Source organism: Parabacteroides sp. D25, from assembly GCF_000307475.1.
GTDB classification, from domain to species: domain Bacteria; phylum Bacteroidota; class Bacteroidia; order Bacteroidales; family Tannerellaceae; genus Parabacteroides; species Parabacteroides distasonis.
This window is the reverse complement of record NZ_JH976501.1, coordinates 483,666-714,351: the sequence shown is the minus strand read 5'-3', so window position 1 is coordinate 714,351 and position 230,686 is coordinate 483,666. Positions and strand designations below refer to the sequence as shown.

At 43.4% G+C, this 230,686-nt stretch carries 164 protein-coding genes, 2 pseudogenes and 1 riboswitch (1 of these 167 running past the window's edge); of the genes and pseudogenes, 114 read left to right on the top strand and 52 right to left on the bottom strand.

Annotated features, from left to right (window positions below; translation table 11 throughout):
* The 7 genes from fsa to HMPREF0999_RS06265 form a co-directional block, all read right to left on the bottom strand.
* On the bottom strand, window positions 1–413 hold the 5' portion of the coding sequence (gene fsa / locus HMPREF0999_RS06295; protein ID WP_005860406.1) for a fructose-6-phosphate aldolase. 244 nt of this gene lie to the left of the window's left edge; the window shows 413 of its 657 coding nt (coding positions 1–413); its start codon is at window positions 411–413; its stop codon lies beyond the left edge, outside the window.
* 203 nt (window positions 414–616) lie between these two features.
* Entirely contained in the window at window positions 617–1,768 is a 1,152-nt protein-coding gene (locus HMPREF0999_RS06290) for a hypothetical protein (RefSeq protein ID WP_009016532.1), read from the bottom strand.
* A gap of 1 nt (window position 1,769) precedes the next feature.
* A complete protein-coding gene (locus tag HMPREF0999_RS06285; protein WP_009275478.1) occupies window positions 1,770–3,041 on the bottom strand; it encodes a DNA cytosine methyltransferase in 1,272 nt (423 codons plus the stop codon).
* Between the two features lie 336 nt (window positions 3,042–3,377).
* The gene (locus HMPREF0999_RS06280; protein WP_005860400.1) at window positions 3,378–4,004 is read right to left on the bottom strand and encodes a hypothetical protein; all 627 of its coding nucleotides are present in this window, start codon (window positions 4,002–4,004) and stop codon (window positions 3,378–3,380) included.
* A gap of 6 nt (window positions 4,005–4,010) precedes the next feature.
* Window positions 4,011–5,084 (bottom strand): DUF4848 domain-containing protein, encoded by a 1,074-nt coding sequence (locus HMPREF0999_RS06275; protein ID WP_005863763.1) that lies wholly within the window; start codon window positions 5,082–5,084, stop codon window positions 4,011–4,013.
* Between the two features lie 20 nt (window positions 5,085–5,104).
* Window positions 5,105–5,467, bottom strand: a complete 363-nt coding sequence (locus tag HMPREF0999_RS06270) for a DUF3244 domain-containing protein (protein WP_005860396.1) — start codon at window positions 5,465–5,467, stop codon at window positions 5,105–5,107.
* A 182-nt stretch (window positions 5,468–5,649) separates the two neighbouring features.
* Complete coding sequence (locus HMPREF0999_RS06265; protein WP_005860394.1) at window positions 5,650–7,359, bottom strand: tetratricopeptide repeat protein; 1,710 nt, start codon at window positions 7,357–7,359, stop codon at window positions 5,650–5,652.
* 406 nt (window positions 7,360–7,765) lie between these two features.
* Between HMPREF0999_RS06265 and HMPREF0999_RS06260 the strand changes: the two genes are divergently transcribed.
* From HMPREF0999_RS06260 to HMPREF0999_RS06230, 7 genes are all read left to right on the top strand, one after another.
* The gene (locus tag HMPREF0999_RS06260; protein ID WP_009275477.1) at window positions 7,766–8,329 is read left to right on the top strand and encodes an ORF6N domain-containing protein; all 564 of its coding nucleotides are present in this window, start codon (window positions 7,766–7,768) and stop codon (window positions 8,327–8,329) included.
* A gap of 24 nt (window positions 8,330–8,353) precedes the next feature.
* On the top strand, window positions 8,354–8,911 hold the full coding sequence (locus HMPREF0999_RS06255; RefSeq protein ID WP_009275476.1) for an ORF6N domain-containing protein: 558 nt from the start codon (window positions 8,354–8,356) through the stop codon (window positions 8,909–8,911).
* An 89-nt stretch (window positions 8,912–9,000) separates the two neighbouring features.
* Window positions 9,001–11,841, top strand: a complete 2,841-nt coding sequence (gene leuS / locus HMPREF0999_RS06250) for a leucine--tRNA ligase (protein ID WP_009275475.1) — start codon at window positions 9,001–9,003, stop codon at window positions 11,839–11,841.
* Window positions 11,838–12,716, top strand: coding sequence for a YitT family protein (locus HMPREF0999_RS06245; protein ID WP_005860386.1), 879 nt, complete (start codon window positions 11,838–11,840; stop codon window positions 12,714–12,716). Before leuS ends, HMPREF0999_RS06245 begins: the two co-directional genes overlap by 4 nt.
* A gap of 87 nt (window positions 12,717–12,803) precedes the next feature.
* Window positions 12,804–13,385: a non-canonical purine NTP diphosphatase gene (locus HMPREF0999_RS06240; RefSeq protein WP_009016536.1), complete on the top strand. Its 582-nt coding sequence runs from the start codon at window positions 12,804–12,806 to the stop codon at window positions 13,383–13,385.
* A 1-nt stretch (window position 13,386) separates the two neighbouring features.
* Entirely contained in the window at window positions 13,387–15,717 is a 2,331-nt protein-coding gene (locus HMPREF0999_RS06235; RefSeq protein ID WP_009275474.1) for a T9SS type A sorting domain-containing protein, read from the top strand.
* Between the two features lie 4 nt (window positions 15,718–15,721).
* Window positions 15,722–16,774 (top strand): acyltransferase family protein, encoded by a 1,053-nt coding sequence (locus HMPREF0999_RS06230; protein WP_008773196.1) that lies wholly within the window; start codon window positions 15,722–15,724, stop codon window positions 16,772–16,774.
* 174 nt (window positions 16,775–16,948) lie between these two features.
* Here HMPREF0999_RS06230 and HMPREF0999_RS06225 read toward each other — a convergent pair whose 3' ends face one another.
* Together HMPREF0999_RS06225 and nadA are read right to left on the bottom strand one after the other, a co-directional pair.
* Window positions 16,949–19,369: a TonB-dependent receptor gene (locus tag HMPREF0999_RS06225; RefSeq protein ID WP_009275473.1), complete on the bottom strand. Its 2,421-nt coding sequence runs from the start codon at window positions 19,367–19,369 to the stop codon at window positions 16,949–16,951.
* Between the two features lie 581 nt (window positions 19,370–19,950).
* Complete coding sequence (gene nadA, locus HMPREF0999_RS06220) at window positions 19,951–20,937, bottom strand: quinolinate synthase NadA (protein ID WP_005863738.1); 987 nt, start codon at window positions 20,935–20,937, stop codon at window positions 19,951–19,953.
* A gap of 696 nt (window positions 20,938–21,633) precedes the next feature.
* On the opposite strand from nadA, the gene HMPREF0999_RS06215 reads away from it, so the two are divergent.
* Window positions 21,634–22,164: an RNA methyltransferase gene (locus HMPREF0999_RS06215; RefSeq protein ID WP_005863736.1), complete on the top strand. Its 531-nt coding sequence runs from the start codon at window positions 21,634–21,636 to the stop codon at window positions 22,162–22,164.
* Here HMPREF0999_RS06215 and HMPREF0999_RS06210 read toward each other — a convergent pair.
* Window positions 22,156–22,761 (bottom strand): DUF4294 domain-containing protein, encoded by a 606-nt coding sequence (locus HMPREF0999_RS06210; RefSeq protein ID WP_008778681.1) that lies wholly within the window; start codon window positions 22,759–22,761, stop codon window positions 22,156–22,158. The two genes, HMPREF0999_RS06215 and HMPREF0999_RS06210, sit on opposite strands and share 9 nt — an antisense overlap.
* Before the next feature lie 119 nt (window positions 22,762–22,880).
* Between HMPREF0999_RS06210 and dinD the strand changes: the two genes are divergently transcribed.
* Genes dinD through HMPREF0999_RS06185 form a run of 5 tightly spaced genes read left to right on the top strand, consistent with a single transcriptional unit; the run spans window position 22,881 to window position 31,082 of the window.
* A complete protein-coding gene (gene dinD / locus HMPREF0999_RS06205; RefSeq protein WP_009275470.1) occupies window positions 22,881–23,708 on the top strand; it encodes a DNA damage-inducible protein D in 828 nt (275 codons plus the stop codon).
* A 21-nt stretch (window positions 23,709–23,729) separates the two neighbouring features.
* Window positions 23,730–24,539: a hypothetical protein gene (locus HMPREF0999_RS06200; RefSeq protein ID WP_009275469.1), complete on the top strand. Its 810-nt coding sequence runs from the start codon at window positions 23,730–23,732 to the stop codon at window positions 24,537–24,539.
* Window positions 24,540–24,552: 13 nt separating this feature from the next.
* Complete coding sequence (locus tag HMPREF0999_RS06195) at window positions 24,553–26,613, top strand: ComEA family DNA-binding protein (RefSeq protein ID WP_009275468.1); 2,061 nt, start codon at window positions 24,553–24,555, stop codon at window positions 26,611–26,613.
* Window positions 26,614–26,646: 33 nt separating this feature from the next.
* The gene (locus tag HMPREF0999_RS06190) at window positions 26,647–27,426 is read left to right on the top strand and encodes a radical SAM protein (RefSeq protein WP_008778938.1); all 780 of its coding nucleotides are present in this window, start codon (window positions 26,647–26,649) and stop codon (window positions 27,424–27,426) included.
* Between the two features lie 32 nt (window positions 27,427–27,458).
* Window positions 27,459–31,082, top strand: a complete 3,624-nt coding sequence (locus HMPREF0999_RS06185; protein WP_009275467.1) for a glycosyl hydrolase 2 galactose-binding domain-containing protein — start codon at window positions 27,459–27,461, stop codon at window positions 31,080–31,082.
* A 78-nt stretch (window positions 31,083–31,160) separates the two neighbouring features.
* Here HMPREF0999_RS06185 and HMPREF0999_RS06180 read toward each other — a convergent pair whose 3' ends face one another.
* Entirely contained in the window at window positions 31,161–31,838 is a 678-nt protein-coding gene (locus tag HMPREF0999_RS06180) for an ORF6N domain-containing protein (protein ID WP_005860350.1), read from the bottom strand.
* A 6-nt stretch (window positions 31,839–31,844) separates the two neighbouring features.
* On the bottom strand, window positions 31,845–32,951 hold the full coding sequence (locus HMPREF0999_RS06175; RefSeq protein WP_005860348.1) for an acyltransferase family protein: 1,107 nt from the start codon (window positions 32,949–32,951) through the stop codon (window positions 31,845–31,847).
* A 485-nt stretch (window positions 32,952–33,436) separates the two neighbouring features.
* On the opposite strand from HMPREF0999_RS06175, the gene HMPREF0999_RS06170 reads away from it, so the two are divergent.
* The 6 genes from HMPREF0999_RS06170 to HMPREF0999_RS06145 all read left to right on the top strand — a co-directional run bounded on the left by HMPREF0999_RS06170 (window position 33,437) and on the right by HMPREF0999_RS06145 (window position 40,221).
* Window positions 33,437–35,017: a tetratricopeptide repeat protein gene (locus HMPREF0999_RS06170; protein WP_226769922.1), complete on the top strand. Its 1,581-nt coding sequence runs from the start codon at window positions 33,437–33,439 to the stop codon at window positions 35,015–35,017.
* Window positions 35,018–35,201: 184 nt separating this feature from the next.
* The gene (locus tag HMPREF0999_RS06165) at window positions 35,202–35,555 is read left to right on the top strand and encodes a DUF3244 domain-containing protein (RefSeq protein WP_008778941.1); all 354 of its coding nucleotides are present in this window, start codon (window positions 35,202–35,204) and stop codon (window positions 35,553–35,555) included.
* A 40-nt stretch (window positions 35,556–35,595) separates the two neighbouring features.
* A complete protein-coding gene (locus tag HMPREF0999_RS06160; protein WP_009275466.1) occupies window positions 35,596–37,176 on the top strand; it encodes a hypothetical protein in 1,581 nt (526 codons plus the stop codon).
* Between the two features lie 146 nt (window positions 37,177–37,322).
* Complete coding sequence (locus HMPREF0999_RS06155) at window positions 37,323–37,877, top strand: DUF5025 domain-containing protein (RefSeq protein ID WP_008778943.1); 555 nt, start codon at window positions 37,323–37,325, stop codon at window positions 37,875–37,877.
* 111 nt (window positions 37,878–37,988) lie between these two features.
* Window positions 37,989–38,444: a hypothetical protein gene (locus HMPREF0999_RS06150; protein ID WP_005863718.1), complete on the top strand. Its 456-nt coding sequence runs from the start codon at window positions 37,989–37,991 to the stop codon at window positions 38,442–38,444.
* 331 nt (window positions 38,445–38,775) lie between these two features.
* The gene (locus tag HMPREF0999_RS06145; RefSeq protein ID WP_009275464.1) at window positions 38,776–40,221 is read left to right on the top strand and encodes a PA14 domain-containing protein; all 1,446 of its coding nucleotides are present in this window, start codon (window positions 38,776–38,778) and stop codon (window positions 40,219–40,221) included.
* Between the two features lie 53 nt (window positions 40,222–40,274).
* Here the strand turns inward: HMPREF0999_RS06145 and HMPREF0999_RS06140 are convergent, their stop codons facing one another.
* Complete coding sequence (locus HMPREF0999_RS06140; RefSeq protein ID WP_005860327.1) at window positions 40,275–41,954, bottom strand: SulP family inorganic anion transporter; 1,680 nt, start codon at window positions 41,952–41,954, stop codon at window positions 40,275–40,277.
* 289 nt (window positions 41,955–42,243) lie between these two features.
* Here HMPREF0999_RS06140 and rbr point away from each other — a divergent pair, with 289 nt between their 5' ends.
* A complete protein-coding gene (gene rbr / locus HMPREF0999_RS06135) occupies window positions 42,244–42,822 on the top strand; it encodes a rubrerythrin (RefSeq protein ID WP_005860325.1) in 579 nt (192 codons plus the stop codon).
* Window positions 42,823–42,883: 61 nt separating this feature from the next.
* Here rbr and nadB read toward each other — a convergent pair whose 3' ends face one another.
* Both nadB and HMPREF0999_RS21765 read right to left on the bottom strand, forming a co-directional pair.
* Window positions 42,884–44,455 (bottom strand): L-aspartate oxidase, encoded by a 1,572-nt coding sequence (gene nadB / locus HMPREF0999_RS06130; protein WP_009275463.1) that lies wholly within the window; start codon window positions 44,453–44,455, stop codon window positions 42,884–42,886.
* Window positions 44,456–44,608: 153 nt separating this feature from the next.
* Window positions 44,609–44,815 (bottom strand): hypothetical protein, encoded by a 207-nt coding sequence (locus HMPREF0999_RS21765; RefSeq protein ID WP_009016546.1) that lies wholly within the window; start codon window positions 44,813–44,815, stop codon window positions 44,609–44,611.
* Here HMPREF0999_RS21765 and HMPREF0999_RS06125 point away from each other — a divergent pair.
* Both HMPREF0999_RS06125 and HMPREF0999_RS06120 read left to right on the top strand, forming a co-directional pair.
* Window positions 44,801–46,306, top strand: a pseudogene (locus HMPREF0999_RS06125) (TonB-dependent receptor domain-containing protein); the annotation flags it as partial. The gene HMPREF0999_RS21765 and the pseudogene HMPREF0999_RS06125 sit on opposite strands and share 15 nt — an antisense overlap.
* A gap of 16 nt (window positions 46,307–46,322) precedes the next feature.
* Entirely contained in the window at window positions 46,323–47,990 is a 1,668-nt protein-coding gene (locus HMPREF0999_RS06120) for a RagB/SusD family nutrient uptake outer membrane protein (RefSeq protein WP_009275461.1), read from the top strand.
* Between the two features lie 44 nt (window positions 47,991–48,034).
* Here the strand turns inward: HMPREF0999_RS06120 and HMPREF0999_RS06115 are convergent, their stop codons facing one another.
* The gene (locus HMPREF0999_RS06115) at window positions 48,035–49,411 is read right to left on the bottom strand and encodes an MATE family efflux transporter (RefSeq protein ID WP_009016547.1); all 1,377 of its coding nucleotides are present in this window, start codon (window positions 49,409–49,411) and stop codon (window positions 48,035–48,037) included.
* Between the two features lie 561 nt (window positions 49,412–49,972).
* Between HMPREF0999_RS06115 and HMPREF0999_RS06110 the strand changes: the two genes are divergently transcribed.
* The 48 genes from HMPREF0999_RS06110 (at window position 49,973) to HMPREF0999_RS05875 (ending at window position 117,387) form a co-directional block, all read left to right on the top strand.
* Window positions 49,973–51,712, top strand: coding sequence for a tetratricopeptide repeat protein (locus HMPREF0999_RS06110; protein ID WP_008778955.1), 1,740 nt, complete (start codon window positions 49,973–49,975; stop codon window positions 51,710–51,712).
* A 96-nt stretch (window positions 51,713–51,808) separates the two neighbouring features.
* A complete protein-coding gene (locus HMPREF0999_RS06105) occupies window positions 51,809–52,171 on the top strand; it encodes a DUF3244 domain-containing protein (RefSeq protein WP_009275460.1) in 363 nt (120 codons plus the stop codon).
* 26 nt (window positions 52,172–52,197) lie between these two features.
* The gene (locus tag HMPREF0999_RS06100; RefSeq protein ID WP_005863685.1) at window positions 52,198–53,076 is read left to right on the top strand and encodes a tail fiber domain-containing protein; all 879 of its coding nucleotides are present in this window, start codon (window positions 52,198–52,200) and stop codon (window positions 53,074–53,076) included.
* 90 nt (window positions 53,077–53,166) lie between these two features.
* On the top strand, window positions 53,167–54,105 hold the full coding sequence (locus HMPREF0999_RS06095) for a glycosyltransferase (protein WP_009275459.1): 939 nt from the start codon (window positions 53,167–53,169) through the stop codon (window positions 54,103–54,105).
* A 177-nt stretch (window positions 54,106–54,282) separates the two neighbouring features.
* The gene (locus HMPREF0999_RS06090) at window positions 54,283–55,320 is read left to right on the top strand and encodes a tail fiber domain-containing protein (RefSeq protein ID WP_010182629.1); all 1,038 of its coding nucleotides are present in this window, start codon (window positions 54,283–54,285) and stop codon (window positions 55,318–55,320) included.
* A gap of 47 nt (window positions 55,321–55,367) precedes the next feature.
* Window positions 55,368–55,754, top strand: a complete 387-nt coding sequence (locus tag HMPREF0999_RS06085; RefSeq protein ID WP_008778959.1) for a hypothetical protein — start codon at window positions 55,368–55,370, stop codon at window positions 55,752–55,754.
* Between the two features lie 28 nt (window positions 55,755–55,782).
* Window positions 55,783–61,953, top strand: a complete 6,171-nt coding sequence (locus HMPREF0999_RS06080) for an RHS repeat-associated core domain-containing protein (protein ID WP_009275457.1) — start codon at window positions 55,783–55,785, stop codon at window positions 61,951–61,953.
* A gap of 69 nt (window positions 61,954–62,022) precedes the next feature.
* The gene (locus HMPREF0999_RS06075; protein ID WP_005860314.1) at window positions 62,023–62,400 is read left to right on the top strand and encodes a barstar family protein; all 378 of its coding nucleotides are present in this window, start codon (window positions 62,023–62,025) and stop codon (window positions 62,398–62,400) included.
* Between the two features lie 68 nt (window positions 62,401–62,468).
* Complete coding sequence (locus HMPREF0999_RS06070) at window positions 62,469–62,825, top strand: hypothetical protein (protein ID WP_005860312.1); 357 nt, start codon at window positions 62,469–62,471, stop codon at window positions 62,823–62,825.
* Between the two features lie 9 nt (window positions 62,826–62,834).
* Window positions 62,835–62,987, top strand: coding sequence for a hypothetical protein (locus HMPREF0999_RS22445; protein WP_154396539.1), 153 nt, complete (start codon window positions 62,835–62,837; stop codon window positions 62,985–62,987).
* A 259-nt stretch (window positions 62,988–63,246) separates the two neighbouring features.
* The gene (locus tag HMPREF0999_RS06065) at window positions 63,247–64,200 is read left to right on the top strand and encodes an outer membrane beta-barrel protein (protein WP_010182623.1); all 954 of its coding nucleotides are present in this window, start codon (window positions 63,247–63,249) and stop codon (window positions 64,198–64,200) included.
* Window positions 64,201–64,224: 24 nt separating this feature from the next.
* Window positions 64,225–65,148, top strand: a complete 924-nt coding sequence (locus HMPREF0999_RS06060; RefSeq protein ID WP_005860307.1) for a hypothetical protein — start codon at window positions 64,225–64,227, stop codon at window positions 65,146–65,148.
* A 100-nt stretch (window positions 65,149–65,248) separates the two neighbouring features.
* Window positions 65,249–65,812 carry a DUF5025 domain-containing protein gene (locus tag HMPREF0999_RS06055; RefSeq protein WP_005860305.1) on the top strand — a complete coding sequence of 188 codons (564 nt, stop codon included), beginning with the start codon at window positions 65,249–65,251 and terminating at the stop codon, window positions 65,810–65,812.
* A 142-nt stretch (window positions 65,813–65,954) separates the two neighbouring features.
* Complete coding sequence (locus tag HMPREF0999_RS06050) at window positions 65,955–66,659, top strand: hypothetical protein (protein WP_005860303.1); 705 nt, start codon at window positions 65,955–65,957, stop codon at window positions 66,657–66,659.
* A gap of 151 nt (window positions 66,660–66,810) precedes the next feature.
* A complete protein-coding gene (locus HMPREF0999_RS06045) occupies window positions 66,811–67,215 on the top strand; it encodes a PH domain-containing protein (RefSeq protein ID WP_005860302.1) in 405 nt (134 codons plus the stop codon).
* A gap of 10 nt (window positions 67,216–67,225) precedes the next feature.
* Complete coding sequence (lpdA, locus tag HMPREF0999_RS06040; RefSeq protein ID WP_009275456.1) at window positions 67,226–68,572, top strand: dihydrolipoyl dehydrogenase; 1,347 nt, start codon at window positions 67,226–67,228, stop codon at window positions 68,570–68,572.
* A 36-nt stretch (window positions 68,573–68,608) separates the two neighbouring features.
* A complete protein-coding gene (locus tag HMPREF0999_RS06035) occupies window positions 68,609–69,334 on the top strand; it encodes a DUF4271 domain-containing protein (protein ID WP_009275455.1) in 726 nt (241 codons plus the stop codon).
* Window positions 69,331–70,086 (top strand): uroporphyrinogen-III synthase, encoded by a 756-nt coding sequence (locus HMPREF0999_RS06030; RefSeq protein ID WP_029257164.1) that lies wholly within the window; start codon window positions 69,331–69,333, stop codon window positions 70,084–70,086. Before HMPREF0999_RS06035 ends, HMPREF0999_RS06030 begins: the two co-directional genes overlap by 4 nt.
* On the top strand, window positions 70,086–70,472 hold the full coding sequence (gene rnpA, locus HMPREF0999_RS06025; RefSeq protein WP_009275454.1) for a ribonuclease P protein component: 387 nt from the start codon (window positions 70,086–70,088) through the stop codon (window positions 70,470–70,472). Before HMPREF0999_RS06030 ends, rnpA begins: the two co-directional genes overlap by 1 nt.
* Entirely contained in the window at window positions 70,472–70,693 is a 222-nt protein-coding gene (gene yidD, locus HMPREF0999_RS06020) for a membrane protein insertion efficiency factor YidD (protein WP_005863660.1), read from the top strand. Before rnpA ends, yidD begins: the two co-directional genes overlap by 1 nt.
* Window positions 70,677–71,348, top strand: a complete 672-nt coding sequence (locus tag HMPREF0999_RS06015; protein ID WP_009275453.1) for a TatD family hydrolase — start codon at window positions 70,677–70,679, stop codon at window positions 71,346–71,348. The genes yidD and HMPREF0999_RS06015 overlap by 17 nt, the downstream gene beginning before the upstream one ends.
* 103 nt (window positions 71,349–71,451) lie before the next feature.
* Window positions 71,452–72,744 (top strand): tyrosine--tRNA ligase, encoded by a 1,293-nt coding sequence (gene tyrS / locus HMPREF0999_RS06010; RefSeq protein ID WP_008778966.1) that lies wholly within the window; start codon window positions 71,452–71,454, stop codon window positions 72,742–72,744.
* Between the two features lie 335 nt (window positions 72,745–73,079).
* Complete coding sequence (locus HMPREF0999_RS06000) at window positions 73,080–73,649, top strand: RNA polymerase sigma-70 factor (RefSeq protein WP_010182615.1); 570 nt, start codon at window positions 73,080–73,082, stop codon at window positions 73,647–73,649.
* Window positions 73,650–73,652: 3 nt separating this feature from the next.
* Window positions 73,653–74,630 carry a FecR family protein gene (locus HMPREF0999_RS05995; RefSeq protein ID WP_009275450.1) on the top strand — a complete coding sequence of 326 codons (978 nt, stop codon included), beginning with the start codon at window positions 73,653–73,655 and terminating at the stop codon, window positions 74,628–74,630.
* 14 nt (window positions 74,631–74,644) lie between these two features.
* On the top strand, window positions 74,645–76,507 hold the full coding sequence (locus HMPREF0999_RS05990; RefSeq protein ID WP_009275449.1) for a GH116 family glycosyl hydrolase: 1,863 nt from the start codon (window positions 74,645–74,647) through the stop codon (window positions 76,505–76,507).
* 172 nt (window positions 76,508–76,679) lie between these two features.
* Window positions 76,680–79,868, top strand: coding sequence for a TonB-dependent receptor (locus HMPREF0999_RS05985; protein ID WP_009275448.1), 3,189 nt, complete (start codon window positions 76,680–76,682; stop codon window positions 79,866–79,868).
* Window positions 79,869–79,891: 23 nt separating this feature from the next.
* Window positions 79,892–81,412: a RagB/SusD family nutrient uptake outer membrane protein gene (locus tag HMPREF0999_RS05980; RefSeq protein ID WP_009275447.1), complete on the top strand. Its 1,521-nt coding sequence runs from the start codon at window positions 79,892–79,894 to the stop codon at window positions 81,410–81,412.
* Between the two features lie 137 nt (window positions 81,413–81,549).
* A complete protein-coding gene (locus tag HMPREF0999_RS05975) occupies window positions 81,550–82,380 on the top strand; it encodes a family 16 glycosylhydrolase (RefSeq protein WP_009275446.1) in 831 nt (276 codons plus the stop codon).
* Window positions 82,381–82,471: 91 nt separating this feature from the next.
* Window positions 82,472–85,330, top strand: coding sequence for a triple tyrosine motif-containing protein (locus HMPREF0999_RS05970; RefSeq protein ID WP_009275445.1), 2,859 nt, complete (start codon window positions 82,472–82,474; stop codon window positions 85,328–85,330).
* 334 nt (window positions 85,331–85,664) lie between these two features.
* The gene (locus HMPREF0999_RS05965; RefSeq protein ID WP_005863650.1) at window positions 85,665–88,706 is read left to right on the top strand and encodes a SusC/RagA family TonB-linked outer membrane protein; all 3,042 of its coding nucleotides are present in this window, start codon (window positions 85,665–85,667) and stop codon (window positions 88,704–88,706) included.
* Window positions 88,707–88,730: 24 nt separating this feature from the next.
* Complete coding sequence (locus tag HMPREF0999_RS05960; protein ID WP_005860289.1) at window positions 88,731–90,227, top strand: RagB/SusD family nutrient uptake outer membrane protein; 1,497 nt, start codon at window positions 88,731–88,733, stop codon at window positions 90,225–90,227.
* A 115-nt stretch (window positions 90,228–90,342) separates the two neighbouring features.
* Complete coding sequence (locus HMPREF0999_RS05955) at window positions 90,343–92,508, top strand: glucoamylase family protein (RefSeq protein WP_009275443.1); 2,166 nt, start codon at window positions 90,343–90,345, stop codon at window positions 92,506–92,508.
* Between the two features lie 140 nt (window positions 92,509–92,648).
* Window positions 92,649–94,805: a family 43 glycosylhydrolase gene (locus HMPREF0999_RS05950; protein ID WP_010182604.1), complete on the top strand. Its 2,157-nt coding sequence runs from the start codon at window positions 92,649–92,651 to the stop codon at window positions 94,803–94,805.
* 9 nt (window positions 94,806–94,814) lie between these two features.
* Window positions 94,815–96,209, top strand: a complete 1,395-nt coding sequence (locus HMPREF0999_RS05945; protein ID WP_010182603.1) for a glucoamylase family protein — start codon at window positions 94,815–94,817, stop codon at window positions 96,207–96,209.
* A gap of 12 nt (window positions 96,210–96,221) precedes the next feature.
* On the top strand, window positions 96,222–98,477 hold the full coding sequence (bglX, locus tag HMPREF0999_RS05940; protein WP_009275440.1) for a beta-glucosidase BglX: 2,256 nt from the start codon (window positions 96,222–96,224) through the stop codon (window positions 98,475–98,477).
* Between the two features lie 14 nt (window positions 98,478–98,491).
* Window positions 98,492–100,768 (top strand): beta-glucosidase BglX, encoded by a 2,277-nt coding sequence (gene bglX, locus HMPREF0999_RS05935; RefSeq protein WP_009275439.1) that lies wholly within the window; start codon window positions 98,492–98,494, stop codon window positions 100,766–100,768.
* 18 nt (window positions 100,769–100,786) lie between these two features.
* Entirely contained in the window at window positions 100,787–102,580 is a 1,794-nt protein-coding gene (locus HMPREF0999_RS05930; protein ID WP_009275438.1) for a family 43 glycosylhydrolase, read from the top strand.
* A gap of 174 nt (window positions 102,581–102,754) precedes the next feature.
* Window positions 102,755–103,246, top strand: coding sequence for a transposase (locus tag HMPREF0999_RS05925; RefSeq protein ID WP_009275437.1), 492 nt, complete (start codon window positions 102,755–102,757; stop codon window positions 103,244–103,246).
* A 151-nt stretch (window positions 103,247–103,397) separates the two neighbouring features.
* On the top strand, window positions 103,398–104,189 hold the full coding sequence (locus HMPREF0999_RS05920; protein ID WP_009275436.1) for a prolyl oligopeptidase family serine peptidase: 792 nt from the start codon (window positions 103,398–103,400) through the stop codon (window positions 104,187–104,189).
* A 174-nt stretch (window positions 104,190–104,363) separates the two neighbouring features.
* Entirely contained in the window at window positions 104,364–104,951 is a 588-nt protein-coding gene (locus tag HMPREF0999_RS05915) for an RNA polymerase sigma factor (RefSeq protein WP_005863638.1), read from the top strand.
* A gap of 105 nt (window positions 104,952–105,056) precedes the next feature.
* On the top strand, window positions 105,057–105,995 hold the full coding sequence (locus HMPREF0999_RS05910) for a FecR family protein (protein WP_009275435.1): 939 nt from the start codon (window positions 105,057–105,059) through the stop codon (window positions 105,993–105,995).
* A 103-nt stretch (window positions 105,996–106,098) separates the two neighbouring features.
* Window positions 106,099–109,413 (top strand): SusC/RagA family TonB-linked outer membrane protein, encoded by a 3,315-nt coding sequence (locus HMPREF0999_RS05905; RefSeq protein ID WP_009275434.1) that lies wholly within the window; start codon window positions 106,099–106,101, stop codon window positions 109,411–109,413.
* Window positions 109,414–109,439: 26 nt separating this feature from the next.
* On the top strand, window positions 109,440–111,128 hold the full coding sequence (locus tag HMPREF0999_RS05900) for a RagB/SusD family nutrient uptake outer membrane protein (RefSeq protein ID WP_009275433.1): 1,689 nt from the start codon (window positions 109,440–109,442) through the stop codon (window positions 111,126–111,128).
* A 19-nt stretch (window positions 111,129–111,147) separates the two neighbouring features.
* Window positions 111,148–114,048, top strand: coding sequence for a TIM-barrel domain-containing protein (locus tag HMPREF0999_RS05895; RefSeq protein ID WP_009275432.1), 2,901 nt, complete (start codon window positions 111,148–111,150; stop codon window positions 114,046–114,048).
* A 208-nt stretch (window positions 114,049–114,256) separates the two neighbouring features.
* Window positions 114,257–114,511, top strand: coding sequence for a hypothetical protein (locus HMPREF0999_RS05890; RefSeq protein ID WP_008773147.1), 255 nt, complete (start codon window positions 114,257–114,259; stop codon window positions 114,509–114,511).
* Between the two features lie 14 nt (window positions 114,512–114,525).
* Window positions 114,526–114,936: a type II toxin-antitoxin system VapC family toxin gene (locus HMPREF0999_RS05885; protein ID WP_008773146.1), complete on the top strand. Its 411-nt coding sequence runs from the start codon at window positions 114,526–114,528 to the stop codon at window positions 114,934–114,936.
* 396 nt (window positions 114,937–115,332) lie between these two features.
* Entirely contained in the window at window positions 115,333–115,788 is a 456-nt protein-coding gene (locus HMPREF0999_RS05880) for a hypothetical protein (RefSeq protein ID WP_008773145.1), read from the top strand.
* A gap of 696 nt (window positions 115,789–116,484) precedes the next feature.
* Window positions 116,485–117,387: a YitT family protein gene (locus HMPREF0999_RS05875; RefSeq protein WP_005860273.1), complete on the top strand. Its 903-nt coding sequence runs from the start codon at window positions 116,485–116,487 to the stop codon at window positions 117,385–117,387.
* Window positions 117,388–117,426: 39 nt separating this feature from the next.
* Here HMPREF0999_RS05875 and HMPREF0999_RS05870 read toward each other — a convergent pair whose 3' ends face one another.
* The 3 genes from HMPREF0999_RS05870 to HMPREF0999_RS05860 form a co-directional block, all read right to left on the bottom strand.
* Entirely contained in the window at window positions 117,427–120,249 is a 2,823-nt protein-coding gene (locus HMPREF0999_RS05870; RefSeq protein ID WP_009275431.1) for a M16 family metallopeptidase, read from the bottom strand.
* Window positions 120,250–120,380: 131 nt separating this feature from the next.
* Window positions 120,381–120,605, bottom strand: coding sequence for a (4Fe-4S)-binding protein (locus HMPREF0999_RS05865; protein ID WP_009275430.1), 225 nt, complete (start codon window positions 120,603–120,605; stop codon window positions 120,381–120,383).
* Between the two features lie 18 nt (window positions 120,606–120,623).
* Complete coding sequence (locus tag HMPREF0999_RS05860) at window positions 120,624–120,923, bottom strand: GNAT family N-acetyltransferase (RefSeq protein WP_005860267.1); 300 nt, start codon at window positions 120,921–120,923, stop codon at window positions 120,624–120,626.
* Between the two features lie 195 nt (window positions 120,924–121,118).
* Between HMPREF0999_RS05860 and HMPREF0999_RS05855 the strand changes: the two genes are divergently transcribed.
* The 8 genes from HMPREF0999_RS05855 to HMPREF0999_RS05820 all read left to right on the top strand — a co-directional run bounded on the left by HMPREF0999_RS05855 (window position 121,119) and on the right by HMPREF0999_RS05820 (window position 130,242).
* The gene (locus tag HMPREF0999_RS05855) at window positions 121,119–124,376 is read left to right on the top strand and encodes a DUF2723 domain-containing protein (RefSeq protein WP_009275429.1); all 3,258 of its coding nucleotides are present in this window, start codon (window positions 121,119–121,121) and stop codon (window positions 124,374–124,376) included.
* 6 nt (window positions 124,377–124,382) lie between these two features.
* On the top strand, window positions 124,383–124,994 hold the full coding sequence (locus HMPREF0999_RS05850) for a polysaccharide deacetylase family protein (RefSeq protein WP_005860262.1): 612 nt from the start codon (window positions 124,383–124,385) through the stop codon (window positions 124,992–124,994).
* Window positions 124,994–125,911 (top strand): tRNA epoxyqueuosine(34) reductase QueG, encoded by a 918-nt coding sequence (gene queG, locus HMPREF0999_RS05845; RefSeq protein WP_005860261.1) that lies wholly within the window; start codon window positions 124,994–124,996, stop codon window positions 125,909–125,911. Before HMPREF0999_RS05850 ends, queG begins: the two co-directional genes overlap by 1 nt.
* 6 nt (window positions 125,912–125,917) lie before the next feature.
* Complete coding sequence (locus HMPREF0999_RS05840) at window positions 125,918–127,207, top strand: S28 family serine protease (RefSeq protein ID WP_009016756.1); 1,290 nt, start codon at window positions 125,918–125,920, stop codon at window positions 127,205–127,207.
* Window positions 127,208–127,365: 158 nt separating this feature from the next.
* Window positions 127,366–128,250, top strand: coding sequence for a metal ABC transporter solute-binding protein, Zn/Mn family (locus HMPREF0999_RS05835; protein WP_005860257.1), 885 nt, complete (start codon window positions 127,366–127,368; stop codon window positions 128,248–128,250).
* Window positions 128,234–128,995: a metal ABC transporter ATP-binding protein gene (locus tag HMPREF0999_RS05830; protein ID WP_005860255.1), complete on the top strand. Its 762-nt coding sequence runs from the start codon at window positions 128,234–128,236 to the stop codon at window positions 128,993–128,995. Before HMPREF0999_RS05835 ends, HMPREF0999_RS05830 begins: the two co-directional genes overlap by 17 nt.
* Window positions 128,996–129,022: 27 nt before the next feature.
* Complete coding sequence (locus HMPREF0999_RS05825) at window positions 129,023–129,229, top strand: hypothetical protein (protein WP_005860253.1); 207 nt, start codon at window positions 129,023–129,025, stop codon at window positions 129,227–129,229.
* Window positions 129,230–129,234: 5 nt separating this feature from the next.
* Window positions 129,235–130,242: an NAD-dependent epimerase/dehydratase family protein gene (locus HMPREF0999_RS05820; protein WP_005860252.1), complete on the top strand. Its 1,008-nt coding sequence runs from the start codon at window positions 129,235–129,237 to the stop codon at window positions 130,240–130,242.
* A gap of 3 nt (window positions 130,243–130,245) precedes the next feature.
* Here the strand turns inward: HMPREF0999_RS05820 and HMPREF0999_RS05815 are convergent, their stop codons facing one another.
* The 5 genes from HMPREF0999_RS05815 to HMPREF0999_RS05795 form a co-directional block, all read right to left on the bottom strand.
* Entirely contained in the window at window positions 130,246–131,046 is an 801-nt protein-coding gene (locus tag HMPREF0999_RS05815) for a head GIN domain-containing protein (protein ID WP_009016754.1), read from the bottom strand.
* 20 nt (window positions 131,047–131,066) lie between these two features.
* Window positions 131,067–131,843, bottom strand: coding sequence for a head GIN domain-containing protein (locus HMPREF0999_RS05810; protein WP_009016753.1), 777 nt, complete (start codon window positions 131,841–131,843; stop codon window positions 131,067–131,069).
* Window positions 131,840–132,628: a head GIN domain-containing protein gene (locus tag HMPREF0999_RS05805; RefSeq protein ID WP_009275428.1), complete on the bottom strand. Its 789-nt coding sequence runs from the start codon at window positions 132,626–132,628 to the stop codon at window positions 131,840–131,842. Before HMPREF0999_RS05805 ends, HMPREF0999_RS05810 begins: the two co-directional genes overlap by 4 nt.
* 151 nt (window positions 132,629–132,779) lie before the next feature.
* Window positions 132,780–133,604 carry a head GIN domain-containing protein gene (locus HMPREF0999_RS05800; protein ID WP_005863610.1) on the bottom strand — a complete coding sequence of 275 codons (825 nt, stop codon included), beginning with the start codon at window positions 133,602–133,604 and terminating at the stop codon, window positions 132,780–132,782.
* A gap of 20 nt (window positions 133,605–133,624) precedes the next feature.
* Complete coding sequence (locus tag HMPREF0999_RS05795; RefSeq protein WP_009016751.1) at window positions 133,625–134,434, bottom strand: head GIN domain-containing protein; 810 nt, start codon at window positions 134,432–134,434, stop codon at window positions 133,625–133,627.
* 112 nt (window positions 134,435–134,546) lie between these two features.
* Here HMPREF0999_RS05795 and HMPREF0999_RS05790 point away from each other — a divergent pair, with 112 nt between their 5' ends.
* The 10 genes from HMPREF0999_RS05790 (at window position 134,547) to HMPREF0999_RS05745 (ending at window position 146,592) form a co-directional block, all read left to right on the top strand.
* Window positions 134,547–135,026 (top strand): pyridoxamine 5'-phosphate oxidase family protein, encoded by a 480-nt coding sequence (locus HMPREF0999_RS05790; RefSeq protein ID WP_005860241.1) that lies wholly within the window; start codon window positions 134,547–134,549, stop codon window positions 135,024–135,026.
* Between the two features lie 13 nt (window positions 135,027–135,039).
* A complete protein-coding gene (locus HMPREF0999_RS05785) occupies window positions 135,040–136,248 on the top strand; it encodes a hypothetical protein (protein ID WP_009275427.1) in 1,209 nt (402 codons plus the stop codon).
* Between the two features lie 376 nt (window positions 136,249–136,624).
* Window positions 136,625–137,761, top strand: coding sequence for a 6-bladed beta-propeller (locus HMPREF0999_RS05780; RefSeq protein WP_005860235.1), 1,137 nt, complete (start codon window positions 136,625–136,627; stop codon window positions 137,759–137,761).
* The gene (locus HMPREF0999_RS05775) at window positions 137,758–138,753 is read left to right on the top strand and encodes a hypothetical protein (protein ID WP_005860233.1); all 996 of its coding nucleotides are present in this window, start codon (window positions 137,758–137,760) and stop codon (window positions 138,751–138,753) included. The genes HMPREF0999_RS05780 and HMPREF0999_RS05775 overlap by 4 nt, the downstream gene beginning before the upstream one ends.
* A 176-nt stretch (window positions 138,754–138,929) precedes the next feature.
* A complete protein-coding gene (locus tag HMPREF0999_RS05770; RefSeq protein WP_005860231.1) occupies window positions 138,930–139,829 on the top strand; it encodes a serine O-acetyltransferase in 900 nt (299 codons plus the stop codon).
* A 130-nt stretch (window positions 139,830–139,959) separates the two neighbouring features.
* Window positions 139,960–141,510: a class I SAM-dependent RNA methyltransferase gene (locus HMPREF0999_RS05765; RefSeq protein ID WP_009275426.1), complete on the top strand. Its 1,551-nt coding sequence runs from the start codon at window positions 139,960–139,962 to the stop codon at window positions 141,508–141,510.
* Entirely contained in the window at window positions 141,491–143,692 is a 2,202-nt protein-coding gene (locus HMPREF0999_RS05760) for a S9 family peptidase (protein WP_009275425.1), read from the top strand. Before HMPREF0999_RS05765 ends, HMPREF0999_RS05760 begins: the two co-directional genes overlap by 20 nt.
* 35 nt (window positions 143,693–143,727) lie before the next feature.
* A complete protein-coding gene (purD, locus tag HMPREF0999_RS05755; protein WP_005863591.1) occupies window positions 143,728–144,999 on the top strand; it encodes a phosphoribosylamine--glycine ligase in 1,272 nt (423 codons plus the stop codon).
* A 142-nt stretch (window positions 145,000–145,141) separates the two neighbouring features.
* On the top strand, window positions 145,142–146,158 hold the full coding sequence (locus HMPREF0999_RS05750) for a hypothetical protein (RefSeq protein WP_009275424.1): 1,017 nt from the start codon (window positions 145,142–145,144) through the stop codon (window positions 146,156–146,158).
* Window positions 146,143–146,592, top strand: coding sequence for a YqaA family protein (locus tag HMPREF0999_RS05745; RefSeq protein ID WP_005863579.1), 450 nt, complete (start codon window positions 146,143–146,145; stop codon window positions 146,590–146,592). The genes HMPREF0999_RS05750 and HMPREF0999_RS05745 overlap by 16 nt, the downstream gene beginning before the upstream one ends.
* Before the next feature lie 96 nt (window positions 146,593–146,688).
* On the opposite strand, the gene HMPREF0999_RS05740 is transcribed toward HMPREF0999_RS05745, so the two are convergent.
* The 3 genes from HMPREF0999_RS05740 to ribF are packed head-to-tail and all read right to left on the bottom strand — an operon-like array spanning window position 146,689 to window position 149,944.
* On the bottom strand, window positions 146,689–147,963 hold the full coding sequence (locus HMPREF0999_RS05740) for a lipopolysaccharide biosynthesis protein (RefSeq protein WP_005863577.1): 1,275 nt from the start codon (window positions 147,961–147,963) through the stop codon (window positions 146,689–146,691).
* A gap of 3 nt (window positions 147,964–147,966) precedes the next feature.
* Complete coding sequence (locus HMPREF0999_RS05735; protein WP_009275423.1) at window positions 147,967–149,022, bottom strand: M20 family metallo-hydrolase; 1,056 nt, start codon at window positions 149,020–149,022, stop codon at window positions 147,967–147,969.
* Window position 149,023: 1 nt separating this feature from the next.
* Entirely contained in the window at window positions 149,024–149,944 is a 921-nt protein-coding gene (ribF, locus tag HMPREF0999_RS05730) for a riboflavin biosynthesis protein RibF (RefSeq protein ID WP_009275422.1), read from the bottom strand.
* A gap of 203 nt (window positions 149,945–150,147) precedes the next feature.
* Between ribF and HMPREF0999_RS05725 the strand changes: the two genes are divergently transcribed.
* The 20 genes and pseudogenes from HMPREF0999_RS05725 to ltrA all read left to right on the top strand — a co-directional run bounded on the left by HMPREF0999_RS05725 (window position 150,148) and on the right by ltrA (window position 188,165).
* Window positions 150,148–154,227, top strand: a complete 4,080-nt coding sequence (locus tag HMPREF0999_RS05725; RefSeq protein WP_009275421.1) for a two-component regulator propeller domain-containing protein — start codon at window positions 150,148–150,150, stop codon at window positions 154,225–154,227.
* Between the two features lie 230 nt (window positions 154,228–154,457).
* Complete coding sequence (locus HMPREF0999_RS05720) at window positions 154,458–157,316, top strand: TIM-barrel domain-containing protein (RefSeq protein ID WP_009275420.1); 2,859 nt, start codon at window positions 154,458–154,460, stop codon at window positions 157,314–157,316.
* 27 nt (window positions 157,317–157,343) lie between these two features.
* Window positions 157,344–159,872, top strand: coding sequence for a sugar-binding domain-containing protein (locus HMPREF0999_RS05715; RefSeq protein ID WP_009275419.1), 2,529 nt, complete (start codon window positions 157,344–157,346; stop codon window positions 159,870–159,872).
* 22 nt (window positions 159,873–159,894) lie between these two features.
* Window positions 159,895–162,093 (top strand): glycoside hydrolase family 3 C-terminal domain-containing protein, encoded by a 2,199-nt coding sequence (locus HMPREF0999_RS05710; protein WP_009275418.1) that lies wholly within the window; start codon window positions 159,895–159,897, stop codon window positions 162,091–162,093.
* 148 nt (window positions 162,094–162,241) lie between these two features.
* Complete coding sequence (locus HMPREF0999_RS05705) at window positions 162,242–163,192, top strand: Dyp-type peroxidase (RefSeq protein ID WP_005860205.1); 951 nt, start codon at window positions 162,242–162,244, stop codon at window positions 163,190–163,192.
* A 1,076-nt stretch (window positions 163,193–164,268) separates the two neighbouring features.
* On the top strand, window positions 164,269–165,174 hold the full coding sequence (locus HMPREF0999_RS05695; RefSeq protein WP_009275417.1) for a hypothetical protein: 906 nt from the start codon (window positions 164,269–164,271) through the stop codon (window positions 165,172–165,174).
* 387 nt (window positions 165,175–165,561) lie between these two features.
* Complete coding sequence (locus tag HMPREF0999_RS05690) at window positions 165,562–166,128, top strand: RNA polymerase sigma factor (RefSeq protein WP_005860201.1); 567 nt, start codon at window positions 165,562–165,564, stop codon at window positions 166,126–166,128.
* 399 nt (window positions 166,129–166,527) lie between these two features.
* Entirely contained in the window at window positions 166,528–167,532 is a 1,005-nt protein-coding gene (locus tag HMPREF0999_RS05685; RefSeq protein ID WP_034535482.1) for a FecR family protein, read from the top strand.
* Between the two features lie 223 nt (window positions 167,533–167,755).
* Window positions 167,756–171,319, top strand: coding sequence for a SusC/RagA family TonB-linked outer membrane protein (locus tag HMPREF0999_RS05680; RefSeq protein WP_005860198.1), 3,564 nt, complete (start codon window positions 167,756–167,758; stop codon window positions 171,317–171,319).
* A 20-nt stretch (window positions 171,320–171,339) separates the two neighbouring features.
* A complete protein-coding gene (locus HMPREF0999_RS05675) occupies window positions 171,340–173,169 on the top strand; it encodes a RagB/SusD family nutrient uptake outer membrane protein (protein WP_009275415.1) in 1,830 nt (609 codons plus the stop codon).
* 13 nt (window positions 173,170–173,182) lie between these two features.
* Window positions 173,183–174,025: an endonuclease/exonuclease/phosphatase family protein gene (locus HMPREF0999_RS05670; protein WP_005860194.1), complete on the top strand. Its 843-nt coding sequence runs from the start codon at window positions 173,183–173,185 to the stop codon at window positions 174,023–174,025.
* 35 nt (window positions 174,026–174,060) lie between these two features.
* Window positions 174,061–174,975, top strand: coding sequence for an endonuclease/exonuclease/phosphatase family protein (locus tag HMPREF0999_RS05665; RefSeq protein ID WP_005860191.1), 915 nt, complete (start codon window positions 174,061–174,063; stop codon window positions 174,973–174,975).
* 449 nt (window positions 174,976–175,424) lie between these two features.
* Window positions 175,425–175,967, top strand: coding sequence for an RNA polymerase sigma factor (locus HMPREF0999_RS05660; protein ID WP_009275414.1), 543 nt, complete (start codon window positions 175,425–175,427; stop codon window positions 175,965–175,967).
* 75 nt (window positions 175,968–176,042) lie between these two features.
* Window positions 176,043–177,026 carry a FecR family protein gene (locus HMPREF0999_RS05655; RefSeq protein ID WP_009275413.1) on the top strand — a complete coding sequence of 328 codons (984 nt, stop codon included), beginning with the start codon at window positions 176,043–176,045 and terminating at the stop codon, window positions 177,024–177,026.
* 142 nt (window positions 177,027–177,168) lie between these two features.
* Window positions 177,169–180,609 carry a TonB-dependent receptor gene (locus HMPREF0999_RS05650; protein ID WP_009275412.1) on the top strand — a complete coding sequence of 1,147 codons (3,441 nt, stop codon included), beginning with the start codon at window positions 177,169–177,171 and terminating at the stop codon, window positions 180,607–180,609.
* Between the two features lie 18 nt (window positions 180,610–180,627).
* Entirely contained in the window at window positions 180,628–182,292 is a 1,665-nt protein-coding gene (locus tag HMPREF0999_RS05645; protein WP_009275411.1) for a RagB/SusD family nutrient uptake outer membrane protein, read from the top strand.
* 263 nt (window positions 182,293–182,555) lie between these two features.
* Window positions 182,556–184,238 (top strand): hypothetical protein, encoded by a 1,683-nt coding sequence (locus HMPREF0999_RS05640; protein WP_009275410.1) that lies wholly within the window; start codon window positions 182,556–182,558, stop codon window positions 184,236–184,238.
* Window positions 184,225–185,658 carry a DUF3863 domain-containing protein gene (locus HMPREF0999_RS05635; protein WP_005863528.1) on the top strand — a complete coding sequence of 478 codons (1,434 nt, stop codon included), beginning with the start codon at window positions 184,225–184,227 and terminating at the stop codon, window positions 185,656–185,658. Before HMPREF0999_RS05640 ends, HMPREF0999_RS05635 begins: the two co-directional genes overlap by 14 nt.
* A 7-nt stretch (window positions 185,659–185,665) precedes the next feature.
* Window positions 185,666–185,869, top strand: a pseudogene (locus tag HMPREF0999_RS05630) (beta-glycosidase); the annotation flags it as partial.
* 643 nt (window positions 185,870–186,512) lie between these two features.
* Window positions 186,513–188,165 (top strand): group II intron reverse transcriptase/maturase, encoded by a 1,653-nt coding sequence (gene ltrA / locus HMPREF0999_RS05625; protein WP_009275190.1) that lies wholly within the window; start codon window positions 186,513–186,515, stop codon window positions 188,163–188,165.
* On the opposite strand, the gene HMPREF0999_RS05620 is transcribed toward ltrA, so the two are convergent.
* Both HMPREF0999_RS05620 and HMPREF0999_RS05615 read right to left on the bottom strand, forming a co-directional pair.
* Entirely contained in the window at window positions 188,106–189,455 is a 1,350-nt protein-coding gene (locus HMPREF0999_RS05620; protein ID WP_232306299.1) for an arylsulfatase, read from the bottom strand. The genes ltrA and HMPREF0999_RS05620 overlap by 60 nt on opposite strands.
* Before the next feature lie 21 nt (window positions 189,456–189,476).
* Window positions 189,477–192,644 (bottom strand): TIM-barrel domain-containing protein, encoded by a 3,168-nt coding sequence (locus HMPREF0999_RS05615; RefSeq protein ID WP_029257147.1) that lies wholly within the window; start codon window positions 192,642–192,644, stop codon window positions 189,477–189,479.
* Window positions 192,645–192,817: 173 nt separating this feature from the next.
* Between HMPREF0999_RS05615 and HMPREF0999_RS05610 the strand changes: the two genes are divergently transcribed.
* Window positions 192,818–194,665 (top strand): glycoside hydrolase family 13 protein, encoded by a 1,848-nt coding sequence (locus HMPREF0999_RS05610; protein ID WP_009275406.1) that lies wholly within the window; start codon window positions 192,818–192,820, stop codon window positions 194,663–194,665.
* Between the two features lie 102 nt (window positions 194,666–194,767).
* Here the strand turns inward: HMPREF0999_RS05610 and HMPREF0999_RS05605 are convergent, their stop codons facing one another.
* The 8 genes from HMPREF0999_RS05605 to rimP all read right to left on the bottom strand — a co-directional run bounded on the left by HMPREF0999_RS05605 (window position 194,768) and on the right by rimP (window position 204,509).
* Window positions 194,768–195,604 carry a GNAT family N-acetyltransferase gene (locus HMPREF0999_RS05605; RefSeq protein ID WP_009275405.1) on the bottom strand — a complete coding sequence of 279 codons (837 nt, stop codon included), beginning with the start codon at window positions 195,602–195,604 and terminating at the stop codon, window positions 194,768–194,770.
* A gap of 112 nt (window positions 195,605–195,716) precedes the next feature.
* On the bottom strand, window positions 195,717–197,069 hold the full coding sequence (sufD, locus tag HMPREF0999_RS05600; protein WP_009275404.1) for a Fe-S cluster assembly protein SufD: 1,353 nt from the start codon (window positions 197,067–197,069) through the stop codon (window positions 195,717–195,719).
* Window positions 197,062–197,817 (bottom strand): Fe-S cluster assembly ATPase SufC, encoded by a 756-nt coding sequence (gene sufC, locus HMPREF0999_RS05595; RefSeq protein ID WP_005859388.1) that lies wholly within the window; start codon window positions 197,815–197,817, stop codon window positions 197,062–197,064. The genes sufD and sufC overlap by 8 nt, the downstream gene beginning before the upstream one ends.
* Window positions 197,818–197,859: 42 nt before the next feature.
* A complete protein-coding gene (sufB, locus tag HMPREF0999_RS05590) occupies window positions 197,860–199,305 on the bottom strand; it encodes a Fe-S cluster assembly protein SufB (RefSeq protein WP_005859390.1) in 1,446 nt (481 codons plus the stop codon).
* A 30-nt stretch (window positions 199,306–199,335) separates the two neighbouring features.
* On the bottom strand, window positions 199,336–199,827 hold the full coding sequence (locus HMPREF0999_RS05585; protein ID WP_009275403.1) for a CvpA family protein: 492 nt from the start codon (window positions 199,825–199,827) through the stop codon (window positions 199,336–199,338).
* A gap of 2 nt (window positions 199,828–199,829) precedes the next feature.
* Complete coding sequence (infB, locus tag HMPREF0999_RS05580) at window positions 199,830–202,751, bottom strand: translation initiation factor IF-2 (protein ID WP_009275402.1); 2,922 nt, start codon at window positions 202,749–202,751, stop codon at window positions 199,830–199,832.
* Window positions 202,752–202,771: 20 nt separating this feature from the next.
* On the bottom strand, window positions 202,772–204,037 hold the full coding sequence (gene nusA, locus HMPREF0999_RS05575) for a transcription termination factor NusA (protein ID WP_005859396.1): 1,266 nt from the start codon (window positions 204,035–204,037) through the stop codon (window positions 202,772–202,774).
* Window positions 204,038–204,041: 4 nt separating this feature from the next.
* Window positions 204,042–204,509, bottom strand: a complete 468-nt coding sequence (gene rimP / locus HMPREF0999_RS05570) for a ribosome assembly cofactor RimP (RefSeq protein ID WP_005859398.1) — start codon at window positions 204,507–204,509, stop codon at window positions 204,042–204,044.
* Window positions 204,510–204,746: 237 nt separating this feature from the next.
* Window positions 204,747–204,857: riboswitch (TPP riboswitch) on the top strand.
* Between the two features lie 42 nt (window positions 204,858–204,899).
* On the opposite strand from rimP, the gene HMPREF0999_RS05565 reads away from it, so the two are divergent.
* Genes HMPREF0999_RS05565 through HMPREF0999_RS05555 form a run of 3 tightly spaced genes read left to right on the top strand, consistent with a single transcriptional unit; the run spans window position 204,900 to window position 208,383 of the window.
* Complete coding sequence (locus HMPREF0999_RS05565) at window positions 204,900–207,098, top strand: TonB-dependent receptor (protein WP_005859402.1); 2,199 nt, start codon at window positions 204,900–204,902, stop codon at window positions 207,096–207,098.
* A gap of 20 nt (window positions 207,099–207,118) precedes the next feature.
* A complete protein-coding gene (gene pnuC / locus HMPREF0999_RS05560; protein ID WP_005859404.1) occupies window positions 207,119–207,706 on the top strand; it encodes a nicotinamide riboside transporter PnuC in 588 nt (195 codons plus the stop codon).
* A gap of 17 nt (window positions 207,707–207,723) precedes the next feature.
* Window positions 207,724–208,383 carry a thiamine diphosphokinase gene (locus HMPREF0999_RS05555; RefSeq protein WP_009275401.1) on the top strand — a complete coding sequence of 220 codons (660 nt, stop codon included), beginning with the start codon at window positions 207,724–207,726 and terminating at the stop codon, window positions 208,381–208,383.
* Between the two features lie 80 nt (window positions 208,384–208,463).
* On the opposite strand, the gene HMPREF0999_RS05550 is transcribed toward HMPREF0999_RS05555, so the two are convergent.
* The 12 genes from HMPREF0999_RS05550 to HMPREF0999_RS05495 form a co-directional block, all read right to left on the bottom strand.
* Complete coding sequence (locus tag HMPREF0999_RS05550) at window positions 208,464–208,811, bottom strand: hypothetical protein (RefSeq protein WP_005859408.1); 348 nt, start codon at window positions 208,809–208,811, stop codon at window positions 208,464–208,466.
* 84 nt (window positions 208,812–208,895) lie between these two features.
* Window positions 208,896–210,380 carry a DUF3868 domain-containing protein gene (locus HMPREF0999_RS05545; RefSeq protein ID WP_009275400.1) on the bottom strand — a complete coding sequence of 495 codons (1,485 nt, stop codon included), beginning with the start codon at window positions 210,378–210,380 and terminating at the stop codon, window positions 208,896–208,898.
* Between the two features lie 8 nt (window positions 210,381–210,388).
* Window positions 210,389–210,946 (bottom strand): DUF3575 domain-containing protein, encoded by a 558-nt coding sequence (locus HMPREF0999_RS05540; RefSeq protein ID WP_005859412.1) that lies wholly within the window; start codon window positions 210,944–210,946, stop codon window positions 210,389–210,391.
* Window positions 210,947–210,988: 42 nt separating this feature from the next.
* Window positions 210,989–211,276, bottom strand: a complete 288-nt coding sequence (locus HMPREF0999_RS05535; RefSeq protein ID WP_005867570.1) for an HU family DNA-binding protein — start codon at window positions 211,274–211,276, stop codon at window positions 210,989–210,991.
* Window positions 211,277–211,498: 222 nt separating this feature from the next.
* Window positions 211,499–212,008 carry a PD-(D/E)XK nuclease family transposase gene (locus HMPREF0999_RS05530; protein WP_083865944.1) on the bottom strand — a complete coding sequence of 170 codons (510 nt, stop codon included), beginning with the start codon at window positions 212,006–212,008 and terminating at the stop codon, window positions 211,499–211,501.
* A 661-nt stretch (window positions 212,009–212,669) separates the two neighbouring features.
* A complete protein-coding gene (locus HMPREF0999_RS05525; RefSeq protein WP_009275398.1) occupies window positions 212,670–215,417 on the bottom strand; it encodes a DUF4906 domain-containing protein in 2,748 nt (915 codons plus the stop codon).
* Window positions 215,418–215,450: 33 nt separating this feature from the next.
* A complete protein-coding gene (locus HMPREF0999_RS05520; RefSeq protein WP_009275397.1) occupies window positions 215,451–216,407 on the bottom strand; it encodes a fimbrial protein in 957 nt (318 codons plus the stop codon).
* 34 nt (window positions 216,408–216,441) lie between these two features.
* Window positions 216,442–217,545, bottom strand: a complete 1,104-nt coding sequence (locus tag HMPREF0999_RS05515; protein ID WP_009275396.1) for a hypothetical protein — start codon at window positions 217,543–217,545, stop codon at window positions 216,442–216,444.
* 253 nt (window positions 217,546–217,798) lie between these two features.
* Window positions 217,799–219,331, bottom strand: coding sequence for a fimbrial protein (locus HMPREF0999_RS05510; protein WP_005859424.1), 1,533 nt, complete (start codon window positions 219,329–219,331; stop codon window positions 217,799–217,801).
* Between the two features lie 54 nt (window positions 219,332–219,385).
* Entirely contained in the window at window positions 219,386–220,513 is a 1,128-nt protein-coding gene (locus HMPREF0999_RS05505) for a fimbrial protein (RefSeq protein ID WP_005859427.1), read from the bottom strand.
* Between the two features lie 41 nt (window positions 220,514–220,554).
* On the bottom strand, window positions 220,555–221,466 hold the full coding sequence (locus HMPREF0999_RS05500) for a FimB/Mfa2 family fimbrial subunit (protein ID WP_009275395.1): 912 nt from the start codon (window positions 221,464–221,466) through the stop codon (window positions 220,555–220,557).
* Between the two features lie 42 nt (window positions 221,467–221,508).
* Window positions 221,509–222,771 (bottom strand): fimbrial protein, encoded by a 1,263-nt coding sequence (locus tag HMPREF0999_RS05495; protein ID WP_009275394.1) that lies wholly within the window; start codon window positions 222,769–222,771, stop codon window positions 221,509–221,511.
* Between the two features lie 246 nt (window positions 222,772–223,017).
* Here HMPREF0999_RS05495 and HMPREF0999_RS05490 point away from each other — a divergent pair, with 246 nt between their 5' ends.
* Window positions 223,018–224,160 carry a site-specific integrase gene (locus HMPREF0999_RS05490; protein WP_009275393.1) on the top strand — a complete coding sequence of 381 codons (1,143 nt, stop codon included), beginning with the start codon at window positions 223,018–223,020 and terminating at the stop codon, window positions 224,158–224,160.
* 103 nt (window positions 224,161–224,263) lie between these two features.
* On the opposite strand, the gene HMPREF0999_RS05485 is transcribed toward HMPREF0999_RS05490, so the two are convergent.
* Window positions 224,264–224,554 carry a hypothetical protein gene (locus tag HMPREF0999_RS05485; RefSeq protein WP_009275392.1) on the bottom strand — a complete coding sequence of 97 codons (291 nt, stop codon included), beginning with the start codon at window positions 224,552–224,554 and terminating at the stop codon, window positions 224,264–224,266.
* Window positions 224,555–224,841: 287 nt separating this feature from the next.
* Here HMPREF0999_RS05485 and HMPREF0999_RS05480 point away from each other — a divergent pair, with 287 nt between their 5' ends.
* The gene (locus HMPREF0999_RS05480) at window positions 224,842–226,155 is read left to right on the top strand and encodes a fimbrial protein (protein WP_226766591.1); all 1,314 of its coding nucleotides are present in this window, start codon (window positions 224,842–224,844) and stop codon (window positions 226,153–226,155) included.
* 853 nt (window positions 226,156–227,008) lie between these two features.
* Here the strand turns inward: HMPREF0999_RS05480 and HMPREF0999_RS05475 are convergent.
* Together HMPREF0999_RS05475 and HMPREF0999_RS05470 are read right to left on the bottom strand one after the other, a co-directional pair.
* Window positions 227,009–228,373, bottom strand: a complete 1,365-nt coding sequence (locus tag HMPREF0999_RS05475; RefSeq protein WP_009275389.1) for a fimbrial protein — start codon at window positions 228,371–228,373, stop codon at window positions 227,009–227,011.
* A 342-nt stretch (window positions 228,374–228,715) separates the two neighbouring features.
* Window positions 228,716–230,617, bottom strand: a complete 1,902-nt coding sequence (locus HMPREF0999_RS05470; RefSeq protein ID WP_011967341.1) for a response regulator — start codon at window positions 230,615–230,617, stop codon at window positions 228,716–228,718.
* Window positions 230,618–230,686 lie beyond the last annotated feature (69 nt).

Below are 230,686 nucleotides of genomic sequence, written 5' to 3'. Positions count from 1 at the left end.
TCCAAACGCCCGACAAAGGGCGATACATACGTAGCCCCGGCCTTAGCCGCCAATAACGCCTGACCGACAGAGAAAACCAGCGTACAATTCGTACGGATGCCTTTTCTGGTGAAATATTTTATCGCTTTAATCCCCGCTTCGATACAAGGTACTTTAACGACTATATTAGGATGTAAAGCTGCCAACTCCTCCCCTTCTTTTATCATGCCCTCTAAGTCGGTAGCGATTACCTCGGCGCTTACATCCCCGCCCACGATCTCGCAAATTTCCAAATAGTGTTTCCGTTGATTTTCCACCCCCCGGATTCCCTCTTTCGCCATTAAGGACGGATTAGTCGTCACGCCATCCAATACTCCCAATTCATTCGCTTCCCGGATCTGGTCCAGATTCGCCGTGTCAATAAAAAACTTCATAGCTTTAAACTTTAATGTTACGTATTTGTATAACCCTTCTGATTCGCTATTAGTTCTAAATCAACCGTCTCAATCCCCTACTAATTCCATATACAAGTCGTTAAGCCGTTTGTGGAGATATAAAACAGCGTATTTTTCCGGGATAGGTATGCTTCTTGATACGATCTATGATCTTAGGGAGACGATCGAGAAGAAGATATATTTTATTTTACAGACAAAGTATATTTCCTATCGATCCATTCGGCCAATGAAATACCGCCCAATTCTTCGATAGTCTCTTTCCTTTTATAAGGTTTTAGTTGATGAATACGTTTCCAAATATCATTAAGCCAGACCTCATATCGGTTAGGCAACATAAGTTCTGGACGGAATTCCGATATATCTAAGTCTAAATCATCACTATTAAGAAGATAGTTCTTTATTAAAGTCGCAGATTCTAACAACTCACCAACCACATGCGGTAAAGGAAAAGGCAGAAGTTCATCATTCAGTTTCAATTGTTGGCCCCCTGCGGAAAAAGTGTCCCGCATATGAAAATTAACAACAGACCGGCGCGTACATAACCATAAGGCAGCATTCTCATAATTCCCACTCACTACTTCCGGGAATAAAATAAATATCTCCGCTTTTAGTCTCTTATTCCTTTCCGGATCCGCATATTCTCCATTATCCACCCACAGGCTTATATTCATATCCGTATGCTCCTCCAAACTTTCCTCAGCGGAAGTGCCCAACCACCAAGGCATAGCTTTCTTTTTGGCTTTAATGGCTTTTTCCCTATAATATTTTCGAACGATCTCTATAGAATCCGGAGCATTCCTTAATTGATCATAAGCAACTCCCATCTTACTAAAAATAGTCTGCTCTTTCGTTAATTCCATATTAATCAAATAACGGGGAGAATGGGTAACAGCTATATCGGAGAGACAATCCTCATAAGGACGGCACTTAAACTCCGCCGTCTTACCTCCCAGTTTGCCGAAGAGCATATAGATATTTTCTACATTCTTATCACGTGTAGACTCCACGATGCTACTTCCCGTAGATGTCCAATGGTTCTCTTTTGTAGATTTTACCTCAACCCCATAATATTTCTCCGCGATAATATCTGGAAAATATTGGGCGGAAACCAAGCGTATCTCCTCCACACGGAAAGGAGTTCTACCGCAAAGTTCTTTCATCACGTTCACTACTACATTTTCCAGTTCCTTACTCTTACAATCGCAATACGTACCCGGAATAGCAGCTGCTTTTTCATTCAAGTATGATTCCAGCATAAACATAAAATCCGCAAAAGCCTCATCCGCTTTTTGAAGATTTCTATTACGCACAGTAATAATATTCTCCTCTTCCATATTATCTCTTTTTAAAATACAACGGCCATAAAGTCTGTATGCGATTCGCTATATGATACGCTAATACTGGAGGAACCGCGTTACCGATCACCTTATAAGCGCCTGAGGCACTTAACTCAAAACGTGTACTGTTCTTTTTATGGGAGACAAACGTATAATCCGGCGGAAACGTCTGTATCAAAGCACATTCTCGAGGAGTTAAGCGACGTTCTTGTAAACCGGCGTCTAATTCTTCCGTAATAACGCCCCCATGCTCCCGGGATAAACGACGGTATTCTATATTTCCATGATGCTCGGAACGAATCGTCGGGCCAATATTATCCAGCGCGATCTCCTTTTGACCTTGACAATGAGCTCCCATATATTTCGCCTGTGAATAATACCGCTGGGATGGATCTTCTGTCCTATCCGGTTCCTCCAATCCTACAAATACATCCCGACAAACCACCGGTGGCAATAGTTTCTTATCTTCCACGGTGCAAGCATGTGTCGGACTCGGATAAGGATCGTAAGCTTTGGGTATCTTCTCCTCTTGAAGCGCTCTTAAAGCCTTAACCTTTAACGCGGACTTACGTATCCCGATAAAAATCACACGCTCTCTAGACTCCGGAACCCCATAATTGCCCGCATGTAAAACTTGAGGATCTAAAACAATATATCCATCCCCAGCCGCATGGGCGAAGTCTCTCTGAATAATACTTTTCACGTCTCCCAGATTCACCAGTCCCTTCACGTTCTCCGCGATAAATATCTTGGGTCTCGTAATATCGATCACCTGCTTCATCCAATAGTAAAGTTTACCCCTCGTCTCTTCCGAGGCCTCATCGTCCTCACGCAATTTCCCGGTATGATCCTTATTCGACTCAAATCCCAGACGTTTACCAGAGACACTGAAATCCTGGCAAGGAAAACCTCCCGTGACGACATCTATATTTTTAGGGAAAACTTTTTTCCCCGCTCGATGCTCTTTCACCAAGTCTACGATACTCTTTGTATTATAAACGTTTTTATCATATCCGAATCGATCCATATATTGAAGCCAAGCGGTTTGTGCCTCTTTCAATATATCATTCGCAAAGACCGTTCGAAAACGATTCTTCTGTAAACGAACCCAGTGTTCATCGATAACCTCTTGAACCCAGGTACTTTGAGGAGATATAGACTTACGATGACATATAAAATCCCCCTCGAATCCTAAATCCATGCCCCCACATCCAGAGAACAGGGACAAGACCCGTAGTTCATTTGATGTATCAACCTCCTTTTCACTCATTTTCATATTCGATCCTTACTATAAGATATGCTTAAAGAACCACAAATTTACGAAGAATTTCAATTTTTTTGTTTTCATAGTCAATTGATTTTGATTCGGCATCCACTATTGGATAGTTTGTCAAAGATAGTTCTTAATCACGAGAGAGACAATATCGCAAACAAAAAATGCCTCAATAATTCTTGAGAATCTATATACATTATACAAGCAAAAGCCATGCATAGAATTATCTCTCTACACATGGCTCTTTTCACGTACTCTTTTCTTATAGGCAGTTATTCATCTTTGTTTTGGTTCCAAATAAAACATTATGTGTTTCTATACTTTATTATTCTATCATTTCAAAACAAAAGGAACATATACAGAGAGCATCAAATCCGAAAGATGTCCACGACGGCCATTAGCCGGTCCGTTATTGAAATGCTTCAAGGTATTGAAACAGCCATACTGATAAGAAAGGCCGAACTCACAATGCTTGCTTAAACGATATCCCACCTTCGCCATCACGGACAGGTCAAACACGGCTTGTGGCTGTACATAAAGCGTAGGAGCGATACCGACACCTAAATGGAATTTCTTGGTAAAACGCCAATTCCAACTAGCGGCTACGGAGATAGGCATCACAAACTCATCGAAAACATCAGCTTTCTTAGAAACATATATACCATCCTCTATACTTTCATAATAAGGAAAATACTTCGTCGTTTCCATCTTCTGAAATCCCATCGTAATATCCAAATCATAAAAGAATTTCTGTTCCGGAAGGAATCGAAAGCGATAACCGATCATACTATTTAACTTATAATCGTGCCGATAAGACCAATTTGATTCATCACCCCAAGTAGTTCGTTTCCAACTATCTTGTAAAGGAAATCCAACACCGGCACCTACTAATAAGCCATGCTCAATTTGGGCGAAAGTAGAAGTAGAAACCAATAACAGTAAAAATAAAATTTTTTTCATAAATTATCACCAGTCTTCTTTTAAACTTATTTTTGCAGTCCCTTTATTACTTTCAGGCATTTCATCTGACCAAATTTCCATTCGTCCAGAAAACTCAAATCGAGGAGGAGTTACGATTGTAACTGAGTTTCTTGGATTTTCACCAACATGCCCTAACATACCTCCTTGATCCTTAGCTAAAAGTTTATTATATACATCTGTATGTAAAAGAATTGTTACCCCATTTTTATTCTGATAATTTTTAATTGAAACATTATATACTTCAAAACCACTTCCTGACCCTGAAGCTGTAAGACGTAGTATAATCATTGTACGGTGTTTTTTCCATAAAACTTTCTTTTTTTGACTAAGATAATCAAAGCCCAATGACAAATAATTTTTATTTTCAATAGTTTGTAACTCTATAAATCTTGGAATAGCTCGAACCTTTACATAATCACCACCTGGTATTTGATATTTACTTTCAGCTAGGTTTATATCATTCTTTTCATTTGTAGCTTCATTATTACCATACAATGATATCCCTGATCCGAAATATTCCTCTAAAGCCTTATATACAGGAGCATGTGCTACACTATCTCCTATCAAAAACACCCCCCTTCTATTCACAAAAGAACTATATGTAGAACCTTTTAATTTATAATGCGCAATAAAATCTGTAGAATCATAAGGTTCAAACATGAAAACATCATCATATTTTTGTTTGAATTCTTTGATTTGATGAGCAGGCCAAGGTTGGCTAAGATCTTTCTCATAATTGTCTACAATAAGCTCCTGTTCTTGATCTGCTTCTTGCATAAGTTGCCATTGACTTACGAAACCTGCCCCCGAGAAAATATTATTTCTCTCTTCTTCTGACATATCATTCATCTCCCAAAGCATCGCATTAAAGACGGAATCATTCTTGAACTGAATACATTTATCTCCCGCATAATCTACAATTTGGAAATCTGCTTCACCAACAAAAGCCTTTGTTTGTAATCCTGTCGTTTCAGCAACATTAATCAATTCCGCATCATTACTACATGATATCATCAATAAAGTACATGCAGATGCTAAAAGCACTGTCTTTTTGTCCATACTTCTAAAATTTGAATTATTTATAAATTAAAAAAACCTTCTGCGTAGTTTTCTGAATCTGATATATAAAGTCCATAAGATCCAGAAGTACATTCATCTAATGAGATAATACTAGAAGAAACATCTTGTGTATCCACTATCTCCTCATAAACGATATTTCCATTCGCATCCACAACAGATACTCGTACCTCTCCTATATATTCTAAAAACTCCAAAGACAAAACTTTTGAAGTTTCATCTATGTCTGCTTTTATAGGTACATCCAAATTTACAGATCGCTGTTTTTTCTTAAGATGACCATGTAAAGGCACATGACCTGCAAAAGATGGAATACAAATTGAAAAAATAAACAACACTGTTAGTAGCCATTTTACATTTTTCATAATCTCTCTTTTTTTGTTATGTTTCGGTTGCAAATCTAGAGATTATATATGATCTAAAGGGGTTAAATTATGTAATCCACATAGACAAAGAAAAAAACGTAAACACTTGACAATCAAATACTATAAAAACAAATACATAGACAAACAATCGTAGAGCCCCTTAAATGAAGGTTTATTACATACTAAATATTAACAAGAGATTCATACAATCCTTGTTTACCTTCCCAATTTAATTTCTTTCGTACTCGCAAACGTGTACGATCGACGGAAGTAGGAATAATATTTAAAAGGATAGATATAGCTGTTGAATCAAGTTTAAATAATGTAAGGAAACAAAGATGCATCTCCGATGGTGACAAGCCTGCATCCTTCAGTACCTTTATAACACTAGGGTAAACTTCCATCATCAAAACTTCAATATCAATCCACATTTTTTCGGAAACGGGTGCTTCAGAATGATTAGGCTGCACAGTTTGAGATATTTTCTTTATTTTTTTAGCTAAATTACTATTGAGAATTTTAGATTCTCTTAATTCGAATAATCGAGATCTCAAGCTATCTACCTCTTTCTGTACATTTTCATATTCCACTTGCATTTTCACCGAAGAATACTGAGTATTTTGCAATTGGATTAGTTCATCACTCTTTCTCCGAAGTTCTGCATATAATTGATATATGCTTTGATTCAAAGTATTAATTTTTTCTTGTTGTTTTAAAAGTGAACGATTCTTTCTTCTTATCGTAGCTAAATAGACAATAATGAGTAAAGCACATAAAAATAACAATATCAATATAAAAGTATAATTCCTTTGCCCCTTTAATAGTAATCTTATATTTTCATTATGCAATTTCAAATGTTCATATTTTTGTTCTGTATCATATATATCGACAGATTTACTTATATTCATAAGGGAATCCTCTGCTGCTACATATTCTTCATAAAAAGACAAAGCTCTTTTATAATCATCTCTTTCTTTATTTATTTTATAATAATGATAAGCAATAGTAGCCGGTACAAAATCATTATCTATGGATACACTATTAGCCTTTTGAAGATAATTTTCCGCTTGTTCTAAATTTCCACGCTTTTGCTCAAGATCTGATAAGGTCAAATAATCCGAAGCAGTATCACTCGAATCCTCTTTTATGCTCTTCAATAAATATTTTTCAGCTAAATCATATTTTTCCAAAACATTAAATATATTACCTAGACCATTGTATACATAATTTCTAACCTCATCTACTCTCAAGGAATCTATTATCACTTCTGCTCGCTTCAATATAGTTAAAGCTAAATAATTAGAATCAACATCCATATAACTCCTTCCCTCATTCACAAACGAACGCACATAGCTTTTCATATTACCGGCCAATCGAAAATACCGTCCGCTCTCCTTATATTTTTTTGCAGCTAACACATAACGATCATCCAGTTCATACAAATCCCCCATATAACTACAAATATACCCGGCACGATTATAGTTCTTAATCGCCAACGCTACCTCCAGCGCATCGGAGTAAGCCCTCATTGCCTTCTCGTACTCCTTATCCTCCACATACGAACGCCCCAGATAAAGGCCGATCTCAGCCTCCTCTTCCCGCATCTTTTTCTTTTGATAGTATTTCAAGGCGATCTCAAGCTGGTTCGTATAAGGCATTTCGTCCTCTATTTTATCGGCGGCACGTGCGTACAACATACACCAACGGGCTATCAGACGGGGACTCATCTCTTCCGGGAGCGGAATGGAATCCAATGTAGTGATTACGCTATCCGGATAGGCATCAAACAGGCGTTCCGCCTGATTGATCAAACGGATTTCCTCAGATTCATTTTGGCATCCTACCACAAGGAAAGTCAAGGAAGTTAATAGTATATATATAAATGACTTCATCCTTTATTATAGATAAGCAAAATTAAATATTTTTAATTCATAAACAAACGATAGAACAACAAAATAACAAATACAAGAAGAAAAAACACACAATAAGTCCATGCAAAGGTATCAAGTTATATATACATGAATATCAGTGATATAAAAACATCATCATGTTTTCCGGAAAACACGTACATGTTTTTCCAAAAAGTCGTACGTGTTTTTCATAAATCACGTACGTGTTTTTCCCGGAAATCTTATAAGGAAAATAAGAACACATAAAAAATAGACAATAAGCCGGATCAGCAATAATTCATTGTACAACTTACAAATGCAACCAATCATAAATATCCAACTAGCTTATTGCTTATCTCAATTATTTTACAAACCTTTGCGAACATAATATTAAACTAAAATCTTTACTATGGAATTACAAACGATACAAAACAAGATTCACGAGATCAGAGGGCAAAAAGTCATGCTGGATTTTGATCTGGCGGAAATGTATGGAATAGAGACAAGGGTACTTAAACAGGCAGTCAGGCGTAATCCTAAACGATTCGAGGGAAATGATTTTATGTTTGAATTGACCAAGGAGGAACTTTCAAGATCACAATTTGTGACCTTGAATAAAGGTAGAGGTAATAACTTTAAATATATGCCATTCGCTTTCACGGAACTAGGAGTCGCAATGCTAAGTAGTGTGCTGAACTCAGACATTGCGATCGAAATCAACAGAAACATTATGAGAGCCTTTGTCGCTATCCGGAATTATACCTTACAAACTACCACTAGTTCCATCGAAATTAAAGAACTACAAGAACGTATCAAATCTCTTGAAATGGCTAATGAGGAAACCCTTTGCGCTATCAATGATCTCAGTGAAGACACCCAAAAGTCTTTGGATAATATTTACATAGCTCTTTCCGAACTGGCTACAAAGAAAAAGAACAATGCTAAAAGACCTAAAATTGGTTATATCAAATAAAGTAAACTAATAAGTTCTTATACTATGGAATTACAAGCGATACAAAACAAGATTTATGAGATCAGAGGGCAAAAAGTCATGCTGGATTTTGATCTGGCGGAAATGTATGGAACAGAAACCGCCCAACTGAAACGTGCGGTCAGACGAAACATAGAACGCTTTCCTGATGATTTTATGTTCACATTAACAATTCAAGAATTTAACAACTTGAAAAACAATATGGTATGCCAAATTGGCATCTCAAAGAAAGGAGGTAACCAATATGCTCCATTCGCTTTCACGGAGCAAGGTATAGCAATGCTTTCTTCTGTACTCAGATCCGATACAGCCATTAAAGTCAATATCTCTATCATGCGTGCTTTCGTCGGCATACGACAAATAATAAGTTCTTCCTCCCCTTTGTTTGAACTCCAACAAGAAGTAAAGGAACTCAAAGCGTATATCGAAGAAGCATTTGCCGATTACAACGACATCAACGAAGATACCCGTACGCAACTTGAGCTAATCAATCTGTCACTCGCTGAGTTACAAGCGAAAAGAACCGAGAATCAATCTCGCCCCCGGATTGGTTACGTGAAATAAACAGTTCATGTAAATAACTCATATAAAATAAATAAATTCACTAACTTTGTGGCCTTAAATAGAAAACGATACAAAAACGATAAACGATCATGGAGTACAATTTCAGAGAGATTGAGAAGAAGTGGCACGACTACTGGATTGCCGAAAAGGTTTATAAAGTCGAAAAAGACACGAATAAGCCTAAATACTATGTATTGGACATGTTCCCCTATCCTTCCGGTGCGGGATTGCACGTTGGCCACCCGCTCGGTTATATAGCTTCTGATATTTATTCGCGTTTCAAACGTTTGCAAGGTTTTAACGTATTGCACCCGATGGGTTACGACGCTTACGGACTACCCGCCGAGCAATACGCTATCCAGACCGGACAACATCCGGAGATCACGACAAAGAACAATATAGCCCGTTATCGGGAGCAATTGGAAAAGATCGGTTTCTGCTACGATTGGAGCCGTGAGATCCGTACCTGCGATCCCGAATATTACAAATGGACGCAATGGGCCTTCATCCGGATGTTCAACAGCTACTACTGCAACGACGAGAAACAAGCCCGCCCGATCAGCGAGTTGATACAGGCTTTCGAGACCAGTGGTACGGAAGGTCTGAACGTAGCTTGCGGAGAGGAACTTAGTTTCACCGCCGAGGAATGGAAAGCCAAGAGCGATAAAGAAAAACAAGAGATATTACTCAACTACCGGATCGCTTATCGTGGCGAGACCATGGTAAACTGGTGTGCCGCCTTGGGTACCGTATTAGCGAATGATGAGGTCGTGAACGGTGTTTCCGAGCGTGGAGGCTATCCGGTGGAACAAAAGATCATGCGCCAATGGTGCTTACGTGTATCCGCTTACGCGCAACGCCTGTTGGACGGATTGGATACGATCGACTGGACGGATTCCTTGAAAGAGACCCAAAAGAACTGGATCGGACGCAGCGAAGGTGCCGAGGTTCGCTTCAAGGTAAAAGACAGCGACAAGGAATTCACGATCTTTACGACCCGTGCCGATACGATGTTTGGTGTTACCTTCATGGTATTAGCTCCGGAAAGCGAATTGGTTCAACAATTAACTACGGCAGACCAAAAAGCAGAAGTAGACGCTTACCTAGATCGTACCAAGAAACGTACCGAGCGCGAGCGCATCGCCGACCGTCAGGTAACCGGTGTATTCAGTGGTTCCTATGCTATTAACCCGTTTACGGGCGAGGCGGTTCCCATCTGGATCAGCGACTATGTATTGGCCGGCTACGGTACGGGAGCGATCATGGCGGTTCCGGCGCACGATAGTCGCGACTACGCTTTCGCGAAGCATTTCGGACTGGAAATCCGCCCCTTGGTGGAAGGTTGCGACGTAAGCGAGGAAAGTTTCGATGCCAAGGAAGGTATCGTATGCAATTCTCCGAGAGCCGGCGTTACTCCTTATTGCGATCTTTCCTTGAACGGACTGACGATCAAGGAAGCGATAGCCGCTACCAAGAAATACGTAAAAGATCACGATCTGGGACGTGTGAAGATAAACTACCGCTTGCGCGACGCTATTTTCAGCCGCCAGCGTTATTGGGGCGAACCGTTCCCGGTATATTACGACGCCGATGGCATGCCTCAGATGTTGCCGGAAGAATGTCTGCCCCTGTTGCTGCCGGAAGTAGATAAATTCTTGCCTACCGAGACGGGCGAGCCTCCATTAGGACACGCCGTTAAATGGGCTTGGGACACGGTAAACCAAAAAGTCACCGAGGTATCGAAGATCGATAACCAGACGATCTTCCCGCTAGAGCTTTGTACGATGCCGGGCTTCGCCGGTTCTTCCGCTTATTATTTGCGCTATATGGACCCGCATAATGATAAAGCCTTGGTAGCTAAAGACGTGGATGAATATTGGAGAAACGTGGATTTATATATCGGTGGTACGGAACACGCTACCGGCCACTTGATTTACAGCCGTTTCTGGAATAAGTTCTTGTTCGACTTGGGTATCGTTTGCGAGGAAGAGCCGTTCAAGAAATTGATCAACCAAGGTATGATCCAAGGACGCTCGAACTTCGTGTACCGCATCAACGGAACCAATAAATTCGTTTCCTTGAACTTGAAAGACCAATACGAGGTCACCCCTATCCATGTAGACGTAAATATCGTATCTAACGATCTGTTGGATATAGAGGCTTTCAAGAACTGGCGTCCGGAATACAACGACGCGGAGTTCGTATTGGAAGATGGTAAATATATCTGCGGATGGGCGGTCGAGAAGATGTCCAAATCCATGTTCAACGTAGTGAACCCGGATATGATCGTTGAGAAATATGGTGCCGATACCCTACGTTTGTACGAGATGTTCCTAGGCCCGTTGGAGCAATCCAAGCCTTGGGATACGAACGGTATCGATGGCGTACACCGTTTCTTAAAGAAGCTTTGGGGCTTGTTCTTCGGCAATACGGATACCCTGCAAGTTACCGATGCCGAGCCTACGGCCGACGAATTGAAATCCTTGCATAAGCTGATCAAGAAAGTAACGTTCGACATCGAGCATTTCTCATACAACACGTCCATTAGCGCCTTCATGATTTGCGTGAACGAGTTAACGAGCTTAAAATGCAGCAAGCGCGCCATCTTGGAGCCGCTGATCACTTTATTGGCTCCGTTCGCTCCTCATATAGTGGAAGAGCTATGGCATCAATTAGGACATGATACGACCATCTGCGATGCCCGGTGGCCGAAACACAACGAAGAATATCTCAAGGAGAAATCCGTTGTTTACGCGATCTCATTCAATGGTAAAGCTCGCTACAACCTAGAGCTACCGGCGGATATTTCTAAGGAGGACGCCGAGAAAGCGGCTTTGAATCATGAGAACTCAGCGAAGTGGATGGAAGGCAAGGCCGTTAAGAAAGTTATTGTCGTTCCCGGCAAAATCGTTAATATCGTAGTGGGATGAACTTAAAACTCACAAAAATCTATTTTTCCGTACAGGATTATCTAATGATCCTGTTCGGAACTTTATTATACGGATTCGGATTCAACGCCTTTATCCTTTCCAACGAGATCGTGACAGGTGGGGTAAGTGGTATCTGCGCATTGATCTTCTTTGCCTCCAATGGATTGATCCCGGTATCCGTATCTTATTTTGTCATCAACGTAGCCTTGTTGGTGGTAGCCTTAAAGATCCTTGGTCTAAAATTCTTGATAAAAACTATTTTCGGAGTTTTCTCACTCTCGGCTTCTCTCTCTCTCTTCGAGTGGCTGCTGAAAGGACAACCTATACTGCACGACCAGCCGTTTATGGCTATCATAATCGGAGCGTTTATGTGTGGTGCCGGACTAGGATTGGTATTCTCGGCGAACGGTAGTACCGGAGGTACGGATATTATCGGTGCGGTAATCAATAAATATAAGAATATATCGATCGGACGTATCCTTCTGTTTTGCGATTTCTTCATCATCAGTTCCTCTTTCTTCCTGTTCCATAACGTGGACAAGATCGTTTTCGGTTTCGTGGAGATGGTCATAAGCAATTACGTTCTCGACATGGTATTGAACGGTAACCGCCAATCCGTACAATTCCTCATCTTCTCCCAGAAGTACGACGAGATAGCGGATCGCATCATCCATGACTTAGGCCGTGGCTGTACGATACTGGACGGCGAGGGCGGTTATTCCCGCAAACCCGTCAAGGTAGTCGTACTACTCGCCAAGAAATCCGAATCCGTCTCCATCTTCCGGATCGTGAAACGGATAGACCACCAAGCGTTCATCTCCCAAAGCATTGTCCGAGGGGTATATGGTGAGGGGTTCGATCAGATAAAGACTTAAAAAAGAATATACAAACAATTTAAAGCATTTCCATACGTTATATATCTACCGTATAGAAATGCTTTCTTATTTAATAGATTACGAAATATGAAACTTGTATTCGCGACAAATAATCAACACAAACTGGACGAGGTCCGCAAGATAACCGCCGGATACGCGGAAATCATAAGTTTATCCGATATAGATTGCCATGACGATATCCCCGAGACGGCAGATACCTTAGAGGGAAATGCTTTGCTAAAAGCCCGCTATATCAAGGAGAAATTCGGATATGATTGTTTCGCTGACGACACGGGATTAGAAGTCGAGGTATTGAATAATGCTCCGGGAGTCTATTCGGCTCGTTACGCAGGAACAGGGCACGACTCGGAAGCTAATATGAACAAGCTGTTGTCCGAAATGAATCATAAAGAAAACAGAAAAGCACGTTTCCGCACGGTCATAGCTCTAGTCCTTGACGGAAAAGAATATACCTTCGACGGTATCGTGAATGGCTCTATCACTACCGAAAAACGCGGAGATAGCGGATTTGGATACGATCCTATATTCATGCCTGATACCTATACACAAACTTTCGCCGAGATGGGTAACGATACAAAAAACCAGATCAGCCATCGTGCGAAAGCCGTCATGAAGTTAACATCATTTTTATCTGATTACAATTGTTAATATGAGACATATACTTACTATCATTCTATTTTCATTTTTTTCATTCACTGTATTAGCCGCTAATTTTAATACAACCGGATGGAAAACGTATCTTTCTTACAATAACACAAACAGCGTAGAGGAATCGAACGACCAAGTATTTGTGGTAGCGGAAGGATCTCTTTATACGTATGGAAAAGATGATAATAGTATTAAGCAATATTATAAAGGAAACGGATTAAATGATAATACGATTTCTTTGATCCGCTATAATAAACAAACAAAATCACTCCTTATTATCTATGATAATTCAAATATAGATATACTTGAGGGAGGAGTGGCGACAAATCTACCTTATCTGTCGACCAGTACGTCCATAAGAGACAAACAAATCAATTCAGTATTGGTACATGATGAATATGCCTATTTATCGACAGCATTTGGTATCGTCGTGGTCAATATGGCCAAAAAGGAAATAAAAGATACCTACAAGCTTTCCTTAAATATAACATCGTGTGCCATACAGAATGGCAATATATATGCCTCTACAACCAATAAGGCAGAAGTATCTTCGGGGATTATATACGCCTCATTAAAAGAGAACCTACTGGATAAGGCAAACTGGAAGCCCTATGGATTATCAAACCTTTCCGATAGTCATACGATCTCAGCTATCGCTTCATTCAAGAATACTTTGTTCTACTTGGTCAGTCAGCAAGGTATCTTCTATGAAAACAATGGAGAGCTTTCCCGAATAATAAATAGCTCAACCCTAAAATACATGAAAGTAATAGGCGAAAAATTAGCATGTATAGATAACTCAAGGGTTTTCATCGTATCCGATACGCAAAAGTTTGACCAAATAAACTTAAGTATCAATGATATCAGTACCTATCAAACAGACAAATATTGGATAGCGGAAGGAAGCAAAGGGCTACGTTCTATCCAACGGAAAGGATCAAATAGTTTTGAGGCTCTTAATGAACCTATCATTTTAGACGGACCTTACAGCAATAGCGCATTCGATATTGTTTGTAAAAATGATAAAGTATATATGATCATAGGAGGTAAAGACCTCCTAAATGGTAAGCGCTTCGACAAAGGAGGTTATATTCTTACATACGATTATGATAAATGGTCTTTTATCGATCCTAAAGAAGCCCAAAAGAAACTCAATTTACCAAGAAATCCACGAGACTATACAAGTATAGCCGTAACGACCGATGATTCTAATGATGAGATCGTATACGCCTCTTCCATGGGTGATGGCGTTATCCAATATAAGAATGGAACTCCCGTCCAGTCATACAATGAAAAGAATGCCTTTAAAGAAACCGCAGGAGGCTATGGGTCCGGTTATTGTTATATAGATGGACTGGCCTTTGATAAAAATGGAAATTTGTGGATGACAAGCTCAGAGGTTAACCATGCGGTACTTGTTCTTGACAAAGCAGGAGCATGGCATCGTTTGGATATCGAGCAACTTAGAGGAGTTTATACAATAAACGATATACTTATAACCTCCACTAACGACAAATGGATTTATGTGCCTCGTAACACACCTAAACTTGTAATGATACCGAATAGCGAGTCTTTAGATGAAGTTTCCTCGTATGAGTTTACTACACTTATTGATACCGACGGAAAAGAATTGACTCCTAGTAATTATACATGCGTAGCCGAGGATAAGGATGGATATATCTGGGTTGGTACGAATCGGGGGGCCGTATATTTCACTAAACCTAGGATCTCTTCCGCTGAGGATAAAGCCGCTACACGTTGTACAAGGGTAAAATATACCAATGAGGAAACTGGTAATCTCGCTTATTTCTTAGATAACGTTGTTGTCACGACCCTAAAAGTAGACGCAGGTAATCGAAAATGGATTGGAACCAAAGGAAATGGCGTCTATGTTCTAGATAATGATAATGAGACAATCGTTTATCAATTTAATACGACCAATAGCCCGCTCCTTTCCGATAACATATACGATATAGAGATAAACGATAAGACCGGTGAGGTTTTTATCGGTACCGATAAAGGACTAAATTCCTATCAAGGAGAAGCTTCGGAAGGTAAATCTGATTACTCGGAGATCTATGCATATCCTAATCCGGTACGTCCCGAACATATGGATAAAGTAACGATTGTAGGATTAATGGATAATTCGAATGTAAAAATCACGGATTTAAACGGAAATATTATTTATCAAACTAAATCCTTGGGGGGGCAAGCTATCTGGAATTGCCGGAGCGCAAGCGGATCACGTGTAGCGACAGGCGTATATCTTGTACTAGCTTCCACAGAGGAAGCCTCAGAGAGCGTTGTAACAAAAATCATTGTAGTCAAATAGAACAATGAATCAATCAGAGAAAGTTTTACTCAACTCCAGATTAATAAATCAAGTAAAAGAAGCGAATAATTTTGATTTTATTCGCTTCTTTCTTGCGTATTCTGTCATGTTCAACCATTTCAGCACACTGACAGAGACAGATCCTTTTTGGTTTGTTAGCGGAGGATTTCGAGTGAAAGGTTTCTTTATTATTAGTGGATTTCTTGTTATGTTTAGCTTCTTACGTACGCCTAATACCCGGATTTTTTTCCGTAAACGTATTCAACGTATTATGCCCGCCTACAGCTTGACTATTTTATTATGTGCCTTAATCGGATTATTCCTTACTTCCTTATCCTGCAGGGAATACCTCACCTCTTCTAGCTTATACACCTATCTTATCTGTAATTTACTTACATTTAACTTTTTATCGCCGGATTTACCCGGCGTATTCGATACCAATCCTTTACAAGCGATGAATGGGTCTTTATGGACTATCAAGGTTGAATTCATGCTATATATCACCATACCCATTATCTATTGGTTACTGAAAAGATATAACAAATTAGTATGCCTACTTCTTATTTATATCTTATCTTTCATCTACTCGACAACGTGTAATTATTTAGATGATATGACACACAACCCTATTTATGAATTCATGAAAAGACAATTCCCCGGACAAATGATGTACTTTTGTTCTGGTATTATCATACTTGCCTATTTCCCTATTTTTCGAAAATATATGAGATATTTGTTCCCTGTCAGCCTATTTCTTTTATTGGGTAGAGAGTATCTGTTGCTGAGTATTTTCGAGCCTATCGCTCTAGCCTCTATCATTATCACGGTAGCTTATGGATTCAAGTGGTTACATGTATTCAATCGGATGGGAAATTTCTCGTATGGTATCTTCTTGATTCATTTCCCGATCATCCAGATATTCATTCATTACGGACTTGATCGGTATAGCTTTATATTGACATTGGCTCTTACCACTATCCTTAGCACCGGATTGGGTATGTTATCCTGGAAATACATAGAGAAACCCTGTTTATATCATCCTAAAAAGAAAGCCTAGAAGAACGCAATGACCGGATGATCTGATCTGTTATCTTCTCCGCTCCTTTCGCAGCGATTAATGCCAAGAACCAAATTCCACCATCCGTAAAAGAGGGAAACAACTACGACTGCAGAATTTATTTGCAATCGTAGTTGTTTCCCGAAGACAAACCAATATAGTAAAGATACAATATCAATGCTTTATACCCTCAAACATCTCCGAGCGATCTTCTTTCGCTTGGGTGGATTTAGCCTTGAAACTATTAAATGTCCAACTCAACGTCAACGTGATTTGTGGATATTTGGGTTTGATACGTGTCAGGGAGCGTAAATCTGCCGTTTGGATATCGCTGATATATTTGGCAGAACGGAAAATATCCCGGAAAGCTAAGGTGGCGGTTAGTTTTCGGTTACATAGTTGCTGACGGACGGCTACGTTCGCATACCAATAAGCGTCCGTACGGCCCTGCGTCGTTACGGAAGGGCCTACAAAACTACCATCCAATTGGATACGGGTGTATTTCCCCAGATTAAACAGGTTATTCCATAGGATATCGTAATTGGTGCTTGAGGTCGTATTTCCACCGGCGGCCTGTTCGTTCTTCACCTTATAGTGATAAACGTTTCCGTTGACCGTGGTATTCCACCAGCGCACCGGATGCAGGCTGACGCTTAGCTCGATACCCGTCGAGTAATCATGTCCTACATTCGCCATCGAATCCAAGGTTACACCAGCTGAATAGGGAACACGCAACCGCTCGATCTTATCCTTCCGATACCGATGAAAGGCGGTGGCGGATACCGTGTTTTCCCCGAAACTCTTCCGGTAGTTCAATTCAAAGGAGTTGATGTACTCCGGACGTATATCCGGATTACCGATCTCGGCCGTATAAAAGTCACGATACGTGATATAAGGCTCCATATAGAAAAGCTGCGGACGTGTGGTACGACGGGAATAGGAAGCCAACAAACGATGTTCATTCGGGAACGTATAGCCCAAATGCACCGATGGGAAAAACTCAAAACGATTCTTCGTACGATCCGCTCCCTCCACGGAACTTCGCAAGACCGTATGCGTATGCTCTCCCCGAACGCCGGCTTGCGCCTCTAAATTCTTCCACGTATGGGAAAGAATCGTATAGATAGAATTCACCCCTTCTTGAAAATAAAACGTGTTGTAGATATCGTCACGCCAAAAGAACGTTTGTCCCTTGGGGTCCCACCATTCCATATTGTAATCGCCGTCTTCCAGATAAGAATAATATTGGTAACCCGCCTCTAGCTTACCTCCTTTCCCGAAAGGCAAGGCGTAATCCAGATTGATACGCATCGTTTCCCGGTGCTCGGCCTCATAAGCACGGTGCCCCTGTTGGCGTTGCCCTTCCAAGGACATCAAGTCGTTAAAGAAATATTCCAAGGCATGGCCGCCATATTTGTAATAAGCACTACCGGAAAGCTCGTGTCCCTTATCGTTGAACTTATGCTGTACCGCCAGACTTCCCAAACCTATATTCTCATCATTATCATAATCATCTATGCTTCGATAATCTTCCGTCACCGGAGAGCCGCCCGCTACCGAACGGGTTTCCTTATAGTTCATTTCTCCCTTACGCTTATTTCCGCCATAGCCGCCCTCCAGATCCAACGCGATGGTTGTCTTGGGAAGATTCAGGCTCCAACCGCCTTTCATCGTATAATGATAGCTGTTTCCCGTACGAGGCCCGACGGAATGCGAGGTAGTGGTCTGATCGCCCACCACCGTCATCTTCTCTTGGTCGAAATCACTCTTGCGCAACCGGTCTGTCCACTGTCCGCCGATGTACCAACGGGAACGCTGATGTTGCTGTGCCAACAAGAAATCGACATGGCGGGAAAGCCACGTACTTCCCGAGAGATTCACCATCCCGCTCAATCCCCGCTGGGAATGCTTCTTCGTGATAATATTAATGATACCCACGTCGCCTTCCGTATCATGCTTGGCGGAGGGCGTCGTGATAATCTCTATATTCTCTATATGCCCGGCCGGGACTTGCTCCAAAGCCTGTGTACCCGAGAAGACACTCGGCTTACCATCTATGTAAACCAAAAAGCCGCTGCTTCCACGAAAAGTAACATCGCCTTCCGCGTCTACCCGTATGGAAGGCGTATTCTCTAATATATCCACGGCGGAACCGCCTCCTCCCATCATATTGGAAGAGGCCTCGACCACTTTCTTATCCAACTTATAAACCAATTGACGTTTCTCGGCCACTACCTCCACTTCGGCGATACCTACCTCCAAAGGACTCATCATCAACTTACCTAAATCCACCGGAGACGAGGCATCCAAGATGATATCATTCTTTGTAAACACATCATATCCCATCAGACGGACCATGACCACATAATTACCCGGAGCCACCTTAGTAAACGAGAAACGTCCTTGATCGTCCGGAAAAGTCTGTTGCAAAGGTTTTTCACTTCCCATCGTAAACAGAAAGATATCCGCATAATTAATCACTTGATTCGTAGAGGCATCTATTAACTGCCCCTTAATACGGGCATCCGGAGAAGAAGCCCACGAGAGCGCACAAATCACCCATAATAAGGCCAACATTAGTCCTATCTTTTTCATGATATTGAGAATTACAATTAGATTTCTACACAAAAGTAACTAAATTCAGAATGTTACGGTAATTAATAGCGATCATTCTTGATATATTCTTTCCCGGGATCGTCCGAGTTCGAGTAGCGAAGCAGATGGTTTCTTCCTAGCGAAACAAAAGTTTCTATATGGGAAAACAGAAGTTTCTTCAGTACAAAACTTTAGTTTTCTTCTATGAAAACAAATGTTTTCCATGTGTAAAACTTTTGTTTTATACCATAAAAAACCACAAATACTTATATATTAATATTTTATCTATATAAAGAAAGGAAGAAAAACGGACTGATTATATACGTAGAGTGTAGAAAATTCCTTTGACGGCATGGCAAAGACACTTACTAAAAGCGGGAAATGATGGTAGATAAAGACTTACTATTGTAGATGTTTTCCTATCTACAACAATAGGATAAATATTTTAAAATCAAATAATTATAAGGATAGTTGTAGATATTGTACATAATTTTGATTATTTACATATAATAGACCGGGCTTAGCTTTTATATCACTCAAGTCCGGCCTATCGGTTGAGACCTATCCCGTATTTGTTTGGATCAGAGTCCCAGCTTCTCAGAGATCTCCAACATCTTCTTGATCGGTTTGATGGCCTTCTTCTGTACCTCCTCGTCCACGAATATCTCCGGCATCTCGAACTTCAAGCAATTATATAGCTTCTCCATCGTGTTCAAGCGCATGAAATTACATTCGTTGCAAGCGCAAGTACTGTCGTTCGGAGGAGCCGGGATGAATTCCTTATCCGGACTCTGCTTGCGCATCTCGTGAATAACGCCACTTTCCGTCGCTACAATGAATTGTTTCGCGTCGGACTTAATGGTATGCTTCAGCAAAGCCGCGGTCGATCCTACGAAGTCTGAGACCTGTATAACCGGCTGCTTGCATTCCGGATGGGTGATTACTTCCGCATTCGGGTACTGTTTCTTCAAAGATAAGATCTTCTCCAATGAGAATTGCTCATGCACGTGGCAAGCGCCATCCCAAAGCAACATATTACGTCCCGTGATGCTATTGATATAATTACCTAAGTTACGATCCGGGCCGAAAATCATCGGTGTACCTTCCGGGAAGCTCTCCACGATCTGGCGGGCGTTCGTGGAAGTAACCACCACATCCGTGACCGCTTTCACGGCGGCGGTCGTATTCACGTAAGAGATTACCGTATGACCGGGATGTTGCTTGACGAACTCGGCGAACTCCGTAGCCGGACAACTATCCGCCAAGGAGCAACCGGCATTCAAGTCCGGTACCAGCACTTTCTTATCCGGACAGAGGATCTTCGCCGTCTCTCCCATAAAGTGAACCCCACAAAGCACGATGATATCCGCCTTCGTCTTAGCCGCCCATTGTGCCAAGGCCAGACTGTCTCCCACATAGTCCGCTATATCTTGTATATCGCCTGTTTGATAGTAATGCGCCAAAATAATCGCATTCTTCTCTTTACGTAACTTGTCGATCGCTTCCTTAAGGTCTAAATCCTTAGGAACGGGCGCATCCATGTACCCGATTGATTGGTTTGTCAACATAGCCTTATATATTAATGATTCCTGTTTCTACTGCTCCCAATAGGCTTTTCACTATATATAAACAATATTATCCACAGAAAGTATTACTGATAATCTTCATCTTATCTAGTTTATCAACCTATTGTTCACAAAGCACAAAGGTATAAACTTTCTTCATTTATAGAAATAACAAGAAAGATTCTTATCTTTGCCACCGATGGATGAGTTGCCCTCACCCCTCAAGAGTTATCCACAATCATTATATTATATTCTTATTAATCTTTAATTTTAAAAATAAATATGATGAATATAATAGGCTGTTGAAATGGTTAATACATTTTTGTTACAATCTTTGGTTATTGACTTATTAAAGTCTGTGAACGGTTTATCAAAAGGATACCAACAGCATGGATGTCTATCTATAGATTGTAATTCTTATAGTTATAGACTTTATGAATATTTAGCTGTTTATTGTTGATAACCTTGATTGTGAAAAAATAGATCCTCCAGCAAGGCTGTCAATAGGTGTATAAGGGCTGTTGATAGTGCGTAGTAAATAAGTGGCTTATTCATTTGCTAATTTGAGAAAGGGGGGTGTATGGACAAGTATTTGAATAAAGCAAGAAATATTTTTCATTTTATGTCCACTACTTATTAATAGCTTTTCAACGGCATATCCACGGATATTCGCTACTTTCGCGGTCAAAGATATTTGTTATGCGAAAATTAAAAGTAACCGAATTGAACCGCCTGACTCCCGAGGCTTTTAAGGAAAGTAAGAAGATACCTTTAATCGTTGTTTTAGACCATGTTAGAAGTCTAAACAACGTGGGTTCCGTGTTTCGTACCTCCGATGCTTTCCGGGTAGAGGCTATTTATCTTTGTGGTATTACGGCTTGCCCTCCGAACGCGGAGATCCATAAGACCGCTTTAGGAGCGGAAGAAACCGTAGATTGGGAATATTTCAAGGATACCCCGGAGGCTGTTGATAAACTGCGCCAAGAGGGGTATACGGTATGTGCCGTAGAGCAAGCGGAAGGTAGTGTCATGTTAGATAACTTGCAGTTAGACAAGACAAAGAAATACGCTATCGTCATGGGTAACGAGGTAAAAGGCGTTCAACAAAATGTGGTTGATAACTGTGATATATGTATTGAAATACCTCAATACGGTACAAAGCATTCCTTGAACGTATCGGTTACTACCGGTATCGTGATCTGGGATTTCTTCAAGCAACTATCAGATTAAACCATTCTCAACCAATACGACGACCCGTTCGGTCATGGCATCTTTACCTTTCGGGTCGTATTCCGATTTCAGACTGGCTCCAAACATTCCGGCGAAGAAATTCCAAAAGCCCGCACGGAAACTTCCTAGATAGGCTTTCAATAAATTGTAACTGGATTGATTACATTCCCTATCGATCAGTTTGATAAGTAGCTTACCTTGCGAGAAGGATAATTTTTTTAGTTCCGGTTTATATTGGGCGAACAACTCTTTCTCCATCCGTTTCAAGTGGGCTTGGCGGGCCTTGTCATTCGGTAAGGTTTCCATGTATTCGTAGGTCTCTATCAACGTATCATACACCATCTTGGCATAGGGCAAAGTACGCTTTACGTCTCGTACCAACTTATTGTACTTCGCTTGTTCACGCTTATTCTTAAACTTAACTTGAGGATATATGAAAACTTCCCGAAGGTTGACGACAGCCATTGTATCACCTTCATACAGTTGAGCTTTCTGATAACCTTCCGGAACAATATTTGTCTTTACCGCCTGCGCCATCCCTTTAAAGCTACAGAGAGCGAGTAGAGCCAAAATACAATATATCCCTTTTCGTATCATATACCGCGAAAATATAAATACTGCGTGACTCTCAGCATCATTTATCTGTTAATAACTTGCTAAATGAATATAAAACATTACATTTGCGCAATTGACAACAACTTAAGAATATATTAACTATGAAGAAAGAAGAAATTACCGCCCTATTCGGAAAATTCGAATCCATTTCATGTGAGGTAGAAGGCATAGAATGCTGGAGTGCCAGAGAGTTGCAACCCCTATTAGGATATGCCAAATGGGATAACTTTATCAATAATGTAGTGGTGAAAGCCAAAGAAGCGTGCCGGAATGCGGGAGAAAATATAGAGGATCACTTTCCCGACGTCGGGAAAGTGATTATTGTGGGGCATGGTGCTGAGCAACAAATAAATGACATCTTATTAACACGCTACGCATGCTACTTAATCGCACAAAATGGTGATAGTCGTAAACCGCAAGTAGCTTTTGCACAGACTTATTTTGCGGTACAAACCCGTAAGGCCGAGGTGATTGAACAACGCCTATTGGATTGTGAACGCTTAAAGGCTAGAGAAAAATTAAGTCAGACTGAAAAGCAACTATCTGGTATTTTATACGAAAGAGGCATTGATAATAAAGGATTCGCTATTATCCGTTCTAAGGGAGATCAAGCCTTATTCAATTTAAGTACACAGATGTTGAAAAAGAGAATGAACGTCCCCACGAATAGACCTATCGCTGATTTTTTACCGACTATAAGTATAAAAGCTAAAGACCTAGCGGCGGAAATGACAAACGTAAATGTGCAAACGAAGGATCTATATGGACAATCTCCTATTGAGAAAGAACATATTGATAACAACACCGCTGTTCGTGATATGCTATTGCAAAGGGGAATTAAGCCTGAACAACTTTCCCCGGATGAGGATATTAAAAAGGTACAGCGTAGAGTAAATAAGGATAATGAGAAAACCTTGAAGAATAAATAGAAACCATACAAAATCTTAACTATGAAATATCTATTGCTATCCCTGTTTGCGGGGGTATTTTCATTGTATGTACATGGTGTTGATAACTTACGCTTACCGGATGTCCGTAGCGTGGGAATGGGAGGGAATGTGGCGACGCAATCTATTTTATTCAATTCGGCCCTTATTGTCGATAAAGAGAAAAAGTCCATTCATTTAGAATACTTTAATCGGTACATGTTGAAAGAACTGGGTACGATGTCCGGTAGTTTTTATTATCCGAATCAACTATTATCCGTAGGTGTTGATATCTCTGTTTTCGGGTTTGATAAATACAGGGAGATGATGGTTCGTGTGCTGGGAGGAAAACGCTTGGGGGATCAATGGGCGTTAGGGCTTGGAGTTCACTATAGTTTCTTGCAAACTGATCTATTGGAAAATACAAGATCCAGACTGTCAACAGATTTTGGAATCACTTTCTCTCCTATTGATAAGTTGTTAATAGGAATGTTAATAATGAATTTACCATCTGTTTCTATAGGAGATAAAGATATTGAAATAGAAGATTTTAATTATTACTTAATTCAAATAAGTTTTCAATGGGAGATTATAAACAGTCTGTTAATTACAGGAAGTGCAGGAACGGAAAATGAAAACCTAGTTGTTGGAAACTTAGGTCTTGAATACACCGCTTTCGATTCTTTTTTTATTCGTGCCGGAATACAGACCGCTCCTCTCCTGCCCTCTTTAGGAATTGGTTATAACTTTTCTTGCTTTACGATAGATGTAGCCTCTATTTACCATCCGATTTTAGGGATGAGTACTGGTCTTGGTTTATCATTCTCTTTTTAAATGATACTTAGCTATGAAACGATTGTTTATAATCTTGTCGATAATTCTGTTGATAAATAGTTATTACGCTAATTCTCAAATAGAATATTCTGTTGATAAGTGGATGGAGTATGTAGAGGAACTAGCCTTGGAAACCGAGGATACGGAGCGTATCGAAAGTTTGTATGCCGATTTATCTTATTTAATTGAGCATCCTTTTGATTTGAATGCCGTGACGGAAGAACAACTGAAGCGATTACCTTTTCTATCCGATCGCCAAATTGAGCAGCTCCTCTCCTATCGGAAACGATACGGAAATATGGTTAGCATCTATGAGTTGAAGAATATAGAGGATATCGATTTTCAGACGATATCTCTTCTCCTTCCATTTGTTTATATAGGTGATAATCTTGTTGAAAAACGGTTGCTTACGGTTAAGAACCTGTTGAAATATGGTCGTAATGAATTACAAATCAGGTATGATCAATGTTTTCAACAGAAAAAGGGATATGGTGAACAAACGGACAGCATACTTTTGTTATATCCGAATCGTAAATATAGAGGAGAACCCTTCTATCACTCCTTACGTTATTCCTATACTTTCGAGGATCGTTTACAAGCAGGCTTCGTAGCCGAGAAAGATGCGGGCGAACCTTTTTGGAACGCATATCATAAAGGATATGACTTTTATTCCGCACATCTATTCCTAAAAGATATCAACTGGTTAAAAAGCTTGGCTATAGGGGATTACAAGATGTCTTTCGGACAAGGTCTGGTGATTAGCAATGACTTTTCTCCTAGTCGTACGGCAGTAGTCGCTCAAGCGGAGCGAAGGACAAATGGCTTCCGTAGGCACTTCTCAACCAATGAACAGGATTTCTTCCGAGGGGTGGCTAGTACGATCACGATTAAAAATTTGGATATAAGTGTTTTCTATTCGTACCGAAAAATGGATGCGGCCGTAGATAGCTTGACATTCACCTCATTAAAAACGGATGGACTTCATCGTTTACAACGGGATTGGGAAAAGAGGAAAATGATAACGATGCAGGTATATGGAGGAAATATCCGCTATGCTACATCTCATTTTCATGTAGGTTTAACGGCTCTCTCCTATTCATTCGGTAAGTTTAAGATGGACCCCGATCCAAAACCTTATAATTTGTTCTATTTCAGAGGTTCCAACAATTTCAACATCGGTGTTGACTATATGTTGAAAAGTAACCGTATTAAGTTTTATGGCGAGACCGCTCTTTCGAAAAACGGAGCTATTTCTACCTTGAATGCCTTGCAGTTAACACCCGCTTCTTATATATCTTTCTTGGTATTATACCGCTATTACGATCGCCGTTATCAAGCTTTGTTTGGGAACGCTTTCTCGCAAGGCTCTACGGTTCAGAATGAGCAAGGGGTTTATATGGGATTGCAATTAACCCCGATCGCCCGCTGGAAATTATCCATTTATGCGGACTTATTCCGTTTTCCTTGGTTGAAATACGGGATAGACGCTCCTTCCGGAGGACAGGAATATATGGCTCAGATAGATTATACCCCTAGTAGAAACTATTCAGCTTATCTTCGTTATAAATACCGGCAAAAAGAAAAGAATAGAACTTTTGAAAATGATAATTTATTGAGAATCAATTCTTATAAACAACATCGTATTCGTTTTCAACAGGTTTATAACTTTTCTTCTCCTTTTATTTTTAAGACTTCCTTAGATGGTATTCTATTCGATGATCCTATAAAGAAACTTAATAAAGGAATTATGATCTCCCAAAGTATAGGCTGGAAGCCCACTACCCTACCTCTTCAAATGGATGGTTATCTAGCGTGGTTTCATACGGATGATTACAATAGCCGGGTCAGTTCGTATGAGAAGAATATATTGTATGCCTTTAATATGCCCTCTTTTTATGGGGATGGGATGCGGTTTGCCCTTACCTTTCGTCTGGATATTTGGAAACGTTTATCCTTATCTGCGAAACTGGCTTACACCCATTATTGGGACAGGGATTTGATAGGTACTGATACGGAGGAGATAAGCGGTTCTGATAAAACAGATCTTTATGCTTTGCTTCGCTGGAAATTTTAGAGTAGATTTGCGTGGGTAAAAACAAACAGCGCTATGTCTACAATTCTTTTTGATAAAATAGTATTTGGCCCGATACATAGTCGGCGTCTAGGTGTCTCTTTAGGGATGAATTTACTTCCTACAGACGGGAAATTATGCTCTTTTAATTGCATTTATTGCGAATGTGGATTGAATGAGAATCATAGGACCCATAGTAAACTGCCTACTCGTACGGAAGTGAGGGAAGCCTTAGAGCAAAAACTAAGTTCCATGAAAGCGGAAGGGATCGCTCCGGATGTAATTACATTCGCCGGAAACGGAGAGCCTACGATACACCCGGAATTCGGTGGAATCATTGATGATACGATCGCTACCCGGGATCGATTTTTCCCTGATGCTAAAATCGCCGTGCTTTCTAATTCTACGATGCTCCAGAAAGAGGAGGTCTTTCAAGCCTTGAATAAAATAGAGGATAACATATTGAAACTGGATTCTGTATTAGACAGTCGGATTCGGCAGATAGACGTACCTAATTCTCCGGCGTTTAATTTCGAGTCTTTATTAAAGCAATTATGTCGTTTTAACGGAAACTTGATTATACAGACCATGTTCTTGAAGGGGGAAGTGAATGGGAAATCGGTTAATAATATGACAGAAGAGGAGATAGCGGGCTGGATCTCCGCCTTAAAACAAATCCGTCCGAAACAAGTCATGATTTATACGATAGATAGGGAGACCCCGGTTAAAGCTTTGAAAAAAGCTACTAAAGAAGAATTAGATGCGATTGCAGAACGGGCCCGGAAGGAGGGTTTTGACGTGACGGTATCTTATTAAACTAACTAATTTAGAGAAACACAATAAGTAGTATGAGAACATTCAGTAAAAAGAAAAAATTGCCTCGACTCTTGACGCTTTGTGGAGCGGTAGCGGTCTCAGCATTGCTAGGAGGATGTGGGCAGAGCGGTGTTCCGGCGGAATCTTTCGATCGGTCGGATTATTATACCAGAGGTATCGGTTCGTATCCGGGAGATCCGGGGGAGGATTTTTCTCCTTCATTACGTCCGGATTATTCCACGTATCGTAACATAGCTCTTTTGCGTAGCGCTTACAACTCCTCCAGTTATGATTACAATCTAACGGCTCAACTGGTGACGGATGGTGTTATTAGCGATAAACAACCTCAGTATCTCGATCTCTCCACGCAAAATGGGGATATAGCTCGTCGTGAGCGTGAGTGGATGATCGATCAAGGTCCTTATTCTCGTAATGCGGTTACAGGCGAGGATGCCTATTTCCTGTTCACGCTGAATAACTGGAAAGAGAAAGCCGACAAGGTACAATTCCGCGGCAGCGTGGCTTATGATGAGAATAATATTAAGGATGGATATGAGATTGTTTGCGAGGGATCGAATGATGGAAATACTTGGACGGAATTGGCTGCCTTAAAGGGTAAAGGTATGCCGGGTAAGGCCAGCAAGTATAAGGCCCATTCAGACCCGAACAAGAATAGCTGGGATCCGGGTACGTTGCCCACCCGTATGTTGAATGAGACTTTGACATTCGATCAACCGGGTGAATATGCTTATTATCGGATGCGATTGAAAATGGAAGGTGCCGCTTATTGGGCATTCTTCGAGATGAATTTCTATAACCAAGATAAGTTGATAGATTTGCTTCCTTCCAAATTCTTTAATAGCGCTTGGATGAGTGCCACGACAGGAGAGGAGTGGGTCTATGTGGACTTGGGTAGCCAATCCGAATTCGACAAAGTAAAATTACATTGGATCAATAAAGCGATCAAGGGTAAGATTCAAGTTTCCGACGACGCTAAACAATGGGTTGACATAGCGAATCTTCCGGGTGGAGATGCTAATCTGGATGAGATCAAGCTAAAAGGAAAAGGCCGCTACGTACGGGTATGGATGGAGCAACCGGCTAATGACGGACGCTATATCTTAAGCGAGATAGAGGTGATGGGTAAAGGTGGCTTGCTTGCCCAACCGGCTGCTGCTCCGGCTGCTACAAAAGACGAGATCCGTTTATCGGGCGGAAACTGGAAAGTACAACGAGCTTCCGAGGTAACCGCTTCCGGCGAGGAAATATCGAAACCTTCTTTCTCTCCGGAAAATTGGATCGTGGCGACTGTGCCGGGAACGGTATTGAGTAGTTATAAGAATATCGGAGCTATCCCGAATCCGAATTACGCGGATAACCTGATGCAGATATCCGAGTCATTCTTCAACTCTAATTTCTGGTATAGGGATGAGTTTGAGGTACCCGAAGGATTCAAGCAAGATCGTTTGTTCTTGAATTTCGATGGTATCAACTGGAAAGCGAATGTATATTTAAACGGTAACAAGATCGGCCGTATCGAGGGAGCGTTTATCCGAGGTGTATTTGACGTTACAGACAGGGTCGTACCGGGTAAGAACGTTGTCGCAGTGGAGATCATCAAGAATGAGCATATCGGTGCTATCAAGGAGAAATGTGAGAAGAATACGGATTTCAACGGTGGTATCTTAGGCGCTGATAACCCAACCTTCCACGCTTCGATCGGTTGGGATTGGATCTCGACGATCCGTGGTCGTAATATAGGTATTTGGGATGATGTGTACTTGACTTCTACAGGCAAGGTAACGATTCAAGACCCGTTCGTACAGGTTGTATTACCGTTGCCGGATACGACTTCCGCTACCTTGACTCCGGAAGTGATCGTGAAGAACCATGATGCTGCTCCTGTAAAGGGTGTATTGACAGGGAAGATCGGCGATATCACTTTCGAGCAACCGGTAGAATTGGCCGCAAACGAGGAGAAGACGGTTACTTTCGATCCAAATAGCTTCAGCCAATTGAAGGTTCAGAACCCACGTCTGTGGTGGCCTAAAGGGTACGGATCTCCTTATTTATACGACGCTAATTTCACCTTTAAGGTAGGCGATAAGGTATCCGACTCTGAGGATTTCAAGGTAGGTATCCGACAAATGACCTTCAACGAGAATAATAGCATCTTGAGTCTCTTTATCAACGGGCGTCGTTTTATCGGCCGTGGCGGTAACTGGGGATTCGGTGAGTCTAACCTGAATTACCGGGGTCGTGAGTACGACATCGCCGTGGCTTACCATGCTGATATGAACTTTACGATGATGCGTAACTGGGTAGGACAAATCGGCGACAAGGAATTGTATGAGGCTTGCGACCGTCATGGTATCATGATCTGGCAAGATTTCTGGTTGGCGAATCCTTCCGACGGACCCGATCCTTATGATCCGGAGATGTTTATCGCCAATGCTGAGGATTATGTGAAACGTTTCCGTAACCATGCCTCTATCGGTATTTATTGCGGGCGCAACGAGGGCTTCCCGCCGGAGCAGATCGACAAGGCTTTACGCCGTATCGTGAAAGAGGATCATCCGGGCTTACATTATATCTCCAGCTCGGCGGATGAGGTGGTAAGTGGCCATGGCCCGTACCGTGCGCTTCCTGTTAAAGAATACTTTAGCTTGAAGAATGGTAGTGATAAGTTCCATAGTGAGCGGGGTATGCCCAACGTGATGAATTACGAGAGCTTGGTTCGTACTTTCTCTCCGGAAGCGCTTTGGCCGCAAAACGCTCAATGGGGACAACACGATTATACGATGGAAGGCGCCCAGTCTTGCGCTTCTTTCAACGCTATCATCGAAAAGGGCTTCGGTAAGCCGAACAACGCCAAGGAATTCGCCGATCTGGCTCAGTGGGTAAACTATGATGGTTACCGGGGTATGTTCGAATCAAGAAGCTTGAACCGTAAGGGATTATTGCTGTGGATGACGCATCCGGCATGGCCTTCTATGGTATGGCAGACTTACGATTATTATTTCGAGCCTACCGCCGCTTACTTTGGTTGCAAGAAGGCCTCCGAGCCTCTGCACATTCAATGGAATCCGGTTACGGACGAGATCGAGGTAGTGAACTATAGCGCCGGCGTACGTAATGGTTTGACGGCAAAGGCTCAAATCATCAATATGGACGGTTCTATTTCATGGGAAAACGAGGTTTCCGTGGATAGTAAAGAAGATACTACCAACAAATGTATGAAACTGGATTTCCCAGCTAGCGTATCCAGCGCTCATTTCGTCAAGTTGACGTTGACAGAGAATGGCAAGATCGTATCGGATAACTTCTATCTGCGTGGCGTAGAGGAAGGCAACTACCAAGCTTTGCGTGAGATGCCAAAGGTTACTTTACGATCCAACGTGGCAACCAATAAGGGTAATGACGGTACTTGGACCGCTACCGCTACCTTAGAGAATACTTCATCCACCCCGGCTCTGATGATCCGTGTGAATGTAGTGGGCGAGAAGGATGGCGAGCAATTCCTCCCGATGTTCTATAGCGACAACTATTTCTCCTTGCTTCCGGGCGAGAAGAAAGAGATCAACATCCATTGGAAAGATGTAGATACGAGAGGCGAGACCCCGAAGGTGGTTATCTCCGGTTATAACGTGAACTAGTCAGCTAGGCTGATACCTATAAAAAATCCAACCATTCTCCGATATGAATAGGAGAGTGGTTGGATTTTTTTTGCAATTCTAAATTTCAGATTTATCTTCGGTTTTATTGTTATTTTTAATACGTTTTACTGTATGTTTAAGTTTTACGGCCATAAGATTCAACTCTATGGTAGATTCCATTTCAGTTGTATCAGCATCATCTATCAACAGATCAGATAAGAGTTGGCCAGTTCGTTTCACAATACCTTTTTGTTTTATTAGGTCAGGTTCATTTTGAATCGCATCTACATTTCGGATAAGCTCACGTAGTTTTACGAAAGAATCTATTATAGCGATAGTTGTTTGTGTGGCTCTTGGACTTTTTAATATAGTAGCCAGCATATAAAGTCCTTTTTCAGTGAAAGCTTTAGGTTCTACTGTTGATTTTTTTAAGTTTTCCATCCGGTGGAAATTTTCCACCACATACTGTTTCTCAGAGGGTTTCAATGTGAAAAAATAACCACTGGGGAACTTTTCAGGATTATTTCTCACGGCTTTGTTTATATCCCTTGTTTCTGTTTTATATAATTCTGCTACATCTCTATCTAGTAGTATTTTTTGTCCTCTTAACTCAATAATACGTTCCTCTACTTCTTTCGTTCCAATAACTTGAAGTTCATTTTCCATAGTTAAATTATTAATTTGATTTTTGTATTTATGCTTTGTATATAGAGCAAATATAGTGATTTTTTGTTCTATATACAGAGCATAGATCATTTCTTTTTACAACTTGATATAAATCTTCTTCTTATACAAGAAATACCCCGGTATCCAGTTTAGTACCACGAAGAAGATAGCCCATGCTAATGAGCCTCCGAAATCGCCGAATATCGGCCTGAACAGATCCATATACATAAAGGCGGAGATACCGCTCATTCCCAGCAATACGGCGAATATATCCCCTTGTACATACAGATATAAGGGGTTGATACCGAACGACTCAAAGAATAACGTCCATTTCTTCTTCCCGTTTATGTCGATGATCCAGATTAATAAGGCGAGGAATAACGAGGCGAATCCGCAAGTTACCAATACGAACGTACTACTCCATATTTTCTTATTGATCGGGCAGCCGTAACTCAATAAGAAACCGGCAAAAAGAATAATCGTACCGAAAATGAAGATATTACGGATAATCAACTCATTGTTCTTTTTACAATCCTGTATTACCTTTCCTACGTAGAAACCAAGTAATACATGCGCTATGCTACCAATGCAGCTCAAGAGCCCTTCCGGATCAAAGGCGATCCGTGTACCATCTGCCATATCATCGTGATACATATGCGATGTACCGAATAAAGTTCTGTCCACGATCGCTATAATGCTATCCTCCGACATTTCCATACTATGCGTGAAACCTAGTAATGCCCAGTAAAATATCAATATACCAGCGGCTACCTGCAAAATATACTTATGATTAATCGCTAATCCTATCAACGAGCCGAAGCCATATGCCAGCGCCAACCTTTGCATCACCCCAAGGATACGTAAATTCTGGAAATCGGTAAATCCATTGTAGCAAACATGCCCGAACAGATTCAGCCCTAATCCCACGAGGAATATCAATACCGTGCGTCTCAATACTTTCGTCACGCTCTCTTTGGACAGCTTGAAGTTATATTTCCGAAGTGAGAAAAACATGGAGACCCCCATGATGAACATAAAGAACGGAAATACCAAATCGGTGGGAGTGAGGCCGTTCCAACGTGCATGCTCTAAAGGCGTATATACATACTTCCATGACCCGGGGTTGTTTACCAAAATCATCCCTGCGATCGTAATTCCCCTCATCACGTCGAGGGATAGCAATCTTCCGGATTGTTGTGCCATATTGATAGTAGATTAAAAAGTTACCAATGAAAGTCCAAAGATAATGGAATTTCCTACAATATCCCTGCCTTTGGGAATACTGTTTTTAGTATATTGAAAATCAGATGTATAAAAAGATGTACATGTTTTAGGAAAAACACGTACATCTTTTTTCGGAAACACGTACGAGAATTTATGAAAACACGTACGTGTTTTTCCAAAAGATGATGGAGATATCCAAGCGATAATAATTTTATACAATAAGCCTAATAATCAATTATTCTTTAAGGTTTGATAAAAAATATGCCTATCTTGCGCATAGAATCTAAAGATAGGAACCGATGAGGCATTTGCTTATTCTGATATTACTATTATCCACGCTCTCTTTTATAGGTTGTAAAGATGAGAGCGAGGCTACATACCTAATCGATCGTGCGGAATCCTTGTTGAAATCTGATCCGGATAGTTCCCTTATCCTATTGGATAGCATAGCCGTGCCCGATAATTTGAGCGATAAATTATTGGCTCGTTGGTGTATGCTATCCGGTAAAGTGGCGGACACGTTATATACGGATCTGCCCTACGTACAGCAATTGCGGCGTGCGCAAGCCTATTACGAGTCGCACGGAACGGGGCAGGAGCAAGCGAGGATCGGTTTGTACTTGGGGCGTTCGTATGTGGAGGATAAGGATAACGAGCTGGCTATGAAGGCTTATTTACAGGCGTTGGATATCGCTTTACGTTGTCAAGACTATAATCAAGCCGGGTATATTTGTAGCTATATGGGAGACTTGTATCATTTTGACGGTGATTATTTATTAGGAAAAGATAAATATAAAAAAGCGGAACAGTACTTTCGAAAGGTCGGAAATATGCGGAGCGCAGCTTTCGCTTTGCGAGATGTGGGACGTATGTATGTTTTTGCGGATTCGTCAGAGGTCGGGTTGAGATATTTGCTAGAAGCTGATACTATTATAGCGGAACTAGGGGATTCTTCTGATATAGGATATATATCCAATGGGATAGGAAATGTTTATAGTGTGTTAGGCAATATAGAACTCGCTAAGCAATACTTATGGAAATCAATAAATGTTTCTGAATTGGATAATGCTCCAGACTATTCCGCTTTAGCCGGTGTCTATATAGAAGAAGGAGATTTCAAGAATGCTCGCCTATGTTTAGAGCAAGCGAACATCATACCAACCCTAAATGAAAATACGCATATCTCCATAATTTATAATTATTATGAACTGGAAAAAGCAGAAGGTAATATAGAAAATGCTTTAACCTATTTAGAGCAATATAATGAAGCCGCAGATTCTATCTTAGCATTACAAAATAAAGCGAATATCGTAAAGACAGAAAAAGCGTATAATCATTTAAAAATATCGTTAGAAAATACCCAATTAAAGATGGATAAACAATGGACTTTTATACTTCTTGTTACTTCTATTACTGTTTGTCTATTATTGTTATTCGTTTATCAGTTGCAAATGAATAAGAAAAATAAGAGAATATATGTCCAGCAAATCGATATTGAGCAAAAGAATATTGAATTATTGAAACTGCAGAATAGCTTGAATATAAAACAACGTGAGCTTCAGGATTTATTCGATAAGTTATCAAAAAAAGATGAATTGCTCAATATATCTTATTCTAGAGCGAAGTTAGAGGAGCGATATGAACGAACGAAACAAGAAGAAAAATCCATTATCCAGAGAATCGCAGAACAGCGTAATAATCTGTTTTTATCATCTATGATAGCAAGGAAAGTGATTAAACTATCCCAAAAAGTAATTCCTGGTACGACAAAATCCCCTCTTTCAGAAAAATATTGGCGAAATATTATTACTCAAGCAAATGAGGTCTACCCATCTTTAGAAAAGAAATTCTCTGAGTTCAATATGACTCTTGCGGATTTACGCTATTGTTATTTAGTTTTATTTCATTTAGATACGATCAGTGAGGCTATTCTATTAAACATTCAGCCGGATTCTGTAAATAAGCGTCGCCAACGTGTACGTCAGAAGCTAGGAATTATAGGGGAGGAGCTAGATTTGTATACCTATATTATTAATATGATGTAACTTTTTGTTTATTAGATAGATATATGTATATATCCATGAAATGTTTGTCCTATCCATGAATTTATAATTTATTAATTATCAGTAAATTATAAATTGAGTTTGTCCGTCACTTATTAGCCCTTTTTCTTTGTTATTCGAGCTATTAGCCTGTTCTTCGCATCCAAATCAAAAAATGAGATGAGAAATGAAATTATTTAAATTTTTATTTGTAGTAATGGCTTTGTTAAGTGCTATTCCCTGTTTTGGTAGGCGGGTTCACTTAGATGGTAACTGGAAGCATTCAAAAAAATCTATTCTCGTAGATTTGCCTATGGACGCTTCTATTGAAGAAGCTAGTGGAGAACTGATAGTGAACTTCTATGAAAATGTAGGTAATGTGCGTGTTATCGTTACTAGTTCTACGGGAGAAGTGATCTATAATGAAATGGTACAAACGAGTACTATGCCATCTTTAGTAATACCTTTAAAAGATCAAGAAAAAGGTGTGTTGCAAATAACAGATGGTTATAACAATGTATATGGATTCTTATTTCTATAGATTTTATTAATTAAAATATTAATTATAAATAATAGTTATTATGAAAAAAATAATTAAAATAATGTTTTCCTTATCAGTATTATTATTAATGTCTTGTGTAGAGGAAATAGATTATAGTTTACCAAGAAATGAAGTAAGCCGTAATATTACCACTGTTAGTAATGATACAATAACAAATCATGAATTATTAGAAGAATTTAGTAAGGCATTAGCTTATAGTTTAGATTCTTCAATAGAATTAAGGCGTATTATTAAAAATGAAGCTTTAAAGATGTTTGATTATGATTATGATGTATTATATTTATCTATTAATTCTTATAGATTAACTTCTGGAAAAACGGTTGATGAATTAATGAGCTTGTATATGGATATAACTAGATTAGAAAAAATAAAACAATTATTTTCAACCTTAACTATATTTGTACCAGAATTGCCTGATAACAGTTTTTCTGCTGAACTTTGGAATGTGGAGAGTGAAGTTCCATATACAGCTTTAAGAGTTAAAAATAGTAATGATGTAATGGGCTATGGAGTAAATAAAGAATTCTTAATACCATCAAATGAAATTCCTAAATATCCTATTGTAGTAGTGAAGTTAAATGAAAGAGTGGTTTCTGTAAATAAGGCTCAAAGGAATTTGTCACCGATGAGTATTATAAATCCTGATATTGTATTCTTTAGTGATGTATTTGATAATACAGAGAATGCTTCTTCAGTCATACAGAATAGAAATTTTTCTAGTGGTGATACTAGAGATCGCACAGGATCAATACCTGAAAATATGAAAAAGGTTTATGAAGCCTACGACGTATTTGCTGCAACAAATGAATGGCCGAGAGATTATATATATTATGGCTTGACTCCTCAACAGCCAAAAGGACCTTTCAATCGAGATTTTAAGGAAAGTTTGGTGTATTTTAAATTATTAGGAGATCCACGTACAGTTATGAACAAAATTTGTGATCAAAGTGAAGATCCTAGAATTGATGGAAATACTCATCAAGAAACAGGAGGTGGTCGTCCCGGAGGTAGTACTATTCTTACACCATGGACAGACGGATCACTTGAATTTATAGTAAAAGTGTATGTTGCAAATCAAGCTGGTATAGGTAATGAATATATTAACAATTTTATAGTTAAACCATCTGCATTGTTTAAAATAACACCAAAAGATCCGCTTAGTAGTAAATTCGAAGTTAAATCAATAGAGTTAACAGATGGAATAGCTTTGGACCTTCCATTATTCGAATGGAATATAGAGAATTATGGTGCAATAATAAAAATAGCGATAGAAGAACTAGATATTAGTGAAACTATTCAAAGTGTAGAATCTTCAACAGCTACATTTGCAACTAATTTTGGATTTGATCCATCTTTTGGAGAAAAAGTAAAGATTGGTTTAAAATTTGGAGCTACAGCAACTACATCAAAAACAGTTTCATATACAGTTACTAAAAGTTTAGCTAGTGATGAATTAGGTCAAGTTATTGTTAATTTTGAAGATAAAATCCTAAAATCAAAGAAGAATTTATCAACTGGAAGGGATTGGAAACCTGACTATACAGATAAATATAGGACTGGATGGTATCAATTAGCACTAAGTCCATTAAAATATAATTAATTTTTGTGGTTTGATATTTTTTTGACTGTAATATGTAGAGATAATCTTAAAAATAATATCTATATTTAAGATAGAATGTACGAACTGATTCTGTTAAAGTATGTAATTGATAAATAAGAATTATATTTATATAAAATTATTGTAATATGAAACAGGTAATCTATTTTTTATTTAGTATGTTATTATTTTTGTCTATATCTTGTAATAAAGGTGAAGATATTTCTTTTGAAGAAACTCCTTACTATTTGGGGTACTTTGAAGGAAAGGTGAATAGTCAAGATATTTCTATAGCTAATCAGTCGAACTCTCATTCTTTTATTGATCATGGAAATTTTTGGCAGGAGGTAAATACCGATTTAAGCGGTTTCTATTGGGAGATACCATTAGGAGTGCATATCTCTGACTATCCTTATCCTATGCTGAGGATCTCATTGATTCCATTGAGAGAAGGAGAATATCTGATCGATAAGGGTAAATTATTGAATGAAGAGATAGAATCTACTGTTAGGATCACGAAAGATGACGCTAAAATAGTGTATCATCCACTGAAATCTTCATTTCGGATACAAGTGGATAGTATTCGTTTTCATGAGGGAAGTGGTACCCCTTATATTGAAGGGAAGATGGAAGGCATCCTATATAATATAGAGAATTCGGAAGATTCGATCGTCATAAAAGATGCTATATTCGGAATACACTAACTTGGAGCCGAATAATGATATAGAAGCAATATTTAGATTGAATGGGAGTTCTATATCATGATATGTCGAACTTTTATTCAATCTAAATATTAAATTAATACCTTGTAAGTAATGAAGAAGTTGTTTGTTCTGTTAATATTGCTTTTATCTTTTGGTCGATCGCAGGCCGCTGATATAGAAGCTCGTACCGGAATACTAGGAGGAGATGGATGGGGGCTTCAGACGGGGGCGTATATAAACTTTCCACAATCACGGTTGTTTTCTATACAAACGGGATTGTTGCTGCATACCGCAGGGAATTCGTTTTCATATGGAGATGATTGGAATATTGATTTTTTTGTACCCGTGTATGCTTCTTTTCATATTCCGTTGAGCGATAAAGTGAATCTCCGATTAAATGCGGGTGCTTACACCGGTAGTGGTGAATATTGGAATCTGGGAGCTACGGCGGCGGCCGGTATAGAGGTAAAAAGATTTTATGTGGGAGTGAACTATTTCCAGAATTGTGTCAATGACCGGGATTTGAAATTGGGGTTGTCGGTTGGATATAAATTCACATTATTTTAATCTTTTATATATTTTGAGGATAGGGGTATTTGAGCGTTTCCTGTCTTACGATAAAAACAACGAGAATTATGGAGTCAACAAGTAAAAAACAGAATACCCCTAAACTTTGGTACTGGGGGGAACCTAAAGGAGGAATGAGCCTTGAGGATTGTGAGAAAATAGTAAAAGATATCCCGCATTTTGACAGGAAAACCCGGCTTGCGGATATGTATATAGCTTTTGTTTGACAGCAAGGGTTTCATTGTGGCATTTAACATAAGGAAGAGAGCCTGTTTTTATACATCGCTCTCTTTTTTTTATAACTTAGCCCCCAATTACTAAATCGAAGAACATGAAAAAGACTTTTTTATTAGCGATAGCCTTGTTGTGCTTTTGTGCCCCGATGAGCTTATTCGCACAAAAACAGCTTGCTTTCAAGGATGGGAAATTCAAGATCGTCCAATTTACAGACATTCATTGGGATCAGAAATCATCTAAATGCGCTAAGACAGTCGCTACGATACAATCCGTATTAAAGGCGGAAAATCCGGATGTGGCGATGCTGACGGGCGACGTGGTGACAGCAAATCCCGGTTTGGAAGGATGGAAGTCAGTGATCGGGATCTTTGAGGAGGCCAAGATACCGTTTACGGTGATGATGGGAAATCATGACGCAGAGATCGTTCCCAAGGACGAGATTTATGCCCTACTCAGTCAATCACCTTATTTTATGGGTGAGAAGGGACCGGGTGATATTCATGGAGCCGGAAACTATGTGGTACCGGTCTACAGTTCAGACGGAAAGAAACCGGCGGCCTTATTGTATTGTATCGACTCCAACGATTATCCTACGCTAAAAGATTACGGTACGTATGATTGGATTCATTTCGACCAGATCAATTGGTATCGTGAGCAAAGTATGCGCTATACCAAGGAAAATGGTGGCAAACCGTTGCCAGCCTTGGCCTTTTTTCATATTCCTTTGCTGGAATATAATGAGATCGTTGGGGCGGAGACTACATTAGGACAGAAAGAAGAGGGAATCGCCTCTCCCAAGATCAACACGGGCTTCTTCGCTTCCTTGGTGGAAATGAAGGATGTGATGGCTACTTTTGCCGGGCACGATCATGATAATGATTATATAGGAATGTTATATAACGTGGGACTAGCTTTCGGGCGTGTATCCGGATGGGACGCTTATGGAGATTTCGAGCGGGGTGGCCGTATCATTGAATTGCGTGAGGGCAAGTTTGAGTTTGATTCATGGATTCGTACCTCGTCCGGAAAGGAATATACGTATTATTATCCGTCTGGCCTGACCTCTAAGGATGAGGAAACGATGGAATTCTTACCCGCCAAAACGGTAAAACCTAAAAAGCACGGGGTAGCTTATACCTATTATGAAGGCAAGTTTAAACATACGGATCAGATCGCTTCCGGGACAAAAGTGAAAGAGGGTACGATGAAAAATATCTCCATTCAGGAGGCTCCGGCCAAGGATCATTTCGCTTATGAGTTCCGTACGTTGATAAATATCCCTGAAAAAGGTGTATATCGCTTTTATACGTATTCGGATGATGGTTCCAAGCTATTTATAGACGGTAAAGCTATTGTTGATAATGATGGCTCTCATAATGCTCGTATAGCGAAAGGAAAGGTAGCGTTAGACGCTGGTTTCCACGAATTACGTGTTTTGTATTTCGAGGATTATATGGGCGAGGCCTTGGAGGTCGGGGTTTCCAGCCGTAAAATAAAGGAAGCTGTCTTACCAGAGGACTGGTATTATTTACCGGAATAAATATCCAGTTGTAGAGACGCAGCATGCTGCGTCTCCCACTGTCTGATAGTATCTTAGTCTTGTACGGCAGCTTTCGCTTTCTCTACCGCCTCATTGATATTACTGCAAATATTTTCTGCGCCAATCTTCTTATCGAATCCGGATTTTGTCAATACACGGTGTACATGTTCATTGACCCCGGAAAGTATCATATGGATATGCTCTGCCTCGGAAAGACGGAAAAGACTTTCCAAGTTATGCAGACCGGTAGAATCTATGAACGAAACCTTACGCATACGGATGATGCGGACTTTCGGTTTATCTCCCATACTTTTCATGATGCCGTCGAACTTATTCGCTACGCCGAAAAAGAACGGACCATCGATCTCGTATACCTCTACACCTTTAGGCAGGGAGAGGACTTCCTCGTCATGATGAATCTCGCCCTCGTCGGAAAGATCGATCTCATCCGTGGTGACGGATACATGCGTGGTCTCAGCCACACGGCGCATAAAAAATAACATGGCGATCAGAAGGCCGATCTCGATAGCGATCGTAAGATCAAAGATAACCGTCAGGAAGAAAGTCACCAACAAGACGGATACGTCGCTTTTCGGGTTTTTCATCAAGGAACGGAACGTACGCCACTCACTCATATTATAGGATACGATGATCAATACGCCAGCCAGACAAGCCATTGGAATGTGTTTGGTAAGCGGTCCGAGGAAAAGCAAAATCAATAATAATACGATGGCGTGAATAATACCGGCAACCGGAGTTCGTCCACCATTATTTATATTAGTCATTGTACGGGCGATGGCGCCGGTCACGGGAATACCGCCAAAAATAGGAACGATGATATTCGCCGCACCTTGGGCGATTAGTTCCGTATTTGAATTATGCTTGTCGCCTGTCACACCATCCGCTACCGTAGCGGATAATAAAGACTCGATAGCCCCAAGGATAGCGATCGTAAAGGCGGAGGGAAGCAATAAGTTGATTGTCTCCATATTAAACGTGATCGGAGCCGGGGCTGGCAAGGAAGCGTTAATAGTAAACCGATCTCCAATCGTCTCGATACCTGTAATACCCAAATGATTACGCATAATGTAAACAACGATCGTCATGATGACGATAGCGATCAAGGAACCCGGAATTTTCTTCGTTAGCCTCGGGCTTAACGTAATGATCAGGATACTAATGATACCGATAACGAATGCCCAAGGGTTAACCGTATCGAACGCCCCGAAATATGCGATCCATTTAGAGATGAAATCGGCGGGGACTTTATCCATAGTCAATCCAAATAAGTCTTTCATTTGTGTCGTGAAGATAGTGATAGCGATACCACTCGTGAAACCTACGACAATCGGGTAGGGGATAAACTTAATCACGGTACCGAGCTTCAGCACGCCCATCAATACCAGAATAATACCCGCTATGACGGTAGCGATGGCAAGCCCTTCGATACCGAAGTTCTGTATAATGCCATAAACGATCACGATAAACGCTCCGGTAGGTCCGCCGATCTGTACGTTGCAGCCTCCTAAAAGGGAGACAATGAATCCACCGATAATAGCCGTGATCAATCCTTTCTCCGGACTTACCCCGGAGGCGATACCAAAAGCGATGGCGAGTGGTAGGGCAACTATGCCGACAATTATACCCGCCATGAGATCCGTCATGAATCTCTCTTTGGAATAATTTCTCAGCGCCGTAAAGAGTTTGGGCTGAAAATCAAATTTGTTCTTCATTTTTCTTCTTGCCTGTTTGATTTGAGGATGCAAAGTTAATAAAATAAAGAAGATGCAAAAAATCTAAAGACGCATTCCGGTTTTGTGTAAACAATTTAGGAGGATTTGTTGTTTCATTGTATAAAGGAGGAGAAGTTTTTCCTTGATAAATAAGTGATATCTATTGAGAGATAGATATTATTTAATGTTTGCGTAATCGATATCTGGAAACAAATTCTTACTTTTGATCGGTCATGAGAAAAACGATATACAAAACAGACTCATTAATTTACTACATAAAATTAGCATTATGGAAAAAAGTATTAAAGGTACACGTACCGAGCAGAATTTATTGAAATCATTCGCCGGAGAATCTCAGGCAAGAAGTCGTTACACATTTTTCGCTAGCGTAGCCAAGAAAGAAGGTTACGAGCAAATCGCAGGTGTTTTCATGGAAACAGCCGAGCAAGAGAAGGAACACGCTAAACGTTTCTTTAAATTCTTGGAAGGTGGAATGGTTGAGATTACCGCTTCTTATCCTGCAGGCGTAATCGGAACAACCGCTGAGAACTTGGCAGCCGCAGCAGCTGGTGAGAATGAGGAGTGGGCTGAATTGTATCCTGAGTTCGCTAAGATTGCGGAGGAAGAAGGTTTTCCCGCTATTGCCGTAGCTTTCAAGATGATCGCAAAGGTAGAGGCTGAACACGAGAAACGTTATCGTAAATTGTTGGCTAACGTAGAGGAAGGTAAAGTATTCGAGAAAGATGAGGCTATCTTCTGGCAATGCCGTAACTGTGGTTTCGTATTCGAGGGTAAGAAGGCTCCGGTTAATTGTCCGGCATGCGCTCATCCGCAAGCTTACTTTGAACCGATGAAACAGAACTATTGATAATTAAAAGTTGAGAATTGAGAATTAACATAGCTAGTAATTCTCAATTCTCAATTTTCAATTATTTAATCGGTGGGTAATCAATCGTATAATGTAATCCCCGGCTCTCTTTCCGTTCCATCGCTTGACGAGTGATCAAATAACCTACATTGATCATATTACGCAACTCACATAATTCACGGGATGCCTTACAACGTTTGAAAAGGCTCTCTGTCTCCTCATATAAAATATCCAAACGGTTCCACGCACGGATCAAACGTGTGTTACTACGAACGATACCTACATACGCTTCCATGATCTGGTTTACCTCTTTCATGCTTTGGGTGATCAATACACGCTCTTCATTGGTGATCGTTCCCTCATCGTTCCATTCCGGTACATCCTGGTTGAACTCATAGCGATCCATGACGCTTAATGAGTGTTTCGCCGCGGCATCGGCATATACAACTGCCTCGATCAATGAGTTTGAGGCCAATCGGTTACCACCGTGCAAGCCGGTACAAGAACATTCTCCGATTGCGTATAGCCGGCGGATGCTGGATTGCCCGTTTAAGTCTACCTTGATACCTCCGCATAAATAATGGGCGGCAGGGGCTACCGGGATGTAATCTTTCGTGATATCGATCCCTAAGCTGAGGCATTTTTTATAGATATTGGGGAAATGTTTCTTCGTCTCTTCCGGATCTTTGTGCGTCACGTCCAAATAGACATGGTCTTCACCCCGTTGTTTCATCTCGCTATCGATCGCACGGGCTACGATATCACGGGGAGCCAAGGAAAGACGGGGATCATATTTATGCATGAACTCCTCTCCGCCAAGGTTTCTCAATACAGCTCCATATCCGCGCATCGCCTCGGTGATGAGGAAAGAGGGACGGTCGCCCGGATGATACAAGGCGGTCGGGTGGAACTGGATGAACTCCATATCTTTTACGGAGCCTTTCGCACGGTAAACCATGGCGATACCGTCTCCGGTAGCTACCAGCGGGTTTGTCGTATTCCGGTAAACGGCCTCGCAACCGCCTGTCGCCATAACGGTTATCTTTGACAAGAAAGTATGTACCTCGCCCGTATCCTCGTTCAATACATAGGCACCGAAACATTTGATACCGGGGGTATGGCGGGTGACGATAATGTCCATATGGTGCTGGGTGATAATCTCTACCGCATAATGGTTCGTGAATACGGCGATGTTGGGATGGTTGTTTACCGTTTCTATCAAGCTCGTCTGTATCTCGGCTCCTGTATTGTCGGCATGGTGCAGGATACGAAACTCGGAGTGTCCTCCTTCTTTATGCAGATCGAATTCTCCGCTTTCTTTCTTATCGAAATTAACTCCCCATCGGATAAGCGCCTCGATCTGGGCAGGGGCCTCGCGCACGACTTTCTCCACGGCTGCCCGGTCACTGATCCAGTCGCCGGCGATCATCGTGTCTTCTATGTGCTTCTCGAAATTATCTACTTTCAAGTTGGTTACGGAAGCGATACCTCCTTGCGCGAAATATGTGTTGGCTTCTTCTTGTCCGGCTTTACAGATAAGTGCTACGCTCTTGCCTTCATTGGCTACTTTCAGAGCGAAACTCATACCGGCGATTCCTGAGCCTATCACTAAGTAATCGAATCTTTGTACCATGTTTTCTACTGTTTAGGCTCACAAAGTTAGGGATTAACTGATTAGGTTGTTCCTTTTGCGCTTGCTTTTCGTACAAAATAAATATAGACTACAGGTTTTCCGGATAGAGCCTTGCGGGTTGTGTTACTGCAACCCGGCTTGCAGTGGAGGTCTTTAGAATTGGACGGATAATCCCAGCGTGAAGGTACGGGCTACAGGATAGATGGAAGTGGTCTCGATACCGGGTTCTACGCCATTCACGTTGATATTAGCGGGATCGCCTCCGGTATATCCGGTAAGTGTAAATACATTATTTACCGAGAAATAGCAGCGTAACGATTGAATCCATTTATTGTCTGGGAGAGGGGACAAAAATATCATTATACGGGATTTAGCGCCGGTGCCCGTGGCTTTGAGACGGATTACTTCGGTTATAACAACCTGAAAGCGGGTGGTACAGTGAAATACGGAGACGTGACTTCTTTCCAAAACGAGAATCGTCTGGCCTCATTCATGGGTCGTTTCAATTATATGTATGACAACCGTTTTATCGCCACCGTGAACTTACGTGCGGACGGTTCCTCTAAATTGGGTATGAATAATAAATGGGGCTTCTTCCCTTCCGCTTCCGCCGCTTGGGTGTTGAATGAGGAGGCTTTCTTGAAAGACGTGGATTGGCTGAGCCAGTTGAAACTACGTGCGGGTTATGGTCTGACTGGTAACCAAGATGCTATCGAGGCTTATAACTCGTTGGCTTTGATGAGCCCGAACGGTGTGACTTCCGTCAATGGAAATTCTACCGCTACCTATGGCTTTACACGTAACTCGAACCCGGACTTGCGTTGGGAGGTGAAAAAGACATTCGATGTGGGTGTGGACGCTGGTATCCTCGATGGCCGCTTTACGTTGACCGCCGATTGGTATACTTCCAAGACTACGGATCTGTTGTATAAATACGCGGTTCCGGTTCCTCCGTTCGTATATCCGGAATTATTGGCGAACTTGGGAGAGATGACCAACTCCGGCGTGGAATTGGCTGTAAGCGGTGGTATCGTGAAGACAAAGGACTTCGATTTCAACATGGGCGTGAATTTCTCTTACCAGAAGAATAAATTGAACTCCTTGAGCGGTTCTTATATGGGACAAGAGTTGCAGGCGAAACAATATATGGATCTGTCCAGTATGAGTGGTGCCGGTTTCGTAGGAAACAACCGTGTGGTTTATCAGATGGTAGGCCAGCCTGTCGGAGTGTTCTACATTCCTCGTTGCTTGGGCTTGACTCCGGCTTTGGATGAGAATGGAAACGCTATCGAAGGCCGTTATGTCTATAACTTGGATCAGACGATCGATGGAAAAGAGGGTTTGGATACCAATGATGGTGGCGACCGTTATATCGCCGGACAAGCCATGCCGAAATATTATCTGGGAATGAACTTCAGCTTCCGCTACAAACGCTTCGACTTGATGACGCAGATGAACGGCGCTTTCGGTCATAAGATCTTCAATGGTACATCGCTAGCTTATATGAACCTGAGTCAGTTCCCTACATACAACGCGTTGGCTGAGGCTCCGGAAAGCAAGATCTACGACCAGTCGATCTCCGATTATTGGTTGGAGAAGGGTAATTATTTGAATATCGATTATATTACGTTGGGTTACAACATCGATTGCAAGAAGATCGAGAAATACGTGAAGAATATCCGTGTGACATTCTCGGTGAACAACGTAGCTACGATCACGGGTTACTCCGGTTTGTCTCCGATGATTAACAGTACGACGGTCGATAAAGATAATAATGACCTAGGTATGGATAACAAACGTTTCTATCCGTTATCCCGTACGTATTCATTAGGTTTGAGTGTTAACTTCTAAATCCATTTAAAGAGTCATGAAAAAGAAATTTATATATAGCTTTATGATAGCCGCTGCCGCCGCGGCATTTTCTTCCTGTTCTAATTTTTTGGAAGAGCGTCCTACGGATGCGTTTGATGAGGAGACCGCGTTCCAAAGCCCTACGTTGGTCTATGTAAACACGGTTGCGAGCCTGTACAATAATATGTTCAAGATCATGGGTAACGACCGTCATGTATATGACTTGAATACTTTCTCCAGCGATGAGGCTATGCTTCCTTGCCGTATTGGCGACTGGGAAGATGGCGGTTTATGGCAGAATATTTTCTTACACCGTTGGGGCACGATGAATGATTTGACCAAGAACTCTTGGGATTTCTTGTATGAGCAGATTGGAAAATGCAACCAGAGTGTTGATAAGTTGCAAGCCTTTGCCGAGGAACAACCGGACGTGGAATATTTCAAGGTTTATCTGGAAGAGGTCCGTGCGGTCCGTGCGTTTTTCTATTATGAGTTGTTGGATTTGTTCGCTCGTGTTCCGTTGGTAACTTCCTCTACGACACCGATGTCTGAGGTAAAGCAATCTGAGCGTAGCGTTGTATTTAACTTTGTCCGTTCGGAGTTGGAGGAGGCGTTGCCTTATCTTTCAGATAACCGCAGTAACCAAAAGGGCGAGTATTACGGGCGTATTACCAAGCCGGTGGCTTATATGATCTTGGCTAAGTTGGCGTTGAACGCGGAGGTTTATGCGGACGACAATTGGACGGACGGCAATCGTCCGGATGGAAAGAACATCAAGTTTACCGTTGGCGGTAAAGAGATGAACGCTTGGGAAGCTACGATCGCCTATGTGGATAAGCTGGAGGCTTTGGGCTATAAATTGCAGGGAAACTTCTCGGAGAATTTCGCCGTAGCGAACGAGACCTCGGTTGAGAATATTTTCACGGTTCCTATGGACCCGGTCGCTTATCCGGACGCAAAGGACTACAATTTGGTACGTACCCGCCATTATGATCATGCAACCGCTTACGGCCAATCCGGATGGAATGGCTCTTGCGCTACGGTGAAGGCGATGAACGTGTTTAAGTTCGGTACGGCGGATGAGGATCCTCGTTGTAAGCTTACTTATTTTACGGGCGAGGTAACCGGTCCGGACGGAAAGACGATCTATACGGAATGGGACGGACAGAAAGTTCCTTTGAAATATGAGCCGAACGCCCCGAAGGTATATATGGATGCCTCCGATGGTTTGTTGGTGAAGACCGCCGGAGCTCGTATGGCTAAATATGAGTTCGACCAGAATGCTCAGGATGGTGGAAACTTGCATGGAAATGACTGCGTGATCTTCCGTTTCGCCGACGCGTTGCTGATGAAGGCGGAAGCCAAGATTCGTCTGGGACAGAATGGAGACGATGAGGTGAACCAAGTTCGTAACCGTGTAGGCGCCAAACCGCTACAAAACGTAACGCTGGATACGCTATTAGACGAGCGTATGCTTGAATTAGCTTGGGAAGGCGTACGCCGGCAGGATTTGATCCGTTTCGGCAAGTTTACCGAGGCTACGGTAGACCGCTATGTAGGCGTGAAACATTCCGCCAGCTCGCTGGATTATCAAGAGGATAAGACGGGATATACAACGGTATTCTCCATCTATGCCGATATCCTTAGCCTGAATCCTAACTTGACACAGAATCCGGGATATTAATACGATTCATTTTAATCTTTAAGGCTTTATCAGGGGGCTGTCCGTTATTGGGCAGCCCTTTCTTCTTTTTTCTTGATTTTCCCTAGTATCTTCGGGAATTTCCATATAAATAACAACGTACAGCAAATAGCGGCCGTGGCATCCGATACGGCTTCTGCCGCGTATACGCCGGTTACCCCCATAAAATGAGGTAATAGTAATGCCAAAGGAATCAAGAGGATTACTTTACGAAGCAAGGCGATAAAGATAGATATCTTAGCTTGTCCCAACGCTACGAACATATTCTGGCAAGCTCGTTGTAAGCCAAAAATCGTCATACCCGCCAAGAAGATGGGCATGACCCAACGGACGGTATCGATCAACTCCTCGTCGCTTGTAAAAGCGGAGGCTACGGTTGAGGGGAATAAGATCATGAATAGCATGAGTATCAAGTTGAAAGAGAACATAACGATTAGCACGATACGAAAACAATCTTTTACCCGCTGTTTGTCTCCATGTCCGTAATTATAGCTTATGATCGGTACGAATCCTTGGGCGAAACCGGTCAGCGGTACGCTAGCGAATTGCATGGCACTCTGTAAGATAGCCAATGCGCTCACATAGATATCGCCAAAATTTTTCAAACTACTATTCAAGACGAAACCCACCAGACTCTCCGTACTGGCCATGATGAACGGAGAAATTCCCAAAGCGAACATCGAGAGTACGATTCTTCGGTCCAGTCTCATATACCGCCTTTCCAAAGGCAAGGAGGCACGTCTTGAGAAAAGGAAGCTCAATACCCATATGGCACTGCAAGCTTGCGATAGGATCGTGGCGAGCGCGGCGCCTTTTACCCCCATATCCAACCAGAAAATGAAGATAGGGTCTAATACGATATTCAATAAAGCCCCGATCAAAACCGAGCACATAGCGATAGACGGACGCCCTTGCGCGTTGATAAAGGCATTCAAGCCCGTGGATATCTCGACAAACAGAGTGCCCAGTAAATAAATAGAGAGATAATCCACCGCATATCCTAACGTATATTTTGATGCTCCTGTAAAAAGCAGGATCGGTTCCATGAAGGTATAGGTGATGAGGGAAGTGAATATAGTAAATAGGATAAGCAATATAAATCCATTTCCCACTATTTTTCCGGCCCGTTCCCGGTCGCCCTGCCCGAGAGCGATAGCCGCTAACGGCGAACCGCCCGCTCCCACGATAGCGGAGAAAGAAGAGATCAAGATCACGATGGAGGTGGTCACCCCTATACCGGCCAAAGCGTTTGTCCCGATCTCGGGAATATGCCCGATATAGATACGATCTACGATATTGTAAAGTAGGTTGACAAATTGGGCCGCTACCGCCGGAAGCGCCATTTTGAAAACCAGCGGTAGCATACGTTCCGTACCTAGCCTAGCCTCGTATTTGTTCTTCATATTCAATCGGGATTTCAATTAAAATGGCTGCAAAGTTACAAGAACTTGTTGGATTATATAATCGAGTTCCATAAATTACCAGTTAATAAAAAACACTTAATATCTACCACATCTACAATTCCTTCTTATATGCCTTATAAATAAACATCTTATATAGTGGTTGTAGATAGAAAATATCTACAATTATCATTCTTTATCTACCATGTTTTGATAGAAAACGCAAGAAACCAAATTATCGTTTAGGTTCGTGTGTCGTAGTGCCTATATATGTAAAAGTAGTTTCTATTAGGGAAAACAAAAGTTTCGTGCTGAAGAAACTTTAGTTTCTATATATGGAAACAAAAGTTTTCTGCTTGATAAACTTTTGTTTTTTACCATAAAAAACTGCAAATGCTTATATGCTAATATTTTAAATACATAATACAACTAGTGGATACGTAGTGTGCCGCATCTCCCTGCTGGCTGATCGTATCTCAAAATCACTATTGAAAAACAAATATTTTAGTGGTATTTATAAAATAAATTTTATAACTTGCGTTTAAGTTGTAAACTGTAATCTAAATGAAGAGAACACTAGGACTGACTTTGCTACTTTTCGCTACCCTTTTTTCTTGTATGCGCCAAGAAAAACCATTACCAGCGGAATTATCTCGTGCGGAATCTGTTATGTGGGAGCATCCGGATAGCGCATTACTCTGTCTTTCCTCTTTGGATAGCTCAATCATGAATGAGCCGGAAAATATACGTATGTACCATGCTTTGCTTAAGATTAAAGCTAAAGATAAGCTGTATATTCCTCATGAATCAGACTCTTTGATTAAATCAATAGTTCAGTATTATGAGGACTATGGGACTCCAGATCAATTAATGGAGGCATATTATTATCTAGGAAGTACATACCGGGATATGGGAGATGCCCCAAGAGCGGTGAGAGCTTTTCAAGATGCTGCGGACATAGGGAAAGATAGTAAGCGATATGATATATTAGGACGGGTTTATGAGCAGATGGGATATCGACTGGCATATCAAGGTTTGTATGATGAGGCTCTCGAAGCTTATAGGAAATCGTATGAATACAAGATGTATGATAAAGGAAAAGGAGAGGTGATCGCATTGAGGAATATTGCTCGGATCTATAACGCCAAGCAAGATACAGACAGTGCTATATACTACTATCAATCTGCTTATGAGAAGGCATTGTTATTAAATGATCAATCGAGAATAGATAATGTACTAAGGGAATTGAGTAGCATCTATATAGATATGGGAAAATATGATTTGGCTAAAGATTTGTTCAGTAAGGTTTCAAGTATGAAGAATCAAGCAAATATATATTTTGGATTAGGTTGTATATATGAAAGCTATAAGCAAATAGATTCAGCTCTATATTATTTTGAGAAAGCAAATGAGTATGGGAATATCTATATGAAAAAAAATACGTATAGAATCTTATCTAAAATAAAAAACCAAGAAGGAGACCGTAAATTAGCCTTGAATTATGCGTATAAATGTATAGAACTGTCTGATTCAATTAAGAATCAAACAAAAACGGAAGCTGTAGCAAAAGTTAACTCATTATATAAGTATCAGCATACAGAAAAGGAGAATGTTCAATTGAAAATAGATAATGAAAAAAGAAAAATTCGCAATTATCAATTTGCATTATTTGTTGTTTTAATTATTTTCTTTAGTCTATGTTATATATATGTGTTAGAAAAGAAGAAAAAAGCAGCGATTGAAAAGGAGAAAAAAATACGTCTATTGAAAGAGAATCAATATGCGGAAAGTTTGGATTGTATTGAATATAATAATAAGAAAATTTCATATCTAGAGGAACTTTTGCAGCAATCGGAGTGTCAAAGAGATAATTTTAAAAAGCAACTTGTGCAATCTCAAAAGGAATTATTAGAACTATCAAACCGAAAGATTCTTACTTCTCAAAATGAAAAAAGTTTGCTTGAAATAGCTTTTCGAAAATCCGAAGTCTATCGGTTATTTCATGAAACAAGTAATAATACTGATACGGAAATTCAGAATAAGGATTGGAAGGAGTTGAGAAAAGAGATTGATACAACCTATTCAAATTTCACCGCTCAATTATATGCTTTATACCCGCAAATCTCAGAGTTAGAACTCCATATTTGTTATTTGATAAAAATATCCATGCCTGTGAAGGACATTGCAAGGTTAGTTGGACGCTCAACTCCTGCAATAACAGCATCCCGGATTCGTCTCTATAAAAAGATTCATGGAACAGAAGGTACCGCAGAAATGATGGATAAATTTATCGCTGATTTATAATAACTTAATCGCTGTAAACAAAAAGTAAATAAGAAGTAAATCCTATTTTGCTTATAGATTTCTCATAGAGACTATTTTTGTTTATAAAAATAGATAATGAAAAAGAGAAGTTTTATATTGGGATTAGTATTTCTGATGTTTGTTTCTTCAGTTGTGTATCCGAATAGAGTGAAGGATACTGAACAATCTTGGGAAGAAGAGGAAGATCGTTCTATAATATCTTCTCCTACATTATCAATAGATGAAAATAATATTTACATCCATTCTAATAAATTATTGGATGGACTTAATGTGAAAATTATAAATATAAAAGGAAATGTACTTTATAATGACATCATAACTGTTTCTTCTGAGATAGAATATCCTATTTCTATAGATTTTTTGCTGAATGGTGATTATAAGATATTTATATCAAAAGGAAATAATTATTTGATTGGATATTTTGATGTGTTAAAATAGATATTATCAACTTAAATCTTTAAATCATGAAAAGATCTGTATCTTTATTAGGCATACTATGCCTATTCGTATCGTTTAGTGTCCAAGCCCAGTACACGAACATACAAACGTGGGGACAAAAATTGTATTATAACGGGAGTGATTATCCGGGTACATTCTTGAAATTAAAAGTTGCGGTCGCTAATCCTCGTATCTCAGGAACAGGAGGAAAGGTCGTTTTCTATGATTCAGAAAGCTCCCAGTATAATTATATAGAAGTAAAGGGGGTTTATCAATCTTCGGATGCTCGGTTGAAAACCAATATCACTCCCTTAAATAGTGGATTAGGAACCATATTGGGGTTAAAACCGGTATCTTACAATTGGAAAAGTGAGACATCGCAATTGAGATCAGCAGAAGCCGTACCTTCTAAAGCTTTTGGTTTCTTGGCACAGGAGGTAGCTGAGGTTATGCCAGAGATTGTGACGTTAAGTTCCACAGGTGATAGCTTGGTGGATTACACGGCTGTTATACCCGTTTTAGTACAGGCTGTAAAAGAATTGGACGCTACTATCCAACAACTGGAATTGCAATTGGATGAAAAAGCTAATTTGTCTGATTTGCAGAATAACAAGAATTTGACGAGTAAGTCTTTGCTCTCGAATGCGGTAATGAATCAAAATACGCCGAATCCGTTTAATTCTACCACGAATATATCCTTTACGATCCCTACATCCGCACGTTCTGCTTTTATCTCTATTTGCAATTTGCAAGGAACTCAAGTTAAGAAATTCGATATCGCTACCCGGGGAGAAGGTAGTATAATGGTAAGCTTTTCTGATCTAGGTGTCGCAGGTATGTATATGTATTCTTTGGTAGTAGACGGACAGTTGATCTCAACGAAACGTATGCTATTGGTACAATAATATTTATTTCTATTGAAGCTATAGTTTTTTTGATAAGATTGAGTGATACTGTCTGTTGAGGGTATCCTCAATCTTTTTTATACAAAAGATATGCGATTATACTCCATTATAATTCCTGTTTATAACAGGCCGGATGAGCTTGATGATCTGTTATCAAGCCTTTGCAAGCAAACCTATGTCCATTTTGAGGTTATCGTGGTGGAGGATGGTTCGGAGATACCGGCGAAAGAGATTGTTGGGCGATACCAAGGGCGGTTGGATCTTCATTATTATGTGATCTCGAACTCCGGCCCGGGTATGGCGCGTAATCATGGCGCTAGGCAAGCGCGTGGCGAGTATCTGCTCATACTGGATTCTGACGTGGTACTACCCTCCACGTGGCTTGAGCATATACACGAATCGTTGAATCATTATCCGGTGGATGCGTTCGGTGGCCCGGATAAGGCGCATGCCTCGTTTTCCCCGATCCAGAAGGCGATCAATTACGCCATGACCTCATTCCTGACGACCGGTGGTATCCGCGGCGGGAAGAAAAAGTTGGATAAATTTTATCCCCGTAGTTTTAATATGGGAATAAGGCGGGATGTATATGAGCGTCTGGGCGGTTTTTCCGGCATGCGATATGGTGAGGACATTGATTTTAGCATACGGATCATGGAGGCTGGTTATCGGACCCGGCTATTTCCTTCAGCATGGGTTTATCATAAAAGGCGGACGGATCTCACGCAGTTCTTCCGTCAGGTACGTCATTCGGGGGAGGCCCGGATCGCGTTGAACCGGAAACATCCCGGCTCATTGAAGCTGGTACATTGCTTACCGGCATTATTCACGTTTTCAGTCTGTCTATTGGTTATCGGCTCATTCTTTTGCCGCTTGTTTCTGGTGCCTCTTATTATTTATGCCCTTTTATTGTTTGTAGACGCAATGTTCCGCAATAAATGTGATTTACGTGTAGGATCGCTATCCGTAATAGCCTCTTTTACGCAATTGTTTGGATATGGTACTGGGTTCCTTAGAAGTATTATTTGAATGTTTATCTATTTATATTTTAGAACAACTTATATGAAAACAACAAGACTTTTTTCTTTCTTAATTTTAATTAGTTTAGTATCAAACGCAAATGCTCAACTCCGGGTTCTTTCAAATGGACGAGTACAAGCAGGCCTTTTAAAAGACAATAATGAGGACTTAGGAAATGTAACCTCTATGCAGATATATGGTCGGATAGGGGATGCACGCGCAGGTTCGAAATTAACATTTGGTGATTTTGGACAATATGCAAATCAAGGTTGGAATGTGTTTGCTGGAGAATATGGAACCACGGATACGGATCAACTTTGGTTGCATGGGAAATTGGGTATTTATATGACTACAAATGGTTATGCTAACAATGTCGTGGCGTATTACAATCCGGCTAGTAATACTAATTTCGTGTTCAATACGAATCTTCGTGTGAATGGAGTGAATATAACTTCAGACGCTCGCTTGAAGGAAAATGTAGAGTCGCTGCAAAATCCATTAGCTCTTTTAGAGCAAGTGAATGGGGTCTCTTATTCATACAACCTCTCTACACTTGAGGAGAATAGGGAGCAGGATGAGTCTAAGTTCTCTGCCACATTGGATAATGGGATATCGGGAAGTTCCTCCGATTCAGAGGAGATTATGGATGCCGCTACTATCGCAAAGATAAATAGAGACAAACAAATCCAAGCAGAGATAGATCGAAGAGAGGCAGCGGAGGCTAGTCGTAAACGAATTGGTTTTTTGGCTCAAGACATACAAAAGGTATTACCCGAACTTGTACAAACGGATGAAAACGGGATGATGTCTATAGATTATATAGGTTTTATTCCGCTTATCGTAGAAAGTATCAAGGAGATGCAACAAACGATCCAACAACAGAATGAGGTGATTGATAATTTGCAAGCTCTACTATCGCCGGAGGTACAATCTCAATTACGTTCGAGCACGACTTCCACAAGTAATATAAGTGCTGTGGATAGCGCAAAATTATATAATAGGGAAGGTGCTTCTGTCTCTTATACCTTACCGGCGACGTTTGTGTCTGCTAGTCTACAGATATTTGATGTCACAGGTAAACCCGTGAAAGTTATTAAGTTGGATAATGGAAGTAGTAATGTGGTAGAAGTAAGCCGTTCGGAACTTGGTTATGGAACGTTTATTTATACGTTGTTTGTGGATGGGAAGAAAGCGGATACTTTGAAGAAGTATGTAAGTCTGTAATCTCAAGGAATTAAAAATAGAAATAACAGAATCATAAATTCTTTGATATGAAAGAGAGAATCGTCTTTTTTACATGTATCGTATTGACTTGCTTATTTTCCCCGTTATCATCACAAGAGGTTGACACGAGAAGCTGTGTGAGTACTTATACAAATCAGACAGTTTCATCAAGTGTATCAGTTTTGGGCTGTAATACGTTGGCTGTCCAAAATGTAACCGTGGCAAGTAATGGTAATTTATCTCTTTCCGCTCCGGCGCAAATTACGATTAATGGGCCTTTTGAGGTAAAGTCTGGCGGAATTTTGAATATTAGGCAATCCCAACAAATGATATTTACTTATACTTATGATGCGTCAGGAAATAGAACAACACGGCAATTTAGTGCGATGGCTTCATCTTTGGAGGCCGTTCCCGTAGACCAAGAGGAGGATTGATCAAAATATAATTTAAGTATACTTATAGATGAAATTAATATATTTATATACGATAGGGATATTTATCATGTTTATGTCCCCATCTTCTTATTTATGTGCCCAAGGAGTTGCTGAGAATAATCAATTTTTCGATTGGAAGGAAAGTGATTACAAGGCTTATGAGGATTCTTTATTGAAGGCTTTATATCCTCCGGTTATAGCGAAAACTGCAGAAAATCCGGAAAGGTTTTCACAGCAACCTCAGGCTTTTGTTCCTAAAGCCATATCTGATAATACTTACGTTCCGACTACAGTTACAATAGATAAATCGAAAGCTGTAGGAGAGATACCGATACAAACAGGTGTTTCCCCGACTGGAGCTAAAACCTATACGGTTCCCATACAGGTTTATCCGGGTATAAATGGATTTGAACCCCAATTATCATTGGCTTATAATAGCCAGCAAGGAAATGGCATCGTTGGTATTGGATGGGGTATTGGCGGTGTGCAATCGATCATGCGTACGAGTAGGAATATTTATTATGATGGTAAGCCCCAAGGAGCTTTACGTACGAAAGCGGATGCGTTCGTGTTAGACGGGATGCGTCTTATAAAGATCTCAGAGAATGCGACAACTATTAATTATGAGTCCGAGCAAGGCAATATAAAAGTAAAAGCTTTTTTGTCCGGCGATGTCGTGAAATATTTTGAGGTATTTTATCCTAATGGAACCAAGGGCATATTTGGATATGCCTCAAATACAAGCAATAAGATCTTTTATCCGATAGTTTCTTTGTCTGACTTGCGAAATAATCAGATCCTATATACTTATGTCGAGCAAGAAAACCATTACAGATTGACAAAAGTTGCTTATAATGGTGCCTCTGTGGAATTTCAGTATCAAGCCTCACGACCGGACCCCTTGGTCTCTTTTATAGGGGGGCTTAAGACAGGGGAAAGCTACTTGCTGGCTAAAATCATCAGTAAATTAGGCTCTACTGCGCTTTGTACGTATAGCTTGAGCTATAAAAACCAGAACAATAGCTCAGTTTTAAGCCAGATAGATTATTCCGCCTCCGGGCAATCTCTGAACCCTATAAAGCTTTACTATGGAGAAGGCATAACAGATGGGTCTTATGATAATGGTTCTGTCACACAGCTATATAATTGGTATGAATCAACGGATCCTGCTCGTATCAAGGTAGTGAAAGGAAGGTATGATTATGCGTCGGGGGCAGATGGTTTGATCTCTTTGCCTAATGAGAATCCCTATTGGGAGCATTACAGACATTCGACGGCTTTTCAGCATTCCCAGAATAGATATGACAATAAATTCACCGGAGAAGAGAAAATCTATCTTTATGCCGGATTGAATAGCGAGTACGCTTCCCCCATGCCCAATCTTACGACCGGAGCTAATTTTATCGATATCTTTTGTGCGGATTTGGAGGGAAAGCAAGAAGAGCATATCATAAAAGTAAACAATGGCGTTTCCGGTGATAATGATCAAGTGACTTTCCGTGTATATAGGGCCAGTTTGACTGTGGGATTGGTATCTAAATATACACGGACTTTTAATTTCCCGACCGTATTGACCGATGCGGATGGGGCAAAGAGCATACATCCTAAGTTTTATTATACAGGGGATTTCAATGGGGATGGAAAACAGGAAGTACTAGCGGTCTCTTGCCATCATCCTTTTGGAGAGACCAGTAAGACCTCTAAATGCTATATATTTGATTTGGAAAGTGGTAAGGTCTTATATCAGAGTTACTTGTTTCCCTATAACGTTAATTTTGTAGGCACGGAGCAGCCTGATCCTGAGGACGCATTTCAGAAAACAGATAGACTTCTGGTATTAGATTATGATGGAGACGGGAAAAGTGACATCGCTCTTATTAATGACTCCGGGGTAAATATATATACTTTTGATGTTTCCGGTAGTACTTGGACGGGCCGAAAAGTCTCTACTTATACCGGATTAAAAAAGGTGGATCTAAAAGATCGCTCGTTGTTGCTGGGGGAGATCAACGGAGATGGGCTTATGGATTTGCTGGTATCTCCGAAAAAAAAGGATCCAGTCTATACGTGGGCCGCTTATAACTCGATGGGAGATGGACAATTTTATAAATCCACGTTTGCCGGTACTCAAAACTCGGGGATTTCTACGGATGGCTTTTTGCTACAAGATGTAAACGGGGATGGTATGACAGACTTGATCCGGTATCATAGCTCCGGTTTCTTCACTTACCTCGCTAAGAAAAATAACGTGGGTTCGGTTGAATGTGCCCAAGATTATACATCGAAATCAATCTTGATCCCGACTAATATAAACAGTCATAATTATTTTAGTCAATTGGTCAGCTTGAAGAATGGAGTGGTTACAAAATATTCATTCAAGAGGAATGACAATAAAGGCGTTTTGGCCACGGGTATGGCGAATAGTTTGGGAGTGGTCGAAAAGAACACATACCTGTTGATGAATGAGGAGGCCATATCTTCCGGTACTTATGCTAAGGGTGTGAACGCTGTTTTCCCGTATGTGGACATTCAAGAGTCTATTCCTGTCATAGCCTTTTCCAGTACTTATATGAAAGGTAACCGGGTTGATAATTTCACTTTCACGTACCGAGGTGGTGTTATTCACCGCCAAGGATTGGGGTTTAGGGGATTTGAGAGTATATTCCGTACGAATTTGAAAGGGCAGCTTACGGAGCAATATTTTGATCCTTATAAATATGGCGTATTGAAGAGTGAGGTTTCACCTGAGGCGAAATTGACCTATAATTTTGCCGTTAATGTTCAAGCCAATAAAACGGTCAAGATACGTTTAAGCAATAAGACAGAGCAGGACTTGCTTAAGGGTATTACGGCTACTACCGCTTTTGTATATGATACTTATGGAAATGCGACGCAAGAGACTATCACTTACACTGGGGGTATTACGGTAAAAAAGGCGAACACATTTTATAACAATACGGCAGAGAGTGGATATCTTATTGGTTTCTTGACCGATCAGAGCGTGACTACTACTCGTAATAGCAGTACTTATACCGAGCGAATGAATATTCCTTCGCATACGAACGGCTATGCGAATAGCAAGGTGTTCTATAAGAATGGAAATAAAGCGAAAACTTACGAGTATGTTTATGATACTCCGGGTAATATCACAAAAGAGACGCTATTCTTGTATGGTTCGGATAAAGGGCTGAAGACCGAATATGCTTATGATACGAACGGTCGATTGAAAAAGGTGACAAACCCATTAGGACTTGCAAATGAGTTTTCTTATAATACGGAGGGGCGTATGTCTTCTGAGAAGGACCACCGGGGAAAGTCTACGGCGCATACGTATGATCCATTTGGTCGGGAGACAAGTGTCACGTTCCCTGATAATACTACCGCTACTGTATCTTACGGATGGTCGGAGGAAGGGACAAACGCTTTGTATGCCATAACCCGTTCTGTGACGGGTAAACCTACTACTAAAAGTGTATATGATGCGTTGAATAGAGAGGTAAGAACGGCCGAGACTCGTTTTAATGGCAGTTTTCTAAAAACGGATAAAATTTATGATAGTTATGGAAGGGTGCAAAAAGTCTCTCGTCCGTTTGCCGGTAGTTCGGCTACGGCTTGGAATATCTATAGTTATGATACGTATGATCGCTTAACCGCTATATCGGAACCTTCCGGAAGAAAAACGACTCATGGTTATAGCGGCAATAGTATAACAACGGTGGAGGATGGAATCTCTGTCAAGCGGACGTATGATGCGTTGGGCAATCTTATATCTGTGGTAGACCCAGCAGGAACGATTACCTATAATCTGCGTCCGGATGGACAACCTTCTTCTATCGTCGCACCGGGTAACGTGACTACTTCATTTGGTTATGATGGTTTCGGCCGTCGGACTAGCTTGGGCGATCCTAGCTCTGGTACGACAACTTATGCTTATGACGCATCCGGCAACCTATTGAAAGAGACGAACGCAAATAATAAGGTTATCAATTACACGTATGATACGTATAATCGCCTTAAAACGGCGACTTTACCAGAGTTTACGACTACATATACTTATAATGGCTACGATGAGTTGACGAAGGTCTCTTCTTCTGTCGGAACTTCCATTGATTATGTATATGATGCGTTGGGTCGTCTGTCGAGCCAGACAGAGACGGCGGTAGACAATAAATATTTACGAAAGGATTATACCTATAACGGAGGAAATGTAAGCTCTATTAAGTATACGTCTCAATCCGGAGTTTTGACAACCGAGAATTATAATTATGCGAATGGTCATTTAGTTGAGACCAAGCTGAATAACCAAACATCCATATTTAAGCTCACGAAAGAGAATGACATGGGGTTACCTACCGAGGTACGCTCCGGTGCCTTATCTCGTACCTATGGATATGACAGTTATGGATTCCCTACTTCCAGGAAGATACAGAAAACAGGGGTGACCACATTCCTCCAGAATATGGAGTATGTTTTTGATCCTGTTAAACGGAACTTGACTTACCGGAAAGACATTAATGTATCCCAAGAAGAGAAATTCTCTTATGATAATCTTAATCGTCTGACTTCCTACAAAGGGCTTATGGCAACTTATGATGCGAAAGGAAATATCTTAACCAAAGGGGATGTCAGTGGTACATTCGCATATAATACAAGTGGCAAGCCTTACGCCATATCTTCCTCTAGCGTGGCAAATGGTATTATGTCTTCCGCCACACAGGTTATTAGCTATACCTCTTTCAAGCGTCCGAACGCTATTACGCAAGATGGTAACGTGGCCTCGTTTACCTATAACGGCAATCAGCAGCGTGTGAAGATGCAGGTGGCTAAAGGGGGTAGCCGTTTGTTGACCCGCTATTATTTGGGGGATTGCTATGAGATCGATGAGACTCCCTCGGGTAATAAGGAGAAGCTGTATTTGGCGGGAGAGAATTACTACGACGCTTCGGCGGTATTGGTGAAGGATCATACGAATAGCTGGAAACTTTATTATATAGGTCGTGATTATCTGGGAAGTATCACGGATATCATCACCGAGGCAGGGACGAAATACGCGAGTTATAATTTTGACGCATGGGGTCGCCAACGTAACTCATCCAGTCACGTTTACATCCCTTCGGGGCAGGAGGTAGAGTTGTTCCTTGGTCGTGGCTACAGTGGCCATGAACATCTTAAGGAGTTTGGTCTGGTAAATATGAACGCCCGCCTGTATGACCCGGCTCTGGGTCGTTTCCTCGCTCCTGATCCGTTTGTCCAGATGCCGGACTTGTCCCAGAACTTCAATCGTTACAGCTATGCCATGAACAACCCGTTGAGGTATGTGGACGAGGATGGAGAGTTTATCCATATTATAATAGGTGCGGTTATCGGAGGAACAGCAAATTTGATCTATAAGGCTGTATCGGGTCAACTTCATAGTTTCAAGGATGGATTTGCCGCATTTGGTATTGGAGCCGCCGCCGGAGGTTTGGGGGCTGCGACTGGTGGGTTGGCCTTTGCCGCTGCTGGAGGTGCCGCCGGGGGAATCGGAGGCTTTTTGGCTGGAGCCGCCGCAGGTTCGGCGAGTACGGCGGTGATGATGCCTGTCCAAAGTGCGGGTAACTCGTTGTATTTCGGGGACCCGTTTATGAGCTTGAAGGATTATGGCTTGGGTATTTTGGGTGGTGCCTTGACAGGTGGAATCGGAAACGGTATGGTTGCCGCCTTGAAAGGTAATAACTTCTGGACAGGTAAGGACGTTAAATTCGGACGGACAATCTTCTCGTTCAAGAACACGGCAACAAGACCGGCACCGGAGATGAGGTTGATGGAGGCTCCAGGAAGTGGGCTAAATGTGACGCAACCGGATATTAGTAATACCCCTAAATTAAATCCGGTAGAGACATCATCTCAGGTCGCTTCTTCTAGTCAATCTTCGGGTACGACTCGTTTTGTGACAACTCCAGATGGGGTAACTCATGATTTACAACCGACTATTGATAGAATACGGTCTGGAAAGTTGTTTACGTTTCGTCATGATGGGGCGATCTATTATAATAATGAAGGAAAGTTGCCAAATTTATCAAATGGTGTTTATAAAGAGTATGTTCATCCTACGCCTGGTTTGACAAGAGGAGCAGGGCCTATGAGAGTTATCACAGGAGGAAGTAAGATGTGGTTTACTCCAGATCATTATGGAACAATGATTCAAATCAAATTTTGAAAAAAGTTCGTTATAAGTATGTGAATATATAATATTATTCTTTCATTTGTATTCTAAAACTACTATTAGATGGAGAATATATTTTTTGTAAAGTATCCTAGAATGTATCTAGTGGAGGATACATTTATTGGATATGTATATAAAGTACGAGACAAAATGGATTTATTCCTTAACTTATCAAAAGCTCTAGTGTTTCCTAATTATTTTGGAGAAAATTGGGATGCTCTTTGTGAAGTTTATAGGGATTTTGACTGGATATCTAATAATGATATTGTAATAATACATGAAGATTTATCATTGTTAGATGAGTATGACTTAAGAATGTATTTGAAAATAATTAAAATAACTCTTTCATTTTGGGCTGGTTTTAATGATCATTCTGTATGTTTTATTTTTTCAGAGAAAGATAAAAAACGAATAATGGATGTCGTTGATTTAATGAAATAAATTTTGTGTTAACTTAATTTATCGAATGTGCTTTATATGTTTGAAGTATTTTTAAAAGAATAAATGCTATGAAGAAACAGATAGAAGACTGGCTTTTGGAATTAAGCCATAATGAAGTGATACCAGAAAATATAGTAGCACTGAATTTTGGTATTTTTGAGTCTGAAAATGGATATTGTGTTTATTTGATAGGCTCTGAAAGTTATGATGTGGACGATGATGATTGGGCTTGTGATGTTGATTATGAGCCGGTCGATAAGTATCTAAATATTGAAGGTGTTGATGTGGATCCGGATAAGTTCTTAAATGAGGTAATTACGATCTTATTGGACATTATTTCATTGGAGAAGGTTAGTGCTTGGTTATTACATACTAAGTATATAACTGTAGGATTTGATGATGGAGTGTTGGAGAAAATTAGATAGATGTGATTTATGGTTAATTTTATAAAGCAAGGTGATATATTCAATCTGAATGGAGTTCGCAGTTACGCTCATGGTTGTAATTGCGCCGGAGCGATGGGAAAAGGCATAGCGTTGCAATTTCGGGAGCGCTACCTCAAAATGTATGCAGAGTTATTCTCTTGATTTTAAGCGGTAATAAGAAGGGGTTTATTTAAAAATAGGCTGTTTCGTGATGGAAAATGAGACAGCCTATTTTTTGTTTGAACTTTTGTATATTGATATGTTGGTTTCATACAGCAAAAGGTAAGGGCTTGTTCAATGGTTTGGATAGAATGGTTTGTGATAAATAATTTTTTGTGGCTAAGCACGTTTTATTATTAAATCTAGGTACTTAGAAAGAATGAGGAGTTTAGAAAGTGGATGTTGAACTTATAAATGAAAAATGAAAATGATTAAATGTTTGTCTGTCTTATTTGTCTCTTTTCTGTTTCTAATGACAGGATGTGCGCCCAAAGTCATTACAAATATCTCTAAAAGTTACCCGGCAAGCGTAACTGCGGATAAGGTTCGTTTGTATGAGCTGGGGGAGGCTGTTCCTGCCTCGGCAGAGAGGATCGGCAATGTTTCTGTAGTGGATAACGGAGTGTCTACTAAATGTAATTATGATCAGGTTGTTTGGTTGGCGAAACAAGAAACGGCAAAAGCGGGAGGTAACGCATTGGCGTTGACAGACCATCGGAAACCTTCATTATTGGGTAGTAGTTGCCATCAGATAGCCGGTAGTATGCTTTTAGTGTCGGACACGGCGGCGTTTCGGGCCGCTCCTCTATCGAAAGCTTTGGATTTGGAGGAAGAGGCTGTCGTGGAGAAGTCTTCATTTGAGCATAACACGATTTATGCGAATATAGGTTACGCTTTTGTGACCAGTAAATTTTATTTGCCACCGGGTGGGTCTGGCCATCCTAAAAACGGATTGGATTGGCAAGTTGGGTATGATTGGATATCAAGGAGCGGTTTCGGTGCTGGCTTATTGTATTCGGGATATAAATCGTCTTATACTTATTCGGGAATAGATATTAACGTGGGGCTTACTTATGTCGCTCCTCAATTTGTGATGAAACAAATCATAAACCGATGGATCGTGGAAGAGAAAATAGGTATAGGATATTTTAGTTACCGGGAATCGGCGAGGGGGATAAGCGAGTCCTTATCCGGTGTAGGATATAATTTCTCATTAGGCGCAGAATATCTTTTGTCAAAGCATGTGGGAGTGGGCTTGAATATCGGTTATGTAGGAGGTTCCTTACCCAAGCAAGAGAATGTCTCTTACGATAAAGGAGATTACTCTGGCTTATTTCGTTTGACTTTTGATGCGGGGGTACGATTCCATTTCTAGTATTGACGAAAAAATGTTATCAAGATGTTGAAAATAGGATGTTTATGGATGATGTTGTCTATCAGTGTAACTGCATTTGCTCAAGACACTTCTTCTGATTGTGATAAAGAATATTACGATAGGTATGGAAGATGGATGGAAAATCATCTAGTGACATGGTGGGGTGTCCCACCAGTTTTGATGAGATCGTCCGGTAAATATGCGGATTTGATTTGTGAGAAGTTATCGGAGATTAATTATGAGGATACCCATTTTTTTATAACATTTTTGATAGATGAGAATGGGATACCTTATTGTAGCTCGTCTTCTTGGGAGAAAGGTATGGATGGAGAGGATAGGAATACTATACAGGAATTGTCAAAATCATTTAGGTTCATCTCAGCAAAAAATGGAGATTTGGCCGCTAAAAGTTTCTATAATTTTGTTCTTAAAAGAAGCAAGGACAGTGGACAATGGCATTATTCGGAGTCATTGATGTTTGAGAAAGAACAAGATAAATTATTGCCGGATGGGAATATCGTAGAAAATATGAGCCTTGTGATTGCAACTGATCGAGACACTGTTTTGATGGGTGATACTGTAAGGGTAAGCTTGCGATTTAAGAATATATCGGATAAGGATAAGCTGTTTTATCCGGGAGGAGTGATTATGATATACGAAAAATCTATGCGAATGAGTTCTAGTATAATGCCTCCTAGTTTCATATTGTCGAAGGGAAAATCGGATCAGTTACAAAATATACCGTCCGGTTTAGTCTATGAGATTAACTACCCCGTAATTGTATCATCCCCATTGTTTAAGGAAGGCGAGAATAGGTTAATGTTTAGATATCATTGGGGATTGAATTTATCTAAGAAAAATGTAACTGATAATATAATATATGGAAACTTGTATAGTAAAGAGGTTCGTACATATGTAGGAAGTGATTTGTGTGTATTTGGTTTATAGAACTTCAATTCTACGTCTTTTTAGTTTGAAATCCGGATAAAGTTTGTATCTTTGGAAATAGCTCTGAATATAAGTGTCTTACTTCTAAAATATATGCGTTATGAGATACCTAATTTATTTTTCACTATTTCTTTTGCAGTTGGCGTTTATCTCTTGCGAGAAAGAAGAGATAATAGAGGATACACCTAAAGAAACACCCTATTATCTGGGATATTTTGAGGGGGCGGTAAACGGACAGGATATTTCTATTAGGAATAAGTCGGCTTCATGGAGATATATAGATGCTGGATTTTATTCGGAAGTAAGGAGGGGAGAATGGGAGGTCTTGAGATGTTCGCATTGGACGATTCCACTGGATCGCGAACATTCAAGCCGTTATGCGATGAAGGTGGTATTGCTCCCATTACAAGAAGGAGAATATAATATAGAGAAGGGGATTCGGACACAAGAGGAGATAACGTCTTATATCCGGATAACGGATTCACTAAATAAGGTGGAATATTGTCCTTTAAAAAAACCGTTTAAGGTCTATGTGGATAGTGTTCGTTACCATGAATCGTCCATGATGCCATATATTGAGGGAAAGATGGAAGGGACTTTATATAATAGGTACGATGTAAATGATTCTATCGTCGTAAAAGATGCTATATTCGGTATCCATTGATAGTGGATGATATACCGCTGCCTTACGATATTTTGGCTATTTTTAATTTTTACCTTCTGAACATTTAGGGGTTCACTCTGTTCTAACAAAGCATTGGATATCCGGCATGTATTTAGTAGTGAATTAATTAAACGTCAAAATTATGAAGGTGAAAATATTATACACGGCTTTAATCTCATTGATCGCGGGAGGAGCGATGGCGCAAGATTGTACGTTCTTCTTTCCGCAAACAGAGGGAACGGTATGGGTCCGTAAAGGATATGACGCGAAGGGAAACTTACAATCTGTTATGAGTTATCAAGTGGATGAGGTGGAAACATTGCCTTCCGGCCAAGAGGTGGAAGCGGACTACGTATATACTAATCCCTCCGGTACGATCGTGAACAAAGGAGATATCAAGGCATACTGCCAGAATGGAGAATTTTTCCTCGACTCGAAAGAGACACTCTCTTATCCGGGAGTGGTATCGGAAATGAATACGAATGTGGATATCACGGAGAACTTTATAAATTACCCAAATCCGTATGCGGCTAATTTCGATAAGAATAACGTGTATTTCGACGAGGCTTCCGTAAAGATCTACGATAAGAAGAATCGGAAGAATCGTAAGGATATGGCCATTAAGGACCGTGAGTTTATTAAAACGGAAAGCATAACAACTCCTGCCGGTACGTTCGATTGCGCTAAGGTAAAATATAATATCGCTACACGTTCCCCTAAATCAAAGGAGACAATCACTGGGTATGGCTATGAGTGGTACAGCCCGAATGTAGGCTTAGTGCGTACGGAACAATATGATAAGAATAACGTATTACAATCCTATACGGTATTGGAAGAATTAAAATAAAAAAGGCGACTACAATCTTATGATTTGTATTAACCGGTTTAAGTGGATACGCTGTTGCTGAGAAGTGACAGCGTATTTTCTTTTATAGGAAAGATTGGGCAATTTTCTTTTTGTTTGACGTTTTTCGTTAACTTGCGGCAAATTTCGGAAAATGGAAAGAGAATATAAATCAAAAGTGGGATGGTGGTATCATCTGGTGATTATCATGGTGGTAATTGGTTGTGTGGCTGCGTTTTTGCGTACCAATATATCGGCTATAGTGGGTATGATGGTCGCTGCGTTGGGGGTGCTTCATGTTTTCTTTAATACGTATTACCGGATAACGGAAGATGATGTGTTGATAGCGCATTGTAGTATTTTCCCGGAGAAGAAGATCGCTATCGCTGATATAGAGGCGTTGGAATCTACCGTGATGCCGGTGTCCAGCTACGCCCTTTCGTTGGATCGGCTGATCATATGGAGCAATGGGAAACCTTGGATGCTCATATCTCCGACCAACCGGGCTGATTTTATCAAACAGTTGAGAAAGATAAATCCTAATATACAACTTAAATAGATCTAATAGTATGAAATACGATGTCGCTATAATCGGTGGAGGTCCTGCCGGTTATACTGCCGCGGAGAGAGCGGCGCAGGGTGGGCTTTCCACGATTCTTTTTGAGAAAAACGCATTGGGCGGGGTTTGTTTGAATGAGGGATGCGTGCCGACAAAGACGCTTCTTTATTCCGCTAAGACGTATGATAATATCAAGCATGCTTCCAAGTATGCGGTGAAAGCGGAGAATCCTTCTTTTGATCTCCCGAAAATCATCGCCCGTAAGAATAAGGTCGTGAAAAAGCTGACAGCCGGTATCCGTATGAAAATGACGGAGCATGGCGTGGTGATGGTTACGGCGGAAGCTTGTATCCAAGGGCGTGCGGCCGACGGGACGATTACGATCGCCGCCGGAGAAGAGCTATACGAGGCTGCGAACCTTTTGATCTGTACGGGATCAGAAACGATAATTCCTCCTATACCCGGATTGGCGGAGACGGAATATTGGACGAGCCGGGAGGCGTTGCAATCGAAGGAGCTTCCGGCCTCTTTGGTGATAATCGGTGGAGGCGTGATCGGTATGGAGTTCGCTTCTTTCTTCAATAGCCTTGGGGTAGAGGTACATGTCGTGGAGATGTTGGATAAGATATTAGGCCCGATGGATCGTGAGCTGTCCGAAATGTTGCAAGCGGAATACACTAAACGGGGGATCAAGTTCTATCTAAGTCATAAAGTGACCGGGGTGCATGGAACCGAGGTTTCTGTAGAGAAAGACGGGGAGACATTCACGTTGCATGGCGATAAAGTCCTTTTGAGTGTAGGGCGTCGTCCGGTTACGAAAGGTTTTGGCTTGGAGACACTGGCTCCGGAGCCTTTCCGTAATGGGGTGAAGGTGAATGAGTACATGCAGACTTCCCTGCCAAATGTATATGCTTGCGGTGATATTACCGCTTTTTCCTTACTGGCGCATACGGCAGTTAGCGAGGCGGAGGTGGCCGTGGATCATCTCTTGGGCAAATCGCGCCCGATGAGTTATAAGGCTATTCCGGGTGTCGTTTATACGAATCCAGAGATCGCCGGTGTCGGGAAGACAGAGGAGGAGTTGCAGGCAGAAGGTATTTCGTATACCGTGAAGAAAATACCGATGGCATTCTCTGGGCGTTTTGTCGCGGAGAATGAGATGGGGAATGGTGTTTGTAAGTTGATCTTGTCGGAGGATGAGACGCTGATCGGTGCCCATATGTTGGGTAATCCGGCCTCGGAGTTGATCGTGATCGCCGGAATCGCTATTGAGAAGGGGATGAAATCGGATGAGTTAAAGTCGTTTGTGTTCCCGCATCCTACGGTAGGAGAGATTATTAAGGAAGCGCTTTATTGAAATAATTATGTACCTTTGTGCCGATAATAGCGGCACATGGGTACATTTGAAGGATATGTAGGGATTCGTTTGTGGGACGGACAATTGGTGGACGATGTGGTCTTTAGCCTTTTGTTCGTCTTATTTATGTGTTTTGCGTTGGTGTTCCGTACCAATTATCGTTTATTCCTGAAGATGATGCGTGATGTGGTATATGTGAAAGAACGTCAAAATTTATTTGAGGTAACGAGGGGGAGCGAATGGCTCTTCCGGAATTTCATGACGTTTCAAGCCTTGTTTCTTTGTAGCGTTTGTCTTTTTGCTATCGCTAAGGCATATGGGTATTTCAACCATTTGCTAGAAAATACGGTGTTGATATCTATTGGGTTGATAATGATGGTATTGATGCTGTTTTATTGGTGTAAGCGCTGTTTCTATTATTTATTGGGGGTTGTTTTTACGGACGCTCCGAAATACAAGTTTTGGAAGACTAATTATAACGCTATTATAGGAGCGTGGGGGATCTGTTTATACATTCCGGCACTTTGGTTGGTATTCGTGGGGAGCAGTATACAAATTCCTGTTTTGTTGTTTGTATTTTTTTATATTCTGTGTCGTTTTGTGATAATTTATAAGACCATACGGATATTTCACAGGAAAAATAGCAGTTTTTTATATATTAGTTTGTACCTTTGCGGCCAAGAAATATTGCCTTTAGTTTTTCTGTATGAAGGCATTATTTATTTGTATAACTTTATCGAGTCAAGTACTCTATGGCATTGAATATTAAAAAATTATTGGTATCACAACCGAAGCCTGCATCGGAGAAATCACCATATTTCGATATTGCAGAAAAATACGGTGTGGAAATAGATTTCCGCCCGTTCATCAAGGTTGAACCTTTATCTTCCAAGGAGTTCAGGCAGCAACGAATCTCGGTTTTGGATCATACCGCCGTTATTTTTACGGCTCGTACGGCTATCGATCATTTCTTTCATTTATGCGAGGAATTGCGTGTGGCTATCCCGGAAACGATGAAGTATTTCTGTATGACAGAGGCGATCGCTGTTTATCTCCAGAAGTATATCGTTTATAGAAAACGTAAGATTTTTTATGGTCAGACCGGTAAGGCAGATGATTTGGTGACTGTTATCGCCAAACATGCGAAGGAGAAATACCTAGTACCTGTTTCCGATGTACATAAAGATGATCTATTCGCTTTGTTAGATGCGAAGAAAATCAACTATACGAAAGCGGTGATGTTCCGTACGGTGAGCAATGATTTCGCGAAGGACGAGAAATTCGATTATGATATGTTGGTTTTCTTTAGTCCGTCGGGTATCTCTTCTTTATTGAAGAACTTCCCGGATTTCAAACAAGACGATATAAAGATCGGCTGTTTTGGCCCTACTACGGCAAAGGCTGTTAAAGATGCGGGTCTGCGTTTGGACGTTGAGGCTCCCACGGTGGAAGCCCCTTCTATGACTGCTGCTTTGGATTTATATCTGAAAAAACAGCAAGACGGTAAAAAATAATGACGACAAAAAGGTATACCCTTTCAAAAGAAGAACGCCTGTCGTGGAAACGTTACATTGACCTATTATTCGAAAAAGGACAATCGTTCGTGGCGTTTCCACTGCGGGTCGTTTATTTACCGATGGAGGAAGAGATGCCTGCCCGTGCTTCCTTCTTAGTGAGTGTACCGAAGAAAAGATTTAAGAGAGCCGTAAAACGTAACTTGATCAAACGACAGGTACGTGAGGCTTACCGGGTTCGTAAATATGATTTACTGGAACCGTTGGAAGCGAAGAATAAGGGCATGTTAATCGCTTTCCTGTACCTCGATAAAGAGATCCATCCGTACGCTGTGATGGAAAAGGCAATGAAGAAAGCGATCCATATCCTTCGGGATAAAGAATAATGAGACGCTTTTTTACCACATTACTCTTATTGCCGGTTTATTTCTACAAATATTGTATCTCTCCTATGACACCGGCTTCGTGCAGGTATACGCCCACTTGTTCCGAATATGCGGTGCAAGCCTTGAAGAAATATGGCCCTGTGAAAGGATTGTATCTTGCGGTTAAACGAATACTTCGTTGCCATCCTTGGGGTGGGAGCGGTTATGATCCGGTTCCGTAACGCCATGGGTTATTATGATATACATACGCATCAGATGCCTTTCCATAAGGAGGATATCGCGATTATAAATAGGATCGTGAGTCCAATGGGTGATATGCAGCCGGGTTCACTTCCTGATACGGTTATTCGCTCATATGGTATTCATCCGTGGTATATATATAATGTAAAGGAGCAGATAGATCTACTTAGGGTATTGGTGTCTGGTTCGGGAGTCGTGGCGATCGGAGAGGCTGGACTTGATACACTGGCCGAATCTCCAATGGATTTGCAAAAAGAGGTGTTTCTGGCACAAGCCAATTTAGCGGAGGAAACACATAAGCCATTAATCATCCATTGCGTAAAAGCGTGGGCGGATCTCATTGCCTGTAAAAAGGCCGTGAAACCGGAGATGCCTTGGATTATCCATGGCTTTCGAGGTAATGGTGAACTTGCCTCCCAATTGGTTCGCTTGGGGTTTTATCTCTCTTTTGGAGATCGTTTTAATCCGTCGGCTTTGCGTGCCGCATGGCCTGATTTCCTTTTCTTGGAGACCGATGATAAATCGATTGATATCCGCGGGGTCTACCAAAATGTAGCGGAAGCGTTGGATATTCCGGAAGAAAAGCTGCGGATTCAAATCGCTAAAAACGTTTCTATCTTCCACCTAAACGGATAATTATCAATTATCAATTTTCGATTCTCAATTAAAAAGTCGTACCTTTGCCTCGTATGAGATAAAGTGACAAATATATTAATGTAATACGATATAAATTAATACGATGAATTTTGTAGAAGAATTAAGATGGAGGGGCATGATCGCTGATATGATGCCCGGGACGGAAGAGCAATTGCAGAAAGAGTTGACATCGGCCTATGTGGGGATTGACCCAACGGCAGACTCTTTGCATATCGGACACTTAGTAAGTGTGATGATGCTGAAGCATTTCCAACGTGCCGGTCATCGTCCTATCGCTTTAGTGGGTGGCGCTACCGGTATGATCGGTGACCCGTCTATGAAGTCTGCCGAGCGTAATTTGCTGGACGAGGCTACTCTTCGTCACAATCAGGATTGCATCAAGAAACAATTGGCTAAGTTCCTTGATTTTGACTCCGACGCTCCTAATGCCGCTAAGTTGGTGAACAACTATGACTGGATGAAGGGTTATTCTTTCTTGAATTTTATCCGTGATATCGGTAAGCATATTACCGTGAACTACATGATGGCTAAGGATTCAGTGAAGAAACGTTTGAGCCGCGAATCTAGTGTAGGTATGTCTTTCACCGAGTTTTCTTATCAATTGCTACAAGGCTACGATTATTTGTATTTGTATGAGCATGAGGGTTGCCGTCTACAGATGGGTGGTACCGATCAATGGGGTAATATCACGACTGGTACGGAATTGATCCGTCGTACGTTGGGAGGGGAGGCTTATGCCTTGACTTGCCCGTTGATCACGAAGGCCGACGGTGGTAAGTTCGGAAAGACGGAATCCGGTAATATCTGGTTGGATCGTCGCTATACTTCTCCGTATAAATTCTATCAATTCTGGTTGAACGTAAGCGACGCTGACGCCGCCAAGTATATCAAGATCTTCACGGACTTGAGCCAAGAAGAGATCGCCGCTTTGGAGGCGGAGCAAGAGGCCGCTCCTCATTTGCGTCCGTTGCAGAAACGTTTGGCGAAAGAAGTGACTGTTATGGTTCACTCTTTGGAAGATTATGAGGCCGCTGTCGAGGCTTCCAATATCTTGTTTGGTAACTCCACTCACGAGGCTTTGTTGAAATTGGATGAGGACACATTACTAGCCGTATTCGAGGGTGTTCCTCATTTCGATATCTCCCGTGATGAATTGGCCGCAGGAATCAAGGCTGTTGATTTGTGTACTGAAAAAGCCGCTATCTTCCCTTCAAAAGGTGAGATGCGTAAATTGGTACAAAGTGGTGGCGTAAGTTTTAACAAAGAGAAATTAGCGGAGGTTGATACTGTAATCGACTGTTCCTCACTGCTTGACGATAAGTATTTATTGGTTCAAAGAGGTAAGAAAAATTATTATTTGTTGATCGCAAAGTAAAAAAATAATCAAAAAAATTTGCAAGGTAAGATTTTATTCTTACCTTTGCATCGCTTTAGTAAAGCAATCGGATTGTCTCATGGTGTAATGGTAGCACTACAGTTTTTGGTTCTGTCTGTCGAGGTTCGAATCCTCGTGAGACAACTCAACAATCCAGAGAGAGATGTCAATTTTGACATCTCTTTTTTTATTATATAATGCCCTAGCGGATATAAGCAAGTAGGGGTCATGATCTCTTAATAAACCCTAAATGCGAATTTATTCAATCTGCTTCTTTAGGCATACTTCACTCTTTTTTTCTCTTCATCATAAAATAGATATTTACATCACATCCATTGGAAGAAACAATTAATATACGATCTCTATTTAAACAGATTGCGAATGATGACCCAAGGGCTTTCCAACTGTTTTTTGATTATACCTATATGAAATTGTATAGATACACAAGCTATTTTCTTGTGGAGAAAGGTGTATGTAAAGATGTGATTTCTGATGTTTATTTGTATTTGTGGCAAAACCGAAAGCAATTGCCAGAAATACAGAATTATGAGAACTATCTATTTATCTGTGCCCGGAATCATGCTCTTAAATATAAGAGTGAGAGCGATAAGTACCAGAAAATACGGTTGGAAGACGCTGATTTAGGAGGTCTGTCTGAGAAATCAACACCGGAACAAGAGATCTTGGACAATGAATTAAAGAAAATCATTGAGTTAGCGATAAACTCTTTGCCTGAGAAGTGTCGTTTAATTTTCTTTATGGTGAGAGAAGAAAATATGACCTACAAGGAAGTGGCTCAGATCCTTTCGATATCGGATCGGACGGTACACGCACAGATGTGCATAGCAATAAGGAAAATTGGAATAGTCATACAGGAGTATCGCACAGGTAAAAAAATTAAATGAAATATGAAGGTTAAGGTTGAAAAAGAATGGCAAAAACTAGCAAGTCTATTAAACCGGGAAAACGATGATCTTCCATCTGATGCGCTAGATGTGCTGGATGAGGAGAAAAAAAAGATTTTCAAGATAATAGATCATATCTCGCTTGACTGTGATTATGGGCATGCCTCAGAAATAAAAGAAGGTGTGCGGGAGGAGCTATATCATAAGATGTTTAAGGATAAGGGAAGTAAGCAGGGTTCCATAAAAAATATATATCTGTTTTTGTCTATAGCGGCCAGTATCACTTTATTAATAGGCTTTTTTCTCTTTGAATCGATAAAACCTCGGTCTGATGTAAAAGAGGAATGGATTGTTTTTAATTCTCAAAATGGCGTATCTGAAGTGGTATTGCCAGATAGTTCTGTGGTAACCCTTAATCATGGGAGCAGGCTTTCTTATTCTACGGATTATAATAAAAGTTCCCGTGATGTGAGACTGGTAGGAGAAGCTTGTTTTCAGGTTGCATGTAATGAACATGTCCCGTTTATTGTCAAAACGAGGCAAATAGATGTTAAGGTATTAGGGACTGTTTTTAATGTATCGGCTTATGGAGAGGAAGAAGAGGTAGTGACAAGCTTGATATCCGGATCTGTCGAGATAAAGAATAATATGGATAATAAACATTATCATCTTACGCCTAGTACCTCTGCTGTATATGATAAGAACACGAAGGTGGTTCAGTTAGAGCCATTCGAAAGGGAATATGCTATAGGATGGACTGAGGGGAAATTGTTTTTTAAGAAGAAATCGTTCGGTAATATTTGTAAGAGTTTGGAAAGAAAGTTCAATTGTAAGATCACGATTGAGAAGGTTGGTTTGGAACATAAGGTATTTACCGGTAAGTTTATTAATAATGAAACGCTTCCACAAATTTTCAATATAATACGGATTAATGTACCTTTTCAATATACAATAGTTGATAATCAAGTAACAATTTATTAAAAGAATACGATTCAATGAATAGCATGAAAACACATTCTCTATTTTTTCTTTTATTTTGGATGATTAGTCATTCTATGGTCGCTCAAAAAAGGCAAGTTGTCGATGGGTATCCGATCGCTAACTTTGCGTTAACTGTTAATGCCTCAGTATCTGGAGACTTCTTCGGACAGATTATGCAAAATCCCGGGACATTAGGGGATTGGTTAACTAACAGAGGTGCCGTAATGTTCTCGATTGAGAAAGATGGTAGGCGACAGTTATTTTCTGAATTTCCTAAAAAGAATATCATAAGGGAATTTCCGTTTGTAAAAAATGATTATAAAGGATCGTCCCTCACAAAAGTGACTTTTACTACAGAGGCTTTTTGCCCATTGGGGGTTAATGATGCGGAAACTTCTGCTCTCCCTGTTTTGATGTTAGAGATTTGTTGTTCTAATCCGACTTCTAAAGAAGAGCATTTTACACTGGTCGCTCAACCGGACGAGAATTTAGCGAAAGATATGAGCTTCAGTGAGAATGATGAATATACGGGCATTAGTAACAAAAATAATTGCCAAATTACGACTGATCAAACCGAAAGTTTGTGGGCTGGACAAAAACTTTCTATCCCAGTTTCTTTGTTGGCTGGCGAGAAAAAGAAAATCAAGGTCTTATTTACTTTTCGGGATGATAACTGGATCAGTAGTATTAATTTCCGGACACTTGATGATCTTTCGGCCTATGCATATAAAATGTGGTCGGCTTTTAAAGATAAAACAACAGCTTTTAGTTTAGCGATTCCCAAAACAGGCGATAAAGAATTGGATACTTACGTGCGATGGTATATGATTCCGGGCGTATCACTTACGAAATGGACAAAAAAAGGGGAACTTGTTACAATGGGATATCGTGAGTTAAATCAACGCGATAGTTATTGGACAAGTTGGCTGCATTTGGTATTTTATAAAGATTTAGAGAGAAAGATGATTGAGGAAAGTATCGAGTGGCAACAACCGTCCGGGAAGATTCCGACTACGATCCTTCCTCTAATTGAGCGGGAGGATGATTTGGATATCAATGCTTTCTTTATTTTGCGTATTGCTAGATTCTATCGGTATTATCATAATAAACAAGACTTGATCAACTACTGGCCAGCTATGAAAAATGCCATGAACTGGTTGATTTCTAGAGATACGGATAAGATTGGACTTCCTGCTCAGGTTTCTTTTTGGGGAGATTGGAAAGATGTGAAGGGGATCGAGGGAAGAAAATATTCTCCTTTTACCTGTTTGATTTATTTATCTGCTTTAAAGGAAATGGTTTATTTGGCGGAAGAGTGTGGTGATCAAGCGGGAGCTAACTATTACCAATCTGCCTATCAAAAAGGATATAAGACTATGAATAAAGATGTAAGAGAAGGAGGCTTGTGGAATGGAAACTATTATTGTCAGATATGGAAAGATGGGAGCGTAAATGATAGGATTTTACAGGATCAAACGATCGGTATCTTATTTGATGTTGTTCCCCGGGAACGAGCCTTGAAAATCATAGAGACTTTAAATACGAAAAGTATGACACCTTACGGGATTGCCGAGACTTTTCCTTATTATGATGATAGTTTTGGTTATCCTTCGGCTACTTATCACAATGGAGGTGTATGGCCGTGGGTAAGTTTTATGGACTGTTGGGCACGTATTAATATGGGACAACAAGAGGAAGCTATTGATATTATTAAGAAAGTAGGACGTGCGGATTTAGTAAACTCAGGGGATTGGTCACCTAATGAACATATAAATAGTCTGACAGGAGAGAATTTAGGTTATCATATCCAAGGCTGGAATACCGGTTTGTTTGGCTTAGTTTATTTCGGTTTGGTTAATACAGAGATCATGTACTGATTTTTTTTAATTTTCTTTTAGGCGTATCGAATCCTTTTTGTCTCTTTACTATGAATGGAGATAACAATATTCTGAGTGACCTTAAATAGAAAGATCCGGATCTAATATTAAATAAGTCAATGAGAGGAATGGAATTATCAAAAGCATAATTAATAAATTAAATCATTAACAAATGAAAAAACATTTCTTCAAGGTATTTATGCTAAGTCTGGGGTTAACCGGGGCAACGTCGATGTTCGCCGCTAGCTATATGGATACGGCTGCAATCAACCTCAATTTGCGAAATGTAACGATTGAACAGGCATTTAAGGCGATTGAGGAGCAAAGTGAATTTTCTTTCTTTTATAATGAGGAGGAAGTAAGCTCGGACCAAAGGATTAGTATCCATGTTAAGGATAAGGGAATTACGGAGGTATTAAACCAATTATTAAATCGTAATGATATCGCTTATAAGATAACGGACCGGCATATTGTTCTTTATCGAAAAACGGATAAGGCAGAAACAAACCAGTCCTCCCAGATTTCACAAAAACATATTACAGTCAAAGGTGTCGTGACTGATGAAAATGGTTTGCCGATCATCGGGGTTACTATCATTACCGCTTCTAAAAATGGTACGACCACCGATATAGATGGCAATTATACTTTAGAGGCAACGGAGGGGGAATTAATAACATTCTCCTATATCGGATACTCAGAGCAATCGGTGGAAGCTAAATCACAGTTGAATATCCAATTGAAACCGACTTCTATCGGTTTGGATGAGGTAACGGTTGTCGCTATCGGTTATGGTGTTTCTCGTAAATCGGATTTAACAGGCTCTATCGCTTCTGTTTCGGCCAAGGATTTTAAGCAAGGCGTGATTTCTTCTGCGGAGCAGTTGTTACAAGGTAAGGTCGCTGGTTTGGTAGTCTCACAAGGTGGTGGTGATCCGACGAAAAGTTCTTCCATGCGTTTACGTGGGGGTACCTCTTTGTCTGCCAGTAATGCGCCACTGGTTGTGGTGGATGGTATTCCCGGGGTTGATCTCAGTACGGTCCAACCCAATGAAATCCTGTCTATGGATGTACTGAAAGATGCCTCGGCTACGGCTATTTATGGTTCACGCGGAGCGAATGGTGTGATTATCGTTACGACCAATCGAGAGAAAAAAGGGCGTAGTATTGAATACAATGGATATGTAGCGATAGGAAAGAGCGCTAATAATTTGGATGTATTGACTGCTGGAGAATGGCGTCAATATGTAAGTGATCATAATTTGACCGATGCCGTAGATTATGGTGCCAATACCGATTGGCAGAAAGCGATCCAGCAAACCGCTATTTCTCATTCCCATACGCTTTCCTTCTCTTCCGGTGGAGAAGATAATGGGCTACGTGCATCCGTGAATTATTTAAGGAACGAGGGTATTATTAAGTTTAGTGATTTGGATCGTATGAGTGCTAGTTTGACCGCTTATCAATATGGACTTAATAACCGGTTGAAAGTTGAGTTGAGTTTACAGGCTAATGCAGATAAACGGCATAATGTGGATAAGGGCATTTATAGTACGATTTATAATATGAACCCGACAGCCCCTATTTATGATGAGAATGGGAATTATTTGGAGCAGGTCGGTGGACGATTGACTGAAAATAATCCGGTGGAGAGCCATACGGAACGAAATGATGAGACAACCCGTAAGCATTTACTCGGTTACGGTAAGGTAGAACTATCCATTATTGACGGACTGAAAGCAACCACCAATTTATCTTATGAATATAATTCAAATCAAGATTATTATTACCGTCCGTCTTATGTTTATAAAGTTACAGATGGTGGATACGCTAAGAGATATAACGAGGAATATACGAATAAGCAGTTAGAGGTTTTTTTAAACTATGACAAGACATTCAATAAGATACATCGTATAGGCGCTATGGTTGGTTATTCTTATCTGGATTATTCGTTTGAGACTCTGAAAGCCGAAAGACGAAAATTCGACACGGATGATTTTTTATGGAATAATTTGGGAGCGGGGCAGGATAACCGATTGGAGGACGTAGCATCTTCTAAGAGCCAAGCGAAATTGATCTCATTCTTTGCCCGTGCTAATTATACGTTGAAAGACCGATATATGCTTACGGCCACGATTCGTCGTGACGGTTCCTCACGTTTCGGTACTAATCATAAATGGGGTACATTCCCGTCTGTATCGGCAGCTTGGCGTATTTCGGAGGAAGCTTTTATGGAGGACTTACAGAGTTGGGTCGCTAATTTAAAGTTACGTGCCGGTTATGGTGTGACGGGAAATCAATCCGGGATCGGAGAATATAAATCGGCTATGCTGATGGGTACGGGAGGCGGTGCTTATTTTGATAGCGAGAGTAATTCTTGGAAACAATCGTATGGGGTTACTCAGAACCCGAACCCGGATCTGAAATGGGAATCTACCGCCCAAACGAATGTGGGTGTCGATATGTTCTTGTTCAATCGTTTAAACTTAACGTTCGATTGGTATTTGAAAAAGACTAGTGATTTATTATATACGTATCAAGTACCTAATCCTCCTTATTTGTATTCTAGCATTTTAGCGAATGTAGGTGATTTGACCAATAAGGGTGTAGAGTTGACTTTGGGGGCAAACCTTATCAATCATAAGGATTTCACTTGGGACGCTAATTTGACGTTGGCACATAACAAACAGACAATTGATAAACTATCTAATCAAGTTTATCAAACCGATCGAATATTAAGTGGTTCGCTACAAGGTATTTTGGGAATGTCTAATCGTTATTCGCAGGTTATAGAGGAAGGTTATCCTGTAGGAACATTTTATGGGCCTCATTGCGAGGGTATTGTAGATGGTAAATTCGTGTTGGCAAATGATGGAGAAGACGAGATCTTGGGTAACGCCCAACCAAAATTGACGATGGGCTTATCATTTAATTTTACGTATAAAGATTTTGATTTGGGTATCTCTGGTTATGGTATGTATGGTCAGAAGGTACTGAATGTAGCGGGAATGGAAAGAGGTTATACGGCCCATATGCCAAATTATAATATCACTTCCTCTTTCGCTGAAAGTGGTATCTCTGATGAGAATATGCCGGTTTACTCTGATTTCTGGTTGGAAAATGGTTCGTTCTTCCGTTTGCAAAGTGTAACCTTGGGTTATACGCTCCCTGCTCGTCTCCTGAAGAATTTTGGGGTTAACCGTTTACGTTTCTATGCTACAGGAGAGAATTTGTTTGTATTAACTGGTTATACGGGGATAGATCCGGAAGTTAGTACTTCAGATTTAAAGGAAGTTGGACTGGATAAAGGTAATATTTATCCGATGCCGAGGACATTTTCTATCGGTCTTAATCTATCATTCTAATCATTTATAAAAACAGGAGAATTATGAAAATACAATCAATATTAGCGGCTGGGTTACTTATGATGTTTGGGGCGTGTACCGATTTGTCCGAGAATCTGTATGATAAGATAAATGCAAATGAATATGGGCAAACGGACTCGGAAATCGCTTCTATCATGGGACGTGCGTATGCTTCCCTCCGTGGAGGCAGTTTTGATGGTGCGAATGGATATGCTTTTAGTGAGTATGTCTATTTTATTTCGGCGATTAGCTCGGATGAGGCGGTACTTCCGGCTCGGAATGGAGGTGCCGATTGGTATGATGGCGGAAGATATGTTCAGTTGAAACGTCATGAGTGGGATAATCAGAATGTGGCTATCACTGGGGCATGGAGATATTGTTATAATGGAATCTCGACGGTTAATGCTATTATCTCACAAATAGAAGGGTCTTCTTTAAAGGATGAACAGAAAAATAAGATGTTTGCTGAATTACGGGCTATACGTGCTTATTTCTATTACCGCTTGATCGATTGGTTCGGAAATGTACCATTGATTACGGACTATAAGGATCTGACATTACCGACGAACTCAACGAGGGCTGAGATTTTTGATTTTACGGAAAAAGAGTTATTAGCTATTATTGACCAATTGCCTGAATCCGGCTATGGCAAAATGACTAAGAACGCAGGGTATTGTTTATTAGCTCGTTTGTATTTGAATGCCGAGATCTTTTCTGGAAAATCCCGTTGGGAGGATTGCCTTAAAGCTTGTCAGCAAATATCTGGCTCATTGGAAACAAATTATTTTACTAATTTCCAGACAGAGAATGAGGTTTCTAAGGAAATCTTATTAGCTATACCTTATGACCATAAAATGGGTACAAGTGGCAATTTCTTGAATTGGGCCTTAACGCATAATGAGCAAAGATGGGCAATCTCATCAACTGGAGCTTTTGAGGGAGGTGGTAATAGTATTGTGGCTCAACCCGGATTATACTATAGCTTCGATGAGAAAGACATACGCCGTAATACAATGTTGATCGGTGATCAGATCGATCTTCGTACTGGGGAAGTTGTTGATCGAGATCCGAATCAGGAGGGACTTCAACCGTTAAGTTTTACGGATGAGATTGGTGATATCATGGACGCAAAAGATTATGAGGGAGTGCATTGGTGTAAATATGAGCAAAAAGATGGTGAGGAATGGGAACGTGATCATGATTTAGTAGTTATGCGTTATGCGGAGGTGTTATTGATGCAAGTTGAGTGTTATGTGCGCTTAAATCAGCCGGAGAAGGCGCGTCCTTTCTTAGAACAGATTCGTTCCCGTGCCGGTATTACCGGAACCCCAGAAACAATAACCTTACAAACAATTGAGGATGAGTTGAAAAAAGAGTTTGTTTTTGAGGATCATCGCCGTACGGATATGATACGCTTTGGGACTTTCTTTACAGGAACTTGGTGGGAGAAAAATAAAATAACTCCAGCCTATAAAGGAATATTTCCTATTCCAGCGTTAGAAATGCAGAAAAATAATAAATTGCAACAAAATCCGGGATATTGATTCATTTATAGCCTTAAAAGACTATTTGTAAAAGGTCATAAGGATAAAGTCTTTTACACTTTATCCTTATGACCTTTTATTGATGTGATTTTTATACATTTGCGGAAATTCTGTTTTATATCTTAATCTATATTGTTATGTCACGTTCATTTCTTTTGTTTGGTTTTATCCTATATAGTGTTTTCTTGAGCAGTCTGGCGAATGCTAGTGATATCGATTTGTCTGCACCCATGGATAAAGGCGGGTGGAAATTGATATGGAGTGAGGAGTTTGACTATACGGGATTTCCTGATTCTACGAAATGGTCTTATGATACGGAAGGTAATGTATATCAATGGGGAAATAACGAGGCTCAATATTATACATCCGGCAGAAAGGAGAACGCTTGGGTCTCGGATGGGGTATTGAGGATTACGGCCTTGAAAGAACCGATGGAAGGTCGTTCATATACATCGGCTCGTCTGATTACGAAAGGAAAAGGGGATTGGTTGTACGGACGTTTTGAGATTCGGGCGAAACTCCCGACCGGACGAGGGACATGGCCGGCCATCTGGATGCTTCCAACGGATTGGGAATACGGGGATTGGCCAAAAAGCGGGGAAATAGATATTATGGAAAATGTGGGCTATGATCCCGATACGATCGTAGGTTCTTCGCATACGGAAAAATATAATCATGCGATCGGAACTCAAAAAAATGCTAAAATTGCGTGTCCGGATTGTTATAAAGCGTTTCACGTGTATGCCTTGGAATGGGAGGAAGATGAGTACCGGCTTTATGTAGATGATCAATTATACTTTACATTTAAGAACGAGGGGACAGGCTATGAGGTTTGGCCTTACGATAAACGCTTTCATATCTTGCTGAATCTGGCGATCGGTGGGAATTGGGGAGGCCAAAAGGGTATTGATGATTCTCTTTTTCCACATGTGTTTGAGATTGATTATGTGAGAGTTTATAAGAAGTAGGGTGTAACGTGATGTTTTTTTATTTACTTTTGTGGTACATAACATTCTGTACTATATAGTGAAGGAGATACTTAAGAGGACGTTGGTTCGTATGTTGATTTGTTGCGTTATTGCCTTGTTGTTTTGTATAACGGGGAATGCGAAGGTACCCTATATTCCTAAAATCATCAATTATTCCGTAAGCGATTACAAAGCGGGAAACCAGAATTGGGCCGTCTCCCAAGGTCCGGGAGGAAAGATGTATATTGGGAATAACCGGGGGCTTTTGGTTTTTGACGGTATTCACTGGGATCTTGTGAAATTACCGAATAATCTAGGTGTCCGTGCTTTGTATATATCGAAGGACGGACGTATTTATGTCGGCTCTTTCGAGGAGTTCGGGTATTTTGAGATGGATGACGAGAATGATCTGATTTATCATTCACTCAGTTCGTCTGAGATGAACGTCTATCTTAATAATGATGAGTTCTGGACGATTAATGAATATAAGGGTGAGATTTATTTTCAATCATTCCGGAGCTTTTTTATTTATGACGGGGAAAAAGTAAGAAAAGGTGTATCCGACCTGTCTCCATTGTATATTTTCACATTAGACGATCATCTATACGTTCAGTTCATGGAGGGAGGAAGCTTTTGTCGAATGGATGACGGCCAGTTTACAGAGTTACTATCGAAAAAGGTTTTGGAGGATGATGTGGTTTCGGTCTTGCCATTTGATCATCAGCTATTATTGGTCTCGGCTCGTAGTGGATGTTTTATCTATGATGAGGTGCGTAAAAAATTGTCTGTGTGGAATACACCAGCCAATGAGATATTAAAGGAAGGGATCGCAAACCGGGGAGTCATGATGAAAGATTCTACTTTTATTGTGGGTACGATTTCTAATGGGGTTGTAGCGATTAATAAGCAGGGGGAAACTTTGTGGCATATCAACCGGGAGAATGGCTTGATTAATAATACGGTATTGAGAGTATTTGCTGATAATTCGGATAATTTATGGGTTACATTGGATAATGGTATCGCGCAGATACATGTGAATTCTCCGATCTATTTTTATGAACCGCTTGAGGCCCAGATTGGTATGGTGCATGATATGGTGATAGAGAAGGGTATTGTTTATTTAGCTACGAACCAAGGTCTTTATGCGTTATCTGAGAATGATAGTTATCCAACCTTGATTCCCGGTACTCAAGAACAGACATGGTATATCTCCGATGTCGGAAATCAACTGATTGCCGGACATAATATAGGTACCTTACAGCTAGAGGGCCGAAAAGCTACTCAGATACCGGGGCCCAATGGAGGGGGTACCGCATTACGTAAGACAATTATCCATGGAAAGGAAGTTTTACTCCAGATGTCTTACCGTCCACTCAGTGTTTTCACCCGGGATATGGTTACTAATCGTTGGAAATTTAGCCATAATGTAGAAGGATTCTCTAATTTGATCAAATCGTTTGAGGTTGACCCTACCGGCAATATATGGGCTAGCCATATGTATAAAGGTATCTATCGTCTTCGCTTGAATGAGGATTTGAGGAGCGTGAAAGAGATGGAGTATATCGGAAAACTGGAGGAAGGTAATGAGAGTGGTACGATTAATGTAATGAAATTACGCGGACGTATTGTTTTCTCGGATGGGAGTAAGTTTTATACTTATGAGGATTTGACTGGAAAGATCGTTCCTTATGATTTGTTGAATGAGGATTTTCCCGAGTTAAGCGATACCTATCGGGTTGTTTCCTTGAATAATGATTTATATTGGTTTATCCGGAATTCGGAATATGTATTGTTAGGATATGAGTCTGGGCGATTCCAGTTAAAACAGCGTATTCCTTTTACTTTGTTTGATAATCCGACCATAGAGGATAGGGGAAATATTTATGTGGCTTCCGACGGGACGTCTTATTTTTGTCTAAACGGGGGGATCGCTCGTTATGACAGATACCGGAATTATGTGGATACGACTCGAGTTCCATTAAGTTTGTCGCAGGTAAGGGCCTATAATCGGCATGAAAATGAGTTCGCTCCGCTCCCTTGCAAGGGAGCGGACGCACCGGCTTCCGGTGCGTCCGTATTGAGTTATAGCTATAATACGATTCTTTTTAAGTTTTCGTATCCGGATTTTACGGGGCGCCGTTTCCTGATCTATTATAAACTGGACGGGTTTGATAATGAATGGATAGAAGGCACCAGTAATTTTCAACGGACTTATTCTAATTTACCGTATGGTAATTTTGTGTTACATGCGGTTGTGAAAGACGATCGAGGAAAAGAGCTATCTTCTCTGTCTTATCCATTCAAGATCGAACGTCCATTTTATAGCTCTTGGTGGGCGCTGATCATCTATTTTGCTTTGTTTTTATGTATACTGGTCGTATTAGTGAGAATGTATACGATGTGGATTGTCATGCGTGAGAAAAAAGTTAACGAGGAGCAAAAGAGATTGCAAGAAGAGCAATTGAGGGCGCAAGAGCAATTAATTGTCAAGCTAGAGAATGAAAAATTAGAAAATGACCTTACTTATAAGAGTAAGGAATTAGCCAGTGCTACTTTGTCTGTTATCTCTCATAATGATTTCCTTGAAGGTCTAAAAAAGGAAATACAAGCTCAACAATTATCGGGAAGTTATACGAAACGATTCTTCGATAAGCTCATCCGCATGATCGAAGAGAATATATCAGGCGAGGATGAATGGGCCATTTTCCAGACTAATTTCGATCGTATCCACGAAAAGTTCTTTACGAATCTAAAAGAGCGGTATCCCGATTTGACTCCGGGCGATTTACGATTATGCGCTTTATTACGTTTGAATATGCCAACTAAGGATATGGCTCGTATGCAAAATCTTTCCGTACGTGGTATCGAGGCGGCGCGCTATCGATTGCGTAAAAAACTAAATCTACCGGAGGGGCAAAGCTTGGTAGATTTCATGATCCAGTTCCACTAAGAAATTTCATAGTTATGAATGAAAAATATCATAACTATGAAATAAGAAAATCATAACTATGAGTTTTCCTTGTCATTTTTGTGTTCCCATATTTAGTGAGATGTGTTTAATAACATATAATGTTCTCCTTTTGAATTAACAAATGTATTATAACTGAAAATAAGATAATTAATATGTATTGCAGTAGTATAAAAGTAGTAATTTTCTGCTTGCGCAAGGCTTGCAGTAGTGTTGAAGTATACAAAAATTTGCCCTTTTTTAGGTTTGGGTGTTCATTTGCTTCAAATTTAATAATGAGTGTAAAAACAAATGTTCAACTTTAAAACTAGAATGAATGAAAGCTAAATTAATGCTTTGTTTATGCCTGTTACTTGCCGCGACAACAATGTTTGCGCAGAATCTGACAGTTACCGGTGTGGTAACTGAAAAGGCCACAGGATACCCAGCTATCGGGGTGAGTGTTTTGGTTAAGGGTACGACTAACGGTACCATAACCTCTATGGATGGAGACTATACTTTGAGTAATGTTCCCAAGAATGCGACTTTAGTATTTAGTTATGTAGGTATGACTACACAAGAAGTTCCGGTTAACGGACAGACTGTAGTAAATGTTCTTATGAGTGAGGATACGCAAAACTTGGAAGAGGTTGTCGTTATCGGTTATGGTACGAGTAAGGCTAAGGATTTGACAGCTCCAATTGCCGTGATCAAGGCTGATGAGATTACGAAACATGCGACATCATCTCCGATGAGTGCTTTGCAAGGAAAAGTGCCGGGTGTGCAGATTACGAATAGTGGCCAGCCAGGTTCCGGTCCTTCCGTACGTATTCGTGGTATCGGTTCTATGAATACGGATAGCCAACCTTTGTATGTTGTAGATGGAATGTTCTTTGATAATATTGATTTCTTGAATAATAGTGATATTCAAGATTTGTCTATTTTGAAAGATGCTTCTGCCGCTTCTATTTATGGCGTACGTGCGGCGAATGGCGTAGTCTTGGTTACGACAAAGAAAGGTGCGTTGAATCGTCCTGCTACGGTTACTTATGATGGTTATGTTGGCTTTCAAAAGGCTACGAATGTATTGAAAATGGCTAATAGTGAGCAATATGCGACTATGATCAGTGAGATGGGTAATGAAACCTTACAGGCTGTTGTAAATAACGCTAAAAATGTTTGGGGAACACTTCCTAATACAAACTGGTATGATGAGATCTTACATACAGCTTTAACTCACAACCATTCTTTAGACATTTCTGGAGGTACTGAAAAAGCTACTTATTCTGTGGGTACCTCTTATTTGTATCAAGATGGTATCTTGGATTCTAAAAATGATTACTCTCGTTTCAATTTGCGTACGAAAGCGGATTATAAGGCTTTTGATTGGTTGAAAGTAGGAGCTAACGTTGTTTTGAGCAACTCTACGCAAAACTTGCCAAACGGCGAGGTTTGGTTAGCAGCTTTCCGTACACCGGGTATTATTCCTGTATATGATGAAAATAGCTCCTTGAATCCGTATCCTACGAAATATGGTTCTCCTGCCCAAATCGGTTTGAGTGAGTATTACTACAATCCGGTTGCTCAAGCGGAGTATTATGATTCTAAAAATTCAATGTTGCGCGTAATGCCTTCTTTCTATGCGCAATTCGACTTCTTGCCGGAGAATAAGTTATTCTTTAAAACGGCTTATAGTCAAGATATCAATGTTATCCAGACAAGAGCTTATACTCCAGAATTTTTGGTTGGTGGAACTCAGTTGAATTCGACTCCCCTTTTGAATAAGAAGAATGATATTTATCACAGTTGGATTTTAGATAATACATTGACCTATACAGATACGTTCGGTGATCATGGTTTAACTGCGATGTTGGGTCAATCCGTACGTGAAGAGAACTGGCGTAACCTATGGGGAGAAGCTACAGGTGTTCCGGGCGGACACGAGGAATATTACTATTTGAATCAAGGTAATGCGGATGGACGTAAAACTGGCGATGACGGTACGACTTATCGTGGTGTTTCTTGGTTCGGTCGTGTATCTTATGATTATAAAGGCAAATATTTATTGTCTGCTACAATGCGTGCTGATGGTTCTTCCAAATACCAAGAGAAATGGGGTTATTTCCCTTCTGTAGGTGCTGCTTGGAATATTTCAGAAGAAGGATTCATGAAAGATCAGAAATGGGTTGATTATCTGAAATTACGTGCGAGCTGGGGTAAGTTAGGTAACGATAAGGTTGCGGCTAGTGATGGTTTCGCTTCCATTACGCAAGATATGGGTACCTCTGGTATATTTGGAGGAAGCGCTGTTCCTGGTTATACGAACTTGGTTTATTTTAGTTGGTTAGGTTGGGAAGTCGTGAATGAGACGAACGTCGGTTTAGATTTTCGTACGTTGAATAGCCGTTTGACAATAGAGGCAGACTGGTATTATCGTTTGACTCAAAATGCCGTGATCGACGCTCCTCTGCCAATGGGTGCCGGTAACTTATTAGGTAACAGAGGTGAGATTTTGAATACAGGTGTTGAGTTGTCTTTTAACTGGGCTGATAAGATCGGTAAAGATTTCTCTTACTACATTGGAGCAAACTTGACAACCTTGCACAATGAGGTAAAAGATTTGAATGGTTTATCTTATTTATATGGTGGTTCTGCGGAGTTCCGTACGATTTCTCAAGTTGGTGGTGAGTTGAATGCTTACTATGGATATGATATTGAGGGTGTTTATCAGAATGCCGCAGAGATCGCTGCTGATCCGATTGCTGTAGCAAATGGTTTGGAGCCCGGAGATTTCAAGTATGTTGACCAAAATAAGGATGGTAAGATTGATAATAAAGACCGTGTAACATTGGGTTCTTATATCCCGAACTTCAATTACGGTATCAACTTAGGATTCTCTTACAAGAATTTCGATTTCTCTATGGTTATGCAAGGTGTAGCTGGAAACCAGATCGTAAACCGTAAACGTGGTGACCGCCGTTGGCACTCTGAATTGAACTATGACTTAGATCAGTTCGAGAATCGTTGGACAGGTGAGGGCTCTACTAACGAATATATGTCTGCGAAAGGTTCTGTAAAACCTTGGAATATCTCTAACTTTAACTCATTCTATGTAGAAGATGGTTCTTATTTCCGTATTCAGAATGTACAAGTTGCTTATACATTCCCGAAGAAAGACTTTGGAAAATTCAAGATGCCGAGCATTCGTTTGAGCTTGACTGCTGATCGTCCTTTGACTGTTTTCAAGGCAAACAGCTTCAGCCCAGAGTTGGGTAGTAAGAACGAGAAAGGTGAGATAGCATCTTCTTCTTATGGATTTGATGAGCGTGTATATCCTTTAGCATCTTCTTATACGTTAGGTCTTCGTATTATTTATTAATCTTTAAATGCTAATCAGAAGTATATGAAAAATATATTAAAAAAACAGATTTTATGGGCTATCCCTTTAGCCTTTTCATTGCTGACATCCAGTTGTAGTGATTACTTGGATAAGCTTCCAGAGAATACTGTAGAGGTAGAGGGTATTGATTATACGAATAAATCGAATATGTATATGCCTGTTTCCGGTGTATATGCGACCGCTCGTGGTTATCTGGGGTCTTGGTCCTCGTATGGATGTATCATAGTTCGCGGTGACGATGTGAATAAAGGAGGATCTCCTACGGACCAGATTGAGTATGAGTATGCTAGTAAATTCCAGTATGATCGTTTGACTACTTTCTGGGCATTAAGTGGCCTTTGGGGAAACTGCTATTATGTTGTCTCTACTTCTAATTCAGCATTGGAGTCTTTAGAGAATTATGCTAAACATTTGACGAGTGAGTCAGACAAGCAATTAAACGCTCAATATGCTGCTGAAGTTCGCTTTTTCCGAGCATATGCTTATTTCCAGTTGGTAAATTTATTTGGCGATGTGCCTCTTTTGTTAGACAATCAAGAACTGAATGTATTCAAGAATACGAAAGAGGATGTAAAGAAGTACATTTATGACGAGTTGGATTATTGTATAGCAAACTTACCGGCTATTCGTCCGAATGAGTCTGAGCATCCGGGAGCGGTTACAAAATATACCGCTGAGATGTTGAAAGCGAAACAGAAGATGTATGATAATGAATGGGATGAGGTATTGGCCTTGACCGAGGATATCGTCAATAGCGGAAAGTTTGAGTTGTATAATGATTTCTATGAGTTGTTTAAGATTCCGGGAAAATTGTGTAATGAGTCTTTGCTAGAGTATCAATTTACTGACTTTGGAAATGGAAGTGGTGATATCGTTTCTTCTGACAACTGGTTTGCGTTCCAAGGTCCTCGTGGAGAGGCTCCTATCTCTGGATGGGCATTTATTGAGCCGACTGAGAAAATCCGTAATTTATTCTCTAAACGTGGTGAAGCGGTTCGTGCGGAAACAACGTTCCTCATGACGGATGCCACTACTCGTGACGGTGATTATATTCCTGTCGCTCAACCGGGTGAACCGACTGCTTATAATGGAAAGGCTTATACACCGGCTAATCAAATGACTCCGGGACGTACTGGATATGGCGATAATAATAATATCCGTGTATTCCGTTATGCTGATGTGTTGTTAATGAACGCTGAGGCTAAAGTTCGTAAGGGACAAAATGGAGACGCTCCATTAAACTTGGTTCGCGAACGTGCTGGTTTAGCTCCGATTGCAAATGCGACTTTGGATCAAATTCTGGAAGAGCGTCAAGTTGAGTTGGCATTGGAATGGGGCGAACGTTTCTTCGATTTAGTCCGTACGGACAGAGCCACTCAAGAACTTCCGGGTTTTGTGAAAGGAGAAAGCGAATATTATCCGATACCACAGGATCAAATTGACTTGAATCCTAACTTAGAAGCTGAGCCTGTGCCTTTTGAGCCGGAAGTAACAGAGTAATATAAGATTCTCATTATTTACTAGACCTTTGTAGTTTGGCAAGGCGGTGTCAACCCGTTTGGCACCGCCTATTTTATCTCAAATCATATCGTTTATTTATATAAATATCAACATCATGAAACACATCGCATTACTAACTACTCTCTTATTATCCGCCAGCTTGCAAGCGGTGGAGAAACCTTACGACTATGTTTTCTTCGAGAATAGCTTGATGAAAGGGGATTACTTTTATTCTCAAGCGAAATATACCTCACCTTCTTGGATTAAAAATGCGAGACATCATCTTCCGGTTGCCGGCTCTGTCGCTTTTACACCCGGCAATTCCTTGGAGCTTACCTATGTATCCGCTCCCGGTGGAGATTGGTATAGCGAGATACAATATTGCCCGGTCCGTGGCAATGACTTCTTTCGTGAGCCCTCTACGCTCTCTTTACAAGTACAACTGAGAGAGAGCATGGATGCTGCCGCTCTTCCCAATATCGCTATTCGTTATGCGGACAGCACGTATACCCAATACCTAAACCTGAGAAATTATCTGAAAGATACACGTCCCGGCGTATGGCATTCCGTATCCATTCCTTTGAAGGATTTCGGATTAAACGCCGTGAACGATACGAACATCAAGAAATTAGCGGCCGTAGCCCTTCGTCCCGGTACGGCCGATGGAAACGAATATACGATTTATTTGGACGATATAGAGCTTTTGCCGGCTTCCCTTCCGTCGGTAAGTACCTTAAACGCTCCGGTCTTGCAGGAAGCTAAGGCTTATGAGCGTCATATCTATATCAAATGGATTCCTCAATCAAAGGAGGATATAAAATACTATCGCATTTACCGTTCTTTCGACGGGATCACTTACCAGCCGGTCGCTGTCCGCCGCCCTTGGATGAATCGTTATACCGATTTCTTGGGAGAGGTTGGTAAAAAGGCTTATTATAAGGTGACGGCCGTGGATTATGCGCTGAATGAATCCAATGATTCCCAGACAGTCTCGGCCACTACCTATCCAATGACGGACGAGCAATTGCTGGATATGGTACAGGAAGCGAACTTCCGTTACTATTGGGAGGGAGCGGAGCCAAACAGCGGTCTTGCCCGTGAGAATATTCCCGGACGGAATGATATGATCGCTACCGGGGCTTCCGGCTTCGGTATCATGGCGATCGTGGCGGGTATCGAACGGGGATTTATCACCCGGGAAGAGGGCGTACAGCGTTTCTTGAAAATCACTTCTTTCTTGGAGAAAGCGGATAAATTCCATGGGGCGGTCTCTCACTTTATCGATGGGACAACCGGGAAGACGGTTGCTTTCTTCGGCCCGAAAGATAATGGAGGTGATTTGGTGGAGACCTCTTTCTTATTCCAAGGGCTGTTAACGGCTCGTCAATATTTCAACCAAGAGAATGACAAGGAGAAACAAATCCGTAAGAGCATCGATAATCTATGGAAAAACGTGGAATGGAGCTGGTATAAGCAATTTAAGGACAGCCCATATCTATATTGGCACTGGTCTCCAGATCAGGCGTGGGTGATCAATCATAAATTGATCGGCTGGAATGAGACCATGATTACCTATATGTTGGCTATCATGGGGCCGAAATACGGAATCTCTCCGGAGATGTATTATAGCGGCTGGGCCAGCCAAGAGGAGTATGCGCAAGAATACCGTGCCGATTGGGGGCGTGTAGAAGATGGTAAGATGTATACGAATGGCAATACTTATTATGGGGAGAACTTGCAAGTAGGTGTCTCTAATGGAGGTCCTCTTTTCTTTATCCATTACTCCTATCTCGGGCTGGACCCACATAAGTTCACGGATAAGTATACGAATTATTTCGAGAACAACCAGAAAATGGCAAAGATCAATCAACGGTATTGTATCGAGAACCAAGGGGGGTATGTAGGTTATGGAGAAGATTGTTGGGGATTGACCGCCAGCGATTTCGCTTGGAACTATCAAGCTCAGGAGCCGATGCCGCACAGGGATAACGGAACGATGGCACCTACGGGCGCTCTGGCTTCTTTCCCTTATACGCCGGACGCTTCCATGAAAGCCTTGCGGAATTATTATCGTAACCATGGCAGCTTCTTATGGGGTGAGTACGGTTTCCGGGATGCTTTCAACTTGACTGTAAATTGGGTGTCTCCCTTATTTATGGGATTGAATCAAGCGCCTGTAACGGTTATGATCGAGAATTACCGTACGAATCTGTTGTGGAACCTTTTCATGAGCCATCCGGATGTCCAGAAAGGTATCCAAAAGATTCAATCCATAAAATAATAATGCGACAAAAAACAACAATAACTTATCTTGAACATAATATGCTGGCATGTAATAGAATAAATAGGGCTATCGCTTCTTGGAAAAAACATGTACGTGTTTTCTCGGAAACATGTACGTCTTTTTCGGAAAACACGTACATGTTTTTCCGGAAAGACGTAGGAGTTTCTAGCGCTTCCTTAAAAGCCTACAATAAGTGTATGCTCGTATCACTCCTTGCCTCTTTCTTCGCGGTCTCTACCGTAAACGCTCAAGTAAACGAGCGGGGAGATTCCGTGATCGTGATCAAGGGGCAGGTAAGCGATTACTATATTACCGTATCCCAAAAACATTTTCTGGAAGGTACGATTACCGGACCGGACGGCAAGCCCTTGGAAGGCGCTACGGTGATGTTCACGGCTAGCCCGGTTCATTATACCACCGATGCGACAGGCTATTATAAGATACAAGCAAGCCGCTACGATCATGAGTTATTCGTGTATTATCCGGGGATGAAGTACGCTTATCGCACGTTTGGCGATAACGATACGAAAATAGATATCCGGATGGAAGCGGATCCTCGTGATGTACGGGTAAAAGCTCCTCAGCAAGCCACCCGCTGGTTCGACGCTACGGCCGATCATCCCTCTACCTATTGCAACCCGATGAATTTGAGCTACTGCTTCCGGGCGAATCTGCCGGATTTGGTGAAGAATGGCTCTTTCCGCTCTACGGCCGATCCGATGATGGTCATGTATAAAGGGGAATATTTCCTTTTCGCCACGAACCAAGCCGGATTCTATTATTCCAAGGATTTAAGCAATTGGGAGTTTGTATTCGCCGGTTTCCAACGTTATCCGGAAGATGACGACTTGTGCGCTCCGGCCGCTTTCGTAAGTGAAGATACCTTGTTCTATACCGGTTCTACCTATGCGGGATTGCCTATTTGGTATAGTACGAACCCGAAAAGCGGAAAGTTCAAGCGGTATGTGGAGAAAACGGCTCTTCCTAGCTGGGACCCGGCATTTTTGCTGGATGATGACGGACGTTTGTATATGTACTATGGTTCAAGTAATGAGTTTGCTTTGAAGGGAGTGGAATTGGATCGCCGTGATTTCCACCCGATCAGCAAGATCCAAGAGATCATGATGCTGCGCCCGGAAGAACACGGATGGGAACGTTTCGGGATGAACAATGACGATAGTACGACTTTAGCGCCTTTTACGGAAGGAGCTTTCGTGACCAAGCATAACGGTAAATATTATTTCCAATACGGTGCGCCGGGAACGGAGTTCAAGGTCTATGCGGATGGTGTCTATGTATCCGACAAGCCGATGGGCCCGTTCACCTACCAGAAACATAACCCGATGAGCTATAAGCCGGGAGGTTTCGTACAAGGTGCCGGTCATGGTGGTACTTTCGAGGATGCGTATGGCAATTACTGGCATGTGGCTACTTGCATGCTTTCTTTGAAATATAAGTTTGAGCGTCGTATTGGTTTGTACCCTACGGCATTTGATAAGGATGGCGTGATGTATTCGAACACCGCTTTCGGGGACTATCCTTTGCTTACGCCGAAAGGGAAGGTAGATGATATCGCGAATACGTTTTCCGGCTGGATGTTGCTATCGTATGGAAAACCGGTGATGGCCTCTTCCATGGATAGTACGTTAGTACCAGAGAATGTAACGGATGAGAGCATGCGTACTTTCTGGTCCGCCCGCTCGGGAGAGCCGGGTGAATGGCTCCAGATCTCTTTAGAGGGATTGAAAGAGGTACGTGCGATCCAGTTGAACTATTACGAGCATAGAGCCGTACAGCATAATAAGGCGATGGACTTGTATCATCAATATCGTATTTATCATTCTATAGATGGACAAAATTGGGAATTGGTAGTCGATAAGAGCGATAACGACAAGGACGTTCCGCACGACTATATCGAGTTGCGTGAGCCTTTGAAAACCCGTTATTTGAAAATAGTGAACGAACATGTGCCTTCGGGCAACTTCGCTATGTCCGGATTTCGTATTTTTGGAAATGGTTTGGGAGAAGCTCCCGCCGCCGTTAAGAATTTAAAGGTGGAACGCTCAAAAGCGGATAAGCGGAATGCGCTGATCACTTGGGAGCCGGTAAAAGAGGCGTACGCTTACAATATCTATTATGGTATAACGCCGGATAAATTGTACAACAGTATCACGGTACTGGGAGATACGATGTACGATTTCAGGGGCTTGGATAAGGATACGGACTATTATTTCTCGATCGAGGCATTGGGAGAGAGCGGCCGTTCACCGATGAGTAAAGTATTGAGACGATAACTATTTTAAATGTATATATCTATGAATACCTATTTCCGTACAGGCGTTGTTACCCTGTTGCTTGGCTTTTCGTTGACCGCTTGTCATGAGGCCAAGAAAAGTGACACATCCGCAGAGTCTACGCCCAATGAGCGTAAGTTGGATTTTCAGTCGGATGATGAATTCTTGACCTATATACAAAAGGCTCACTTTAATTATATGTGGGAAGGTGCGGAGCCTACCTCCGGACTGGCCTGTGAGCGTATCCATACGGATGGCGTGTATCCTGAGAACGACGCTGATATCGTGACCACCGGAGGTAGTGGTTTTGGTATCGCCGGGCTGTTGGTAGGTATTGAGCGTGGCTTTATCACCCGTGAGGAAGGTGTGGCCCGTTTTCATCAAATCGCTGATTACTTGGCGAAGGCCGATCGTTTCCACGGGGTCTGGCCTCACTGGATGCATGGACCTACGGGTAAGGTAAAGCCTTTCGGCCAGAAGGATAACGGAGGCGATTTGGTAGAGAGCGCTTTCTTAATGCAAGGTCTCTTATGCGTACGCCAATATTTCAAGGATGGTAATGAGAGCGAGAAAGCGTTGGCTGCGAAGATTGACCAGCTATGGCGTGAGATGGAATGGACCTGGTATTTGAACGGGCAGGATGTATTGTATTGGCATTGGAGCCCGGATTACGCATGGGAGATGAATTTTCCTTTGGAAGGTTATAATGAATGCTTGATCACTTATATTCTGGCGGCGTCTTCGCCTACGTATCCGATCCCGGCTTCCGCTTATCATAACGGATGGGCTCGTAAAGGGGGGATCAAGAGCGATGCGGTCGCTTACGATTTACCTTTGATCTTGAAACATAATTATGCCGAGGAGTACGGCGGCCCGTTGTTTTGGGCGCATTATTCTTATATCGGCCTATGTCCGGTAGGCTTGTCGGATCGATACGCTAACTACTGGGACTTGAACCGGAATCACGTCTTGATCGATTACCGTTATTGCGCGGAGAATCCGAAGGGTTTCAAGGGATATAGCGACGCTTGCTGGGGATTGACCGCCAGCTATTCCGTGAAAGGCTATAACGCGCATATGCCCTCCAACGATCATGGGGTAATTACGCCGACAGCCACCTTGAGCAGTTATCCGTATACACCGGAGGAATCCTCGAAGGCATTGAAGCATTTCTATTTCAATCTGGGAGATAGCATCTGGGGTAAGTATGGTTTTTACGACGCTTTCAGTGAAGGCGAGAATTGGTATCCGCATCGTTATCTGGCGATAGACCAATGTACGATCGCACCGATGATCGAGAATTACCGTACGGGCCTTCTGTGGCGTTTGTTTATGAGCTGTCCGGAAATCCAGGACGGTTTGAAGAAATTGGGTTTCACGATCCATAATGCGAGAGAATCTTAATATTTAAATAACATGAGAAAGATTATATTATCATTCGCCGCTTGTTTGGCACTTGCGGCATACGGACAAAAGCCCGTTCAAGATACGAGAGCGATGGATACGTTTATCGATCAGTTGATGGGTAAAATGACTTTGGATGAGAAGATCGGACAGCTGAACTTGTCCGGTGGTGGTGTTCCCGGCATCTTGAGTGGCTCGGAAGGTGCGGACGAGACGATTCGTCGGGGCTGGCTGGGTGCTACGGGAGGCTCGGAGCTGGAGACGTTCCGTAAATTGCAGGAGATAGCGGTTAAGGAATCTCGCTTAGGAATTCCGCTTTTGTTCGGACTGGATGTGATTCATGGATATCATACGATCTTCCCGATCCCGTTGGCTTTGTCTTGTAGCTGGGATACGACGTTGATCGAGCAAAGTGCCCGTATCGCCGCTATCGAGGCCAGCTCAAACGGTGTGACATGGACGTATTCCCCGATGGTGGATATCGCCCGTGACGCTCGTTGGGGACGTATCGCCGAGGGTAGTGGAGAGGACCCTTGGTGGGGTGGAAAGATCGCCGCCGCCATGGTGAGAGGCTATCAAGGAGATGACTTGACGAAAGAGAACACGATCTTGTCTTGCTTAAAGCACTTTGCCTTGTATGGCGCTTCCGAGGCCGGTCGTGATTATAATACGGTGGATATGAGCCGTATCAAGATGTTTAATGAGTATTTCCCGCCTTATAAAGCGGCTGTAGAGGCTGGTTGTGCCACGGTCATGTCTTCCTTTAATTTGGTGGAGGCGATTCCGGCTACGGGTAACCGCTGGTTATTGACCGATTTGCTTCGTGATCAATGGGGATTCAATGGGTTTGTCGTTTCCGATTATAATTCGATCGGCGAGATGACTAATCATGGTTTGGGTGATACGCAGACCGTATCGGCCTTGGCTTTGCATGCCGGCTTGGATATGGATATGATGACAAATGGTTATATCACGACCTTGAAGAAGTCGTTGGAAGAGGGCCGTGTGTCTCAAGCGGATATCGATCAGGCTTGCCGCCGTGTATTGGAGGCGAAATATAAATTAGGTTTGTTCGAGGACCCTTATCGCTACTTGGACGCGGATCGTGCGAAAAAGAATACGTTCACGGATGAGCATATGAATACGGCTCGCCATATCGCCGGCAAATCCATTGTCTTGTTGAAGAATGACAAGGGTTTGTTGCCTTTGCGAAAGACAGGGACGATCGCCGTGGTAGGCCCGTTGGCGGATAAGAAGGTTGAGTTGTTCGGGACATGGTGTGGTATCGATACGGCGAAGTCGGCTTCCGTAGTGCAGGCTGTGAAAGAAATGGTTGGCAATAAGGCCCGTGTGATCTTCGCCAAGGGATGTAATTTGACGAACGAGCCGATGTTGGCGAAAGCCAGTGGCTTGAAGGTTGATCCGGTGGAGAATACCCGTTTGGTGAAGGAATCGGTTGAGAAAGTGAAAGATGCGGATCGTATCATTGCCGTAGTGGGTGAGCCGAATAACTGGTCCGGAGAGGCTTGCAGCCGTGCGGATATTAGTTTGCCGGAGAGCCAGAAAGAGCTGTTGAGAGCTTTGCTGGAGACCGGTAAACCGGTAGTATTGGTCTTGGCGAACGGCCGTCCGTTGACCTTGGAGTGGGAGGATAGCCAATTCTCCGCGATCGTTGAGGCTTGGCATGGAGGTTCCGCCGCGGCTCGCGGATTGGTGGACGTATTGTTCGGCGACGTGAATCCTTCCGGTAAATTGACGACTACATTCCCTCGTAGCGTAGGCCAGATTCCTTTGTATTACAATGCTAAGAAAACAGGCCGCCCAATGAATCCGGATGATCATTTCACTTCTAAATATCTGGATATCACGAACGATCCTTTGTATCCGTTTGGCTATGGCTTGAGTTATACGACTTTCTCTTACGGTGATCTTCAGCTGGATAAGACGAGTGTGCAAGGAGAGAACGGTGTATTGACCGCCAGCGTACAGGTGACGAATACGGGCAAGCTAGAGGGCGAGGAAGTCGTACAGTTATATATCGGCGATCCGGCTGCCAGCATCTCCCGTCCGATGAAAGAGTTGAAGAACTTCCAGAAGATCTCCTTGAAACCGGGTGAGAGCCGAAAAGTCTCTTTTACGATTACGCCGGAAGACTTGAAATTTTATAACAGCGCGTTGGAATACATCTGGGAACCGGGCTTATTCAATATTTACGTAGGTACGAACTCCCGGGACGTGAAATCGGCGCAGGTAACTTGGAACAAATAATACAGATACGAATAATGAAAAGGTTAACGACTTTTATCGCTGGTGCGGCCGTTGCCGCTACCTTAGGTGGATGCCAGCAACCCGCTGTAAGTGGCTGGAAAAGCTTCAGCGGCGACAAAAATATTGAACGCCGTGTAGATTCTGTGCTCCAATTAATGACCTTGGAGGAAAAGGTGGGGCAGATGGCCCAATACTCCTGTAACTGGGATGTAACCGGCCCGGTTATGACGGGGGATTATGAGACTTTGCTGAAACAAGGTCTTGTAGGAAGCTTGTTTAATGTATATACGGTAGATGGCGTACGTAAAATGCAAGAGATGGCTCTGTCCGAGAGCCGTTTGAAGATACCCGTATTGTTTGGTTATGATGTCGTGCACGGCTATCGTACGATTTTCCCGATGCCGTTGGCGGAATCCTGCTCTTGGGATTTGGAGCGGATGCGTAAAAGCGCGGCGATCGCGGCGGATGAGGCGAGCGCTTCCGGTATCGCTTGGACGTTCGCCCCGATGGTGGATATCTCCCGGGATGCCCGTTGGGGACGTGTAATGGAAGGTGCCGGTGAGGACCCGTATTTGGGAAGCTTGATCGCGAAGGCCCGTGTCGAGGGTTTCCAAGGAGGAAACGATTGGCGTTCGTTGGCCGACGTGAATACGGTCTTGGCTTGTTGCAAGCACTTTGCCGCTTATGGGGCCGCTGAGGCCGGACGTGATTATAATACGTCCGAGTTGTCGCAAAATACATTGATGAATTATTATATGCCGCCTTATTTAGCGGCTAAGGAAGCGGGAGTCGCTACGTTCATGGCCTCCTTCAATGAGATCAACGGAGTGCCCAGCACGGGTAATAAATGGTTGATGACCGATTTGTTACGTGAGGACTGGGGCTTCAATGGTTTCGTGGTTACCGATTATACCGGTATCAATGAGATGGTAGCCCATAGTATCGTGCGAAATGACAAGGAGGCTGGGGAACTGGCTGCGAACGCCGGTATCGATATGGATATGACGGGTGGCATCTACAGCCAATATCTTGTACAATCCGTGAAAGAGGGTAAAGTCTCGGAAGAGAATATCGACCGTGCCGTGGCGAGCATCTTGGAGATGAAGTTCCTCTTGGGCTTGTTCGATGATCCGTATCGTTACTTGGACAATGAGCGTGAGAAGAATACGATCATGAAGCCGGAGTTCTTGCAAGAGGCTCGTGAGACTTCCGCTCGCTCGATCGTCCTTTTGAAGAATGATAATAACTTCTTTCCGATCTCGAAGGATAAGCATATTACGGTAGCCTTGATCGGCCCGATGGTAAAAGATAAGATCAACCAGAATGGCGAGTGGGCCGGCCGGGGTGAGCGTGAGGAGAGTATCTCTTTGTTCGAGGGCCTGACCGAGAAATATGCCGGTACGAACGTGAAGTTCATTTATGCCGAGGGATGTGATCTCTTGACTGATGATTCATCTAAATTCGCTGAGGCGATCGCTACGGCTCGCCGTGCGGATATCGTATTGGCGGCTATGGGCGAGGATTTCAACTGGAGTGGTGAGGCCGCTTGCCGTACGGACTTGAAATTGCCGGGCGCTCAACAAGCCTTGTTGAAAGAATTGAAAAAGACGGGTAAACCTCTAGGTTTGATCTTGGTGAACGGACGTCCTTTGGATCTTTCTTGGGAGGATCAGCATGTCGACGGTATCTTGGAGGCTTGGTATCTGGGAACGATGGCGGGTCATGGTATGGCTGATGTGATCAGTGGCGATTATAATCCGTCCGCTCGCTTGACGATGTCTTTCCCTCGTACGGTAGGTCAATTGCCTCTGTATTACAATCAGAAACCGACAGGCCGCCCGGTTCCTCCGGAAGCTCCGGATACGGATTATAAATCCAGATATATGGATGTGCCTAACACACCGTTGTATCCGTTCGGTTATGGCTTGAGCTATACGACTTTCGCCGTGAACTCTATGAAGCTGGATCAGAACTCTTTCACGAAAGGGGGTAAGATCACGGTAACGGCTGAGGTAGAGAATACGGGTAAGGTGGATGGCGAGACGGTCATCCAGATGTATATCCGCGACTTGGCGGGTAGCGTGACCCGTCCGGTTAAAGAGCTGAAAGGTTTCGAGAAGGTGACTTTGAAAGCGGGCGAGAAGAAGCAAGTCTCTTTCACGATTGACGAAGCTTTGCTGGCTTTCTATGGTATCGATATGCAGAAGAAAGCCGAGCCGGGTGATTTCACGGTTTGGGTAGGCTTGAATTCTGCCGACGAGGCGAATCAGTCTTCTTTCTCTCTGCGGTAAAAATTAATACATATCAACATGAAACTATTATCAAAATATATCTTTTCGGCTCTGTTCTTGGCTGCTTCCGGAGGTTCCGCCACCGCTCAATCCATGCGGGCGAATACGTATTGTAATCCGCTTAATGTGGATTATACGTATATGATTTATAACTCGTCGAACAACCTGTCGTACCGTTCGGGGGCCGATCCCGCCGTGGTGGAGTTCCGGGGCGAGTATTATATGTTCGTAACCCGCTCGCATGGCTACTGGCATTCGACAGACTTATTGAACTGGGATTTTATCACTCCCGGTAAAAACTGGTATCCTCAGGGTTCCAACGCTCCCGCCGCTCATAATTATAAGGATTCCGTGCTTTATGTGATGGGTGATCCGTCCGGCTCCATGAGCGTTCTTTATACCGATGATCCGAAATCCGGTAATTGGAACGCTACTCCTGCTATACTCCACGACCTACAAGACCCGGATTTATTCATCGATGATGACGGGCAAGCTTATTTATTCTGGGGCTCTTCCAATGTTTATCCGCTTCGGGGCAAGAAACTGAATAAGGATGACCGTTTCTTGATCGAGGGTGAGACGGTCGAGCTTTTCGGCTTGGATATGCCGAAGCATGGCTGGGAACGTTTTGGCGAGAACCATACCGATACGGTATTGGGAGGCTATATGGAAGGGGCTTGGCTGACCAAGCACGACGGTAAATATTATATGCAGTATGCCGCCCCCGGTACGGAATTCAACGTATATGCCGATGGTGTTTATGTGGCGGACTCCCCATTAGGTCCGTATAAGTATCAATCGCATAACCCGGTAAGCTATAAGCCCGGTGGTTTCATGAATGGTGCCGGACACGGAAGTACCTTGGTGGGGCCGGGAGGTAATTATTGGCATTTCGCCTCTATGTCTCTCTCGGCTACGGTGAATTGGGAGCGTCGCCTCTGCATGTATCCTACTTTCTTCGATAAGGAGGGCATTATGTATTGTGATAATAACTTCGGTGATTATCCGCATTACGCTCCCGCCGAGCCGGGAAAGAAAGGAGAGTTTACGGGGTGGATGTTGCTTTCTTATAAAAAGCCGGTGAAAGCTTCCTCGTATGCGGAGGGTTCCGCTCCCGCCGCGCAAGGATTCACGGAATCGAACCGTCCCAAGACCTCCGCCAATTTCCTTCCGGCCAACTTGACGGATGAGGAATGTAAGACATTCTGGATGGCTCGCACGAATGGAGATACCGAATGGGTAGAGATCGATCTGGAGGCTCCCGCTATGGTATATGCCGTGCAAGTGAATTATCACGATCATCAATCGAATATGTATGGACGTATTCCCGGTTTACGCCACCGTTATGCGGTGGAAGGCTCTTTGGACGGGCAGGATTGGGTAACGTTGGTGGATCGCCGGAATAATTATAAGGATGTCCCGAATGATTACGTACAAGTGGATAATCCGGCTCGTGTCCGTTATGTCCGTTATAAGAATATAGAGGTCCCGACGCCTCATCTGGCGATCTCGGACTTGCGTGTGTTCGGTATCGGTGAGGGCAAGAAGCCTGCGACGGTGAAGAACTTCAAGGTCGTTCGCCAAGCGGACCGCCGTGACGCGATGATTACTTGGGACGCAGCCAAGAACAGCCAAGGCTACAACATCCGTTGGGGTATCGCTCCCGATAAACTATACAATTCATGGCTCCTATACGGAAAGAATGAATTACTATTAAAGAGTCTGTCCACCGACCAGCCTTATTATTTCACCATCGAGGCATTCAACGAGAACGGTGTATCAGAAGCGACAAAACCAATCATCCAGTTGTAGAGACGGGGCGTGCCCCGTCTTACACAGGCTGATAGTAATTTAGAATACCATTTTGTTGGAAAGAGACGGGGCACACCCCGTCTCTACAACTAGATATTTTTTATTATATTCTTTCGCTTCAGAATATATGCTATATTTGTACCTATAAAGAACAATTAACTAAGACACATAACTATGGCAAACCTATATCAAAATCGTTTCCGTATCGAATCTGCCCGTGCCACTTGGCACGATTACAATGGAGGTATTTATTTTATCACGATCTGTACAGCACATAAACAATGTTATTTTGGTTGTGTACTTGGCGGGCAAATGTCGCTGAATCCATTAGGTCACTTCACTCATGATAATTTAGAGCATGCAAATAACCATTATCCATACCTTGAAATCCCTCTATTTGTTGTGATGCCTAATCATGTACATGCCGTGGTCTTTGTGGCGGGAGATGAGGCGTTAGTACCATTGGGGAATAAAGGATTGCTGTCGATAGGGATTGGAGGCATTAAATCTGCTGTCACGGTATATGCACATCAAAATAATCGTATTTTTGCATGGCAACCACGTTTCCATGATCACATTATTCGTGATCATGCTGAAATGAATCGTATAGCAGATTACATTGAAAACAATCCCCTAAACTGGGCAAGTGATTGTTTCTATATATAATCTCCTTAGTTGTAGAGACGGGGCGTGCCCCGTCTTCCACCGTCTGATGGTATCTTAAAGTTACTGTTTTACTGGGATGAGACGGGGCACGCCCCGTCTCTACAACTAAATAATAATGTGTGATTTATTAATAACTTAAATATAATGTTGTATGAAAACACTTAGAAGTATCTTTTTTTTGTCTCTTTGCCTTCTTCTCTCCATTGCTGGATATGCTGGTGATAAGGCTAGTTTTTTGAAAAAGCAGTTTACGGCTCGTGATGGTTATCAATTGAATTATCGGGTTCTGTATCCCCGAGATTATAATCCGGCGCAGAAATACCCAGTAATCCTGTTCCTGCACGGAGCGGGCGAACGAGGGTCGGATAATGAGGCCCAATTAGTACATGGTGGCGATATGTTCGCTTCTTTCGAGAATCAAACCAAATATCCGGCTATCATCATAGCGCCTCAATGCCCGGCAGAGAAGACTTGGTCTGAATATAAGGGATTGAACGCCGGAAAAGAAGGGAAGCGTTTTTATCCGTTGAATGCCCCGGCCACGCAATCAATGGCCGCAGTCAAGGAATTATTGGATAGTTATATAGCGGAAGGTAAGGTCGATACGAAACGCATTTACGTAACCGGCCTATCGATGGGAGGTATGGGCACGTTCGATATCGTGATGCGTTACCCGAACCTGTTTGCCGCTGCCACCCCGATCTGTGGTGGAGCGAATTTGCAACGTTTGGCAAACTTTAAGGGCAAGACGGCTTTCAGTATTTATCATGGCGGCTCCGATAGCGTAGTCGATGTACAATTCTCCCGTGACGCTAATGAGGCATTGAAGAAAGCAGGAGCTGATGTCCGTTATAAGGAATTTCCCGGTGTAGACCATAACAGTTGGGATAACGCTTTCGCCGAACCGGATTATCTGGCTTGGATGTTCCAGCATAGCTTATAGTTAGTAAGTCTTGTATCTTTTATAGGCCTTATCATATATAAGTGCTTCCCTCTTATTAAGAAGAAGCTAAATATTTGATAAGGCTTTTTGTTTATAAGTTTTTTATTACTTTTGCCACAAAAGGAGAGAGATGAGTCCATCTGTTATGAAAGACAATGGATTTGACTAATCGTAATGAAAAACGAATTCATATTAAAAACTCTACTGTCTCGTGTCGCGAAAGGAGATTATGCCTCTTTTCGTGAGTTGTTTGACATACAATATGCCACGGTCAATCGTTTTGTGGGATATTTTCTGCCAAATAAGGAAGATCGTGAGGAAGTCGTATCCGAGGTATTCTGTATCCTATGGAAAAGAAGGGAAGAATTGATTGATATAGAAGACCTGAACGCTTGGTTATTTATCATCAGTAGAAACGAATCTTTCCATTACTTGAAACAGAAAGAGCATCAACGCCAAAACATATCCATTGATGAGCTACCGATAGATTTGTATATAGATACGAATGAGGTAGATAGTGATCTGCTTGACGCCGAGATGACAGAGGTATATAATAAAGCCCTTTCCGAACTCCCCGAACGCTGCAAATTAATCTTCTTATTGGCTCGTGAAGAGCGAATGAAGCATAAAGAGATCGCTCAAGCCTTGTCAATAACGGAAGGAACCGTGGAGCAACAAATGAATATCGCAATCCGGAAAATGTTGGATGCGGTGAGCCGATATTACAATGTCGTTAAAAGGAGAATTCATCTGTTGTTTTAATGAATGTTAAACTCGTGATACCCTTTATAGGTAAAAAAGACTTCCATACTCTTTATTTATAGAATCATTAATCAAATGTAGGTGGCTCCTACAAGTAAAAAGTGTATGATTGTGGATAATCAAAAGAATCAAGAAAAAGAGATAAAGCTGATTTTACAGCTTTTAAATGCGATAAAAGCGAAACACACTTTATCCGTTCAAGAAGCGGAGGAGGGAAAAGAGGCTGTTTTCAAACGGGTGGAAGAGAAGTTGGGACGTCGTTATAATCTGATGGCAACTAGAAGAACCCGTCTATTCCGTTATTGGCCGGTGGCCGCTTCTATCGCAATCTTGATTCTTTCTTCTGTAATCGTTTCTATCGGAATCATCAATAGTCGGCAGCTCTTAACGGCTCAAGCGCCTATTGTCGTGGAAGTTCCGGAGGGTGCTATCACGCATCTCACCCTTTCTGATGGTACTCAAGTTACGTTGAATGGAGGATCTAGCTTGACATATCCGGCCGAATTTTCCGATAACCGTGAAGTGTGCTTACAGGGTGAAGGATTCTTTGATGTCAGGAAGAAGATGGAGAGCCCGTTCATCGTACATACGAAGCAATTCTCGGCGAAAGTATTGGGTACCCGTTTTAGTTTCAAGGCTTATGATACTGATCGCCAAGCCGTGTTGACCTTGGAAAGAGGTTCCGTGCAAGTATTGACGGATCATGGCAAGGAGAATATGATATTATCTCCTAATCAGCAGGTAATTAAAGATAGCCATACAGGTAAACTCTATTGCCATGAGGTGGATGCGGAAGATTATACGTGCTGGAAGGACGGTATTCTGGTGTTTAAGGATCAGACGTTGGCAGAAATCTCTACCATATTGGAAAGGCGGTTCAACGTGAGGATCGAGATAGACTCCGAGTCGATAAAGTATGATAAATATGTCGCAAGTTTCCGGAAACACGTGAGTTTGGATGATATTCTTAAAAAGTTATCTTACCAACGCTCATGGACATATATTCAGAAGGATGGAAAAATCAAGCTAGTCAAGAACGTTTAATACTTAAATTCATTTGCCTATGAAGTGAAATCTGGAAAAGAGTGTAGGAGCCAAGCTATTTGAAATGACCTCTAGTTATTGTTAATATTTAAATTTATCTATCATGAAGAAAGACACAGGAATTCGTGTAAAGTATGGTGTTCCATACTTTATAGTTCGTGTTATGGCAATCGGCATGTTATTTTTAATACTAAATACGAGTAATATATTAGCTGCCACAGAGTCTCCGGTTGTTCTTGATTTATCTCTGAATCAGACTACTTTAGAACAAGTGTTCCGTGAGTTGGAAAAACAATCTGGTTATTCTATTATCTATAAAAGTAGTGAAGTCAATTTGAAAGAGGTTTTGTCTGTTGATGTCAGCAAAGAGCCACTCGAGAATGTCTTGAATAAGGTTCTGAGAAAACAGGGATTGACGTATGAGATAAAAGATGAGCATATTATAATCTACAAAGCGAAGGCGAACAAAGAGATCCATGCGGTAATAAAGCAACAAAATAAGAAAATTAGCGGGGTTGTAAAAGATGCCCAAGGAGAACCGATGATCGGTGTCAGCGTGCTGGAGGAAGGTACCCAAAACGGGACGATAACCGACTTTAACGGGAATTATGTGCTGGAAGTACAAAATGGAAAAGCGGCATTAGTCTTCTCTTATATTGGCTATGTAAGTAAGAAGGTGAGTATAGGGAATCTTTCGGTGGTTAATGTTGCATTGGATGAAGACGTTCAAAGGCTGGATGATGTTGTTGTTGTGGGTTACGCCATAGGAAACAAGCGTTCCGTATCTGGTGCTGTGGAGAAAGTAAAGAAAGAGGATATGAACTCGGGTGTCGTTACGGAGCCTTTGGATGCGGTAAAGGGTAAGGTCGCTGGTGTTGTTATCAGTAATGTAGGTGGAGACCCTACGAGTGATATGAATATCCGTATCCGGGGTACTACCTCTCTATCCGGAGGCAATGATCCGTTGGTTATCATCGATGGGGTATTTGGAGATTTAAGTATGTTGAACGCCATCTCTCCTTCCGATATAGAGTCTTTGACTATCTTGAAAGATGCTTCGGAGACGGCTCAGTATGGTTCACGGGGTGCGTCCGGGGTAATTGTCGTTACGACTGCCAAGGGTAGAGCCGGTTTCGCTCAAATTGAATATAATGGTTTATTCGGTGTTAATAAGGTTTATAAGAACTTGGGAATGTTAACGGCCGATGAATGGCGTGCCGGTGCGGTGGCTATGGGATTGAGTACGAATGATATGGGAGCGAGTACGAATTGGTTTGAGGAGGTGGAACGTTCTGCCAGTCTTACCCAGACCCATAATCTCTCATTTACGAGCGGTAATGATAATTCCAATCTAAGGGCCTCTCTCGGTGTGATCCGCCGTCCGGGTTTGTTGAAGAATTCTTCTTCCAATAGTTATACGGCCAAAGTGGACGCAAGCCAGTATGCTTTCCAGAAACGGGTGAAGTTTGATTTAGGCATGTTTGGATCACGTAGGGAAGGCGATCATCAATTTGATATGTACCGTACGATTTATTCGGCGGCAGCTTACAATCCTACGTATCCGAACTATAAGAATCCGGAAACGGGTATCTGGGATGAGGATAAGACCGCGATCGAGGTATATAACCCCTTAGGTATGTTGGAGATCACAAATAAGAAAATAGCCTCTCATGTGAACGTGAACGGACGTGTAAACGTGGAGATCATCAAGGGATTGAACTTGACGGGATTCGGTTCGTATACTTACTATAGCTTGAATGACCGGCGTTATATCCCGAATGATATCCAACAGGGTTCGATGAACGGGAATGGACAGGCCTATTTGAAATATGCGGAACGAAATGACTTGATGGGAAATCTCCAATTGAATTACGCAAGGGAATTCGGACGGCATAGCATTAACGCTTTGGCTTTATTGGAGGCGCAGACACAGTCTTTGTTCGAGTCTTCCACGAAAACCAGCGGTTACGAGACGAATTATTTTACCTATAATAACTTGAAAGCCGGTGCTAACATAAGTTGGGGTGACGCTACCTCTAATGCTACCCGTTTCGCTTTATTATCTTATATGGCACGCTTTAATTATATGTATGATAGCCGTTACGTAGTTACGGCGAATGTCCGTCGCGACGGTTCTTCTAAATTAGGTTATGGTAATAAATGGGGATTCTTCCCGTCGGCTTCTGTCGCTTGGATCGCCTCGAACGAGGCTTTTATGAAGTCCTTGACTTTTATCGATAACTTGAAAGTGAGAGCCGGATATGGCGTGACCGGTAATCAAGATGCGATCGATCCGTATCAATCCCTCTCCTTGATGGCTCCGAATGGAACGACCTTGGTGGATGGATCGGCTACGACTACTTTCTATATCGATTCAAATCCAAATCCGGATTTGCGTTGGGAAAAGAAGTATACGTTTGATGTGGGCGTGGATTTAGCGATGTTCCAATCCCGTCTTCGCTTGACAATGGATTATTATGCGTCTACTACGAAAGATATGTTGTACACTTATACCGTTCCGGTTCCTCCGTTCGTATATACGTCTATGCTTGCGAACTTAGGAGAAATGACCAATAACGGCTTTGAGGTAGCGATCAGCGGCGATATCATCAAGAAAAAAGATTTCTCATTAACCGTGGGTACGAATCTGTCTTTCCAGAAGAATAAGCTTAAATCATTAAGTGGTACATATATGGGGTCAGAGTTTACGACTAGTAAATATATCCAAGTATCGGCGGTGAACGCTCCTAGCTTAACCCAGTATGCGGGTGTTACTTACTTGACGGAGGGACAACCCTTAGGCGTATTCTATATTCCTCATTGCAACGGATTGGTAGAGAAGGAAGATGGTAAGTTTGTTTATGATATCGCGGATCTGGATGGCGATGGCAAAGTGGACTTATCGGATAGCGGTGACCGTTATATAGCGGGTCAAGCGTTACCAAAGGTATATATGGGTGGCTTTGTTAATATGCGATATAAAGATTTTGATCTGGCGGTTCAATTAAATGGGGCGTTCGGGCATAAAATCTATAATGGTACAAGTTTGACGTTTAATAATTTATCATTGTATCCAACCTATAATATATTGGATGGGGCGTTGGATAAGCGGATATACGACATCAAGATTTCTGATTATTATCTGGAAAATGGTAACTATGTTAATATCGAGTATATTACGTTAGGTTATAATATTCCCGTCAAGAAACTGAAGATTGAGAAGTATTTAAAATCCTTGCGTTTGGCGTTCTCTGTTAACAATGTCGCGACCATCACAGGTTATTCTGGTATGACGCCGCTTATCAACTCGGCGAATGTGGCGTCTAAATCTTCTGTTTCGGGTACGTTGGGTGTGGATGATAAATTGATTTATCCGTTGAGCCGTACTTATTCACTCTCACTGGGTGTTAAATTCTAATTGTTAATCTTTTAATACGTATTGTCATGAAAAAAGTATTGGTGAGCTCCATGCTGATTTTAGGTGGTTTATTCTCCGCTTGTTCCGGATTTTTGGATGAGGATCCCAAGAGTAAGATACCGGAAGAAGAAGCTTATAAAAGTGAGAAATTGGTGTATGTAAATACGATCGCTACGATTTATACCTCATTTGGGAATCGGTTATATGGAAGTACGGATAATGTGCATACTTTACAAGAGTTTTCTTCCGATGCTTGGATATTGCCGGGAAGACAAGGCGACTGGGTAGATGGAGGTAAATGGCAATCCTTGTTTTTGCATAATTATGGTCCGGGTAACGCTACGATAAAGAGTACTTGGAATGCGCTATATACGATTATCGGTAACTGTAATACCTCGATCGATAATCTGGAGACCTTCATTCAAGCGGGTGGGGAGAGCTATCTGCAAGATTATCAATATGAGGCTCGTGCCGTGCGTGCGATTCTGTATTATCATTTGGTCGATTTATTCGGTCGTGTACCTCTGGTTACTTCTTCGAAGACTGTGATGGCGGATGTGAATCAATCTTCGAGAAGCGAGGTCTATCAGTTTATTGTGGATGAGTTGACGGATTGCATTCCCCATTTGCCCAGTGGAAAATGCCAGAATATGGGCAAGTATTATGGCCGGGTGACCAAGGCTGTGGGGTATATGGCGATGGCGAAAGTCGCTATTAATAGTCCTATCTTGTCAAAAGATGATTGGAATGATGGTTCTTTGGTGGGTGGTATCGCTAAAGTTGCGCCGTATGTAAACCAAGCGGGCAAAAATATTAAGATCGCGTTGGATGGTACGACTCGTGACGCTTGGGAGACGGTTCTTTATTGTCAGAAACAGATAGAGAAGGAGGGATATAGTCTACAACCCAACTTCTCCCAGAATTTTTCCAAGACAAACGATAGTTCGGTAGAAAATATCTGGACTCAACCGAGTGATGGTACTACCTATAAAGTGAGCGATTATAATCCGACTCGTACATTATATGCGGCCCACGCATCCGCTTATGGCTTGCAAGGTTGGAATGGTGCCTGCGCTACCGTAGAACAGATGAAAGTTTTCAAGTACGGTACGGATGAACAAGATCCCCGTATGGATATGACGTTCTTTTATGGACCGGTGTTCGTGGATGGCAAGCCGATAGATGCGGGTTTAGGCGATGGAGCTCAGTTATGCTATAACCCAATGGATGTGGTTGTTGATTTTAAGGAGGATGTACCGAACCAGATATTAAAATTTGCGGGAGCCCGTATGTCTAAATATGAGGTGGATAATACGACTTCTTCTTATTTGAATCATAATAATGATAAGGTGTTCTGGAGGTATGCAGATGCCTTGTTATTGGCGGCTGAGGCGAAAGTCCGTATGGGACAAAGCGGTGATGCGGAAGTGAATGAGATTCGTGACCGTGTACAAGCCGGACAGAAAAGTAACGTGACTTTGCAAGATATCTTGGATGAACGCATGTTGGAATTCTCTTATGAGGGGATGCGCCGTCAGGATCAAATACGTTTCGGGACTTATACGGAACCTACGACTGATCGTTATGCGGGAGTGCATCATAATGTCGCCACTGGCGATTACGTAGTGGATAATACCGGTTTTACAACCGTTTTCCCGATCCCTACTTCTGTGCTTGAGTTAAATACGAAATTAACACAAAATCCGGGTTATTAATTCTTTAAATTTAGAGGATATGAGATGTAAGTATTTATTGTTATATGGGCTATTGGCTGTCTTACCATTCTCGGCGCAGGCCGGATATAAAAAGATAGCGAATGGTATATTGGTCAGCTTGCCGGAAGGCGAGCTGAACCAATCGAAAACGGTTCGTTTGTTGGTTGTGAATGATGAGGTTCTTCAAGTGACGGCAAGCCCGGAGGCTAAGATTCAGGATAAGCAGAGCTTAGTCCGTGTCGCTCCGGTAAAGGCCCCGGTAAAATGGAATGTCGAATCGACTTCGGATTCCGTATTTCTGAATACCGGCAAATTACGTGCGGCCGTCAGTCTTGTTACGGGAGAAGTGACATTCTATGATATGTCGGGTAAGCTAATATTGCGAGAAAGTAACGGTGGACGGCAGTTTACGCCGATAGAGGTAGAAGGTCGCAAAGGCTATACGACTCGCCAGCAATTTAATTCACCGGAAGACGAGGCTTTCTATGGATTGGGGCAGCACCAGTCGGATGAATTTAATTATAAATCGAAAAATGAGGAGTTGTATCAGTATAATACCAAGATATCGGTGCCTTTCGTGGTTTCTTCCAAGAATTATGGTGTCTTATTCGATAACTATTCTTATTCCCGGTACGGTGATCCACGCCCTTATTCGAACTTGGATATCTTTAAGTTGTACGATAAGAATGGGAAAGAGGGAGGTTTGACCGCTACTTATTATAAAAATAATGGATTGGAGGTCTTTGCGGAACGTCAAGAGTCCAGAATTGATTACGAGACCCTGTTTACGCACCAACCTCTTCCGAAGACGTTTGATTTTAAGGGAGAGACGTTTGATAAATTCCCGGAAGGATTCCGTTTCAGGAACAGCTTGGTCGTTTGGGAAGGTGAGATCGAACCGAAAGAAAGTGGTGTTTATCATTTTAAGTTATTCTATGGAGCGTATACGAAAGTCTTCTTGGATAATAAACTGGTGGTAGAAGAACGTTGGCGGCCCTCTTGGAATCCTAATAGCGTGAAATTCACGGCCGATTTGCAAGCGGGAAAGAAAGTCCCGGTGCGTATCGAATGGCGTGAGGGAGCCGGCTCTTATATTGGGTTGAAAGTATTGTCTCCTCGTCCGGAAGAAGAAGTAGGGCGATTGTCTATGTGGTCGGAGATGGGAAATGATATAGATTATTATTTTATTCATGGTGATTCGATGGACGAGGTAATCTCAGGTTATCGGTATGTCACCGGTAAATCGCCGATCATGCCTGCTTGGGCGATGGGCTTTTGGCAAAGCCGTGAACGGTATAAAACGCAAGATGAGATATTGACGGCCTTGCGTGAGCTCCGAAAACGTAAAATGGGTGTGGATAATATTGTCATGGACTGGCAGTACTGGAAAACTGATTCATGGGGAAGCCATGAGTTTGATCCGGCACGTTTCTCTGATCCGAAAGGTATGGTTGATGCGATTCATGATTTGAATGCCCGTTTCATGATCTCTGTTTGGCCGAAATTTTATCCTACCACAAAGAATTATAAAGAATTGGCAGCTAACGGATGGGTTTACCTGCAAGCGGTTAAGGATAGCATCCTTGATTTTGTTCCACCTGGATTCGTGGCTACATTTTATGATGCTTATGCCCCCGGTGCCCGTAAGTTATTCTGGAAACAAATGAATGATAACCTATATCGTTTGGGAGTGGACGCTTGGTGGATGGACGCTTCCGAACCGAATATTAAGGATTGTACACCGATGTCTTACCAAAAGGCGTTGACCGGCCCGACAGCTTTAGGCCCTTCAGCTCAATATTATAATACGTATGCGTTGGTGAATGCGCAGGCTATTTATGAGGGGCAATTGAAGGAAAATCCGGATGATCGCGTATTTTTGTTGACTCGTTCCGGATTCGCTGGCCTACAAAGGTATTCCACCGCTTCTTGGAGCGGAGATATCGGTACTCGTTGGGAGGAATTGAAAGCTCAGATTTCTGCGGGGTTGAACTTCTCAATCTCCGGTATACCTTATTGGACAATGGATATCGGTGGCTTCTGCGTGGAGAACCGTTATCGTACAGGACAGCTTATTTATGACAAGACCGGTGTTGAGAATGACGACTTGAAGGAATGGCGGGAACTGAATGCCCGTTGGTATCAGTTTGGCACATTTACCCCTTTGTACCGTGCGCATGGACAGTTTCCATTGCGTGAGATTTATAATATCGCCCCAGAAGATCATCCGGCCTATCAGACGATCTTGTATTATAATCAATTGCGTTACCGCTTGATGCCTTATATTTATTCGTTGGCAGGTAAGACGTATTTTGATGATTATACGATTATGCGTCCATTGGTGATGGATTATGCCTCCGACTTGGCTGTCCGGGATAATTCTACCCAATATATGTTCGGCCCCTCTATGATGATCGCCCCGGTATATACCTATAAAGCGACTTCCCGTGAGGTGTATTTCCCGAAAGGAACGGATTGGTATGATCTATATACGGGTAAACGTTATAAAGGTGGCCAAAAGCAGGAGGTTGAGGCTCCATTCGAACGTATGCCGATATTTGCTCCGTCAGGTGGTATCTTATTATATGGTCCGGAGATCACTTATGTAAATGAGAAAAAACCGGAAGTGATAGATGTCTATATTTATGCCGGAAAGGATGGCTCCTTCTATCTATATGAAGATGAAGGTACGAACAATAATTACCAGAAAGGAACTTATTCGAAGATCGATTTTAATTATAGCGATGCGACGAATACTTTGACAATCGGTAGTCGTGAAGGCTCTTATCCCGGGATGTTATCAGAGAGAACTTTCAATATTATTTACGTAAGCCCGAATGCTCCTGCGGGATGGGATAATAAGGGTAAGCCTGCAAAGGTAATTGAGTACAAAGGTGAACAAATTTCTGTCAAGTTATAAGATTCTTTAGACTGAAACGGCCTCCTCCGCAATTTCCATGATAGTATAGCGTGAGGGGGCTCTATTTATAGTCTCAACGCATACTTAATCCTTCTTATGCATAATTGGTGATTTCCCCGTGTATCGAAATAATCGTGTTTTTAAGGAGAAATGTGCGGATAGAATGGGAAAATAATTATCTTTGCTACAATAACTTGAAAAAATATATATGGCAACAATCACTTTAAATATAGATGACTCTTTGTTACATAGATATAGTAACAAGATGAGATTGGAAGGAAAGGCTTTGAGTAAGTGGTTAGAAACAATGTTGACCCGGGAGCTTATACGGGCAAAAGATGGGGAAAACGATGTGTTTTCGACTGACTTAATTATAGACAGCTTCCATTTGAAGGGGCCACATAAAGAAGTGCCTGCTGATGATATGGGAAAAGGAGCAATAGCATCCGCAAAATTCATTTAAAGGGAACAAATCGGATGAGAGTGTTTGTAGATACCAATGTGTTGCTAGACATGATATGTCAGCGGGAAGGCTTCAAAGAGGATGCTGATACTATCTTTAGATATTGTATAGAGGATAAACTAAAGATTGTCATGAGTGCTCTCACCTTAATCAATGCGAATTATACGGCTCATAAATACGGTTATTCTTGGGATGAACTTCTTGAGGTCTTGAAGCGTATATGCGGTTATGTTGAGATATCAACGATAGACGATGGAATATTTATGAATGCTTTGTATTCCAATAGCTCGGATTTGGAGGATGCCGTTCAATACTACTCCGCAAAAATGTCGGGGGCGGATTATATTATTACGCGGGATGTGAAAGGGTTTGTAAATTCAACTATAACAGTATTGACCCCTAAAGACTTTCTATCTGTTCTTTAATCGTAGATTTAGCGTTGAATTCCCGTATAGTACAGATCTTATTTTTCATGCTTGCCTAGCCCCATCAAGAATTTAAATAGACGAGAGAAACTTTTCTCTTCTAGGGTATAGGTATCAGCTCCGGATTTTTTACTTACTAGACATTATTTATCCTCTATAGGTTGGATATCCGGAAAAAGAAGTATATTTGCAATGCTAAACATTTTAAAACCAGAAAGCAGAGTAGAATACCTGCTTCTATTCGGTTGCAGGCATTTTTTTGCCTGTAACCGATCCGATATGACGGTTCCGTACCCCCGTGGAGTGCATTAATGTGCCTCCAGCTTTCTGGTAAAGTGTTTAGCAACGGGTCAGGCGGGACCGTTCTTTTTTCCGCCTGCTTAATGCTAATATATTATGGAAGTGGAAAACATTTATCCCGTAACTGAACCTGTCGGTTCAGAGCAAGACGCTCCGGTTTCGAACATGGAAATGTTGAGTGATGTATTTTTTAAGGAAGAGGCACGACGCTTGAAAGAAGCTTTCTGTTTTGAGAGAGATGCGGATGATTTCGATTATCTGAACCATCAGTTACAAAGCGTGAAAAATCTGTTGGTAGGCCTAAAACTGCCGTGGATACAAATAGCACCAATTTTGTACAGATGTATGGCCGTTTATCTGCAGCGTCCCGATCAACATGTAAGTAATATGAAAGTTCGCTACCTGTCAACGCAATTGATGGATGGGGTTTTGCTTTTATCCCAGAACGGACGGCTCATCAATGACTTGCTCATGTTTTTCGACCGCCAGCTTAAGGATATTCAACGCTTGCGGGAAGAGAAGTGTGAGGAAATGGAGAATGTGAGATTGTAAGTCTATATTTGCAGCTCATACATACTTGGTTGTAGAGACGGGGCACGCCCCGTCTCTACAATTGGATGAAAGGGCTTATGCGTGTTCTGGTTAGAATATCAATGTGACAATTTGTAAACTGAAGTCCTTGAGAATCGATTATTTCGGGCCAAAGTACGTCTCGCTCCTAAAAACGAAAGAAAAAAACAGCAATCGTCTATCCGCTAGTGACTTGTTGAAAAACGGCCTTTTATTCTAGCGAAATAAATTCATCCTATCTCATATCTTATGCCTTATGGCCCAGTCGTTAGGGGGCAACAATGCCCATTATAAGGTAGTCATATCGCCCATTATGACCATATGTGTAGCCTATCGTGACTATATGTGTGGGTTTACGCCTGTACAGGCGTGGGTGAACGGGACTATATGTGTAATCTAACGAGGGTATTCTTATCGAAAAACGGGTCTTTTTGTGTGGAAAAGGCGTATAAATGCCTGCTTTCTCCTTCATGTTCTCGTTTATAGAGCTTTTCTAAATAAAGGTGATGTTATATAAAAGGGGTTATTACTGATAAATAGTTAACATTCCTTGGCTTTTGCTTACGTCTCTGTAAATAGGGGAAAGTGAACCATTATATTTCCGGCTAAATATAAGGTGAAGCATTTCCTATCAATAACTTTCATTACCTTTGCGCCCGCTAAAAATAAACAAATGAGATGAAATCTACTTTATCAATTTCTTCCTTATCCAGACAAGTCCTGCTTCGGGAGACACGGGACTATTTAATGATCGCTCTTGGGATGATCCTTTACGGTATCGGATGGACCGTTTTCCTTTTGCCGAATGACATTACGACAGGTGGAGTGCCGGGTATCGCTTCCATTGTTTTCTGGGCTACGGGATTTCCCGTTCAGTACACTTACTTCCTCATTAATGCCGTCTTGCTGATGCTTGCCTTGAAAATATTAGGTTTTAAGTTCAGTATCAAGACGATCTTCGCCGTGTTTACGCTTACTTTTTTCTTGTCCCTTATCCAGGAGCTGACAGCCGGGATGCATTTATTACAAGATCAACCGTTTATGGCATGTGTGCTGGGAGCCTCCTTCTGCGGAAGTGGTATCGGTATCGCTTTCTCCTCGAACGGTAGTACGGGTGGAACGGATATTATTGCCGCTATCATCAATAAATACCGGGATATAACGCTGGGACGGGTCATGATGATCTGCGATATGATTATTATCACCTCCAGTTATTTCGTGCTAAAGGATTGGGAGAAAGTGGTATATGGTTTCGTAACGTTATATGTTTGTAGTTTCGTGCTGGATCAGATCGTGAACAGTGCCCGCCAGTCCGTGCAATTCTTTATCATCTCGAAGAAGTATCAAGAGATTGGTAAGGAGATTAATGCGTTGCACCGAGGGGTTACGGTGATCGATGCTACCGGGTTATATACGGGGCAAGAACAGAAGATGATGTTCGTGCTCGCTAAAAAACGGCAATCCACTACGATTTTCCGTATCATTAATGATATTGATCCGACCGCCTTTGTATCCCAAAGCGCCGTAATCGGGGTTTATGGGGAAGGATTCGATCATTTTAAACTAAAGAAATCAAAGTAGAGACGGGGCACGCCCCGTCTCATCCCCTCAAAATAGTAACTAGGGTTGCATGATAACTTCTACCCGGTTACCCTGTCCCAAAAGCTTTTGGGCGAATGCCTTTATCTTCTCGGGAGTCAGCGCCTTAACAATCGACTCATAATCCGTATCGGTATCAAATCCTTTATAATAATAATCATCCAATACGTTCAACCAATAGCTGTTCTCCTGCAAGACTTCCGCATGACGTTTCAGCAGGTTATCCTGTGTTTTCTTGAAATCTTCTTGACGAGGGCCTACCTCGGAAAGCCGTTTCAACTCATTGCGGACAATTGTGTTCATCTGCTCCCACTTAGCCGGGTCCGTATCGAAGAATATCTGTAATGTCGTTCTTCCTTCCGGGAAAGGTGAGATTCTAGCGGATACACCGACGCCATACGTTCCTCCTTCTTTCTCGCGTACCTTCTCGTAATATACCAAGTCCATAACTTGTTTCAATGCGGTAGCGGTGATGATATTCTCCAGATTGTACTCCATTTGTCCGGTATAGAGGTTGGCTACCGTTACTTTCGGGATTTCCATGGAGCGGTTGAATCGATTCATATAGTCTCCCTTACGCATCGATGGAACCTCCGCCGGATTTCCCTTCTCAATTTTTCCTTGAGATGGCAATGTCGCTAAATACTGCTCTATATACGGACGGATACTATCGATCTGGATATTACCTACAAACGTGAATACGAAACCGGAAGCATCCGAGAAGCGTTCCTTGCGCATCTCCATGATACGAGGATAACTGATATGTTCGAAATCTTGTGGACGAAGACGTGACGCACGAGGATTATCTCCGTAAACCGCTTTAGACAAAGAGTCGCTGAAAGCGACCATGGGATTTAACTCCATATTCTGCAATTGCGCTTTTGTCCGTGTCTCGAAAGATGCGTAGGCCTCCTCGTCCATGCGGGGAGCCGTGAAGCTAAGGTAAATTAACTCGAATAAGGTTCGCAAATCGGAAGGAGCGGCCATTCCGTTCACGTTCTCACTATCTTGACTGAGCGATAGGGCGCAAGATACCTTCTTTCCGGCCAGACGCTTACTTAGATCCGTGGCGGAGAAATTACCCAATCCACCGATCTCGATCACGTCATTGAAAACTTTTAAGTTATCAATATCCTTCGTGCCGAATAAAGTGCTTCCTCCCGGGCTGGTAGCGGTCATGATGATCTCGTCCTTCTTGAATTCGGTAGGCTTCAATACCACCTTGATACCATTGCTTAAGGTAAATACTGTCGCTCCGAAGTGCTGGCCGGTCTTTGTCTCCGTGATCTGGCCCGGGGTCGGCAAGGTCGGGACTAAAGGCTCGTTGGAGACAGTTTCCTTATAAGGCTCTACCGGCATCTGTCGTGCTTTGAGGAATGTACGGAGCAGGTTCTCCTCGGTCGGATATTTTATACCTTCTTTATCCGGTCCGGTTAACCCGATCACGATATTATCCTCTCCGATCATATCTTGGATATATTGGTTGACTTGCTCTACCGGGATATTCTGGGCGATCTGGTTCAATAGCGTGTATTCCATCTCAATGCCCGGGATATAACCGCCGTTGGTGAAATGATTCACATATTCACGAACATAAGCGTCGTTTTTTTGGTTATTCCGCTCGTTGTAAGCGGACTCGTATTGTTTCAACACGTTGATGCGTGCCCGTTCATACTCGGATGGCGTAAGGCCATATTGTTTTACCCGTTGGGTCTCTTTGACAAGCGTGGTCAGTGTGGAATCGATCTCGCCTTCCTTGGCAAGAGCGGCTACGGTCCATGCTCCCTTGCTCTTCGCGATCATGAAATTATCATCGTCGTAGGCTTGGGCATAGATAAACGGAGGATTCGCTTGATGTAAGATATCATCGAAACGCTCGTCCATGATCGACGCGCATATTTGCTGGATATAGTCCTTTACCAATCCGGCAATCGTACGATTCAAGTCGTTGGGTAATTTATCGTGTTTATAGAAGATATAAAGGATCGTATTGGATGCCTCCTTGTCTTTGGCGATCGAGATCAGAGGTAGATCATTGTCGGGAACCGATACTTGTTCCCGTTTTGCCGGGTTGACCGGGGCAGGGACATCGGCGAACATCTTTTTGATCGTTGCCTCCACTTGATCTACATTTACGTCTCCCACGACGATAATCGCTTGCAAGTCCGGACGATACCATTTTTTGTAGTAAGCCCGCAACTCGTCCGGCTTGAAGTTCTCGATCACGTCGATCGAACCGATCGGCATCCGGTTTGCGTAACGGCTTCCCGGGTACATCTTGGGTAGTTGCTGCTCCCATAGACGAGTCTGGGCATCCTGTCGGGTACGCCATTCCTCACGGATGACCCCACGTTCTTTCTGGATAGCCGAGTCGGTCAAGGCTAGGAACCCGGACCAATCGTGAAGGATCAATAAGCAAGAATCAACCACGCCGCTTTTGTTGACAGGGGCGTTGGTAATCATGTAGACGGTCTCATCAAAGGAGGTATAGGCGTTGAAGTTTTCCCCGCTGCGCATACCTACACTCTCGATATATTCGTCCATCCCGTTATTCGGGAAGTTCCTACTGCCGTCGAAAGCCATATGTTCCAAGAAGTGAGCCAAACCTCGTTGATTCTCTTCCTCTAAGATGGAGCCTACGTTTTGGGCGATGTAAAAGTCTGCCCGGTCTTTGGGCTGATCGTTGTGACGGATGTAGTAGGTCAATCTGTTACTCAATTTCCCGTATCGAACCTTTGGGTCGATCGGAAGCGGTTCGGGTTCCTGCATCTCTTGTGCCATCACTTGTGTGAAAGCGACGAAACAAAGCAGGATTGCCGTTAAGATAGAATGTCTTTTTATCATATTTGTTTCATTGATAGTGAATCTAGATCACAAAACTAGCAAAAAATCATAGAAAGAGGTCCTTATGGCGAAAAAAGGAGTATCCGATACGGAATACTCCTTTCTATCAAGATGAGACAGGCGGGGGGGCCTCATTTCACCTCTTTATTCATTCGGTATGTCAACGCGCCAGACGGACATTGCTTGATTTGGGCAATTAATTCCGCGGTTGTCGCGTTCTCTATCTGTATCCAGGGTCTCTCCTTCGGCTTATAGACACCGGGAAGAGTCTTTACACAGATACCGGCATGTTGACATAACTCCGGTTGCCAGATAATGGTGAGTTCACCATTCGTATATTCGATCTTCTTGCCCATATAATTTTGTTATAAATATTAAACATGTATACCACTCATTACGATGCGTTTCCAATCCGGATGCTTCTGGATATATCCAGCTACGAACGGACATAACGGAACGAGACGTAAGTCTTTCTTCTCGATATCCAAGAGCACTTTCTCCACCAATTGGCTACCAATTCCTTTACCTCCAAGCTCCATGGGAACCTCAGTGTGGGTGAGATAAATTACCCCATCCTTATTTTTTATATACTCTATTCTGGGAACGTATCGCTCTATATGAAATTCATATTGGTGGCGTTCTTCATTATCAATTAGTTCATAATTTTCTTTCATCTCCCTATAATTTTAATACTCAACTATTCTATTAACACTTGAGTGATAAGGTTTGTTTAATATAATTCTAATCTATTCTATATAATTTATAGGGGAATGGAACGTTAGGTATTAAACGTAAATGATTACCTTTGCGGCCGACTGCCCGTGTGGGTATGCAAGTAGAAACAATTAATTATCACACTTATACAAAGTATGGGAAAGTACAAACTAATCAACAACGTGTTGGGGTGGGTCGTTTTTTTGATCGCTTCTACCGTTTATCTGATGACAATGGAACCCACCGCCAGTTTCTGGGATTGTGGTGAGTTTATCTCTTCGGCATACAAATTGGAAGTAGGGCATCCGCCCGGAGCTCCTTTCTTCATGTTAACAGCCAATTTATTTACGCAGTTCGCCTCGGACCCTTCCAAGGTGGCGGTAATGGTCAATACGATGTCCGCCCTCTTTAGCGGCCTGACGATCTTATTCCTTTTCTGGAGTATTACTCATTTGGCTCGTAAGATTATCGTGGAAGACGATAAGACGATGTCTCTGGGACAGATGATTACGATCATGGGTTGCGGTTTGGTAGGTTCTTTGGCTTATACGTTTAGCGATACATTCTGGTTTAGCGCCGTGGAGGGCGAGGTATATGCTTATTCTTCCTTGTTTACCGCCTTGGTATTCTGGTTGATCCTGAAATGGGAAGAAGCCGCCGATCGTCCGCATGCCGATCGTTGGATCGTGCTGATCGCTTATTTGATGGGTCTGAGTATCGGTGTCCATTTGCTGAACTTATTGTGTATCCCGGCTATCGTGCTGGTATATTATTATAAGAAATTCCCGAATCCTACGATGAAGGGGACGCTGATCGCTTTATTGGTGTCGTTCGCTATCGTGGGCTTGATGATGTATGGTGTCGTACAAGGCTTGGTTGAGGTTTGCGGTTATTTCGAGCTGTTGTTTGTCAATACGTTCGGTATGCCGTATAACTCGGGTGTATATGCGTTCGTAATTATATTGGCGGCTTCCTTGATCTGGGCGATCTGGGAGACGATGCAAGACGAGATCCATCCGGTGCGGATGAAGATATCCTTTATTCTCTCGATCGTATTGTTGGGTATTCCGTTTATCGGTAGTGGTTACGTGATCGCCGTGATCCTCACGGCTGCCTTGACGGCTTATTTGTTCATGAGCAAGAAGGTAAATATCAAGATGCTGAATACGATCTTGGTCTGCTTGATGGTAATTGTAGTGGGTTATTCATCCTATGCCTTGACATTGATCCGTGCGACAGCCGATACGCCTATGAACCAAAACGCTCCGCAAGATATCTTTACCTTGCGTACTTATTTGGCTCGCGAGCAATACGGTAAGACTCCGTTGATCTACGGTCAGACCTATGTTTCTGAGGTGAAGCGTGAGAACCAAGGCGGCACTTGTGTACCTGTATCGAAAGAGGGTGAGCCGACTTGGAGCCGTGTCATTAAGAAAGATAAAAACGAGAAGGATCATTATTATATCTCTCGTTACGATACGGAATACGAATACGTGGATGAGTTGAGTATGCTTTTCCCCCGTATGTATAGTAGCGACGGACGTCATGTGGCTGCTTATAAGGAGTGGGCACAAGTGAAAGGTACACCGGTGAAGTTCAACCGTTGCGGTGAGATGGTGACGGTGATGAAACCTACATTTGCCGAGAATTTGCGTTATTTCTTCGCTTATCAGCTGAATTTCATGTACTGGCGTTATTTCATGTGGAACTTCTCCGGACGGCAGAACGATATACAAGGTAACGGTGAGGTTTCGAATGGTAACTGGATAACCGGTATTCCGTTTATTGATGAGGCTTTAGTGGGCCCGCAAGAGGATATGCCGTTCGATATTATCAACAATAAGGGGCATAACGTATATTATATGTTACCGCTTCTGTTGGGTATCTTGGGGCTTCTATTCCAAGCTTATGCCGGAAAGAAGGGCATTCAGGGATTCTGGATCACGTTCTTCTTGTTTTTTATGACGGGTATCGCGATCGTGCTTTACTTGAACCAGACGCCGTATCAACCTCGTGAGCGAGACTATGCGTATGCCGGATCATTCTATGCGTTCTGTATATGGATCGGTTTCGGTGTGGCGGCCTTGGCGAAAGGATTGCAGAAGTATGGCAAGTTATCTCCGGTGATAGCGGGTTCTGTCGCTACGGTACTCTGCTTGTTGGTTCCTATCCAGATGGGTGCGCAGAACTGGGACGACCATGATCGCTCGAACCGTTATGTTTGCCGTGATTTCGGTGCGAACTATTTGGAATCTTGCGAGCCGAACGCTGTCATATTTACGAATGGTGATAATGACACGTTCCCGTTGTGGTACGCACAGGAGGTGGAAGGTATCCGTACGGATGTACGTGTATGTAATACGAGCTATTTGCAAACCGACTGGTATATCAACCAAATGAAGAAGCAAGCATACGAATCCGATCCGCTTCCAATCTCTTGGCAACCGGAGGATTATGTGCAAGGTACTCGTGATGCCGCTTATGTATTCCCGATGACGGATAAGTCGATCGATCTGAAGACCGCTCTTGATTTCGTTCGTAGTAACGATCCGAAGTTTAAGAAGATCCCGGGTATCAATCAAGAATTAGATTATATTCCTGCGCAGACATTGACGATGGGGGTAGATTCCGCCGCGGTTATGGCTGCTGGCGTGATCGATACCGTTAACTTGCCGTATTTGCAGAAAGAGATGAAGATTGACTTGAAAGGCAAGGATGTCTTGGGTAAGCAAGAGTTGATTATCTTGGATATGTTGCAGACGAATGACTGGAACCGTCCGATCTATTACGCGATTACCGTAAGCCCGGATCAGTTCGTGAAATTGGATCCGTACTTCCAGCAGACCGGTATGGCTTATCAGATCGTTCCGATGGAGACGCAGGGAACTGTTCGTTCGATCAATACGGAGAAGATGTATGACAACGTGATGAATAAGTTCAAATGGGGTGGTGTCAATACGCCGGGTGTGTACTTGGATGAGAATGTAATGCGAATGTGCAAGAGCTATCGTATCGCATTGTTCAGCAAGCTGGCTGCCGCTTTGGTTGCGGAAGGTAAGAATGAGAAGGCACTGAACGTATTGGATAAGGCGATGGAAGTATTGCCTCCCGAGAATGTTCCGTTGGATTATAGCGCTCTTTCTTTAGGTGAGCTGTATTACGAGTTGGGCCAGAAGGAGAAGGCGGAGATGGTTTATAAAGGTATAGCGGACAATGCGTTGCGCAGTATAAACTGGTATTTCCGTTTGCGTCCGGGGCAATTATCATCTGTCGAGAGTGATTTAGGTCATAACTTGGCGGTTCTCCAAGAGGTATTGCGTGTGAGCAAACAATACAATCCGGAGTTCGCTAAGCCTTATCAAGAGGAATTTGATAATTACCGTATGGCGTACGGATCAGTGGCAAAAGACTAACAAAGTATGTTTATAGAACAACCGCCTTGGTTTTACAGGGCACTGTTCCCGGGGGTAACTTGGCGAATACCGGCAGAGAAGAAGTGTGTGTATCTCACCTTCGACGACGGCCCGATTCCCGAGGTTACCCCTTGGGTTTTAGATATATTGGATACGTATGGGATCAAGGCTACCTTTTTTATGGTAGGGGATAATGTACGTAAGCATCCCGAGGTCTTCCAGATGGTGATAGATCGTGGGCACCGTGTCGGTAACCATACGTTCAATCATATCCAAGGCATCAAGTTCTGGACGAAGAATTATTTGGCGAATGTGGAGAAGGCGGCCGAATATATTCCCAGCAATTTATTTCGGCCTCCTCATGGGCATATGCGTTTTCCGCAGGTAGTATGGCTTCGCCGCCATTATCATATCGTGATGTGGGACGTGGTCACCCGTGACTATAGCCCTCATATGACTCCGAACGGTGTCTTCAACGTGGTAAAGAACTATACCCGTAATGGTTCCGTTATCGTCTTCCACGATTCCTTGAAAGCCGAGCGCAATATGCGTGAGGCAATGCCCCGGGCTGTCGAATGGCTCTTAAAGGAAGGCTACGAGTTTAAAGTTTTTGAATAATGGGTATCTCCCAGTTTATAAAAGATAAAGCTATGGAATTAGGCTTCTCCGCTTGCGGTATCGCTGAAGTAGCGAAGGCCGGGAGCGAGGAGGCTTATTTTGACCAATGGATCGCGGAAGGCTACCATGCTGGAATGAAATACATGGAGAATCATCGGGAAATCCGTCTCAATCCGGATGGCTTGGTGGAAGGTGCCAAATCAGTTATCTCAGTAGCCTTGAATTATTATCCGAAAGTTCTCCGGAATCCGGCGGAACCTTATATCTCGTATTATGCGTACGGAGAAGATTATCACGGGGTCGTAAAGGATAAACTTCGCCAATTATGGAAAGCGATAACCGAGCATCATCCCTCCAACAATGAGGCCCGTGTATTCACGGACTCCGCCCCTCTGTTAGAGCGTTATTGGGCTTGGAAAGCCGGTTTGGGATGGATCGGAAAGAATACGAATCTAATCATCCCGGGCAAAGGCTCTTTCTTTTTCCTTGGGGAGATCGTGACAACTTTGGTAGTCGATACCTATGATTCCCCCAAAAAGAATCACTGCGGTTCCTGCATCCGCTGTTTGGACGCTTGTCCTACCGGAGCCTTGGAAGGGCCGAAACGTTTGAATGCCCGTAAATGTATCTCTTATCTTACGATCGAGCATCGTGGAGAAATCCCTGTTGAGCAAGCCGTCCTTTTAGGTAACCGTATCTATGGATGCGACACCTGCCAAGCCGTTTGTCCTTGGAACCGCTTCGCTATGCCTACGGCAGTAGCAGCCTTTCATCCCACCCCTTCTTTGCTCTCCCTTAAAAAAGACGACCTCAAGGCATTGAGCCGTGAGGATTATAATCGTATCTTTGCGCATTCGGCGGTGAAACGCGCCAAATATGAGGGATTATTACGAACAATACAATATCTAAAAGACTAAATTACCATGAGAAGAACATTTAACTTCTTGCTTCTTTTCTTCCTGTCGGTGATGACGGTAATGGCCGCTCCCGGAGATTTACAAGAGAAGCTTGCCGCTCTAAAAGGAATTAGTGGCATTGAAAAACTTCAATCCGATTATTATCCGGAGAAATATGTAGTACGTATTACTCAGCAGGTCGATCCGAAAGACCCCGCCGCCGGAACATTTACGCAACGGGTTATCGTAGGCCATGTAGGTTATGATCGTCCTACCATTATCGTGACCGAAGGATATGGAGCGGCTTATGCGCTCAATCCGAAATATCAAGAAGAACTATCTAAACTATTGAATGCGAACTTAGTATTCGTGGAGTACCGTTATTTCTTGGAGTCGACGCCGGAACCTAAAAACTGGGATTATCTGACCGCCGAGAACTCTGCGTACGATTTACATAACGTCCGCAATACATTCAAGCAGATCTATCCGGGAAAATGGATCAGTACCGGTATCAGTAAGGGGGGGCAGACTACAATGCTTTACCGTGCCTTTTTCCCGGACGACGTGGATTTCTCCGTTCCTTATGTCGGTCCGTTATGTAAAGGTGTAGAGGATGGCCGCCACGAACCTTTCTTACGTAAGGTAGGTACGAAAGCGGAACGCGAGAGGATACAGGATTTTCAATTGGAAGTCTTGAAGCGTAAGTCCGATATGCTTCCTTTATTGGAGAGCTATTGTAAGAATAAAAACCTGACATTCCGTATCCCGATGCCCGAGGTATTGGATTATTGCGTACTGGAATATTCATTCGCTCTTTGGCAGTGGGGAACTTCGGTAAGTACGATCCCTTCCAAGTCTGCCGACGATCAGGCGCTCTTCGATCATTTGATGGAAATCAGCGGTCCTGATTATTTCGCCGAGAACCAGCCGAATATCTCTTTCTTCGTACAAGCTGCCCGTGAGCTCGGTTATTATGGCTATGACGTAAAACCTTTCAAGAAATACCTTACGATCGATAGCGCCCATGGATACCTAAACCGTATCATGCTTCCCGAGGAACTGGTCGGTAAAGTAGACTTCCGTCCGGCTCTGTACCACAAGATCTATAACTTCTTGAAAGACAACGATCCGAAAATGATCTTCATCTATGGCGAGATCGACCCGTGGAGCGCGGCCATGGTTCCCGCTTTCAAAGGCAAGAAGAACGAGCAAATCTATATCCAGCCCCGAGGCAGCCATCGTGCCCGTATCGGCAATATGCCGGAGGATATGAAGGAGCGGATCCTTACACAGATGAATAAATGGCTGGCCGAGTAAAAATAGAGTAGCCTATTTTTTCCCTATAAAATCCCCGTATTATTACTTATCGGTTGTAATACGGGGATTTTGTCAGACTGCTTCCTGATAACTTTGAATCGTCTCCTTGCTGCCTTATTACCCGATATTCGTTACCTTTGCGAAAATATATATGTGGTATGAAAGAATTTAAGGTATTGATATCAGCTCTTTTCGTCTTGATACTTATGGCCTGCGGCGATAAGCGGGCAGATGAGAGGATCGTTTCCGTGACGATTGAGCCGCAACGGTATTTTGCGGAGAAGATAGCCGGAGATAAATTTAAGATTAATTGTGTGGTTCCGGCAGGGCAAAGTCCGGAGACGTATGATCCTACACCGCAGCAAATGGTGCAGGTGGGTAAAAGCCAAGGCTATTTAAGGATCGGATCGATCGGGTTCGAACAGGCTTGGATGGATAATATCCGGAATAATAATCCGGGACTCAAGGTTTTTGACCTGTCCGAAGGAATTGATTTACTTAAAAGCCCCGAGGAAGAAGAGGAACATGATCACCACCACCATCATCATCCCGGAGGCGTCGATCCGCATACGTGGAGCTCTATCTCTGGAGCGAAGGTGATCGCCAAGAACACTTTGGATGCCTTTGTGTCTTTGGACCCGGAGAATAAGGAATATTACCAAGCGAATTATGAACAACTGACGAAAGAAATCGGAGAGACGGAAAAGACCGTTTCCGGTTTGTTACATTCTCTTGACAATAAGACATTTATTATTTACCATCCGGCCCTGACCTATTTGGCTAACGAATATGGCTTGACCCAGCTTTGCATCGAGATGGACGGAAAAGAACCGTCTCCCGCACAATTAAAGGAACTGGTCGAGACCGCACGGGAACATAATGCGAAAGTCGTGTTTATCCAGCGGGAGTTTGACCAGAAGAACGCCGAGTTGATCGCTAAAGAAACAGGTTGCCGTCTGATCCCGATCAATCCGCTGGATTACGATTGGAGTAAGGAAATGATTCATATCGCAAAATCGTTAGCCGATGGACAAGCTGATTGAGTTGAGAGAGGTTACCGCCGGATACGGTAATAAGATCGCCTTACGTAACGTAACGCTGGATGTGTGGAAAAATGATTTCTTGGGAATTATCGGACCGAATGGCGGCGGGAAAACGACGCTTTTAAAGGTGATACTAGGTCTATTGCCTCCTATTTCCGGAACGATTCGTTTTTACGATGAAAATGTAGAGGTTCCTTCCTTGAAGATCGGTTATCTACCCCAAATGAGCCAGATCGATAAGAAGTTTCCGATCTCGGTACGGGAAGTGATCTCTTCCGGTTTATCCGCGGAGAAACCTTTGTTCCGTCCATTCAATAGATCCCAGAGAGAGCGTGTAGACGAGGTGATCGTACAGATGGGATTGGAGGAGTTGGCGGGCAGGGCCATCGGTGAGCTTTCCGGCGGCCAGTTGCAGCGGGTCTTATTGGGGCGTTCTATTGTCTCCCGTCCGCAGGTATTGATCTTGGATGAGCCTAATTCGTATGTGGATAAACGATTCGAGTCTCGTTTTTATCAGCTCTTGGAAGATATCAATAAAGAGAGCGCTATCATCTTGGTTTCCCATGATATCGGTACGGTTTTGACGATGGTGAAAAATATCGCTTGCGTAAACGAGACTTTGCATTATCACCCGGGAGCGAATGTCTCTGAGGAATGGTTGGGCGAGAAATACGCTTGTCCGATCGAGTTGGTGGGGCATGGTGACTTGCCGCACCGAGTCTTGAAGAAACACCAACACGAATAATTCTTTTTCACGAATAACTCTATTTTTATGATACCACAAATCATTTGCTGGATAAGCTTGCCGGAGATCGGTTATATCGTAGGTATTGCCGTAATCCTGTTCGGATGTAAGGCCGTATCGCAAAACCCTTTCATCAGTAAGAAACAAAAGATTCTTTGGATGCTGACGATCCTGTTCTTGAATTGGATCGGGTTGTTGTGGTATTATTATACATTTTATATGAAAGAAAAATGAAGGATATGAAGATATTGATAACCGGAGCGAGTGGTTTTATCGGCGGTTTCTTGGTAGAGGAGGCGCTTCGCCGTGGCTATGAGACGTGGGCGGGTATCCGTGCGGGTAGCAGTAAAGCGCATCTGCAAGATAAGCGGATTCATTTCATCGACTTGAAATATGGCGATCAGGAAGCGCTTACGGCTCAACTCTCAGACTTTGCCCGTGAGCATGGGGCATGGGATTATGTGATCCATAACGCCGGGTTGACGAAGACATTGGATAAGCGAAACTTTTTCCGTGTGAACGCCGAGAATACGCATCGATTTATCGAGGCTTTAGCCGCCGCCGGCTGCAAACCGAAGAAATTCCTCTTGATGAGCAGCCTAAGCAGCTATGGGCGAGGCGACGAGAAGACTTTCCGCCCGATACACTTGGACGATCCGCAGCGGCCGGACACGGCTTATGGCCAAAGTAAGCTAGAGGCGGAGAACTACATCCGTAAACAAACCTATTTTCCTTACGTGATCTTGCGGCCTACAGGAGTATACGGGCCGGGTGAGAAGGATTATTTCATGGAAATACAAAGCGTAAAGTCGGGACTCGATTTCGCCGTAGGCGCTATTCCCCAGCGAATCACGTTTATCTATGTAAAAGATTTAGCGACCGTGGCCTTCCTTTCCCTTGAGAAAGAGGAGATAGAGAACCGGCATTATTTTGTAGCCGACGGAGATGTCTACACGGATGAGTCTTTTGCCCGTATGATACAAGATATCTTAGGAAAGAAGCGGGTATTGCATGCCCGTATACCGCTGGGATTGGTGCGTATCGCTTGCCACTGTTCAGAATGGATCGGTAAGTTGTTGAAGAAAAGTATGACGCTAAATAGTGATAAATACATCATCTTGAAGCAGCGTAACTGGATTTGCGATGTCACGCCTCTTCAAGATGATTTAGGTTTTATCCCGGCCTATCCTTTACGTAAAGGCTTGGAAGAAAGTATCGAATGGTATAAAAAGGAGGGGTGGTTGTAAGAATCACTCCACCTTCTCGATCTTACCGGAGCCCATTACTTTTTTTTGGATATCTTGGGGATCTCCTTTGTATTTTACGGAACCGCTACCGGCTATCTCTGCCTTGATTTTGTTTACGACAAAGGCTTCTATGTCTCCACTACCGGCAATCTTGCACTCAAGCTCATCCATGGTACAATCGAAAGCACGTACTGTACCGCTACCGGCGATCGAGAATTCAGCTATGCCTACGGTTCCCCCTAGAACGATCGTGTTAGACCCGGCCATATCCCCGTTTAATTCCTCACAATACACTTTATGGCCAACGAAATCTCCGCTACCGGCGATCTCTATCTTTAGGTTTGTAAAAGAGGCCGTGTCGTGGAATTGGATAATCCCGCTACCGGCTAATCCTGCCTCGAACTCCTCGGCTTGTAGAGGGGAATTTATATTTACATGGGTACTGCCTGCCGCCGCTAGTTTCTTTAGATTGCGGGAGTTGGCCGTAACCATGAACTCGGTCGGACGGAAATTCGTATGTTTCCTGAATTCTTTTTTCGGACGGATCTTAAGCTTATGGTTCTCTACATTAAACTCATATTTCTCGAAGATATTCCGGTCTGTCTTTATTTCCAAACCTTCAGGAGCGTCGGATTGCGTGTAATTCACGACCATGCCTCCTCCCTCTAACTCAAGACAGTCATACTCGGAAACCGGGATGTTTTCCGTGGTGATATTGCCGTCTCCTTTTATGGTTTGTGTAGGGATACAGCTGCTTACTAGAAATAAGCCACATATAAGGAATAAAAGTGATATCTTTTTCATCTAATTGATTTTTGGGATGATTAATCTGCTTGTTTGATTTTTCCGACACCGGAGGCGGATTTCTGCGTATGCTCCGGATTGCCTTTATATTTAACGCTTCCCACACCAGAAGTGCTAGCGTCTAATTTCTGGGTAGCGTTCACTTCCATTCCTCCTACACCTGAAACTTCGCATTCCAGATCCTCAACGGGGCAATCGAACGCATATACGTGCCCTACACCCGATACGGAGTATTTGCCTTTCTTGATGTTTCCATTCAAGTAAATATTGCCGACTCCGGATATAGCTACCTTGAAAGTATCACAAGATAAATCAGCTAATTTCACGTCGCCTACGCCACTGATATAAAAAGACGTATTTGTCAGTTGTAGCGGTTGATCGGCGATAAAGTCGATGCTGCCACTGATCCCCGCTTCCTTCAGGTTCTTGGAACTTGTGTTCAATACCAGATGGGTCGGACAGATCTTCTTGCCGGATTTAGCCTTGATGATTAATTTGTGATCCTTATTCTCTATATCCAATAAGTCAAACAAATTCTCGTCCATGCTGATCTCCAACGAGGAGGCGCCATCTGTTTGGGTGTAATTACATATCGCACGGTTCTTCTTGTTGAACGGATTGATGCTTTTCGCCGATTCGATATTGGACCCTAGATGTATTTCCTCGAAATCATCTACTTGAATGGTGCGGGTAACAATATTCTTGTTCCCATTGATACCTTTTCGAGCATTCTTACTGATACAACCTGTCGTAGAAAAGATCACCAGCAGACATAGGTATATAATTCTTGTTTTCATTCTTTTACTTCTTCTACGGTACCTTTACCGATTATTCTCTGTTGAACTGCTGTCGGGCCTTTATAACGGATATTTCCTTTACCGACTACGTTGGCCTTTAAATTATCGGTAGCATGTACTTCCGCTAAGCCATTGCCTGTTACTTTGCAACTTAGCTGAGGAACCGCTAACCCAAAAGCGTGTATATCACCACTGCTGACGATACTGTAGTCTCCTTCTTTCGCATTACCTTTCTTGATCGTTATAGAGCCAGAGCCATCGATATCACATTCGATCTTGTCGGCTTCCAGATGATTGACAACCATATTTGCGCTACCGGATACATTCAAATCCAGTTTACCGACCGTAACTGTCTCTTTCAGTTGCACCAAGCTATTGGCGTTCGCCTTAATAACGGTCTCGTCTCCGGTAAGCGGACTGTTTACCATGAAGTTGGCATTTCCGGAAACTTTTGCGGCGGCAAGCCATTTAGAATTCGTCTTTACGATAAACTTCGTGAAATGATCTACCTTCGCTCCTTTGAAAGCGATGGTTAAGACACGATCCTTCACCTCGATATTGACATAGGGATGAAGATTCTGGTCTACGGTAACCTCCACGGTGGAAGGATCATCGGATTGCTCGTAATTGAAATCAATTACGCCATCCACCTTAATCTCGTTATAATCGGTGACAGAAATCTTTTTCGAGGTCAATTTACCATCGCCTTTTACATGATCTGCGGCCCAACCGGTAGTGACCCATCCTAGGAAAAATACCATTAATAAGATAGCCTTTGTTTTCATAAGTATCGTTTTTTATGATTCTACTTTTTAATTTAGACTCTATAAATAAAGAGTTGGTTACAAAAATAGCAAGAAAAAGCTACCGGATATCACATCTAGTAGCTTTTTTAAATTTGATAATGTGTGTATTAAAAAAAATGTGTGTGTTCGATCAATTTGCGCCTTGAATGGATCCAGAGCCGGACTTTGATTTATTCACGTTCGCCGGGCCTTTATAGCGGATGTCTCCACTGCCCGAAACCGATAGGTTCATGTTATCTTTGGCATAAACACGGGCATCTCCGCTACCGCTTACCGAGCAACTCAAATCATTGACAGATAAGTCGTATGCTTTTATATCTCCACTGCCCGATACGGAATAGCGGGCCTCGTCCGCCTTACCTTTCAAGGTGATGTCTCCGGAGCCTGAAACCTTGCTGGTAAGATTCTTGCAGTCCAAATCTTCAAAAACCAGATCGCCGGAGCCGGATACCGAGAACTCACCTAATCGTAATTTCACGTTATGTGGGAACTTTACGTCGCTGGAGCCGGAAATCTTGATTTCCAGTTGATCCTCGGAAAAAGCGTTCTGCGCCTCAAAATCCATCGGGCCGGAAGTCTTTAAGTATTTCAGAGTCTTCGAGCTTCCTTCGATTACATACTGGGTCGGTTTGATACGGGTCCCGTCTTGTATGCGGATAGCTAACCGTCCGTTATTGGATTTGATCGAGAGGAGTGGGAATAGATTCTCGTCGATCGTAATTTTCAAGGAAGCGCTTCGTCCATGCGTATATTTGAATACCGGGAATTTCTTGTTGCTTCTATTTCCCCAAAAATTATTGCCGGAATATTCGATATTTCCACCCAGTTCGATCTCGCTATAGTTATCTACCGATATCTCTTTCGTAATAATATTCCCATTACCTTCTACTTTACTAGCCTCTGCCATGAAGGCACAAAAGATGAGGGCTATTACCGCTACTAATTTTGTTTTCATCGTTCGTATGTATTAAATGTTTATTTGACTTTGTTGATCGAGCCGGAACCCATGATAGACTTACTGATCTCCGGATCTCCTTTGTAATGAATCTCACCACTACCTACGATATTGGCATCCAAGATTTGCGTGGCATATACGCTGATCTCGCCGCTGCTGGCGATATTACACTCTGCTTTACGTGCTTGGCAGTCAAAGGCTTTAATCTCACCACTTCCCGCTACATTGAATGAGGCACGATCTACGGTTCCTATTACCTCGATTTCCCCGCTGCTGGCGAGGCTGCAAGATAGGTTGTCCAGCTGTATATCCTTGGCGATGATATTTCCGCTACCGGCCATGTTACATTCAAGCTTGTAACCTTTTACGGGGCCTCTCAACTCAACGTTTCCACTACCGGCCATATTGATCTCCATCCGGTTTACTTTCGTCGGTTTGCTGATAATGAAACTGCCGGAACCTACCGTATTCAACTCTTTTAGTTCCTTGGAGTTGGATTTTATCTTGTAGACGGTCGGCCTCAAGTCGTAGGAGTTATTATTAAAACCTTTCTTGATAGATTTCGGATAGATCTTTAACGTACCGCCTTCTACTTCGGTCACGAGGTAATCAAATAAGTTCTCATCGATCGTTACGGATAGATAAGGCGCTTTATCCGACTGTTCATACTCGAAATCAGCGGAGCCAACGAACGTGATCTCGTCGTAATCGCTAATCTTTATCTCCCGGGTTTCCGGGTTCCCATTTCCATCGATACGTTTGTCGGCTGCGAATCCGCAAACCGCGATCATCTGTATGCAGAATATAAAAAGTGATACTCTCGTCTTCATCGTCTTTAATTTTTTAGGTTCTTTTCTTAATAGACGAGTGCGGGTTATAAAGGGTTGCAGAAACAGATGATTTTTTTAATTTTGCATCAAGTTAGATTTAAACATAAGGAATATGAAGACACTTATACACACGGACAAGGAACAGATCGAATCGATTATCCGCCAGAGCGATGTTTGCTTCGTTGGCATGGCGGATACAGATGGAACGCCTTATGTATTGCCGATGAATTTCGGTTATAAGGATGGCGTGATTTATTTACACTCGGCGCAGGATGGACGAAGCATCTCTATATTGGAACGTAATCCGAAAGTCTGTATTACGTTTAGTATTGACCATGCCTTGGTTTTCCAGCATCCGGAGGTAGCTTGTAGCTACCGTATGCGTTCGAAGAGCGTGATCGCTTGGGGAAAGGTCGCTTACGAAGAGGATTTCGACAAGAAGGTGGAAGCCTTGGATATTATCATGAAGCAATATTCCGATAAGACTTTCCGTTATAGCGATCCGGCGGTCCGTAACGTGAAGATTTGGACGGTAGATATAGACGAGGTCAGCTGTAAGGAATTTGGCGCTCCTCATAAGAAATCTTATTAAATCAATAAATGATATGAAAAAACTACTTCTTTTATTTGTTCTATGTCTTTGTTTTCCGGTGGTTGACAAGGCTTGTACCTCCATTATAATCACTGGAAAGGCTACTCCCGATGGCCGTCCGTTGATGTGGAAACACCGGGATACCGGCGCTCCGTATAACCATATCGGTTATTTTGACGAAGGTGGTTATCGTTTTCTGGGGCTGGTAAATAGCGATGATCCGGAGGGAGCCGTGTGGACCGGAAGCAATGAGACGGGCTTCTCTATCATGAATACGGCTTCTTATAACTTGAAAGACGATGATATAAAGGAGATGGATCAAGAGGGAAACTTGATGCGAAAAGCCTTGAGAGTCTGTAAGACGGTGCAGGATTTCGAGCATTTCTTGGATACCTTGCCTCGCCCGATGCGTGTGGAGGCTAATTTCGGAGTGATCGATGCTTATGGTGGTGCGGCTTATTATGAGACGAATAATGAGCGATATTATAAGAAAGACGCGAATGATCCGAATCTGGCGCCGGAAGGTTACTTGATTTATACGAATTTCTCTTTCGAGGGGCGTACGGATGAAGGCAAAGGATATGTACGTTATGAGAATGCGAAAAAGATCTTTAAGGAAATGCGGAACGAAGGATTTACTCCTCAGCGTATCTTTCAGCAGGCTTCCCGCTCTTTTTATAATAGCTTGCTGGATATCGATTTGATGGACAAGGGACAAAGTCCGAACAATCGTACAGGCTGGTTTGTGGAGCAGGATTTCATCCCCCGTCTAGAAAGTACGGCTTCTATCGTAATCCAAGGCGTAAAATCCGGTATGAATCCGGAATTGACAACGATGTGGACTGCCTTGGGATATCCTCCTACCTCTGTCGCTATTCCTCTTTGGGTGAAAATGGGAAAGGAGCAAAGTGCTTTAGTTACTTACGACGCATCCTATAAAACAGCCCTATTAGATTGGTATTCCGTTCAATTACAGAAGAATGTCTACTCCATACATCGTGGCAACGGCCAAAAGTATTTGCATTGGCAACTGTTATGGAATGATGACCAATCTGGTTATATCCAACAGCTTCGTGCGGTAGAGAACCGGATTTTCGATTTATTCGACGCTCATAAGACGGAGTGGGAACAAAATGGATTGGATACAAAGGAAATACAACGGCTGTATAAGGAAGTCGATAAGCTCGTAAATAAAGCCTTCTTGGGGCTTCAAAAATCATAACCATAAGGTGTTTTGTTGATAGTGAAAAATACAGTAAGTATTTAAAATATACGTATTGATAATGTCTTTATAATCAGATTGATAAAAAGTTGATGATGTTTCCGGAAAAACATGTACGTGTTTTTCCGGAAACATGTACGAGAATTTGTGAAAACACGTACGTGTTTTGGGAAACAGATAATGAGGTTTTAAATGCATTTGGAAAAATGTACAATAACTATGTGGAAAATAAGCACTGTATCCCTAAGAGATATACTTCATAGGCCAAGGAAGTAGTACTTCTCGTGAATTCCGATTGTGCGCTTAGGAAAACTTGTGCAGTTGGCGTATTTCAAAAAGTTACGTATATTAGTGGTCTGAATCTAATATGAAAAACATGAGAAAACTATATTATTTAGTGATGATAAGTCTGGCTTCCATTTTGATCGCATGCGAGAATCGATCGGAAGAGTGGGACGTGGTGGATTTCGGAAACGATTGTACGGTTGGCTTGCAGGAACATTTGGAATGCAGATTCATTCCTTTGGAGACGAAGGATAGCGTGCTGTTAAAAGATCTCTACCGGGTTTGCTGGGTGGACGATCGTATTTTTGTATTCGATAGAAGTGATGAGATAAATGCGCTTTTTGTATTCAGTGATCAAGGAAATTTTATTACTCGTGTAGGCTTGCGGGGACAAGGGCCGGAAGAGTATCTTTATCTAACTCACTTTTTCGTGGATGAGAAAGAGCGAATCTTGACATTGGTGGATTTTGGTGGGACGGCCTTATTGCGTTATGATCTGGATACCTATCAATATATATCCACGCAAGATGTAGCTGATTATTTTGTGGACTGCGCCCCTTTGGATAAGGAGAATTGGATTTGGTATTATCCTTTGGGATTTGCGACACCGCAAAGGGAAAACTTCTATCTGAAAGCCACGGACAGGAAAGGAGAGCAAGACGCATTGTTGGGACCGGCTTATTTCACGTCCGGCCATACGATCAATGGGAGCAAGACGTTGCATGCCTTTGCTGGGGATTGGTATGCGCATTTCCCCTTTACCCCCGAAGTGTGGAAAGTGAAGGACGGGATGTTGGAGCCTGCTTATAAAGTTCGCTTCGGAGATAAAAGTATGCCTCCTATCGAGTATGTCAAGGAGAAAGGGAGAGGCGGGAGAGATTTCTCTGGCGATCTGTTTCGCTCCGGCTATGTAAATTCTTTTGGGCTGCTGGAGACCGAACAGATCCTGCATGCGACCTATATGTGCGATAAGGTAACTTACTTCGGATTTTATGACAAGGATAGGAAAGAGGCATTCTCGTATGCGTTCCCCAACTTCATAAGGGCTACGGGGTTGACAGGCTTTTACGGTATTTGCGGAGTGTATAAAGATTATTTTATCGGGAAGATCAGTTCGACGGTGCTGTTGCGTAATCAGATACATTATGAGGATTTGAGACGGATAGCGGAGAATCGTACACAGGACGATAATCCGATCTTATGTTTATTTAAAATAGAAAGGTCATGAGAGTATTGTATGGGATTATTGTATTCTTCGCTTTGTTTCTTCTCGCTTGTTCCGATGCGGAAAGAGAAGAAAAACGGCTGGAGGGAAATTTGTTAATGAAAGGGGATTCTGGTGTATGCTATGATGGGATTGGTCTTACCGAGTCTTATTTGGTGTTGTTGGCTCGTGGGTGTGATACGATCATTCAAGTATTCGACAAAGATGATTTGTCGCACCTGCATGCGTTTGCGTTGAAAGGATATGGTGCCACTTATTTCTCTAATCCGGAGTTTATGAAGTCAAATACAAAAGAACCCGCCGGAAAGGATGAGTTCTGGATCGTGGATAACCAACTTACATTTAATAAGATGCAGGTGCTGGCGGATTCTTTGCGTTTTGATCGGAAATATATACTAATACCCGAACTTGTTCCCTCTACGCATTATAATGTCACCACGAAAGAAGTTTATGCGGTTCCGATCGTAGAGAAAAATGTTTATGGTCCTTTCTGCTATGCGAATCGGGAAGAGGGAATTTATTGGGTGGAGCCACCAAAAGTAGCAAGAACGTATCGTTCTTGTAAGCACGTCGCTTATTTGCCTAATCTTTGTGTGAATGAGCGGCAAAACAGTGTGGTTGCTGCCTTGCGTTTCTTCAACCAAATTGATTTTTACGATTTGAAGGGAACTTATCAAAGGAGCTTTACGTATGGGAAGGAGCCTATCGTGCCTTTACTGAAGAAGAATGATACCCAAGTGGATGTTCTTGGAACGACAAAATGCTTTATCGATATATTCGGTACGGATCAGTATGTATATTGCTTGTACGATGGTTCTGCGGATTTTTCGAATTTATCCACATTGCTGGTTCTTTCTTGGGACGGCCAATTAAAGAAACGATTGAATTTTGATCGTTCAATAAAGAGGATTGCCGTAGACCCTTCCGATCGTTTTCTGGTCGCCTTGGCTCTTGATGAAAGTGGAGCATTGGATGTGGTAAAGTATTCGATATGAAGATTATTTATTTGTAACTCTATCAGGCGGATGGGCGTAAGTTGATAAAGGTTGGCGTGGAATTTAGCGCTATAGAACGTAATATTAGTCGTTGGCTGTATTTTTGATGCCTCTTCGTGAAGGTGTTCTCAAATAAAATACTATTTTTGCGCATTATAAAGAATATTCCGCAAATAATGGATATACAGAGGCATAGTAGCGTATTGGGCGATACGGTGGAGAAGCTATCGGATGAGGCATCGTATAAACAATTGTTCCATGCGTACAGGGATGAGGAGGCGTTGCCCTCGGGCGAGGTGCTGAAAGAGATCATCGATCTATGCCGTGCGATCCTGTTCCCCGGTTATTATGGGAATGCCCGTATCAGTAAACAGACGATCCGTTTTCATACGGGCGTAAATGTTGAGACTCTTCATTCTTTATTATCCAAGCAGGTTTATGCGGGACTTTGTTTCGCGGATACATCTTGCGTGACTTGCCCGGAAGAAAAGATCTCCGCTGAGGCAGAGGCTATTTCGGAGGCTTTCATCTCTACGCTTCCGGAGATTCGCGGTCTGCTGGCTACGGATGTGGAGGCGACTTTCAATGGCGATCCCGCCGCTCAAAATCTAGGTGAGGTCATATTTTGTTATCCCGGTTTCCGGGCGATCGGTAATTACCGGATCGCCCATCAATTGTATAAGCTCGGGGTTCCTTATATTCCTCGTATGATTACGGAGATGGCACATTCCGAGACCGGTATCGATATCCATCCGGGCGCGAAGATCGGTCATCATTTCTCGATAGACCACGGGACGGGTACGGTGATCGGCGAGACGAGCGTGATCGGCAATTACGTCCGAATCTTTCAGGGCGTCAGCTTGGCGGGAGAGAAACTTCCCCCCGATGAGAACGGTAACGCTATCCGTGGCGTAGCCCGTCATCCTATCTTGGAAGATCATGTGACAGTATATTCTAATTCCACCTTAATCGGTAAAATCCGGATTGGCAGAGGGGCTACGATATGTGGTAACGTCTGGATAGCGGAGGATGTACCGGCAGGGAGTACGGTTACACAATTGAAAATTGAGAATTGAAAATTATCAAGAGGGTAGCTGGAAGGAGATCGAAGCATGTCAGAGAGCGAAATGAGAATAATTAATAATAAACAACGTAATACGCAATTGGGAATAATTTTCAATTCTCAATTCTCAATTTTCAATTAAAATGAGCGAGACATTTGAAATGGTGGCCAAAACCCTATACGGGTTGGAAGAGATCTTGGCCGAGGAGTTATTAGCTTTAGGTGCCAACGACTTGCAGATCGGTCGTCGTATGGTTTCCTTTACGGGTGATAAGGAATTGCTTTATAAAGCGAATTTCCACTGCCGTACTGCCCTGCGCATTCTGAAACCGATTTATCATTTCAAGGCCAAAGATGCTGATACCGTTTATAAAGAGGTGAAAAAGGTAGAGTGGGAGAAGTATTTGTCGCTGGACAAGACGTTCGCGATCGACTCGGTGATCTATTCCGAGGATTTCAATCACTCGAAGTTTGTCGCTTACCGTACGAAAGACGCTATCGTGGATTATTTCATCGAGAAGTTCAAGAAGCGTCCGTCCGTTCGTGTCAATAACCCGGACTTATATATCAATATCCATATTTCGCATAACGATTGTACCTTATCTATCGATAGCTCCGGCGAGTCTTTGCACAAGCGTGGTTATCGGGTGGATCAAACGGAAGCTCCGTTGAATGAGGTGTTGGCTGCCGGCATGATCCTAAAAACCGGTTGGAAAGGAGAATCTAATTTCGTAGATCCGATGTGTGGTTCCGGTACATTGTTGATCGAGGCTGCCATGATCGCCTTGAATATCGCTCCGGGTATCCATCGGAAAGAGTTCGCTTTCCAGAAATGGGTGGACTATGATGAGGAATTGTTCGATCGTATTTATAATGATGAGAGCGGGGAGCGTGAGTTCGCTTTCCATTGCTATGGCTCCGATATTTCCCAAGCCGCTATCGATATCGCCTTGGAGAATATCCGTAGCGCTGGCTTGATGAAATATATCGATCTGAAGGTGAAACCGTTCCAACAATATACAGAGGCTCCGAAGCCGGGTATATTGGTGACGAACCCACCTTATGGAGAGCGTATATCATCTCGTGATCTATTGGGATTGTATAATATGATCGGCGAGCGTTTGAAACATGTGTTCATGGGATATAAGGCTTGGATTTTGAGCTATAAAGATGAATGTTTCGATAAGATCGGCTTGCGCCCGAGCGAGAAGATCAAATTGATGAATGGTTCCTTGGAGTGCGAATACCGTTGCTATGAGTTATTTGAGGGAACCAATAAGGACTTCAAAAAGGCATTGAATGAGGATGGAAAGGAGCGTCCGCACAGATCGGAAGGCTCTTTCGAACGTAGAGGCAATGATCGTCCAAACTTCCGTACGGGTCGTGTGGATCGTCCGGAGCGTCGTTTCGCCGCTGCCCATAGCGAGGATGATGAGGAGCGTTTCGCTTCCATTCCGGGGAAACGTATCTTTGGAGAGGATCGGGGAGAGGACCGTCCGGTCCGCAAGAAATTCGTGGATGCCCCGGTTCGTAAGCCGATCAAGCCAAAAGGAGAACGTCCTGTGAAAATGCGTTATCGGGATGAGGATGACCGTAAGAAAGGGTTTGGCGATCATAAGAGGGATGGAAAGCGCCCATTTAGCAAACCTATAAAGCCTATAAAACGGAGAGGGTATGATGATTATGAGGATTAAATCATCTTTATTCATAAGCCTATGTCTGATTTTATTAACGATGTCGATTACCGCCCAAGATAAGCAACTCTCCTTGCACGACTTGATTCATGGAGGGAAGACGTATAGCCGCTTCGTACCTCGTGACTTGAAACAGTTACGATGGTGCGGGGACGAGTACTTATATGTTAAGGGAGATAGCGTGTTAGGAGCTAAGCCGGGGAAAAAAGAAGAGGTCCTTTTTTCGTTGGAAAGACTGAATGGGGCCTTGACGGCGGCAAATCTGCAGACGGTTGGTTCCTTGCCTAGCTTTTCGGTACCCTATGAAAGAGGTTCGGTCTTGGCTTTTACTAGCAAACAGCACCGGATTCATTATGACTATAAGAAGAATAAGGTAGTCGCTGATTATGCTTTGAAGAATAACTGGGCGAATTATGACTTTTGCCCGGCTACGAATAACTTAGCTTTTACGGAGGGAAACAATGTGCATATTTTATCCCCGGATGGACGAAATACGATTGTTACACGTGAAACACAGGATGGAATCGTATGCGGACAGGCTGTCCATCAACGGGAGTTCGGGATTACGAAAGGTATGTTTTGGTCTCCTAAAGGCTCGGCTCTAGCGTTTTATCGTATGGATGAGCGTATGGTGACCGCTTACCCGCTGGTGAATATCGATACTCGTTGCGCTACGCCGGTTCCTCATAAATATCCGATGGCTGGAATGAAGAGCCATGAGGTTACGGTGGGTGTCTATCAGGTAGCTACCGGGCAGACGGTTTGGTTGGAGACAGGCTTGCCGAAAGAGAAATATTTAACAAATATCGCTTGGAGTCCGGATGAGAAGAGTATTTATATCGCTGAGTTGAATCGTGAGCAGAACGAGATGCATTTGGTGCGGTACTCTGCCTTGACGGGAAAGAAAGAGGCTGATCTGTTTACCGAGACGGATCGTTGTTATGTGGAGCCGCAGCATCCCGTGCTTTTCTTGCCGAACGATCCGGATAAGTTTATCTGGCAGAGTGAGGCGGATGGCTATAACCATCTATATCTGTATGATACGACTGGAAAGGAATTAAGGAAGCTAACCGGTGGGGAATGGGTGGTTACCAAGGTGCTAGGCTTTAGCAAAGACGGAAATAAGGTGATTTTCGAGGGAACGGCACCTCATCCCGTATCTCCGAATATGCAAGGAACGGGGATGCAACGTTATATTTGGGAGACGGATTTGAGAACGGGTGATATCATGAATTGCTTGAGTTGGAAAGTGGGCGTGCACCGTTGGTTGCTGAGTCCCTCCGGCGAATATGCGATTGATTATGTAAGTTCTCCTTCTACCCCGAGGGATATCGATTTAGTCCGTATAAAGGACGCTAAGGTGATTTCTACCTTACTTTCTGCTCCGGATCCCTTTAAATCGTATCGGATGCCGCGGATCAAGGTTGGACATATCCTTGCTGCCGATGGTAAGACTCGCTTGAATTACCGGTTGACTTTACCGCCGGATTTGGATGAGACGAAGAAGTATCCTACGATTGTCTATGTATATGGAGGCCCTAAAGTACAGCTTGTTACGGGCGACTGGCAAAACGGGGCTCGTGGTTGGGACCTCTATATGGCACAGAGAGGTTATGTGATGTTTACCGTGGATAGCCGCGGCTCGGCAAATCGTGGACATGCTTTTGAGAGCGTGATTCATCGTAATTTGGGTATCAATGAGATGGCGGACCAAGTGAAGGGTGTCGAGTTCCTGAAATCTTTGTCTTATGTGGATGCCGACCGTATCGGGGTACATGGCTGGAGTTATGGCGGTTTTATGACAACGAACTTGATGCTGACTTATCCGGAGATCTTTAAGGTGGGCGTGGCCGGAGGGCCGGTTATCGACTGGAGCAATTACGAGATTATGTATGGCGAGCGTTATATGGATCGCCCGCAGGATAATCCGGAAGGTTATAAGAACGCGAACCTAAAACTGAAGGCCGGTAATCTGAAAGGCCATCTGTTGATGATACATGGGGATATCGATCCGGTGGTAGTGTGGCAACACAGCCTTGGTTTCTTAAAGGCTTGCGTAGAGGCTGATACGTATCCGGATTACTTTGTGTATCCTCGCCATGAGCATAATGTGACCGGTAAGGACCGTCCGCATTTGCATGAGAAGATTACGAGGTATTTCGATGACTACCTTGGGAATTGAAAATGGAGAATTGAGAATTGAAAATTAGAAGAGATATGAATATATTGTTATTAGGCTCTGGTGGGCGTGAGCATGCGATCGCTTGGAAGATCGCTCAAAGCCCGAAAGTTGATAAGTTATTTATCGCTCCCGGTAATGCGGGAACAGCGTTGGTAGGAACCAATGTGGATATTAAAGCGGATGATTTTGCCGCTATCAAGGATTTTGCGTTGGCGAACCAAGTGAATATGGTCGTGGTAGGTCCCGAGGATCCATTGGTGAAGGGTGTTTATGATTATTTCAAGAAGGATGAGGCATTAAGCTCCATCCCCGTGATCGGCCCGAGTGGGGAAGGTGCCCAATTGGAAGGTAGCAAGGATTTCGCCAAGGCGTTTATGATGCGTCATCATATCCCGACCGCTCGTTATAAGAGTATTTCCACTGAAAACCTAGAGGAAGGCTATGCGTTCTTGGAATCTCTTTCCGCTCCTTATGTATTGAAAGCGGATGGATTGGCTGCCGGTAAAGGGGTACTGATTATCGATAACTTGGAGGAAGCCAAGAAAGAGTTGGGAGATATGCTGGGCGGAATGTTTGGCGACGCGAGCAAGACGGTCGTGATCGAGGAGTTCTTGGATGGTATCGAATGCTCCGTATTCGTCTTGACGGATGGCAACGATTACAAGGTGCTTCCGGTAGCGAAAGATTATAAGCGTATCGGCGAGGGCAATACGGGCTTGAATACCGGTGGCATGGGAGCCGTTTCCCCGGTTCCTTTTGCGGATGAGGTATTTATGGCGAAGGTGGACGAGCGTATTATCCGTCCTACCGTAGAGGGATTGAAAGCGGAGCATATCGATTATAAAGGTTTCATCTTCTTGGGTCTGATCAATGTGAAGAATGAGCCGATGGTGATAGAATACAATTGTCGTATGGGCGATCCGGAGACAGAGGTAGTCATGCTTCGTATCCAAAGCGATTTGGTTGATTTGCTGGAAGGGGTAGCGGAAGGCGATTTAGCGGCTCGTACATTGGTACAGGACCCTCGTGCGGCGGTTACGGTTATGTTGGTAAGCGGCGGTTACCCGGAGGCTTACGAGAAGAATAAGGTAATCACGGGATTGGATGGCGTATCCTCGAACAATATAGTGTTCCATGCCGGAACGAAGCTGGTAGACGGCCAGATCCTGACGAATGGCGGCCGTGTGATCGCGGTCAGTTCGTATGGGGCTACTAAGGAAGAGGCTTTGGCCCAATCTTTCGCCGGAGCTAAGCAGATCGATTTCGATAAGAAGTATTTCCGTCGGGATATCGGGTTTGATTTATAATTGCGTTTATCGAGAACGCCGGTCGGCATTTGCAGTGAACGTCAGTCGGCGTTTACGGTGAGTACCGGTCGGCGTTCACTACGAACGTCGCTCCGGTGCTTGCACTAACGCAGGTACCGTATTTTCACACTAAGATAAGATTATGGCAAGAGGAACAACTTCATATTACGGACGTAGATATACTATAGCGACACCTATGACCCATTTGTACATGCTTTGCGCTTGTATTTTTTGTTGGATCGTGGGGTATGTGGATTCGGTAGGCTATCCCGTGTATGGAGAGGTGACGGCTCCTCCTTTATGGAATGCCCTCTGTCTGGTTCTTCCGGGTAAGTTGTTTACCTATTTGATCGGTTTTTTGCTGATGGCCGGTGGTGCGTTTCTGGTGCATCGGGTAAACTATGCGTTGATGTTGATTCGTGAGAAGACATTGCTTCCCTTTCTCTTCTATGCCTTGTTGACAAGTACAAACCCGGATTTCTTTCCCTTGAAATCAACATCTGTCGGGGTGTTTTGTTTGATATTGGCCCTTTATCAGTTATTTACCTCTTATCATGACCCGGACGCTACGGATAAGGCTTATAACGCATCCTTGATTATCAGTATCGGAAGTCTGTTGTGGATACACATCCTTTGGTTCTTGCCGCTGTTTTGGTTGGGAATGTATAATTTCAGGACATTGAATATCCGGACATTTGTCGCTTCCTTGTTCGGAATCTTGACGGTTTATTGGTTTGTTTTCGGATGGTGTGTCTGGGAATGGGATTTCACGGTATTTACCATACCTTTCACCTCCTTATTCAAGATCCGTTTCCTTGCGGTACTAGGGACGGGAATTATAGATTGGATACAGATTGTTTTAGTGGCGGGATTAACGATCATTGCTTCATTAAACATCGTTACACATGAGTATGAGGATAATTTGCGTACTCGTCAGTTTCTTTCTTTTCTGATTGTCATGGCCATTTGGTCGTTTGGATTGTTCTTTATCTATGAGCAGTCGTCCGAGGAATTTCTGGAAATGGCCTGTGTACCGGCGTCTATCCTGATCGCCCATTTTTTTACGGTGAACCGGGGGAAATATATCTTTTGGCTGTTCCATTTCTCGGTAGTTATGTTTATCGCATTATTAATGATACGTATATGGAATTTCTTATAGCCTACGGGTATATCGGGGTGTTTATCGCCTCTTTCTTAGCGGCCACGATCTTACCGTTTAGCAGCGAGGTCGTATTGACGGGTGTATTATTGGCGGGTTCGGCATATTGGCCTTGCATGATCGCTGCTACGCTTGGTAATTTCTTAGGTGGAATGAGCTGCTATTGGCTGGGGATGCTGGGAAAGGTAGAGTGGATCGAGAAATACCTCAAACTCGATCCGGTAAAACTACAGAAGGTGCAGGATTGGATCAAGGGAAAAGGCTCTTGGATGGGCTTCTTTGTTTTTCTTCCCGGTATCGGTGATTTTATCGCTGTCGCTCTAGGTTTCTTGCGGGCTAATATATGGGTCGTGGCGATCTCCATGTTCTTAGGAAAAGCGATCCGTTATTGGGTTTGGATGGAGTTTGTTTATAAGGTACAGTCCATGTTTTGATAACCCGAGACCTGTATCTTGCACGAAATCATTTCAAGCGTAATTGTCCCCTTTTCCGTGAACTTGATGGCGTTATCGATAAAATTCGTGATAGAATTACAAGGATTTTTGTATATGAATTCTGCAAGCTTGGAAGTCTTTTTTGTTCGGAAGGAACTCATTCCAGCGTGTAAGTGTTTGCCGGGAGAAGACCGTCAATGAGAAAACCAGCATAGAGGTAAAGGCGATACTGGTCGTGATAGCGGAACCTACGACCCCGTAAGACGGGATGAGTAAAAAGCCGGAGATTAATAAGGCAATAAGCCCTACGCACGAGCTTGCCGTACTGTACCGGATCTTTCCGCTGCCGATGAAATAATGGCTGATGATGCTGTTGCAGCCTAACGCTACGATTCCGATCGATAATCCGCCTATCACTTTACGTATGCCTTTGAACTCGGCGCTGAAAAGATAATCCGTATATATCCATTCCGGTACCAATAGGATACATCCCATCACGAGGGCTAAAGCGCAAAAGGTCAATTTGAAAAGCTGTAAGGTAATACGTTTTTGTTCCGTTGCCTCTGAGGTCTTGGCCACGCTACTGTATTCGATGAAACTTACGCTGCGACTAATATTCCATACACTCTCGGAGATCTTGGTCCCAGCATCTAGCAAGCCTACGCTTCCCAACCCGGCGAAACGTTGTATCAAGAAATAATTGAGTCGGGTAGTACAGGTTTCCGCCAACCCGTCCGCACCGGCCCACAGGCCGTAGGCAAACATTTCTTTTAATAGACCGTAGAGTGATTTGCCGGAAGACCGGGATGTCTCCTTTAAGAAATAAGGAACAAGCATCGATAGGCTGGCAATAAAGGCTATGCCGTTCGTGACATATAATCCCCAGACATACGACCGTACGTCCGGGCGCTTCAATATATAATAGAAATAGAGTAAGACGAAAAATAGCAGTCCTCCTTGCAATATAAACGTGAGATTAAACCCTTTGATATTGTCTTTACCCAACAAGAAGCGGGCATTGGCGTTTACCGTAGAGCTCAAGATCGCCAACAAGAAGATATCCAGCCGATAGCCGGTGGGTAAAAGCCCGGTAAGATACATGAAGCCGCAAGCTAGGGAAGAGCCGATAGGTGTCCACAGATATGCGGGAAGGAAAATTGTCCGCATGGAGTAACGATTCATGAAATAGACAATCGTATTCCCGCATAAAATCCCATTGACGATTACCGCTATATTTACCGAGGCCACGATCAACCCGATCATCCCCACGCCCTCGATTCCCAGCACCTTCGCATTAATGAAGATCAGCGCTAGGTTAAGGAAAGCTATCAGATAACGCGAGCCTATTGTCCCCAGTATCTTTTTTAACATAAGCTATAGTTGTAATCCATTCAGTAACCTTACATAGGTATCGATCGCTTCCCGGATCTCCGGTCCCTTGATGTATTCGTCTGCGGAATGGGAACGTGCCGAGTTTCCCGGTCCTATCTTTACGGAGGGGAAACGCATCAAGGCTTGGTCGCTAAGCGTAGGAGAGCCGAAAGGCTCTTTTCCCATCAAGATCGCCCGTCGCACAAAAGGATGATCCAGATCCGTGCGGGTGGAGCTAAGGCGGAAGCTGCGGGCCTTGATCTCGCAATGAACCTTTTCCTTGATTAGCTCGAATAACTGTTCGTTCGTATAAAATTCGTTGGTGCGGATATCTACCGTGAATTCGCATTTATTGGGAACGACATTGTGTTGTGTACCGGCATGGATGATGGTGACAGTCATTTTCACCGGTCCGAGGAAGTCGCTTTTCTCCGGGAATTGATAGGTGCTGAACCATTCTATATCCTTCATCGCTAAAGTGATGGCATTGATGCCCTCATTACGTGCGGCATGTCCGGCCTTTCCGATAGCGGTGCAATCCAGTACCATTAGCCCTTTCTCGGCTACGGCGGGTTGCATACCCGTAGGTTCACCTACGACAGCGAAGGAGATAGGAGGAAGCTCGGCCAATGCGCTTTCAATGCCATTCTTCCCGGATACCTCTTCCTCACAAGACGCAAGGAAGATTAGATTATAAGGTTGTTCTTTCTCGCTTAAGATACAGAAGGCTTCATAGAGGGAGACTACGCTCGCCCCGGCATCGTTACTGCCCAGTCCATATAATTGATCATCCTCGGTCTCTTCGGGAGTGAACGGGTCTTTGGTCCAACCGGAAGCGGGCTTGACGGTGTCTATATGGGAGTTGAGTAAAAGGGTCGGTTTACCGAAATCGAAATCCGGGGCGATGATCCACAGGTTGTTGCCTTTGCGGAACACCTTTTGTCCGGCCTTTTGCCATTCTGCTTGCAGGAAATCCGCTACGGCGGTCTCGTCCCGGCTGAAAGACGGACGGGAGATCATGCCTTTTAATAAATCAATCGCTTCGTAATATCTTTCCATATTATAATAAATTATTTACGGTGCATCTGTCTTTCTCCAGTTGGGCTTTCAATTCTTCTAAGGAATCGAATTTGATGTCTCCGCGTACGTATTGAACGAATGAGACACGAATGCTATCATTGTAGATATCTCCGGAGAAATCCAGAATATTGACCTCCATGGATATGTCCTTCCCATTATTGAGTGTCGGACGGTCACCGATATAAAGCATTCCCTTATATCGTTCGCCTTCCACCTCCACCCATACGGCATATACGCCAATACCCGGAATGACTTTAAAAGGTTCATCTACCCGTATATTCGCCGTGGGAAATCCTAGCGTGCGTCCCACTTTATAGCCACTGACGATATGGCCCAGCAATTGATAGGGATAGGTCAGTAAATAAGCGGCTTCAGCTACATTTCCGGCTTGAAGTAATTTCCGGATTTCGGAAGAGCTGACGGCCGTATTTCCTTCGTCATAGGGAGATGCCTTCAGCACCTCGATACCACATTCGGTGCCATAAACGACATATTGCTCGAAGCCATCCGTCCGATCGTGCCCGAAACGATGGTCATATCCGATCAATAAGGTCTTTACATGCAGGCTCTTCGCTAAAATAGAGGTAATGAATTCCTTGGCCGAGAGCCGGGATAGCTCGATCGTAAAATCCAATACGATGCAATAATCTACTCCGGTAGTCTCTAATTGCTGTAACTTTTCCTCGGAAGAATTTAATAGCTTCGGTTGGTAATCCGCATGCAATACGGCCCGGGGATGTTCCGGGAAGGTGATTACGGCCGATGGCAGGTTACGTGCTTTGGCAATCTCTTTCATCTCGTCGATTAAGAAACGGTGTCCTAGATGCACACCATCGAAAAATCCGATCGTAGCCACCAGTTCCTTTCCTTTCAGTCTGTCAAAATCTCTTACAACAATCATTGCGCCTTATTCATTTCTATTCCAATCGAAAGACAAATGTACGGGATAATTTTTAATAATCATGTTCTTATATATGGATACTTTACGTGTATGTTTACTGCAACCCGCATTGCAGCAGAATTAGATACCGGTTGGTTTGGTTCGTTTTCGGGAAATATCTATATTTGCTAAGTATGAAAACGAAAACTCTACTCTGTATCATAATGATCCTGTCTTGGGGAATATTGGGATCCGGACTTGCGGCGGAAGATATTCTTTTCAACCGTCTGGGAGTACAGGACGGTCTGTCTTCCAATGAGATCACTTGTATCCTGAAAGACCGGAAGGGGTTTATGTGGTTGGGTACCACTTCTGGGGTAAACCGTTTTGATGGGTATGAGTTTAAGCATTATAAATACAAGGAAAGCGGGTTGCCTTTTAGGGAGGAGCATGTCTCCGAACTTCAAGAAACCGCTGATGGGCGTATTTGGATTACCTATAATACGAACCAACTTTGCGTATATGAGCCCGGTAATGACCGTTTTATTCCGGAGAAGGAAATATTAGATAGCTTACGTCTAGAGAATCCTCCCGCTAAGATATTCGTCGACAATGATAAACAACTCTATTTCGCTACCTATACGAATGAATTTTGTCGTTATGATCAAGCGAGGGGAAAGATTTATTCGTATCCACTAAATAAAGAGGATGGCCGGGTTTGTGATATGAGTGACGTGGGCGATCGTCTATATGTAGTCCATACCTCGGGAGTGGTAGAGGGGATCGATAAAGCATCCGGAGAATCTGTCTATCGGGATGAGTATCTGACTCAATATGCGAATGCCCAGTTATTCTATGTGTTCGCCGATAGTGACGGGGATCTGTGGTTTTTCTTAAATCCCGGATATAGTAGAGGTCTCTTTCGCCTAAATCCCAAAAGCAAGGAGTGGAAACATTATACGACCGAAACCTCGGTCGCTTTATCCTCTATAATGGTGCGTGACGTGGCGGAGGATATGAACGGTAATATCTGGATCGCTACCGATCATGGCGGTATCAATATCTTGGATAAACGTCTGAACCGGATGCGTTATATACGAAATAACCCGTTTAACCAAACGAGTTTGAGCCAGAATAGCGTGATCTGCTTGTATCGGGATGATACGGGGATTATGTGGGCCGGCACTTATAAAAACGGCATCAACTATTATCATGAGAGCATTTTTAAATTCCAGACTATCCGGTACCCTTTGGAGTTGATGCGGGATATCTTTAACAATGACTTTAATTGTATCGTAGAAGATAAAGAAGGGGATCTGTGGATCGGTACTAGCGGAAACGGCCTATTACGTTACGATCGGGAAACCGGGGAGTATGTCCGCTACCGGGCGGGACGGGAAAGCGAGAACGCTATCTCCGGCGATGTCGTGATTAGTATGGCGAAAGATTTGGATGGCAAGTTATGGCTGGGTACTTATATGGAGGGGTTGACCGGTTTTGACGGGAAACGTTTCAAGCATTATCGGGATATCCCGGGCAGTAAGGACGGCTTATCCAATAATAGCGTGTATAGTTTGTATGTCGATGCCAAGAATCGTTTGTGGATCGGTACGTTGGAAGGCGGCCTGGATTGCTTGGATCAATCTACCGGGAAATGGACGTATTATCGCATGGGGGATAAGGAGAATGCGATTAACTCGGATATCGTATATAGCCTTTCCGGGGATGAGAAGGGGAATATTGTCGTTGGAACTTCTTTAGGAGTGAACTGGATCAACCCGGAGACGGGGGCTGTTACTTCTTTTAACGGCACGAAGGATGGACGTTCCGTGTTTGAGGATCAAATCATCAATGTCGTATTTTGTGATAGCCGCCAATGGGTATGGATCGGGAGTAATCATGGGCTACATATATATGATAGGTTGAATGATAAGATGTATCGGTTGAACCATTCTTCCGGATTACCGGATAACAGCATCATGTCTATCTTGGAGGATAAATATCATACGGTTTGGGTGGGGACGAAGAACGGCTTATTGAATATCGTTCCGAATCGGGATACGGATAATAATTATACGTTCGATTGGAATAGCTATGATGAGAATGAGGGCGTTCAAGGACGTGTGTTTAATGTGAATAGCGCTTGTGGGCTGGAAACGGGTGAGTTGGCGTTTGGTGGGACAAACGGTCTTACCTTCGTTGAGCCTGCCCGGATACGTTATAATAGCTATGCTCCACCGGCGGTGATAACCGGACTTATGGTGAATAATGTCCCGATAACGGCGAGAGAGGCGTATGACGGGCATGTGATTTTGGATAAAGATATCACCTGTACCAAGCAATTGAAACTGAATTATACGGAACGTAATTTCTCCTTTACCATCTCTTCTTGTTGCTATTTCCTTCCTTTGAAGAATAAATATGCTTTTAAGATGGAGGGCTTCGACTCGGAATGGACTACCGTAAGCGCCTTGGAACGTCGTATTACCTATACGAACTTGAACCCGGGAACTTACACTTTCAAGGTAAAGGCGATGAATAACGACCGGATTTGGAGCAAGGAGATCACGAGCTTGCAGATCACGATCCTGCCTCCGTTCTGGGCTACCGGATGGGCAATAGCGTTGTATATCATAGCTGGTATATTATTGGCGTATGGCGTGATACGTTTTATTTTCCGTATCCAGCAAAAGAAGTTGGAGGAGGAGCAAGAACGGGCTACTGTGCGTCAGCAGCATGAGGTGGACGAGATGAAGCTTCGTTTCTTTACGAACGTAAGCCATGAGTTCCGTACGCCGCTAACATTGATCATGACTCCTTTGGAGAAGTTGATGAAAACGGAGAAAGACATGGAATCCCAGCAAATATTGAAGTTGATCTATCGGAACGCCGACCGGTTGCTTAAATTGGTGAACCAGTTATTGGATTTCCGCAAGATCGATATGCAAGGGGATAGCTTGGTCTTGTCTACCGGCGATATTGTCCCGTTTGTGCGTGACGTGGCTTATTCCTTCAAGGAGCTTTCGGAGCAAAAGCGGATTCATTTCTCTTTTTCCTCGGTCTTCACGTCTCTCCCGATGAAGTTTGACACGGATAAGGTCTTCAAGATCGTCTCTAATCTACTGAGTAACGCTTTTAAGTTTACGCCGGAGGGAGGTACTATCTCGGTGACGCTTAGATTGCGGTTGGAGAAGGAGGGAGAGAACAAACTGGTTATCGAGGTGTCGGATAGCGGTATCGGTATTCCTGCGGATAAACAAGGAGCTATCTTCGATCGCTTTTATCAGGTGGCTTCCCCGGATAAGGGAAATCCCGTGGTAGGTACGGGTATCGGCCTGCACCTATGCCGGGAATTCGTGCGGATGCATCATGGGACGATAACCGTGAAAAGCGAGCCGGGAGCGGGTAGTACGTTTACGGTTACGCTGCCGGTGATCCCCTTGGACAACCAAGATATTATCTCGGCTCCGGAAGGAATTGCCGAAGGGGATATCTTGCCTCCGGTTGAGGAGCATCCGGAGATCGCTGATAAGGATGCGTCTCCGGCGGAAAGACCTACGTTGCTGGTCGTAGACGATAACACGGATTTCCGGGAATTTATGAAGTTAAGCTTGAGTGGCGTTTATTCGGTACTCACGGCGGCGGATGGAGAAGATGCGTGGAAACTCATTCCGGAGGAGCTGCCGGATATGGTGATCAGCGACGTGATGATGCCTATCACCGACGGTATTACTTTATGCCGCCGGATCAAGGGAGACATTCGGACTTCCCACATCCCGGTGATCCTGTTGACGGCTAAGTCCGCAAAAGATAGCCAACTGGTCGGTCTGGAAGCCGGTGCGGATGATTATATCAGCAAGCCATTCAATATGGAGATGCTTCTCTTGAAGGTGCGGCATTTGATCGAGATGAAGAAGAAGATGCAAAAGGCCTTTATGCAGTCCTCTACCATGGGCATCGCCTTGACGGAAGTACAAGCTAGCTCCATGGATGAGGAGTTGATGCGTAAGGCCATCGGCTATATCGAGGAGCAGATCGCCAATCCGGAGTTGTCTGTAGAACGGTTGAGCCGGGAGATGGGCATGAGTCGTGTGAACTTCTACAAGAAATGCCTTTCCATCACGGGTAAGACTCCGGTGGAGTTGATCCGTACGGTGCGCTTGAAGCGTGCGGCACAGTTATTGGAGAAGAGCCAGATGCGGGTCAACGAGGTTGCGCTGGAGTGCGGTTTCAATGATGTGAAGCTATTCCGGAAGTATTTTAAGGATGAGTTCGGAAGGCTTCCCTCTGACTATCATAAATAAACTTTTTCTAAATAAATGCCACGTAATTAGGGGATATAACAAAATATCCCCTTAAAATAAACATTCTTCCCCTACCTTTTTACGGTTCTCCCCGTAACCCAAAACATTTATGGCTTCCTGTCCGCCGCGAACCCTTTAATTTTGCCAACGAATGAAGAACCATTTTTCTTGTATGGAAAAACCTGTTCGAAGTCATTGCTGATCGGAAATAATTAAAGAATCTATAGAATATGAAACAACACATCGCGGTATTCACGTTAGGGCTTTCCCTGCTGACTTCCTGCATGACTGATTCCGCTTACCGGAAGGTCGAGAATGGCTTGGTCGCCGATATCCGTTCCGGACAGGCGAAGGCTGTCAAATTGGAAGTAATCTCTGATGATATTATCCGGGTAATCGCCTCTCCGGATGGTAAGTTTTCCAACCAAGTGAACTTGATCAAAGACACGAAATCGTTGCCCGCCCCATCGTTTCAGATAACGACCTCGGGGGATACGATCATCGTAAGTACGCAAACCACACAGGCCCGTCTTTCCCGGGAGACCGGAGAGGTTCGTTTTACCGACGCCAACGGACGCACGATCCTTCGGGAGAAGGCAAACGGCGGCAAGGAGTTTACGCCGATCGAGGTGGAAGGAACCAAAGGCTATACCTTATGTCAGGTATTTGAGAGCGAGGACGAGGAAGGGCTTTACGGCCTAGGACAGCATCAGAGCGATGAGTTCAACTACAAAGGCAAGAACGAGGAGCTTTTCCAATATAACACGAAGGTGAGCGTGCCGTTTATCGTTTCCTCAAAAGGGTATGGTGTACTTTGGCATAACTATTCCTTGAGTCGTTTCGGCGACAAGCGTCCATACGCCGATTTGGGCGATGTCTTTGGCCTATACGGGAAAGACGGGAAGGCAGGGGCGTTGACCGCTACTTACTATACGGATAAGACGAAGCATTCCGTTTTAATCCGACGGGATGAGGATAAGGTGGATTATGAGAATCTGAAAACCATCAAGAACCTGCCGGCAGACTTCCCGAAGCCGAGCGCTTCCGCTACTTGGGAGGGCGAGATCGAGGCAAAGGAGACCGGTACGTACCATTTCAAACTGCATTACGCCGGTTATACCAAGGTCTTTGTGGATAATAAGGAGATCATCCCGGAACGCTGGCGTGCGGCTTGGAACCCGAATGATTATAAAGCCACGGCTCATCTGGAAAAGGGCAAACGTTATCCGATCCGTATCGAATGGTTGCCGGATGGCGATGTCTCTTATATCGGCTTGAAGGTATTATCTCCGTTACCGGAGGAGGAGCGGGAGCGGTTGGCTTTCTGGTCGGAAATGGGGGATGATATCGATTACTACTTCATCAATGGAGAGTCTTCCATGGATAAGGTGATCAGCGGTTACCGTACGGTTACGGGCAAGAGCCAGATCATGCCGAAATGGGCGATGGGATTCTGGTTGAGCCGCGAGCGTTATAAGACGCAAGAGGAGCTACTGGGTGCCTTGGACGAGTACCGCCGGCGGCAGGTCCCCTTGGATGTGATCGTACAGGACTGGAGCTATTGGCCGGTAGATGCGTGGGGCAGCCATGAGTTTGATAAGGAACGCTTCCCGGACCCGAAAGGCATGATTCGGGAAATCCACGATAAGGATGCCCGTATCATGATCTCCGTATGGCCGAAGTTTTATTATACGACAGAGCATTATAAAGAGTTGGACGCGCTGGGTGCCATGTATCAGCAGGCGATTAAGGATAGTATCCGCGACTGGATTTATCCGGGTTATATCGGTTCTTTCTATGATGCGTACAACCCGGAAGCCCGCAAGCTTTTCTGGGAACAGATGAACGAGCATCTGTATTCCTTGGGCATTGACGCTTGGTGGATGGACGCTTCCGAGCCGAACGTACAGGATAATACGGACATCGAATACCGGAAGGCGCTTTGCGGACCGACTTATCTGGGCCCGTCCACGAAATACTTCAACGCGTATGCCTTGGAGAACGCCGAGGCGATCTACGACGGACAACGTAGCGTAAACCCGGATGACCGTGTATTCTTGTTGACCCGTTCCGGTTTCGCCGGCCAGCAACGTTACTCTACCGCTACATGGAGTGGTGATATCGGTACTCGCTGGGAGGATATGAAAGCGCAGATCAGCGCCGGCTTGAACTTCGCCATGTCCGGTATCCCTTACTGGACGATGGATATCGGTGGCTTCAGCGTGGAGAACCGTTATATGGCTGCTAAGGAAGGTAGCGAGGATTTGAGGGAATGGAGGGAGTTGAACAACCGTTGGTATCAGTTCGGAGCTTTCTGTCCGTTGTTCCGTAGCCACGGGCAATATCCTTGCCGCGAGATCTATAATATCGCTCCGGAAGGATCGCCTACGTACCAATCGATGAAGTATTATACCGAGTTGCGTTATCAATTGATGCCGTATATCTATAGCTTGGCCTCCAAGACGCATTTTGAGGATTATACGATCATGCGTGCCATGGTGATGGATTATTCGGACGATGAGAAGACTTACGATATAGACGACCAGTTTATGTTTGGCCCGGCCTTCATGGCATGCCCGGTGTATGAGTATAAGGCTCGCGACCGTGAGGTGTACTTCCCGGCCGGCATTTGGTACGATTTTTACAACGGCAAGCCTGTGCAAGGCGGAACGACAATGGACGTGGATGCTCCTTACGAGCGTATGCCTTTGTTCGTGAGAGCCGGTTCTATCGTACCGACCGGAAAGGTAATCCAGTCTACGAAAGAGGAGCAGAAAGACTTAACCGTCTCTGTTTACGCCGGTGCCGACGGCTCCTTCACCTTATATGAGGATAATGGCGTGACCTACGATTACGAGAAAGGAAATTACGCTACCATCCCGTTTGTTTATGATGATGCGAGGCGAACGCTCACGATCGGCGCGCGGGAGGGCGATTATCCGGGCATGATCCGCGAGCGTCAGATCACGGTACGTCTCATCACGCCGGAGAACCCCGCTGGCAAGGACGTGACAATATCTTACCAAGGTAAACCTCTAGTTGTAGAGACAGGGCACGCCCCGTCTCTACAACTGGGTAATATCAATTAAACTATATAATCACTAATGATATCACTGATGAATCGGCCATTCGCGTGGCTTCTGGGCCTATTGCTCACCGCCTGTTCCCCCACCGGGGAGCAGGTGCGTGAACGTAGCTCATGGAATGACGATTGGAAATTTGCCTTGTCGGATAGCGTTCAGGATTATTCATCCCCGGACAGCGATGATTCCACTTGGCGTATCTTATCTTTACCGCATGATTGGAGTATCGAGGGGGATTTCTCCCTCGATAACCCGTCTACCCCGGGCGGCGGTGCGCTACCGGGCGGGATTGGCTGGTATCGAAAGACATTTACCCTTCCGGAGACGGATCGGGGTAAGGTTGTTTATGTTGATTTCGACGGGGTTTACCGGAATAGCGAGGTTTGGATCAATGGTCATTCGCTGGGATTCCGCCCGAATGGTTATGTATCGTTTCGTTATGACTTGACGCCTTATTTGAGGTATGGAAGCCAACCGAACGTAATTGTAGTGAAGGCGGATAATAGCGAGCAGCCGAACTCCCGCTGGTATTCCGGCTCCGGTATCTACCGTAACGTATGGCTGGTGAAGGTGAATCCGGTACATGTGGACAACTGGGGCACTTTCGTGCATGATATGAAGATCTCACCGGAGGAGGCTACCTTCTCCTTGGAGGCGAGAATAAGGAATAGCTCGGAGGCGGATAGGGAGGCCGAAGTCTCTACCTCTATTTACGATGACCGTAACAGAGTTGTTACGGCACCCGTAACAACTCTGTTACGGGTACCGTATACGCCCTGTTACGACACCCGTATGCGGGAGGCATCTGTCGATCATCAGTTCTCGATCTCAAATCCCAAGCTTTGGAGCCCCGATTCTCCCTCGCTCTACACGGCCGTCACGGAAGTGAAAGTGGCTGGTAAGGTGGTAGATCGTTACGAGACGGTATTCGGATTGCGTACGTTCCGTTGGGATTCCGCTACCGGCTTTTATTTGAATGATAAGCCTTTGAAGATAAAAGGGGTTTGCCTGCATCATGATTTAGGCTGTCTGGGTGCCGCCGTGAATACACGGGCTATCGAGCGCCAGCTACAGATCATGAAGGAGATGGGTGTGAACGCGATCCGTACCAGCCATAACGCCCCGGCACCCGAGTTGCTGGATCTTTGCGATCGTATGGGCCTTCTGGTACAGGATGAGTCTTTCGATATGTGGGAACGCCGTAAGTCCCCATACGATTACGCCCGGTATTTCGCGGAGTGGCATGAGCGGGATTTGACGGACGAGATCTTGCGTGACCGGAATCACGCCTCTGTTTTCATGTGGAGTATAGGCAATGAGGTACTTGAGCAATGGAGTCATGCCGACGCTACCGAGCTGGATCTGCAAGCGGCGAACCTGATCTTGAATGCGGGCCATGCCATTGATCCCGCTTTGCTGAAGGATACGACCCTTAGTCGTCAATCCTTGATCACCCGTCATCTGGCGGCTATCGTGAAACGGCTGGATACTTCCCGGGTCGTTACCGCCGGCTGTAACGAGGTAAACCCTGCGAATCATCTGTTCCGCTCGGATGCCTTGGACGTGCTGGGCTTCAACTACCATGAGCAATATCTTGAACCGTTTCTCCGGAATTTCCCCGGAAGGAAACTGATCGTGAGCGAATCTACCTCGGCCTTGATGACCCGTGGCTATTATGAGATGCCGTCCGATCATATTTATATCCGTCCGGAATCGTGGGACAAGCCTTTCGAGGCTCCCGAGCATGTTTGCTCCTCTTATGATAATTGCCATGTACCTTGGGGCTCTACGCACGAGAAGACTTGGCATCTGGTGAAGACGCTTCCGCATGTATCCGGCCTGTTCGTCTGGACGGGTTTCGATTACTTGGGAGAGCCTACCCCCTATTGGTGGCCCAGCCGGAGCAGCTTCTTCGGTATCGTGGATCTGGCGGGTTTCCCGAAGGATGTATATTATATGTATAAAAGCGAGTGGACGGATGAACCCGTATTGCACATTTTCCCGCATTGGAACTGGAAGGAAGGCGAACGGGTGGATATCTGGGCCTATTATAACAATGCCGATGAGGTGGAACTATACCTAAACGGAAAGAGCCTAGGCGTACGACAAAAAACGGACAGTACCTATCATGTCTCTTGGCGTGTGCCTTTTACGCCCGGAACCTTGAGAGCCGTCTCCCGCTTAGGGGGTAAGGAGGTCTTGGTGAAAGAGATCCATACGGCAGGAGAGCCGGCCCGTTTGGTCTTGACCCCGGATCGTAGCGTCATCCAAGCGGATGGCTCGGACCTATCGTTTGTAACCGTAGATGTATGCGATATCGATGGTAACCGGGTTCCCGACGCTACCCCGTTGATCCGTTTCTCCGTGGAGGGCCCGGGTGAGATCGCCGGAACGGATAACGGAGATCCGAACGATCCGAACAGCCTCCGTAAACCGAAACGGCAAGCCTACTACGGAAAAGCCTTGGTCGTGATCCGGAACAAGGGCGGACAAGGCGACATCCACTTAAAAGCCATAGCCGAGGGCTTACCCGAGGCGACGGTAACGATTCAAGCGCAATAATAAACCTATAAATAAAGAGGAAATGAAAAAGATAATAGGCGTGATCGCTTGCGGGCTATTCTTGAACGCGGCTGCCGCGAGCTCGCAGGTCACGGATAAAGAGAAGGTACAAATGGAGAAACGTATCGAGAAACTGATTAAGAAGATGACCTTGGAGGAAAAGGTCGGGTTGTTGCATGGTAACTCAAAATTCTATGTTGCCGGAGTAGAGCGTCTGGGGATTCCCGAGTGGAGCTTGAGCGACGGGCCTCACGGGGTACGTGCGGAGATCAATCGCCACGATTGGGCGTATGCGGGTTGGACAAATGATTCCGCCTCTTATTTCCCGACCGGCACGGCTTTCGCCGCCGCTTGGAACCCGGAGTTGGCTTATCGCCGGGGCGAGGTGCTGGGCGAGGAGGCTCGCTGGCGAAAGAAGGATGTGTTGCTGGGCCCGGGCGTGAATATCATTCGCTCCCCGCTTTGTGGCCGTAACTTCGAGTATATGAGCGAGGACCCTTATATGAACTCCGTATTGGCGGTCGCTTATATCAAAGGCTTGCAGAGCCGTGACGTGGCTTGTAGCGTAAAGCATTTCGCCGTGAATAACCAAGAGACAAACCGTACGACGGTCGATGTGGAATGTAGCGAGCGTGCCTTGCGTGAGATTTATTTACCCGCTTTCAAGGCGGCCGTACAGGAGGGAGGCGCCTTGACGGTAATGGCCGCTTATAATAAATTCCGTGGGGAGTTCTGCGCGGAGAATAACTACTTGGTTCGCAAGATCCTTCGGAATGAATGGGGATTCGATGGCGTATATGTAACTGATTGGGGAGCCGCTCATAGCACGGTTCCTTCTATGGAGGCCGGCTTGGATCTGGAGATGGGCACGCTGATTGATAAATATGAGGATTGGTATTATGCCAACCCCTTGATCGATGCTGTTAAGTCCGGTAAGGTTCCTATGAGCTTGGTGGACGAGAAGGTGGGCGATGTCTTACGTGTGATGATCAAGACGAATGTCTTGGACCCGAAAAAGCGTTTCGGCCCGGGCTCCATGAATACGAAAGAGCATCAGCAAGCCACTTACGACGCGGCTGCCGAAGCCATTGTCTTATTGAAGAACCAGAATAATCTTCTCCCGTTGGATTTCTCCTCGATCAAGAGTCTGGCGGTAATTGGCGATAACGCTACCCGCAAACATTCCAATGGTGGCTTGAGTTCCGAGATCAAGGCGGTTTACGAGGTAACTCCATTAGGGGCGCTTCGTGCGAAATGGGGCGATAAGGTGGATATCCGTTTTGCCCAAGGCTATGAGAAGTTATCTACTTTCGTGGAGGGAAGCAATAATGGGCAAAGCTCTGGTACTTTCTCTTCCAAGACACAGGAAAGCGACGCGTTATTGAAAGAGGCGGTAGAGGTTGCCCGCACGAGTGACGTGGCCCTTTTGGTTTGTGGTTTGAACCATGATTATGATACCGAGTCGTTCGACCGTCTGAATATGGATATCCCTTACGGACAGGTTGAGTTGATTCAAGAGGTGGTAAAGGCGAATCCTCGTACGATCGTGGTCATGATCGCCGGATCGCCGCTGAATATGGCCGCCGTGGATATTTGTTCCCCGGCTATCGTTTGGGCTTGGTTCAACGGCATGGAAGGAGGAAATGTCTTGGTGGACGTATTATCCGGCAAGGTGAATCCGAGCGGGAAGATGCCGTTCACCACTCCCGTGAGCTTGGATCAATCTCCGGCGCATGCGTTGGGCAACTTCCCCGGCAGGGATTTGAAAGTGAATTATGAGGAAGATATCTTGGTAGGTTACCGCTGGTTCGATACGAAGGGGCTTCCGGTCGTTTATCCGTTCGGTTACGGCTTATCCTATACGACATTCGACTATTCCAACCTGAATACGGATAAAGAGACGTACGATCAAGCGGATACGATCCAAGCGACTTTCACCCTAACCAATACCGGAGACCGTGAAGGAGCTGAGGTGGCCCAATTGTATGTAAGCGATCCGGTTTGCTCCGTGATGCGTCCGGTCAAGGAGTTAAAGGGCTTCAAGAAGGTATTCCTTAAACCCGGCGAGAGTCGGCGAATCACGTTGGACATCCCCGTATCCTCTTTAGCTTTCTATAGTGAGGCACAAAGCCAATTCGTCGTAGAACCCGGCGAGTTCATCCTCCAACTAGGAGCCTCCGCCTCAGATATCAAGCAGAAGATCAGCGTGGAGGTGAAATAACTACCCAGTTGTAGAGACGGGGTACGCCCCGTCTCTACAACTAGATATTGAAAAATAACCGCTAGGACATTTTTCGTTACATTTCCTTGAACAAGAGAGCATCTATAGAGTTATATCCATATAATAACAATATAATTAAAGATGTGCTATGAACTCTCTACAAAATCCATTGAACGCTAACTATCCGCAAGATGTTACCCAAAAACCGGGTGAGAATGCGGTTTTCATTGTCTATGCTCTAAAAGATCTCCCCGACACGATTGATAAGGTGAAGGACGTGTGCGCTAATTTCTCCGCTTTGATACGTAGTATGCGCAATCGCTATCCTGATATGCAATTCAGTTGTACGATAGGATTCGGGGCGGATGCTTGGAAACGCTTCTTCCCGGAGCAAGGAAACCCCAAAGAATTGCAACCGTTTGAAGAGATCAAAGGAGTTAAGCTTACGGCTGTTTCTACCCCCGGGGATTTACTGTTCCACATCCGCTGTAAGCAGATGGGACTGTGCTTTGAGTTCGCCTCCATTATAGACCAGAAACTGCGGGGTGTCGTGGAATCGATCGATGAGACCCACGGTTTTCGGTATAGAGACGGTAAGGCGATTATCGGTTTCGTGGACGGTACGGAGAACCCTGCCGTGGATGAAGACCCCTATCGTTTCGCAGTAATAGGCGATGAGGACCCCGAGTTTATGGGCGGAAGTTATGTATTTGTGCAAAAATACATTCATGATATGGTGGCATGGAATGCGCTTCCAGTGGAAGAGCAAGAGAAAGTCATCGGTCGACGTAAATTCAACGATGTCGAGCTATCAGATGAGGAAAAACCGAAGAACGCCCATAACGCCGTGACGAACATCGGAGACGATCTGAAAATAGTCCGTGCTAACATGCCATTCGCCCATACCTCCAAAGGTGAATACGGTACCTATTTTATCGCCTATGCCAGCACGTTCAGCACCACCCGACGAATGCTGGAGAATATGTTCGTCGGTGATCCCGTAGGCAATACGGATCGTCTGCTGGACTTCAGCACGCCGATAACGGGAACTCTTTTCTTCGTTCCGTCGTATGAGTTGCTTGATAAGTTAGGGGAATAATTATTTATCCATCCTTAACTGTCTAGTTAACAGACTTCCGCAGTGCCAATCATTTCCCATATCGTGGCACGGCAGTGCCATTGGCGTGGCATAGCTGTGCCTTCCTTATGGCAATGGTGTGCCACTAGGATGGCACAGTCGTGCCATTATGATGTGCTTATCTTTTAATGAAAGGCTTGTTGACTGATAAGGTTGGAGTTACGGATAACAGAAGTAAACCGCCTATTATCAATACTTCAAATATCCATAGCGGTTATATAGTGTTGGGAGTGTAGATGCGTGTTGTATGTCGTTTGCGGATTTCACCCCGGATTTATGAAGTTAACTTACTTGGTCATTTAAGTTAGCTTACTTTGCCGTTGAAGCTAACTTACTTTGAAATGTTAGTTAACTGGTAACTTTCTACCTAAAAAAGCCATTTGGCAATGTACCTAATCTTTTTTGCACTATAAAAGTGTTTTGTAAGGTCATTCCATAAACTTTAGGGTAGTAGTCTTCGTACTGTTTGATGGATTGCCATCTTGATTTCTTCCTTAATAATCAATTATAATTAAAGAATATATCATATATTTGCCTAGCTAGTAATTAAGACAGAAAAGCAAAAGGTAAAAGCATAGGTTTTTATCTACTTATTCTTTCTTTGTTGGTAGTAAAACAATGATAAAATAGAAAACGTATGGATTATTATAGACTAAAATATTTTTAAATACGTATATTTGCGACAATAAAAGGCTTTTAAGTTAGAAGCCTTGTGTTGCGTGCGATATTTGTGCGAGTTGACAGAATCCGCTAAATTTTTCAACTTTAGAGAAGCGCAAAGAAGGCCCCGCAACCCTTTACCGAATATACGTGTTATCTATGCTGTTAAAGTATGGATAAGATTATTGTATATAGATAAAGGGGGGCGTGCGGCTGACTTTACTCTAATGTGGGTTTTTAGCGGAACCTTTGTCAACGTAATGTTCAGCCAATCGCCCTTTCTTTATTTTATAATGAAAGGCCAGCTCTTCAATATAACGCCAAATAACGCCCTTTTTAAAGATAAATAGTATAAGTTTTACTTTAATCAAATAGTTATGCCTGAGTTTATTACTATTGAAGAAGCCGCTTGTATCACCGGCTTTCCATCTGAAGAAATCCAGCAATGGGCGATATCTAAAAAAATAACATCTTACGTCGTGAAGCAAGGTGTTCGCCTAGTCGATCTGACCAATTTACGTGAATTTATTTCCCATATCGAGCGTATGGGAATACAAAAGCTATACCTGCAACTTATCATCCAAGACAAGGAAGAAGAGATAAACGAGATCATCTCCCAATTCGATGATTACCTTTTCTGCCTGCGATCCCTTAAAAACATCTCTCCCCTACTTAAACTCATTATCGCCGAACTATCAACATTCATACACGACAAGAAAGACCGACTTATCTTTACGGAAATAACTTCCGGAGCCAAGATAGAAGACGTAGCCAAACGTTGTGGTATATCCTACGACGGAATCTGTCGCCGATATAAGGTCATATCGCTCCGCTTGCAAGAAAACATGGGCTTCCTGACCGAATACAAGAAAACAATCACGAATCAAGACCTTGAGATAGAACGTCTGTGGATAGAGAACAGGAACATGGAATACGAATTGAGAAGATTATATAAAAAGGCGCTCCAAAACGGTCTATGTATCGAATCTCCCCGATCACTTACTCCCGTTCCCTTAAATGCCGCGAAACGGATATGCCAACCCATTACCCGTCTCACCTTAGCGCCCTATATCCGTAAATGCCTTACAACCTTGAATATAGAAACCATAGAAGATATTCTACGTTACGCCCTCAAAAACGGACTCGATTCTTTATTAGACCTTCCCGGCTTTGGTGCTCTTGGTTTGGCCCAACTGAAATTCCAACTCGAAAAGCATAAGATAATCGATAAAACCGGACATTCCGACCTTTATCAATATATCATTTGCGAAGCGGATAATTAGTGAGGACATTCTTTGTCCTCAAGTAGAATTTAACTAGATTTCAAGGATACTCATACTGTATTTACATTTTTTTGTATATTTGCGATATGTAATGATGCTTGTTTATATTTGGATATTTATTAGTAACCTTGTACTTGGTTCTGATGAGACCATGTCTTGTTTATAATATAAATATCTAAATAACAACCATCTAGTTCGTTTTTTCTTTAGTTCTCCACTACCATCGGTAATTTTACTATTTAGTTATCCGCTGATTATCTTTATCTTATCATTCATATCATCTACACTAACCGACATAGTTTCATCAGAACTCATGTATATGAAAACTGCAAATATGCAGAAAGGAGATAAGATTTGTATGGCGTGGATATGTAATATATATGTAATATGAAAGTGGATGGACATTTGCTTATAGATCTGAAGAATGGAGATGAAAAGGCTTTTGAGACTCTATTCTGGAAATATAATGAGCATGTATATCATTTTATTTACTCATTACTATATGAAAAATCTATGGCAGAGGACTTGACCCAAAACGTTTTTCTTAAGATTTGGGAGAAGCATGAGACGATAGATGTGGAGCAAAACTTTGACGCCTATCTATTCACCATCGCCCGTAACTTAGTTTATAAAGAGACAGAGAATCGGCTACTCTCCGAGAAACTGACGGAAAGCCTACAACGACAGCTATCAGATGTTGATTCGCTTATGGAAGAGCGAATTGATGCGGAGTCTTTACGGGAATATATTAATAGCTTGATAGAAGAATTGCCGTTGTCCCGTCGGGAGATATTTCGTTTGAGCCGTCATGAGCATTTATCCTATAAAGAAATAGCGGAACGCCTCTCTATCTCTGAAAAGACTGTGGAGACACAGTTGAGTAGGGCTTTGCGTTTTTTGCGAGATCGACTTTCTTCTGATGGCTTTCTTTGCCTTATAACACTCTTTTTATAGTTAATAAGCATTAAATATCTTGTGGTTTGTAGGGGTAGATAGTTTTATCGGATATACGTATGTATATGATTGGAGTGGAAAATGTATTTGTCGATTGATTACGGATATAAGACTATTCAATATTTGCGTGACAAACGATGATAAAGAACTAATAGCCTTGGGCTGGGATGATGATTATCATCTGTATTGTTTTGATCAGTCAAAGGTTATGTCGGTTTGGTAGTGAAAAACATTTACTCTATTGAAAATCCTTTTCGTAACCGTACATGCGAAAAGGAACATCGACCGTTTACTTATGAAGGCGGAAAATAAGTATGATATTAATTTGTGTTAAATCACGGATCTCTCGATTTTTCCGTGTAAGGGTAAAGTTCTTTTTCGGGATATACTTATTACACGATGAGAAAAATGCATACACATATCGAATTATTGGATCGCTTCATGAGTGGTAAGACTTCACCGGAAGAAGAGCGAACTCTTTTGGCGTGGTTTAGAGATCCCGATCATAAGGAAGAGATCATGGCTTTTTATAAGTCTAGATGGGAAGAATCTTCCGGGAAAAAGCTTCCTCCTAAGCTACAAGGACAGATGTTTTGTGAGATTAAAAAGCGGATAAGACAAGAGAAGAAAACTTTGGAGATAAAGAAGAAACCGCATACCTTATGGAAGTGGCTTTCTTATGCGGCGGTGGCTTTAATATGTATAGGCCTTGGAATTGGCTCCCATTGGTATAATATGAGACAGGTTCCACCACCTGATCCATTGGATTATGTGGTGTTGGCAGATAATGGGCAACGTGCTAGCGTGGTTCTTCCTGATGGGACGAAAGTATGGTTAAATTCGCATACTAAACTTAATTATAAGAGTGATTATGGCGTGAAAGAAAGATCAGTTTCTTTATCTGGTGAGGCTTATTTTGAAGTTTCGAAAGATACATTGCGTCGTTTCTTGGTAAATGTGGGGGATATGGAAGTCGAGGCGCTAGGCACAGCTTTTAATGTGAAGGCGTATGAGGAAGATGACGAGGTGGTTACGACCTTGTTTGAAGGCAGTGTACGAACAGCGGTTGGAAAAGAGTTTGTGATTCTGTCTCCGGATGAGAGTGCGGTTTTTAATAAGTCTAGTCATATATTATCTGTTAATCACCCGACAAATGCTTCTTATGCCCGTCTTTGGCGTACGAATGAACTGGCCTTCTCTGGCGAGTCGTTGGAGGAGATCGCAGTATTGTTGAATCGAATGTATAATGTTGAAGTTCGTTTTTTGTCCAATAAGATTAAAGGCTACAGTTTCTCGGGGGTGATCCGGAATAATAGTCTGGATAATGTATTTGAAATAATAAGCCTTACGGCTCCGATTACGTATGTGTCGGTAGGTGATACTATTTATTTAAATGAGAAATAGGAAGTTGAGTGTTAACCTAATAAAGAAGAAGCCTATGAGATGAGCTAGATGATTGTAGTAAAAAAGAAGAAAGGCAAGGCCCTTCTTCCTCTTAAGCAAAATCACTTGTATATAATATCTTAAAGGAAATAACTAGCCGGTTATAAATAAGATAGAATATGTAAATGATTTGCTTGTAAAGTTACCTGTTTAAAATCTATGTATTATTAAAAAACTTTTAAAAATGAGTAATTTCAAGCACTCTTTTTTCCGGACACTTTTGTATGCCCAATTATTGTCGGGCTTTTCCGGAGTTGCGATTGCCGCCCAGATATCGTTGTCGGTAAAGGATAGACCGATGCGGGAGGTTATTAAAGAATTGGAGGAAACGACTGAATATCGTTTTTTCTATAATGATGGGATCAAAGGTCTGAATTCTCCGATCTCTGTTGACGTGGAAGATGCGGATATTAATGCTGTAATGGATGCGATAGCAAAGCAAGCGAATGTGGCTTATGTATTGAAATCGGGTCATCAGATCGTTTTATCATCGGTAAAAACTGTTCAGCAACAAGGTAATAAGAAAGTTACCGGTACGATTACAGACCCGAAAGGGGAGCCAATCATCGGGGCGAATGTGGTCGTGAAAGGATCTACCAATGGTACCATCACGGATATAGATGGTCATTTCTCTATTGAGGTAACTCCGAATGCGATACTTCAGGTTTCTTATATTGGTTATGTGGCTCAAGATGTTCCGGTAGGCAATAAAGATAATTTGGTTATATCTATTCATGAGGACACGCAGAAGCTGGATGAGGTAGTCGTGGTGGGTTATGGTTCCCAGAAAAAAGTGAATTTGACCGGTGCGGTAGAGCAAGTGACTAGTGATGTATTCGAGGGGCGTCCTACGGCTAACGCTACTCAGATGCTAGAAGGGGTTGTCCCGAACTTGAATATTTCCTTGTCTGATGGTAAACCGGGGCGTACGGCGGATTTTAACGTACGTGGCGCCGGTTCTATCAATGGGGGTAGTGCTTTGGTGTTGATTGATGGTGTGGAAGGAGACCCTTCTATGTTAAATCCGAATGATATTGAGAGTATTTCCGTATTGAAGGATGCTGCCGCTTCCGCTATTTATGGCGCACGTGCTCCATTTGGCGTGGTTTTGATCACGACGAAGAACGCTACGGAAGGTAAGCCGAAGGTGACATGGTCTTCTAGCTATTCATTACAATCACCACAGAATGTGCCGGATGTAGTTTCCGATGGTTATATTTGGGCAAAGCATTTTTATGACGCTTATTTTAATTACAATCAAGCGAATCCTTCCGGTATCAACAAGACACAGCAATTTTCCGTGGCTTGGCTGGATGAGTATAAGCGCCGTCATGAGACGGGCGATTTCGGGACGGTGATCTCTGATGGCTCTATCGGTACAAAAGGCCGTTATGTGTATTATCCGGAAGGAACCGACTATTATGATCTGATGTATAAGAAGAGTGTCTTCGCGCAGAATCAAAATCTTTCCATCTCGGGTTCCGACGGGAAGTTTGATTATTATTTGTCAGGACGTTTCTATAGTTACGATGGACTTTTCGATAGCGATGAGCAAACGGATAAGTTCAAGACCTATAACATGCGTTTCAAGGGAGGTTATCAGTTAACTCCTTGGTTGAAGATCAACAATAACTTTGAGTTTTCCCATAATAAATACTACAATCCGATTACCTATTCGGAAGGTTCTGGTGTGGTATGGAGAAATATCGCAGACGAGGGACACCCGTCATCGCCACTGTTCAACCCTGATGGTACGATGACTTATTCTGCCGTCTATACCGTAGGCGATTTGCTTTATGGACGTAGCGGTATTACGACAAAGAACTCCAACTTAAAGAATACTACGACATTCAATGCTAAGTTCTTGGGTGACCGTTTGCGTGTGAATGGTGATTTCACGTATCAACAGAAGACGCAAGAGAAGACCAAGAAACAAGTACGTTCACCGTATGCACGGTCGGTTGATGCAGATGGGGAAAGCCAGATCGAACATATTACGGGTACCTATTCCAATTTGGCAGAGACAACTGATCATACGAACTATCTAGCAACGAACCTTTTCGCAGAGTTTGAGGAAACTTTTGCCGAGAAACATTATTTCAAGGCCATGGCTGGATGGAATTACGAAAAATCTACTTTCAAACGCATCTATGCTTATAATGATGACTTGTTGACGGACGACGTGGACAACATGAATTTGGTGATGGGTACTGATAACCGGAGTATTACCTCACAATGGAAGGCTTATCAGTTTGGCGGCGCTTTCTTCCGTTTGAATTATGCCTTTGATGATCGTTATCTGTTGGAGGTAAACGGACGTTACGATGGTTCCTCCCGCTTCCCGAGTGATGAGCGTTGGGCTTTCTTCCCCTCGGCTTCCGTGGGTTGGCGAATCTCGCAAGAACCTTGGTGGAATGTTAAGTCCGAACATATCTCTAACGCTAAGGTCCGGTTTTCTTGGGGCTCTTTGGGCAATGCGGCCGGATTGAGTAATTATCAGTATATCCAGACATTGGGTATCAGCAAGTCTGATTATATTCTTGACGGTTTGCGGCAGAATTATATGTCATCTCCGGCGGCTCTTCCCGGCAACTTGACGTGGGAAACCGCTACGACGTATGATATAGGAGCGGATTTAGGATTCTTTGATAATCGTTTGACCGTAAGTGGAGATTATTATATCCGTAAAACAACAGATATGATCGTGAATGGTCCGACCGTGCCGGATGTGTTCGGTGCTTCTTCTCCGAAAGGTAATTATGCGGATATGTCTACTTATGGCTATGAGTTGTCTTTGGAATGGAGAGATGGATTTGATTTAGCTGGTAAGCGATTTAATTATAGCATCAAGGGTACATTGGCAGATTACTATTCAGTGATCGATAGGTTTAATAATGCGAATAAGTCATTGAGCGAGTATGCGAATCAATCACTCGACAAGAATTATTATGAGGGGATGCGTATCGGTGAGATTTGGGGATTTGTATCCAATGGTTTGTGGCAGGACCAAGCCAGTATCGATGCGGCTGAGGCTGCCGCGAAAGCTGCGGGACAATCCTATTATAATCCGCTCATGCAAACATCGAAAACCTATAAGTTGTATCCGGGTGATATTAAGTTTGAAGACTTAAATGGCAACGGTTATATTGATCGTGGACAGAATACGGTAGATGATCCGGGCGACCGTAAGATCATCGGTAACGAGGAGCCTCGTTATATTTATAGCTTTACGCTTTCTGCCGATTGGAACAATATCTGGGTGAGTGCTTTCTTCCAAGGAGTGGGTAAGCAGGATTGGTATCCGTCTAATGAAGCCTCTACGTTCTGGGGGCAATACAATCGCCCGTATAACCAGATGCCTTCTTGGCATGTGGGAAACTATTGGACTCCTGAGAACCCGGATGCATTCTTGCCTCGTTACGCTGGTTACTATGCGCCTTTCTATGGAGGTCATAAGAACGCTAACACGCGCTATTTGATGAATGCGGCCTATCTACGCTTGAAGAACATACAGGTTGGCTATAATTTACCGTCGGAATGGATTAAAAAATTGCATTTGACAAATGTGGGAATTTACCTTTCCGGGGAAAATCTCTTTACATGGTCTCCGCTTTACAAGTATTCCAAGGATGTCAATGTATCGAATATCGGTGAATCGGATAAGGACTTGACCTCCAGCAATAGTGGTGATGGATATAATTACCCGATGATGAAGTCGTTCAGCATCGGCCTGAATGTTACATTTTAAAGAATAGGAGATTATACGAAATGAAAAAGAATATACTATTAAGCGGTCTGGTGGCACTTTTGGCTGTATTTTCGGGGTGCGAGATGAATGAGGAACCAAAGTCGGAGGCTTCTGTGGATATGGTGTTTAGCTCCGAGAATGGTTTGAAGACGTATACGTACTCATTTTACAATGTCTTGCCTTCCCGAGGAAGCGCTTTCCGGCGTGATGCTACGGCAGATTATGGGGTGAAAAATTCCTTGGGTGGTATGGAGGTTGGCGCTTATACTACGAATAGCGCGACGAGTTGGTCATGGTCCGCTCTTCGTAATATAAATTTCTTTTTGGAGAATAACGTGAATGAGTCACTAAGCACGACTATCCGTGACAATTATAATGGTATCGCACGCTTGTTCCGTGCTCGCTTCTATTTTGATAAATTGGTACAATATGGCGAGGTACCTTGGATTGATAAGGTATTTAACGAGGCTGAAGACCCGGATCTTTATAACCTGCGTGATACACGTGATGTGATTATCGGGCATATCTTGGAGGATTTGGATTATGCGTATACGAATATATTGGAAGAGGATGTCACGCATAATTCAACGATCGTAAATAAATGGACAGCTGCCGCTTTCAAATCTCGTGTTTGCTTGTTTGAGGCTGCTTGGCGTAAATACCATGCCGCTGACCAATTGGATATCGCTCGTACGGGATGTACGGAATATTCGGCCAAAGATTTATATAAACTAGCGGCTGAGGCGGCTAAGGAAGTTATGGATAACGGACCGTACAAACTTTATACTTCGGGTGCTTATAGCGATGGCCGTGGAGCGTATCGCGAACTTTTCATTGCCGATAAGGCCGTTACCACGGAGGTAATGATGGCTATCGAGACTGACAAGGTGTTAGGACTGGGTGAGCAGAATTGGTGGTATAATTCCTCTACTTACGGACCACACTTATGCATGAGCCGTAAATTTATGCTGTCATACTTGAATGCGGATGGTACGCCTTATGTCGAGAAAAAAGCGGATGGAAGCTATAAGAATTTCGTGGAGGAGACAACAGGACGTGATACCCGCTTGAACCAGACGATCCGGGGAGCGGATTATACCCGTAAGAATGCTTCTGGTGTTTATGAGCCGACCGCGGCTAATTTTACGGGACATACATTGACGGGATATCAGTTTACGAAGTTTGCCATGGATGACGTGGCTTACGATGATGCGGCTACGAATGATAATGACATTCCTATCATGCGCTATGCTGAGGTTTTGTTGAACTATGCTGAGGCTAAGGCTGAATTAGGCGAACTGACTGATGCGGATTGGGCGGCTACGATAGGTGCGCTTCGTTCTCGTGCGGGAATTACGGGAGGCACACCACAGACAGGTACATTGACAACCCGTCCGTCATCCGCAGAGCCTTATATCGCTTCTTATTACCCGACGATCTCTGATCCTTCCTTGTTGGAGATCCGTCGCGAACGTGGTATTGAACTTTGTCTGGAAGGTTTGCGCCTAAATGATTTGAAACGTTGGAATTGTTGCGATCTTTGGGTGAACGATCCTTGGGAAGGTATCTTTATCCCATCACTTAACCAACCGTTGGATGTGAATGGCGATGGTAATTATGATGCCTATTTCTATGATACGGATAAGATCGCTGATGAGAAGTATGCTGCGATTGGTGTCTATGTGGGTACAAATAAGAGTAATGTGCTTAACGTGAAGCCGGTTCAAGGAGGTTATTTGATGGAGTATAATTACGCCGGACGTAGCTGGCCGGCTCGTCAGTACTTATATCCGATACCGGAGGTAGTAATTCAGTTCAATACGAATCTAAGCCAGAATCCGGGCTGGTAATCAAGGGGGTATCATGAGAAACTTAATTATAGTGTTTATCTCTTTATTTACTTTCTGCATAGGGATATCCGGACAACAGAAGTGTAAACTGAACGTGGGTAGTTTTAACCTGCGGTATGATAATGAGGGGGATAAGGATGATTCATGGGTACACCGCAAAGACATGGCGGTATCTTTGGTTCATTTCCATGATTTTGATGTCTTTGGGATTCAAGAAGGGTTGATTCACCAAGTGAAGGAATTAGTGAAAGATGATACGTACACGTATGTCGGCGTAGGCCGGGATGACGGAAAAGAGGCTGGGGAACATGCCGCGGTTTTATTTAAGAAAGATCGGTTTAAATTATTGGACTCGGGAAATTACTGGCTGTCGGAGACACAGGATAAGCCTTCTTTTGGCTGGGATGCGCAATGCCGGAGGGTTTGTTCTTGGGCGAAGTTGAAGGATAAGGTTTCGGGAAAGGAATTTTATTTCTTCAGCGTTCATTTTGACCATATCGGTAAGGTGGCACGTCATGAGTCTGCTTTGATAATGTTGGCTAATATTAAAAAGATAGCGGGGGATTCCCCTGCTATCTGTGTAGGTGATTTCAATGGTACGCCGGATTCTGAGCCTATACAAATACTGAAATCCGATGGTTTACTGTTGGACTCACGGGAAATCTCAAAAACACCACCCTATGGGACGGTAGGAACGACAAACCAATTCAATTTGAATGCCCCGATGAAAAACCGGATTGACTATATTTTCGTCACTAAAGGTATTCAGGTAAATAAATATGGGACTTTGAACGAGTGCCAGTATGGGCATTTCTCTTCGGATCATTTCCCGATAATGATAGAGGCAGAGTTCTAATTTATTGATGTGGATTTAATTTTATGATAAAAGGTATGAAGAAGCTAATTTATTCTTTTTTATTTGTCCTTTGTTCCGTATTTGCGTTACAAGCGGAGTCAATGGTAGTAGCCACCTATAATTTGCGTAATGCGAATGCGGGAGACTCGACGAATGGGAATGGCTGGGGACAACGTTATCCCTACATTGCCCAATTGGTGCAGTTCCATGGTTTTGATATCTTTGGGACTCAAGAAGGTAAATATCATCAGTTGCAAGATCTAAAGAATGCGATGCCCGGTTATGATTATATCGGGGTAGGACGTGATGATGGTAAGCAAGCTGGTGAATATTCTGCCATATTTTATCGTACGGGAAAGTTCGAGGTGCTCGATCATGGGGACTTTTGGTTGTCTACGATAACCGATCGCCCTAATAAGGGATGGGATGCCGTTCTTCCCCGTATTTGCACATGGGGTAAATTTCGGGATAAACAAACCGGCTTTACTTTCTTGTTCTTTAACTTACATATGGATCATATTGGTGTACAGGCCCGTGCGGAAAGCGCAAAACTTATCCTTAAGAAGTTGAAAGAATTTCCGGAGAAGCTACCGGCGATTCTAACAGGTGATTTTAATGTGGATCAACATAATGAATCCTACTTATTACTGGACAATTCCGGTATTATGCGGGATTCTTATCAGATAGCGGATTTCCGGTATGTACCCAACGGCACGTTTAATGCCTTCCATGCGGATCGCAAAACAGACAGTCGTATCGATCATTTATTCCTTACGAAAGAGTTTGATGTGAAAAAATATGGTGTCTTGACGGATACATATCGTTCGGAAGCGAAAGATGCGAAGAATGAGCAAAATGCGAATTTTCCGAAGGAGGTCTCCATGCAAAAACATGTAGCTCGTGTTCCATCTGATCATTTCCCTGTGATGATTGTAGTAGAAGTAAAATAATTCAAACATAAGATTCATGGTAAAAGGGAAGTGTCGTGAGATATTTCCCTTTTTATTTGCTGGGGAGTAAAAGGGAAGATGATCTTATATGAAAAGAATGATAAAATAATCAATCAAATAATAATTTTCCTACTTTTGCGTCACAGGAGATTTGTGGAAAGGCAGGATTAATTTCTTGTAAAATATCCTTCTGAGATCTATTTCAACTGAGTCTCGGCAAGACTATGGTTTTGTTGATAAACTGTAAATTATTCTACCACATATATTTATAATCCAGTTCTCCTTTTCCTGAAATCTCAGATCTCTTTACTAAGCATCTTTTTAAACTTCGGTTACAAACTGAATTTGTTCGCTTTATATCTTCGTTCTTCTTTTTGTTAGCCATAGTCTTGCCGAAACTCTTTTACCTGTAAAGACGATTGTGAATATTCATGATAAATGAAGATTATATGCAGGAAGTTCATGCCGATAAGGTCTTAATGCTAGCGATCGGAAATAATGATTATATCAGTTATAATAAACTGTTTGATCGTTATTACGGGCGTCTTTGTCAGTATGTGTATAGTCTATTGATGGATAGAAATGATGCGGAGGATGTTGTTCAAGAGCTTTTCTTGAATTTATGGAAAAATAGGGGGAGAATAGAGATAAAGGAAAATGTATCAGGATATTTATATCGGATGGCTAAACATCTGGCCTTGAACTTTATCCGATCAAAGGTGCAGACGGGAAGTTTATCAGAGAATCAAGACTTATTACTTCTATCCTATGAGGATAATCAACTGGAAACAGAAGAGTTTAGGATCGCTCTTTATGATTGTATAGACCATTTGCCGGATCGGAGTAGAGAAGTGTTACTTCTTCACAGGGTAAAAGGATTGAAGCAGAAAGAAATATCGGAGAAACTATCTATATCCGTGAAAACAATTAAAAATCAAATATGGATGTCTTTACAGAAGTTGAAGGAATGTCTGGAGATGAAGGAGGTATAAAATAATGAGAAAATTTTCAAGGTTCGTATAGGACCTTTTTTTATTTGTGGTGTCATTTAAATAAAGACTAGACTCATGGAGAAGAAAAAGCAAATAGGAGAACACATCGTTGACCATTTATCGGAGAGGATGAATGAAGAGATCGTGGATCCGGTTCTGGATGAATGGTTGGCTGAGGATGAGTCTAATCAAGAGGATTTTAAACGGTATAAAGAGATCTGGAAAGAAACAGGCTCTTATCTGGAGCAAGAAACTTTTAATGCTCAATACGCATGGGATAAGATCGATCGTATCAATAAGGAGAGAGATAATAAGCGGAAACGCTTGGTGAATATCGGATATATCATTTCAGGAGTGGCGGCTACTTTATTGCTTGTCCTCGGGTTTTCGAAAATGGGAGTATTTGATAAACAGCCGGAAATGCTGGTTCGAATGACCGCTGATTACGGAAGCCGATCGGAGGTGGTCTTGCCGGATGGTTCCGTTGTTAAGCTGAATTCTGGATCTGATATTACGTATTCCTATAACGCGAAGGAGAAGATCCGGGAAGTGAATTTCCAAGGAGAGGGCTTCTTCGATGTCTCGAAGAACAAGATACCGTTCGTGATCAAGATGAGCAATGGATTACGCTTAAAGGTACATGGAACTTCTTTTAATTTGCAAGCGTATACGGATGAAAAAACAGTTGAAGCCTCGTTGGTGGAAGGCTGTATCGAGTTGGATCATGGGAATGATAAGTTGTTAATGAACGCCGGTGACATGGCGATTTTCGATAAGCAAACCAACAAGATGAGACCGATATCGGGTGTGTTATCTCATTCGTACAGCTGGCTGGAGGATAAACTCTATATGGATCATATGTCGTTGGCTTCCGTCTGCAAATATCTGGAGAGGAGGTACGATGTAACCATCCATCTTCAAAAGGATTTGGAGAATAGTATACATTACGATGGAGTCATACAGGAGGAAACCATAACGGATATATTGGGCGTACTATCCCGATTGAGTGATATAAGTTATAACGTGAAAGGAAAAAATATAAGTATAACCTCTAAATAAAGTCTGCCTATGAAGTAAAGAACAGGAATCGCATGAATACACATGAAAAACGGGAAATGCTGGAACATTCCCCGTCATCTTTTTGATCATTAAAATTAGTGCTCGTAACACTAGTGTTAACAAACAATCGAATTACAAATATATGAATTTTTGGAATATAGCAAGGCCGGAAGAGTCTCCGGTCCTTAAAAAAACTTTGTCTATTATGAGATTGACGACATTATTCTCTATCGCATGTTCACTTCAGATCTCGGCCTCTGTCTATTCGCAAGAGACAAAGTTGTCTTTGGACGTTAATAACCAGACAATAAAGGAGGTTCTTTTCAAGATAGAGAAACAGTCTGGCTTCCGTTTTATCTACGAGAGCGAGAAGGTTAACCTGAATAAGAAAGTATCTGTACATGTGAAAGAGCAGACGGTGGAAACCATTTTAAAGCGTCTTTTCGCAGGGGAAGGCGTAAAGTATGAGATTACGGAGAATAATTTCATCTTGATTAATCCCTCTACAAAAAACGAGAAAGCCGCCCCTTCCTCACAAGCCGTTTTGCAAAAGAAGAATTTAGTGCAAGGTGTAGTGACCGACGAGAATGGTGAACCTATTATTGGCGCGAACGTAGTTGAGAAAGGTACTACCAACGGAACGGTTACGGACCTTGATGGAAAATTTACGATGGAGGTATCGGAAAACGGTGTCCTTCAAATCTCTTACATCGGATATGCCATGACGGAATTGCGTCCCGGCAAGGAAGCGAATTTGAACGTGAAGTTACGGGAAGATGCTTTGCAAATGGATGAGGTTGTAGTTGTCGGTTATGGTACGGTAAAAAGAGCGAACTTGGGTGGTGCCGTATCTACGGCCGACGCGAAAGCGTTTGAGTCTCGTCCGGTTCAGAATGCGGCTCAGGCTTTGCAGGGAGAGGTACCCGGTTTGACGATTACACGTGCCGGAGGCGCTCCGGGTTCGGACATGACCATGAAGGTTCGTGATGTCTCTTCTATCAACGGTGGTACTCCCCTTGTTTTGATTGATGGAGCGGAGGGAAACATTAATATGATCAATCCTTCCGATATCGAGAATATTTCCGTATTGAAAGATGGTACGGCCGCTATTTACGGTGCTCGTGCCTCGGATGGTGTTATTCTGGTGACAACGAAAAGTGGTAAGCGCAATCAGAAGACATCTGTTGCTTTTGATGCATATTACTCTATTAAGACTCCTGCGTTGTTAAGGAAACCGGCGAATCTATTACAACATGCGGAGATGGCCTTGGAGATCACGGATGGATCATTCACTCCGGAATACACGAGAGACCAATTGGAATTGATCCGGCAGAATAGTGATCTGGTATTGCCCGATGCGGAATGGGGGCGTTGGACCGGTTATCCGCAATTCTTCAAGGATCAAGACTGGAATGATATGCTTATTGGCAATGGTAATATGCAGAATTACAATGTCAATATCTCCGGCGGTGGAGAGAGATACTCGTATATGTTGTCTTTAGGCCATCAGCGGGAGGAAGGTATCCCTAAATTTGGTGAGGATGTGAACAAGCGTTACTTCGTACGTGCTAAATCGAGCGTCGAGATCTTCAAGAACTTGACTTACGATCTTAATTTAGCTTATGAGGCAAGCAACAGGGACTATTCCTCGGGTTTGACGGAAGGACAAAATATATGGGAACTGATTTATAAGACTCGCTCTTGGACTCCGATGTACAATCCGTCGGGAACTTTCTATACATTCGAGGGTTTCGATAATCCGGCTCAAGTATTGGAAGACGGGGGTATGGTGAATAAGACTACAGGTAATATAACGGTCAACAACCAATTACGCTGGAAAGTGATCGACGGATTACAATTGGTGGGGCAAGCCGTGATCCGTAAGTATGATCAGGATGAGAACGTGACGAACAAGAAAATCATCAATTACGATTGGGATAATAACGAGGTTCGGGAGAAACGTACGCCGAATAGTGCGGAGCGTCGTTACCAGAAAACTTTATCCAAGAACTTCACGCTCTATGCCGATTATAAAAAGAACTTCAATGACCGGCATGATTTAAGCGTGATGGTCGGTACTTCCCATGAGTCTGAGAACTATGATCGGTTCACGGCGAAGCGTATTAACTTCGACCAACAAGAAAATATGTCTTTGCAATTGGGTAGCGCCCAAGATCAAAACGCTTGGAGCGAGGGAAATCAGTGGACGATTAATTCTTTCTTTTCCAGAGTGAATTATACGTTTGCCAATAAATATGTCATCGAAGGAACGATCCGTGCGGATGGTAGTTCCCGCTTTGATCCGGATCACCGCTGGGGATGGTTCCCGGGTGTAAACGCGGCTTGGCGTGTCGGAGAAGAGGGCTTCATGAAACGGTTAGGTTGGTTCGAGGACTTGAAGGTAAGGGCTTCTTACGGAGAGATGGGTAATCAGTCCGGTATCGGATTGTATGATTATATTCAATTGATCTCTTTATCGAACGATTATTATCCTTTCGGGGCTGGCATGAAAGGACAGATGGCTACGTCTGGAAATATTATTTCTACCTCTCGTACATGGGAGACGATCCAGACAACCAATGTGGGATTTGATTTCTCGACGCTCAATAACCGTTTATATGGATCGTTCGACTACTTCTGGAAAGAGAATAAAAACATGCTTATCCCGAAGACATATCCTTCCATGTTAGGTGCGGACGCTCCGAGCACGAACAGCGGACATTTAAGTATTCATGGATGGGAAATCTCTCTAGGCTGGAGGGATCAGATCAAGGATTTCAGCTACTCGGTTCGCTTTAATATCAGTGACGCGAAAAACAAAGTCGTGGATCGGGTTGGAAGTAACCTGATCAAATTAGGTAATAACGAGACTCCGACCGGATATCCGTTGAATTCCTATTTCGGATATGAATTTGATGGAATCATCCAGAATGAGCAAGAATTGGAGGCGTATAAATCTCGTTTCTCGGAAGGGGGTATCCCGGGTGACTTGAGCGTAGGTGACGCTATGTACAAGGACTTGGATGGAGACGGGAAGCTATCCGTATTAGGTGATGGTAAAGAAGGCTCCGGTGACGTGAAATACTTGGGTGACAAGAACCCGCGTTATAATTTCGGCTTTAACTTGAGTATGGCTTGGAAGGGATTCGATTTGAGCGCTTTCATACAAGGAGTAGGCCGTAGGACGATGTTCTTGGAAGGGGAGAGCCGGTGCCCGATGCCAGAGGCATGGTATCAATCCGCCGAGTATTGGTATGGAAAAACTTGGACCCCGGAAAGAACGGATGCCCAGTATCCGGCGATCACGTTGAAGGATAAACGAAACTACAATTATTATGTATCTACGAACACGAAGTTTAACGTTGCGTATGCTCGTTTGAAAAACTTGCAGTTCGGTTATACGATCCCGCAGACTTTGACCTCGAAGGCCGGTTTGCAGAAGGTGCGGGTGTATTTTTCCGGCGAGGATTTATTTGAGGTACATAACACGCCAAATGGTTGGGACCCGGAGGAGAACAGCGGTAGCATTACTTCCTATCCGTTTACCCGTAATTATTCATTTGGTATAAATGTCGTATTTTAAAAATTAAAGCGAAAAGTCATGAAAAACTATCGGATAATATTGGGAAGCTTTATTGTTTCCGCTTTGTTCTTGTCAAGTTGCCAAGATATAGACCTGTTGCCAAAAGATAATATGCCGGACGAGCTATTCTGGAAAACCCCGGATGATTTCGAGAAAGAGGTCAATTGGCTCTACACACGTACCGAGACGTTCGGCACGAAGGATACGGATAGCGATATCGCCTATGAGTTGAACGAGAATACGACGAGTAACGGTACGTTGATCGCCCCGAATACGGATGCCCTATGGGACTCTACTTTCATAGACCTGCGTCAGAGCAATATGATTATCGAGAAGAGCCAGACGTACGAGGGCGATCCCTCGGAGATCGAGCGGTATGTGGCTGAGGCCCGTTTCTTCCGTGCTTACTCGCATTTTCGGTTGATGGCGAAATACAACGATATTCCTATCTTGACGAAGGTGCTTACCGTAGATTCCCCGGAGTTGTATGGTTCTAGGAATAAGCAACAGGAGGTGGAAGACTTCATCTTGTCGGAACTCAACGAGGTGTATGCTAAACTACCCTTGCAAAGTGAGTTAAGCTCGGATGAGGCGGGACGTGTAACCCAAGGCGCTGCCTTGGCGTTGAAAGCGAGGGTTGCCTTGTTTGCCGGGACGTGGGCGAAGTATCACCAGCACCGTTCGGACTATCAGCAGTTGTTGCAACAAGCGATCGATGCCGCTACAAAAGTGATCGATAGTGGTGAGTATGCTTTATATGAAGGCTCTGGTGAGGAGAGCTACCGCTACTTGTTTATCAATGCGGGCGATAATTCAAAAGAAGGTATCTTCGACAGTCGGTACGAGACGGATATCCGCCACCATAGCGACGCGTGCCCTGTATATTGGGGATGGCGAGGGACGCCTACCCGTAAGCTGGCAGATATGTATTTGTGTAAGAGTACGGGATTGCCAATTGAGAACGCTAATTCCGGATTTGAGGGATATGCCACGATCAAGAGCGAATACGAGAATCGTGATCCTCGTATGAAACAGACCTTCTTGATGCCCGGAACCGACTATATCAGTCCGCAAGACGGCGCCTTGACTTGCCCGCCGCAATTTACCATACGTCCCGAGACACGTACGGGTTATAAGTTGTGGAAATATATGGCGGAGACTTCCGTTCCTTCTGACAAGGATGTATATGATTATCACATCATCCGTTATCCGGAGGTATTGCTGATATTGGCTGAGGCCACTTACGAGAAAGACGGGGCGATCAGCGATGACATCTTGAACAAGACGATCAATGTGATCCGTTCCCGGAAAGGCGTGGAGATGCCTCCTCTGACCAACGCTTTCGTGAAGGGTAATGGGTTGGATATGCGGACGGAGATCCGTCGGGAACGTACGATCGAGTTAGCGTTCGAAGGCTTCCGCAGGGATGATTTGAGACGTTGGAAGACGGCTGAGACGGAATTGATAGGTGCCATAAAAGGTATTAAGCTGAAAGGTTCGGAATACGAGAACTTGGATGTCTTGAACGAGGGAAATCCCGGTTTGACAGACGAAAATGGTTTCTTGATTGTGGAACCGGCGGAGAATCGTAACTTTGTGACCCCGAAGCATTACTATTATTCCCTTCCGTTGGATGAGTTGTATCTGAACCCGAACTTGGCTCCGAACAATCCGGGGTGGTAGGGTAATGCCTTATATTCCGGTAAAAATGGCCTTGCACTGGTGTAAAATGCCTTTTTAGATCTAAGAAATGGCTTTTCACCCTCGCGAAGTACCTTTTAGATTTCTAAAAACGACTTTGCGCTTGTGAAATGCCATTTTTAGGTTTAAGAAATGGCTTTGCACCCTTGCGAAATGCTTTTTAGATCTCTAAAAATGATTTTACACCGGTGAAATGCCATTTCTAGAATATTTTATGAGAGTAAATGAATTTAAAATTGAATCGAATGTCATTCATAAAGAAGATAGGTCTTGTATGCTTTATCGTCTTCTGCTGTGCGGGATGCCGTAGCGCGGGAGAGAAACCGGTTGAGAGTGCGGCTGCTCCCCGTATTATCAACATCATCAATTTCATCCGCCAGACAGATTACCGGGTGGAGAACGCTGATAGTTTATTGTACGAGACGGTTTGTGAGCAAGTGAAATTGGTGAATAAATATGATTTACCGGCAACCTTCTTATTGCAGTACGATGCGTTGATCAACCCATTGTACCAAGATCTGTTGAAAAGTAAACTCAATGATCATTCCGAGATCGGCGCTTGGTGGGAACTTACGCAACCGCAGATCGAGGCCGCCGGGATCAAGTGGCGTGGCGAGCATTCTTGGGTCTCGCACGCGAATATCGCTTTCAGCACCGGATATACGAAAGAAGAACGGGAGCGATTGGTGGATGTCTATATGGCGAAGTTCAAGGAGATATTCGGCACGTACCCGAAATCGGTCGGCTCTTGGTTTATCGACGCGCATACCTTGGGGTATATGTACGATAAATATAAGATCGTGGCGTCGTGCAACTGCAAGGACCAAGTGGGGACGGATGGTTATACCCTATGGGGTGGTTACTGGAACCAAGCCTATTACCCAAGCCGGATAAACGCTTATATGCCGGCGCAGACCGAGGAGGGGCAAATCCCCGTTCCTATTTTCCGTATGCTGGGCAGTGATCCTATTTATCAGTATGATGATGGTCTGGGACAAGAGCGTCAAGGGGTGATCTCCTTGGAACCCGTGTATGAGAAGGCGGGCATGGATCGCCGCTGGGTGGATTATTTCTTGGAATCGATCGTGAACAAGCCTTGTCTGGCCTTCAATTATGCGCAAGCGGGACAGGAGAACTCTTTCACGTGGAGTAATATGAGCAAGGGACTGGAGATGCAGATCCCTATCTTGGACTCCTTGAGGAAGGAAAATAAGATCCGGGTGGAGACGCTGGGCGAATCCGGTGCGTGGTTCAAGGAATGCTTCAAGGTTACGCCGGCGACGGCTGTCACTACGTTGACGGATGTCCGTGGAGAAGGCAATAAGACGGTCTGGTTTAACAGCCGTTATTATCGGGCGAACTTATTGTGGGAGAAGGGAACGTTCCGCTTTAGGGATATCCATCTTTTCGACGAGAGCTATAAGTCGGTTTATCTGGAAAAGCCCGGAGACGGGAACCAGTTCCTATTCTATACGTTGCCGGTCGTGGACGGATTCATGTGGAGCGAGGGACTCGATCGTGCCGGGCTTCGGATCGTCCGATTAGACAAGGATGGAGATAAGGAGGAACTTTCCTTGGACCATCCGGTAGTGACGGAGATAGGCAAGGATACCTTGGTAGTTTCCGCCGAAGACTCAAAAGGCCATGCTTTCAAGATCACCTTCTATGAGACCCGCTTCGAGGTAGCCGCTCTGTCAAAGGAGGCGGATTTCTCATGGGCTTTAGAGCTAAAGGCTGCGGCAGGGAAGGAGCTACCTTTCACCGTTATAGAGGATAAGGCAGTCAACGCTAGCTTCGATGGTTTCAACTACGTGATCACCTGCGAGAAAGGCCATATAAGGAAACCTGAATCTGGTTCGGATTATGTCTTTAGGATATTTCCGTCGGATCAGGAAATAGTAATAGATTGTACAAATGCGAGAAAGTAATATGAATATATCAGTTTGGAGAAAATGGGTGATCGTATGGATGGTCGCTGTGCTCAGTGGTTTTCAATTAAGGGCGGCGGATCCTGTGGTCGTCCCGGCGAATACGGAACCGCTGACGATAGAAGGAAATCGTTTTGTCACCTTATGTATCATGATACGTACGACGCCTTGGGAAGTCTCCCGGGATGTCAAGTTACATCCCCGCGATGAGGTGGATTGGCATACGCTTGAGGGAGTACGTGCCTTGCGGGAGGCTTTCGCCACGAATAACCCGAACGGTCGTCTTACATGGGGATTCACGATGAATGCCTTGGAGGACGGACGGAAGAATTACCGGGAGATCCGTGATTATGTAGTGGAGTGCCAAAAGAAATATGGGGATGAGGTTACTTATTTCCCCGGTTATTTTCCTGCGATGTATCTACCCCGTGAGCGGGTAAACCGTGAGATGTCGGAGGCGATAGAGATCATTTCTAAAATGGTAGGAAATGGTTATCGTCCGCAGTCAATTATGGGAGGTTTCTTATCGGCCGATAATTTGAGATATTTGGCGGAGAAAGAGAACATCCATGTGGCGCACGCCGTGATCTGGAGCCAGCATAATATAGACGGTGGTGGTGCTGACGGTTCTCCTTCTTATCCTTTCTATCCCTCGACGGAACACTTCTGCAAGCCGGCGCAGGGAAAAAGCGATTTCATCGATTGCGTGAATCTGGATGGCTGGACGATGGACTTTATCTGTGCCCGCCGTAGCGGACAGACCGGACATGGTATCGATGGATACAACAGCCGTAGAGGTGTCGGCCCGATCGAGACGTACAAAGGTTGGGGGCTTGACTTGGGGCATCGTGAGGTGATGCACACGGAAGCGATTCACTTTGATAAAGGTCTTGAGTTGAATGGCTTTGGCTGGGTCGCCAATATCTGGGAGGCGCAGATGGTACATGAGTTCGGGAAGGATCTCATCTGTGATGCCATGAAGATGTGGGTAACGGGTACCAAGGAACGCTGGCCGGATACTCATTTCGTTACGTTCGGAGAATTTGGCGAACTTTGGAGAAAACAATATAAATCGAACGACGACTGGAACTATCGCTTCGTAGAACGTGGCTCTGGTTTGGGAGACTCTTATAATAATTTGGAGATAAAATGGTTTATGAATAAGGAATTCCGCTTGGCCTTATTACGTGATTGGCATACGAAAAATTCCCCGGCTTACGTCATCGACTTTACCCGCTATGATTTGCCGGCTCATGAACCTGCCGATCCGACCCCGACAAAACCGGCTAAGGATTGGAGCTTGATCAACAAAATCAACCAAAAAGGTCTCCGCCCGCAAGATAAGCCGGTCTTGATCGATAAGTTGGAGAAAGAAGATCAAGATTTGATTCGGAAATATTATCCGGAATTATTTAAATAGTTGGTTTATGAAAAAGATTACCGTTGTTTGTTTAGCTCTTTGCTCCTTTCTTTTTGGGGGAGATCTCTTCTCCGTAAAGGCGCAAATCCTAGAGAAGTTCACATTGCCTACTCCATGGACAGAGGAGGCATTGAAGGCTGAGATTCCTTTACCGGAATATCCGCGTCCACAGATGGTGCGTTCGGAATGGTTGAATCTGAATGGTATATGGGTGTGACCTGAAAAGTCACGTAATTGATTGTTAAACAGCAATGTATATTGCAAGATTTAACCCGCTGTTCCGTCAGCGGTAGCCTACTATAAGGTGCATCTCCAGTGATGGGTTGTGCTAAGCTTATAGGACAAAGTACACTTTCCGAAAGGACAAGACTGAACCGTGAGGGAACGTCAAGGGCGGTTAGTATCATACCGTCGAGTGGCGAGGCTGGATAGCATGGTTAACGTAATGTGAACTGACTTTAGCCGTCGTAAGGTTTGAAGGAGCGCAAGATACTTTAGCTCTCACCAAAAGGTAAGCAGTCGGATAACCCTCGCCCATGTTGGGGTTACACGGACATAGCACTGCCGGCGGACTTGGCAGAACCTAAACTATCCGTTTGTCAATTGCGTGGAACAGGGCAAGCCTGTATCTCTCTCGTAATAATGCGAGTAAGCGAACCGCAAGGCAAGCCGAATGGGGTGCAGGTATGAGATAACGAAGAAAGCGAATGCCGCCCTGTAATGGGGAGGATACGGATTGAACCAACATCACGAGTTAATGAGGGTAACATCATCCGACACGAAAGTGGGCAGACTTCCGTATATGGTAACTCTTTACAAGATAACTTTTAGAACTTTCAAAAGGAGGAAAGCAAATGAACGAGATTAAAACATCGTGTGCGCCTGCTGACAGCAGGAATCTGACTTGGGACGGTATGAACTGGTCTAAGTGTGAAACCTATGTCCGAAAGCTACAAGCGCGTATTGTAAAGGCTCAGAAAGAAGGCAGACATAACAAGGTGAAAACCTTGCAGTGGATGCTTACTCACTCTTTTTACGCCAAGGCATTGGCAGTAAAGAGGGTTACTTCCAACAAAGGGAAGAATACGTCTGGAGTAGATAAACAGCTTTGGGACTCTCCCAAGCGCAAGTACAAAGCAATCGGTGAACTTAGACGTCGTGGCTACCATCCACAGCCGCTCCGTAGGGTTCACATCAAGAAAAAGAACGGTAAACTCCGACCGTTGGGAATACCGACCATGAAAGACAGGGCGATGCAAGCATTATATCTCATGGCATTGGAACCGATAGCCGAAACGACAGGCGGCCGTTTTTCTTACGGCTTCCGAAAGAAGCGCAGGACAATGGACGCAATTCGTCAGATTGATACGGTTCTAAATCGCCAGCATTCCCCCGAATGGATTTTGGAGGGAGATATTAAGGGTTGCTTCGACCACATCAGTCACGACTGGCTTATTGAAAATATCCCTATGGATAAAACAATACTCAGAAAATGGCTGAAATGTGGAGCTGTATTCAATGGTAAACTGTTCCCGACAGAAGAGGGTACACCACAAGGAGGTATCATATCACCGACACTTGCAAATATGGCACTTGACGGACTTCAACCACTCTTGGCTGAAAGATTCAAAAGACGTTTCATCAACTATAAGACATTCCACTACAAAGTGAATCTTATCAGGTATGCGGACGACTTTATAATCACGGGTCGAGATAAGGAATTATTGGAAAACGAGGTCAAACCAATGGTGATAGAATTTCTCAAAGAAAGGGGTCTTACCTTATCCGAAGAGAAAACTACCATTACGAACATATACGATGGATTTGATTTCTTAGGTTTCAATGTAAGGAAGTTCGGCAAAAGGCTGTACACATCTCCGTCCAAAGATGCACAGAAACGCTTTAGGGCAAAAATCAGTGACATCGTTAAAGGACATAAAATGTGTAAGCAGGAATCGCTGATACGAATGCTCAATCCTGTGATAACAGGTTGGGGAAACTATTACCGATATGGTGCATCAACCAATGCTTTTCACGGTTGCGACAATCACATTTACAACCTCACAAAGAAATGGGCTTTACGTCGCCACCCAAAGAAACGCAAGTCTTGGGTTGCAGATAAGTATTGGCATGAAATTCGGGGGCGTAAATGGACGTTTGCATGGAAATATGAAACAAAAAGCAAGAAAGTGAACTACCTGACCCTTAAAAGGTTGTCGGATATACATTATACTCCGTACAAGCAAGTCAAGGGGGAGGCAAACCCTTTCGACCCGGAATACGATGATTATTTCTTTCAGCGAAAGGAGCAACAAATGCTGGAATCTCTCAAAGGACGTAAGTCACTCTTATATTTATGGAACAAGCAGAAGCGGACTTGTCCGTTATGCGGCAAGGAGATAGATTGTACAAAAGCATGGAACGTCAATGAAATATCTGTTGGTGGTTCAATTGTACGGCAACTTGTCCATAACAACTGCTACAAGCGAAATAAACGAAACTGTTGAAAGTATGAGCCGATTTCTAACAACAAATAGAAATATTGAGTTGCTTGAGCCGTATGAGGGGAAACTCTCACGTACGGTTCTTAGGGGAGAAGGGGGCAGTAATGCCCTTGACTTACCCGATGCCTGTTGATCTTTCTTTGATAACAAGGTTGGTAAGAAAGAGATTCCATCCGTCTTCTCGGGCAAAACCGTACCTGTAAGTTCTGCCAATGTCGGCATGACATCCCAGAATGCGCTTATATGATCCGATTGGGCTCCGGCCTTGATCGTACCCGGGCACCATGCCACCATAGGTATACGGATGCCTCCTTCATATACATCCCGTTTGATCCCCCTAAAAGGTCCGTAACTCTTGAAAAAATCGGGATCAGCTCCACCCTCATGATGCGGGCCGTTATCGCTGGTAAAAATCACGATCGTATTCTTATCCAAACCCAACTCTTTCAATTCAGCCATTACATCCCCCACGTATTTATCCAACCGGGAGACCATGGCGGCAAAGGAGGCCAAGGGCTTCTCCGAGGTGTTATAACCGCCATACACTTTATCAAACTTACCAATATAAGGAGTCTCCTCGAATGAGTTCTCGTACATCTTATAAATAGAATCATGCGGAAGATTCAATTCCGCATGAGGCAGCGTATAAGTAAGCATCGCAAAGAATGGTTGCTCCTTATGATCCCGGATGAACTTCAATGCTTGCTCATGAATCAAATCTTGTGAATATGTCTTGCAAGCATTGTTCTCGTTTTCAGGAAAAAGAACCTTCTCCTCATTATGCCATAAATGATCCGGATAGAAGGAATGCGACTGCCGTTGGCAATTATACCCATAAAACTCATCGAAGCCCATCTTATTGGGAATGGAGACAGAGCCCGGATTTCCCAATCCCCATTTACCAAAGATACCGGTCGTATAACCGGCCGATTTCATTAATTTACCCAACGTATAGGTATCTTCCCGCATCGGCTGTTGGCCTTCGGGCGTGATCTCCCGGTTTCCCCGGACTTGCGTATGTCCCGTATGCAATCCGGTCATCAAGGAGCAACGGGAAGGGGCACTCACCGTACATCCGGCATAATGCTGCGTGAACAACATTCCCTCCTTCGCCATCCGATCGATATTGGGCGTCTTGATAATCTGCTGGCCATAACAACCCACATCGCCATATCCTAAATCATCGGCAAGGATATATACCACGTTCATAGGACGCTCTGGAGTTTTTTCGCAACCGGACATTCCGACAAGCAGCAATGTCCCGGATATACATAAAGTCAATTGTGTTTTCATATACGTCATAAAATAAGAATATTAGAAACCTATCATGATCTTCTGATCCTGATTCGTAGACAAGCGGTTCGTCCGTACCTTAACCCTTCCCATACGATCCGAGGCATCGAAGTACCAGCCTTCTTGTCCGGCATTGAACGCTTCGGGGGAGATGGCAGATAGGGGCTTTTCGGCTACGGTTACGTTTGACGGGCTGGATTCTGAGCGGACATCCAATAGGTAAGTACGCTCTTGGTAACGTCCTTTATAATCTCCTTTCGCTTTCGCTATATCCACGGTGATCGTTCCTTTCTCACCTTTTGGGGAGGAAACAGAGATTAAGGTACGGGCAAACTCGCCTTTCTTATAATCACGGGTGAGACCGTCATCCTCATATAAATTGAAAGAGGTGTTTCCGTAGGGATATAAGTCCAAGGTCAAGACATCCGCAGGTTTCTCGCCTACATAATTCATATCCGGGTACATCGGGATAATGGCGCCTTGACGGATAAATACCGGGCAAATATCCAGTTTAGCCTCATATTTATCCAACCACTTGCCACCCTCGTATTTCTTTCCGGTCCAATAGTCGTACCATTCTCCGGCAGGGAAGTAGATACTGTCGCGTACGTTCTTCCGGGTATATACGGGGGCAACCATCATCCACTCACCACTCATGAACTGGTATTGGGTAGTCGTATCACGGGTAACCACGTCGTCCGGGAATTCCAATACCATCGCACGAGCCATCGGTACACCGGTCATATGCGCCTCATGGCAATAGGTATAGGCGTACGGGTTCAGACGCATCTTCAGCTTTAAGAATTTACGGTTGATATCCGTGTACGGATGCCCATATACCCAAGGCTGACGGTCGGCATCTGCCCAGCCACTCATGGTCATAAAGATCGGGGTGAAGACCTTCCATTGCAAGTCGCGGGTATAGGTTTTCGGGGAACCGCCGAAGATACCGTCCACATCGCTAGTAGCGGCGTTCATAGCGGAAAGGCCGGCACCCGTGATCGTCGGGATATGGTAACGGATATAATCCCAGTTGCTCACTTGGTCACCGCTCCATACCGTAGAATACCGTTGGGTTCCGGCCCAACCGCAAACAGCCCATACGAAACCCCGTTCATTCGTATTGTTCTCGATCCCCTCGAATGCGGATTTACAGCCGTTCAAGGCAAACTCATAGCCTTCTCCAACCCAAGCCACATCCAATTTACACAGGCGGGTACCACATTTACCTACCTCGTAGGCAATCTTATCCACACCATTCTCTGTCCACAAGCCCGTATGGAAACCTCGTTTGCCTAATTCCGTCACAACAGAATCCAATTTCACATAGCCGCAACCATAGCCATCGTTCGGCAAGATCCAGCCACGGGGCATATCATATTCCACATATTTATCGGCAACTTGGCTGATTACGTCCGGGGTGGATTGAGGCCATCCGGTGCGCTGTTCCCCTTTGTTATAGCAGTCGGCGTCTCCCATCGTAAGCATCCACATCGCCGGCATAAAAGGTTTTCCGGTGATATCCGTATAGTCGTTCAATAGGTCTTTCAAGGAAGGGCCGTAGAAGTAGAACGCGTCAAAGCGATTCTCGTTATGCGTCAACTGACTGGTGAAGCCCATCAGCTTAAAGCCATCATCATAGTTCTTGTCCAACATCTCCGTGCCGTTGAAGGCATAATGTCCCGGGGCAAACGTATTGCGGAATACGCCATATCCTTTCGTGGACATATAGAAGGGAGCCGGGTTAGAGGATTGATCCTCATCCCAACCGGTCACCTCGATATCCGCTTCCTTCCCAGCGTATGAGAAATTACCTTGTTGCATACCGCAACCGTAGAAATCCTCATCACCGCTACGGCGCATCGTTTGGGTCGTTTTTAGTCCGAAGGCAAGTGGTTCGGCCTCCTCGTAGATCACGGCACGGTTATTCTTGTCATACATGGCGAAACGAATAGGGTTCTTATAGACACGTACGACACATTGGGGAGTCGTGAACTTATAATAGCTGCCGTTGTCGGCCATGGAGACTCTCGGGTTCTTTACCCCATAATCCACGACGATCGAGTTTGCCGCCGGATTGGTATACTCCCCATCCGGTGCCAACCAGATACGGAAGATATCATCCCGATAAAACATCAACTTAACCTTAGCGTACCCGGAGACGAACTCATATTCCGTGTTGCTGATCTTATTGAACTTCGTCAACTTACCCAAGTTCATACGGGCGGCGAACAGGTTCGCTTTTAATACGTTGTTTGACGAACGCTCATCCTTCGGGTATTGGATAGCGAACTCTATTTTATAGGAACCCATCTGGGTTAGGTCGGTAGCGGGGAAAGCTACCTCATATTCCTCTTGTTTAGCGATCGGATGCCCGGAGGCGGTTACCGTGGCGGTTAGTTTCTGACCGTTGTTTAAAGAGGCGGTTACCGTGAAATCCTCGTCTACGGGCTGGGAGCCAACGTTCTTCAGCTTCACTTTCAACACGTCTTCCTTCGTGAACGTATTCCCGGTTTCTTGGTGTGAGGTCACTTTCTCCAAAGCCAAATCATGCGCAAAAGGCTCTGTCAGCTCAATATCATCGACCATCCAATACCAAGAGAAGATATCCCGCCAGAAGAAACGCAAGTAGACGGTTTTCTGGTTCGCGGCTACCTCGCTGATGTTGATCTCCTCGTTCACCGGGGCATGAAGCTGGGTAGCGGCGGGGATCTTATCCATCACGTTATACTCTTTCCAATTCACCCCGTCGTTGCTGACGCCTACCCAAAGGCCGGCACGTTTTCCGGTGAACCAATTATTCCAACGAAACAGGTGCTGGAATTTCAATACCACATCGTTCTTTCCCGCACAATCGATAGCGCTGGTCTGGAAATAGCCGTTCGGGTATTCCTCCCGTTGATTCCACTTCGTGATCTCCTCCCCGGTGACTACGCCCGGCCGGAATTGCATATGATAGCCACGACTCGTAGAGGCGATGGGAGGCGCTTGTTGCTCAAACTGGAAAGAACCGGGATAAGGCTGATCGGTAACAATCCATTCACACTTTGCCGATTTCGTCGAATCGACAATCATCCAGCCGTCGGGTAATTTCCCGGCAGAGAAATCTTCTTTCCAAAAACTTTGTTGTGCGGACAGGGAGGAAACGCAACCTGTCAGAAGCATGGATACAATTAGACTTTTTATCATTTGAATTAGTTGATTAGATTTAGGCAGTAAAGATAGTCTTAATTTACGAGGGTTCGCAAACGTTCGCGTGATTTTTATTCCCTTTTCGCCGGGCGAAAGCGTGTTATTATCAATGGAATCCTTCTATCTTCGCGTATGTACAACCTTGTCATATAAATCAATAAACATATATCATGAACAGACATTTATTCTTGAGCCTTTTACTGGCCCTTTTCGCTTCCAGTACGCTTTCAGCCGATAACCTTAGAATCGAGCCGACCTTCTGGTGGAGTGGTATGAAGAACCCGGAACTCCAGCTGATGGTATACGGTAAGGATATCGCCGGATATCTCCCTAGCGTGAAATATCCCGGCGTACAGTTGAAAAGCTCGGTAGCGTTGGAAAGCCCGAATTACCTATTGATCTATCTGGACGTGGAAAACGCCAAGCCCGGCAGGTTTGATATCACGTTCACGAAGGACAAAAAGAGTTTCAATTACTCGTATGAGTTGAAGGCCCGTAAACCGAACGCCGATCGGATCAAGGGGTTTGACTCTTCCGACGTGCTTTATCTCATCATGCCGGATCGTTTCGCAAACGGAGATCCCTCGAACGATCAAATCCCGATGCGTACCTCTTATAAGGTAGACCGTAACAGCCCGAACGCCCGTCACGGAGGCGACTTGGCCGGTATCGAGCAGCATTTGGATTATATCGAGGATCTGGGCGTTACCGCTATCTGGCTGAACCCGGTATTGGAGAATGACATGGAGGGAGGCTCTTATCACGGATATGCCACGACGGATTATTACCGGGTAGACCCACGCTTCGGCACGAACGAGGATTACGTCCGCTTGATCGAGAAGACGCACGAGCGGGGCATGCGTGTCGTAATGGATATGATCTTCAACCATTGTGGAAGCGATCATCCTTGGATGAAAGATATCCCTAGCCACGACTGGTTTAATAATCTCGATAACTACGTGCAGACCAACCACGATAAAGAGGCTTATTTCGATCCTTACGTGTCGGATTATGATAAGGAGACGATGCTGAACGGCTGGTTTGTCCCGAGCATGCCGGACTTGAACCAAAAGAACCCACATGTAGCCAAATACCTTATCCAGAACTCTATCTGGTGGATCGAGTATTGCGGCGTGGATGGTATCCGTCAAGATACGTATCCGTATGCCGACGTGGACATGATGCGGAATTGGTGCACGGAGGTCATGAACGAGTATCCGGAGTATAACATCGTAGGCGAGGCGTGGATGAACTACACAATCGGTTCCGCTTATTGGCAGAAAGGCAGCCGGTTGAACTTCGGGCAGGATACCGAGCTGAAATCGGTAATGGATTTCCGCTTGATGGGTATCGCGAGCAAGGCGTTCCATGAGGAGACTGGGTATTCCGGAGGCTTGCATACGATCTTCGAGCATATGTGTTATGATTATGTATATCCCGATATCTATAATGTATTGCGTTTCTTGGAGAACCATGATACGGATCGTTTTCTTCCCTCCATGCCTAAGTCTGTCGATGATTTGTACGCGTTCAAGCAAGGGGTGACATTCTTGTTGACGATCCCCGGTATTCCCCAGCTCTATTACGGGCAGGAGTTGTTAATGAACGGCACCAAGGAGAAGGGAGACGGATATATCCGCTTGGATGTTCCCGGTGGCTGGCCCGGCGACAAGGTGAATCAATTCGAGGCATCCGGTCGCAGCGAGGTGCAAAATGACGCATGGAATTTCCTCCGGACTTTATTGAAATGGCGCAAGGGCAACGATATCATCGCCAAGGGTAAGATGAAGCATTTCATGGTGAACCAAGGTGTCTATGTTTACGAGCGCAGTCTGGATGGCCGGAGCGTATTGGTCTTGATGAATGGCAGCGATAAGGAGGTGAACCTCCCGTTGGCCCGCTATGCGGAAGTATTGCGAGGTAAAACCTCCGGAAAAGAGATATTAACCGGAAAGGAGATTCCATTGGGAGACGAATTATCCTTGGCACCGAAAGGGATCTTCGTGCTGGAAATGTGATACCATTAGCCCCGATGATTTTTCATTCGAGGACCTATTTATAGATTACTAATAATTAAATCGGGAGGTCTCTTAAACCTCCCGATTTTCTTTTCACATATACTATTTTAATCTCTTTTCAAGAATCAATCGATGCCTGCATTGAATGCCGTTCTCCCAGATAGGCTCGGCATAGTTCCGCACGAAATAATCACGATCTACGGCTACCAAATCGAAGCCTTCCTGTTGATAAAGCATCATCGGGCCGACGGCTGAGGTTCCGGTACAAATACGCAAAAGCTCGACATCTTGAGCCGGAGCCCATTTATCAGATACATGCCGTAATAGTTTCCGGGCGATTCCTCGCCGACGGAAGATATCCGCCACGGCAAGATTCATGATCTCCGCCTTACCACCCTCCTCCTTGCGAACCACGATCACGCCGGCAACGGAATTTCGTACCGTAGCGATAAAGCAATCCGAATCCTTTAGGTAAACCTCTACTTTCTCCCGATCCGGATCGGCTTCCAGCAGTAACTCATAAGGAGGGAATAAAGCTGCTTGTATCTCCGGCTCCCCGTTAGCGACGATCTCTACGATATTTCCGTCAGGATCTCGGATCACGCCCTCATAGTAACCATCCCCAGAAGTGCGGGTCTCACCGGCGATCGTGTATCCATCCATCCGGAAACGTTCGATCATTTGATCCACTTGCTCCTTCGTATCCGCATGAAAAGCCAGATGAGCCAAGCCGATATGATCCTTGTCGTAAGCCTCATTAATATCTTGCCGTTGCATGATCTCCAAAGCGGGGCCACTCTCAAAAGAGACGAAATAAGAGGCGAATCCTTTCTTTGGATTCACATATTTCTCGTTACTCTTACCGTTGAAATACTTTACATAGAAATCCCGTAAACGTTCCAGATGATTCGTCCATAGGGCGATGTGTGTTAACTGCATAAGTTGGAGGTTTTAATTTGTCACTGCCAAAGATATAAAAAAATCAGACATGGTTCCCTACATGATCGTCGGGATAATCCATGTCTGATTACTGTTTTCTTCTTATTCGCGATTATTTACAAATCCGGCAACCGGCGCATTTAGCCAGCTCACCGCGGAAACGTTTCTCTACCAGTTTATGCAAACGGTCTTTCAACGCCTCCAAGCGTACATGGTCGATCACGTCGGAAGTGAAAGCCACGCTCAATAACATACGGGCCTCGTCACGTGGGATACCGCGGCTTTGCATATAGAACAAAGCGTTCTCATCTAACTGACCGGTCGTCATACCGTGCGAGCATTTTACGTCGTCCGCGTAAATCTCCAGTTGCGGCTTGCTGTACATACGGGCCTCACGAGTAGCGCACAGATTACGGTTCGTCTGGTAAGCGGCGGTCTTCTGGGCATCCTCTTTCACCAAGATACGTCCGCTGAAGACACCTACGGCATGATCATTCAGTACATTCTTGAACAACTCGTTGCTGGTACAATTCGGAACCGCATGGGTAATATGGCTATAGGTATCCATCTGTTGCTCCTTGTCCAGAACGGACATACCGCATAAGGTAGACTCGGCATACTCGCCATTCAGTTCCACGTAATAATTGTTGCGAGTCAAGCCATTCGTCAACGTAATACCGTTTACCAAGACATTGGTCGAGGCCGCCTGCCTTACGTGTACGGAGGAGAAACGGGTCGTGGACACACTGCTTTCCTCCAAATCATAATAATCGAAGCGAGCGCCTTCCTCTGCGAAAATCTCAACCACTTGAGTCGCCAAGAATTTCACGCCGTCGATACTATGGTCGCAAACCAACAACTTCGCCTCCGAATGAGGTTCCATAATCACCAGGACACGACGGTTCGCCATCGTATCCACATCATTACGGAATATATTCACTAATTGGATAGGACGCTCAACCACGACATTTTTCGGTACATACACCACAAAACCATCTTGAGCCAACATCGTATTCAATGCGATAATACCATCCTTGCTACTCGGCGCCGCCTTTCCGTAATACTTGGAAGCGATCTCCGGATATTGCTCCGTAAAAGCCTTCAACCCTCCAGCATACACGCCTTCCGGCAAATGTGCTTTCGGTAAGTCCTTATCGTAAAACGTATCGTTCACGACAAAGTATAACGATGTGCTCAAGTTCGGTACGTCACAACGGAATACGTCATAAGGATTCACCGGGATAGCGACCCGGTTGATATTTAAACCGTAATCCGGAGCGAACGCTTGGGCTACATCCGTATATTTATAATCCTCGCTTCTCGTGGAGGGGAATCCGAGTCGCTCAAAGTTCGCCAAGGCATCAGCCCTAAGGGCATTCATCACCGGCGTACTATGACGACATACCAGATCCTCACATTGGGCGAAAAGATCGATATATTGTTGCTCGGCCTTCATATTACTCATCTCCCATCTCTTTCTTGATCCAGTCGTAACCTTTCTCTTCCAGTTCCAAGGCCAATTCCGGACCGGCGGTCTTCACGATACGGCCTTTGTAAAGCACATGAACCACATCCGGCTTGATGTAATCCAGCAGACGCTGATAGTGCGTGATTACGATAGCGGCATTCTCCGGAGTCCTCAACTGGTTCACGCCATGCGCTACGATACGCAAGGCATCGATATCCAAACCACTATCCGTCTCATCCAAGATCGCCAATTTCGGCTCCAGCATCGCCATCTGGAAGATCTCGTTCCGCTTTTTCTCTCCACCGGAGAAACCTTCGTTCACGCTACGGCTGGCCAGTTTATTATCCAGCTCGACGATCGCACGTTTCTCACGCATCAATTTCAAGAAGTCCGTAGCCGAAACCGGTTCCAGACCGTTATATTTACGATGCTCGTTCAACGCCGCACGCATAAAGTTCACCATACTGACCCCCGGGATCTCGACCGGATATTGGAAGCTCAAGAAAATACCCTCACGGCTACGATCCTCCGGAGAAAGATCCAGCAGATTCTTACCGTTGAAGATAACCTCTCCTTCCGTTACCTCAAAAGCGGGATTACCTACTAATACACTACTTAACGTACTTTTTCCAGAACCGTTCGGTCCCATGATAGCATGTACCTCACCCGCTTTCACCGACAGGTTGATACCTTTCAATATCTCTTTGCCATTTACGTTGGCATGTAAATTCTTAACCTCTAACATCTTTTCTTATTGAAAATTGAAAGTTGAAAATTGAAAATTATTCTATCCTACGCTGCCTTCCAGCGAGATCGTTAGTAATTTCTGAGCCTCGACAGCAAACTCCATCGGTAACTTATTCATTACCTCGCGGGCATATCCATTCACGATCAAACCAACAGCCTCTTCTACCGAGATACCCCGTTGCTGGCAGTAGAACAATTGCTCCTCACTGATCTTACTCGTCGTAGCCTCATGCTCCACGATCGCCGTCTCATTCTGAATATCAGCGTAAGGGAACGTATGAGCTCCACAAGTAGAGCTTAGTAACAAACTATCGCATTGGCTATGGTTTCGGGCGCCTTCCGCACGGGCGGACACCTTCACCAATCCCCGATAGCTATTCTGGCTATGACCGGCAGAGATACCCTTGGATACGATCGTACTTTTCGTATTCTTACCCAGATGGATCATCTTCGTACCCGTATCGGCCTGTTGGTAATTATTGGTTACGGCAACCGAGTAAAACTCACCTACCGAGTTATCACCCGCCAAGATACAGCTCGGATATTTCCAAGTGATCGCCGAACCGGTCTCTACTTGCGTCCAAGAGATCTTGCTACCCTCACCTTTGCACAAACCTCGTTTCGTCACGAAGTTATAGATACCGCCTTTACCTTCCTTATCACCCGGATACCAGTTCTGTACGGTAGAATACTTCACCTCGGCACGCTCGTTCGCCACGATCTCCACGATAGCGGCATGCAATTGGTTCTCGTCACGCATCGGTGCCGTACATCCTTCCAAATAACTTACATACGCCTCATCGTCTGCGACAATCAAGGTACGCTCGAACTGTCCGGTATTAGCGGCATTGATACGGAAATACGTACTCAACTCCATCGGGCAACGTACGCCCTTCGGTATATAAACAAACGAACCATCCGAGAACACGGCCGAATTCAAGGCGGCGAAGAAATTATCACGATAACCAACCACGCTGCCCAAATACTTCTGCACCAAGTCCGGATGATGTTGTACAGCCTCGCTGAACGAACAGAAAATAATCCCCTTCTCCGCGAGATTCTCCTTGAAAGTAGTCTTCACGGAAACACTATCCATCACGGCGTCTACCGCCATTCCGCTTAAATGCTTCTGTTCTTCCAAAGGAATACCCAGTTTATCGAATGTTTTCAACAACTCAGGATCTACCTCATCCAAGCTCTTTGGTCCCTCTTTTTTCTTAGGGGCGGCATAATAGATAATGTCCTGATAATCGATCGGCGGGATATTCAAGTGAGGCCATGTAGGCATCTCCAACGTCTGCCAATGGCGAAAAGCCTTCAAACGGAACTCGAGTAACCATTCCGGCTCGTTCTTCTTGGCAGAGATAATACGGACCGTCTCCTCGTCTAATCCACGATGGATCACCTCCGTATCAATATCGGTAACGAAGCCATATTTATAATCTCCGCTCGTTACCTCATTAATGATATGATTTGAATCCTGCATAATTATAAATTAACCATTGATAAAAGCCCTTCATTCTACTAATGAAAACAAATTATGTGGGAAAATTGTTGGTACTATTTGCTTCACGCTATAATAAAAACGAGATTCTATCTTCGATTGGCGATGAATCAAGACCGATCCGCGATCCACGAACTCCAGCGCATTCAACAGCAAACTGGTAAAGACCAAAACGACCAGCAACCCGAAAAAACCCCCAAACAAATGGTTGATAACGCTCAACGGTGTCGCCCCTACCACCTTGGTAACCAGTTCACCCGCTAGGATAAATACCCCCATAATCAAGATAAAACCCGCTATATAACTCAAGATCGTAACCCCTTCTTCCGGAAACCAACCCAACGCCAAGATATATCCTTTCAGCCAAGCCGCCGCTTTCCCGCAGAAAAAGATCGCGATCACTAGGGCTATAAGCGAAACAACCTGTTTGATGATTCCATCAAACAGGCCTTTCACAAATCCTATCCCTGCCAGACATAGCAATGTAATGTCCAACCAGTTCATCGTTATAACGTCTTCTTTATTTCTGTCTCTTCGTAAGCCTCGATCATATCGCCCACTTGGATATCGTTGAAGTTCGTAATATTCAAACCGCAATCCAAGCCAGCCACGACCTCTTTCGCATCGTCCTTGAAACGTTTCAAAGAACCTAGCTCACCGGCATAGATAACGATACCGTCACGTATCAAACGAATCTTGTTCGTACGTTTGATCTTGCCTTCCTTAACCATACATCCGGCAACCGTACCGACCTTGGTGATCTTGAATACCTGCTGAACTTCCACATAAGCGGTAATCTCCTCCTTGATCTCCGGAGAAAGCATGCCTTCCATAGCGCTCTTCACCTCCTCGATCGCATCGTAGATGATAGAATACAAACGGATCTCCACACCTTCCTTCTCGGCGTTTCTACGTGCTTGCAAAGACGGACGAACTTGGAATCCGATAATGATAGCGTTCGAAGCCGCTGCCAAAACCACATCCGACTCGGAAATCTGGCCAACCGCCTTGTGAATTACGTTTACCTGAATCTCCTCGGTAGACAAACGGATCAAGGAGTCGGACAAAGCCTCTACGGAACCATCCACATCACCCTTCACGATCACGTTCAACTCTTGGAAGTTACCCACGGCGATACGACGTCCGATATCATCCAAAGTAAGCATCTTCTGCGTACGAAGACCTAACTCACGCTGCAATTGCTCACGACGGTTAGCGATCTCACGCGCCTCTTGCTCAGTCTCCAATACATTAAATGTATCACCGGCCTGAGGAGCACCATTCAAACCGAGGATCAATACCGGCTCGGAAGGACCGGCCTTCTCCACCCGTTGATTACGCTCGTTGAACATCGCCTTGATACGTCCTTGATGAGTTCCCGCCAAAACGATATCTCCCATCTTCAACGTACCGTTCTCCACCAATATGGTAGATACATAGCCACGTCCCTTGTCCAAAGAAGACTCGATGATAGAACCAACCGCACGTTTTTTCGGATTCGCTTTCAAATCCAACAGGTCGGCCTCCAACAAGACCTTCTCCAACAACTCCTCGACACCGATACCTTTCTTAGCGGAGATCTCCTGACTCTGGTACTTACCCCCCCAGTCTTCCACCAAGTAATTCATATTCGCCAACTCCTCCTTGATCTTCTCAGGATTAGCATGTGGCTTATCGATTTTATTAATAGCGAAAACAATAGGAACACCGGCAGCCGAAGCGTGATTAATCGCCTCGATCGTCTGAGGCATCACGTTATCATCAGCGGCCACGATAATAATCGCGATATCCGTCACCTTTGCGCCACGGGCACGCATAGCGGTAAACGCCTCATGACCCGGAGTATCCAAGAACGTGATACGGCGGCCATTCTGCAACTTCACGTTGTAGGCTCCGATATGCTGCGTGATACCACCGGCCTCACCGGCGATTACGTTCGCGCTACGGATATTATCCAATAAAGAAGTCTTACCATGGTCAACGTGTCCCATCACCGTTACGATAGGCGGACGGGCTACCCAATCCTCCTCGTTATCATCTTCCTCATCAGCGTTGATCGCCTCGACAACATCCGCGCTTACATATTCAGTCTTATAACCGAACTCCTCAGCCACAATATTGATCGTCTCCGCATCCAAGCGCTGATTGATCGAAACCATAAGGCCGATGCTCATGCAAGTACCGATAACCTCCGTTACAGATACGTCCATCATGTTCGCCAAGTCGTTGGCCGTAACGAACTCGGTCAGCTTCAATACCTTGCTTTCCAGTTCTTCCTGTTCCATCAACTCGTGCTCACGTTTCACAGCGGCGTCACGTTTATCACGACGGTATTTAGCCCCCTTATTATTCTTATTATTCTTGTTGGTCAAGCGAGCCAAAGTCTCCTTGATCTGCTTTTGAACATCCTCTTCACTAACTTCCGCTTTCACCGGCTTCTTCAAGCGAGGCTTACGGTCGTTATTCGGACGATCGTCACGATTCGGGCGCGGATAATTCGTACCCGGCGTATTATTCACGTCTACCCGATCTTTCTTGATACGTTTACGCTTCTTCTTAGCGTCACCTTCCTCACCCGGTTTAGCAGGAGCGTTCGGTTTAATCAAAGTCGGCGAATTCGGACTCTTATGAGGAGCGCCCGGACCGTTGCTATTATTACCCGGCCGATTGTTATTAAACTTTTGCTTCTCATCACGCTCTTTCCGCTTCTCCTCCTTCGTTTTCTTTTTCGGACGAGTCGATTGGTTAAGCGCATCCAAGTCAATCTTACCGGTTACCTTGATCTTTGACTCCAATTTAACCGAGTTCAAACGGAAAAGATTATCATCCTTTTCCTCGATCTTCTCTACTTCCTGTTCCGGTTTCACACTTTCCACCTTAGGTTCCGCAACAACCGGTTGCTTCTCTACGGTTTTTTCTTTTTCCACTTCCACTACTATAACTTTTTCTTCTTTTTTCTCCGTGGGAGCCTGCGCAGGCTGCGCGGGTTTAACAGGAGCTTGAGCAGCGGGAGCGGCAGGCGCTTCCTTCACTTTCGGCTCTTCCTTTACCTTAGGCTCTTCTTTCACCTTCGGCTCCTCTTTAGCCTTCGGCTCTTCCTGCTGTTTTTTATGTTGTCCACCATCCAAATCGATATGACCCTTCATTACGATCTTAGGTCTGAATTCTTCCGGTATCACTGTCTTTATTTCCGCGGTCTTCTCTTCTTTCACAGAAGGAACCTCTTTCCGCACACGATCCGCCGCAAAATTACGATCTTTCTCTGGCAGATCCTTTCCAAACTCTTTTACGAGCAAAGCATACTGTTCATCACTGATCCTCGTGTTGGGATTATCCTCAACCGAGAACCCATTCCGGTGCAGGAACTCAACCACCGTGTTGATTCCCACGTTCAATTTTCTCTGTACTTGAATTAATTTTATAGGCATATCTAACTTTGTCGTAATACTTATTCGTTACCTTCATCTTCAAATTCCGCAGATAAGATAGCTAAAAGATCGTCCACGGTCTGTTCTTCCAGATCGGCACGTTCAATAATCTCATTGCGGTCCATAGCAAGGACACTCTTCGCCGTATAGCATCCTATATTCTTCAGTGCGTCGATCACCCAGCTGTCGATCTCGTCGGAGAACTCATCCAAGTAGATATCCTCCTCGTCCGCTCCTTCGATATCACGGAATACGTCAATCGTATACTCAGTCAACATACAAGCCAACTTAATATTCAGACCGCCCTTACCGATCGCTAAAGAAACCTCCTCCGGACGTAGATAAACCTCAGCTTTCTTTTCCTCCTCATTCACACGGATAGAAGAGATCTTAGCCGGGCTTAAGGCACGCTGGATAAACAAAGAGAGATTTGAGGTGTAATTAATCACATCAATGTTCTCGTTTCTCAACTCGCGAACGATTCCGTGGATACGAGAGCCTTTCATACCTACGCAAGCGCCTACCGGATCAATACGGTCATCGTATGACTCGACAGCCACCTTGGCACGCTCTCCCGGGATGCGGGCGATCGCCTTGATCGTAATCAAGCCGTCATTAATCTCCGGAACCTCCAACTCAAACAACCGTTGCAAGAAGACCTTATCCGTACGGGAAAGAAGGATCTTCGGGTTGTTATTATAGTTATCCACACGTTGAACGATCGCACGTACGGTCTCTCCCTTACGATAGAAATCGGTCGGGATTTGCTCGGATTTCGGCAGTAGCAACTCATTACCATCGTCATCCAACAACAGGATTTCTTTCTTCCACACCTGATAAACCTCAGCGGCGATGATGTGGCCGATTTTATCCTTATACTTAGCGTACAAGCTGTCTTTCTGCAATTCAAGTATCTTTGAAGCCAAAGTTTGGCGCAAGTTTAAGATCGCACGGCGTCCGAAGTCTGCAAAATGCACCTCGTCGGTCACTTCCTCGCCCACCTCACAGTCGGCATCGATTTTACGGGCCTCCGTCAACGTAAGCTGCAAGTTCTCATCCTCCAATTCATCATCAGCCACAACCGTACGGTTTCTCCAGATCTCGAAATCACCTTTCTCAGGGTTGATAATCACGTCATAGTTCTCATCCGTGCCAAACATCTTGGCGATCACGTTACGGAACGAATCTTCCAAAACGCTAATCATCGTATCTTTATCGATATTCTTCAACTCCTTGAACTCCGCAAGGGTGTCAATCATACTGATTGTTTCCTCTTTCTTGGCCATAATCTTACTTGAATCTTATTAAGTATTTTGTATATTTTATTTCATCAAATGTATACGACTCATCCTCCACCACAGTCACCTTCCGCTTAGCGCCTTCCGGTTTCACCTTCTTCTCGACAGAGACAACCACACCGTTCTCGTCGGCAGATTTCAACACACCGGTCAGCTTCGAGCCGTTTTTCAACAGCATCTCCACCTCGTTTCCGATGTTCTTGACGTATTGGCGAAGTACCTTGAAAGGAGAAGTAATGCCGGCGGAGCCAACCTCCAGCTCATAATCCTCGACGTCACGATCCAGATGCTCCTCCAAATACCGGCTCAACTCAGCGCAATCATCAATGCTTACCGCTTCATCGTTATCAATTTCAACGACTATCAGGTTTCCCGGTTTAATCACCACGTCTACTAAATAATTGCTTGAAGAGGCTAGTTTTTCCTCTATTAATTGGCTTACCACTTTCTTTTCTATCATACACATATCTGTTAAGAACAAAAGAAGGGGACTACCCGCCCCCTCCTCAACTTCACTTAATCGCCCGCAAATATACAAAAAATCAATGAGTTCTCAAAATATCCTCATCTTTTTACAGAAAAAATTAATACGACACAAACCGGATTACTATCCATAGTAATCAGAATTAATATCTATAGAAATCCGATTTACTATTGACAGTAATATTTATTAACACTTTTATGCCTATCTTTGCTGCCGAATACGAAGGGGTGCTCGCAAAATCCTTCACGAAAGGAGCGGGCTGAGATCATACCCATAGAACCTGTACAGGTAATGCTGTCGTAGGGATTCATGCTTCTCCGATCCTTTCTATTCATCTATTTAGTTTTAAAGCAAAAAGATGAAAAGATGAAAAATGTATTGGTTATCTTGGCCGGCTCCTTACTGGCTACAACCGTCAAGGCACAAATGCCCAGTCCGGTCGACTCCTTGAAAATCTCAAAAGACGTATCTTTGGATGAAGTAGTTATTACCGCTACCAAAGTCGGGAAAGAAACCCCGGTAGCTTATAGCGACATCTCCAAACAAGAGCTAAGCAGCCGGAACAACGGGCAAGGTATCCCATTCCTTATCTCCCAATCCCCGTCTGTTATCATGACCTCGGATGCCGGAACAGGTATAGGTTACTCCGGTTTTCGTATCCGGGGTACAGACGCGAACCGTATCAATATCACGATCAATGGCGTACCGGTTAATGACTCCGAGTCTCATACCGTATTCTGGGCTAATATGGCCGATATAGCCTCCTCGGTAGAATCGATCCAGATCCAACGAGGTGCCGGAACCTCTACGAACGGAGCCGCAGCTTTTGGCGCTACGGTCGCCATGCAGACCGAGAAACCGTCCTTAAAGCCTTACGGCGAATATTCCGTATCAGCAGGTTCTTTCGGTACGCTGAAGCATACGGTAAAAGGCGGTACCGGATTACTTTACGATCATTTCGCTTTCGACGTCCGCTACTCCAATATCCGTAGCGACGGCTTTATCGATCGTGCCTCCGCCCGTATGAGCTCTTACTATGCCTCCGCCGCTTTCTATGCCGATAATACATTGATTAAATTCCAAGCCTTCGGGAACAGCGAGAAGACCTATCAAGCATGGAACGGTGTTCCGTCTTATTTACTTGACACAGATCGTAGCTATAATCCATGCGGAGAATATGAGGAAGATGGAGTGAAGAAGTTTTATAACAATCAGACGGATAATTATTGGCAACACAACTACCATTTAATGGCCAGCCAGCGTATCGGAGATTTCTGGAATATGAACCTGACCCTTCATTACACCGATGGTAACGGATATTACGAGGATTATAAATCGAAAGCCAAATTCAGCAGTTATAAACTACCGGAATATATCGATCCGGAGGGTAATACCGTAAAAAAGACGGACCTTGTGCGCCGTAAATGGCTCGACAATTATTTCTATGGAGCCGTTTATAGCGCGAACTATCAACATGACAACACCCGCCTTACGCTGGGAACCGCCGTCAACAACTATGTAGGCGACCATTTTGGCCGGGTAATGTGGACCAAAAGCGCAAACGTCTTGCCACAACCGGATTACGAATATTACCGCAATACCGGTAAGAAATTAGACTACAACGCATACGCAAAATTGACCCAACGTCTTTCCCCTCTTTTCACCGGCTATCTGGACTTACAATACCGTGGGATCCATTACACCATTAAGGGAAACGATGACAAAGCCGAGGAAGAGCTGGACATTCATAAGAACTGGAACTTCTTCAACCCGAAAGCCGGTATAAACTTCCATAACAACGGCCATAACGCATTCGTCTCTTTCTCCGTCGCAAACCGGGAACCGAACCGTGACAATTTCACGGAGGCAGGCCCCGAAGAACGTCCTACCCACGAGACCTTATATGATTACGAGGCCGGTTATAGTTTTGGTAACAACCGTTTCCGGGTTGGAGCCAATCTCTATTTCATGGATTACAACAACCAATTGATCCTGACCGGCAAGATCAGCGAGATCGGTGAGGCCCTCACTTCCAATATAAAGGATAGCTACCGAATGGGCATCGAGCTTACCGGAGGTGTACAAATCACCTCTTGGCTGAATTGGAACGCGAACGTAACCCTCAGCCAAAATAAAATCAAGCATTTCGTGGAATACGTGGATAACTGGGATACCGGAGTACAAGAGATCAACGATCTAGGTACAACGAATATCGCTTTCTCCCCAGACCTAATCGCAAACAGCATGTTCGATTTCGCTTACAAAGGATTTATCGCTAGTTTCAACTCGCAAGTAGTAGGCCGCCAATACATAGACAATTCAAGCAGCAAGGATCGTTCCATCGATCCCTACTTTATCAATAGCCTACGTATCGGTTACGCCTTCCAGCCTAAGTTCATGAAAGAAATAACCCTAGACGTGACTATCAACAACCTCTTCAACGAGAAGTACGAGACCAACGCATGGGTATACTCTTATATCGAAAACGACACACGTAAAAAGGATGACGGTTATTTCACCCAAGCCGGCACGAACGCCATGGCCAGGATCACCTTCAAATTCTAACTTAATTTTCAATTACTAAAATGGTTTGGCTAGAATACTTCGGAGTAATAACCGGTCTACTCTATCTCTTTCTAGAGATTAAACAACATAAGGCCATGTGGGTGGTGGGATTCCTCACCTCCCTCGTGTATGTATTTGTCTTCCTGTCCGCTAAGATCTATGCGGACATGGGATTGCAAACCTATTACGTAGGAATCAGCATATACGGTTTCTATCAATGGACCCGGAAGAAACATGAGATACACACGGAAAACGACAGTCTTCCCTCCGACTGTATCCTATACACCCATCTGAGCCTTCCGCTTTTCGTGGGGATTATCGGAACATTGGCCGTTGTATTCGCCATCTTATGGTATCTCCTTCATCAATTCACGGACTCTCCCATCCCCGTAGGCGATGCGTTCACCACGTCGGTAGGCATTGTCGCTACTTGGATGCTGGCAAGGCGAATTATCGAGCATTGGATTTTTTGGGTAATCGTAAACCTCGTTTCCGTATATCTTTATTACCTTCGGGGCTTGTATCCGACGATGCTACTCTATTTTTGCTATGCGACACTAGCCATAGTAGGCTATTACAATTGGCGGAAGAAAGGGGAAGAGTTTTGAATTATGAATTTTGAATTATGGGAGATAATATGGAAAGTCTGGAAGGAGGATGTGTGATCGTAGCGAATGGGAGATTTCCTTCCGCTGAGTTACCCTTGAGATTATTAAAGGAAGCGAAAACGATTATCGCTTGTGATGGAGCCGTAAAGACACTTTATGAAAAGGGTATTCATCCGGACGCTATCGTAGGAGACTTGGACAGCATACCCGCCGGCCTGCGCGAACGCTACGCAGACCGAATCCATCATGTAGAGGACCAAGAGATCAACGACCTCACCAAATCCGTCCGTTTCGCCCATACCCAAGGCTATCGAGAAGTTCTTATATTAGGTGCTACCGGATTGCGTGAGGATCATACATTGGGAAATATATCCCTTCTTATGGACTATGCCCACTTATTCAAGCGGGTGGAGATGTTATCCGACTATGGCCTTTTCACTCCTATCTTAGAAACAACAACCTTCGCTTCTTATCCGGGACAACAAATCTCCATTTTCGTTCTTTATCCCGAAGGGGAGATTAGTACGGAAGGACTCCATTGGCCCATTCGCCGACGAAAGCTCACCTCATGGTGGCAAGGAACTCTCAACGAGGCTTTGGGAGACCAATTCACTGTCACTCTCTCCCCGGATTGCCGGGTAATCATTTACAGGGAGGCATCCCATACAAAAGAATAGTCCTGAAAAGTATCACTACTTTCCAGGACCCTTACACCCCTCAACTTTACATGCTTAAATAAGAAGCGTTCGCTTCCTTATCAAGCAGATAATTTTTTTAACTCATTCTCTTTCCATTCGGAAAAACCTTCTACCCTATCCCTTATCTGGAACTGTAGCTTATCGTCGGCAACCAACTTCAGCACAGCCGTGGGAGAAAGCGGCAAATACATATCATTCACGGCGAAAAAAGCTTTCAGTAAGACCACATCATAGTCGCTGCGGATCACTTCTTTCTTTAATACAACCGGTACCTCCATCTGAGTCAGATAATAGGCTGAACGTTCGTATGCGCACCAAGCATCTCCTTCCAGATACAGATAGACACTGTTTGGATTATCTACCTCATGAGGCAGAACCAACTCTACTACATCTGATGCTTGTTCCATATAAAAGAAATTATTATTAATATTTGTCTTCATGACATTTACAAATTAAGTGCCTTCTGCCCTATACCTAGGGAGGAATAGCTATCATTTTACAGCGTTGAAACTATCAAATACCGCATTATCCTCTATTTTCTTGCGCAATTCCTCTAAATTTATCGCCGCGGCCTTTACACCCATATCCTGAGCCTGCTTCAATAGGGTCTCCGCTTCTGCCAAATCACCGGTCAACATACTTAACACTCCTTTTGCGTGAACCGCCTCTGGGGCGTTCCCCGCTTTCGCCAAATAGTTCTTAGCGGAAGCATAATCACCCTTGCCCATAGCGATATTCGCAGCGTTAAGATTCGCTACCGGATCATTCGGGAACATACGGACAGCGATATCAAATACATTATTATATTCGTCACTACCGATCTCATAGCTGTTAGCCACCGCGAACATCTCCCCTAAACTTAGCTGTTGCGGACGAGTCTTGATAATCTCACGCCCCTCATCCACCGTAAACTCACGTACCGTATAATCAATCTTATATTCCGAACGACGTAACGAAGGGAAAATATCTTTCAACACATAACGGAAAGCGGCGCCACCACCCAAGGCACGTAACTTAGCCTCCTTGCGATCCGGATCATCCGAGCTATCGATAATCGCCAATACCTCGCTACGATTCGGCACATTCGGATCGGCCTCTACCTTTTCCTTAAAACCGACCCAATCTTCCGGTTCCGAGCTCATCGTGAAGAAATCAGCCTTGAAGTCATTCTTCTGGCGGATATAGTCACGTAACGCTTTGACACGATTATCCGCCAATTTCTTATTACTAGCGTAAGAGCCTTCCGGTGAGGCATATCCTTTCAGTACGATACCTGTCGGTTTCACGTTCTTATCCTCTGTAACGGTACGGATCGTATTATTGATCTTCGCCAACTCCACCGCATTATTACGGAAATCAGGAAGAATCTGATATTTACCCACTTGGAAGTCCAAGAAAGCCGTACCGACTTCCGCACGATGCTTCTCCGTCTCTGCCATCGGCGTGATATAAGAGAATGTAGGCTGAACCTCATAGCGCTTATCCGGACGACGACGAATCTTGTCCGCGATCAATAACGGACTACCGGCCTCTTCCTTACCGCAACCGCATAGATTCGGGTCTAATACGACACGTGCGTCTTTCATCCAATCCTCAAAAGGCACGGCGGTTTTATAACTTACCACTTGATCTTCCTTCCCGGCTTTCAAGATAGTATAATGAGGTACGTCGTTCAAATTATCCAAGGCGACCTCACGGTTATATACTTTCTGGCGGATACGTCCGTTCACCAAAATAGAAGGAAGCCCCTCTTTTTGCGAAGCCGATTCCAAGACGGGGGTCAGTTCCAAATAGCTACGGGATTTCACCGCATCGCTACTTACCGTCACCACGGCATCGATATATACCGAGTCACCCTTCTGTACCACGTCGTTACAAATCACTTTAACCCCATCCGAGGCAGTCTGTCCCATGATTGCCGGAGACACGACGGCCATCATAGCCGCCATCATATATGCATTTATCTTCTTGTTCATCGCTTGGGTCATTTAATAAAGTAAATAATAGAAATAGCGGCTTTCGTAACCCCGAAATAATCTTTCGTATCGCTTTTCAATACGGTTCCGCAAGTGGCACAAGGATATTTATCATAATCCAGATGCGCCCAACCAATACCCAACACGGCTTCCATGCTCCACCGATCGCTTAACAACCACTGATAACCATAAGAGAGTCCGGCGCCATACAAATTACCTTGATAACGGTGATTCTCCATATTCTTGCTCAAGAACTTTAGGCCTCCAACATTGTAATCCGCATAATGCGCATGCAAGCCGAAGAAATGTCCATTAAACTTCTCACACAACCAATAACGAGCTTCTGGTTGTACCAGCCAATGTTTCATACGAGCCTCATCACCAAACTTCCATCCATTATAGTTGCCGGATAGATCCAGCGACCACTTTTTCGCCAAGCCAACCTCTACACCCAAATTGATCGTAGCAGTCGCATCATAGAGCAAGTTCGACTTCACCGCGAACTTCTGGCCGTAAACGCCTGTCGTAGCTACCAAGAGCAGGACTAGGAAAAGAATTCTCTTCATATCGAATATTTTTTCGTTTTTATTATACATACGTGAATGCCTTCACTTCGACGAGCTCGCATTCAACTGTTTAAGTAATAATTTACCGGGCTTAAACTTCACGCTTTTACGAGCTCTTATCATATAAGCCACCCCATTCTTAGGATTTCTGCCGATCCGTTCGGTTTGTTCCCAAGCGGAGAGCGTTCCAAAGCCCAATAGCATCAAAGAACCATCACTTTCCAAAGCCTCTGTCGTAGTCTCTTCCCAAGCTTGAACAAAGCGCATCGCCTCCGCTTGCGTAACCGACAATTTATCAGCCAATGTTTTCACGAGTTCTCTCCTATTCATCCCTTTCACTTTTAATTTGCATCACAAAAATAGATTATAACAATTCTTAGCACGATAGGTGTGAGTTTCAACTTTAAAGGGTAAACCTACCAACTATCCTTGATTGATAAGAACACCTATTCATTTCAAAGAAGGTGATAGGAACACCGATACTTTATAAAGACAGCAAGGGGCAGACTTGTGTAAGCCTGCCCCTTAGCTGTTATACCATATCATCCACATCTAACACTTAATCTCTTCCTTGCGAATGAGATTCTCCAGATCGTTTATCTCCTCCAAGGAAAGCCCCGTACATTGGGCGATCACAGAGGGATCCAAGCCGATTCTCTTTAAGTTCCAAGCAGTACGTAAAGCGGTCAAGCGGCTACCTTTCGCCTCAGCATTCTCCACCGCATACTCCATCGTAGCCTTCCAATCCCGATAGATCTTCAAGTTCTCGTCGTAGATGGCACGCTCCTGCGGGGTGAGGGCACCCAAGTTCGCCACGTCCAGCAAACGGCGGAAGTGGGCCTCTTTCTCCTTTAATGGGGACATATCAAACAGGTTCATATTTTTCAGTACATAAATTGTTTTTTCTAACGGAGTAACGCACTCCTCGTAACGCAAATCGAATCGCTCGAAAGAGATATAGATCTGTTTCAGCCGGATCCGCCCAAAAGTCTTACCTGTTTGCTCGTTTGCCAGAACCACGTCCGTTCGCCATGAAGGGAACTCGGGAAGGCTGAAGTTCAGAAAACGTATCTATGTCGTAAAGGTAAGGACTATTTTCCGAATAAAAAATCTCGTCTAGATAAAATAAGCCATTCATATCACTTTAGCATCAAAGATCAACCGGTTAGCCAAACGGACATTATCTGATCCTTTTGATCAACATAAGACGTATATCGTGACATTCCCTTTTAATGAAAGCCACACAATAAAGGCATGGAGCGCCGCTTTATTCATGTTTTAGGATAAAAAAGGACGGTTTTCAACGCACATTAGGAGGCAAAAGCCTACACATACGGTGGCGTTGGGCAACACCAACCGTGCTGTTGGGCATCGTAAGCAGTTGCGAATAGGGTTATAAGCGGTTGCGAATGGGCATTCTTGCACTGTTACACCCCAATCGTAAGCCTTGTTTTTCTCCTTTTCACCCTACTTGATATGAATTACGATGAACTAATTTAGCTAGGACGAAAGGGCATTTTTCAGCATCTACGTATATGATAAGCAATTACTGTTTTTTTCTTACGTATTTGGAGACAAGCCGTAGGTTGGGACGAAAAAAGGGATTCTCCGGGAGTTAAGGATACAAAGTGTCAAATTGATTTCTGTTAAATAGAGAGAGACGCAGCACGCTGCGTCTCTACAACTAGATATATTAAAGAATAGTTTTTCGTATGAATTGATTCTATTTGTAGTTATCTTTTATACAACGGATATAACCTCTATCGCCATCTTTCTTCACTAAAGAAACAGCTCCTCCTGCACGCAATTTATAAGCATGTTCTCCGGATTTACCACCTTGGGCTATACCACTATATGAAGTACGAGCTAAAATCACGTTAGCTTTTAAGTCTTTAAAAAATCCTTTGTCATATATAGATGAATATGCACTCGCATCAGTTCCAACCAGATAAATAACAGATAATTCCACTTGATTTGGCATATGCCAGCCCTTCTCACCCATAAGTTTTTCACACGGATTTTTAAGCTTCGTGCGATTGTTCCAGTTATAACCTGTCTGCGACAAAGCCCCTCTAACAATACTAAAAGACTTATAAACCCTGTTTATATCATTATCACGTTCATTATGTGGATCCAATTCTCCTCTAGAAGGAGCGGGCTTTAATGAATTTACATTCATATAGTCAAACGTCACGGTAACAGTAGCATCATCAGCAGAAGATATGCTGAAAAGCGTCTTAGGTGCCTTTACAGCCTCTAAATTAGTCTTATCCTCCCCTTTTTTATTCAAATCACGTACACAACGATAATTTCGAACACTTCCCAACGTATGTCCATCATCATCACCACCTATTGTAATTCCTTCTTCCGCCCAAAAGACAGTTTTTCCAGTTCTATCACTGGGTACATAATGATATTCAGGTGGGATGTTAGTCGTAAAATCTTCACTTTTCCAATCTCCTATATTAAAAAGAGAAGACTCCTCAGATAAAGAGGAACGCCCCAACCATAACGAGATATATTGCCCGGAAGAAGCTAGATACCATTTCGTTTCCGTTTGATCGATCTTACCATCTCCATTCTCATCTCTATTTCTTTGTAAACAGGCATAATACGCATTTCCAGTACCAGTACCGGTAATGATCTGGCTAGAGTTACTTTCTTTTGAATAATCTAAAAAAGTACTCCAATTCCCATTATTTAACTTTGGCGGTAGATTTAAACGGCCATAAGACATATCCTTAATTTTACTTGGATTACTTGAAGTACTAAACAACCCCGTCTCGTTTACGGTCTCAATACCCCAAGCATTATAATCTATCCCTTTATTTAAATCGTACACCGTCTGGATAGAACGCTGTCTGATCACGAACAAGGCATCCGAAGTAAGGGTACTATTTCCTCCTGATGTCTGTTCCTGTGTTTTATCCATAATAAAAAATTCACGATCAAGGGTATTCACGAATTTAGGCCACTCTATGCTTTGATAATAATACTCATTCACAAAACAAACAAATTCAATAAAATCCTCGTTCGTTGGAGATAGAGCAGAGTTTTCCCCCTTTGCCCATTTATTTAACTCTCTCAATAATTCTTCAACACCTAGCACCCCCTCCCCATTCGCAGGATACTTATAGTATTCTTTTGCAGGTACATCCTTAAGCGATTTAAAAGAAACCCAATTTTTTGATTCTTCATTTTTTAAATCTTTAAACTCTGTCAATTGGAAATCAGTTAAAGGATCTTTTACATAAGCTTTTAAATCCGTAGTCTTAAAATCTGTTTTACTGAACCGGATTTTTCTTACCTCAAAATGAGCGTCTAATAGCATTGATCTTCCTTCTCCCGAAATCGTAACATCTCCTTCTTGCCGCCAAACATTACTATTATCAGCAGTAACTTCCGTCATTATACTGTTAACCCCTCTTACCTCGATATTGTATGTATAATTCGTATTACGATTGGTTGAGAAATCTGTATGATCAACCCCATCGCCACTCCCCGCTCCTAAACCTAAATGGACGCAATATACAACCTCCGCACTGGTTTCTTTCCCATCACCCTCTTTTTCGTAATAAGAACCTTTTAGCAACACATACGTAGCAGGCTTATCAACATATGTGAATTCTCGTTGTTCTGGAGTTGAGTGTCTTAAAGAACCCTTCGATAGTTGTTCTCGGGCATCCGCGGTATTACAGCCCTCTTTTCCTGTAGCTATATTTTCAGGCATATAGAAAACGACTACACCTATATCTTTGGATATGGTCAGTTCCGGTGTTGAATAACTACCCATCGCCCCTAAGGTAGCATTTTCCCATACGCTTACCTGCTTAGGAACTTCACAAACTTGGTAACTATTCAAATGGAACTCCCGTCCCTCTGCCACCGTAATCTTAAAGCTCACCTTGGCCGCTACTCGCTTTAAGATAATTCGGCCTTTCTCTACTAACGTCCCGTCCTCTTTGACCGTACAATAATCTTGTGTATCATCATCCTTTTTCCATAATCCACTCACCAATGAAGTCGTATTCGCGAACTGGACCGCATTATCACCTCCAATATCCGCTAAAAGGGATTTCAACTCCGATTTTGAGGGATTCTTTGTCAACCACTCCTCCAATTGTTCCGAAAGTCCCGGAAACATATCATAGTTCACATTCGCTATCGCAAAAATCTGTTGCTCTCCAGACAGAGTAGAGAAAGATATAGTAGTTCCAGAAAGGTCCTTATACTTTTGAGCGGCTAAAAACTCATCAGTACTCTTTTTAAAAGAAAACACATATAAATCAGAAACATCACTATCCAAAAAAGACTTCGTCTCAATCTGATCACTAATACCCGCCCCCACAGATAATTTCACTACTGTAGGAATACCTTCTTTCACTTCTGTTCTTTGAGTCAAATACTCATCATTCGCACAAGCACCCAAGATCAACAGTCCTAATAAAAAAATAATATATCGTTTCATCATCTTGTTTTTTTTAGCAATTAGACATCCATTCTATTATTCAAAAGGGTCAAGTGTGACTTCCTTGTCTTCAACATTTTCTAAAACCCATTCTATTTCCGTAGAAGATTTTAAACCTTTTATCCTATAGTAGTTACCCTTTATAAATTTATTGGCAGGAAAAGGGTATTCCTTTGGCTCTACTCCGCTTTGCACACTCAATATAACCTCTTTAAACGCATCACTAATTTCATACGTATAAAACGTAACTGGCTTAGTCGTAGGATAAGCCAAATCCGAGAAAGCTCCATTCTCTACAGCAGACGTATTAAAAATAGTGATCTTCGAACTAGCATTTAAGCCAGCCACTTTCGTTAATGAGAATCCTTCTAGTAACTCACCGTTCTCTTTCTTATAAACCCCCGTATATTCTATTTTAGCGCTAAGCTGAATCAATGAGACTGTTACAGGCGCATTATCCTGATTATATTTTAAGGTAGTTTCCGATTTCCCGATTTTCACCAATAGGGAAGCTGTAACAGGTCCTTTTGCTATTGTTTTTGCCGTATAACTATTATCCACACCATCATAGGTGGTTAAGTTATCAAATGGCGAATTATTCGCATTATTCGCATTCGCCACGACCAACACCGATACCTTTTTGTCCTCCTTACCGAAGGTACGTACACCCTCCAATTGTAATTCATAGCCGGATAGATTACCGATAGTTTTCATTTCTCCCAAATCCTTTGAATAGAAATTCTTAAAATAGATACGTTTACCATCCTTATCGAAAACAGCCACATGACAATTCTGAATCGTAAGCTCCTCCGTTGTGGCATATGTGTAATTAGGATCCGATGCTTTTGTCTGCATATCCCCCGTCAATAAAACCAAAGACATATCAAAAGACAGCTCATCCGTATCAAAACCGATCGGTACCTCAGAGGAACAAGTGGACAACCCTCCCAATAGGGCCACTATCAACATAAATAAAACTACATTAAATCTCATAACTCTATATTTTTATTTATTACCCTATTATTCCTTAGAATGTAAACTCTAGCTCATGATCTTTATTAAACACCCAATCCTGTGTCACACATTTCACAGTTACATCGACAGCAGCATTCGTAAGCTTCACCGTCAACTTATACAGATAACCGGCCCATACTTCTGCCTTAGGATCAGAAGCCTCACTCAAACGGGATTTTATCGGGAAACTACAACTTCCTATTTCTCCATTATTATATACATAATCAATCTTCAATGTTGTTGGCTGACTAGATGAGGTATTTTCATAGCTATACAAACGTTCTGTAGTGCCATTAACGGATTGCATTCCGTATAATTTCTCACCAGAAGAAACCTCACCCGCTACTTGACCTATAGTCTTAGAATTCAGCAAAGATAAACCTTTGATTTCCACATTATCATACTCAGTCCCATCAGACTTTAGAATCTTAAACTGCTGCAACATGATAGCCGCCGTACGTTGGATAAGTTTTACCTCGACAGGCGTATTAGCGGGTTGATCCAAACCCAGAATCTTCTCGGATATGTTCACGTAGACACCTCCTTTATTATCCGGGTAGGTTCCTCCATCTCCCTTTGCTATTTCAGTTTCCCCTACTTTTACAAAAACATTAGGAACCTCAACCAAGGTCTTACCCTTTAAATCCGCATAAGAAATCTGGCTAGCTGAAGCTAAGCCAGATCTGGATACGGACGCTGCCGCATTCGCGATTACCACGATCTTGAGATCCGTACGCTCTGATTTATCTTTTGGAATCTTAAAAATTAGGGATTCGCTTATCGATCCGTTCGAGGAATAATAAGAAGTTAAAAAGTCCCCTACATTCTTAGTCTTGGAATCATACTTAAAGATAGCGATGTAACAATCAGAAACAGATCTCTCATCCTTCGTCATATTCTCCTCAGTTCCGTCAGTTGGCCCAGTAAGTTCAGAGCTTTTCGTAGTAACATTCGAATTCCTTACAAGGAGAGAGAGATCTAATGAGGCATAAAGCTCTGTGGCATCGATCCCTGCAGGTCCTTTCGTATCCACACCACTCAAAATATCGTCTTCCATGGAGCAAGACACTCCGATGCAAAGGAAGCATAATAATGCTAGTATATTCTTTATTTTCATAATGGATTGAATTTTTCTCTTGTTTTACACTAGCAAAATTAGAGGAATCCATTATTCGGCACGATAGGCGTAACTTTCAACTTTAAGGGGTAAAACTAGCATATTGAATATAGGCATTTGAGGGTGTGGCTAAAGCTATCTTAGGCGATAGGGATACCTATGCAGGGCGCAAATCCATCCATCATAGGACAAAAAACGGAGTCCGGAAATTCCGAACCCCGTTCTCGCTATTAATCGTTATGAAAGAGTTTTATCAATTCACGTCTGTCTCAGTTTGCGTGATGAGTGTCCAAGGCTCAACCTTAATGCTAAAACTGATACAAGCGTTCAACTCGCTTGTGTCGGGATCCTTAGAGCCTTCACCGGTTATCGTAGCGTATATCTTATAGATGGTATTACGTTGTACACCAATAATGCCACTAGTCGCATCTTGCTTAATTGGTATACGGTAGTAGCGATCTCTTTTAACCATATCATTACCGAGTCCTTCCGTTTTTCCATTTGGATACCAATTGCCCCGAAGAATTAACATGGTCTGTATCATTCCAGATAGAGAATCACCGTTATTCGGATCATCTGCAAACATCTGTTTATTCCCCCTCATTTCAAACACATAAAATTGAGGCATCTCTTTATGTCCATATTCATCACCACTAACCGTTTGATCATCAAAAGAGAACCAACTGTCACCATTATAATTTATGGAACCATCGCCGTTCAAATTAGAAGAATGACTATGACCCGTCATTTTGATGTCTACCCCTCCATCCATTGTCCAATGTAAAGAAGCTACATCATTCTTACCTTTCACTAAGAAATAGTCATCCCGCTTATAGCTACAACCATGAGAATATGTGGTAGCATTGTCCAAACTATACGGTTTTGCGTCAGCATAGATAAGAGAAGTATTGCTAGCGTTCGCAATATATACATGTGTCAACTCAAATGACGCATCAGCATAATTGTTCTTGAAGTCGCAATCAATAGCTTGAAGTTGGACACGGGCTACATGGCGGGTTAATGGGATTTTATCAGCAGCTAGAATATTTGCCGGATCATAAGAGGAACCATTTTCAGTCCATTCTGCCGCTTCACTTTTTTTCTCAATCTCATTATGTGCTGCACCTACTGTCGCATTGTTTGTATATATAATAGAAGGGGCCGTAGATCCTTTCACCCAGTTATCATACTTTGTCCCAGCAAGCAACTGATGCTCACCTCCACCAATCGTAACTATCTGGCTGAACATCGGCACATACGTTTGCGTAACACCTGGCGCTGGATGCACATGCGTAAAATCAACGAGATCTTCAAGTTCGGCAGTTTTCACATCCCCCAAATTAGAAGGAGGCGTAGCAAGTTTCGTATTCGCTAAAAAGACCACCGCCAATTGCGTATCAGAAAGTTCGCCGGCCGCCGTAGCTTTTACCTTAACGACAATATCTTCAATAGTCTTTACGGAATTACCATCAGTAGAGGATACCGTCTTCATTGCGGCGAATTTGTATGCATCCTCGTTCTCCCCATTGTCTACATAAAACAAATAGGCGGTTAGTTCATTAATAAATTGCTCGTTATTACTGCCAGATTCTAGCACAGCATCACCGCCCTCTTTCGTTGCACCTTTTGTCTGTATCCCATCCAAAGCCGTAGCGGTAAGAGAGACATTCGCATCTATCATCTGATAGTTCTCTTCCGGTATCTCGATGCCATTCGAGCTATCGTCCGAGCAGGAGGCAAAAGTGCATGCGGCGAAAGAGGCTAATAATAAATGTCTTAGTTTCATATCCTTTTGTTTTTTCTTGTTTATACTAAATTTCATTCCCTATGATTCCATTACTTAGTCTATTACCGGATGCTGCATTACCGGGCCCCAGCCTACTACCTGCACGGCTATATTCAAGTTGGTATCTACCTCGGGTTCCGGATCCGGACCTGGGCCCGGGTCTGGCGTTACGGGAATATTGTCGAAACTTTCGCCGTCAAAATAAATACGGAGACGGTAAACGTAGTTGCGACGGATGAAATTATGATCATAGCCGTTCTGCAAGCCACCCGCATTGATCACCGCCGTGAAGATTTTCGTATGGTCTTGATAACTGGAATTCCCCTGCAAGGTAGCTTTTACGGCGATCATCGTGTGATCGTCGCTTTTCATATTTTCCATTACATAATGAACGAATGGCGTATTGGATATCGAAGCGCCATCATTTACCAACAGATCCTCGAACGAGGTATCCTCCGAATTTCGCACGGCATCGGGAGCCTCTGTCTCTCCCCAATCCGCCTCACTGAAATAGTAAGACTTTGTCTTCATATTGTAGATACCTACCGCATCGATTCGCACCTCACGTCCAGCGAACGGCGTTCCGGCAAAACGAGTGGATATATTCACCAAATCAATACGTGCGGCTACACGGGTCAAAAGGATCGGGTCGGAGATGCCATCCACATTCTGATCGCCAAGATCCGTATATCCTAAATAGTTATCTTCCTCAGATAAAGCGGATTTTGTAACGATCACTTGACTACTCATCGTTAGGTTCGTTTGCGATTGCGAGGAGAGGTCTACCAAGCGAGTCTGGAACTCATCGTAGGTAGAAATGGTAGATAATAAATCTCTCGGCACGTTCGCCAAGACAATGATCCGTGCCCGGACAGCCTTCGTTGTCGGCACATCGGCTATTATGGCGGAATGTTCCGCCCCGGAAAGAGCCTCCCATTTATAACCGAGCAGTTCCGTGCCGGTCTCATTAAATACTACCACTGCCAAATTATTGATATAAGCCTCACCCTCCAACTCATTCACGTCATTGGGGTTATAGGCTTTCGTAGCCGTACCGGACGCCTTGACAGCGACGGACAGCTTAGCGCCTTCTAAGGAAAGAACCGGATCCTCATCTTTAGAACAACTCACACAAGCGAGAATCGCCAAACCGGATAAAAATATGTTCGCTAATAATTTCATGTTCGTATCGTATTTCTTAATTATATATGATGAGGTACCCTTTAATGCATCGGAATATCTTCTTCCACTACTCCCCAAGGACGAACGGTTGCCCGGACGGATAAGGTTCCGCCCTCACCCCATTCAAGGATCAGATGGGTATTCTCTCCTGCGCTCGTATAAATAGGATCACCATTCTCGTCTACCTTGGCCGAGCCTAACGAGACTCCATTGGCGCTTATCGACACAGCCATATCCTGTCCCGGACAAGCGGTTTGCATAGTAGGGGTTATCCATTCAACCCCGGACTCGTTCCACGCACCTTCCGGATTATAATATACGCTATCGCCAATCTGCGTGCCACGGTAATCAAAACCACTTAATGTATTATTCAAGTAGAAGTCGCAATCCACGGAACTTCTCAACCCCATCCTGCCGAGTTGCTCTTGCAACCCTCGGGTCTCGATCGTGACCGTACCCACTTTCGGACGAATCACGATCTCAGTCTCCTTCGCTACGCCTCCGGCTTTTGTCAACACTTGTTCGCTACCATAATAAAGGCTATCCGGGGTAACCGCCAAACCATCTTGGCTTTTCAACATCACTTTCAAGTCCTCTATGGTCTGGGCCTCCGATACGGATTGCTTTTCACCCAAGGCATTCACGTTGCCCCATGCCACGATACGTAGACTACGATCGGCGGTATAGCCATCCAAAACGATCTCATTGCGGGAACGGATAAAGTTCTTATCCAAGCTACGTTTCTCCAAGTAATTCAGATTCTCGTCGAATATATACAGATCGGTAGATTCCATCCATCCGTATTCCGTTATATCGTCTCCCTTGATATTCTCGACCTTCAGTTTGAGCGTATAGCACTGATCCAAATCCTCCTTGATGCAGCTAGTCGCTATCATAACGAACACAGCCACAACCAAGAGAAGCAATTCCTTTGTAAACAGTATGTGTTTCATAATCCTAATTTTTTCTTATCAATTATTTTACCCTATATTGCTTTATTCTACTTCCTCATGGATAGTCTTCACGTTCCATGGCTCCACTTTCACGGATGCGCTCACATTGGTGGAGATCATCGGGTCGTATGGGATCTCGGAACCGGGGCCGATAATCGTTAAAGAGATCTCGTATTTGTAGTTACGTTGGACGTAAAACTTACTCCTTTTTTCCGTGCCATCAATCGTCACTTCTTCTCCGACAGGAATCGCATAATAACAATTCTCTTTCGTAATAGATTCTTTCGCACCTTGCGGGAGATAGGTATAATCACCTTTTACGATCAATAAGGTATGGTTGGCATAAGCCTCATTGACGTTAGATTCACCGGACTTCACCTCACCCTTTGTATTCTCGTAAACATAAAATTCATGATTCAAAGCCTCATCACTTGTTGTATTTTCTTGAACTAACATCTCTTTTAACGCCTGAGCCCCTTTCTTGTAAGAACCTTCGTCAATATTCTCTGAAAACTCTCGACCAACCATATATTTTAAATATCCAAGAGCCGGATCTGTAAAATCAATTATTTTCTCTATCGCTCCCCACTCTTCTTTAGAAGCCACACTTGAAACACCTTTAGCGCTAGCGATAAAGACCTCCTTTAAAAGGAAGGATACACTTTTATAATTTGCGTTTTCCGGATTGCTTGTCTCTACTTTTTTTAAAGCGATCGAAGCGACATTACGAACCAAAGGAACGGGGCCTCCCCCACAAATTTCCTTACCTGAAGTCTCATTTATCGTTATTATATCACCAATATTCTTAGCATAACCGATATAATTGATGGTATTGGCTATTAGCGTTACGGTAAACACTTTACTACTCATCGTCAAGCCTTTTGTCAAAGTCTCGTCAGACAGATTGATTGTTGTTTCAATAAAGTCAGTTATATCCTTAGCCTTTGCCAATTCGGTTTGGATAACAGGGGCAGCGTTCGCCACAACCACTACATGAGCTTCACCCGCATACACTTCTTGCGGACCGACATCCTTTGTCCCATCAGAGTTAGGAGTAGCATCTTTTGTATATATCACACTCCATCCATCAACTCCAAACACCCCAACCGTTAGCGTATTCACGTCCGCATCCGTTGGAGTAGTTTCTCCGGCCTTCGTAACCGCCCCTTCCTCACTCTTGATAGCCAAAGCTAGTTGAGCTTTCTCTAAGACAGGAGCCTTTGGAATTTCTATTTCATTATCATCGGAACAAGCGGCAAATCCGCATAGCACCAACGATAAAAGAATGTATTTCTTGAATCTCATAGTATAATATTTTTTGTTCTCACATTAATATGTGACAAAAATAGAAAGGATATATCGTGGTGCTGATAGGCAGAACTCTCTATAATAAGAGACAAATGTATCAATTTCATAAAAGTGATAGGTTTCCCTACCTTTTGCAACTTTCACCTACAAAAACAGGCTCAATCCGTGTATTTTATGCTACCGGGGTGGTACTCGGATCATCCTAGTAACAAATATACATAATCACTTAAATTCAGCAAAATCATGGCAAGAAAAAAGAATGAGATGAAAGCGAAAGAGCCCGTAAAGCTCCGGTTCAAGAAACTGTCGAACGCGAACCTGTCCATATATCTGGACATCTATTACAAAGGGAAGAGGTATTATGAGTTCCTCAAGCTCTACCTCACCCCGGAACGTTTCCCTGAAGACCGTGATAAGAACCGGATCACTTTGCGCTTGGCCAATAGTATCAAGGCACAACGGATCATTGATCTTCAGAACGAGATTTACGGTGTCCGTATGATAAACGGGCTCGGGAAAAAAACACTTTTAGAATTCCTCTCGGAATTGTCCACCGATAAATCTGCGCATGGCGACAAAGCCTATTCCCTACGATTAAGAAGTCTGGCCAATCATCTTAGAGACTATATGCCGCAATGCCTGCTTAAGGACATAGATACCGGTTTCGTGAAAGGTTTCATCGCTCACTTGCGTAAACAACCCTACCTCAAAAGCGACTTCACGATTCACGGTTATTACCGGCTCCTGAATGTCACACTCAATAAGGCGGTCAAAAAAGGACTGATCCTCTCGAATCCTTGTAGTTTGCTGGATACAGACGAAAAACCTCACAAACCTACCAGCCTGCGTACTTATTTGACCCTAGAGGAACTAAAGAGGTTAATCCGGACAGATTGCGTATGCCCAGAGGTAAAAAAGGCTTTTCTGTTCTGCTGTTTCTGCGGACTCCGGATCAGCGACTTGACCGCTCTTAGATGGGAAGATATGCAAAAAGAAGGAAATGATAAATTCCGTTTACAGATCATACAAAGAAAGACGAAAGAGGCTATTTATCTCCCATTGTCCGAGGAAGCGATAAAATACCTTCCCGCAAGGGAGAATGAGAATGACAGGCTCGGCTTGATATTCCATCTACCTAGCCTCACGATTATATGTCAGGTATTAAAAGGCTGGACTTTAGCCGCCGGCATCAAGAACAAGAAAGTGACCTTTCACGTAAGCCGCCATACTTTCGCCACTCTTTCACTAGCTCTTGGCATTGACTTGTATACAGTATGTAAATTACTAGGACACAAGAACATCATCTCCACACAAGTATACGCGAAAATCATCGATGCTAGTAAAAGACAGGCAATAGACCGGTTTAATGGCGTATTAGACGCATGAGACGGATATTACTTCAGATTCGTATGGCACGGATCAAGAAAGATACTTCTCCCCAAGATCCGTGTCATCCGCTATAGTTTCAGTCCGCAACTGGCTTATCAGATCAGAGACTTTGTATTATTTCCAACGAAAGCCCCGTGCATTCGGCGATTAATGAAAGATCGACACCGGCTTTCTTCATGTTACGAGCGTTGCGTAGGGTAGCCAAACGCTCACCTTCTGCTTTACCTTTTGTTTCCGCCTCCTCCACGGCGTACTCCATCGTGGCCTTCCAGTCACGGTAGATCTTCAGATTCTCATCGTACGTCGCACGCTCCTTGGGGGACAAGGCATTCACATTCGCTACGTCGAGCAAGCGTCGGAAGTATGCCTCTTTTTCTTTAAATGGGGACATATCAAATAGATTTCATATTCTTCAATACATAAATTGTTTTTTCCAGCGGAGTCTCGCCCTGACGGGAGATCATACGGCAAATGTAATAAAAACCTCGATTAAAGAAGTAACGTTGAGGGTAATTAATACTACTGAGTTGTTACTTCCCTTCACACAACAAAAGCCTAATCAACTAAAGAACAACCCCCTATAACCATTCCCCAATAGAACTTAGAAATTTATTATTCGGGACAATGATCGCTTGCGTGTTCGCGGCGTGTTCAAACGAGGATGATCCTATCCCTAGCGTGGATCCGACACCTACACCGGAAGCAGGCACCGCTGATCTTACGATTGTGGTGAAAAACTTAACAAAGAGCACACAGACAAAAGCCGGCGAGGATGAGAACGCCAAGGAAGGCGAAGCTAAGATTTACAATTTATTTGTAGCCCTTTATAATGAAGACGGAACATTCTTACAAGTTAGTGATCTTACAGCTAATGAGGATGAAGAGGTTACTGATTCAAACAATGAGATTCAGTTTAAGGGATTAAAGGCTGGTGCTTCTTATCGTGCTTTGGCTTTCGCGAATGTTCCAAAGGATGCTCTTACCGCAACCGCTAACTCTTTTGAGTTGACATCTGCTTACTATGTCTTTTCCGGAGAAGGAGCGAATGGGTTACCTATGAGTAGTGGTATTAGCCCTAAATTCACTCTTGCCGAAGGTGAAAATTATTATGGTTACTCAAACACTACAGGAGGACACAGTATTGAATCTGGAAAACCTTTAGGATTAATTAGAAATGTGGCTCGTGTGGAATTGAATGCCCTTGATTTGGATATGACTAAAGTCAAGGTTGATGGTAGTCAAAAATACAAATCAGGAACGATTAAGTTTGTGCCTAAGGATGTTTTTGTATTACATGGTCGTACAAAAGCTAAGGTGGCAGACCAAAGCCAAAGTAATACAGAGTGGTTCAATCTGCCAGATAAGGTTTGGGGTAATATTGCCACTACTTATGAAACTGCTGATGGAGATGATTATTATTCCGGGACTAACTCTAGTAACTCATTCGGCCGTTTTGCTGGAACTGTCGATGCTGCTAATTATATAAAGGCATTGAGTACAGCAGAAACAACATATACTCAGAATTGGGATGGTACTGCTATTACCGGAAGTAAAGCAATTACTCTTGCTAATTCTTTATATTTTTATGTGTTGCCTAATGATCAGACAAAAGCGGCCAGAGAACAAGAAGATCCGGAAGAAGAAGGCCAGGCTTTCGTCTTGGATAAAACAACTTTGGCATCCGAATTGGTAATCAGTGGTGAAGTTTATATAAAAGCTATAATGAACGATAACACATCTTGGACATTCGGCGAAGAGAGTACTCCTGTATTGCGCTATTGGCCGATAAAGATTGGTATCGATGGATTAGATAGTGAAGACACATATTATGGTCAGGTACATAGAAACGTGGTTTATAACATTTCTGCTACTATCGCAGGTAATGGTTATGCAGATCCTACTCTTCCTAAGGGGGATCCTACAGCTGACTTGTTTGTAAAGACAATGGTTATGAACTGGGGTACAGCCACTCAAGCTCCTGTTATCGAATAATACTTATTCTTTGAATAATAATCAAAAGGCATTCTCTATCAACAGGGAATGCCTTTTGTTATAATATATATCAATGTCCGTTGGCTGAATTAGAAAGTTAAAAGATTTATGTTTAAGAAGTTGTTCTCCCCGGACACGCACCAGACATCGTTCTATGTGTAGAGAATCTAAATCATCTACCATATCTACCATTATTTATGTAATTTTTTGATTGTAAATAATTTATCTTGTGGTGGTAGATAGTGAACATCTACCACTACAAACTTCGATCTACCATCATTAGGTTACCAGAAAGATTAGCACAAACAATTACCACTAACGATAAATAATGTATAACATTCTGTATTTCAATAAATAATAGTTTTTTTTGCATAGAAAAACAAAAATTTTGCTATAGAGAAACTTTTGTTTCTTTAGTATGAAATAAAAGTTTCTTCAGTATGAAACCACTAACTTCACCTATTGAAACTCTTATTGGCTTTAATCCCTTTGTCTGTCTCTTATAAAATCGTATAATACTAAATATACGAGTCCGCAAGCTTGGGAAGTGATTTTTTTGCGTTTCCCATTAAAACATGGTAGATGCAGAATGAAAATTGTAGATGTTATTCCATCTGCAACCACTATATAACATATTTATTTACAATAAGTATGAGGTTGAATTGTAGATATTGTAGATATTCTCATGAAATAATATTCCGGCTCTTAGGTTCAAGACATATGGGATCGCCATCATAAGGAAAAGATAGTAAATTTTGTAGTCTCCGGATCAATTTATAACCAGAATTATACATGCAAAAAAGGCACTCCCGATAAAAGGAATGCCTTTTGGACGTTATTCAAAGAATAGATATTATTCGACAACTGAAGATTGATTTGCGCTACCCCAATCAAGAACCTTTGTCTTAACAAACAATTCAACAAAGTCTGTTGGAGGAACAGTAGGATCATCATATCCTCTACCGGCTAAAGTTGCGTCAATACTGTAAATTATATTACGATGGATCTTTCCATCCTTTAAATACTCAGCCGTAGCTGCTGCCATTTCATTCGTCGCAGCAATTTTAATAGGCCAATATGCTGTTTTCTCCGCATAGTTGTATACTGCATCACTTCCGCTCTTTTTAGCATTTTCAAGCTTATAAGTACCTTTAACTACAATTTCAGTTGCAAGATCCTCTGGTTTGAAATTTTCAGCACCATTCATTTCACGAGCAGCCTTAACTTGGGGATTTTCGAACACATAGAATTTAGGGGCGATTGTGATAGTCGCAGACACACCATCTTCAGTTGCGATATTCTGTACCAATGCGGTGGCTGGTAAACTGGCCTTGTATCCTTCAATAATAGAACCTCTCATATTCGTAAACATAGCGTCATCATTCACGAAATCTCCTCTATAACCTGAAGCATAATCTGTAGCATTAGCGGCATAAGTTGCGGACACATTACCCCATACGGTATTGCTAACGACATTCCACCAGCTATTGCCATTACCCATATCTGCTGCATTGGACTTCGTCCGCCCATGCATGATGAATACACATTCTGGTACAATCGTCGCAATTCCTTCAACGTATACATCTTTTGCAGCTCTAGTCATGTCTAAGCTAAGTCCCGTAAAATCAATGCGCGCTACATTTCTTATCAAGTACAAGGGATCTGCTACAAGAATATGTTCACCTTCTCCCGCTGTTTTAGTATATCCATAATAGTTTTTACCTGCTTGTAAAGTGAATGGATCAGACAAACCACTACTCATTGGTAAATAATTTTCTGCGAATCCGGCAGCTGGCATCGTATATACAGGAGATACAAAGTTGTCAATTGTTGTACCAGCCAGTGAGATTTCAGGCATATTAGCAAATGCGATAGCACGTAATTGCGCACCTTCTGTCAGTCCGGCAAATTGAACCTCATCATTATCCGCAGCAGCATCCTCATTGGCAATATCAGAGGTTGAAGCGACAAGCGCTCCAGTTTCAGCATCATAAAGAGCAACTGTTAAGTTTGTAATTTTAGCTTCATTTTCAGTCTGTGTCCCCTCCGCTGCAGCTTTAGTCAAACTTCTAGCCACATTTTTCACAGAAATAGTCAGTGTTGCGTTATTTTCCCCTGTTTGCGGTTGATCCGGTCCTACGATAGGATCATCCTCGTTTGAACACGCCGCGAACACGCAAGCGATCATTGTCCCGAATAATAAATTTCTAAGTTTCATATACATATAATTTTATGAGTTAATAAATCTTTTATATAAACCTTTCTTTCTCAATCACTTTTTACATTTTCAGTCACATAACAAGAACTCTTTGTTCAAATCTTCCCCATGACCAATCTGTTGTTCGTTAATGACATTGCAAAGGTATTTGGACGATAAAAAAAAGTAAATAGGTGTTACTTTCATAAATAAGAGGTAAAACTATAAATTTTCATTCGGGATATTTTCGGGCTGATTAGCACCGTTGTAAGGCTATCAAAAAGAGGTTGAAAAATATCGTTTCAAAAAACAAATAAAAAATTTTGCCATTCCCCGACGATTATTCGGGAAATGGCAAAACGATTAATTCTTACCCGGCAGATACTGTGAAGGAGTGACGCCGTATTGTTCCGTAAAACGCTTACGGAAAGTGGCGGTATCGTTGAAGCCGACCATTTCCGAAACCTCTTGGATAGAGTATCGCTGCATACTGATCAGCTCGGCGGCTTTCTTCAAACGTACCATACGGGTAAGCTCCAATATACTACTATCCGAGTAGAGTTTTATCTTTCTATATAATGTAGGGAGACTCATGTTTAAAGAATCCGCCAAAATCTTCGCCTCAAAACTAGGGTCATCCAAATGTTTCTCGATCGTTGAGATAACCGCATCCATAAAAAGATTGGAAGGGGAATCATCTTTCTTTACCGTTTTCTCTCCCTCGGGATGCGCACCTACAGAATTCGACGTATAGAAACGTCTCATCTCATCCCTACGTTTCAATAAACTGTTTACCTTACTTCGTAACACCTCTACATCGAATGGCTTGGTTATATAATCATCGGCGCCACATTCAATGCCGGCTATAACATCCTCACTCTCTACCTTTGCGGTTAGCAAGACAACCGGCACTTGCGCTAATTCTGGGATGCCTTTGATTTCACGACAGGTAGCAAGCCCATCTTTAACGGGCATCATCACGTCACATAAAATAAAATCCGGCCGTTCAACTCGCGCGATCTCTACACCCTCCTGGCCATTATGAGCTTCCGAAACATGATACTCACTGGCAAAAACATGACGCAGGAACCAACGGATCTGATCACTGTCATCAATCACCAACATTTTCTTCCCGGTCTCTTTCTTTTTCGGAACAACTTGGATCAACTCGGCGATCTCCTCCTTCTGCATCTCATTCAGCTTTACCAGATCACCATCTGGCTCGATGAATTCCACGGCACGTTCCATATAATGGCTTCTCCCCAATGGAATCAATATCGTATATTGGGTTCCCGTCTCGTCCTCCGATGAAATTCCTTCGAAAATAGCGCCGGAGGATTCTGTCATATCCACGATCTGTTTCAAACCCAAACGGGTACTTTCGCTTTCTCCTAACCCATCATCTTGGATAGAGAAAGAACAATAAGCCTTACCATTCGAGCGCACCACGGAAATATTGATCGAGATCTTTCCAAAGCGGTAGGTATTTTTTAACGCATTAGATAAAAGTACACGCAAGGCAAACTCCATCTTCCGACGATCTATCCAGACCCAAAGAACAGAGGTTTGGGTATTAATATGAAATTCCACATTATTCATGGCTATCCAGTCCACGAATAAATCACAAATCTGCTTTGTTATACTGATCATGTCATAACGAGCTATCCGAAGATGGTTTGCCACGTCATCTCCATGACGGGTATTTCGCAATTGCTCGATAAGGTCTTGAAGAGCCAAAGTATTACGGTAAGCAGACAATAATTGAGTCGCTTCACTAGAGTCAATATCATTTTTACGTTGCAACAACTCACTCAACGAACCAAGCACAAGCGATAGTGGAGTACGCATTTCATGAATCGTTTCAACAAAAAACGAATTATGGAGCTTTTCCATTTCCTCAAGGCGCTTTTTCAAATCCTCCCGTTCTACCTCATTATCCCTATTCCAATTATCAGTCTCACGGATTTTATTGACCAACATTTGTTGGATCTCCCGATTTTTTACGCTTAACGCATCGACAGACCGAAGAAGCTCATCGTTTCTCGCCATAAGCTCACCACCTTTGGCAATATTCTCTTTCTTCAACCTATACATATAATAACTCAAAAAAGCTATTACACATATGGACACTATCAGTAAAATGATAAAAGGTAGAATTCCTTGAGAGCCCTCCATTGTATCATTGTTCGCAGCAATATAATGAGCTTCAACGAACAAGCCCCAAAATGCCATCATAAATTTCGCTTTAAAACCTTTTGATCTCATATCATTGATTATTAAGATGTTATTTATATAAAACGCCAGTAAAAAACGTTCGTTTAAATCTTGCGTTTT

What these genes read in the sequence shown, in the direction of transcription:
- HMPREF0999_RS06255 (WP_009275476.1), top strand. Translation starts at nt 8,354, where the DNA reads ATGGAATTACAAGCGATACAAAACAAGATTTATGAGATCAGAGGGCAA.
- HMPREF0999_RS05925 (WP_009275437.1), top strand. Translation starts at nt 102,755, where the DNA reads ATGGCAAACCTATATCAAAATCGTTTCCGTATCGAATCTGCCCGTGCC.
- HMPREF0999_RS05950 (WP_010182604.1), top strand. Translation starts at nt 92,649, where the DNA reads ATGTTTTTCCGGAAAGACGTAGGAGTTTCTAGCGCTTCCTTAAAAGCC.
- HMPREF0999_RS06100 (WP_005863685.1), top strand. Translation starts at nt 52,198, where the DNA reads ATGAAAAGATCTGTATCTTTATTAGGCATACTATGCCTATTCGTATCG.
- HMPREF0999_RS05975 (WP_009275446.1), top strand. Translation starts at nt 81,550, where the DNA reads ATGTCACGTTCATTTCTTTTGTTTGGTTTTATCCTATATAGTGTTTTC.
- HMPREF0999_RS06045 (WP_005860302.1), top strand. Translation starts at nt 66,811, where the DNA reads ATGGAAAGAGAATATAAATCAAAAGTGGGATGGTGGTATCATCTGGTG.
- HMPREF0999_RS05830 (WP_005860255.1), top strand. Translation starts at nt 128,234, where the DNA reads ATGGACAAGCTGATTGAGTTGAGAGAGGTTACCGCCGGATACGGTAAT.
- HMPREF0999_RS22445 (WP_154396539.1), top strand. Translation starts at nt 62,835, where the DNA reads ATGGTTAATTTTATAAAGCAAGGTGATATATTCAATCTGAATGGAGTT.
- HMPREF0999_RS06200 (WP_009275469.1), top strand. Translation starts at nt 23,730, where the DNA reads ATGAAATATCTATTGCTATCCCTGTTTGCGGGGGTATTTTCATTGTAT.
- HMPREF0999_RS05770 (WP_005860231.1), top strand. Translation starts at nt 138,930, where the DNA reads ATGGATATACAGAGGCATAGTAGCGTATTGGGCGATACGGTGGAGAAG.
- HMPREF0999_RS05525 (WP_009275398.1), bottom strand. Translation starts at nt 215,417, where the DNA reads ATGATGAAACGATATATTATTTTTTTATTAGGACTGTTGATCTTGGGT.
- HMPREF0999_RS06085 (WP_008778959.1), top strand. Translation starts at nt 55,368, where the DNA reads ATGAAAGAGAGAATCGTCTTTTTTACATGTATCGTATTGACTTGCTTA.
- HMPREF0999_RS05655 (WP_009275413.1), top strand. Translation starts at nt 176,043, where the DNA reads ATGGAGAAGAAAAAGCAAATAGGAGAACACATCGTTGACCATTTATCG.
- HMPREF0999_RS05795 (WP_009016751.1), bottom strand. Translation starts at nt 134,434, where the DNA reads ATGAAGACGAGAGTATCACTTTTTATATTCTGCATACAGATGATCGCG.
- HMPREF0999_RS06280 (WP_005860400.1), bottom strand. Translation starts at nt 4,004, where the DNA reads ATGAAAAAAATTTTATTTTTACTGTTATTGGTTTCTACTTCTACTTTC.
- HMPREF0999_RS06230 (WP_008773196.1), top strand. Translation starts at nt 15,722, where the DNA reads ATGAATCAATCAGAGAAAGTTTTACTCAACTCCAGATTAATAAATCAA.
- HMPREF0999_RS06210 (WP_008778681.1), bottom strand. Translation starts at nt 22,761, where the DNA reads ATGATACGAAAAGGGATATATTGTATTTTGGCTCTACTCGCTCTCTGT.
- HMPREF0999_RS05650 (WP_009275412.1), top strand. Translation starts at nt 177,169, where the DNA reads ATGAATTTTTGGAATATAGCAAGGCCGGAAGAGTCTCCGGTCCTTAAA.
- HMPREF0999_RS05710 (WP_009275418.1), top strand. Translation starts at nt 159,895, where the DNA reads ATGAAAAAGATAATAGGCGTGATCGCTTGCGGGCTATTCTTGAACGCG.
- HMPREF0999_RS05645 (WP_009275411.1), top strand. Translation starts at nt 180,628, where the DNA reads ATGAAAAACTATCGGATAATATTGGGAAGCTTTATTGTTTCCGCTTTG.
- HMPREF0999_RS06240 (WP_009016536.1), top strand. Translation starts at nt 12,804, where the DNA reads ATGAAACTTGTATTCGCGACAAATAATCAACACAAACTGGACGAGGTC.
- HMPREF0999_RS05505 (WP_005859427.1), bottom strand. Translation starts at nt 220,513, where the DNA reads ATGAAATTATTAGCGAACATATTTTTATCCGGTTTGGCGATTCTCGCT.
- queG (WP_005860261.1), top strand. Translation starts at nt 124,994, where the DNA reads ATGGGTATCTCCCAGTTTATAAAAGATAAAGCTATGGAATTAGGCTTC.
- HMPREF0999_RS06290 (WP_009016532.1), bottom strand. Translation starts at nt 1,768, where the DNA reads ATGGAAGAGGAGAATATTATTACTGTGCGTAATAGAAATCTTCAAAAA.
- HMPREF0999_RS05840 (WP_009016756.1), top strand. Translation starts at nt 125,918, where the DNA reads ATGAGAAGAACATTTAACTTCTTGCTTCTTTTCTTCCTGTCGGTGATG.
- HMPREF0999_RS05910 (WP_009275435.1), top strand. Translation starts at nt 105,057, where the DNA reads ATGATTGTGGATAATCAAAAGAATCAAGAAAAAGAGATAAAGCTGATT.
- HMPREF0999_RS05920 (WP_009275436.1), top strand. Translation starts at nt 103,398, where the DNA reads ATGAAAACACTTAGAAGTATCTTTTTTTTGTCTCTTTGCCTTCTTCTC.
- pnuC (WP_005859404.1), top strand. Translation starts at nt 207,119, where the DNA reads ATGGTTTGGCTAGAATACTTCGGAGTAATAACCGGTCTACTCTATCTC.
- HMPREF0999_RS05540 (WP_005859412.1), bottom strand. Translation starts at nt 210,946, where the DNA reads ATGAAGAGAATTCTTTTCCTAGTCCTGCTCTTGGTAGCTACGACAGGC.
- HMPREF0999_RS06055 (WP_005860305.1), top strand. Translation starts at nt 65,249, where the DNA reads ATGAGATACCTAATTTATTTTTCACTATTTCTTTTGCAGTTGGCGTTT.
- HMPREF0999_RS05705 (WP_005860205.1), top strand. Translation starts at nt 162,242, where the DNA reads ATGAACTCTCTACAAAATCCATTGAACGCTAACTATCCGCAAGATGTT.
- HMPREF0999_RS06285 (WP_009275478.1), bottom strand. Translation starts at nt 3,041, where the DNA reads ATGAGTGAAAAGGAGGTTGATACATCAAATGAACTACGGGTCTTGTCC.
- HMPREF0999_RS05965 (WP_005863650.1), top strand. Translation starts at nt 85,665, where the DNA reads ATGAAAGCTAAATTAATGCTTTGTTTATGCCTGTTACTTGCCGCGACA.
- HMPREF0999_RS06245 (WP_005860386.1), top strand. Translation starts at nt 11,838, where the DNA reads ATGAACTTAAAACTCACAAAAATCTATTTTTCCGTACAGGATTATCTA.
- HMPREF0999_RS06225 (WP_009275473.1), bottom strand. Translation starts at nt 19,369, where the DNA reads ATGAAAAAGATAGGACTAATGTTGGCCTTATTATGGGTGATTTGTGCG.
- purD (WP_005863591.1), top strand. Translation starts at nt 143,728, where the DNA reads ATGAATATATTGTTATTAGGCTCTGGTGGGCGTGAGCATGCGATCGCT.
- HMPREF0999_RS05720 (WP_009275420.1), top strand. Translation starts at nt 154,458, where the DNA reads ATGAAACAACACATCGCGGTATTCACGTTAGGGCTTTCCCTGCTGACT.
- HMPREF0999_RS05785 (WP_009275427.1), top strand. Translation starts at nt 135,040, where the DNA reads ATGAAAAAACTACTTCTTTTATTTGTTCTATGTCTTTGTTTTCCGGTG.
- HMPREF0999_RS05900 (WP_009275433.1), top strand. Translation starts at nt 109,440, where the DNA reads ATGAAAAAAGTATTGGTGAGCTCCATGCTGATTTTAGGTGGTTTATTC.
- HMPREF0999_RS05665 (WP_005860191.1), top strand. Translation starts at nt 174,061, where the DNA reads ATGAAGAAGCTAATTTATTCTTTTTTATTTGTCCTTTGTTCCGTATTT.
- ltrA (WP_009275190.1), top strand. Translation starts at nt 186,513, where the DNA reads ATGAACGAGATTAAAACATCGTGTGCGCCTGCTGACAGCAGGAATCTG.
- HMPREF0999_RS06195 (WP_009275468.1), top strand. Translation starts at nt 24,553, where the DNA reads ATGAAACGATTGTTTATAATCTTGTCGATAATTCTGTTGATAAATAGT.
- HMPREF0999_RS06060 (WP_005860307.1), top strand. Translation starts at nt 64,225, where the DNA reads ATGTTGAAAATAGGATGTTTATGGATGATGTTGTCTATCAGTGTAACT.
- leuS (WP_009275475.1), top strand. Translation starts at nt 9,001, where the DNA reads ATGGAGTACAATTTCAGAGAGATTGAGAAGAAGTGGCACGACTACTGG.
- lpdA (WP_009275456.1), top strand. Translation starts at nt 67,226, where the DNA reads ATGAAATACGATGTCGCTATAATCGGTGGAGGTCCTGCCGGTTATACT.
- HMPREF0999_RS05670 (WP_005860194.1), top strand. Translation starts at nt 173,183, where the DNA reads ATGAGAAACTTAATTATAGTGTTTATCTCTTTATTTACTTTCTGCATA.
- HMPREF0999_RS06185 (WP_009275467.1), top strand. Translation starts at nt 27,459, where the DNA reads ATGAGAACATTCAGTAAAAAGAAAAAATTGCCTCGACTCTTGACGCTT.
- HMPREF0999_RS05995 (WP_009275450.1), top strand. Translation starts at nt 73,653, where the DNA reads ATGAAGGTTAAGGTTGAAAAAGAATGGCAAAAACTAGCAAGTCTATTA.
- HMPREF0999_RS06190 (WP_008778938.1), top strand. Translation starts at nt 26,647, where the DNA reads ATGTCTACAATTCTTTTTGATAAAATAGTATTTGGCCCGATACATAGT.
- HMPREF0999_RS06215 (WP_005863736.1), top strand. Translation starts at nt 21,634, where the DNA reads ATGCGAAAATTAAAAGTAACCGAATTGAACCGCCTGACTCCCGAGGCT.
- HMPREF0999_RS06095 (WP_009275459.1), top strand. Translation starts at nt 53,167, where the DNA reads ATGCGATTATACTCCATTATAATTCCTGTTTATAACAGGCCGGATGAG.
- HMPREF0999_RS06160 (WP_009275466.1), top strand. Translation starts at nt 35,596, where the DNA reads ATGAAAAAAATAATTAAAATAATGTTTTCCTTATCAGTATTATTATTA.
- HMPREF0999_RS05685 (WP_034535482.1), top strand. Translation starts at nt 166,528, where the DNA reads ATGAGAAAAATGCATACACATATCGAATTATTGGATCGCTTCATGAGT.
- rimP (WP_005859398.1), bottom strand. Translation starts at nt 204,509, where the DNA reads ATGATAGAAAAGAAAGTGGTAAGCCAATTAATAGAGGAAAAACTAGCC.
- HMPREF0999_RS06090 (WP_010182629.1), top strand. Translation starts at nt 54,283, where the DNA reads ATGCAGATATATGGTCGGATAGGGGATGCACGCGCAGGTTCGAAATTA.
- HMPREF0999_RS05880 (WP_008773145.1), top strand. Translation starts at nt 115,333, where the DNA reads ATGGAAGTGGAAAACATTTATCCCGTAACTGAACCTGTCGGTTCAGAG.
- HMPREF0999_RS05895 (WP_009275432.1), top strand. Translation starts at nt 111,148, where the DNA reads ATGAGATGTAAGTATTTATTGTTATATGGGCTATTGGCTGTCTTACCA.
- HMPREF0999_RS05725 (WP_009275421.1), top strand. Translation starts at nt 150,148, where the DNA reads ATGATCCTGTCTTGGGGAATATTGGGATCCGGACTTGCGGCGGAAGAT.
- HMPREF0999_RS05945 (WP_010182603.1), top strand. Translation starts at nt 94,815, where the DNA reads ATGTATATATCTATGAATACCTATTTCCGTACAGGCGTTGTTACCCTG.
- HMPREF0999_RS05565 (WP_005859402.1), top strand. Translation starts at nt 204,900, where the DNA reads ATGAAAAATGTATTGGTTATCTTGGCCGGCTCCTTACTGGCTACAACC.
- HMPREF0999_RS05490 (WP_009275393.1), top strand. Translation starts at nt 223,018, where the DNA reads ATGGCAAGAAAAAAGAATGAGATGAAAGCGAAAGAGCCCGTAAAGCTC.
- HMPREF0999_RS05605 (WP_009275405.1), bottom strand. Translation starts at nt 195,604, where the DNA reads ATGCAGTTAACACACATCGCCCTATGGACGAATCATCTGGAACGTTTA.
- rbr (WP_005860325.1), top strand. Translation starts at nt 42,244, where the DNA reads ATGGAAAAAAGTATTAAAGGTACACGTACCGAGCAGAATTTATTGAAA.
- HMPREF0999_RS05890 (WP_008773147.1), top strand. Translation starts at nt 114,257, where the DNA reads ATGGCAACAATCACTTTAAATATAGATGACTCTTTGTTACATAGATAT.
- HMPREF0999_RS05775 (WP_005860233.1), top strand. Translation starts at nt 137,758, where the DNA reads ATGAGAGTATTGTATGGGATTATTGTATTCTTCGCTTTGTTTCTTCTC.
- HMPREF0999_RS05955 (WP_009275443.1), top strand. Translation starts at nt 90,343, where the DNA reads ATGAAACACATCGCATTACTAACTACTCTCTTATTATCCGCCAGCTTG.
- HMPREF0999_RS06075 (WP_005860314.1), top strand. Translation starts at nt 62,023, where the DNA reads ATGGAGAATATATTTTTTGTAAAGTATCCTAGAATGTATCTAGTGGAG.
- HMPREF0999_RS06150 (WP_005863718.1), top strand. Translation starts at nt 37,989, where the DNA reads ATGAAGAAGTTGTTTGTTCTGTTAATATTGCTTTTATCTTTTGGTCGA.
- HMPREF0999_RS06180 (WP_005860350.1), bottom strand. Translation starts at nt 31,838, where the DNA reads ATGATCTATGCTCTGTATATAGAACAAAAAATCACTATATTTGCTCTA.
- HMPREF0999_RS05500 (WP_009275395.1), bottom strand. Translation starts at nt 221,466, where the DNA reads ATGAAACACATACTGTTTACAAAGGAATTGCTTCTCTTGGTTGTGGCT.
- HMPREF0999_RS05470 (WP_011967341.1), bottom strand. Translation starts at nt 230,617, where the DNA reads ATGAGATCAAAAGGTTTTAAAGCGAAATTTATGATGGCATTTTGGGGC.
- HMPREF0999_RS05635 (WP_005863528.1), top strand. Translation starts at nt 184,225, where the DNA reads ATGCGAGAAAGTAATATGAATATATCAGTTTGGAGAAAATGGGTGATC.
- HMPREF0999_RS06015 (WP_009275453.1), top strand. Translation starts at nt 70,677, where the DNA reads ATGATCCGGTTCCGTAACGCCATGGGTTATTATGATATACATACGCAT.
- HMPREF0999_RS05550 (WP_005859408.1), bottom strand. Translation starts at nt 208,811, where the DNA reads ATGGAACAAGCATCAGATGTAGTAGAGTTGGTTCTGCCTCATGAGGTA.
- HMPREF0999_RS06105 (WP_009275460.1), top strand. Translation starts at nt 51,809, where the DNA reads ATGAAAAAGAGAAGTTTTATATTGGGATTAGTATTTCTGATGTTTGTT.
- HMPREF0999_RS06070 (WP_005860312.1), top strand. Translation starts at nt 62,469, where the DNA reads ATGAAGAAACAGATAGAAGACTGGCTTTTGGAATTAAGCCATAATGAA.
- HMPREF0999_RS05805 (WP_009275428.1), bottom strand. Translation starts at nt 132,628, where the DNA reads ATGAAAACAAAGGCTATCTTATTAATGGTATTTTTCCTAGGATGGGTC.
- HMPREF0999_RS05875 (WP_005860273.1), top strand. Translation starts at nt 116,485, where the DNA reads ATGAAATCTACTTTATCAATTTCTTCCTTATCCAGACAAGTCCTGCTT.
- HMPREF0999_RS05970 (WP_009275445.1), top strand. Translation starts at nt 82,472, where the DNA reads ATGTTGATTTGTTGCGTTATTGCCTTGTTGTTTTGTATAACGGGGAAT.
- HMPREF0999_RS05870 (WP_009275431.1), bottom strand. Translation starts at nt 120,249, where the DNA reads ATGATAAAAAGACATTCTATCTTAACGGCAATCCTGCTTTGTTTCGTC.
- HMPREF0999_RS21765 (WP_009016546.1), bottom strand. Translation starts at nt 44,815, where the DNA reads ATGATATTTTTGTCCCCTCTCCCAGACAATAAATGGATTCAATCGTTA.
- HMPREF0999_RS05740 (WP_005863577.1), bottom strand. Translation starts at nt 147,963, where the DNA reads ATGTTAAAAAAGATACTGGGGACAATAGGCTCGCGTTATCTGATAGCT.
- HMPREF0999_RS05760 (WP_009275425.1), top strand. Translation starts at nt 141,491, where the DNA reads ATGATGATTATGAGGATTAAATCATCTTTATTCATAAGCCTATGTCTG.
- HMPREF0999_RS05640 (WP_009275410.1), top strand. Translation starts at nt 182,556, where the DNA reads ATGTCATTCATAAAGAAGATAGGTCTTGTATGCTTTATCGTCTTCTGC.
- HMPREF0999_RS05850 (WP_005860262.1), top strand. Translation starts at nt 124,383, where the DNA reads ATGTTTATAGAACAACCGCCTTGGTTTTACAGGGCACTGTTCCCGGGG.
- sufD (WP_009275404.1), bottom strand. Translation starts at nt 197,069, where the DNA reads ATGAGTAATATGAAGGCCGAGCAACAATATATCGATCTTTTCGCCCAA.
- HMPREF0999_RS05750 (WP_009275424.1), top strand. Translation starts at nt 145,142, where the DNA reads ATGGCAAGAGGAACAACTTCATATTACGGACGTAGATATACTATAGCG.
- HMPREF0999_RS05675 (WP_009275415.1), top strand. Translation starts at nt 171,340, where the DNA reads ATGAAAAAGAATATACTATTAAGCGGTCTGGTGGCACTTTTGGCTGTA.
- bglX (WP_009275440.1), top strand. Translation starts at nt 96,222, where the DNA reads ATGAGAAAGATTATATTATCATTCGCCGCTTGTTTGGCACTTGCGGCA.
- HMPREF0999_RS05695 (WP_009275417.1), top strand. Translation starts at nt 164,269, where the DNA reads ATGCCTGAGTTTATTACTATTGAAGAAGCCGCTTGTATCACCGGCTTT.
- HMPREF0999_RS05745 (WP_005863579.1), top strand. Translation starts at nt 146,143, where the DNA reads ATGGAATTTCTTATAGCCTACGGGTATATCGGGGTGTTTATCGCCTCT.
- HMPREF0999_RS05835 (WP_005860257.1), top strand. Translation starts at nt 127,366, where the DNA reads ATGAAAGAATTTAAGGTATTGATATCAGCTCTTTTCGTCTTGATACTT.
- HMPREF0999_RS06175 (WP_005860348.1), bottom strand. Translation starts at nt 32,951, where the DNA reads ATGGCACAACAATCCGGAAGATTGCTATCCCTCGACGTGATGAGGGGA.
- nusA (WP_005859396.1), bottom strand. Translation starts at nt 204,037, where the DNA reads ATGGCCAAGAAAGAGGAAACAATCAGTATGATTGACACCCTTGCGGAG.
- HMPREF0999_RS06080 (WP_009275457.1), top strand. Translation starts at nt 55,783, where the DNA reads ATGAAATTAATATATTTATATACGATAGGGATATTTATCATGTTTATG.
- HMPREF0999_RS05980 (WP_009275447.1), top strand. Translation starts at nt 79,892, where the DNA reads ATGAAAATACAATCAATATTAGCGGCTGGGTTACTTATGATGTTTGGG.
- ribF (WP_009275422.1), bottom strand. Translation starts at nt 149,944, where the DNA reads ATGATTGTTGTAAGAGATTTTGACAGACTGAAAGGAAAGGAACTGGTG.
- HMPREF0999_RS05690 (WP_005860201.1), top strand. Translation starts at nt 165,562, where the DNA reads ATGAAAGTGGATGGACATTTGCTTATAGATCTGAAGAATGGAGATGAA.
- nadB (WP_009275463.1), bottom strand. Translation starts at nt 44,455, where the DNA reads ATGGTACAAAGATTCGATTACTTAGTGATAGGCTCAGGAATCGCCGGT.
- HMPREF0999_RS05810 (WP_009016753.1), bottom strand. Translation starts at nt 131,843, where the DNA reads ATGAAAACAAGAATTATATACCTATGTCTGCTGGTGATCTTTTCTACG.
- infB (WP_009275402.1), bottom strand. Translation starts at nt 202,751, where the DNA reads ATGCCTATAAAATTAATTCAAGTACAGAGAAAATTGAACGTGGGAATC.
- HMPREF0999_RS05825 (WP_005860253.1), top strand. Translation starts at nt 129,023, where the DNA reads ATGATACCACAAATCATTTGCTGGATAAGCTTGCCGGAGATCGGTTAT.
- HMPREF0999_RS05905 (WP_009275434.1), top strand. Translation starts at nt 106,099, where the DNA reads ATGAAGAAAGACACAGGAATTCGTGTAAAGTATGGTGTTCCATACTTT.
- nadA (WP_005863738.1), bottom strand. Translation starts at nt 20,937, where the DNA reads ATGTTGACAAACCAATCAATCGGGTACATGGATGCGCCCGTTCCTAAG.
- HMPREF0999_RS05515 (WP_009275396.1), bottom strand. Translation starts at nt 217,545, where the DNA reads ATGAAAATAAAGAATATACTAGCATTATTATGCTTCCTTTGCATCGGA.
- yidD (WP_005863660.1), top strand. Translation starts at nt 70,472, where the DNA reads ATGAGACGCTTTTTTACCACATTACTCTTATTGCCGGTTTATTTCTAC.
- HMPREF0999_RS06065 (WP_010182623.1), top strand. Translation starts at nt 63,247, where the DNA reads ATGAAAATGATTAAATGTTTGTCTGTCTTATTTGTCTCTTTTCTGTTT.
- HMPREF0999_RS06155 (WP_008778943.1), top strand. Translation starts at nt 37,323, where the DNA reads ATGAAACAGGTAATCTATTTTTTATTTAGTATGTTATTATTTTTGTCT.
- HMPREF0999_RS05800 (WP_005863610.1), bottom strand. Translation starts at nt 133,604, where the DNA reads ATGAAAACAAAATTAGTAGCGGTAATAGCCCTCATCTTTTGTGCCTTC.
- HMPREF0999_RS05610 (WP_009275406.1), top strand. Translation starts at nt 192,818, where the DNA reads ATGAACAGACATTTATTCTTGAGCCTTTTACTGGCCCTTTTCGCTTCC.
- HMPREF0999_RS05555 (WP_009275401.1), top strand. Translation starts at nt 207,724, where the DNA reads ATGGGAGATAATATGGAAAGTCTGGAAGGAGGATGTGTGATCGTAGCG.
- sufC (WP_005859388.1), bottom strand. Translation starts at nt 197,817, where the DNA reads ATGTTAGAGGTTAAGAATTTACATGCCAACGTAAATGGCAAAGAGATA.
- HMPREF0999_RS06115 (WP_009016547.1), bottom strand. Translation starts at nt 49,411, where the DNA reads ATGAAGAACAAATACGAGGCTAGGCTAGGTACGGAACGTATGCTACCG.
- HMPREF0999_RS05860 (WP_005860267.1), bottom strand. Translation starts at nt 120,923, where the DNA reads ATGAAAGAAAATTATGAACTAATTGATAATGAAGAACGCCACCAATAT.
- HMPREF0999_RS05960 (WP_005860289.1), top strand. Translation starts at nt 88,731, where the DNA reads ATGAAAAATATATTAAAAAAACAGATTTTATGGGCTATCCCTTTAGCC.
- HMPREF0999_RS05475 (WP_009275389.1), bottom strand. Translation starts at nt 228,373, where the DNA reads ATGAAACTTAGAAATTTATTATTCGGGACAATGATCGCTTGCGTGTTC.
- HMPREF0999_RS05510 (WP_005859424.1), bottom strand. Translation starts at nt 219,331, where the DNA reads ATGAAACTAAGACATTTATTATTAGCCTCTTTCGCCGCATGCACTTTT.
- HMPREF0999_RS06140 (WP_005860327.1), bottom strand. Translation starts at nt 41,954, where the DNA reads ATGAAGAACAAATTTGATTTTCAGCCCAAACTCTTTACGGCGCTGAGA.
- dinD (WP_009275470.1), top strand. Translation starts at nt 22,881, where the DNA reads ATGAAGAAAGAAGAAATTACCGCCCTATTCGGAAAATTCGAATCCATT.
- HMPREF0999_RS05660 (WP_009275414.1), top strand. Translation starts at nt 175,425, where the DNA reads ATGCAGGAAGTTCATGCCGATAAGGTCTTAATGCTAGCGATCGGAAAT.
- HMPREF0999_RS05790 (WP_005860241.1), top strand. Translation starts at nt 134,547, where the DNA reads ATGAAGACACTTATACACACGGACAAGGAACAGATCGAATCGATTATC.
- HMPREF0999_RS05620 (WP_232306299.1), bottom strand. Translation starts at nt 189,455, where the DNA reads ATGAAAACACAATTGACTTTATGTATATCCGGGACATTGCTGCTTGTC.
- bglX (WP_009275439.1), top strand. Translation starts at nt 98,492, where the DNA reads ATGAAAAGGTTAACGACTTTTATCGCTGGTGCGGCCGTTGCCGCTACC.
- HMPREF0999_RS05615 (WP_029257147.1), bottom strand. Translation starts at nt 192,644, where the DNA reads ATGATAAAAAGTCTAATTGTATCCATGCTTCTGACAGGTTGCGTTTCC.
- HMPREF0999_RS06165 (WP_008778941.1), top strand. Translation starts at nt 35,202, where the DNA reads ATGAAATTATTTAAATTTTTATTTGTAGTAATGGCTTTGTTAAGTGCT.
- HMPREF0999_RS05885 (WP_008773146.1), top strand. Translation starts at nt 114,526, where the DNA reads ATGAGAGTGTTTGTAGATACCAATGTGTTGCTAGACATGATATGTCAG.
- HMPREF0999_RS06260 (WP_009275477.1), top strand. Translation starts at nt 7,766, where the DNA reads ATGGAATTACAAACGATACAAAACAAGATTCACGAGATCAGAGGGCAA.
- tyrS (WP_008778966.1), top strand. Translation starts at nt 71,452, where the DNA reads ATGAATTTTGTAGAAGAATTAAGATGGAGGGGCATGATCGCTGATATG.
- HMPREF0999_RS05990 (WP_009275449.1), top strand. Translation starts at nt 74,645, where the DNA reads ATGAATAGCATGAAAACACATTCTCTATTTTTTCTTTTATTTTGGATG.
- HMPREF0999_RS05820 (WP_005860252.1), top strand. Translation starts at nt 129,235, where the DNA reads ATGAAGATATTGATAACCGGAGCGAGTGGTTTTATCGGCGGTTTCTTG.
- HMPREF0999_RS05495 (WP_009275394.1), bottom strand. Translation starts at nt 222,771, where the DNA reads ATGAGATTCAAGAAATACATTCTTTTATCGTTGGTGCTATGCGGATTT.
- HMPREF0999_RS05485 (WP_009275392.1), bottom strand. Translation starts at nt 224,554, where the DNA reads ATGTCCCCATTTAAAGAAAAAGAGGCATACTTCCGACGCTTGCTCGAC.
- HMPREF0999_RS05535 (WP_005867570.1), bottom strand. Translation starts at nt 211,276, where the DNA reads ATGAATAGGAGAGAACTCGTGAAAACATTGGCTGATAAATTGTCGGTT.
- HMPREF0999_RS05520 (WP_009275397.1), bottom strand. Translation starts at nt 216,407, where the DNA reads ATGAGATTTAATGTAGTTTTATTTATGTTGATAGTGGCCCTATTGGGA.
- HMPREF0999_RS06235 (WP_009275474.1), top strand. Translation starts at nt 13,387, where the DNA reads ATGAGACATATACTTACTATCATTCTATTTTCATTTTTTTCATTCACT.
- HMPREF0999_RS06120 (WP_009275461.1), top strand. Translation starts at nt 46,323, where the DNA reads ATGAAAAAGAAATTTATATATAGCTTTATGATAGCCGCTGCCGCCGCG.
- HMPREF0999_RS05855 (WP_009275429.1), top strand. Translation starts at nt 121,119, where the DNA reads ATGGGAAAGTACAAACTAATCAACAACGTGTTGGGGTGGGTCGTTTTT.
- HMPREF0999_RS05815 (WP_009016754.1), bottom strand. Translation starts at nt 131,046, where the DNA reads ATGAAAAAGATATCACTTTTATTCCTTATATGTGGCTTATTTCTAGTA.
- HMPREF0999_RS05765 (WP_009275426.1), top strand. Translation starts at nt 139,960, where the DNA reads ATGAGCGAGACATTTGAAATGGTGGCCAAAACCCTATACGGGTTGGAA.
- sufB (WP_005859390.1), bottom strand. Translation starts at nt 199,305, where the DNA reads ATGCAGGATTCAAATCATATCATTAATGAGGTAACGAGCGGAGATTAT.
- HMPREF0999_RS05930 (WP_009275438.1), top strand. Translation starts at nt 100,787, where the DNA reads ATGAAACTATTATCAAAATATATCTTTTCGGCTCTGTTCTTGGCTGCT.
- HMPREF0999_RS05680 (WP_005860198.1), top strand. Translation starts at nt 167,756, where the DNA reads ATGAGTAATTTCAAGCACTCTTTTTTCCGGACACTTTTGTATGCCCAA.
- HMPREF0999_RS06265 (WP_005860394.1), bottom strand. Translation starts at nt 7,359, where the DNA reads ATGAAGTCATTTATATATATACTATTAACTTCCTTGACTTTCCTTGTG.
- HMPREF0999_RS05735 (WP_009275423.1), bottom strand. Translation starts at nt 149,022, where the DNA reads ATGGAAAGATATTACGAAGCGATTGATTTATTAAAAGGCATGATCTCC.
- HMPREF0999_RS06275 (WP_005863763.1), bottom strand. Translation starts at nt 5,084, where the DNA reads ATGGACAAAAAGACAGTGCTTTTAGCATCTGCATGTACTTTATTGATG.
- HMPREF0999_RS06145 (WP_009275464.1), top strand. Translation starts at nt 38,776, where the DNA reads ATGAAAAAGACTTTTTTATTAGCGATAGCCTTGTTGTGCTTTTGTGCC.
- HMPREF0999_RS05715 (WP_009275419.1), top strand. Translation starts at nt 157,344, where the DNA reads ATGAATCGGCCATTCGCGTGGCTTCTGGGCCTATTGCTCACCGCCTGT.
- HMPREF0999_RS05985 (WP_009275448.1), top strand. Translation starts at nt 76,680, where the DNA reads ATGAAAAAACATTTCTTCAAGGTATTTATGCTAAGTCTGGGGTTAACC.
- HMPREF0999_RS05585 (WP_009275403.1), bottom strand. Translation starts at nt 199,827, where the DNA reads ATGAACTGGTTGGACATTACATTGCTATGTCTGGCAGGGATAGGATTT.
- HMPREF0999_RS05865 (WP_009275430.1), bottom strand. Translation starts at nt 120,605, where the DNA reads ATGGGCAAGAAGATCGAATATACGAATGGTGAACTCACCATTATCTGG.
- HMPREF0999_RS05780 (WP_005860235.1), top strand. Translation starts at nt 136,625, where the DNA reads ATGAGAAAACTATATTATTTAGTGATGATAAGTCTGGCTTCCATTTTG.
- HMPREF0999_RS05915 (WP_005863638.1), top strand. Translation starts at nt 104,364, where the DNA reads ATGAAAAACGAATTCATATTAAAAACTCTACTGTCTCGTGTCGCGAAA.
- HMPREF0999_RS06110 (WP_008778955.1), top strand. Translation starts at nt 49,973, where the DNA reads ATGAAGAGAACACTAGGACTGACTTTGCTACTTTTCGCTACCCTTTTT.
- HMPREF0999_RS06035 (WP_009275455.1), top strand. Translation starts at nt 68,609, where the DNA reads ATGGGTACATTTGAAGGATATGTAGGGATTCGTTTGTGGGACGGACAA.
- HMPREF0999_RS06270 (WP_005860396.1), bottom strand. Translation starts at nt 5,467, where the DNA reads ATGAAAAATGTAAAATGGCTACTAACAGTGTTGTTTATTTTTTCAATT.
- HMPREF0999_RS05545 (WP_009275400.1), bottom strand. Translation starts at nt 210,380, where the DNA reads ATGAACAAGAAGATAAATGCATATATGATGGCGGCTATGATGGCCGTC.
- HMPREF0999_RS06050 (WP_005860303.1), top strand. Translation starts at nt 65,955, where the DNA reads ATGAAGGTGAAAATATTATACACGGCTTTAATCTCATTGATCGCGGGA.
- rnpA (WP_009275454.1), top strand. Translation starts at nt 70,086, where the DNA reads ATGACGACAAAAAGGTATACCCTTTCAAAAGAAGAACGCCTGTCGTGG.